Source organism: Mycobacterium sp. NGS64 (genome assembly GCF_059812245.1).
The window spans coordinates 113,219-334,046 of sequence record NZ_JCALCI010000001.1 but is presented as its reverse complement, the minus strand read 5'-3'; the positions used below and the strand labels follow the sequence as shown (position 1 = coordinate 334,046).

Below are 220,828 nucleotides of genomic sequence, written 5' to 3'. Positions count from 1 at the left end.
CGGTTGGCCGGCGGGGTCGAAATCGGGTACCCGGAGCTCTTAGCGGGAAACCACTTCGGCGTCTTGGAGCGAGCCGCCGGGGGTCAGCAGAGCTCGTGGTGATGACTTCGGTTGCCGCCCAACCGTTTAGCCCGATACATCGCGGCGTCCGAGGCGCTGATCAACTCCTGCAGCAGCGCTTGGGGGTCGTCAGCGGCGTCGTCCAGGCGGGCGCAGGCGGTGCCGATGCTCGCGGTGACCCCCGCGGTCGACGCCGCGATGGCTAGGCACATCCGGGCGGCCAACGACTCGGCGTTGCAGCCCGCGGACGTCCCGGCCAACAGAAATTCCTCTCCGCCGCTGCGCGCGACCACCGCCTGGTCGTCGGCGGCGGCCAGCAGCGCCTGGGCGACCTGGACCAGCGCGTGGTCTCCCGCGGCGTGGCCGGACTTGTCGTTGAGGGCCTTGAAACGGTCGAGGTCGATCAGCATCACCACGAGGTGGGAGTCGATGCCGCGGCGGGCCAACAACATCCCCAGCGCCTCGTGCGCGAACGCGCGCCGGTTGAGCAGGCCGGTCAGCGGATCGCGGTCGGCGCGCAGCAGATCGCCCGCCAGGGCGCGGACCAGGATCAGAATGGCCAGCGGCAGGGCGATGTTGACCTCGATCACCAGCCACAAATCCACCCCGGCGAGGCTGGGGTGTCCGGACCTGGCCAACGACAGCGCCTCCCAGGAGCCGACGCCGGCGGCCACCGCGAAGTTGTACAGCACGAATCCCGTGGCGTGAAAGAACGCCATGTAGGCGCCGAAGGTCGCGAAAGCGACGCACCCGATCAGCGCGGCCAGCGGGTTCGGGTGCGCCAGGCACGCCAAGGCGACGGCGGCGTTGCACGTCATGACGAACATGAGCGACTGCGTGCGCGTCGGCCAGCGGCTGATCCACAGCACCACCCCCGCCACCCCGCCGCCAACGGCGGCCCACATCATCGCCACCGGGACCGCTCCGTGCGGACCGTCCGGGCCGGCCAGCAGCGCGAGCAGGCACACCACCATCGACGCCGAAATGAATGCCAGCACGGCCCGGGTGGCACCGCTGATGCCCCGCGACGCAAGGTAACCGGAGAGCCAGTCGTACTGGTCGGCCCGCCACCACCGGCTAAACAGCGCGGTCATCGTCACCTCGCAACCGTCGCCACAGGTCGAGAGACTATCCGCATACCGCAGGTATGTGTCACACTTTCGCACCCCACCCCGTCTCAGGGGTATGACACAGAAAACCCGCATCGAGCCCCTGCCGCCCAACCGCGTCGGGCTGGTGACCCGAGCCATGTACCGGGTGGCCAAGCGGCGCTACGGCCAGGTCCCCGAGCCGTTCGCCGTGTCCGCGCATCACCGCAAGCTGATGATCGCCGGCGCCCTGCACGAAACCATGGTCGACCGGGCATGCAAGACGCTTCCGGTCAGCGTGCGTGAGCTCGCGGTGTATTGGACCGCGCACCAGATCGGCTGCTCGTGGTGCGTCGACTTCGGCTCCATGTTGCAGCGGCTGGACGGCCTCGACATGGAGCGCCTTAGGGAGATCGACAATTACTCCACCTCAACAGCTTTCAGCGACGACGAACGCGCGGCCATCGCCTACGCCGACGCCATGACGGCCGACCCGCACACCGTGACCGACGAGCAGGTCGCCGACCTGCGCGCCCGCTTCGGCGACGCCGGCGTGTTCGAGCTGACCTACCAGATCGGGCTGGAGAACATGCGGGCGCGGGTGAACTCGGCGCTGGGCATCACCGAGCAGGGCTTCAATTCCGGTGACGCCTGCCGGATCCCGTGGATTACCGACGCGGACGGGGCTCCAGCGCAGCGCTAAGGTGGCGTCATGCGCACGTGGGACCTCGGGCCCGGCCGGCTGATGGTGGCCGGCGCATTCTCCGATCTCGCGCCCCACCACCACCCCGCGGTCCAGGTCACGGTCGGCACCGAAGGTCCGTTGACAGTTGCCCGGGCGAGCGACCGGCGCGACGTCTGCCGGCTGGTGGTGGTCGGCAGCGGTGTTCGGCACGCGGTGCGTTCCGAGGCGAAATCCGGGGCGTTGACGCTGTACCTCGGCCTGCAGACGCCTCAGGGTGTCGCGCTGAACGCGGCGGCGCGCCACCGCGTCTGGGTCGTCGACGACGGACAATCGCTGGCCGAGGCGACGGCCGCGGCGCTGGACGGGGAGGGCCCGCACGCCGCGGCGGATTTCCTGGTCGGCCGGCTGTGCGGACGGCAAGACGGGCCGCGGTCCGTGCACCCGCAGCTGCGGCGGGCGATCGAGGTCGTGTCGAGCCGGGTGCCGAGCCCCGTGGATGTGGCATCGGTCGCGGATGCCGTTGCGCTGTCGCCGGATTACCTCGGGCGCCTGTGCCGGCAACAGACCGGGGCGTCGATGTCGGCGACGATCCGCTGGGCACGGCTGATGACCGCCATGGGCCACCTCATCGAGGGGCGCTCCGTCACCGACGCCGCCCACCTGGCCGGGTTCGCCGACGGCTCGCACGCCAACAAGGTGTGCTGGGAGATGACCGGTTCGGCCCCGCACGAGCTCGCGCGGGCGGTTCGCGAATCGGTTTGACGGATCCGTACAAGCGTTCCCGTCGCGGGTGATCCACGCTTGGGACATGCCCGCGATGTCAGCATTCGAACGCGCCTTCTGCTGCGGCGCCGTCGGTCGTTCCGGCAGCCCGGTGATCGCGCGTGAGCTGCACGGCCAGCAACTCGGCCGCGACGTGCTGGAGATCGGATCCGGCGCCGGATCCGTTGCCCGACAAGTTCTCTCGAAGAACCCCGAACTCACCTGGGTCGCAATGGACATCGACCCGCACATGACCCGAGCCGCCGCCGCACGGCTGCGGGAATTCCCCAACGCGTCTGCGCGGACGGCCGACGCCACCGCGATGCCCTTCCCCGACGAGTCCTTCGACTCCGTCGTGAGCTGCCTGATGCTGCATCACGTCATCGACTGGGAACGCGCGGTCGCCGAGGTGGCCCGGGTGCTGCGGCCGGGCGGGGCCTTCGTCGGCTACGACCTGGTGCGCACCCCACTGGCCAGCCTGTTTCACCGGTTGGACGGCTCCCCGCATCGGCTGATCGTGCCGCGCGACTTCCGGGTCGAATGCGAGCGCAACGGGCTCGCCGTCGCGTTGCGGTCGGGGCTGCTCGGCCACGTCATGCGGTTCTCGGCTAGCAAGGAGCAAACACCATGGCATCGTTAGGCATTCGCGCCCGGGCCGTCCGTGCCATCTTCGCGTTGCCCACGCCGGTCCGCCGGCTGCTGGCGGGACCGCCGGTGCGCATCGACGGGCAGGAGATGGCACTCGACGCGCAGCTGATGATTCGCCTCAAAAACCTTTCCGGCTCCGACGTTTTCACCGATCCCGTCGACGAGGCACGCGCACGGTATGACGAACTCCCCCGGCTCATGGGTTACGAATCACCCCTGCCCATCCGGACGCGGGAGATCGCCATCCCCGCCGAGCACGGCGACATCCAGGCCACCCTCTACACCCCCGCCGGCCTGCCCGAGCCGTCCGGGCTGCTGGTTTATTTCCACGGCGGCGGCTTCTCGGTCGGCTCCCGAATCAGCCACGACCCCGTCGCCCGCTATCTGGCGGGCCACGCCGGCGTGCGCGTGCTGTCGGTCGAATACCGGCGCGCACCCGAGCACCCGTTCCCCGCCGCGGTGGCGGACGCGATCGCCGCGTTCGAACACGCGCACCGCCACGCCGCCGACCTGGGTGCGGATTCCGGCCGCGTCGCGGTCGGGGGCGACAGCGCCGGCGGCAACCTGGCGGCCGTGACCGCGCAACAGGCGGTGCGACGCGGCGGCCCCATCCCGGCGTTCCAGCTGCTGATGTACCCGCCGACGGACCTCGACGGCCGCCGGCCCTCGCACGACCTGTTCGCCGGCGGCTCCACCTTCACCGACCGGAACCTGCGGTGGGCGCTGGCCAATTACATTCCCGCGCACACCGATCCGCGCGACCCGCGGCTGTCACCGCTACACGGCGACGCCACCGGCCTGCCTCCCGCGTACATCGCGGCCGCGGGTTTCGATCCGATCCGCGACGATGCGGTTGCCTACGCGGACAAGCTGCGGGCCGCCGGCGTCCCGGTGGCGCTGAGCCTGCAACCGGATCTGCCGCACGCGTACCTCAACTTCGTCGGCCTGGGCGGCCGGTTCGCCGAGGCCGCCGCCGAAGCCGCCGGGGCGCTGCGCCTGGGCCTCGCCGTGGGCTCAGGACAGACCGGCCAGGGGCGAGCCGGTGAACTTGTCGGGGTTAGCGATATCCCATAGCGCGCAGACCTTTCCGTCGCGCACCGTCATCGCCAGGATCCGCGGCCGCATCTCCCAGTGCCCGTCGTCGCCGGGGCTGCCCGCGGTGTAGGCGCCCAGCTCGCCGTTGACCAGCGCCAGCTGATTCGCGGTGAAGAACGCGTCGCCGTAGCGGCGGGCCAGGCCGAAGATGAACCGGGCCACCTTGTCCGATCCCTGAATGACGTGAACGGCGGTGGGCGCCTTGCCATTCGAATCGCCGGTGAACGTCACGCCCGGATGCAGCAGCGAGACGACGGCCTCTAGGTCGCCGGCGGCGATGGCCGCCATCAGCCGGCCGACCACCTCGTTGTGCGCGGGATCGGGCGACCCGGATATTGGGGCTGGTTCGGCGGCTTCCCTTTTCAAAGCCGTGCGCGCCCTGGACGCCAGCTGCCGCGCGGCGGCCTCGCTGGTGCCCAGCACCTCGGCCACCTCGGCGAAGGGCACGGCGAACCCGTCGTGCAGCACGAACGCGACCCGCTGATCGGGCGACAGGCGCTCCAGCACGACCATCGCGGCGAACCGGGCGTCCTCGCCGGCCACCACCGCGGATAGCGGGTCCGCCCCGTCAAAGCCGGTGACCACCGGCTCGGGCAGCCAATTGCCGGTGTACGTCTCGCGGCGGTGCGCGGCCGACCGCAACCGGTCCAGGCCGAGTCGGCTCACCACGGTGGTCAGCCAGGCCCGCAGGTCGTTGATATCGCTGTCGTGCTTGTCCCAGCGCAGCCATGCGTCCTGGACGATGTCCTCGGCGTCGGCCACCGTGCCGGTCAGCCGGTAGGCGACAGACATGAGATGCGGTCGCAGCGCCTCGAACTCGCCAACCTGCTGCGCCGCGGTCATATCGCGAGGCTACGCTCGCGAACAACATGACTGACAACCTGTGGCTGCACTTCGCGCGGCACGGCCCCGGCGTCGCGCCGCCGGTCATTACCCGCGGCGAGGGCGTCAGGATCTTCGACGACCGCGGCAGGGGCTACCTCGACGCGCTGTCCGGGCTGTTCACCGTGCAGGTCGGTCACGGGCGTGCCGAACTCGCCGAGGTCGTGGCCCGGCAGGCGAGCACGCTGGCGTACTTCCCGCTGTGGGGCTACGCCACCCCGCCCGCGGTGGAGCTCGCCGAGCGACTGGCCCACTACGCCCCGGGCGACCTGAACCGGATCTTCTTCACCACCGGCGGCACCGAGGCCGTCGAGACCGCCTGGAAGGTGGCCAAGCAGTACTTCAAGCTGACCGGCAAACCCGGTAAGCACAAGGTGATTTCGCGGGCGGTCGCCTACCACGGCACCACCCAGGGCGCGCTGGCGATCACCGGCCTGCCGAAGTACAAGGCGCCGTTCGAGCCGGTGACCCCGGGCGGCTTCCGGGTGCCGAACACGAACTTCTACCGCGCGCCCGAGCCGTTCGCCAACGACCCCAAGGCGTTCGGGCGCTGGGCCGCCGACCGGATCGCCGAGGCGATCGAGTTCGAGGGACCGCAGACCGTCGCCGCGGTGTTCCTGGAGCCGGTACAGAACGCGGGCGGCTCGATCCCGCCTCCCCCAGGCTATTTCGAGCGGGTGCGCGAGATCTGCGACTCCTACGACGTGCTCCTGGTCTCCGACGAGGTGATCTGCGCCTTCGGCCGGATCGGGTCGATGTTCGCCTGTACCGACTTCGGCTACGTGCCCGACATGATCACCTGCGCCAAGGGGCTGACGTCGGGCTACTCGCCGCTGGGCGCGATGATCGCCAGCGAGCGGTTGTTCGAGCCGTTCAACGACGCCAAAACCATGTTCCCGCACGGCTATACGTTCGGCGGCCACCCGGTGTCGGCCGCAGTGGCGCTGGCCAACCTCGACATCTTCGAGCGCGAGGGCCTCAACGAGCGCGTCAAACAGAACGCGCCCAGCTTCCGCGCCACCCTGGAGAAGCTCTACGACCTGCCCATCGTCGGCGACGTACGCGGCGAGGGGTACTTCTACAGCGTCGAACTGGTCAAGGACAAGGCGACCAAGCAGACCTTCACCGACGACGAACGCGAGGCGCTGCTGCCGCGGGTGTCCGCGGCGCTGTTCGAGGCCGGGATGTACTGCCGCACCGACGACCGCGGCGATTCGGTGATTTTGCTGGCGCCGCCGTTGATCAGCGGCCAACCCGAGTTCGACACCATCGAGGCCACCCTGCGCGGCGTGCTCAGCGAGGAGTCGGGCCGGCTGTAGCGAGGACCCGCTTGACCTCGTACGCGGCCAGCAGCACCTCGCGGGAATGCGCCGTGGTCGGATCGCTGCCCAGCCGGGTCTGCGCGTTGCACAGCCAGGTCAGCGCGGACTTCAGGTCGGCGCCCTCCGCGCTGTCGCGATGCGACTTCAGCTCTTCCAGGATTCGCTCGTGCCCGGAACTGCGAACCTGGGTGCCCTTCTCGACCTGCTTGAGCAGCTGCTCCAGCGACCGCGGACCGTCGCCGTCGCGCCGCCATTTCGACCAAAACCCGTTGCTTTGAATGGTGTCAGCGTACTGGGCCGGCGCCGCACCCCCGCACGCGGGCGGCTTTGTAACTTCCGCCCCATCAGTCACAGCGCGGCTCCCCGGAATTCGGTGCCGGATCGCCTAATCTGCTCACACAATGACCCTGTTACGTTCCGCGTCATGCCTGGCAGCGGTGCTTTTCCTGGTCGGCGGCTTGGCCGCCGCGCCGATCGTTGCGCCGCTCGCGTCCGCCGAACCGGCCCCCGGCCCCGACGCCGGGCCGCCGAATTGCCCGTACCAGGTGAACACCCCGCCCGCGGTGGACTCCTCGGAGGTTCCGACCGCCGGTGACCCGCCGATCCCGCTGGCGGTGCCCCCCAAGCCGGTCGGCGGCGAGGCGCTGGGCGGTTGCGGCGTCGTCGCGGCACCCGGGACGCCGCCGCTGCCGGGCGACGTGTCGGCCGACGCCTGGCTGGTGGCAGACCTGGACAGCGGCGCCGTCATCGCCGCCAAGGATCCGCACGGCCGGCACCGCCCCGCCAGCATCATCAAGGTGCTGGTCGCCATGGCGTCCATCAACGCGCTGCCGCTGAACAAGTCCGTCGCGGGCACCGCCGACGACGCAGCCGCCGAGGGCACCAAGGTCGGCGTGACCGAGGGCGGCGTGTTCACCGTCAACCAGTTGCTGCACGGCCTGTTGATGCACTCCGGCAACGACGCGGCGCACGCGCTGGCGGTGCAGCTGGGCGGGATGCAGCAGGCGCTGGAGAAGATCAACGTGCTGGCCGCCAAGCTCGGCGGCCGCGACACCCGGGTGGCGACCCCGTCCGGGCTGGACGGCCCCGGCATGAGCACGTCGGCCTACGACATCGGCCTGTTCTACCGCTACGCCTGGCAGAACCCCACCTTCGCCGACATCGTCGCGACCCGGACCTTCAATTTCCCCGGCCACGGCGACCATCCCGGCTACGAGCTGGAAAACGACAACCAGCTGCTCTACAAGTACCCGGGCGCGCTGGGCGGCAAGACCGGCTACACCGACGACGCCGGGCAGACGTTCGTGGGCGCGGCCAACCACGACGGGCGGCGGCTGGTGGCGGTGCTGCTGCACGGGACGCGGCAGCCGATCGCACCGTGGGAGCAGGCGGCGCACCTGCTGGATTACGGGTTTTCCACGCCGCAGGGCACCCAGGTCGGCACGCTGATCGAACCGGACCCGTCGCTGATGCCGGCCCGGCACGACACCGCCGCCGACCGACAGGGCGCCCAGGCCGCCCCGCTGATGCCGTCGGCGGACGCGCTGCCGGTGCGGGTGGGTGTCGCCGCGATCGGCACCGTCATCGTGTTTAGTTTGATCATGGTCGCACGCTCAATGAACCGCCGACCGCAGCACCGTTGAGATCACGGCGGGGGCTGCCGCTCGGACTCACCGCCGCCAGCGTCGGCGTCATCTACGGCTACGACCTGTCGATCATCGCCGGCGCGCAGCTGTTCGTCACCGACGACTTCGGGCTCACCACCCGGCAGCAGGAGCTGCTGACGACGATGGTGGTGATCGGCCAGATCGTCGGCGCGCTCGGCGCCGGCGTGCTCGCCAACGCGATCGGCCGCAAGAAATCGGTGGTGGCGATCCTCGTCGCCTATGCGGCGTTCGCGCTTCTGGGTGCGTTCTCGGTCTCGCTGCCGATGCTGTTGGCGGCGCGCTTCCTGCTGGGCCTGACGATCGGCGTGACGGTGGTGGTGGTGCCGGTGTACGTGGCGGAGTCGGCCCCGGCCGCGGTGCGGGGCTCGCTGTTGACGGCCTATCAGCTTGCGATCGTCAGCGGGCTCGTCGTCGGCTACCTGACGGGTTACCTGCTGGCCGGCGCGCACGCCTGGCGGTGGATGCTGGGACTGGCCGCCCTGCCCGCAATGCTGCTGCTGCCCTTGCTGATTCGGATGCCCGACACGGCCCGGTGGTATGTGCTCAAGGGCAGGGTCGACGACGCCCGCGCCGCGCTGCTGCGCGCGGAGCCGACCGCGAACACCGACGAAGAGCTGGCCGAGATAGCAACCGCCTTGAGCGAAGGCAGCGGCGGCTTTGCCGAGATGTTGCGACCGCCGTATCGGCGGGCGACGGTCTTCGTCGTCACGCTCGGCTTCCTGATCCAGATCACCGGCATCAACGCGATCATTTACTACAGCCCCCGGATATTCGAGGCGATGGGCTTCACGGGCAATTTCGCCCTGCTGGCCCTGCCGGCGCTGGTGCAGATCGCCGGGCTGGCGGCGGTGGGCACGTCGCTGCTGTTGGTCGACCGGGTGGGCCGGCGCCCAATTCTGTTGTGCGGCATAGCCATGATGATCGCCGCCGACCTCGTCCTGATGGCCGTGTTCGCCCAGGGCCGGCTGGGCGGCGCCGGCCTGGTCTTCGGGTTCGCCGGCATCCTGCTGTTCATCTTCGGCTACACCGCGGGTTTCGGCTCGCTGGGCTGGGTGTACGCCAGCGAGAGCTTCCCGACGCGGCTGCGCTCCATCGGTTCCAGCACCATGCTCACCTCCAACCTGGTGGCCAACGCGATCATCGCCGCCGTCTTCCTGACGCTGTTGCATTCACTGGGCGGCGCGGGGACTTTCGCGGTTTTCGTGGTACTGACGCTGATCGCCTTGGGCTTCGTCTACCGGTATGCCCCAGAAACCAAGGGGCGCCAGCTCGAGGACATCAGGCACTTCTGGGAAAACGGCGGCCGATGGGACTGATCTCGGCGGGGACGATGGTTCTCGACGGGCAGGTCTGCCGGCCGGGATGGCTCGAGACGTCCGGCGGGCGGATCCGGGCGTGCGGACCCGGCCGACCGCCCGGGCCGGCCGACCGCGACTTCCCGGATTGCGTTGTGGTGCCGGGCTTTGTCGACATGCACGTGCACGGCGGCGGCGGTGCCTCCTACACCGAGGCCTCCTGCACCGAGCCCCAAGCCGCGCCCGATGCCATCGATGCAGCCGCGGACTTTCACAAACGGCGCGGCACCACCACCACGCTCGCCAGCCTGGTCACCGCCGCACCGGCCGAGCTGATCGCCGGCGTCCGCGCGCTCGCCGCGGCCACCGAACGTGGCACCATCGCGGGCATCCACCTGGAGGGGCCGTGGCTGAGCCCGGCCCGGTGCGGGGCGCACGACCCGACCCGGATGCGCCACCCGGACCCCGCCGAGATCGACGCCGTGCTCGCCGCCGGTGGCGGTGCCGTCCGGATGGTCACGCTGGCGCCGGAACTGCCCGGCGCCGACGACGCGATCCGGCGGTTCCTGGACGCGAATGTGGTTGTGGCCGTGGGCCATACGGACGCGACCTATGAGCAGACACAACGGGCCATCGCCGCTGGCGCCACAGTAGGCACCCACCTGTTCAACGCGATGCCGCCGCTGCACCACCGCGAACCGGGGCCCGCGATCGCGCTGCTGCGCGACCCGAGGGTGACCGTCGAACTCATCGCCGACGGCGTCCACGTGCACCCCGAGGTGGCGCGCGCCGTCGTCGCGGCCGCGGGGCCCGACCGCGTCGCGCTGGTCACCGACGCGCTGGCCGCGGCCGGCTGCGCCGACGGGACGTTTCGGCTCGGCGCGGTGCCGGTCGACGTCGTGTCCGGCGTCGCGCGGGTGCACGGGACGTCGACGATCGCCGGCAGCACCGCCACCATGGATCGGCTCTTCCGCGACGCGGCCGCCTCGGACGCGGGAGACGCGGGGCTGGCCGCCGCGGTGGCGATGACGGCGACGACGCCGGCGCGCGCGCTGGGCCTCGAACGGGTGGGCGCCCTGCGGGCCGGTTACGACGCGAATCTGGTTGTGCTGGACGGCACCTGGGAGGTGAGCGCCGTCATGGTTCGCGGCGAATGGTTGACGGGTTAGCGGATCGCGTAGTCACTCAACGGAAAGCTTGACGCTTCCTCGACCGCGTTTTCCGTCGGCGTCGGCCGCAGCAGACTCGCTTCGCCGCTGCTGTTGAAGTAGTACGACCGCGAGGTGGCGCAGTTACCGGCGTAGAAAATCGTGTCGTCGAGAAGCTCGGTCATCTGGTCCAGGAAGCGCGCGTTTGCTTCCTCGGTCACCTCGAACTCGGTCGCACCCACCCGCTGCAACTCACCGAAAAGCCGGTCCATGTGCCGCATCTGGTACTCCACGTTGTTGAAGACCGAGAGGCCGCAGAACCCGTACGGACTGGCCAGGCTCAGGTAGTTCGGGAAGTACGGGACGGACATCCCCTGATAGGCCTGGAACCTGTTCTCGCGCCACCACTTTCCGAGGTTTCGGCCCTGCCGGCCGATCATCTCGATCGCCGGGAAGTTGGCGTCCCACAAATCGAAACCGGTGGCGAGCACCAACGTGTCGATGACGGTCTTGCGCCCGTCGGCGGTGACGATGCCGTCGGGCTCGATCCGCTCGATGCTGTTGGTCTCCAAGTGCACGTGCGGTTCGGTGAACGTGCGGTAGTAGCTGTTGGACCACGTGGGCCGCTTACAACCGAAGTCGTAGTCGGGCGTCAGCTTGCGGCGCAGCTCCTTGTCCCGTATCGAGACGAACCGGCTGATCTTGGCCAAGTCCGCGGCGACGATGGTCAGCCGTCGGAACGTGCGGAAATGCAGCACACCCGTCACGATCATGATTTCGAAGAAGAAGTCGGTCAGATGCCGAACGAGCCGCTGCACCTTCGGGGCCCGGGCGAACACCCGCTGCAGCCACGCGGGAATCGCGAAGTCGATCTTGGGAACCACATGGATCGCCGTCCGCTGATACACGGTCAGGTCGGCGACTTTGCCGGCCAGCACGGGGATCAACTGCACCGCGGTCGCCCCGGTTCCGATGATTGCCGCGCGGCGACCCTCAAGGTCGTAGTCGTCGTCCCAGGCGGTGGTGTGGATGACCTTGCCGGCGAAACTCTCGATGCCGGCAATGTCCGGGGTACGCGGCTGCGACAGGAACCCTGTCGCGGTGATCAGGAAACGCGCCGTCAGCGTCTCGCCGCCCGCCAACTCCACCCGCCACCTGTGCGCGTCCTCGTCCCAGCGCGCGCCTTCGACGACCGTGTTGAACCGCATGTAGCGACGCACGTCGTATTTGTCGGCGACGTGCTCGGCGTATCGCTTCAATTCGGGGCCGGGGGCGAACAGGCGGGACCAGTACGGGTTGGGTTCAAACCAGTACGAGTAGGTGGTGGAAGCGATGTCGACGGCCAGGCCCGGGTACCGGTTGACATGCCAGGTTCCACCGAGGTCGTCCTCGCGGTCGAGGATGACGATGTCCTGGTAGCCGAGCCGATTGAGCTGGATCGCCGCGCCGATGCCGCTGAAGCCCGCACCAACGATGACGAACTCGAATTCGCCCGTACTCATGGGACCAGGTAGCTCCTTGTGTGACGCAGGTCACCGCGCGCTGCGCAGCTGCTCGCGTACCGAGTGTAAAGCAGGAGTCATTTTCCCTGCGTGAGCAGCCGGCGGGCCAGCCGGGAGAACGCCAACGCCCCAGCGGCTCCCAGGCCCACCGCGGTCAGCGTCTGACGCGCGGACAGTCCCTCGTCCAGCTGCACCCGCGGGGCGATGATCGCGGGCGGCGGGGGGTCCACGTGCTTGGCCCGCGGGTCGTCGGACGCGGTGGCGGCCCACGCGGCGGCGAACAGCACCAGGTACGCGGTGACGTAGGAGAACACCATGAGGCCCAGCACCGGGCCGAAGGCGACCCCGGCGGGGCTGCGCAGCACCGCCCGCAGATACAGCGACGCCACCTGCTTGAACGCCTCGAAGCCGATCGCCGCCAACAGGCCGGCCCGCATCGAGGCGACCGGGTCGACCTTCTCGCGCGGCAGCCGGGCGATCATCCAGGCGAACAGCAGCCACGACACGAACAACGAGATCAGAATCGAGAAGAGCCGGAACAGCCAGTCGAACACCGAAAACTGCGGTATGCCAAGCCATCTCAGCACCGCGCCCATCGGCGCCTCGTGCCCGAGCGTACTGAGCGCCACGGTGGCCAGCGCCACGGTGAACGTCCCCACCATCGCCAGCAGGTCGGAGAGTTTGTTGCGCAGGAACCCCGGCGACTCGATGCGCTTGTCCCACCACATCTCGGTCACCGCGCCCCGCAGGTGCGATATCCAGCCCACGCCCGCCCAGGCGGCGGTGGCCAGCCCGATCAGGCCAACCGAGGTTCGCGCGTCGATCGCCGAATTCATCAGGTCGACCAGCTGTTGGGAAAGCGCGCCGGTCACCGCGGACCGGATGTGGTCGTCGATCGTGCTCAGCAGCTGCGGCCGGCGCGACAGCAGGAACCCGAACGCCGCGAAACCCACCATCAGCAAGGGGAATAACGCGAAGATCGTGTAGTAGGTGAGGCCGGCGGCGTAGAACCCACCGTTGCGCTCATCGAAACGCTGATAGGCGCGGATGACGTGGTCGAGCCATCGAAACCGGGCACGCAGCCGATCCAGGATGCCTGGCTTGGCCGGCTCGCTCATGCGTAACCCTATTCCCGTACCGGAAGGAACCCCAACCGATCGTAAACCCGCCGAACGGTTTTCCCGGCGACCTCCTCGGCGCGCTGCGCCCCGGCCGCCAGCACCGACTCCAATTCGGCACGGTCGGCCATCAATTCGTCGACGCGCGCCTTGATCGGGCTCACGAATTCGACCACGGCCTCGGCGGTGTCCTTCTTCAGGTCGCCGTAGCCGCGCCCGGCGTAGCCCTCGACGAGCTTGTCGATGCCGACCCCGGTGACCGCCGACTGGATGGTCAGCAGGTTCGACACGCCCGCCTTGGCCTCGGTGTCGTAGCGGATCTCGCGCTCACTGTCGGTCACCGCGGAGCGAATCTTCTTGGCCGACAACGCCGGATCGTCGAGCAGGTTGATCAGCCCGGCATCGGTGGCCGCCGATTTGCTCATCTTCGACGTCGGGTCGGCCAAGTCGTAGATCTTGGCGGTCACCTTGGGGATGAGCACGTCGGGGACGACGAAGGTGTCCGGGAAGCGGCTGTTGAACCGCTGCGCGACGTCGCGCGCCAGCTCGAGGTGCTGGCGCTGGTCCTCGCCCACCGGCACCAGGTCGCTGTCGTAGGCCAGCACGTCGGCCGCCTGCAGCACCGGGTAGGTGAACAACCCCACCGTGGTCGAGTCGCTGCCCTGGCGCGTGGACTTGTCCTTGAACTGCGTCATTCGCGACGCCTGGCCGAAGCCGGTGAAGCACCCCAGCACCCACGCCAGCTGGGTGTGCGCGGGCACGTGGCTCTGCACGAAGACCGTGCTGCGCCCGGGGTCGATGCCCAGCGCCAGGTACTGCGCGGCGGTGACCAGGGTCCGCCGCCGCAGCGCCTCGGGATCCTGCGGGATGGTGATGGCGTGCAGGTCGACCACGCAGAAGAACGCGTCATGGTCGTCTTGCAGCGCCACCCACTGGGTGATCGCGCCCAGCGCGTTACCGAGGTGAAGCGAGTCGGAGGTGGGCTGCACGCCGGAGAAAAGCCGGCTGGATCCGGTAGCGGTGCTCATGATTCCCCGATCTTTTCACGCGCGGACCGGCCGTTGTTTGCAGTACCGGCGGTACCGCCATTACTGTCGGTTGGATGGGGAGCAACGTGGGGAGCCGTCCGCCGATGCATCTAGGTTCGGGAGAACCGATCCTGCTGCTGCACCCGTTCCTGCTGTCGCAGGCGGTGTGGGAGGACGTGGCGCGGCAGCTGGCCGACACCGGCCACTACGAGGTGTTCGCCCCGACGATGGCCGGCCACAACGGCGGGCCGAAGGCCGGGACCTGGTTCCTGTCGTCCGACGTGCTCGCCGACTACGTCGAGCAGCAGATGGACGAACTGGGCTGGAAGACCGCCCACATCGTGGGCAATTCGCTGGGTGGCTGGGTCGCCTTCGAGCTGGAGCGCCGCGGCCGGGCGCGCAGCATCACCGGCATCGCCCCGGCCGGCGGTTGGACGCGCTGGACCCCGGCGAAGTTCGAGGTGATCGCAAAGTTCATCCTGGGCATCCCCCTGCTGGTGGCGGCATGGGCGTTCGGCCCCAAGGTGCTGCGCCTGCCGTTCAGCCGGCAAATGGCCACCTACGCGATCAGCGCCAAGCCCGACGGCGTCAGCGACGCTCAACTGCTCGGCTGCATCGACGACGTCGCGCACTGCCCGGCCTACTTCCAGCTGCTGGTCAAGGCGCTGTTGCTGCCCGGCCTGCGGGAGGTCGCGCAGAACGCCGTCCCGGCCCATCTGGTGATCTGCGAGAAGGACCGGATCCTGCCGTCCCCCCGATTCAGCCGGCATTTCACCGACCAGCTGCCCAAGGACAGTCACCAGGTCACCAAGCTCGACGGCGTGGGGCACATTCCGATGTTCGAGGCGCCCGAGCGCATCACCCGGGTGATCACCGAATTCATCGAGGAGCGCTGCCCGGTCGCGGGCCGCGAGGAGTCAGCCGGCTAGGGCCTTTTCCAGGTTCTCGGCGATGGAGTTCAGGAACTCCTCGCTGTTCTGGTACTCCTGCTCGGGGCCGATGAGGATGGCGAGATCCTTGGTCATCTTGCCGCCCTCGACGGTGGAGATGACGACGTCTTCGAGCTTCTGGGCGAACTCGATCACCTCGGGGGTGTCGTCGAGCTTGCCGCGGTGCTGCAGGCCCCGCGTCCAGGCGAAGATCGAGGCGATCGGGTTGGTCGAGGTCGGCTTGCCGGCCTGATACTGCCGGAAGTGGCGGGTGACGGTGCCGTGCGCGGCCTCGGCCTCGACGGTCTTGCCGTCGGCCGTCATCAGCACGGACGTCATCAGCCCCAGCGAGCCGTAGCCCTGCGCGACGGTGTCGGACTGCACGTCGCCGTCGTAGTTCTTGCACGCCCACACGTAGCCGCCCTCCCACTTGAGGCAGGCGGCCACCATGTCGTCGATGAGCCGGTGCTCGTAGGTCAGGCCCTCGGCTTCGAACTGCTCCTTGAATTCCTCGTCGTAGATGCGCTGGAACTCGTCTTTGAACATGCCGTCGTAGGCCTTGAGGATGGTGTTCTTGGTGGACAGGTACACCGGCCACTTGGCGTTCAGGCCGTAGGCGAACGAGGCGCGCGCGAAATCGCGGATGGAGTCCTTGAAGTTGTACATCCCCATCACGACGCCGCCGTCCTCGGGGATGGACACCACCTCGTGCACCATGGGCTCGCTGCCGTCGGCCGGCGTGAACGTCAGCGTGACGGTGCCGGGCCTGTCGACCTTGAAGTTCGTCGCGCGGTACTGGTCGCCAAAAGCGTGCCGGCCGATGACGATTGGCTTGGTCCAGCCCGGAACCAGGCGCGGCACATTGGAAATCACGATCGGCTCGCGGAAGATGGTGCCGCCCAAGATGTTCCGGATGGTCCCGTTGGGCGAGAGCCACATCTTTTTGAGGTTGAACTCGTGGACTCGCGCCTCGTCCGGCGTGATGGTCGCGCACTTGACGCCCACGCCGTGCTTCTTGATCGCATAGGCCGCGTCGATCGTCACCTGGTCGTCGGTGCGGTCGCGGTGCTCCATGCCCAGGTCGTAGTACTCGAGGTTGATGTCGAGATGGGGCAGGATCAGCATGTCCTTGATGAGCTTCCAGATGACACGGGTCATCTCGTCGCCGTCGAGCTCGACCACCGGGCCCTTGACCTTGATCTTGGATTCGTCAGACATATTGAGTTCGACTTTCTTCTTGCGGCTCTCAGCCCTGGGCGGCTTGCGACGCTGCCAGCGCTTCGTTGAACGTTTTGCTCGGCCGCATTACTGCAGTCGTCTTCTCCGTGTCCGGGCGATAGTAGCCGCCGATGTCGACCGGCTCGCCCTGCGCCTCTGCGAGTTCCGCCACGATCGCGTCCTCGTTTTTGCTCAACTCCTCGGCCAGCGCGGCGAAGTGCTCGCGCAACTCGTCATCTTCGGATTGCGCGGCGAGTTCCCCGGCCCAGTACAGCGCCAGATAGAACTGGCTGCCGCGGTTGTCGAGTTCGCCGGTCTTGCGTGACGGGCTCTTGTTGTTCTCCAGCAGCTTGCCGATCGCCGCGTCCAGCGTCTTGCCGAGCAGCTTGGCGCGCGGGTTGTCGGTCTTGATGCCGATGTCCTCGAAACACGCTCCCAGAGCGAGGAACTCGCCGAGGGAATCCCAGCGCAGATGATTTTCCTCGACCAGCTGGTGGACGTGCTTCGGCGCCGAACCGCCCGCCCCGGTTTCGTACATTCCGCCGCCGGACATCAGCGGCACGATGGACAGCATCTTGGCGCTGGTGCCGAGCTCCAGGATCGGGAACAGGTCGGTGAGGTAGTCGCGCAGGATGTTTCCGGTCGCGGCGATGGTGTCCTGCCCGCGCATCGCGCGCTCCAGCGTGTAGCGCATGGCCCACACCTGGGGCATGATCTGGATTTCCAGGCCCTCGGTGTCGTGCTCCTTGAGGTACGCCTTGACCTTCTTGCGCAGCTCGACCTCGTGCGGCCGCTCGGTGTCCAGCCAGAACACCACCGTCATGCCCGAGTTTCGCGCCCGGGTGACGGCCAGCTTCACCCAGTCGCGGATCGCTTCGTCGGTGACGATCGGCATCCGCCAGATGTCGCCTTCTTCCACGTTCTGGGTCAGCAGGACTTCCCCGGTGTCGAGGTCGACGATGTCGGCGACGCCGTCTTCGGGGATCTCGAATGTCTTGTCGTGCGAGCCGTATTCCTCGGCCTGCTGCGCCATCAGGCCGACGTTAGGCACGGTGCCCATGGTCGTCGGGTCGAACTGTCCGTGGGTTTTACAGAAGTTGATGATCTCCTGGTAGATGCGCGAGAAGGTCGACTCGGGGTTGACGGCCTTGGTGTCCTTCTGCCGCCCGTCGGCGCCCCACATCTTGCCGCCGGCGCGGATCATCGCCGGCATCGACGCATCGACGATCACGTCGCTGGGCGAATGAAAGTTGGTGATGCCCTTGGCCGAATCGACCATCGCCAGCTCGGGGCGGTGTTCGTGGCAGGCGTGCAGGTCGCGGATGATCTCCTCGTGCTGCGTCGCGGGCAGCGATTCGATCTTGTCGTACAGGTCGACCAGCCCGTTGTTGACGTTGACGCCAAGCTCGTCGAACAGCTCCTGGTGCTTGGCGAATGCGTCCTTGTAATAGACCTTCACGGCGTGGCCGAAGACGATCGGGTGGGAGACCTTCATCATGGTCGCCTTGACGTGCAGCGAGAACATCACGCCGGTCTCGTAGGCGTCCTGCATCTGTTCCTCGTAGAACTCGACCAGGGCCTTCTTGCTCATGAACATGGAATCGATGACGTCGCCGTCGCGCAGCTCGACCTTCGGCTTGAGGTCGAGGGTCTCCCCACTGTTGGTCCGAAGCACCATCTTCACGTTGCGCGCGCGGTCCAGCGTCATCGACTTCTCGCCGTGGTAGAAGTCGCCGTGTCGCATGGTGGCGACGTGGGTGCGCGAGGCCGGCGACCAGTCCCCCATGCTGTGCGGGTGCTTGCGCGCGTACTCCTTGACGGCCTTGGGCGCGCGCCGGTCCGAGTTGCCTTGCCGCAGAACCGGGTTCACCGCGCTGCCCAGGCATTTGCCGTAGCGGGCGCGAATTTCCTTGTCCTCGTCGGTCTTCGGGCTCTGCGGAAAGTCCGGGATCCGGTAGCCCTTGCCCTGCAGCTCCTTGATGGCGGCGACCAGCTGGGGCACGGAGGCGCTGACGTTCGGCAGCTTGATGATGTTGGTGTCGGGCCGCTGCGTCAGCTCGCCGAGTTCCGCCAGGTCGTCCGGCACCCGCTGATCTTCGGTGAGGTAGTCGCCGAACTCGGCGAGGATCCGAGCGGCCACGGAGATGTCACTCGTCTTGATCTCGATGCCCGCCGGCTCGGCGAAGGCCCGCACGATCGGCAGGAACGCGTAGGTCGCCAGCAGCGGCGCCTCGTCGGTCAGCGTGTAGATGACGGTCGGCTGTTCGGCGCACACGGTCCATCTCCCGGCATCATTGGATCGGTTCTCAGCGTTCTGGTTGCCACGTTATCAAGGGTGTTTGGACAGGTGTCGACCCGCAGGCGAGCCGGTCTGTTGGCATCTCTGTCGGCATCTCTGTTGGCACGGGCGAGCCGCTATGAGATAGGCTTCACATCGGTCATGAGCGCCAGCGCTAAGCCCCGGCTTGCTGGCCGGCAACCCTCCAACCGCGGTGGGGTGCCCCGGGTGAAAGACCAGGTCTAGTAGCCACAGGCTGCGCGGCAAGCGCGGGTCCGCCATACCGGACCCCTGACTAGAGGGGAAACGTGATGCGCATTCATCAAGCTCACTCGCGTCGTTTTGTCTGCCGTCGGTAGTTCGACCGCGCACTTCCCGATACCCGAATTCACTTCAGAGAAGAAAGCACACCGCACGTGAGCTCACAAAACAACGAAACCAGCCCCGAGGCAGATCCGACCGCGCACTGGTCGTTCGAGACCAAGCAGGTTCACGCCGGCCAGAGTCCCGACCCCGCGACCAACGCCCGCGCCCTGCCGATCTACCAGACCACGTCCTACGTCTTCAACGACACCACGCACGCCGCCGCGCTGTTCGGGCTTGAGGTCCCGGGCAACATCTACACCCGGATCGGCAACCCGACCACCGACGTCGTCGAGCAACGCATCGCCGCGCTCGAGGGCGGGGTGGCCGCGCTTTTCCTGTCCTCCGGCCAAGCGGCTGAGACATTCGCCATATTGAACCTCGCAAGTGCTGGAGATCACATCGTGTCCAGCCCGCGGCTCTACGGTGGCACCTACAACCTGTTCCACTATTCGCTGCCGAAGCTCGGCATCGAGGTCAGCTTCGTCGACGATCCCGACGACCTCGATTCGTGGCAGGCCGCGGTGCGCCCGAACACCAAGGCGTTCTTCGGTGAGACCATCTCCAACCCGCAGATCGACATCCTCGACACGCCCGGGGTTTCCGGGGTCGCCCACGCCAACGGCGTGCCGCTGATCGTCGACAACACCATCGCGACGCCCTACCTGATCCAGCCGTTCACCCAGGGCGCCGACATCGTGGTGCACTCGGCCACCAAGTACCTGGGCGGGCACGGCGCCGCCATCGCCGGCGTGATCGTCGACGGCGGCACCTTCGACTGGACGCAGGGCCGCTTCCCCGGATTCACCACGCCCGACCCCAGCTATCACGGCGTGGTGTTCGCCGAGCTCGGGCCGCCGGCGTACGCGCTCAAGGCCCGCGTGCAGCTGCTGCGCGACCTCGGGTCGGCCGCCGCGCCGTTCAACGCGTTCCTGGTGGCGCAGGGCCTGGAGACGCTGAGCCTGCGCGTCGAGCGGCACGTCGCCAACGCGCAGCGGGTCGCCGAGTTCTTGGAGGCCCACGACGGCGTCGTGTCCGTCAACTACGCGGGGCTGCCCAGCTCGCCCTGGTACGAGCGGGGAAAGAAGCTGGCGCCCAAGGGAACCGGGGCCGTGCTGGCGTTCGAGCTGGCCGGCGGCGTCGAGGCCGGCAAGGCGTTCGTGAACGCGCTGCAGCTGCACAGCCACGTCGCGAACATCGGCGACGTGCGCTCGCTGGTGATCCACCCGGCGTCGACCACCCACGCCCAGCTGAGCCCCGAGGAGCAGCTGTCCACCGGCGTCAGCCCCGGCCTGGTGCGGCTGGCCGTCGGCATTGAGGGCATCGACGACATCCTGGCCGACCTGGAGCTCGGCTTCGCCGCGGCCCGCAAGATCGGTGCCGTGGCGGCCGACCCGCAGGCCGTGGCGGCGTTCTGAGGGGTTTCGACATGACGATCTCCGACGTCCCGACGCAGACGCTGCCCGCCGAAGGCGAGATCGGCCTCGTCCACATCGGCTCGCTGACCACCGAAAGCGGTGCGGTGATCGACGACGTCTGCATCGCGGTGCAGCGCTGGGGCGAGCTGTCGCCGACGCGCGACAACGTGGTGGTGGTGCTGCACGCGCTCACCGGCGATTCGCACATCACCGGGCCAGCCGGGCCCGGGCATCCCACGCCCGGCTGGTGGGACGGCGTGGCCGGGCCGGGAGCGCCGATCGACACCGACCGCTGGTGCGCGGTGGCCACCAACGTGCTCGGCGGCTGCCGCGGCTCCACCGGCCCCAGCTCGCTGGCCCGGGACGGAAAGCCCTGGGGTTCAAGGTTTCCGCTGATCTCGGTGCGTGACCAGGTGGAGGCCGACGTCGCCGCGCTGGCCGCCCTGGGCATTGACCGGGTGGCTGCCGTCGTCGGCGGATCCATGGGCGGCGCAAGGGCTTTGGAGTGGATCGTCGGCCACCCCGACCGGGTGCGGGCGGGGCTGCTGCTGGCGGTCGGCGCGCGCGCCACCGCGGACCAGATCGGTACGCAGGCCACGCAGGTCGCGGCCATCAAGGCCGACCCGAACTGGCACGGCGGCGACTACTACGAGACGGGGCAATCGCCGGACGCCGGGCTGACCATCGCCCGCCGCTTCGCGCACCTGACCTACCGCGGCGAGGTCGAGCTTGACACCCGGTTCGCCAACGACAAGCAGGGCGGCGCGGACAGCCGCTACGCCGTGCAGAGCTACCTGGAGCACCAGGGCGACAAGCTGTTGGCCCGCTTCGACGCCGGCAGCTACGTCGTCCTGACCGAGGCGCTGAGCAGTCACGACGTCGGCCGCGGCCGCGGCGGCGTCGAGCGCGCCCTGCGCGGGTGCCCGGTGCCGGTGGTGGTCGGGGGCATCACCTCCGACCGGCTTTACCCGCTGCGGCTGCAGGAGGAGCTGGCCGAGCTGCTGCCCGGCTGCTCCGAGCTGCACGTCGTCGACTCCATCTGCGGGCACGACGGGTTCCTGGTCGAGTCCGAGGCCGTCGGCGAGTTGATCCGCAAGACGCTCGATTTGGCGGACTCGGCTGATCGGGGTCGGCGGTGATCCGCTCCAGCCAGGAACGCTCGCTGTCATTCGGCTCGGCGGCCGCCGCCTACGAGCGTGGCCGCCCCTCTTATCCGCCGGAGGCCATCGACTGGCTGATTCCCCGCGGCGCGCGCCGCGTGCTGGACCTGGGCGCGGGCACCGGCAAGCTGACCACCCGGCTGGTGGAACGCGGCCTGGACGTGGTGGCCGTCGACCCGATTCCGGACATGCTGGAGGTGCTGCGGTCGTCGCTGCCGGAGACCCGCGCCCTGCTGGGCACCGCGGAAGAGATTCCGTTGGAGGACAACAGCGTTGACGCCGTGGTCGTCGCCCAGGCGTGGCACTGGGTGGATCCGGAGCGGGCGATCCCGGAGGTGGCCCGGGTGCTGCGGCCGGGCGGGCGGCTCGGCCTGGTGTGGAACACCCGCGACGAGCGGATGGGCTGGGTGCGTGAGTTGGGCGAGATCATCGGTTCCGACGGGGACCGGGGCCGCTTCGACGTGTCGCTGTCGGCGTCGTTCACCGAGCCCGAGCGTCATCAGGTCGAGTGGACGAATTACCTTACGCCGCAAGCATTGATCGACCTGGTGGCGTCGCGCAGCTACTGCATCACCTCGCCGACCGAGGTCCGCACTCGCACGCTCGACCAGGTGCGCCAGTTGCTGGCCACCCATCCGGCGCTGGCGAATTCGAACGGTCTCGCGCTGCCATACGTGACCGTGTGCATCCGGGCGGCACTGGCCTAGGGCGGGGTCACGGGCAGGCCGTCGGCGTTCCGTCCTTCGTAGAGCATCGGCAGGTAGCTCGCGAGGAAGCCCTCGACGTCGCGGCCGTGGTTGGCCACCCACTCCCGGTTCTCCGGGTGGGTCAGGATGAGATAGCGCTCCTGCCGGATGCCGGCGACGACCCGTTCGGCGGCGTCTTCGGGCGTGATCGGGCGCAACAGGTGGGGCGGGACGTTGATCCAGCGCGGGTCGTCGATCCCGATCATGCGCGCGGTCTCGCCGATGTTGGTGGTCACCAATTCCGGGCAAACGACCGAAACCCCAATGCCTTTGGGTCGCAGGTACAGGTACAGGCCCTCGCTGATCCCGACCACGGCATGTTTGGCGCCGATGTAGGGGATGTTGTCGTAGCCGTGGGCGTACAGGCCGGCGATAGATGCCGTGTTGACGATCCAGCCGTGGCCCTGCTGGAGCAGGATGGGCACGAACGCGCGGATGCCCCGCACGACGCCGAACACGTTGATGTCGAACAGCCGCTGCCAGTCCTGCATCGGGACGCGTTCCGGCGGGCCGAGCAGCGCCACGCCGGCGTTGTTCATGACGACGTCCACCTTGCCGAATTCCTCGAGCACCGTGCGCGCCAGGGCGTCGACGTCGGCGTCGGAGGTGACGTCGCAGCGCACTGCCAGCGCCCTTCGCCCGACCTCGGTGACCGCCGCCGCGGTCTCGTCCAGTCGCTCTTGGTGAATGTCGCCGACCACGATGTCGGCCCCGGCCCGCGCCAGAGCGAGCGCCGTGGCCCGTCCGATGCCGGAGGCACCGCCGGTGATGACCGCGACCGCGCCGGAAAGTTCCATGGCTTTACGTCACCAGAAGAGGTTCGGCAGCGGGGGCAAGCCTTGCAGCACGCCTTGGGAGAAGTACGGCCCCGCGTTCGGTGTGAGGGACGAGTAGCCGTCGTTGACGATCGGTTCCAGGAACGAGTTGAGGTTGTCGACGATCGGTTGCGGAACGCCAATCTGCTGAAGCGGCAACAACATTGGCAGGGTCGGTGACGGGACCATGTAGGTGGTGATGGTGCCGCCCAGGGAAGTGGTCGTGCTGGACAGCTGCACCGCGTCCGACATCGAGGCCAGCGATGTGGTGTTGTGGTGGTAGATCCCGGCGGCCAGCGCGTTGACCCATGCCGGGATGTTCCAGGGCCGGTCGGGCGGGTTGCCGAAAAAGTCGTACTGGCCGAACACCACGCTGACGTCGTATTGGGTGTTCGGCAGGCCCTGCGACGTGTAGTCGACGAAGGGCACCGTCACCCCGTTCGGCAGGTAGATGTGGAACAGGCCGGTCTCGGGGCCGTTGAACAGGGCGAACTGCAGGGCACTGTGCGGAGGGGCGGCGGCCGGGTCGGCCGCCAGGGCGGCCAATTCGCGGTTGACGACGAGCGTTCCCTCCGACAGCGCGGCGATGCGCACCGGTGCACCGCTGCCGTTCGCGAAGGCATTGAAGATCTGGTCGTTGAGCGCCCGCTGCCCCATGGCGAGGGCCTCGTTGACGCCGGGAGCGGCCAGGCTCCCGCTGATGAGGCCGATGCTGGCCGGGTAGTTGACCACCTGAGAAGTGGTGCCGGGGAACCAATTCTCTCCGATGGCGTGGTTCAGCAGGTCGTACCCCTGCAGGACCGACACGGAAATGGGGCCCGGGATGCTGCCCGCATAGAGCAACTGCCCCAGATACGGCAGCTCGGTGATGAAGTTCGGGTAGTACAGCGGTCCCGCGCCGGGAACCGTGATCCGCGTACCCGCCGCCGCGCCCGGAATGAGCGGGGACCCCAACAGCGACTCGGCGGTTGCGATCTCGGTGCTCAGATACGTGCCGGCGTTGGCCTGCAGGGTGAGCACGAATTTTTCGTGCAGCTGTGTCGCTTGCGCGGTGATCGAGTGGAATGCCAGGGCGTGCGCGCCGAACAATCCGGCGATGCACGTCGACACCTCGTCGGCGCCGGCTGCCAGCAGCGACGTGGTGGAGTTCGCCGCGGTCGCGTTGGCGGCGTCGACCGCGGACCCGATCCCGGCCAGATCCTCGGCAGCAGCCGACAACCATTCGGGCGCGGCGAGGACATACGACACCTGGTGCCTCCTTGCCCCCGATCGGTGGCTGTGAGGCTACTCCCGGCCGGGACGCTAGGCGTCGCTTTCGTCTTCCTCGTCGTCGTCGTCTTCTCCGTCGTCGTCTTCTCCGTCTTCGGTGTGGAGGAGTTTTTCGGGGTGCCAGTAGGTGTTGGTGCGGGGTTGCTACCGATACCCTCAAACACCCTCTAGTGGTGGGGTGGGTCGCCAGGGGTGGCCCACTGTAACGCTAAGCGTTACGGTGGCTGGGTGCGAATACTTGCGTGTGAGGTCTGTTTCGCGCCGCTGGGCCCTGGCCGGACGATCACGGACCCTGCGATCGTTGCGCGGCTAGCCCGGCGACGTTACTGCTCCAACGCCTGCCGTCAGCGCGCCTACCGCAAGCGGCAGGCCATCGCGCGCCGGGCGCGTTGGACCGCCACTGAGCGCGCCGCCGAGCGCGAGGCGCTTCAACGTGGGCTGCGCGTACTCGATGAGCTGGATGCCGCCGATGCCGCCGCCCTAGACCTCACGCGACATCTCCGCGCGGCCCCCTTGTTGAGTGCCACGTGATCTGCTATCACACGACGCCCGCCGCCGAGATGATCCTGCGCGGCGGGTTTCGGGATGCCACCGGCACGTACGGGTTTGGGTTCGAGTTGACCGGGGTGTGGCTCGGCGACCGGCCCATGGATATCAACGAGGGGGCCAAGGGCGATCAGGTGCTGCGGGTCGAGTTCCCCGATCGCGTCGATCTCGGCGATTTCGAGATCATCGAGGAGGGCAAGCCCGAGGGCAGCTATCGGGAGTGGTGTGTGCCCGCCGCGCTGATCAACGCCCACGCCATCGTGACGCTGCTGACCGACGAGGAGCTGGATCGCATGGGCTCAGGCATTTGGCGCGGTTACCTCGACCCGCCTCCCCCTTGGGCGTCACAGCGGTAACCCATAGCGCGTCAATAGCTTTGGGTTCGCCGCGAAAACGCCCTGAGCGGGCTGCCGGCGGGCTGCCGGCGGGCGAACAAGATTCGGCAATGGCATTGCCGAATCGGGCGGGCCGTGTGACCCGTAAGCGGGGCAACGCTTCTGAGGGGCGTTGGGTGTGGCCGTGTTTGGTGTAGCGGCGCACCGAGTCTCCAAGCGCAGATCGGTGAGGAAGTTTAGCCGTGGCGTCGCCACGGGTGCCGTTGACCAGCGTTTTTGCTTCTTTTTGCGTCAGCCCGAACGGCTCGATGGGACGGCCAGCTCTGGCGCATCGCGTTTGAGCGCCTTGGCATCGGACACCGACTTGCCAGATACACCCAACAGCTTTCGCTGCCCGCGACACAGCCTCACGGTCATGTCGGTTAACCTCCCGCGAATTCGCGGGAGGTTTTTCTTCGCCCAGCCTCGGCCTGCCGCCGACGCGTTTCTTCGCGGCTTCGGCGTACATTGGCTCCAATTGGGTTGCCAGCATGGCCTTTTGGCCCCGCGCCTGGCGCGCGTTGTGGCCCGGCTCCCCGACGGCCACAAGGAGAACCAACCGCCGGGGAGACCGGGCGGGCCCCGGCTCGACCTCGCCCGCAATGCTCGCCCGCCAATCGCGGGCGAAGGAGCCGGGACACCAACCCCAAACCCGAATAGCCGCAATTGCGTCTATCTGCAATTGCCTCGGTGTCGGGGTCGTCTTGCCAGCCCTCTACATAATGTACGGGTTTCACTAGCTAGCCGGTATGGGTCAACCTGACGAAGCGGTCGACATCGCGTGGTGCGAACCCGATCTCGACCTCAGCTCTCACGGCCACCATGTTTCTCTGCCAGAGGTGGACGTCTTTGCCGCCGATGTTCAGCGTCGACTGTGTGCTGATTTCGACGTTGATGGCCTCGACGATTCCCCAGGCCGCGCTCTGCCAGTCGCCGCCGAATCCTACGGTGTGGCTTGCCTTTTCGGCGACATGGCTGGTTTTGTAGACGGGCCTGCCGAGGAGCTGGCCGACTGCGCCGCCCTCGCTCGCGCCCAGCGTGAAGAGCGGCCTGCCGTCGTTGCCCAGCACCCCGAGCAGCGCGACCTCACCGGACGCGCTCAATGCCCAGGCGGTGATGTCGGCGTCCTCGTCCTCGCTCGAATTCACCACGCTGTCAAGAGCTCCCAACAGCCCAGCGTATTCGTCGCCGGCCAGGTCAAGCTGGGGCGCGTCCTCGAGAGTGTCGAATCCGGTGCCGGGTGAGTCGAGGAAGCCGAGCGCGGTGCGGTCGAACTTCTTGGCTAGGGCCTTGGGCAACCGGACGCGGCACTCGTTATACAAGCCGGGCAGGTCACGGGTGAACTGCTTGCTGAACGGTTCGATGACGGCCAGCGTGTAGGGCTTGAGCACCCGCACATCGAAAGTACTTGTTTTGACGGGCTTTTCCTCGGTCTCGGATACCCATTCGGCTTCCGGCGTGGAAGTGACGACCGGGATAACGAGCCCGGTGCCGGGAAGCGTGACTCGCCGGCACAACCGCTGAATCACGGACTCGCGCTGCATGTCGCCGAGAATTTCGTTGCTGACTTCGGGGGGTAGGGTGCCGCCCAAACCTTGTGTGGCGCGGGAAATGTCGAGAGGCGTGGTAGCCATGACCATAACTCCAATAACACTTGTGATTGTGACTCTGGTTGTCCCTCAACAGGAATGTTGAATTTCCTGGAGTTGTGTTATCGGGCTTACCAATGGCCCTCGTTATGAACTTTTCCCGGCGCGCACGCTCGGGGTACTGCGGTTGTCGCCTTGCGGCTCAGTCGCTATTCGGCTGTCGGCGGCGCTGGGCACCTGCCTCTATCACGGTGGGGCCCGGCCCGGCCCGGCCAAGCGCAACCGCGCCGGGCCCCGCCCATCTTCCCCGCCCCGGCGTCCACTCCCACCGGGGCAGTCCGATTATGCGCGCCGCGGCGGCAACCTGGGTATAGCCTCTGCAGCCGTGCGATACAGCGCGATCCCCGAAGACCGCATCGCCATCGACCTGTGGACCCGCGCCCACCACCCGCTGCAGCTGTGCCTCGGCGACGTCGAACGCGAGCTGGCCGACCTCGCCGGCCACCCGCCCGGCTGCCGCTGCGGGCGACCGTGCGCCGACGCCCACCGGGTGCGCCCGTTCGGCTGCTGGCTGGTGGTCAATGGCTGGCAGCGCGGGGTCGCCGCCGCCCGCCGCGCCGGGCAACGGTAACCGTTGGGGTCCGATTCGCGCTGCTAGCGCAGCTGGAATCACCCGCGCGGTCTGACACCGGGGGATCTTCTTGATGCCATCAAGAAGATCGGGTGCTGCAAGTTGTTGATGAAAACGACAGCTTGGTGCTGGCGGTTGCGCCCGGCACCCGATTTCTGCCCGCCGTCTAGCCCGTGGGCGGGTTTTCAGGGCCCCGCTGGTGTGACTGTGGCGGGGTGTGCGTTTTCGTGCCGCTATCGCCCGCCCCTTCGTGCGGGCCGCGCCCTCGGGCGCGTCACCTTGCCGGCGACGATCCCGGTCGGTCGGCGGCTCGGCGGCAACCCCGCCAGCCACTCCTGGCACCGAGCCAAGGCCGGGCATTGGGCGCATTCGGTTTGCGCCGCCCGGATCGCATCCCAGCGGTTCCGCCCCGGCAGGACGTCGAACTCGCGCGGGCGGCCTCGGCACCGGGCACCGGGCAACGCCGGGATGGCGGTGGCCAACTCGTCGAGGAATTCCGCGAGATTCGTTGCCCACCTCCCGAATCGACGCGCGTTATGTGGCGGGCACAGCCTCCCGCAACGCCAAACCGACGCACGAGGCGTACTCCAACGGGTGGCGGCGGGTGACCCCATCGCCATCCTCGGGCCCAGCGACCCGACCGCACGGCGGCAACCGGCCACCGGGCCTCGCGTGCCGGCACGGCGGCGACCCACCCGCCGCACGGCACAACGGAAACCCCAGCTGCGCCAGCGCATCGGCGAAATGCCACGCCGAGACGTCGGCGGCGCTGAACGCACCCTGCTGCAGCGCCCGGTGGTACAGCTCGATCTGGGTTGGCGCGGGCTGCCGGTGCAGCCGCGGGTCTTCGCACCGGGTCTCGACGAAGTGGCGCACCGCCGCCACCTGCTCCGGTGACGCCGGGGACCAATCGCTCTGGAAGCACGGATGATCCGTGAGGTCCGTGATCCCGCTGCGATCATCGTCGAGCCCGTGATCCTTGAGCCACCGAGCGGCATCGAAGCGACCGACACCACCGGGCAACCCGCGCGGCGGATCTTGGGGGCGCAGCCTGCGGGACATCAGCCCGCCGACCATGATGCGGTACCGGGACGGCCCGGCCTGGAACGCTTGAGCGCCTCGCCGCCCGTGAAGTCGATTTGGCACACCAGGGCGTTGACGCTCGAAATCGTGTGCCGCACTTCGGCGCTCAGGTTGCGGATGGTGGTGTCCCCGGCATCGTTGGCGGCGGCGGCGTCCCGGCGAGCCTCCAACACCTCACGCCAATCCTCCAGCGCACAAGCCCGGTCGACCAGCCAGCGTTCCCGTTCGGTGAAGCTCAACTCCACGCCAGCATCTGTTGCGGCGTGACGGAGATCGGCGTGCAGCTTACGACGAAGCGCGTGGCCGGCGCTCATGGCTGCAATTGTGGCACCGATCAGCGGAAACGCCAGACCATGTCGTTTGGCGTTCCGGCGCGTGGTTTTCGGCATCGCGTGATTTTCGGCCAAGGATTAGTTTGATCGGCTCGCGCTATGCGGCCCGCGCCGGGGGGTTATGGGGGGGAGGGCATGGTCCCCACCCTGAGCTGCGCTTTTGCGCCATGCGGTGCCGCCGCGTGTAGGTACACAGCGGTTGCGCGGCAACGTCATTCGCGTTCTCCGAGACAGCCTTCGATCATCCACTCGGTCATGGTCACGGCCTCCGCTTGGGTCTGGTAATGCCGGCGTTCGGCGGCGGCGATGAAGGCTGCGCGGGTGGCGATGTTGCGCCAGCAGCGGGCGCATGGGCCTATCTCGTCCTCGATGAGGTCGAGGGCGCTGTCGAGTGCGCGGTTGTCGTGGTCGGCGAAGTTGCTCAACCAGGCCAAGACGATTCGTTCGGCGATGATTTCGTCTCTGTTGGCGTGAGGATCGAAGTCGTTGTCGCTCATGGGTTGTCCTTGTGCTCGATGTTGTCGAGGTGTGCGTCGAGGTCGGCGCGCACCTGCTCGTCGTCGGCCTTGGCGCGGAACTCATCGAGGTCGCCGGGCGGGTAGTTGAACGCGGGGGTGCCGTGTTCGTCGTAGCCGGCGCGGTCGCCCTCGCTGAACACGTGTGGCGCGTTGGTGCGGGAGCATTCGCGGCATACGAGAACCTCGTCGGGGTCGAGGAGGCGACCGCAGTGGATGCAGGTGCGGGGTGGCTCATCGGGGTCGGGGGTGGTGGTCATGGGGCTGGTTCCTCCTGGGATGGTGGTGGTTCATAGGCGGCGACGGCGCGCATCGCCGGGGGCCACCCAGCCATATCGTCCGGTGGCTGGTCGGTGTTCGGTAGGCAGCCGGGGCGCTGGCCCGCTTGTTGGAGCCTGGCCTGGGTGGCGTTGCGTTGTTGGGCTTCTCGGCGGGCCTCGTCGAACAGCTCCTGCCATTCATCGGCTATATCGCGTTCGGTGGCAACGGAAAGCAGCTCGCGGCCTGGGTGGTCGACGGGCTCCAGCTCGCCGAATTCGTAGTCGACGATGGCCATCACCACGCGCTCGTCTCGTTCGTGCCGCTCGATGGTCGTCTTGAACTTCGGGGTGGCGTCGTCGGTGGTGATGTCTTCGGTCCACTCGGTTGCGGTGGATTCCTGGGTGAGCAGCGCGACGACGGGGAGCGGGGTGTAGGTGCCGTCGTGTTCGCGGTAGATGGCGAACCAGCGTGGGGGTGCGGGGGTGACGGCGAGTGTTCGCCATTGCTCGCGGCTCCATCGGCGGCGTCGTGGGGGTTGTCCGGTGTTGGTGGTTGTGCTGGTCATCGGTTGGGGTTCCTTTCGGCGCTATCGGGTGTGGTTGTGGGGTTCTCGGTGGGCTGGCGGCAATCGCAGGTGGTGGTGTCGCCGAAAAGCTCGCGGCCACAGGCGCATCGGCGGGCGGCGGGAACCCCCGCCTTGGTGGCGGCGGCACGTGCGGCGCTGGGGTCGTGGTATTCCGGCCAGGTGGTTCCGGCTTCGCGTTCGGCGGCTTGGATGCGGGAATCGTGGTAGGGCGGCCATGCGGTGAGCGGCTTGCCGGTGCCGGTGACGACACAGGCCCGGCCCGCCTCTGCCTTGCAGGGGGGCCATGGGCAGGGCACGCTGCGGGGCCCCAACACCCGGCGCGGCGGCGCGGGTGGGGGTGGGTTGCCGACCTTCAAGATGGTCTGGTGTAGCTGGTGTGACCGGGCGGCGCGGATGGCCTCGGTAGGCTCTGGTGGTGGTGGGGGCAGCGGTTCGCGCATCCGGCGGTCTTGGCGGCAGTCGAGAGCGGCCCTGGTGATGTCGGCGGGCAACGGGCGAAAGCCGTCCCCGTGGGTGCGGTAGCACTCGGTGACGCCGGCGAGCAGATCGGCGCGGGACAGGTTGGTGAGTGCAATGTGCTCGGCCCAGGCCAGGATCATGGCCTCGGTGGGGTGCGGGAACCACGGGTCGTAGGCGGCGCATTTCTGCAGCACGTCGCGGGCCAGCTGGACGGCGACGTCGATGGGGTTGGTCGTCATCGGGGCAACTCCTTGCGGGCCGGTTCGGAGTTGTCGAGGTGGACCGGGAGGGTCTGCCAGCCGTCGACCTTGGCGTCGACGGTGGAACGGCGGCTGGTGTTGGGTGGTGGTGCCTGTTCGGCGGCGCGGCGTATCCAGTTGCGGTAGGTGGCGGGCCAGTCGCGCTTGCGGGCTTTGGCTCCGGTGGCGGCGTGCCAGTAGTCGGTGAACTTTTTCAGCTCAAGATCGAGATCGACGTGTGGTTGCTCGGCGCGCATTTGCGCGACGAGTTCTGGGGCCGGGTACCAGGGGTCGGGGAGGTACGTGCCTCGCGCGCACCCTCCCGGCTCTGTTCTCGGATCTGTTCTACGGCTCTGTTCTGACTCTGTTGGGCGGCCAGAGCTGTGGCCGGTTGGCTTACCCGATTTGGCCGGTTGGGTTGCACGATTTGGCCGGTTGGGTGTCGCCATTTGGCCGGTTGGCTCCGCGTCCAAGCGGCCACCGCTGGCCGGTTGGGTGTTGGTGCTGGCCGGTTGGGTGTGGGTGCTGACCGCTTGGGTGAGGTTTGCTGGGAGCCTCAGCTCGTACTCGGATGCCCGCGCTTCGGTGTCGCGGCCTCCACGGTGGGCCCGGCGCAGAAAGCCCTTCGCGGTGAGGTCGACGAGGTGCCGGCGTGCCGAGCGTTCGGAGATTCGGCAGTCGTGGGCGAGCCGCTTGGCCGAGGCGTAGGCGTGCCGCCCGTCTCGATCCGAGTAGCGCCACACCGCGATCAGCACGCGGAATTCGGCCAGGCTCAGATCGGCACCGTCGAGCGCGTTGATGTAGGCGAACTTGTCGAGCCGCCCGTCCGGGTTCACGACGGCCCCGCGATTGCACCACCTTCACCGTGTCGGCCCGAGGGCTTAGGCTGGACCTCGACCTGAACACGGTGAAGCGGGTCATGTTGGGGAGCGGCCTTGGCGATGGGGCCGCTTCCCTGGTTTTCGGGGGCTATCACGACGACGCCTTGCCTGCGCGTTGGCGGGCGCGACCCGGCTTGGGTGATTGGGCGTCGAGTTCGGCCAGCCGCTTCTGCGCGAGGTATTGCCTTGCTGGGCGCAATAACTCGGCAAGATCGCTACGTTGCTCGTTGGTCAGCGCGGGCGCTGCGGCAAGCGCCTTCTTGATGTGTTCGCGGAGCCGCTCGGCGTAGAGGGCTCGTTTGGCGTCGTCCAGGGCGGGGTCATCGGCAGGCCGTTTACCGGCCTTGATTTCCTTGGAGATGACGCCGATCTGGCTGCGTGCTTCGGTCCAGGAAGGCATGGGGCCGCTCCGTACAAGGAGTTATCGGCCCTGCTGCTGAGAGGGATGAATCCCCGGACGTTTACCGCGCTATGCCGCGCCCGGTCGCCCCTATGCGGGGTGTTCTGCACACACTATAACCAGCTCGGCCAAGGTAATGGTAGGGGCGGCGCGAGCGGCCAGGCTGGGGGCGGCAGCGTCCAGCTGGTCATCGGTGGGCAGCTGCTGGCCGCACAGCTTGCACACCACCGGGTCGTTATCGAACACGGTCCTGATCCGATCGGCGCGAACATCGCGCCCGGCTGCCGCTTTTCGGGTGAGCCGCGCGTATCGGCGGGCGCGTGGCTGTTCGCGGCTCCATCCGCCATCGGCGTGGAACGTGAGCGTGGCCAGCTTGGCGATCTTGCCGCGCGCGTGGCGAATGTCGTTGCATACCACGAGGGTTTGGGCGACGACGGTGTGCCGGTCGGGGGTGGTCATCGCCATTTCTCCTGCACCCGGTCAGGGTCGAATTGGTTGCCGGACTTGCCTTTTGGCAGGACCGTGATGGTCACCAGTCTGGCGACGATGGCGCGGAAGCGGTCCCTCGGTAGGTGTTTGACGGCATCGACCGCCTCGGGCTCGCCCAGCGGAAGGCCCTCGAAAAGTCGCACCAGTTCCTGATCCTCTTGTGCCGTCTCGAGTTTGGCGATTTTCGCCAGGTCGTAGTCGGTGCTGATTTTCACTTGCTGGGCGGTCAGCAGGCCCTCGGCGTGCTCCACCGCATACCGCTTGATGTTGCCGTACAGGGTGCCGATTTCGAGGCGGATGCGCTCGGCTTCGGCCTCGTCTTGGATTTCGCTTTGGAGGAGGTCGCGGGCGTCGTCCATGGCGAGGCGACCACCGATGAGGTCGTACACCAAGGGCTCGATGTGGTCGGCGCGGATGGACAGCGAGAGGCACTTTTTGCAGCGATAGGTGGGCTTGCCGTCCTTGGAGGACACTAGCCCGGCCAAATATCCGTCGCAGCCTTCCCGCCCGCACCACAGCAGCCGGGTGAGCAGGTAGCGGCGGGCGGTCTTGTGGGTCGTGCGGCCGGGCGCGTTGAGGATGGATTGCGCTGTGCGCCAAGTGGCCTCGTCGACCAACGCGGGCCAGCTGGCCTGGCCGACAATCTCCCCGTTGAGTTCGCGGAGGCCGGCGTTGCGTGGCTTGCGCATGAACTTGCTCACCACCGAGGGGGTCCACGGTCGACCGTTGACGCCGAGGGCCCCGGCGGTGTTCCAGGTGCGGGCGATGCCGCTGATGGAGCCGCCCGCCAGTATCGAGGCATAAGCCGCTCGCACGAGCGGCCCTGTGGTGGGGTCCGGTTGGGGCCGACCATCCGGCCCGGTGCGGTAGCCGAAGGCGCGGGACCAGTTGGGCTCGCCGCGATCGGCCTTCTGCCGGGAGGCGCTCTTTTGGCGGGCGACCTTGTGCTCGACCTCGTGGCGGGCCACCGCGCCCTTGAGCCGGGCCACCAGACGGCCTTGGGCGGTGGACAGGTCGACGTCGCCGGACACGGTGGCCAGCGCGACCTGGTGCTCGTCGGCCAAATCCATGAACGCCTCCAGCTCCACGGGGCGGCGATGGAGCCGGTCCAAGTCCCAGGCGATGACCGCGCCGATGCGCCCATCGCGGATGTCGGCGAGCATCCGCTCATAGGCGGGTCGCCGCTTGGCCGAGGAGGCGCTGACGTCGTTGTCGACGTATTCGGTTGGCTCCCAACCTTTATCGGCGCAGAGCTTGGAGCAGTCGTCGCGCTGGCGGGCCACGCCGAGCTGTTGGCCGGTGGGGTCGGAGGAAATTCTGAGGTAGAGGGCAGCACGCATGGCTATAGGGTACCTCAGGGAATCACTGTTGGCCGCGGTCGAGGTGGGGTGGGGGGATCCATTCGGTTTCGCCGCGGCTGTTTTTGCGGGTGGTCCAGCCGTCGGGGTGCAGCATGCGGTGTTGGCAGCCGCAGGCGAAGGTGAGGTCGTTGACGTCGGTGGTGTGGCATTGCGCGTAGTCGGTGACGTGGTGGACTTCGCTGTAGTAGCCGGCCACGGTGCATCCCGGCGCGCTGCAGCCGTGTTCCTTGCCGTACAACACGATTCGCTGCGCCGGGGAGGCCAGGCGTTTGGTGTGATACAGCGCCAGGGCTTTGCCGTTGCCGTGGTCGAAGATGGCCAGGTAGTGGTGGGCGTGGCGGGCCAGGCGGATGACGTCGCTGATGGGCAAGATGCTGCCCCCACCGGTCAACCCCCGGCCGGCGGCGGCTTCCAGTTCGGCCAGGGTGGTGGTGACGATGATCGAGGCGGGCAGCCCGTTGTGCTGGCCCAGCGTGCCCGAGCACAGCAGCGCGCGCAGCGCGGCGGTCAGCGCGTCGTGATTGCGCTGTGCGGCGCTGCGGGCGTCTGTGTCGATGGCGTCTTGAGACGGTGAGCCGTCGACGGTGGGGGCGTCGTCGAGCGGGTTGCACATGCCGGGCGCGGCCAGCTTGGCCAACACTGCTTCCACTGTCGTACGGGCTTCCGGGGTCAGGTGGCCGCGCAGTTCTGACATCCCATCGGGGCCTTGGGGACCCAACGTCAGCCCGCGCCGGCGGGCGCGGTCGTCGTCGCTGTAATTCCCGTCGGGGTTGAGGCAGTCGGCCAGCACGGCGGCCAACGCGGCTAATTGCTCGGGGCAATATTGGGTGCCCTCGCCGGCCAACTTGGCTTCCACCTGCTCGCGGGTGCCGTGGTCGACCCAGCCGGGCAACTGGCGGAAAAACCGCCGGATCACCCGCACCTGCCCGGCGCCCAGGGTGCCCTGCCGTTGGGCGGCGGCGGTGGCGGCCAGCACCGGTGCCAACCGCTCTCCGGTCAGGCCGTGGCGCGGCCCCAACTCGGCCGCCTCGCTGATGCGCCGAGCAGCCTCGCCGCGACTGATCAACGTCGCCTCGGCGATCGCATGCGACAGCTTGCCGCCCAACTCCTCCGCGGTCGCCTGCCGGGCAACGGCATTGATGATCGGATGTTCGAGGGACGGTATCCGCCGGCGCATCTTCTCAAAACGCTCGAGCAACGCGAGGTGCTCGCGGGTCGTCAACGCCTCGCAGTCAAACGCGGCCAAGGCATCGAAGTCGGCGTCCCAGCGATCCAGGGCGGCCGACAACGCCTCCCGGTCAACGACACCGTCCGAACTCATGCCGCCAAACTAGCCACCCCCACCGACAAAAACCGCCGCCCCGAGACGGCTGAAACCAAAGTGGCGCAAGTTATTTGAAAGCGTCTGCGTGGTGCAACAATCAGCGCACCCTGGGGCCAGTGAAACAAAAGTGGCCAGAGTTGTTGGCTCAGCGAGGCGCGGGCTGGAACAGCTCCACGAGGTTGCCGGCGGGGTCCTGAATCAGGACCTGCTGTCCGCCGGGGCCGCTGAGGATGTCGTTGCGGAAACTAACACCGGCCGCGCGCAGCCGCTCCGCCTCGGCCGAGATATCTTCGACGACAAGCTGTATGCGGTTCCAGCCGCCGGGTTCCGGCGTGGCCCCGTCGGGCATCGGACGCGCCGCGGAGCTCTTGGGACCGGCCAGCAAAAGTTGCAGCGGGCCGCGCACCACGGCGGCAAACGCCGGCGCGGCGTCCAGGTCGACGCTGAAACCCAGGTGGCTGGTGTAGAAGTCGAGCGCCGCCCGAACATCGTCGACCAGGTAGCGGACGCGAGCGAGTTCGCCCATCAGACGTTCAGCCCCGAGTACATCACCCGGTTGGGGTCGTACTTCTGCCGAACCGTGGCCAGCTGCGACACGTTCGGGCCGAAGTAGCGCGACGGCGAGCTGTTGGCCTCCAGGTAGTTGACGTAGCCGCCGACCGAAAACTGTTGCACCGCCTGGTGTGCGGAACTCAGCCACTGCTGCGCGGCGGACACCTGGTTGGCGGCGGGCTCGACGTACCACTGCAAGAGCACCGACTGCTGGCGCCACGGGAAGGCCGTGTTCCCCGCCGGCACATCGCCGACAGCGCCGTCCAGCGGGTCGATCAGCACCGCCGCCTTGCCGCCGGACGCCGGCCACTGCCCGATCGCCGTCGCAACGGCATGCGCCGCAGCGGAATTCATCGTCGCGAGCACGTCGGACCCGGCCACGAACCCCACGGGCGACCCCGTCGAGCTGCCCCCGGCCAGATACGTCACCAGGTCCATGTGGCTGAGCGTCTTGTTCACGACCGCGGTCGGCGCCACCCCGACCGCGGACTTGATGGCGTCGACCACACCCGAGCCGGCGCCCGCCGGGCAGGTCGCCAGCACGTGGCAGTTCGGCTGGCTGCCCACCGAGAGATCGACTATCCCCCAAGTGTTTCGGTCCGCGGCGCTCAGCCACGACTGCCAGCCGGCGAGCACCTGCACCGCCGACGCCGGTGGGAAGTCCAGCCGGACGACGTCGCTGTCGGCGGTCGCGAACGTGGCGAACGTCATCGACGTCGTGACCCCGAAATTGCCACCGCCGCCACCGCGCAACGCCCAGAACAGATCCGGGTGATCGTTGGCGGACGCGGTGACCACGTCGCCACTGGGCAACACCACCGTGGCCGACTGCAGGGCATCGCAGGTCAAACCCGCATGGCGGCAGTCGGCGCCCACCCCGCCGCCCAGCGCCAGTCCCCCGATGCCGACGCTCGGGTAGGTGGCGGTGGGGATCGCGCGCCCGGCGCCGGCCAGCCCCTGGTGCACCGCGTACAGCGTGGTCGCCGGCGTGACCGTGGCATTGCCGGCGCCGTCGACGTTCACCCCGCCCGGAAGCCCGCGCAGGTCGATGACCATCGCGCCGTTCGGACTCGACGCGCCGATGTACGAATGCCCGCCCGCGCGCGGGGCGATCTTGAGCCCGTTGGCCGTCGCGAACGCGACCGCCTTCTGCACGTCCGCCTGCGACGACACCTTGACCACCGCCGCCGGATTGGAGTTGTTGTAAAGCGAGTTGAAAACCTGCTTGCCCGTGGAGAATTGGGCGCCGCTCGCGGGCAGTAACACGTTGCCCCCGATGGAGGACGCCAGGCCGCCCCAACCGGCGGCGGGGTCGGCGGCGGCGCGCGCGCTGCCGAAAACCGCTCCGGTCGCCAGCATTCCGACGGCGCCGCGAATGAACGTCTGACGCGAGATGCCCCGGTGATTCGTCGTCATGGGCCGGATTCTGGTCGAAACGGCCACTGAAAATCCGGCCTCCGCCCGAGTGTCAGGTCACAGTGTGGCCTCGATCCGCCGCGGCACCCCGCGGCCCAATAAGCGACGTCGCGCGCGCGATCCCCTCACGAAACGCTTATTGTGCAAACCTTTATCGCACCGTGTTGTAAATGTGACAAAACTAGACCAAAGTTCCACAAGTGACTGGAGTGCCCTCAGAGCACCCGGCAAGACACGGGGAGGTTGGCATGAAGGCACTTACAGCGGAGACCCAGCGGTGGATCTGGGTGTTTCGTCACCAGCCGCTGACCATCCGCCTGCTGGCCGCGACCGCGGCCCTGCTCACCGTGGCCGCCGCCTTCGCGGCGCCGGCCGAGGCGGACCCGGCCGCCGACGACGCCTTCATCGACGCGCTGAACCACGCCGGCATCGACTTCGGCGAACCAGGCAACGCGATGTCGGTCGGCGAGTCGATCTGCCCGATGCTCGCCCAGCCGGGCGGGAACTTCGCCGCCGTCGCGGCCACCGTCAGCCACCGGGGCCTGTCACCTCAGATGGCAAAGCTGTTCACCACCATCGCCATTCAGTCGTACTGCCCGCAGGAGATGGCCAACATCGCCAGCGGCAACCCGGCCGCCGGCATTCCCGGGGGCCTGCCCGGGCTGGCCGGCGGCATCCCCGGTGGCATCCCCGGCATCCACCAGATCCCCGGGATGCCAGGCGGTTAGCCCCCGGCTAGCCCGATGGTGGCGACCCGCCGCGCCCGGCTACGCCGCGCTTGCGATCGCCACTACCGCGTTCCAAGCGGGTCGATCGTCGACGCGATGTAGACCATCGCCGCGGCCACCGTCGCGGTGGTCAAGAAGTCGATCCCCCGGCTGCGGACCACCAGAAGGCCGGCCCGCTCGTCGGACAACACCAACCGCAGCACCGCCGCCACGCCGACCCCGATGCCGATCAGCAGCGCACCGCGGCGCCAGAAGTTGGCCGCCGCCAAGACAAATGCTGCGGCGAAGATCAGCTCGACCAACAGGATCGGCCACTGGGCCCGTAGCATCGCGCGCACGCTTTACTGCCGTCCCTCGGCCAACTCGACGACGTTGGTCAACAGGAACGCGCGCGTAAGCGGCCCGACGCCACCGGGATTCGGCGACACATGACCGGCCACCTCCCACACGTCGGGATGCACGTCGCCGGCGAGCTTGCCATCCACGCGGCCGACACCCACGTCGACGACGGCGGCGCCGGGACGGACCATGTCGGCGGTCAGCATGTGCGGCACGCCCACGGCGGCCACGATGATGTCCGCCTGCCTGGTCAGCGCCGGCAGGTCGCGAGTCTTGGTGTGGCACAACGTCACCGTGGCGTTCTCCGAGCGCCGCGTCAGCAGCAGGCCCAGGGGACGCCCGACCGTCACGCCGCGGCCGATGACCACCACGTGCGCCCCGGCGATCTCGACGTCGTAGCGCCGCAGCAGGTGCACGATGCCGCGCGGGGTGCACGGCAGCGGCGCCGGCTCCATCAGCACCAGCCGGCCCAGGTTCGTCGGGTGCAGCCCGTCGGCGTCCTTGGCCGGATCGACGCGCTCCAGGGCCGCGTTCTCGTCCAGGTGCTTCGGCAACGGCAACTGCACGATGTAGCCGGTGCACTCCGGGTTGGCGTTCAGCTCGTCGATGGTTTCGTTGAGCTGGGCGGTGCTGATGTCCGCGGGCAGGTCGCGGCGGATCGACGTGATGCCGACCTTCGCGCAGTCCGCGTGCTTGCCGCGCACGTAGGCCTGCGAACCGGGGTCGTCGCCGACCAGGATGGTGCCCAGCCCGGGTGTGCGGCCCGATGCCGTCAGCGCGGCGACCCGCTGGGTGAGGTCGACGAAGATCTCGTCCCGGGTGGCCTTGCCGTCCAGCGTGATTGCGCCCACGCCTCACAGTTTGGCACGCCCAACGTTTAGGCTCCTCGCATGTCTACCCCTCCAGACGTGTTCAGCCCGGGCAAGCTGGGGCCCATCACGCTGCGCAATCGCACCATCAAATCCGCCACCTTCGAGGCGCGCACGCCCAACGCCCTGGTGAGCGACGACCTGATCGAATACCACCGGTTGCCGGCGGCCGGCGGCGTCGGGATGACGACCGTCGCCTATTGCGCGGTGTCCCCCGGCGGCCGCACCGAGGGCAACGGCATCTGGATGCGCCCGGAGGCGGTGCCCGGCTTCCGGCGGCTGACCGACGCGATCCACGCCGAGGGCGCCGCGGTGAGCGCGCAGATCGGCCACGCCGGTCCGGTCGCCAACGCGAAGTCCAACAAGGCGCCCGCGCTGGCGCCGGTGCGGTTCTTCAACCCGATCGGGATGCGCTTCGCCAAGAAGGCCACCCGCGACGACATCGAGGACGTCATCCAGGGCCACGTCAACGCGGTCCGGCTCGCGATCGAAGCCGGCTTCGATGCGGTCGAAATCCATTTGGGCCACAACTATCTGGCGAGCGCGTTCCTGTCCCCGCTGATCAACCGGCGCAACGACGAATTCGGCGGATCGCTGGAGAACCGGGCCAAGGTCGCCCGCGGCATAGTCATGGCCGTGCGGCGCGCGGTGGAGAAGGAGGGCACACCGATCGCGGTCACCGCCAAGCTCAACATGTCCGACGGGGTGCGCGGCGGCATCAGCACGAAGGAATCGCTGATCACCGCCAAGTGGCTGCAGGACGACGGCGGCCTGGACGCGATCGAGCTCACCGCGGGCAGTTCGCTGGTCAACCCGATGTACCTGTTCCACGGCGACGCGCCGGTCAAGGAATTCGCCGGCGCCTTCAAGCCGCCGCTGCGCTGGGGCATGCGGATGACGGGCAAGAAGTTCCTGCGCGAGTATCCCTACCGCGAGGCCTATTTACTGCGCGACGCCAAGCTGTTCCGCGCCGAGCTCACGATGCCGCTGATCCTGCTCGGCGGCATCACCAACCGGGAAACAATGGACCTCGCGATGGCGGAGGGATTCGATTTCGTCGCGATGGGCCGGGCCCTGCTGGCCGAGCCGGACCTGATCAACCGGATCGCCGCCGACGGCGCCGCGCACAGCGTGCATTCGGCGTGCACGCACTGCAATCGGTGCATGCCGACGATCTACACGCGCACCCGATGCGTGGTCACCGGCGCGCCGGACGCGGTCATTGCGCCCACAGGGTGAAAACAGGTGCACCCGCTACAGTTGTGGCAATGAGTGCACCAGCCCCGCCTGCGTTAACGGTTCGTCATGACGGGTCGGAGCGCACCTTCGCCGCCGGTCACGACGTCGTCGTCGGACGGGATCTCCGGGCCGACATGCGCATCACGCACCCGCTGATCTCGCGCGCGCATCTGTTGCTGCGGTTCGACCAGGGCAGGTGGCTGGCGATCGACAACGGTTCACTCAACGGCACTTTCGTCAACGGCCGAAGGGTGCCGGTGGTCGACATCCACGACGGCCAGAGCATCAACATCGGAAATCCCGACGGGCCGCAGCTGACCTTCGAGGTGGGCCGCCACCAAGGGCTGGCGGGTCGCCCGCCGCGCACCGAGTCGATGGGCATCCCGGTGGCCCAGCCGGGCGGCGCGTGGTCGGCTCAACCGGGCCCTCCCGTCGCCGCTCCGCCCGGCCCCCCGCCCGGACCCCCGGGTCGGCAACCGAACTGGGCCGCGCAGGCGGCGCGACGCCCACAGGTCGCCGCGCCCCCGCCGCCCGGCCAGCCCATGTACCCCGCCGCTGGCGGGCGCCCGCCGTATCCGACCAGCGCGCCGCCGCCCCCCAATTTCCAGCCGCACCCGCAGATGTCCGCGGTGGGGTCCGCGCCGGCGGCGCCGGAAACCCAGATGTCGGCCAACCTCACCAAGCCGCCCGAGGTGGCGAACCTGGCGACCAAGATGTTCCAGGCGTTGCTGCCGTCCCGCTCCGGGGCGATGCCGAAGTCGTCCGACGCGATCACGATCGGTCGTTCCACCGACAACGACATCGTGATCCAGGACGTCCTGGCGTCGCGCCATCATGCATTTTTGACCCAGACGCCGCTGGGCACCGAGATCCGCGACGCGCACAGCGTCAACGGCACCTTCGTCAACGGTGTCCGGGTCGGGTCCGCGATCCTGACCGAGGGCGACGTGGTCACGATCGGAAACGTCGACCTCGTCTTCACCGGCGACACCCTGGTCCGCCGCACCGAGGCGGCGACGCGCACCGGCGGGCTGGAGGTGAACGCCGTCACGTTCACCGTCGACCACGGAAAGCAACTGCTCGACCACATCTCGCTGACCGCGCGCCCCGGGACGCTGACCGCCATCATCGGGGGATCGGGCGCCGGGAAGACCACACTGTCGCGCCTGATCGCCGGGTACACCACCCCGAGCACCGGCACCGTGACATTCGAGGGCCACAACATCCACGCCGAATACGCGTCCATGCGCAGCCGGATCGGGATGGTCCCCCAGGACGACGTCGTGCACCGCCAGCTGACGGTCAACCAGGCGCTGGGCTACGCGGCCGAACTGCGGCTGCCCCCCGACACCAGCAAGGCCGACCGGGAGCAGGTCGTCGCGCAGGTCCTCGAGGAACTCGAGCTGACCAAGCACGCGGACACCCGCGTCGACAAGCTCTCCGGCGGCCAGCGCAAACGCGCCTCGGTGGCGCTGGAGCTGCTCACCGGGCCGTCGCTGCTGATCCTCGACGAGCCGACGTCGGGCCTGGATCCGGCGTTGGACCGGCAGGTGATGATGATGCTGCGCCAGCTCGCCGACGCCGGCCGCGTGGTGCTGGTGGTCACCCACTCGGTGGCCTACCTGGACGTCTGCGATCAGATACTTCTGCTGGCACCGGGCGGCAAGACCGCGTTCCTGGGGCCGACCAGCCAGATCGGCGCGGCGATGGGCACCACCAACTGGGCCGACATCTTTGCGAACGTGGGCGCCGACCCCGACGAGGCCAACCGCCGCTTCCTCGCCGAAAACCGGCCGCCGGAGTTGCAGGCCCCCTCCGATGCCAGCCCGGGCGACCTGGGCGAACCTGTGCACACCGACGTCTTGCGCCAGTTCTCGACGGTGGCGCGCCGCCAGGTGCGGCTGGTCATCTCCGACCGGGGCTACACGGTGTTCCTGGCGCTGCTGCCGTTCCTCATCGGCATCCTCACCCTGACCGTTCGCGGCAAGACCGGGTATGGCATGGGGGACCCCCTGAGCAACTCGCCCAACCAGCCCGACCAGATTCTGGTCATGCTGACCGTGGGCGCGGTGTTCATGGGGACCGCGCTGACCATTCGCGACCTGGTCGGCGAGCGTCCCATATTCCGGCGTGAGCAGGCGGTCGGCCTATCGACCGCGTCGTACCTGGCCGCCAAGATCGTGGTGTTCAGCGCGTTCGCCATCGGGCAGGCGGGCATCACGACCGCGATCTCGGTGATCGGCTGGGGCCAGCCGATCGCCAAAGCCGTGATGTTGGGCAACGTCAGCTTCGAGCTGTTCTTCGACGTCGCGCTGACGTGCGTGGCCTCGGCGCTGTTGGGCATGGCGCTGTCGGCGATCGCCAAGTCCCAGGACCAGATCATGCCGTTCCTGGTCATCGCGATCATGTCGCAGCTGGTGTTCTGCGGCGGCTTGATCTGGGTGACCAACCGCCCCGTGCTCGACCAGCTGTCGTGGGCCACGCCCGCAAGGTGGGGTTACGCGTCGGCGGCGTCGACGATCGACACCCACCGGCTCGTCGTCGGCCCGACCGACCCGAAGGACCAGCACTTCGATCACAAGGCGAGCGCGTGGCTGTTCGACATCGCGATGCTCGTGGTGTTGTGCGTCGTCTACAGCGCCATCGTGTGGTGGAAGCTCCGGCTGAAGGGGCACTCGTCGGCCCGCCGCAGTCTGTCGAGGAACCGGCGCAAGCGCTGATGGGCTGGCCCGGGCAGCCAGTGCTGACGGTGCGGTCCCAGCGATCCGAAGGTAATTTCGCGCCGGGTCGCGACGTGGTCGTCGGCAGTGACCTGCGCGCCGATCTGCGCGTGGCGCACCCCCTGATCGCCCGGGCGCACCTGCTGCTGCGCTTCGAGGGCAGCCGGTGGGTCGCGGTCGACAACAACTCGATGAACGGGTTCTTCGTCAACGGCCGGCGGGTGCCGAAGGTCGACATCCAGGACGGCCAGGCCATCAACATCGGCAAGCCCGACGGACCGCGGATCACGTTCGAGGTCGGGCACCACCAGGGCACCGTCGGGCTGCTGCCGCCGACGGAGACGCTCCCGACGATCCCACCACCCAGCGGCCCGCTGCCGGTGCGCCCGCGACCCCCCCAGCCGCCGCCTCGCCCGCCCGATGACGTCCAGCGCACCACCGCGATCCCGATCCTCCGGCCGCCCGCAGCCGCCGACGACGCAAACCCGCCCACCCAGATGGGCGTGAGCGGCGAGGTCGCCGAGTTCCCGACCACGCGGGTCAGGGCCCCCGTCGCGCGGATCGGCCGCTCGCTCGACAACGACATCGTCGTCCACGACGTGCTGGCGTCGCGCCATCACGCGTTCCTGACCGCGACGCCGGTCGGCACCGAGATCCGCGACGCGCACAGCATCAACGGCACCTTCGTCAACGGGATCAGGGTCGGATCCGCCGTGCTCGCCGAGGGCGACGTGGTCACCATCGGCAACGTCGACCTGATGTTCAGCGGCGGCATGCTGGTCCGCCGCCAGGAGGTGGCGGCGCGGTCGGGCGGCCTGGAGGTGCGCGAGGTCAACTTCGCGATCAACGGGAAGAACCTGCTGGAACGGGTTTCGATGACCGCCAGGCCCGGCACCCTGACCGCCATCATCGGCGGTTCGGGCGCCGGCAAGACCACGCTGTCGCGCCTGATCGCCGGGTACGCCACCCCGACCTCCGGCTCGGTCACGTTCGAGGGCCACGACATCCACACCGAGTACGCGTCGCTGCGCACCCGGATCGGGATGGTCCCGCAGGACGACGTCGTGCACCGGCAGCTGACGGTCAACCAGGCGCTGGGTTACGCGGCAGAACTGCGGCTGCCGCCCGACACCAGCAAGGCCGACCGCGAACAGGTGGTGGCGCAGGTGCTCGACGAACTGGGGCTGACCAGGCACGCCGACACCCGGGTGGACAAGCTCTCCGGCGGCCAGCGCAAGCGCGCATCGGTGGCACTGGAGCTGCTCACCGGGCCGTCGCTGCTGATCCTCGACGAGCCGACGTCGGGCCTCGACCCCGCCCTGGACCTGCAGGTGATGACGATGCTGCGCCAGCTCGCCGACGCCGGCCGCGTGGTGCTCGTGGTCACCCACTCGCTGACCTACCTCGACGTCTGCGATCAGGTGCTACTGATGGCGCCGGGCGGCAAGACGGCCTTCCTGGGCGCGCCCGGCCAGATCGGTCACGCCATGGGCACCACCAACTGGGCCCAGATCTTCGCGAAGGTGGGCGCCGACCCCGACGAGGCGAACCGGCGCTTCCTGGCGCAAAACAAGCCCCCGCCCCCGGTCGAGTCGGCGCCCGCCGACCTGGGCACCCAGGCCCGCACCAGCGTGCGGCACCAGTTCTCCACGATCGCGCGGCGCCAGGTCCGGTTGGTCGTGTCCGACCGCGCCTACTTCACGTTCCTGGCGCTGCTGCCGTTCGTCCTGGGCGCGCTGTCGCTGACCGTCCCGGGCAGCACCGGGTTCGGCATCGCCCAACCGACCAGCGGGACGCCCGACGAGTCCGCGCAGATCCTGACCCTGATGTCCATCGCCGCGGTCTTCATGGGCACGGCGCTGACGATTCGCGACCTGATCGGCGAGCGCGCGATCTTCCGGCGCGAGCAGGCGGTGGGCCTGTCGTCGGGCGCCTACCTGGGCGCCAAGCTCACGGTGTTCTGCGGGTTCGCGATCGTGCAGGCGGCGATCGCGACGGGCATCGTGCTGCTGGGCAAGGGCGCGCCCAGCCAGCCGCCGGTGCTGCTGGGTAACGCAAGCTTCGAGCTGTTCGTCACCGTGGCCGCGACGTGTGTGGCCTCGGCGGTGCTGGGGCTGGTGCTGTCGTCGCTGGCGCGATCCAACGAGCAGATCATGCCGCTGTTGGTGGTGTCCCTGATGCTCCAGCTGGTGCTCGCCGGCGGGATGGTGCCCGTGACGGGCCGGATCTTCCTCGACCAGCTGTCCTGGGGGATGCCATCGCGCTGGGGATACGCGGCGTCGGCGTCGACGGTCGACCTGCGGGCATTGGTGCCCGGTTCGCTGCTGGCGCAGGACGCCCATTGGGCGCACACCCGCGGCGCGTGGCTGTTCGACATGGGGATGCTGGTCGCGCTGTCGGCGGTCTATTGCGCGATCGTGCGCTGGCGCATCCGGCTCACGCGCTAATCCTTGGCGTCGAAGCGCAACCCGTGCGCCAGCGCGAACGCCATCGCCTGCGGAACGTCGACGCGCGCCCCCGCCAGCGAGGCGGTCCGCCACACCGACGGGTCGACGGTGGCGCCGCGCAGGTCGGCGTCATCGAGCCGGGCGCCCGTCGTCCGCGCGCCGGACAGGTCGGCGCCGCGCAGCACGGCCTTGCGCAGGTCGGTCTCCACCAGGCTGGCCTCCCGCAGCCGGCAGCCGCTCAAATCGACGCCGCGGAGGTCGTTGCCGCCGAGCACCGCGAGGGTGAAGTCGACCTCGTCCAACGTGATCGGGCGCATCCGGCAACCCACGAAGACCGAGCCCAGCATGCTGCACTGCGCAAAGGTGCTGTGCCACAGCAACGTTCGTTCGAATATGCAGTTGCGAAACGCCGACCCGCGGTGGTCCGACTCGGCCAGGTTGGCGCCGCCGAAGTCGCAGTCGGAAAACACCACCCGTTCGGTGCGCAGTCGGCTGAGGTCCTCGTCGCGAAAATCCGTGCCTTCAAAAGGGCCGGCATTCGCATCGGTCCAGTGCTGCAATTCAGCTCGCGGCCAGGGTTTCCAGCGCGTATTCGCTGACGGCGATCAGCGCGTCGGTCGCCGAGCGGCGGTCCCTGGCGTCGACGGTGATCACCGGGATGTGCCGGGGCAGCGTCAGCGCCTCGCGCACCGCCTCGACGGGATAGCGTGGCGCGCCGTCGAACTCGTTGACCGCGATCAAGAACGGCAGCTTGCGGTGTTCGAAGAAGTCGACCGCGGCGAAGCTGTCCTGCAGGCGGCGACAATCGACCAGGACGACCGCTCCGATCGCGCCGCGCACCAGGTCGTCCCACATGAACCAGAACCGGCGCTGACCCGGCGTGCCGAACAGGTAGAGCACCAGCTCCTCGTCCAGCGTGATGCGGCCGAAATCCATTGCAACCGTGGTGGTCTTCTTGTCCGGGGTGGCCTCGAGCATGTCGACGCCTTCCGATGCGTCGGTGAGCATCGCCTCGGTGCGCAGCGGCATGATCTCCGAGACCGCCCCGACGAACGTGGTCTTGCCGACCCCGAAACCGCCCGCGATCACGATCTTCGTCGAAGCGTGCGCGCTGGAACCGTGCGCGTCAGAGTGCTCGTAAGCCACGCAGGGTCCTTCCTATGAGTTCGTGGCGCTCGTCGCGGGTCGAACGCTCGCTCAACGTCCTATGCACCCGAAGGTAGCCGGACAGCACCAGATCACCGACCAGGACGCGCGCGACGCCGACCGGTAAATCCAGCCGGGCCGAGATCTCGGCGACCGACGGGCTGTTGACGCACAGTTCGATGATCTTGCCTCTCGCATCGTTCGGTGGCCACCGGTGAGCCAGGCCGGCGTCCAAGGTTTGTATCGGCGCTTCCAACGGAAGGTCAACGTCGGTGCCGGTCCGCCCGGACGTCAGGGTGTACGGACGGACCAGGTTCGCCTCACGTGGGGCCGGCCAGGGCTCGCGTCTGTCCATCGCGGGTCACTGGTACTGCTCTGCGGATCGGCGGGTGGACTGAACCACGCCGCCCACCCGTTCGACGAGTATGGCCATCTCGTAACCGATCTGGCCGATGTCGCAGGACGCCACGGCCAGCGTGGCCAGATGCGAGCCGTCGCCGACCCGCATCAGCAACAGGTAGCCGTTGGACATCTCGACCACCGACTGCAGCACCTGGCCGCCCTCGAACAGCTGCGCGGCTCCGGTCGCGAGGCTGGCCAGGCCGGAGGCGACCGCGGCCAGCTGGTCGGCCCGCTCGCGCGGCAGGTGTTCGCTGGCGGCGACCGGCAGCCCGTCGACCGACACCAGCAACGCGTGCGCGACGCCGGGGACCTCCCGGGCGAACTTCGTCACCAGCCAGTCCAGCGAGTTGTCCGCAGACGTCATTCCTGATCAGATCCTTCACTCGTCTCGCGGGCGTGCGACCGTCCGGAGCGCACGCCGCCGAAGTGGCTGCTGAACGAGGCCCGCACCGCCTCGGGGTCGCGCCCCGCGGCGGAGTGCCGCGCGAGGCCGTTGGATCCCACCAGGGACCCCTCGTCGCCGTCCGGCCGCTCCTCTTCGGTCGTGTCCGTCCCGTTCGCGGCGCCGGGCACCAGCCGGGCCCCGGGCTCGCGGACCGGCAGCCCGTGCTCGGTTTTGGCCTCGACGGGCTTCTCCTCGGCCGCGGCGGCCAACGACCAGCCTCGGTCCCAGACCGACTGCCAGTCCAGGTCGGGGCTGTTGACGAGGTCGTGCGGGTCGCCCAGCATCTCGGACAGCATCCGACGGTAGATGACGTCGTCGTCGGCCGGGGCGGCTGGAGCTTCCGGGGCTTCCGGGATGCTCGGGACCGAGGCGACCGGCGGCGGGGTTTCCCTTGGAGTCGCGGCGGCCTGGGCGCGCGCGGCGAAGAACGCCGACGTGTCCGACACCGCTGCGGGCCTAGCCGGCCTCTGTTCCGGCTCGGGCTCGGGCTTCGGCTCCGCCTGCAAGCCCTCCCACCACGGGGTGGCCGGCTCGCGGCGGTCTCGCCGCGGCAGCTCCGCGACCGGCTGGGGAACCTCGGGCACCTCTGAAACGTCCGCGATTCCGCTGGATCCGGGGTTGCGGCGCGGCAACAACGTGACCGGCGGTCCCGACGCATCGGCGCCGTTCTGGCTGGCGGGCTCAGGCCCGGCCGGCGCGCCCGCGGGGTCCGTCGTCGCCATCGCGTTGGCGAGCTGGGTGCTCGGCGACGACACCGACCCCGGCCGTCCCTGCGGCCCCGCCGAGCCGGCCAGCACCGAGGGCGGCAGGTAGACCTCGGCCGTGGTGCCGGCGCCCGCCTCGTTGCCGGCCGGGCCGCGCAGGCCTACCCGGATGCCGTGCCGGGCCGCGATCCGGCCCACCACGAAAAGCCCCATGTGCCGGGCGTTATCGGGCGTGACGTCGCTGCCGGACCGCAGCCGCATGTTGGCGATGCGCCGATCGGCGTCGTTCATGCCGAGCCCGGAGTCGGAGATCCGGAGCATGACTCCCCCGTCACCGCCGCGTCCGGCGGAGATCCGGACGGTCGTCGTCGGCGGCGAGTAGCGCAGGGCGTTGTCGATCAGCTCAGCGAACAGGTGGATGACGCCGCCCGCCGCGGCGCCGACCAGCGCGCAGTCGGGCAGGCCGGACAGCTCGACCCGGCGGTAGTCCTCGACCTCGGACACCGCGGCGTTGATCACCGTGGACAGCGGCACCGGGTCGCGCTGGTCGCGGGCCAGCTGTGCGCCCGCGAGCACCAGCAGGTTGGCGCTGTTGCGCCGCAACCGGGCCGCCAGGTGGTCCAGCCGGAACAGGTTGTCCAGGCGTTCGGGGTCCTCCTCGTTGCGCTCCAGCCGGTCGATCAGCATCAGCTGCTGGTCGACCAGGGAACGGTTGCGCCGCGACATCGTCTCGAACATGTCGTTGACCAGCAGGCGCAGGCGCGCCTCGTCACCGGCCAGCAGCAGGGCCTGGGTGTGCAGCTCGTCGACCGCGTGGGCGACCTGACCGATCTCCTCGGTGGTGTACACCGGCAGCGGCTGCGGAATCGGTTCGGCGCCGCCGGCCTTGACCCGGGCCACCTCCTCCTCGAGGTCGGTGTGGGCGACCTTGAGCGCGCCGTCGCGCAGGACGCGCAGCGGGCGCACCAGCGCGCGCGCCACCAGCAACACGACCAGCAGCGCGATCACGATGACGGCCAGCACCAGCGCGGTGTCGAGGATCGCGGCGTTGCGGCGATCGGTGGCCTCGGCGTGCACGGACTTGGTGACCGACGCGGTGGTGTCGCTGATGACCTGCTCGGCGATCCCGTCGGTCGTCTCGATCGAGCGCAGCAGGTCGGGGTTGTCGACCAGCACGCTGGCCGGATCCGACATGATCGCCATCCGGGTCACCATCTGCTGCTGCAGCGTCTTGGCCTCGGGCGACCCGGCGCCGAGCACCTCGCTCATCCCGAACAGCGTCGACGGCTCGGTGCCGGCCAGGGTGATCATCGAGGTCCGCAGCTGCGGCTCGGGAAGGTCGGCCCCGCGGGTCACCAGGATCTGCTGCATCGTCATCTGCCCGCGGGCGCCGACGGCCCGGCTCAGCGCCTGGGCCTCAGCGCGGATCCGCTCGTTGCCGACGTGCACCGACGCGTTGATCACGTCCTCGGCCGTCAGCAGGATCGGGGCGTAGGTGGTGACCCGGTCCCGCAAACCGATGCTGTTGTCGGCGACCTTGTCCAACAGCCCCGCGCCGCCGTTCAGCAGGGTGCTCACCCCGGACCGGACGTCGGGGGTGACGTCGGTGTCGGCCAGCCGCTGCTGCAGCTCGTACTTGCGCGCCTCGTAGTTCTTCTTGGCGCCCTCGACGTCGCGCCCGGTGGAGCTCGCCAGCAGCGCGACGTCCAACGCCGACATGTATTTGGTGATCGCCGGCAGCACGTCGGCGCGGGCGGCGGCCAGCCGGAGGCCGCTGGCGTTGGCCATGGCGTCCTTGATGCGCAGCCCCCCGAACGCGGTCGCCAACAGCAGCGGTACCAGCACAATCGCCAGGACCTTGTAGCGGACGGGCCAGTTGCTGGGCGACCAGCTGGGTGGGCGTTTGGCCTGCCGGCCGTCGGCGACCGGGGCTTCGGTGTATTGCGGCGCCTCCGCCTCGGCCGCGTGGGCCGGGCGGCTGAACATGGTCACTTGTCCGCGGCCGCGCGATGGGCCGCTGCGCTGATTTTCAGCGCTCGGTGAAACGAGAGGCTCATGAGACTTCCTGCTTAATTCCGCCTACCCCACGCAGTCGGCGCCAGCGATAAACACCTGGCAATCCGACGAGTATGACAGCCCGCGGCCGAGGTCTCCACAATTCCTACTGAGTACGCAGAGCCCTCCAAGGTTGGTTCGCGCACGGGGATGCAAGTCTGGCAAACGATTTGGCCTGTCATGATCGGCAGATGTTCCGGTTGATGTTTGTCACCCCGCGCATCGCTCCCAACACCGGCAACGCCATCCGGACCGCGGCCGCCACCGGCGCCGAATTGCACCTCGTCGAGCCGCTCGGCTTCGACCTGTCCGAGCCCAAGCTGCGGCGGGCCGGCCTGGACTATCACGACCTCGCGTCGGTCACCGTGCACGGGTCGCTGCGCGCCGCGTGGCAGGCGCTGGCGCCGGAGCGGGTGGTCGCCTTCACCGCGCACGCGACGACGTCGTTCGCCGACGTCGACTACCACGCCGGCGACGTGTTGATGTTCGGTCCGGAACCCGACGGGCTGGACGCGGCGACCCTCGCCGACCCGCACATCACCCGGCAGGTGCGCATCCCGATGCTGGCGGGCCGGCGCTCGCTGAACCTTTCCAACGCGGCCGCGATCGCCGTCTACGAGGCCTGGCGCCAGCACGGGTACGCCGGGGCCGTCTGACCCGATGAGTTCCGGCCCGCCGCCGGGTCAGCATCGATATGGCTACCTTCATCACGATCGGTTACGGGGACAAGGCGGGATACGACCGCGTCAGCGACGAATGCAGGGCGGCCGCGCACGCGCGCGACGACGCCCTGCGCGCGGCGGGGGCGCGCATCGGGATCGCCGGACCTCCCGTTCAGGTGCGCAACCCGGAGGGGTCCGGCGTCCAAACGGAGCCCGGGCCGTACCTGCGATCGGCGTTGCCGATCGCCGGGTTCATGGTGCTGGAGGCCGAGAACCTCGACGCGGCGATCGAGCGGGTGAGCCAGACGCCCTGTGCCGTCGCGCACGGCGTCGTCGAGGTGTGGCCGCTTTCGAGCTGACTTACCAGCTGTTCCAGTGCGTGAGCTGCTCGGCGGGCAGGCGCTTGGCCGGGCGGAAGTCGGTGCCTTTGGTGTAGGCGATGGGGAACAGCCCGCCCTGGCTGTACTTGTCGTACGGGATGCCGAGCACCTCGGCGGCCTGCTTTTCGCCATCGCGCAGCAGGTGCAGCGTCGTCCAGCAGGAGCCCAGGCCCCGCGAGCGCAGCGCCAGGCAGAAGCTCCACACCGCGGGAAACAGCGACGCCCAGAACGACACGCCGCCCAGCGGTGACTTGTCCTCGCGGCCCTCGATGCACGGGATCATCAGGACCGGCGCCTCGCCCATGTGCTCGGCGAGGTAGGTCGCCGAATCGCGGACCTTGCCCATCCGCTCGCCGCGGGTGTCGCCCTCGTCGTATTGGGCTCCCGGCGCGGCGAGGTAGCCGCGGGCGTTCGCCAGGTAGATCTCGCCGATCGCCTTTTTCTTGTCGGCGTCCTCGACGAACACCCATTGCCAGCCCTGCGAGTTGGAGCCGGTGGGCGCCTGCAGCGCCAGGTCGAGGCATTCCATCAGCACCTCGCGGCCGACCGGCTTGTCGAAGTCGAGGCGCTTGCGCACCGAGCGGGTGGTGGTGAGGACTTCGTCGACGGACAGGTTGAGGGTCATGTGTGGAGACTACATTCGGGTCCATGAGCGTCGAACTGACACAAGAGGTTTCCGACAGGCTGACAAGTGATCACTATGGCTGGCTGACGACGGTCGCGAAGTCCGGGCAACCGGTCCCGCGGCTGATCTGGTTCTACTTTGACGGCACCGACCTGACGGTCTATTCCACGCCGCAGGCGGCCAAGGTCGCCCACATCAAGGCGCACCCCGAGGTGAGCCTGAACCTCGATTCCGACGGCAACGGCGGCGGCATCATCGTCGTCGGCGGCACCGCTGCGGTGGACGCCACCGGCGTGGACTGCCGCGACGACGAGCCGTACTGGGCCAAGTACCGCGAGGCGGCGGCGAGATTCGGTCTGACTGAAGCGATGGCGACCTACAGCACCCGGTTGAAGATCGCGCCGACGAAGGTGTGGACGACGCCGACGGGCTGAACCCGCTGCGCCGAACGTGCAGCCACGGGGGAAATCTCGCCACCAGCCGGCTGACCCCGAGATCAGGGCGGGGGCGGCCCCCCGGGCGGAATCGCGCCGCCGCAGCCCCCGGGCGGCGGCGGCCCCGGCAGTGGCTCGTCGCCGCCGACGCAGTCGTAATAAAATTGCGGCCCGACTATCCACGTTTTCATCCACTGGTGCCAAAACGACCCGTCGGGGTACTTCTCGCCGTCGCACACGGCCAAATTGCCGTAGCCCCATCGGCCCCCCGGGCAGAAGCCCTTCGTCATGTCCGGCTGGTGCGGGTCGGGTGGATCGGCGCTGGCCACCGCGGGAGAAAGGACAAGCGCCGCAGCACAACCCAATATCGCGGCGCCGTGGCGAACGGGCTTGAGTTTCATTTCGACTCCCTTGACACAGTGAATCAATACAGCCGATTCCAAGCGATCTTTAGAACAGCTTACGACGCGGCGGAATTTGGCTATGGGACCTTTCCGCGCAAGACGCATAACAACCATTAGCCGCGCCGCCTGTGCACGGCTCAGCGGAAGTCGCGCGACTTCGAGCCGACCGCCAGAGTGATGCGGCCCAGCCGCTCGGCCACGACGGTGACGGCGCCGCTGGCGTTTTGCACCTGCCCGCGGATCAGCAGCGCGGGCGCGGTGTTGGCCAGCTTGCGGTGGCGCGCCCACACCCCCGGCGTGCAGAGCACGTTGACCATCCCGGTCTCGTCCTCCAGGTTGATAAACGTCACCCCCTGGGCCGTCCCGGGCCGCTGCCGGTGGGTCACCGCGCCGGCGATCAGCACGCGGTCGCCGTCGGGCACGGATCCCAGCGCGTCGGCGGGCACCACGCCCATCGCGTCCAGGTCCGCCCGCAGGAATTGCGTCGGGTAGCTGTCCGGGGAGATGCCGGTGGCCCACACGTCGGCGGCGGCCAGCTCCAGCTCGCTCATCCCCGGCAGCGCAGGGATGTGCGACGACGAGCCCACGCCGGGCAGCCGGTCCGGGCGTTGGGTGGCGGCGGCCCCGGCCGCCCAGAGCCCCTCGCGCCGGGACATGGAAAAGCAGCCCAGCGCCCCGGCCGTGGCCAGCGCCTCGGTCTGCGGCACGGACAGCTGCAGCCGGGTGGTCAGGTCCAGCAGGGAGGTGAACGGGCCGTTGGCCTTTCGCTCGTCGACCAGCCGCTCGGCGAGGTCGTCGCCGATATGGCGGACGGCACCCAGACCGAGCCGGACCTCCGTCCCTTCGTTCTCCAGCGTGGCGTGCGCGAGGCTGGCGTTGACGTCCGGGCCGTGCACCGTCACGCCGTGCCGGCGCGCGTCGGCCACCAGCGACTGCGGCGAGTAGAAGCCCATCGGCTGCGCGCGCAGCAGCGCCGCGCAGAACGCCGCCGGGTGGTGCAGCTTGAACCACGACGAGTAGAACACCAGCGACGCGAAGGACAGCGCATGGCTTTCGGGGAACCCGAAATTGGCGAAGGCTTCCAGCTTTTCGTACGTCCGGTCGATCACGTCGTCGGAGGCGCCGTGCAGTTCGCGCATGCCGTCGTAGAACCGGCCGCGCAGCCGTCGCATCCGCTCGGTCGAGCGCTTGGAGCCCATGGCGCGGCGCAGCTGGTCGGCCTCGGCGGCGGAAAAGCCGGCGCAGTCGACGGCGAGCTGCATCAGCTGTTCCTGAAAAAGCGGCACTCCCAACGTCTTTCGCAACGCGGGCTCCATGGACGGGTGGTCGTAGACGACCGGGTCGACGCCGTTGCGCCGGCGGATGTAGGGGTGCACCGACCCGCCCTGGATGGGACCGGGGCGGATCAGCGCGACCTCCACCACCAGGTCGTAGAACACCCGCGGCTTGAGCCTGGGCAGGGTAGCCATCTGGGCCCGCGACTCCACCTGGAACACGCCAACGGAATCGGCGCGGCACAGCATCTCGTACACCGCCGGCTCGGAGAGGTCGAGGCGGGCCAGGTCCACCTCGATCCCCTTGTGTTCGGCCACCAGGTCGATGGCGTAGTGCAGCGCCGAGAGCATGCCCAGCCCGAGCAGGTCGAACTTCACCAAACCGATTGCCGCGCAGTCGTCCTTGTCCCATTGCAGGACGCTGCGGTTCTCCATGCGCGCCCACTCCACCGGACACACGTCGGCGATGGGGCGGTCGCAGATCACCATGCCGCCGGAATGGATGCCCATGTGCCGCGGCAGGTTCCGGATCTGGTTGGCCAGATCGATCACCGCCGGCGGGATGTCTTCGATGTCGGGTGAGTCGGCGAGCCCGTTCCAGTGGCTGATCTGCTTGCTCCACGCGTCCTGCTGCCCCTGCGAAAAGCCCAGGGCACGGGCCATGTCGCGCACCGCGATCCGGCCCCGGTAGGTGATGACGTTGGCGACCTGGGCGGCGTAGTCCCGGCCGTACTTGTCGTAGACGTACTGGATGACCTTCTCGCGCTGGTCCGATTCGATGTCCATGTCGATGTCGGGCGGCCCGTCGCGCGCCGGCGACAGGAAGCGCTCGAACAGCAGCTCGTTGGCCACCGGATCCACCGCCGTGACCCCGAGGGCGTAGCAGACCGCGGAATTGGCCGCCGACCCCCTGCCCTGGCACAGGATGTTGTTCTGGCGGCAGAACCGGGCGATGTCGTGCACCACCAGGAAGTAACCCGGAAACGTCAGGTGCGCAATGACTTTCAGCTCGTGCTCGATCTGGGCGTAGGCGCGCGGCGCTGATTCCGGGAGCCCGTAGCGCTCCCGCGCGCCCGCCATGGTCAGGTGCCGCAGCCAGCTGTCCTCGGTGTGCCCGTCGGGCACGTCGAACGGCGGCAGCTGCGGCGCGATGAGCGCCAGCCCGAACGCGCACTGCTCGCCGAGCTCGGCGGCGGCCGTCACCGCTTCGGGGCGCCAGGCGAACAAGCGGGCCATCTCCTCGCCGGACCGCAGGTGCGAACCGCCCAGCGGGGCGAGCCACCCGGCGGCCGAATCCAGGGACTCTCGGGCCCGGATGGCGCCCATCGCCATGGCCAGCCGCCCGCGCGACGGATCCGCGAAATGCGCTGCGGTGGTGGCGACGACGCCGACGCCGAAGCGCGGCGCGATCCCGGCCAGCGCGGCGTTGCGTTCGTCGTCGAGCGGGTGACCGTGCCGGGTCAGCTCGACGCTGACCCGATGCGCTCCGAACCGGTCCACCAGGTCGGCCAGAGCCCGCTCCGCCGCGTCCGGACCGCCCTGGTAAAGCGCCTGGCGCACATGGCCTTTGCGGCAGCCGGTCAGGACGTGCCAGTGCCCGCCGGCGGCCTCGGTCAGTGCGTCGATGTCGTAGCGCGGCTTGCCCTTCTCCCCGCCGGCCAGGTGCGCCGCGGCCAGCTGCCGCGACAGCCGCCGGTAACCCTCCGGGCCGCGGGCCAACACCAACAGGTGCGGGCCGGGCGGGTCGGGTTGCTCGGTGCGGGCGCCCGGCCCCAGTGAGAGTTCGGCGCCGAAGACGGTGCGCAGCTCGAGTTCGGCGGCCGCTTCGGCGAACCGCACCGCCCCGTACAGGCCGTCGTGGTCGGTCAGCGCCAGGGCGCGCAGGCCCAGCCGGGCGGCCTCCTCCACCATCTCCTCGGGGGTGCTGGCGCCGTCGAGGAAGCTGAACGCCGAGTGCGCGTGCAGCTCGGCATACGGGACGGAGGAGCGGGCCGGCCGGGTGTCGTCGGGCGGCTGGTACGTCCCGCGCCTGCGCGACAACGGGGCGTCCTCGGGAGGATCCGCCGGCGCGCCGGCGTGGCGCGGCTTGCCGTCGAGCACCCGCTCCATTTCCGACCAGCTCAGCGGCCCATTAAACCAACCCACGTCGCCGAGTCTACTCGAATGTATGTTCGATTTAACCCTGGCTCGTGACAACGGTTGTTAAACGGATCTTCAACTCCTAAACAAGGTCTTAACGCTGCGGGGCCTACCGGGCATAACCTGCCGCGCAGATACTGGTACAAGATCAAAATTCGACGGCGGGGACGAAGCATGGCGCAGGTGAAGACACTGGACACGGCGTTCCCCGAGCAGCATGCCAGCCTGGCGATCGGGGCGGTCGCCATCGTCGACGGGCCCGCCCCCGATGACGAACTACTGAAAGAGCTGCTGGCGCAACGACTTCCGTCGATTCCGCGGTGCACGCAGGTGCTGCGAACCCAGGACTTCGAGTGGCTCGACTGCCCGGGACTCGATTTCGCCCATCACGTGCGCCGGGTGGCGGTTCGGCGACCGGGCGATGACGCCGAATTGTCGCGGGCCATCGCCCATGCCCTGGAGCGCCCCCTCGACCTGGACCGTCCGCTGTGGGAGTGCTGGGTCATCGAGGGGCTGCGCGGCAACCGGTGGGCGATTCTGATGAAGGTCCATCACTGGCTGGCCGACGGCCACTCGGCCGCCCACCTGCTCACCCGACTCTGCGACGACGCCGACCGGGACACGTTCGCCAATCACGCCGGCCCCAAAGGGGTTTCGCCGACACAGGGCGACAAGCGCGGCTGGATCGACGCGCTCGGGCGGGCTGCGGGGCTGGCGGACTCCCTCGTCGGGGCGGTGTGGCCGGCGGCGCGGCCTGCAGTCGGCGCGGTCACGACCATGCGTAAGTACGCCACGGTGCGGGTGCCGCGCGCCGACGTCGACCGCGTGTGCCGCAAATTCGGGGTGACCGTCAACGACGTTGCGCTCGCGGCTATCACCGAGGGTTTCCGTACGGTCCTACTGGGCCGCGGCGAACAACCGCGGGCCGACTCGCTGCGCACCCTGGTGCCGATGCCGATGCGATCGGCCATGCTGCCGTATCTGCCCGTCGAGCACGAGGACCCGGTCCAGCTGTTGCGGGCCGTGCACGACCTTTGGAAAGCCCCGAAGGCCAAGCACACCGACGAGCCCGGCCTCGTCGAGTCGGCGCTCAACATGTTGCCGACGATGTTGCGCAGCAACGTGATACAACTGCTGGCGCGGCTGCCGCAACGCGCGATCGTGACGCTGGCGACCAACGCGCCGGGTCCCCGCCACCAGCTGCGGCTGATGGGCCGGACGTTGGAGCGCTTCCTGCCGATTCCCCCGACCGCCGTGCGGCTGAGCACCGGGGTGGGCGTGCTCAGCTACGGCGACGAGGTGGTGTTCGGCATCACCGGCGAATACGACGCCGCGGCCGACGTCAAGCAGCTGGCGGCCGGCATTGAATTGGGCGTGGCGCGGCTGGTGGCGCTGAGCCAGGACTCGGTGTTGCTGTTCAGCAAGGACCGTCGGCGCAGGAGCAGGGCCCGGGCGTTTCCGAACCGGTCGCAGCGCGCGCACCCGTCGTCGCTGCGCTGACCCGGGCCCGGTGGCCTTGGTCACCGTGAGAGGGTGGATCGGTGCCCACCTTGGAGCCGGTCACCATCGACCCTCGCCGTCACGACGCGGTGCTGTTCGACGCCGGATTGGGGTCCACCGAGGCACTGGTCGGGCAATTGCGGGATGCCGGCGTCGACACCGGCGGCTTCTCGTCGAGCGACGATCTCGTGGGCGAGGGCGTGCGGCCGGGCCGGAGCGTCGTCGTCACCAACGACCCGGCGGTGGTCCGGGCCGCGCGCGAGCACGGGTTCGCGTTGGTCATCGGTGTCGTCCCGGCGGGTGACGCCGACGCGGTCGTCGACGACCTCGACCAGATCGCGGTGCGCACCGGGGACCGCCGGATGTCGGAGCTGCCGGACGCGCTGGAGGCGCTCGACGCCCTGGCCGCCCGCGGGCCGGCCGTGTTCTACGACTTCGACGGCACGCTATCGGAAATCGTCAACGACCCGGACGCCGCGAGGCCGGTCGCCGGCGCGGTCGAGGCGCTGGGGAAGCTGGCCGCGCACTGCCCAGTGGCGGTCCTGTCCGGACGCGACCTCGCCGACGTGACGCAGCGCCTGGGCGTGCCGGGCATCTGGTATGCCGGCAGCCACGGCTTCGAGCTGACCGCGCCCGACGGGACGCACCACCAGAACGAGGACGCGGCGGCGGCCGTGCCGGTGCTCGAACAGGCGGCCGCCGAGCTCCGCGACAAGCTCGGGTCCATTCCCGGTGTCGTGGTGGAGCACAAGCGTTTTGGCGTCGCCGTGCACTACCGCAACGCCGCCCGTGATCGCGTCGGTGCGGTCGCCGCGGCGGTGCGGACGGCGGGCCGGCGCGACGCGCTTCGGGTGACCACCGGCCGCGAGGTCATCGAGCTGCGCCCGGACATGGACTGGGACAAGGGAAAGACCCTCCGCTGGGTGCTCGAGCACCTGAGCGAGGCCGGCCCCCTGGTGCCGATGTATCTCGGCGACGACATCACCGACGAGGACGCGTTCGACGCCGTCCGCGCGGACGGTGTCCCGATCCTGGTGCGGCACAACGAGGACGGTGACCGAGCCACCGCCGCGCTCTACGCGCTGGACGCCCCCGCGCAGGCCGCCGAGTTCACCGACCGGCTGGCGGAGCGGTTAAAAAGCGCCCACGCATAACCATCACCTCCGGTCTGCTGACCGCCGGTCATTCCTGCGAATCGTCTGAGCCTCGGCGTATCTCCGAGCGTGAGGTACGCGAACCCGCTAGGCTTCCCGCCGACTCGGGAGGTCAGTTATGTCATTTGTATTCGCGACCCCGGACGTGGTGGCGTCGGCCGCAACGGACTTGGCCGGGATCAGGTCGGCGATCGGTTCGGCCAACGCCGCCGCCGCCGCGCCGATAGCGCAGGTGCAGGCCGCGGCCGCCGACGAGGTGTCGGCGGCCATCTCCGCGCTGTTCGGCGAATACGGCCAGGCATATCAATCATTCAGCGCGCGGGCGACCGCGTTCCACGACCAATTCGTGCAGCTGTTGAAAGGCGCCGGCCTGTCCTACGCCGCCGCCGAGGCCGCCAACGCCTCGCCCCTGCAAACCCTCGAACAGGACGTGCTCGGCGCCATCAACGCGCCCACCCAGACGCTGCTGGGACGCCCGCTGATCGGCAACGGCGCCGACGGGACCGCGGCGAGCCCGAACGGCCAGCCGGGTGGGTTCCTGTATGGCAACGGCGGCAATGGCTACACGCAAGCCGCCGGGTCCGGCCTGGGCGGCGGCAACGGCGGCTCCGCCGGGCTGATCGGCAACGGCGGTCTCGGCGGCAACGGCGGCAGCAGCACCACCGCCGGGGTGGCCGGCGGCAACGGCGGGGCCGGCGGTCGCGGCGGCTGGCTGGTCGGCAGCGGCGGTGCCGGCGGTAACGGTGCGGCCGGCGCGACCGGCACGTCCGGCGGTGTGCTCGGCGGCGCGGGCGGCAACGGCGGCAGCGGCGGAGCGGGCGGTGCGGCCGGGCTGTTCGGGGGCAACGGGGGCGCCGGCGGATCCGGCGCCGACGGCGGAACCGGCGGTGCCGCAACCGGATCCGGTGCCACCGGTGGCCAGGGCGGCAGCGCCGGCAGCGGCGGGACGGGCGGCCGCGCCGGGCTGTTGTGGGGCGACGGCGGGACCGGCGGGAGCGGCGGGCTCGGCGGCAACGGCGGGCAGGCCGGGACGAGCGCCACGCCCGCCCCCAACGCGGTGAGCGGCAGCGCGGGCAGCGGCGGAGCCGGCGGGGCGGGCGGGACCGCCGGCCTGTTGGGAGGCAGCGGCGGCGCCGGCGGCCACGGTGGCGCCGGCGGTAGCGGCGGGACCGCCTGGGGCGGCTTCAGCCCCGGACCCACGAGCAGCGGTAACGGCGGCGCCGGCGGCGCCGGCGGCGCGGGCCAGAGCGCCGGGCTGCTGTGGGGCACCGCCGGAGCCGGCGGGGACGGCGGCAACGGCGGAATCGCCGGGAGTCTCCGCGGGAACGGCGGCGCCGCGGGCGCGGCCGGTGCCGCGGGCAACGGCGGCGGTGGCGGCAACGCGGGGTTGTTCGGCACCGGCGCCGCGGGTGGGAACGGCGGACAACCCGCCGATAACGGGGGCGGCGGGGCCGGCGGCAACGGCGGTCGCGGCGGGTGGCTCTACGGCAACGGCGGCGGCGGCGGCAACGGCGGCAACGTCAACGTCCAGCAGGGCACCGGCGGCAACGGCGGCGGCGGCGGGGCCGGGGGTGCCGCCGGGCTGTGGGGCAACGGCGGCGCCGGCGGCACCGGCGGCGACGGCCCGCCGAACAGCATTCTGACCGGCGCCCCCGGCGATGGGGGCCACGGCGGGGCCGGCGGAGCCGCCGGCTGGCTGGTCGGCGACGGCGGCGCCGGCGGGCACGGCGGGGCCGGCGGGGTCAACGGTTCCAACGCCGGCTCCCCGGCCGGCACGGGCGGCGCCGGCGGCAATGGTGGCCGAGCCGGGTACCTCTCCGGCAACGGCGGAACGGGCGGGGCCGGCGGCGCCGGGGGCGACAACGTGGACAACGGGGCCGGTGGCGACGGCGGCCTTGGTGGTGCCGGCGGCAACGCCGGACTGGTCGGCGCCGGCGGTCACGGCGGCCAGGGCGGCGCCGCCGGGAACGAAGCCGGGGGCAACGGCCGGGGAGGCATGGGCGGTAACGGCGGCAGCGGCGGAACCGGCGGGTTGCTGTCCGGCAATGGCGGCGACGGTGGTTCCGGCGGGCTGGGCGGCAGCCAAACCGCCCACAGTGTCGGCAGCGGCTACTTCGGCGGGAACGGCGGGAGCGGCGGCAATGCCGGGCTCTTCGGCGCCGGCGGGAACGGCGGCGCCGGCGGGAACGGCGGGAACACCAACGGCCCGACCAGCGGCACGACCGGGACCAACGGCGGTGACGGCGGCGGTGGCGGGAACGGCGGCACCGGCGGCGCCCTCTACGGCAACGGCGGGGCCGGCGGCGTCGGCGGGTCCGGCGGGAACAACACCGGCACCGCCACCGGCGCGACACGCGACGGCGGCACCGGCGGGGCCGGCGGCTTCGGCGGCAACGCCCAGACCGTCGGCAACGGCGGCGCCGGCGGAAACGGCGGGGCCGCTGGCACCGGCCCCACGGCTCCCGGAACCCCGGGAACCGGCGGGGCGGGCGGCAAGCGCGGCTCGCTGTTCGGCACCGCCGGCAGCAACGGGACCTAGCCCGCGTACTCCACGGCGCCGTCGTCGAGCACCACGCGCGCGGGGTTGCCTTCGGCGCCGGACGCCTCGGTGCGGAACACGGCCTTGCCCGGCTCCGTCCGCCAGATCAGCGTGGTCAGCGTCTCGCCGGGAAACACCGGCGAGCTGAACCGCGCGTCGATCGAGGTGACGTTGGCGGCCACCCCCTTGCCCAGCTCGGCGACCAGCGCGCGGCCCGCCACCCCGTAGCTGCACAGCCCGTGCAGGATCGGCTTCGGGAACCCGGCCAGCTCGCGGGCGAACCACGGGTCGCTGTGCAGCGGGTTGCGGTCACCGGAGAGCCGGTAGATCAGCGCCTGATCCTCGCGGGTGGGCAGCGGGAGGCGCGCGTCGGGCTCGCGGTCGGGGATCTCCGGCGCGACCGGCCGCTGGCCGGGCACTCCCCCGAAACCGCCCGCGCCGCGCACGACGAAGGTGGTCGTCGTTTCGGCGATCAGCGTCCCCGAATCCGGGTCGGTGCCGCGGGCGCGCAACATCACGACCGCGTTCTTGCCCTCGCCCTTGTCCTGAATGTCGGTGACCTCGGAGACCACCGACAGCTTCCCCGCGGGCGGCAGCGGCGCGTGCAACCGGACGCCCTGCGATCCGTGTAAGAGCATGGCCCAGTTGAACGTTCCGATCTTGCCCGCCGCCCCGAAGGCCGGGCAGCAGATCACCGCGTAGGTGGGCAGCACCTGCTGGGTGATGTCATGGCTGTTCTCGGTGGTGAACGAAAGGTCGTCGGTGCCGCAACCGACGCCGAGCGCGTAAAGCAGCGTCTCCCGGTCCGTCCATTCGAACAGCATGGGGTCGCTCATCGCGCCGACCGCACTCGGGTCAATCGCCATAGGGGGCTCCTTTCGAGGATTTTCTGCACCTAACCATCGCAAACCCTTCCCCCCGGCACCGTCGGCAGGGCAGGCTATCGACATGCGCAAGGGGAGCATGTCCTGGAAATTCGTGGCCGCGCTCGCCGCGGTGATGATCGTCGGCGCCTGCGGCGGATCACCACAGGTGCGCAGCATCACGATCACGTTCATCCGGCATGCGCAGTCGGAGGCCAACGCCGGCGGGATCATCGACACCAGCGTGCCGGGTCCCGGCCTGAGCCCGGAGGGCAAGTCACAGGCCGAGCAGGTCGCGCATCAGCTCGGCCGCGAGCACTACGACGCCGTCTACGCCTCCACCATGACGAGGGCCCAGCAGACCGCGGCGCCGTTGGCGGCCGAACTCGGCAAGCAGGTGGAGGTGCTGCCGGGCATCCAGGAGATCAACGCCGGCTGGTTCGAGGGCAAGCCGATCTCGATGGACCCGACGACGTACCTGTTGGCCCCGGCGGACTGGCTGGCCGGCGACACCCAGAACAGCATTCCCGGCTCGATCTCCGGCAAGGAGTTCAACGACCGGTTCACCGCGGCGGTGCAGAAGATCTACGACAGCGGTCACAGCAAGCCGGTGGTGTTCGCGCACCTCTACTCCATCGAGTACTGGGTGCTGATGAACGTGAAGAACGCCAAGGACAGCCTGCGCACCAGCCACCCGCTGCCCAATACCGGCCGCGTGGTGATCAGCGGCAACCCGGCCACCGGCTGGACGCTCGAGGATTGGGACGGCATCCGCAACTTCGGCGGCTGACCGCTACCATGACCGAATGCGGTATGTCGTTACCGGCGGTACCGGGTTTATCGGGCGCCGCGTCGTCTCTCGTCTGCTAGCCACCGAGCCCGATGCCCAGGTGTGGGTGCTGGCCCGCCGCCGGTCGCTGGGGCGGTTCGAGCGCCTGGCCGTCGAGTGGGGCGAACGGGTCAAGCCGCTGGTCGGCGAGCTGCCGGAGCTGGGCCTGACCGACGAGACGCTGGCCGAGCTGGGCCGCATCGACCACGTCGTGCACTGCGCGGCGGTCGACGCCGAGGGCACCCGCGCGGTCATCGAGCTGGCGACGCGGCTGGACGCCACGCTGCACCACGTGTCGTCGATCGCCGTGGCGGGCGACTTTCGCGGCGAGTACACCGAGGACGACTTCGACGTCGGCCAGCAGCTGCCGACTCCCTATCAGCGGGCGACGTTCGAGGCCGAGTCGCTGGTGCGGTCGACACAAGGGCTGCGCTACCGCGTCTACCGCCCGGCGGTCGTGGTGGGCGATTCGGTCACCGGCGAGATGGACAAGGTCGACGGGCCGTACCACTTCTTCGGCGTCCTGGCCAAGCTGGCGACACTTCCCAGGTTCACCCCGATCGTGCTGCCCGACACGGGGCGCGCCAACATCGTCCCGGTCGACTACGTGGTCAACGCCCTGGTGGCGCTCATGCACGCCGAGGGGTGCGACGGCCGGACGTTCCACCTGACCGCGCCGAAAACCGTTGGGTTGCGCGGCATTTACCGCGGTGTCGCCAAGGAGGCCGGCCTGCCGCCGATGCGCGGGTCGCTGCCCGGCTCGGTGGCCGCGCCGGTGCTCAAGGTGCGCGGACGCGCCCGGGTGCTGCGCAACATGGCGGCCACCCAGCTCGGAATCCCCGCCGAGATCTTCGACGTCGTCGACTCCAAGCCCACGTTCGTCAGCGACGAGACCCGAAAAGCGTTGCGGGGCACCGGGATCGAAGTCCCGGAGTTCGCCAGCTACGCGCCCGCGCTGTGGCGATACTGGGCCGAGCACCTCGACCCCGACCGGGCGCGGCGCGACGACCCGAGGGGCCCCTTGCAGGGCCGGCACGTCATCATCACCGGCGCGTCCAGCGGGATCGGGCGGGCGTCGGCGATCGCCGTCGCGGAGAAGGGTGCGACGGTGTTCGCGCTGGCCCGCAACGCCGACGCGCTCGACGAACTGGTCGCCGAGATCCGCGCGGGCGGCGGCCAGGCGCACGCGTTCGCCTGCGACGTCACCGATTCCGCGTCGGTCGAGCACACCATCAAGGACATCCTGGGCCGCTTCGACCACGTCGACTACCTGGTCAACAACGCCGGCCGGTCGATCCGGCGCTCCGTGTTCAATTCCACCGACCGGCTGCACGACTACGAGCGGGTGATGGCGGTCAACTACTTCGGCGCGGTGCGCATGGTGCTGGCGCTGCTGCCGCACTGGCGTGAGCGCCGCTTCGGTCACGTGGTGAACGTGTCCAGCGCGGGCGTGCAGGCGCGCAACCCCAAATACAGTTCCTACCTTCCGACCAAGGCGGCGCTCGACGCGTTCGCCGACGTCGTCGGGTCGGAGACGCTGTCCGACCACATCACGTTCACCAACATCCACATGCCGCTGGTCCGCACGCCCATGATCGCGCCGTCGCACCGGCTCAACCCGGTACCCGCGATCAGCCCCGAGCGCGCGGCGGTGATGGTGGTGCGCGGCCTCGTCGACAAGCCGGCCCGCATCGACACTCCGCTGGGCACGCTGGCCGAGGCCGGCAACTACTTCGCGCCCAGAACATCGCGGCGCATCCTGCACCAGCTCTACCTCGGCTACCCGGATTCCGCCGCGGCCCGCGGGCTGCCCACCGAAGCCCCCACGCCGAGCCGCCGGCCGAAGCGCCCGGTGCGCGCCGTCACCGCCGGGATCCGCGCGCCGCGACCCGTCAAGCGGCTGGTGCGACTGGTGCCCGGAGTGCACTGGTGAACGCGGGGTTTTAGCCCGGCCGGTTTGCGGTATTCCGGCGCGATGATCCTTTGCGAAAAGCGGACGAACGCCGACCCGGTGGCCGCCGCGGGCCGACTGGTCGCCACGACCGGCGTCGCCGTGCTGCCCGCGTTCGACGTGACGCGCAGCCTCGAGGTCGGCCGCGAAGAGTGGACGCGGTTCGCCCGGCATTGGCGGCAGCTGGCGCCCGACCCCTACGCGGCGGAGCTGGGGGTGCGGCGGCTGCGCCGCTACGGCCAGTACTCGTTTCGTGACGGCGTGCTGCGGCCGATGCCCAAGCTCGCGTTCGTCCAACCGCAGGACTCCAACCCCCTCTACGTCGGCAGGGACCGCGAGTTCGAGCCGCTGACCGACGCGTTCGCCGCGGATCCCCTGCTGCACAAGGTGATCGGACTGCTGGCCCGGGTCGCCGCCGCCCTGGACGACGTGGCCGACTGGAACGTCAAGGTGCACCCGTTTCGCATCCGATGCTGCGCGGACGACGGGGACAGCAGGGGCAGTCCGACGCCCGAGGGCCTGCACCGCGACGGCGTCACCCTGGTCAGCTCGCTGCTGATCGGGCGGCGCAACGCCTTCGGCGGCGAGAGCACGGTGTGCGACCTGGACGGTCGGCAGCTGCTGGCGACGACGCTGGCCGAGCCGGGGACGCTGATGCTGGGCGACGACCGCCGCACCCTGCACGCGGTGTCGCCGATCCGGCCGATCGACGGCTCCGGGCCGGCGCAGCGCGACGTCCTGGTGATCACGTTCGCGTCCGCCTGGCCGTAAACTCACGGCGGTGAACCGCGTTTTCGTCGACGTCGACACCGGCATCGACGACGCGATGGCGTTGATCTACCTGCTGGCCAGCGCCGACGCCGACGTGGTGGGCATCGCCTCGACCGGCGGCAACATCCACGTCGAGCAGGTCTGCGAAAACAACCTGCGCTTGCTCGAATTGTGCCGGGCCCCGGCGATACCCGTGTCCAAGGGCGCCGACGACCCGCTGTGCGGCCACTGGCCGCATCACTCGAAGTTCCACGGCCCCAACGGTTTAGGCTATGCCGAACTCCCCCGCACCGACCGGCGGCTCACCGACCACGACGCCACCGCGGCCTGGGTGGCCGCGGCGCGCGCCCATCCCGGGGAGCTGGTCGGGCTGGTCACCGGCCCGCTGACCAACCTGGCGCTCGCGCTGCGCGCCGAACCCGCGCTGCCGGCGCTGCTGCGACGGCTGGTGATCATGGGCGGCTCGTTCGGCGGCGACATAAACCCGATGGCCGAGTGGAACATCCGGGTGGATCCCGAGGCGGCCGGCGAGGTCTTCGCCGGCTGGGCTGGGCAGCAACGACTTCCGATCGTCTGCGGCCTGGACCTCACCCGGCGCGTCGCGATGACACCGGAGATCCTGGCCGAGCTCGCGGCCGCCGCGGGGCCGTCGCCACTAGTTCCGGTGATCGAAGACGCGATGCGGTTCTACTTCGAATCCCACGAGGTCCGCGGGCACGGCTACGTCGCCTATATGCACGACCCGCTGGCCGCCGCGGCGGCGCTGGACCCGCAGCTGATAACGACCCGGGCGGCGACGGTGGACATCGAGCTGGCGGACGCGCCGACCCGGGGCGTGACGACCCCCGATTGGTCAGGGGATCGAAAAGCCAACGCGCTGATCGGTGTTGGCGTGGACGCTTCGGTGTTCTTCGAGCGGTTCATCGAGCGGGTCGGGCCGTTCGCGCGGCGGATCTGACCGAGCGGATGTCGATCAGGTTGTCGGGACGGCCCGAGTCCGGCAAGTCCGCGGGCACATCGTCGTCGCGGCGGGCCGGGCGGCGGTTGCCGGCGACATGCCGGTAGGACCAGACCAAGTCGTCGGCCTCGCTGCCGACTTTTGATACGGCCCTCGACGCGGCCTCCGACACGGCGCCGATCATCCGGCTCAGGTGGAGCACCGTCGCATGCGCGGCTTCGAGGACGGCGCCCGTGCTTCGCGCGAGGACGTCGTCGACCTGCCGGCCGATTTCAGCCGCCATCCTTACTCCTTCACTGAACACCCGAATAGCTTCGACCACCACGGTACCGAAGACTTGAACACGTTGAGTCACAGCACTACTCGTAGGCCCCCTCGAGATACCAGCGCCGCTGGCGGTAGCACAGCAGAAACGCCCGCTCGTCCTCCAGTAAGACCTGGGCGCGGGCGGCGCGGCCCTTCGCGTCTGGATCCCACCACCGCTCGTCGACCGGCCACGGCCCGGCCCACCAGCGCAGCCCCTGGTCCCGGCCGCGCACGGTCAGATGGGCGGGGTCGGCCGAGAACATCCCCCGGGCGGTGACGCGTACCGGATTGCCTTGGGCGTCAAGCAGATCCACCGGGTCGTCCAGCAGCACGGCCGGCGACGGCTCGGGCAGTTGACCGGGCCACGGCGGACCCGGGTCGGCGTGCGGTACCGGCTCATCGCCCAGCGGGGTCAGCGTGATGCGTTCGGCGGGCCCCCGCCCGCCGGACAGCACCGGCACCCGCACCGCCTCCGGGCCGAGCAGGCCCTGCACCCGCACCAGCGCCCGACGGGCCCGCAGCCTGTCCTCCTCGCCGAGCCCACCCCACAGCGGCAACTGCAGCGCCTCGGCGGACACCACCTCCACCGCCCGCAGCCGCAACAGCGTCACCGGCGCGGTCGGGCGCGGGGTGCGGTCGGATCGGCTGCTCAACCATCCGTCCAGCTGCCAGCGCACCCGGTCGGCGGTGGCGTCCTCGGTTAACGGCTCGGCGCACCGCCATACCCGTTGCAGCTCTTCGCTGTTGGCGGTGACGGCGTGGATGGCCAGCCGGGTGCAGCCCACACCCGCGGCCATCAGCGCCTGATGCAGCGCGCCGGCCAGGAAGCGGCCGGCGAAGGCCGCGGCGTCGACCCGGTCGATCGGCGGGTCGCAATCCAGCACCGCCTCGAGCTCCGGCGGCGGCTCGCGCCCGGACGGCCCACGCTCGGGTTCGCCGCGGGCGAACCGGTGCGCGGCCACCCCGTCGGCGCCGAACCGGGAGGCCACGTCGGTCCGGGACAGCGCGGCGAACTGCCCGATGATGCGAATTCCCATCCGCCACAACAGATCCGTCAGCTCTTCTCGCCCCGGACCGGACAGGCTCGGTTCGGTGGCGAGCTGCCGGATCGACAGCACCGACAGGAACCTCGCGTCGCCCCCCGCTTCGACGATCCGGCCCGCCCGCGCGGCGAAGACCGCGGTGGACAACTGGTCGGCGATGCCCACCTGGCACTCGGCGCCGGCCGCGGCGACCGCGTCGATCAGCCGCTCGGCCGCCTGCTCCTCGGACCCGAAGTAGCGGGCCGCCCCGCGCACCGGCAGCACCAGGAGCCCGGGCCGCAGCACCTCGGCGCGGGGCACCAGGTCGTCCACCGCGGCGATCACCGGTTCGAAAAATCGGGCGTCGCGGTCGGCGTCGGCCGGCGCGACGTGCAGTTGCGGACACCGCGCCGCCGCCTCCCGTCGCCGCAGCCCGCGCCGCACTCCCGCCGCGCGGGCGCCCGACGAGCAAGCGATCACCCGGTTGGCCAGCGTGACCGCGACCGGGGCCGTCGCGGGCAGGTCCACCGCAGCCGACGCCGCGACCGCCGGCCAGTCCATGCACCAGATCGCCAGAGCCCGGGAGGCCACGGGAGTCACCCCGCCCGCGCCCGGCCGATCACCCGTCTGCCCGCGCACACGCCGCTGACCTGCAGCCGCACCCGGCTGATCCGGCCGAATCCCGGGGCGGGGGCCCCTGAAGAAGCCGAAGTGATCTCATAGCCGCAGACCCGGGCCGCGAGCCGCGTCGGCGCCCCCTGCCAGTCGCCGTCGGTGACCAGCAGGGTGCACCCCTTGTTGCGGGCCCGCGCCACCACCGCCCGCGCCCGGGTGTGTGGCACCTGCCGCCCGCCCAGGCCGAGCACCACCAGGTCCATGCCGTCGATGAGCACCGCGGCCACCTCGACCGGATCGGTTCCGGGATCCGGTATCACCGCGAGCCGGCTCAGGTCCGCCCCCATCTCCGCCGCGGCCAGCAGCCCGATGTCCGGCTGGCCGACGATGGCGACGTTGCCCCCGGCCGCCGTCACCGAGGCCACCATGCTCAGCAGAAGCGACCGGGCCCCCGAGCACACCGCCACCGTCCCGCGCGGCAACGGCACCGGCAGCGACTCCGCCAGCCACCGCGGGAGCGCCACCACGGATTCCGAATCCGGCAGCGGGTCGGGGACTCGCCCGGACATTGCAGCCATCCGCCTTCGCAGCGATTCCAGCTGTTCAGCGCGGTGATCGGAGGCCAAAGCCGCGGTCATGACTGCCTCCTGTTCGAATGTATGTTCGATACATTCGCGAGTAAACACCCACCCTCCGACAAGCGTCAAGAAGCGTGAGAGGCTGCTTTATGCGGTCGTTGCTGGTGTGGCTGATGGTGCTTTTTTGCTGCATTTTTTCGGCTCCGAGCGCCGCCGCGCCCTGCCGACCGGCGGAGCTGTTCGCCGCCGACACCACCGATCCCCTGTTCGAGGCGCAGGCCACCGCGGCGATCGCGCTCAGCGGCGCGACGGTGACGGGATCGACCCCGCTCGACGGGGTGTACTGGTCGAGCGCGCTGCAACGGAGCACCCGGGAGCGCTCGCGGGAATTTCACCTGTGCGGCGCCGACGGCTCGTTGCACTCCGCCGCCGAGGCGCTGCGCCGCCAGTTCGACCAGGAAGCGGTGCTGACCTTCGACTACGAGCGCGCACCGGGAGAGGACGCGATCATCATCGCGGTGCCGGATGTCGACGTCGCCCGCTTCGGCGACGCGCTGGCGGGCGACCCGGTCGCCCGCGACCGCATCCGGGGCGGATCCGTCACCACGACCGACCACACCCTGATCGTGGTCGCCGGAAACGACGATCGAGACGTCGCCCGCCGACTCGTGGGTGAGGCCGGCGGGAACTGGGCAGCGGCCACGATCGCTTACGGCAGGCGCGAATTCGTGGAGTAACTACTCCGGCGCGATGAGGAATGCCGGGTGGCGGCGCTGTTCGGCCTCGAACGCGCCCGGGCCGTCGCTCGGGTTGGCGTTGAATGCGGCCCGGACGAACGGGATGAAACCAAATTTGCGTCGCAGTTGCATGGCGACCTCGGCGCGGCGGTTGTCGGTGACTTCGATGCAGTGGACGGTTTCCGCCCGGCGCCCGCGTCGGATGACAGCGGTGCCGGCGTCTCGCACGTTGGCGACCCACCCGGTTTCGCCGTACATCGACACCAGCCAGCGGCCGTCGTCGTGGTGGAAGACGACCACGGGGACGGAGCGCAGCGTTCCGCTGCGCCGGCCGCGGCTCTCGAGAAGGTACAGCGGGCCAAGGGGAATGCCGGCGCGCAACAGCGCGGCCGGGACTTTGGAGAAGCGCAGCATCGCCGCGGGAAGCTCGGGTCGAGGCTTGCTCACGTGAGCGCCTCACGGTCGGCCGGAAGCAGCTCGCGGTTCTCGCGCAGCCAGTCGGCGTAGCTGCGGGGCGGGCGCCCGAGCAGGTTCGCCAGGGTCGGGGTGTCGTACCAGTGGCCTTGGCGCACGGTGCGAAAGACTTCGTGCAGGATCTCGATCACTGCTGCGGGCACCCCGCCGTCGGCGAGGTCGCGGTCGAAGACGTCCTCGGTGCAATCGTCGAATCCGATCGGCCGGTTCAAGGTTGCGGAAAGGTGCTCGGCGATCTGGGGGTCGGTGATGGCCTGACCGGTGAGTTCGTAGATGCGGGAGGCATGGCCGTCGGTGGTCAGGATCAGGGCTGCGGCCGCGGCGATGTCGTGCGGATCGACGATGGTCAGCGGCTGACCGCCGACGGGTTCGCGCAGGGTCGCCTCGGTGTGGATGCCGTGCCAGGTGAACGGCACTTCGGTCATGAATCGGGTGGGGCGCAGGATGGTCCACTCGACGGCCAGGGAGCGGAGGCGCCATTCGTTGGCGCCGTGCGCGGTGAACAGCGGGTGGTGGAAGCGGCCGGCACCGAAGTTGGACAGGTAGACGATGTGGCGGGCGCCGGCTTGTTCGGCGGCGACGAACGCGTTGATCTCCAGTTGTTCCATGTCCGGTATCGGCGGGGTTGGGGCCAGTACGAACACCCGCTCGGCTCGGTCGAAGGCGGCGGTCAGCGACCGGGGGTCGGTCAGGTCGGCCACCACCGCCTCGACGGAGGGCGGGAGTGTGGCGGCTTTGGACGGATCCCGGATCAGAGCTCGGACCGGGTGCCCGGCGGCGGCGAGTTGGGTGACGAGGTGGCGGCCGACGCGGCCGGTGGCCCCGGTGACCAGGATGGGGTTATGGGTCATGGTTTGTCTCCGTGGGTGGGTGAGGCGAGCAGGTAGGGCAGGGGTGGGATCAGCCGGCGTCCGTTCAGAGGGTGGCGGCCAGGCCGCCGTCGACACGGATGTCTTCGCCGGTGATGAAGCTGGCCTCGGGCGAGACCAGGAAGGCGATGAGGCGCGCGGTCTCGTCCTCGAGACCGAAGCGGCCCAACGGAATACGCTGGGGCAACTGGGCTTTGAAGGCTGCCAATTCGTCGGGCGGTAGCCCGAGTTTGTCGAACGCGGCGTTGTCGATCGGGCCCGGGCTCACGGAATTCACCCGGATTCCACGCGGCGCGAGTTCAGCGGCCAGCGCACGCCCCATGGCCGCCAAGGCGCCCTTGGTGGCGGTGTACACCGACCAGTTCGGAGCGCCCAGATACGTCCCGACCGCACTGGTGATGACGATCGACCCGCCCGACGGCAGCAGGGGCAGCACCTTCTGCAGAGTGAAGAACGGGCCTTTCACGTTGACCGCGAAGTGCTCGTCGAAGATCTCTTGGTCGACGGCCTCGATCGGCAGCATCCGCCCGATGCCCGCGTTGAGCACGACAGCATCGACACCGCCCCACCGCCGCCGCAGTTCGTCGGCGATCAGATCGGCCGACGCGACATCTGCCGAGTCTGCCTGCAGCACAACGATATCGGCGGGCATGCCGTCACGAGCAGCTGCCAGCGTGGCCGGATTGTTGCCGGTCACCAGCACCGCGTAGCCCCGTTTGTGTAGCGCCACTGCGCTCGCGTATCCGATGCCGGTGGTGCCGCCGGTGACGAGCACGACAGGTTGTGCAGAACCGCCCATCCTCTTACCCCTCGCTATTTTTGTAGGCTCTCCTACAGAAATAGTGATGGGCAGGAAGCGACCGCGTCAAGGGTTTATGTAGTATGAACTACAGAAATGGAGGAGGACATGGCGAAGAGGGGACGACCGCCGGGATTTGACCGCGACGAGGCGCTGCACAGCGCGATGATGTTGTTCTGGGAACGCGGCTACGAGGGCACCACCCTGGAGGACCTGCAGGCTGCCATGGGCGATATCAGCGCGACCAGCCTGTACCACGCGTTCGGGTCCAAAGATGCCCTGTTTCGTCAAGCCGTCGATGCCTACCAGCAGACAGTCGGCGCGCCCGCGCTGCACGCGTTGCAGGAAACTCCGACCGCTCGCGAAGCCCTGCACGAGATGCTGCGACTCACCGCTGAATCCTTCAGCCGCTCAGGGCAACCCCGCGGATGCTTGCTGGTGCTGGGTGCGACGAATTGCACGCCGGCCAATAGCGGGGCGCAGGATTACCTGCAGGCCATCCGCCGGCAGACCCCGAAAGTCATCAAGGCACGGCTCGCCCGCGCGGTCGACGAGGGTGAATTAGCGGCATCGACCGACATCGATACCATCGCGTCGTTCTACGCCACCGTGATTCACGGCCTGGCCGTGCGCGCCGGCGACGGCGCCTCCCGCAAAGCGCTCATGGGTGCAGTCGCGGCCGCGATGGCCGCATGGCCGGGCCTCATTACGGACCCGCGGGCATAAACCGCCGAGCTACTCCCACTCGATGGTGCCGGGCGGCTTGCTGGTGATGTCCAGCACCACCCGGTTGACCTCGGCCACCTCGTTGGTGATCCGGGTGGAGATGCGCTCCAGCACCTCGTAGGGCACCCGGGTCCAGTCGGCGGTCATGGCGTCCTCGCTGGACACCGGCCGCAGCACGATCGGGTGGCCGTAGGTCCGGTTGTCGCCCTGCACCCCGACCGAGCGGACGTCGCCCAGCAGCACCACCGGGCACTGCCAGATCTGCTTGTCCAGGCCGGCGGCGGTGAGCTCCTCGCGCGCGATCTCATCGGCGCGCCGCAGGGTGTCCAGCCGCTGCGCGGTGACCTCGCCGACGATCCGGATGCCCAGGCCCGGCCCCGGAAATGGTTGGCGCGCAACGATTTCCTCCGGCAGGCCCAGCTCCCGCCCGACCGCGCGCACCTCGTCTTTGAACAGCAGCCGCAGCGGCTCGACGAGCTTGAACTTCAGGTCGTCCGGCAGGCCGCCGACGTTGTGGTGGCTCTTGATGTTCGCGGTGCCGCTGCCCCCGCCGGACTCCACCACGTCGGGATACAGCGTGCCCTGCACCAGGAACTCGACCTCAGACCGGCTCTCCGCCCCCTCTTCTTGCACGATGTCTCGCACCGCGCCCTCGAAAGCCCGGATGAACTGGCGGCCGATGATCTTGCGCTTGCCTTCGGGGTTGGTCACCCCCGACAGCGCCTGCAGGAAGGTGTCCGCGGCGTTGACGGTGACCAGGTTGGCGCCGGTGGCGGCGACGAAGTCGCGCTGCACCTGGTCGCGCTCGCCGGCGCGCAACAACCCGTGGTCGACGAACACACAGGTCAGTCGGTCGCCGATGGCGCGCTGCACCAGCGCGGCGGCCACCGCCGAGTCCACCCCGCCGGACAGCCCACAGATGGCGTGGCCGTCCCCGATCTGGGCGCGCACCTGCTCGACGAGTGCGTCGGCGATGTTGGCCGGCGTCCACTCCGCGCCGAGCCCGGCGAAGTCGTGCAGGAACCGGCTGAGCACCTGCTGCCCGTGCGGGGTGTGCATCACCTCGGGGTGGTACTGCACCCCGGCCAGGCGCCGGCCACGATTCTCGAAGGCGGCCACCGCGGCGCCCGCGCTGCTGGCCACCACGTCGAACCCGTCCGGCGCCGCCGTGACCGCGTCGCCGTGGCTCATCCAGACCGGCTGGACATCTGGCAGGCCCGAATGCAGCTCGCCGCCAACCACTTTCAACTCGGTGCGGCCGTACTCGCTGGTGCCGGTGTGCGCGACGGTCCCGCCCAGCGCCTGCGCCATGGCCTGAAAGCCGTAGCAGATGCCGAACACCGGCAGCCCGAGGTCGAACAACGCCGGATCGAGCTGCGGGGCCCCGTCGGCGTAGACGCTGGCCGGTCCCCCGGACAGCACGATCGCCGCCGGGTCCCGGTCCTTGATCTCCTCGACCGTGGCGGTGTGCGGGATGACCTCGGAAAACACCCGCGCCTCGCGGACCCGCCGCGCGATCAACTGCGCGTACTGCGCGCCGAAGTCGACGACCAGCACGGGCCGCGGCGAGGGGGTTTCCACGGCAGCCAGCTTAGTGCCAGCCGGCTTAATGGCATCCAGCCGAGTGGCATCACCGATCACCGGGTTCGAGCCAGCTCCTGGTGTGGCTCAGCAGCGTGCCGGCGTCGGTTTCGGCAGCCAACCGGAACTCGACCGACATGGCGGGCCGGTGCGGGGCGTATTGCACCCAGCACAACCGGCTGCGCGGCTGCATCGAGGTCACGCGGCACAGCGCGGTGTCGTCGCGGCCGTGACGGCGGCGGATCAGTCGAAACGACGTGCCGACCTGGAGTCGTTGCTCGTCGGCGGAGTGCTCCACCGCGTCCCAGGCGTCATACCACTCCGCGATGCCGGCGACGGTGGTGATCAGCTCCCACACCTCGTCGGGCGGCGCGGCGATGCGGATCGAGTCGGACAGCTTCTGGTTTCTGGCGCGGCGGAGGGTCATGGGTGCACGCTTTCGGTGGCGGTCGGGGTCGACAGGGCAACGGGCCGGCGGGCCCCGCGCGCGCGAGGGCGGGGACCCACCCGCCGGGGCCACCAGAACCACCGCCCCAGCAGGGCGGCAATCGACGGTGTCATCAGCGACCGCACGATCAGCGTGTCGAAAAGCAGGCCGATGCCGACGATCGTCCCGAACTGACCGATCATCTGCAGATCGCTGAACACGAAGGACGCCATGGTGAACGCGAAGACCAGGCCCGCGGAGGTCACCACCGCCCCGGTTCCGCCCATCGCGCGGATGATTCCGGTCTTGATGCCGGCGCCGATTTCCTCTTTGAACCGTGACACGAGCAACAGGTTGTAATCCGATCCCACGGCCAGCAGCACGATCAGCGCCATCGCTATGACCAACCAGTGCAACGGAATACCGAGGATGTCTTGCCACACCAGCACCGACAGCCCGAACGACGACCCCAGCGACAGCACCACGGTCCCGATGATGACCAGGGCCGCGACCACGCTGCCGGTGATGACCAGCATGATGATGAAGATCAGGCAGGCCGCGGCGATTCCCGCGATCAGCAGGTCGTACTGGGCCGCGTCGCTCATGTCCTTGTACGTCGCGGCGGTGCCACCCAGGTAGATCCTGGCATCTTCCAAGGGGGTCCCCTTGAGGGCGTGACGCGCAGCCTTCTTGATCGCGTCGACGCGCGAGACGCCTTCGGGGGTAGCGGGATCCCCGTCGTGGGTGATGATCAGACGCGCGGCCCTGCCGTCCGGCGAGAGGAACATCGCCAGGCCGCGTTTGAAGTCCGGGTTGTCGAAGACCTCCGGCGGCAGGTAGAACGAGTCGTCGTTCTTGGCCGTGTCGAACGCCTGCCCCATCGCGGAGGCGTTCTGCTGCGCGGCGTCCATCTGGTCCAGCAGGCCCGCGAACGTGCTGTACATCGTCATGGTCATGGTGCGCATGGTCGTCGTCGCATCGATGATCGGCGGCAGCCGCGAAATCAGCTGCGGCATCAGGCTATCCAGCCGGTCGGTGTCCTTGACCAGACCGCCCAGGTCGTCGGTGAGCGTGTCGACGCCGTCGAGCGCATCGAATGCCGATCGCAGCGCCCAGCAGATGGGAATGTCGAAACAGTGCTGCTCCCAGTGAAAGTAGCCCCGCAGCGGGCGGAAGAAGTCGTCGAAATCGGCGATGCGGTCGCGCACTTCGGTCGTGTCATCGACGATCCGCTTCGTCTGGCCGGCGACGTCGTGTGTGGTGGCGGCGAGCTCGCGCATCATGGCGAGCATACGTTGCATGGTGTCGATGACGCCCGTCATCTGGTCGGCGATGGCCCGCATGTCGGCCATGCGGTCATGCAGATACTTCATGTTCTCGGTCAGCGTGGTGCCCTGCATGCTGATCTGAAATGGGATGGAGGTATGCGTGATTGGGGCGCCCAACGGACGGGTGATGGATTGAACGCGGGCGACGCCGTCGGCCCCGAACACGCCCTTGGCCAGCCGGTCCAGCACGAGCATGTCGGCGGGATTGCGCATGTCGCGGTCGGCCTCCACCAACAGCAGGTCGGGGTTCAACCGGGCGGGCGAAAAGTGCCGCTCGGCCGCGGCGTATCCGATGTTGGACGGGGTGATCCGGGGTAGGTAATTGCGGTCGTTGTAACTCGTCGTGAACGACGGCAGGGCGAGCAGCCCGACGAGCGCGGTCGCCGATGCCGCCGCGAGTATCGGTGCGGGCCACCGGACGACGGCGGTCCCCACCCGCCGCCATCCGCGCGTCTTCATTTTCCGTTTGGGATCGAACAGCCCGAATCGGCTGCCCAGCGTGACGATGGCCGGGCCCAGCGTGAGGGCGCCCGCCACCATGGTGAACATCCCGATCGCGCACGGCGCGCCCAGGGTTTGGAAGTAGGGCAGCGTGGTGAAGCTGAGGCAGAACATCGCGCCGGCGATGGTCAGGCCCGAGCCGAGGACGACGTGGGCGCTGCCGCCAAACATGGTGTAGTAAGCGGTTTCCCGGTCTTGGCCGGCTTGGCGCGCCTCCTGATATCGGCCCACGATGAATATCGCGTAGTCGGTGCCCGCGGCGATCGCGAGGACCGGCAAGATCTGGACCGCGAAGGTGGAAAGCCCGATGATTCCGTGGCTTCCGAGGAATGCGATCACCCCTTGCACGGCGGGCAGCTCGATGAAGACCATCAGCAGGGTCAGCAGGACGGTGACGACGGAGCGGTACACGATCAGCAGCATCAGCACGATGACCCCGACCGTCACGCCCATCACCTTGCGGGCGCTCTTGTTACCGAACTCGAGCTGATCGGTGGTCACGGCCGCCGGGCCGGCGACGTACGCCCGGACCCCGTTGGGCGCCACCGCGCTTGACACGATTCCCCGGACGGCGTCGACGGACTCGTTGGCCAGTGTCTCGCCCTGGTGGCCCGCGAGGAAAACCTGAACGTAGGCGGCCTTGCCGTCGGCGCTCTGCGACCCGGCCGCGGTGAGCGGATCGCCCCAGAAGTCCTGGATGTGCTCGACATGCTTGCGGTCGCGCGCCAGCCTGCGCATCAGGTCGTCGTAAAAGCGGTGCGCCGCGTCGTCCAGCGGCGCCTGGCCTTCCAGCACGACCATGACCGCGCTGTCGGAGTCAAATTCTCCGAACACCTGGCCGATACGCTTCATCGCCTGTATCGCCGGGGCGTCGTCGGGGCTCATCGACACGGCGTGCGCTTCCCCGACCGCTTCCAGTTGCGGGACAAAGACATTGGTGACCGCGGCCAGCCCGAGCCAGAAAAGCAGGATGGGCACCGACAGCCGGCGGACCGTTCGCGCGATCACGCGGACTTCACCAGGCAAAAAGTTTGCGGGTGGATCCCCGATACTGTTCGCTGGGCCTTGACGTCGCCGTTCACCGTGATTCGGCAGCCGATGACGTCACCGTCGCCCTGGGCCACGACATTCACGCTGACCGCCGGGGCGGTCGTGGCCACGCTGTAAGTCCACGGCAGCCGCATACCGTCGACGCGTTGGGGTGCGGCCTCGACGTCGAGATAGTTGATGTCCGCCACGGTCCCCTCCGGCCCGAAGACCTCCAGGCTCACGTGCTTCGGGTTGAAGGGCTTGATGTCATCGTGGCGGGCGCCGACGACCGACGTGCCGGCGCGCGCGCCGAAGACGCCGTGCAGCCGGTAGACAGCGAATCCCGCGATGGCGACCAGGGCCACGACGACCAGCGGAATCCACGCGCGTTTGACGACCGCCATCCTCACCCCTGCTCATCTAGAGTTGGTTATCTAACTGACTCACGCTAACCACTGCGATAGCCACGATGCAAGATAAACGCCGATATTGCAGGGGCCTTATCGCCATAAACCCGGCGCCTACTCTCCCGCGCTTGCCGATCGGTGACCGCCGATGCTAAGTTAGGCAACTAACTCAATACAGGAGGTTCGCACGCATGAGCATCAGTGCAGATCGGTTCGGCCCATGGGCGGTCGTGACGGGCGCGTCATCGGGAATCGGGCGCGAATTCGCCCACCAGCTCGCCGATTCGGGCATCAACGTGGTCCTGGTCGCGCGGCGGCTGGCCGCGCTGCAGGAGCTGGGGGAAGGGCTGAGCCGGGGCTACGGCGTCGACTACCGGGTCGTCGGCGTGGACCTGTCCGACCCGGCCTCGCTGACCCCAATCGTCGAGGCCACCAACGACATCGACGTCGGGCTGCTGGTCTCCAATGCCGGCGCGGCCCTGCCCGGCGCCCTCGTGGGCTCCGACCTGCACGCCCAGCGGGCGATCCTGCGGCTGAACACCGCCGCACACCTGGGCTTGACGCACCACTTCGGTGAACGGCTGGTGCGGCGCGGCCGCGGCGGCATCCTGCTGGTCTCCGCGCTCGGAGCGGTGCACGGCGTGCCCTACATGGCGCACACCGCGGCGACCAAGGCCTACATCACCAGCCTCGGCGTCGGCCTGCACGGCGAACTGGCCAAGCAGGGGGTGCACGTGACGGTGCTGCACCCGGGGCCCACCCGCACGCCGGCGCTGGGCGACCTGGGCCTCGACCCCGACAAGATGCCGATATCGCCCATGGCGCCGGACGTTTGCGCCCGTGAGGCGCTGCGCGCCCTCGAGCGCAATCGCGCCAACTGCATACCGGGACGAGTCAACCGGGTGACCGCCGCGCTGGTGCCGGCGGCCATCACCCGCTCGGTGATGTCGCGGATGTTGTTGCGGCCCACCCTGGCCAAGGCCCAATAGGGTCCCCTGAATCTTATGGACAGGCCCATCTGCCTCATCACCGGAGCCACCGACGGCATCGGCAAGGTAACCGCGACCGAGCTCGCCCGCACCGGCTACTGCGTGGTGCTGGCGGCGCGCAACGAGGCGAAGGCGGCAAGCGTCGCAAGCGAAATCGTCGCGGTGACCGGCAACCGCGACGTCGCTTACCTCACCGCCGACCTCAGGTCGCTCGCGCAGCTGGACCGGTTGGCCGAGGCGTTTAGGGCCCGCTACCCGCGACTGGACGTGCTGATCAACAACGCCGGCGTCATCATGCCGCAACGCGTGCTGACCGCCGACGGATACGAGACGACGTTTCAGGTCAACTACCTGGCGCAGTTCTATCTCACCCAATTGCTGCTCAACGAATTGGAAAAAAGCCCGCAGGGCAGGGTGGTCAACCTCAGCTCGAGCGTCTACCGCGCCGGCAAGTTTGAACCCGACAACCTGCAGAGCGAACGCCGTTTCTCGACGATCCGCACGTATGCCGCGTCCAAGCTGTGCGTGCTGCTCTTCACCATCGAACTGGCGCATCGACTCCGTCCGACCCGCGTCACCGCCAACGCCGCGCACCCCGGAATCGTCAGAACGCCGATGATGCGCGGAGCCCAAGGGGTGTTCCGCGCGATCTCCTTTGCGGCGCTGCCGTTTTCCCGGTCGCCGCAGCAGGGTGCCGCCACCTCGCTGTTCCTCGCCACCTCGCCGGGCGCGGCGGCGGCCTCCGGCCAATACTTCGCCAACGCCGCGCCGAAGAACGTCAAGAGCGCCTACAACACCCCCGAGAACAGGGACCTGCTGTGGAACCTGAGCATGGCCGCGTGCCGTCTATAGTCCGTGAGTGATATGGCTGACTTAACCGACGCCGACGAGGCCCCCTTGGCGCCACCGCCCGGCAAGCGCGAGCGACTGATCGCAGCCGCCTGCGACCTGTTCTACCGGCAGGGCATCGCGGGCACCACGCTCGCGCACATCGCCGAGGCCGCCGAGGTCCCGCTGGGCAACATGTACTACTACTTCAAGACCAAAGACGACATCGTCGCGGCCGTCGTCGAGGCGCGCACCGAGGAAATCCGGGCCGCGACCGCGGCCCTGCAGCGCAAGTACGGGAGCCCCAAGGCGCGGCTCAAAGCGCTGGTCGGGATGCTGGCCGAATCGAGCGAGGCTATCGCCGACCACGGCTGCGCCTTGGGGACCCTGTGCACCGAGCTGGCGAACCAACCTGGCCGATCACCGGCACTGACCGCCCCCCTGATGCAAACCCTGCTGGACTGGGCCGAGCAGCAATTCCACGCCATGGGCCGCCGCGACGCGCGCGACCTGGCGCGCGAGCTCGTCATCGCCTACGAGGGCAGCGCGGTGCTGACCAACGCGCTGGCTCAACCCGAGCTGATGGCGCACCAGGCCCGGCGGATGGAAAAGTGGGTCAACGCCCTGTAGGTCGGTGTCACATCAGGTGCGTCGGTTGGCTGATGCCGAATTGGGTATTGGCGTAACGCTTCAGCGCGGACGGGCTGAAGTACACGTGCTGGCCGACGGTGTGCAGATCCCGGAAGCATCGTTGCAGCGGGTGGGTTGCGTGCACGGCCCCCGCGCCGGTCAGCCCGAACGTCGTGTCGACCGCTTGGTGCCCCGCGCGCATCGCCTGCTGGGCGGCGAGCTGGAAACGAGCGCGCTGCTTCAGCGACGGTGCGTCCCCGGCGAGGGCGGTGTCCCACAGGGCGCCGGCCTCGTCGAGGACGAACGCCCGCGCCGACCGCAAACCCGCCTCCGCACCGGCGAACTCGACCTGCGCGACGGGGTCCGCGGCGAGCGGCTCGAACGTGCCGGCACGGGTCTTCGTGGTCGCCAGGTCGGCGAATTCGTCGAGCGCGCGCCGCGCGATACCGAGCGGGACGCCGACGAGGGCCACCCCCACCATCGTGAAGAACGGCAGCCGCCACAGCGGCCCGTCGTGCCGGGCCGGCCCGAAGAACGGGGCGATGGTGTGTTCCTCGGCGACGCTCAGGCCACGGGCCACCACGTCGTTGCTGCCGGTCGCGCGCAGCCCCAAAACGTCCCAGTTGTCGACGATTTCGGCGGCGGCGCGCGGGAAGAACCCGAGGCGCCAGTCCGGTCCCTGTCCAGGAATCATCCGCGGCGCCTGACCGTCGTCGAACACGAACATCCCGGTCAGTAACCACTCGGCGTGGCGGCAACCGCTGGCGAACGGCCATCGGCCGTCGACGGCGAACCGGCCCGCGCCGTCGGGGACGGCCCGGCCGGTGGGGGAAAACACGGTGGCCGCCAAGAAGTCCGCGTTCGAACCGAACAGGTCCTCGGCGACGGCCGGCTCGAGCCAGGCGGTGAATGCGGGTGCGCCGGCGCCGATGGCCGCGATCCAGCCCGTCGAGCCGTCGGCGCGCGCCAGCTCCTCGATCATCTCGATGTAGTCGACGGGGGCCACTTCGAATCCGCCGAGCGCGCGCGGTTGCACCGCCCGGAAGACGCCGGCCGCGCGCAGTCGCGCCACCAGCTCGATCGGCAGCGTGCCGAGCGCCTCGGCGTCGTCGGCGGTCCGCGTGATCTCCGTTGCCAGGCTTCGCGCTACCGCCGCCGGATGGTCGCCAGCGGCCAAAGTGGCGGCGCGTGTCGCGGTTGTCATGTCGGCTCCCCTATGTCTGATACAGTAAGCAGTAATCGATACAGGAGCATGTACTGAATTATGGGATCTGTCAAGAGCCAGCCTCGGCGCCGCTACGACTCGAGCCGTCGACGCCAACAGGCCCAACAGAATCGGCACGCGGTGCTGACGTCCGCCCGCCGACGCTTCCTGGCGCAGGGCTACGCCGCGACGACCATCGCGGAGATCGCGCGGGACGCCGGCGTGTCGGTCGAGACGGTGTACAAGGCCTTCGCGACCAAGGCGGGGGTGCTCAAGGCGCTCTTCGACGTGTCCGTCGCGGGCGACGACGAACCGATCCCGATGGCCGAGCGCGACGTCATCCAGAAGGTGCGCGACGCCCCGGACGCCGCCCGCAAGCTCGAGCTCTACGCCAAGCACCTGGCCGCCACCATGCCGCGCAGCGCCCCGGTCCAGCTGCTGGCCCGCGACGGCGCCGCGTCGTCGGCCGACGCCGCGGAGGTCTGGAAGCAGATCCGGCACGAAACCCTCACGGCCATGACGATGTTCGCTGCCGGCCTCGCCGGCACCGGACAGCTGCGGGTCAGCGCCACGCATGCGCGCGACATCCTGTGGACGTACCACGCGCCCGAGCTCTACGAGCTTCTCGTCCTCGAACGCGGTTGGTCGGCCGCCCGCTACGGCAAGTTCATCGCCCAGGCCTGGATCGACGCCCTGCTCGGCTAACCCGACGCGGCTTGAATGACGGCGTCGACGACGCTGCGGATTCGGGCGGCGGCTTGATCGGGCTCGGGCTGACCGGCGTCGAGCCAGGCGATGACGGCGTCGATCGTCATGGTCGGCAGCACCCGCGCCGCCCAGTTGCGCCAACCGTCGTCGGCGATGCCCTCCAGGTGGCGGCGGGTGATGTCGGCCGAACGCTCGGCGAGGGTGTCGATGATGTCGCGGAAGTCGGCTTCGCGTGCGGCATGGCGGTAGAGCAGCCGGAAGGTGTCGGGATCCGCTGCGGCGGCGCGGATTAGCGCGGGGATGCTTGCGTCGTCGAAGTCGTCGGGGCCGGTGGCTTCGCGAAGGCGCGCGTGACCGCTTTCGATGACCTCCCGATACAGGTCGGCCTTCGAGGCGAAGTGCCGGTACAGGATCACCGGGGTGACACCGGCCTCCGCGGCGATGGCGTCGAGCCCCGTGTTTGCAAAGCCGCCGCGGGCGAAGGCGCGCGTGGCGGCCTCGAGGATCTGTTCCCGCCGCTGGGCGCGGGGCATCCGCCGGGTGGAGTCGGACCGGACCACCGTCATCTCAAGAGCTCCTCTTGTCTAGAGAAGAGTGTACAAGTAATCTTGTATAACTCGCCCTATACAAGGTGACGCCATGACATCGATTCATGCGGTGCGCACGCCGGTCGGCCACGAGGCCTGGCTGGTAACCGACTACGCGCAGGTGCGACGGCTGCTCGACGACGATCGCCTCGGCCGCTCCCATCGAGAACCCGAAACCGCCTCGCGCACCGGGGAATCCGCGCTGTTCGGTGGGCCGCTGGGCGACTTCGACACCGAGGCGGTCGACCATGCGCGCATGCGCGCACTGCTGCAGCCCCACTTCTCACCGCGGCACCTGCGGTCGCTGGAACCCAGGGTCGCGGCGCTCACCGCCGGTCTGCTGGACGACCTTGCGGCGCAGGGACCCCCAGCCGACCTGCACGCGCGCCTCGCGCTGCCGCTGCCCATCCTGGTGATCTGCGAGCTACTCGGGGTGCCCTACGCCGACCGAGAGCAGTTCCGGGCATGGGCGGAGGACGCCGGCAACGTGCGCGATCACGCCCGCTCCGAGCGTGGGCTGGCCGAGCTGTTCGATTACGGCCGCCGGATGGTCGAGCGTAAGCGCGCCCAACCCGGCGACGACGTGATGACGCGGCTGTGTGCCACCGACGGCGTCTCCGCCGAGGAGGCCGCCACGATGTCGATGTTCCTGCTGTTCGCCGGGCACGAGACCACGGTGGTCCAAATCGGGCTGGGCGCAATGCTGTTGCTGGCGAATCGCGATCAATGGCGGGTGCTCGTCGACGATCCCGCGCTGATCCCCCACGCCGTCGAGGAGCTGCTGCGGGCGACGTCAGGCGGCGGCGGTGTGGGCGGCGTTCCGCGCTACGCGCGCACCGACTTCGACATCGACGGCGTCGCCATCCGCGCCGGGGACCTGGTGCTGCTGGACATCAACGCCGCCAACCACGACCCCACGGCCTTCGCCGAACCGCAGCGCATCGACGTCGCCCGCAAGGAGACCGCCCACCTCACGTTCGGGCACGGCGCGCGCTACTGCATCGGGGCCCCCCTGGCCCGCATCGAGCTGAAAACGGTTTTTGCGCAACTAATTCCGCGATTCCCGTCGATGCGCCTGACGGTCGATGCCGCGACCCTGCCGATGCGCTCCGACGTGCTGGCCGGCGGGCTCGCCGAACTTCCGGTGTCCTGGTGAGGCCCTACAGCGCAAACGCCTGACGCACCGCCTCGACCGCCTCGGGGTCGCCCGTGAACTCGAGCCGACGCAGGGCCGCGCTGCGCTTGGCTTCACTCGACCCCAGGCGCGCGTTCACCAGGTCCGTCGCGCTGGCGGTGAGAACCACCGAGGGCTCCCCGTGAGCGCCCGCGAGGCGCCCCTGAGTTATCGCGAACTCGAAACGGCGACCGTCGATCTCGGCCCGACACGTCGCCTCGACGCCGGCGGCGGCGGCAGAGTTGAAGCCCAGCAGGAACCCCGCCAGGAACCCATTCAACGGCGTGGCGGGGCCGTCCCCGATCGGGTCCAGCCGGTCCAGCCCGAACCACGCGACGCTCTGCAGGATCGGCAACACCCGCTGCCAGCCCACGTCGCTGAGGGTGTACACGGTGCGCCCGATCGGGGCCGGGAGGTCGGCGCGGTCGACGAGCCCCGCCTCCTGCAGCTCCTTGAGGCGCTCGGCCAGGAGGTTGGTCGCGATGCCGGGCAACGCGTCGCGCAGATCGCCGTAGCGGCGGGCGCCGCCCACCAGCTCGCGCAGGATCAGCAGCGTCCACCGCTCGCCCACGACGTCGAGGCCGCGGGCGATCGGGCAGTTCTGGTTGTAATTCCGGCGCGACGCCACGAGTCCACTCTAATCCGGTCAGACATCTTTTTCAACTTATTACTTGATTTATTTGTCTATCCGCTTTAGCGTCTTGTGCATGAGTACCGAACCCGTCTTCCCGATCTTCAAGAACCGCCCGATCGCCGCGCTCGCCGTCATCTGCCTCGGCGTCTTCGTCATCAGCGTCGACGCCACCATCGTCAACGTCGCGCTGCCCACCCTGTCGCGCGAACTGGGCGCCGACACCGCCCAGCTGCAATGGATCGTCGACGCCTACACGCTGGTCATGGCCGGGCTGTTGCTCTCGGCCGGCAGCCTGTCCGACCGCTACGGCAGGCGAGGCTGGCTCAACTCCGGACTCGCGCTGTTCGCGCTCACCTCCGCCGTTGCCGCGCAGGTGAATTCGGCCGACGCGCTGATCGCGGCCCGCGCCGCGATGGGCATCGGCGCCGCGGTGATCTTCCCGACCACGCTGGGCCTGATCACCAACATCTTCATCGACCCGGTCCCACGCGCAAAGGCGATCGGGCTGTGGGCGGCCATGGTCGGCGTGGGGGTGGCCGTCGGGCCGATCAGCGGCGGCTGGCTGCTCGAACACTTCTGGTGGGGCTCGATCTTCATGGTCAACATCCCCATCGCGGCGCTGGCCATCGTCGGCGGCATCCTGTTCGTCCCCACCTCGCGCGACCCCGCGGCGCCGCGCGTCGACGTCCCCGGCCTGATCCTGTCCGCGGTGGGAATCACGACGCTGGTCTACACCGTGATCGAGGCGCCCACCTGGGGATGGACCAACGTTCGGACGACAGCCGGGTTCGCCCTCGCGACAGCCGTTCTCGCCGGTTTCGCGGCGTGGGAACGGCGCAGCACCCACCCGATGCTGGACGTCTCGGTGTTCGCCAACCGGCGGTTCTCCGGCGGCAGCCTGGCGATCACCGCCGGCTTCCTCACCCTGTTCGGGTTCATCTTCGTCATCACGCAGTACTTCCAATTCATCAAGGACTACACCGCGTTTCAGGCCGGCGTGCGGCTGCTCCCGGTCGCCGTCTCCATCGCAGTGGCCAGCATCCTGGGACCGCGACTCGTCGAACGAATCGGCACCACGGCCGTCGTCGCCGGCGGCCTGACCGTGTTCGCCGCCGGCCTGGCCTGGGCGTCCACGGCCGATGCCGCCACGCCCTACGACCAGATCGCCCTGCAGATGCTGCTGCTCGGCGGCGGCCTGGGCCTGACCGTTTCGCCGGCCACCGAGGCCATCATGGGATCGCTGTCGGTCGACAAGGCCGGCGTCGGCTCGGCCGTCAACGACACCACGCGCGAACTCGGCGGCACCCTCGGCGTCGCCATCGCGGGCAGCGTCTTCGCGTCGGTGTACTCCGGACGCCTCGGCACGGCCACGTTGACCGGACTGCCCGCCGACGCGATGCGGCGCTCGATGGCGGTGGCGCACACGGTGATCGGACGGCTGCCCATCCAACAGGCGGGCCCGGTCCGCGCCGTCGTCGATCGCGCCTTCCTCGACGGCATGCAGGTGAGCTCCCTGGTGTGCGCGGGCATCGCGCTGGGCTGCGCGATCGTCGTGGCCTGGCTCCTGCCGGCCCGCGCGCGCCATGAGACGCCGTCCCCCGAACTGGCCAGGGCCTAATAACTCCCAACCACAGAAAGGCACGAAACCAATGAGTACAACCGAAAGCAGCTATGTCCTCGGGCACGCCGACGAGGAGGTGCAGCGGCTGCTCCTGCAGGGACGGCTCTACGACGGCTACACCGAGCACGCGCTGCGGCTCGCCGGGCTGCGGCCGGGCATGCGGGTCCTCGATATCGGCAGCGGGCCCGGTGACGTGTCGTTCGTCGCCGCCCGGCTGGTCGGGCCGACGGGAAGCGTGCTCGGGGTGGACGCCGCCCCGGCGATGGTCGAGCTGGCCACCGCCCGCGCCGCCGAAAAGGGCTTGGCCACCGTGCGTTTCACGCAGGCCTCTATCGACGCGATCGCCCTGGACGAACCGGTCGACGCGGTGGTCGGCCGGCTGATCCTGATGCACCTGCCCGACCCGGCCGCCACGCTGCGGCACCTGACCTCCCTGGTGCGCCCCGGCGGCGTGGTCGCGTTCGCCGAAATCGACATCACCCGGGCGCGCAGCGTCCCCGAGCTGCCGCTGTTCAGTCAGGTGATCGCGGGCATCGTCCGCGCCTTCGAGGCCATGGGCCTCAGCCCAAGGTTCGGCACCACGCTGCACACGGTCTTCGCCGACGCCGGCCTGGGGGCGCCACAGTTGGCCATCGGCGCGCCGATCGGCACCGCCGCCGACGGCGACATCCTCGCCTACGGCGCGGAAGTCTGGCGGCTCGTCTCGCCCATCGCCGAACAAGGCGGCTTCGGGCTGGATGATCTCGGCGACATCGGCGAGTTCGTGCCACGTTTCCGCGAGGAGGCGCTGGCGGCCGACGCCCTGATCACCATGCCTTCCATCATCACCGCATGGGCAGAGGTGCGGAAATGAACGCCACAATCCAGGCCCAGTACTCGACAGGCTTGTCCCGCAACAACATCGAACGCGCGCTGCGCTCCGCCGGAATGGACCTCGACCACTTGGCGCCCGCCGACCTGGCGATGCTGGAGGACTTCCACACCATGGGCCGCATCGCCACCGCCCAACTGGTCGACCTGGCGGGGATCACCAATGACAGCGACGTCCTCGACGCCGGCAGCGGCGTCGGCGGCACCGCGCGCTACGTCGCCGACCGCTTCGGCGCTCGAGTCGCCGCGGTGGACCTCACCGACGAATACTGCGAAACCAACCGCTGGCTCAACGGGCTGGTCGGACTCGGCGACCTGATCTCGGTTCGTCAGGCCGACGTCACCGAACTCCCCTTCGCCGACGGCACGTTCGACGTCGCCATCAGCCAGCACGTCCAAATGAACGTGGCCGACAAGGCGCGCCTGTACTCCGAGGCGCATCGGGTGCTCAAGGACGGCGGGCGACTCGCCCTGTGGGACATCACGATTGGCGGCGGCGGCGAGCTCGCCTATCCCCTGCCCTGGGCCGACGAACCCGCGCGCAGCCACCTGGCGACCCCCGACGACCTGCGCGCCGCGGTGGAGTCCGCCGGCCTCACCGTCACGGCGTGGAACGACCTCACCGACCAGGCGGCCGCGCTCATGCAGGCCATCCTGGCCCAGCCGGACGGCCCGCTGGGCCTGCACGCCTTCGTCACCGACTTCCGCCGAAAGGCCGAAAACCTGACGCAGGCCCTGGCCGACGGGCGCCTGCGCGCCGTTCAGGGACTGTGCGAACGATGAACACCTTGGCGCCCAACGCAATTCCGGACCAACGCTACACGCTGGCGTGGAGCGGCGGCCGCGGCGAGGTCAGGTTCCTCCGGCGGCCGGACGGCTCCCGGTTGCGCTACTTCACGGCGGGAACCGGCCCACCGCTCGTCCTGCTGCACACCGTCCGCACGCAGCTGGACTACTTCCAGCGAGTGGTGCCGGCGCTGTGGGACGACTTCACCGTGTACGCGCTGGACCTGCCCGGCATGGGCTGGTCCGACGTCGTACCCGGCGCGCGATACGGGGAGGCCGAATTGCGCCGCGCCGTCGTTGAATTCGTCACGGCCCTGGACCTGCGCGACGTCACGCTGGCGGGCGAATCGATGGGTGCTGCGCTCGCGCTGCTGGCCTCGATCGAGCTGACCGACCGGGTGAGCAACGTGATCGTCTTCAACCCCTACGACTACCCCGGCGGCCTCGAACGCGGCAATTGGTTCGCCCGCGTGATCGGGACGGGCGTCCGCCTGCCCGGTTCCGGACCCGTCTTCGCCGCGCTCGAGAATCGCCTCATCCTGCGCGGCGTGCTGGCCGGCGGCTTTGCCGACTCCGGCGCGCTGCCGAAGGACTTCCTCGTCGAGCTGCGCCGCAGCGGCCGCCGTCCCGGCTACCCCCGGGTGAATCGGGCCATCATGCGCGTCCTCCCCGGGCTCATCAAAGCGAAAGACCGCTACCCCGAGGTGAAGGCCCCGGTCACGCTGGTCTACAGCGAGCACGACTGGTCGCGCCCCGCGGACCGGGACCAGGTCGCCCGCCTACTGGGTGTCCGGGCCGTCACGGTAAGCAGCGCGGGCCACTTCTCGGCCCTTGAACGCCCCACGGAGATGGTCCGCATCATTCGGCACAGCCAACCGGGGTCATGAGGCGGGCCTGGCTCCGGGTGGTCATCCGGCTGACCGCGGTCGGGTACCTGCTCTTCTTCGTGCCCGACCTGGTGTTCGCGATCACGCATCGGGCCAACGCGCTCTTCGAATGGGGCTCCGGGGGCGACGCGATCGCGGTCATGTTCGCCACCGTCTACATCGTCTGGGCGCTGTTCCTGTTCGCATCGGCGCGCGACCCGCTGGCGAACCGACTCTTCCTCGATTTCAATCTCACCGCGAACGCAGCGCATTTCGGCGCCATGCTGGTCATGGCCATCGCGATGCGCGACGAGCACCGGCATCTGGCCGGCGTGGTCGCGCTCGGATTGCTCACCACCGTCCCGTTGGCCGCGTGTTGGCTACCGGTCCGGCGGCGCAGCGCCCGCCCATAAGCTGTGCTGGTGGAACGGTGCCAGGAGTGCGGATTCGCATACGACCTGACCACCGCAACGCGGGCCGGTGACGAGATCCGGGCTGGCGTTGCCGAATTGGCCCGGCTGCTCAGCACCGCCGAGCCGGCCACCCTCGCGCGGCGCACCGCCCCAAAGCTGTGGTCACCGCTCGAATATGCCTGCCACCTCCGCGACGTACTGATCACGCAGCGCGAGCGGGTGCTGCTGGCCCGGCGCGCCGACGTGCCCGCCGCCGTGCCGATGGGCCGCGACGAACGCGTCGCCCACGACGGGTACGCCGAAAGCGACCCGGCCGAAGTCGCCGAGGAGCTGACGATCGCGGCGCGGCTGCTGGCGAACACCCTGCGCCGGCTCGACGACGCCGACTGGGAGCTCCGCATCGTCTACAACTGGCCGCGGCGCACCCAGCGGACGCTCCGCTGGGTGGCCGTCAACACGATGCACGAGGTGCGCCATCACCTACTGGACATCGACCGCCAACTTGCCTAGGCCGTACCGGTAGCGGGCCGGGTCAATCGACGGGGCGTGCTCGCGTTGCCACACGGCCGACTCGGCCGAATACCGGGGCCGGGCGGGCTGGGGATGTTGCTGGCGCTTGTCGAAACGGTCGAGCCGGTGCGGGGGCACCAGGCCGGTCAGCATCAGATTCCCGATCTCGCGCAACACTTTTCCCGGGGTGCGCCGGCTGTCCGCCGCCTCGATGTAGCGGCGCGCGATGGTGGGAAAGTCTTCGGGTTCGACCCCGGCGACGTCGCGCACGTGGGTGGTCGGGCCGCCCACCTCCCAGACTCCCAGCGCGGTCTCGGGCAGGTAGTGGCGCAACCCGGACTCGAAGTACGTGTCGACTCCGAGCCGCTTGGCGTTCACGTGCACCGCTCGCATGAACATCCACGGGGGCATTTCCAGGAGGCGGACCCGCCGCCCCATGGCGTCACCCACCATCTCCGCGACCTCTTTGCCGGACAACAGCTTTGGCCCGGTCGGGCGGTAGGACCGACCGTCGTGGCGATGCGGGTCGAGCAACGCGCCGACCGCTACCCGGGCGATGTCTTCATTGGACGGGGGCGCGTTGAGTCGTCCCCCCGTGCTCGGCGCCGGCAGCACCCCGAGTTGGACGGTAACCGGCAGCGCCATGAAATAGTTGTCCGCGAAGAACCCGGGATCGACCGCGACGTGGGCGGTGTCCGGCAACAGCCGAAACAGCTTGTCGGACAGCCAGTGCTGGCGCGTCATCAGCGACGGATGCTCGGGGCTGGCCAGCCACTGGCCCAGCGCGACCACCGCCTCGACGCCGGCGTCGTGCGCGGCCACGGCGAAGCTGACCGCGCTGTCGAGCGCGTGCGGGTGGTAGGGAGGGTTGAAGAACAACCGGTCCACGCCCTCGACTGCGGCCCGAACCTGTTGAATGTCAAGCATATCCGCCACGACGACCTCGGCGCCCAACGCCCGTAACCGGGCACTGCGGGCGTCGTCGCGACGCACCAAGGCCCGCGTCGGCACGCCCCTTTCCAGCAATTGGGCCGCCACGGCGCCGCCTATCCTTCCCGTCGCGCCGGTGACCAGCACACGTGTGTTGTTCATTGGAGTTCCTTTCCCGAACCGGAATGTGACCGATGGTTACATCCGCAGTATGCGACCTCCATGTGACCGTTGTCAACATCTGGGCCGGCGTGAGATCGTGATGGCATGAGTTCCGTCGGGCCCCCTGCCAAAAAGGGCTATCACCACGGCGCGTTGCACTCGGCCCTGGTCGAGGCGAGCATCACCCTCGCCCGCGAGGGCGGCCCCGATCGGGTGATCCTGCGCGAGGCGGCGCGGGCCGCCGGGGTGTCCCACTCGGCCGCGTACCGCCACTTCGCCGACCGCGAGGCGCTGCTGGCCGAGGTGTCGAGCTACGCGCGCGACGAGCTCGCCACGCAGATGCGCCGGCGCGTCAATCGCACCAACGACCCCCGCAAGAGGCTGCGTGCGGTCGGCACCGCCTATATCGACTTCGCGATCTCCGAGCCCGGACTGTTTCGCGCCGCGTTCACCTCGCACCCCGCGACGTCCCCCGGGGCAACCGACACCACCGCCGACCCATTCGGGGTCCTCGGCCAGGTGCTCGACGAGGCCCAGGCCGCCGGCCTGCTGGACGCGCGCCGCCGGCCGGGGGCCGAAATCGCCGCCTGGTCGGCGGTGCACGGGCTGGCCTGCCTGTTGCTCGACGGACCGCTACCCCAAAGCCCCGCGGCCGTCCGTTTCGCACGGACCCAGGTGTTCGACCTCATCGAGCGCGGCCTGCTGAACGACGCGTAAACCGGCGGGGCAAACGTCGCGATCCCTGGCGGCAGGCATCTCGGCATGGTGGAGTGGGTATCGCACCAAATAGTCGCCCGACTCGATACCCGAGAGTGAGGTCACCCGTGCTGGGTCTGCCGGAGAAGGTGCGCGCCTGCCTGTTCGACCTCGACGGGGTGCTCACGGATACCGCGAGCGTTCACACCAAGGCCTGGAAGGCCATGTTCGACGGCTACCTGGCCGAGCGGGCCAAGCGAACGGGGGAAGAATTCGTCCCCTTCGACGCGGCCGCCGACTACCGCAAGTACGTGGACGGCAAGAAGCGCGAGGACGGTGTCCGGTCGTTCCTGGAGAGTAGGGGAATCGAGCTGCCGGACGGCGATCCGGACGACCCGGGCGACGCCGAGACGATATACGGCCTGGGCAACCGCAAGAACGACATGTTCCAGAAGGTCCTGCGCGACGACGGCGTGGAAGTGTTCGAGGGATCGCGCCGCTACCTGGAGGCGGTCTCAGCCGCCGGCCTCGGCATCGCCGTGGTGTCCTCGAGCGCCAACACCCGCGACGTCCTCGAGATCACCGGCCTCGACCGGTTCGTCCAGAAGCGGGTGGACGGCGTCACGCTGCGCGACGAGCACATCGCCGGCAAGCCGGCCCCCGACTCCTACCTGCGCGGGGCGGAGCTGCTCGATGTCCCCGCGGACGCCGCGGCCGTCTTCGAGGACGCGCTGTCCGGCGTGCAGGCCGGCCGGGCCGGTAACTTCGGCTACGTGGTGGGTGTCGACCGGGTGGGCCAGGCCGAGGACCTGCGCCGCAACGGCGCCGACGTGGTGGTCACCGATCTCGCGGACCTTCTCCAGTCATGATCACTGAAGAGTGCTACCCCGTCGAACCGTGGCAGATCCGCGAGACCCGGCTCGACCTGAACCTGCTGGCGCAGTCCGAATCGCTGTTCGCCCTGTCCAACGGGCACATCGGGCTGCGCGGCAACCTCGACGAGGGCGAGCCGCACGGCCTGCCGGGCACCTACCTCAACTCCTTCTACGAGATCCGGCCCCTGCCGTACGCCGAGGCCGGCTTCGGCTACCCGGAGGCGGGCCAGACGCTCGTCGACGTCACGAACGGCAAGATCATCCGGCTGTTGGTCGAGGACGAGCCGTTCGACGTGCGCTACGGCGAGCTGCTCTCCCACGAGCGGGTGCTCGACCTGCGCGCCGGGACGCTGACCCGCCGCGCGGACTGGCGCTCGCCCAACGGCAAGCAGGTCCGGGTCGTGTCCACCCGGCTGGTCTCGCTGGCCCAGCGCGGGGTCGCGGCCATCGAGTACGTCGTCGAAGCGGTCGAGGAATTCGTGCGGGTCACCGTGCAGTCCGAGCTGGTCACCAACGAGGACCAGCCCGAGACCTCCGACGACCCGCGGGTGTCGGCGATCCTGGAGAACCCGCTCGAGGCCGTCGACCACGAAAACACCGAAACCGGAGCGCTTCTCATGCACCGGACCCGGGCCAGTGCGCTGATGATGGCCGCCGCGATGGACCACGAGATCGAGGTTCCCGGCCGCGTCGAGTTCAGCACCGACGCCCGTCCCGACTTGGCGCGCACCACGGTGATCTGCGGGCTGCGCCCGGGCCAGAAGCTGCGCATCGTCAAGTACCTGGCGTATGGCTGGTCGAGCATGCGCTCCCGCCCGGCGCTGCGCGACCAGGCCGCCGCCGCGATCCACAGCGCCCGCTACAGCGGCTGGCAGGGACTGCTGGACGCGCAGCGGTCCTACCTCGACGACTTCTGGCAGAACGCCGACGTCGAGGTGGAGGGCGACCCCGAATCCCAACAGGCCGTCCGGTTCGGGATGTTTCACCTGCTGCAGGCGAGCGCGCGCGCCGAGCGCCGCGCCATCGCCGCCAAGGGGCTCACCGGAACCGGCTACGACGGCCACGCCTTTTGGGACACAGAGGGTTACGTGCTGCCCGTGCTGAGCTACACCGCGCCGCACACGGTCGCCGACGCGCTGCGGTGGCGCGCGTCGACCCTCGACCTCGCCAAGGAGCGCGCGGCAGAGCTCGGCCTCGACGGCGCCAGCTTTCCCTGGCGAACCATCCGCGGGCAGGAGTGCTCGGCCTACTGGCCGGCCGGGACGGCGGCCTGGCACATCAACGCCGACATCGCCATGGCCTTCGAGCGGTACCGCATCGTCACCGGCGATGAGGAGCTGGAGCGGGAGTGCGGGCTGCGGGTGCTGGTCGAGACGGCCCGGCTGTGGATGTCGCTCGGGCACCACGACCGGCACGGCGTGTGGCACCTCGACGGCGTGACCGGCCCCGACGAGTACACGGCGGTCGTGCGCGACAACGTCTTCACCAACTTGATGGCGGCGCACAACCTGATCACGGCCGCCGACGCGTGCAACCGCCACCCCGAGGAGGCGGAGGCACTGGAGGTCACCACCGAGGAGGCGGCCGCCTGGCGCGACGCCGCCGGCGCCGTCAACATTCCGTATGACTCGGAGCTCGGCGTCCATCAGCAGTGCGAGGGCTTCACCACCTTCGCCGAATGGGACTTCGAGAAGAACACCACCTATCCCCTGCTGATGCACGAGGCGTACGTGCGGCTCTATCCCGCGCAGGTGATCAAGCAGGCCGACCTCGTGCTGGCGATGCAGTGGCAGAGCCACGCGTTCACGCCCGAACAGAAGGCGCGCAACGTCGACTACTACGAGCGGCGCATGGTGCGCGACTCGTCGCTGTCGGCCTGCTCGCAGGCCGTGATGTGCGCCGAGGTCGGCCATCTGGAGCTGGCCCACGACTACGCCTACGAGGCCGCGCTGATCGACCTGCGCGATCTGCACCACAACACCCGCGACGGGTTGCACATGGCCTCGCTGGCCGGGGCCTGGATGACCCTGGTCGTCGGGTTCGGCGGCCTGCGCGACGACGAGGGCGTCCTGTCGCTGGATCCCCTGCTGCCCGACGGCATTTCGCGGCTGCGGTTCCGGCTGCGCTGGCGTGACTTCCGGCTGACCGTCGACGTCAACCACTCCGATGTGACCTACACCGTGCACGACGGGCCCGACCACGACCTGGACATCCGACACGCCGGCGAGCAGCTCACCCTGCACACCGATGCGCCGACGACCGTGGCGGTGCACATCCGCAAGCCGCTCCTTCCGGCGCCGCAGCAGCCGCCGGGCCGCGAGCCGCTGCACCGGCGCGCGCTGGCCCGGAGTCAGTGAGGCTCGACGATGCGGGCCACCTCGGCCTGCACCGCCTCGCGGATTTCTTCGTCGGTCAGCTCGTCCAGACCGGTGGCCGAGCGCAGGAAGGGCGCGAACAGCCGCCAACCCATTTGCAGCGCAAAGCCATTGGCGACGGCCAGGCGGGCGCTGCGGTCGTCCTGGTGGGTCGGGCGGAACCGGTCGAACAACAGGGCGGCGCCCGGAAACCGCGACTGCAACTTGCCTGCGGGATAGCCGTCGAGCAACGTGCGGGCCATCACCCGCATGTGGCGGTCCAGCGCCCGCTCGGCCTCAGGGGAGGAGGGGTCGGCCTCCAGCACCGCGGTCGTCGTCGCGCCTAGGTGATCGAGCACGGCGCCCACCAACTGGTCCTTGGCGCCGAAGTAACGGAACACCAGGCCGTGGTTGACCTTCGATCGCGCGGCGATGTCGCGGATGGACGTGGCCGCCGGACCGCGCTCCGCGAACAGGTCGGTGGCCGCCTCCAGGATGGCCGCCACCACCTCTTCCCTACCGGTGGGACTCTCGCGGCGCTCAACCCTTGCGGAATTGTTAGTCACATGACTACACTACACGTTAGTCAAGTGACTACTACCGAGTTACGGCAAAAAGGACGATTGAAATGACACAGCCAGTGACCGTCACCAAGCTGGGCAGCCGGATCGGCGCCCGAGTCGACGGAGTGAAACTGGGCGGCGACCTCGACCAGGCGACCGTCGACGAAATCAGGGGGGCGCTGCTGGCCCACAAGGTGATCTTCTTCCGCGGGCAGGACCACCTCGACGATGAGCAACAGCTCGAGTTCGCGCGGCTGCTGGGCACCCCGATCGGCCACCCCGCGGCCGCCTTCCTCGCGGGCAAGGACGCGCCGACCATCACGCCCATCAACTCCGAGTACGGGAAGGCGACGCGCTGGCACACCGACGTCACGTTCGCCGCGAACTACCCCGCCGCCTCGATCCTGCGCGCGGTCACGCTGCCCAGCTATGGCGGGTCGACGCTGTGGGCCTCGACCGCGGCAGCCTACGACGAGCTGCCCGAGCCGCTCAAATCACTGGTCGACAACTTGTGGGCGCTGCACACCAACCGCTACGACTACGTGACCCCGGAATCGATCGAGACGATGACCGAGGCGCAGCGCGCGTTCCGGCAGGCGTTCGACAAACCCGATTTCCGGACCGAGCACCCGGTGGTGCGCGTGCACCCCGAGACCGGTGAGCGCACGCTGGTGCTGGGCGACTTCGTCCGCGGGTTCGTCGGGCTGGACAGCTACGAGTCGACGGTGCTGCACGAGCTGCTGCAACGGCGAATCACCGCGCCGGAGAACACCATTCGCTGGACGTGGAGCTACGGCGACGTCGCCATCTGGGACAACCGGGCCACGCAACACCGCGCCATCGACGACTACGACAACCAACATCGGCTGATGCACCGGGTCACGCTGATGGGCGATGTGCCCGTCAACGTGCACGGGGAACGCAGCCGCGTCGTCAGCGGGGCCCTGCTCGACGCCAACACCCCCGAGGCGATCGCAAGCTCGGCGTAGCCGAGCGCCGCGGGTCGCCGACCCGACCAGCCCCGAGGCGATCGCAAGCTGATTTGAGGGGTCAGCCTGCGGTGCTCACGGGGTTGCTCGGTAGCCAGCGCAACGCGCCCGGCGCATGCGCTGGCACCACCGGGTGGGCCGGCGGAATCGGGGACAGCCTGCGGTAGGTGTCGCCCTGCAGCGGGCGCTGGTCGTTCTCGCCCTTGTTCGGCCACAGCGACGCGGCCCGCTCGGCCTGCGCGGTGATGGACAGCGACGGGTTGACGCCCAGGTTCGCCGAGATCGCCGCGCCGTCCACCACGAACAGCGTCGGGTAGCCGTAGACCCGGTGATACGGGTCGATGACGCCGCTTTCGGGACCGTCGCCGATCACCGCGCCGCCGAGGAAGTGCGCCGTCAGCGGGATGTTGAACAGCTCGCCCCAGGTGCCGCCGGCGACGCCGTCGATCTTGGCGGCGATGCGGCGGGTGACCTCGTTGCCGACCGGAATCCACGACGGGTTGGGCTCGCCGTGCCCCTGTTTGCTGGAATACCAACGGATTCCGAGCTTGCCGCGCTTGGTGAACGTGGTGATCGAGTTGTCCAGGTGCTGCATCACCAGCGCGATCACCGTGCGTTCGCTCCACTGCCGGACGTTGATCATCCGCAGGATCCCGCGCGGGTCCTCGCGGCCCTGGTCCAGCAGCTGCTTCCAGCGCGGGGTATCGGTGCCGCCCGGTCCGTGCCCGTCGGTCATCAGCGTCTGCAGCAGCCCCATCGCGTTGGAGCCCTTGCCGTAGCGGACCGGCTCGACGTGGGTGTCCGACGTCGGATGGATCGACGACGTGATCGCCACCCCGTGCGTGAGGTCCAGATCGGGCTTCACCTCCAGCGTCGCGGCGCCGACGATCGACTCGGAGTTGGTGCGGGTCAGCACGCCCAGGCGCTCCGACAGGCGAGGCAGCTTCCCCCGGTCGCGCATTTTGAACAGCAGGTGCTGCGTCCCCCAGGTGCCCGCGGCCAGGATCAGGTGCGAGGCGGTGTAGGTGCGCCGGTCGCGGCGCAGCCAACTTCCGGTGCGTACCGTTCGGACCTCCCACAGGCCGTCGGGACGCTGCTCGAAGCCCTTCACCGTGGTCATCGGGATGACTTGCGCGCCATTGGCTTCCGCGAGGCCGAGGTAGTTCTTCACCAGGGTGTTCTTGGCGCCGTAGCGGCAGCCGGTCATGCAGCAGCCGCATTCCAGGCAGCCGGTTCGGTCCGGCCCGGCGCCGCCGAAGTACGGGTCCGGCACGGTCTTGCCGGGCGCCTTGGTGCCGTTCGGGCCGAAGAACACCCCCACTGGGGTGGGCACGAAGGTGTCGCCGCAGCCCATCTCGTCGGCGACCTCCTTCATCAGGCGGTCGGCGTCGGTGAACGTCGGGTTCTCCACCACGCCCAGCATCCGTTGCGCCTGCTCGTAATGCGGCATCAACTCGTCGCGCCAGTCGGTGATGTGCGCCCACTGCCGGTCTTTGAAGAAGGGCTCCGGCGGCACGTACAGGGTGTTGGCGTAGTTGAGCGAACCGCCGCCCACCCCGGCGCCGGCCAGGATCATCACGTTGCGCAGCGGGTGGATCCGCTGGATGCCGTAGCAACCCAGCCTGGGCGCCCACAAGAACTTGCGCAGGTCCCAGGAGGTCTCGGCGAACTCCTGGTCCGAGAACCGGCGGCCTGCCTCCAGCACGCCCACCCGGTAGCCCTTTTCCGTCAGCCGCAGCGCGCTGACGCTGCCCCCAAACCCCGACCCGATGATCAGGACGTCGTAATCCGGCTTCATTGCACCAGTATGGCCATACCGGCCGGTAGCAAACCAGGGGGCTTTCGCGGCCGTCAGCCGCCGACGGTCAGGCCGACCTTCTGAAACTCCTTGAGGTCGCAGTAACCGGCCTTGGCCATCGACCGGCGCAGGCCGCCGACCAGGTTCAGGCTGCCGAACGGGTCGTCCGACGGCCCGCCCAGCACCCGCTCCAGCGGCGGCCGCTCGCCGACGGCGATCTGCAGCAACGCCCCGCGCGGCAGCGACGGGTGCGCCGCGGCGGCGGGCCAGAACCAACCGCCCCCGAGCGCCTCGGCCGCCTCGGCCAGCGGCGTGCCCAGCACCACCGCGTCGGCGCCGCAGGCGATGGCCTTGGCCAGCTCGCCCGAGGTGTGGATGTCGCCGTCGGCCAGCACATGCACGTACCGGCCGCCGGTCTCGTCGAGGTATTCGCGGCGCGCGGCGGCGGCGTCGGCGATCGCGGTGGCCATCGGCACGCTGATGCCCAGCACCTCGTCGCTGGTGGTCACGCCCCGGGTGGAGCCATAGCCGACGATGACGCCGGCGGCGCCGGTGCGCATCAGGTGCAGCGCGGTGCGGTGGTCGAGCACACCGCCGGCGACCACTGGCACGTCAAGCTCGGAGATGAAGGTCTTCAGGTTCAGCGGCTCGCCATCGCTGGCCACTCTTTCGGCCGAGACGATCGTGCCCTGGATGACCAGCAGGTCGATCCCAGCCTGCAGCAGCACCGGTGTCAGCGCCTGGGCGTTCTGCGGGCTGACCCGCACCGCGGTGATCACCCCCGCCTCGCGGATGCGCGCCACGGCCGACCCCAGCAGGTCGGGGTCCAGCGGCGCCGCGTGCAGTTCCTGCAGCAGCCGGATCGCCGCCGATGGTTCGGGCTCCTTTTCGGCGGCCTCGAGCAGTTGCGCGATCTTGGCCTCGACGTCGGCGTGCCGGCCGATCAGCCCCTCGCCGTTGAGCACGCCCAGCCCGCCGAGCCGGCCCAGCTCGATCGCGAACTCCGGCGACACCAAAGCGTCGGTGGGATGGGCGATCACCGGGATCTCGAAGCGGTAGGCGTCCAACTGCCACGCCGTCGACACGTCCTTCGACGAGCGGGTGCGCCGCGACGGCACGATGCTGATCTCGCTCAGTTCATACGTGCGACGGGCGACGCGGCCCATGCCGATCTCGACCATTGCCAGTTCGCTGTTCACCGGGCGAAATAGTTGGGCGCTTCGACCGTCATGGCGACATCGTGCGGGTGGCTCTCGCGCAGCCCGGCCGCCGTGATCCGGACGAACTGCGCCTGCTGCAGCACCTCGATGGTGGGCGAGCCGGTGTAGCCCATCGCGGCGCGCAGGCCGCCGGTGAGCTGGTGGATCACCGACGACAGCGGTCCGCGGAACGGTACCCGGCCCTCGATGCCCTCGGGCACCAGCTTGTCCTCGGAGAGCGCGTCGTCGGCGAAGTAGCGGTCCTTGGAGTAGGACTTGCCGCCGCCCGATCCGCCGGAGCCCCGGCCCGCCATGGCACCCAGCGACCCCATGCCCCGGTAGCTCTTGAACTGCTTGCCGTTGACGAAGATCAGCTCGCCGGGCGCCTCGGCCGTGCCGGCCAGGAGCGAGCCGAGCATGGCCGTCGACGCGCCGGCGGCCAGCGCCTTGGCGATATCGCCGGAGTACTGCAGTCCCCCGTCGGCGATGACCGGCACACCGGCCGGGCGGCAGGCCGCGACGGCTTCCAGGATCGCGGTGATCTGCGGCGCGCCGACGCCGGCCACCACCCGCGTCGTGCAGATCGAACCGGGGCCCACCCCGACCTTGACCGCGTCGGCCCCGGCGTCGACGAGCGCGGCGGCCGCGGCTCGGGTGGCAACGTTGCCGCCGATGATCTCGACGCGCTCGCCGACCTCGGCCTTGAGTTTGCCGACCATGTCGAGCACCAGCCGGTTGTGCGCGTGCGCGGTGTCCACGATCAGCACGTCGACGCCGGCGTCGACCAGCATCATGGCGCGGACCCAGGCGTCACCGCCGACGCCGACGGCGGCGCCGACCAGCAGCCGCCCGTCGCTGTCCTTGGTGGCCAGCGGGTGCTGTTCGGTCTTGACGAAGTCCTTGACGGTGATCAGCCCGGTCAGCCGGCCGTGCCCGTCGACGACCGGCAGCTTCTCGATCTTGTTGCGGCGCAACAACCCCAGCGCCGCATCGGCGCTGACGCCCTCCTGGGCGGTGATCAGCGGGGCCTTGGTCATCACCTCGGCGACCTTCTTGGTCTGGTCCACCTCGAAGCGCATGTCGCGGTTGGTGATGATGCCGACCAGCGCGCCGTCGTCGTCGACGACGGGCAGCCCGGAGATCCGGAACCGGGCGCACAGCGCGTCGACCTGAGCCAGCGTGTTGTCGGGGCGGCAGGTGACCGGATCGGTGACCATGCCCGCCTCGGAGCGCTTCACCATCTCGACCTGGCCGGCCTGCTCGGCGACCGGCAGGTTGCGGTGCAGCACCCCCATGCCGCCCGCGCGGGCCATCGCGATCGCCATCCGCGACTCGGTGACGGTGTCCATCGCCGAGCTGACCAGCGGCACCTTCAGCCTGATCTTCCTGGTGAGCTGGCTGGAGGTGTCGGCGGTGGCCGGGACCACGTCGGAGGCCGCGGGCAGCAGCAACACGTCGTCGAACGTCAATCCGAGCATCGCGATCTTGTACGGGTTGTCGCCCCCGGTCGGCAGCGGGTCGTCGGCCAGCCCGGGGAGGTGGGGGTCGCGCAGGTACGGGCTGGCAACCAGGTCGGAGCTGTCTTCTAAATGGGACATGCCACGGGACATCGGTGGGGCCCTCCATACGCGCGCGGAGTGAGAAGCCCATCCTATCGGCTCGCACGGACACCGGACCCGCTTGCCCGGGCGCCACGCTGCGCGCGTCTACCTGCTGGCGCGATGACGGCCCGCCTGCGTAGTCTAGAGGCGTGCGTGACCACCTCCCACCGGGTTTGCCACCCGACCCGTTCGCCGACGACCCCTGCGATCCGTCGGCTGCGCTCGAAGCCGTCGAGCCGGGGCAACCCCTGGATCAGCAAGAGCGGATGGCGGTCGAGGCGGACCTGGCCGATCTGGCCGTGTACGAGGCCCTGCTGGCGCACAAGGGAATTCGCGGACTCGTGGTGTGCTGCGACGAATGTCAGCAGGACCACTACCACGACTGGGACATGTTGCGGGCCAACCTGTTGCAGCTGCTCATCGACGGCACCGTCCGCCCGCACGAGCCCGCCTACGACCCCGAACCCGACTCCTATGTCACGTGGGATTACTGCCGGGGATACGCCGACGCCTCGCTGAACGAAGCGACGTCAGACGCGGACGGGTTTCACCGCCGCTGAGCTAGGGCGTGTCGTCCGGCGCCGCTGAGGGCGGCGTGGACGAGTGCCCGTGATGCCGATGCCGCCCGGACGACGGGCTCGTTGTGGGGCTCGTCGTCGAACTTGCTGATGGGCTCGGTGGGGTCGTACTCGGCGCGGCCGGCGAGGTAGACGACGCGGCCGGCGCCTTGGGCTTCGGCGCGGCCGGCGGCAGCGTCGCGTTCGGGTTGCGCGATTCGACCCGGGTGTTGAGCAGGTTCACCTCGTCCAACAGGTCGTTGCGGCTGGCCCCGTCGTTCATGGATTGCACCGTGCTGCTGACCTCGGCCAGCTGATTCTGCGCTTGGGTCCACTGGCCCTGGTCGATCATTTGCTGAACCTTGGCCAGTTCGGCCTTGGCAGACAGCTCGATCTGGCTGTCCTTGACCCGCGGCTGGTCGAAGAACATCGCGTGCAGGCCGTACAGCGTGTCGCCGGGGCGGGCCTCGACCACCATGGCCCCGAACCCGCTCAGCACCAGCAGCGTCGCGGCCACCGATCCGATCGCGGCGAGGCCGCGGCGGGCGCGCCGCCGCTCGGCCAGCCCGGCGTGCAGCGCCCCGACGGCCTCTTCCGGCGAAACCAGCGCGCTGGCCGGCGGCCAGCGCAGGTCGTCTCGCCAGTCGGCCAGCAGGACGGCCAACGCGTCGTCGTGGGGATCGCCCAGATCGACCGGCCGGCGCTCGGCCAACGCGTCGAGAAGCAAGTCGGTGCTGGCGAATTCATCCAGGGATTCAGGCATAGTCACCCGCCGCGACGATTTCGGACTTGAGCCGGGACAGCGCCCGGTGCTGGGCCACGCGGACCGCTCCCGTCGTGCTGCCGACGGCGGCGGCGGTCTCCTCGGCGGACAGGCCGACGACCACCCGCAGGATCAGGATCTCGCGCTGCTTGGACGGCAGGATCTCGAGCAGCTCGTTCATTCGGCTGACCGAGTCGGCCTCGAGGGCCCGCTGCTCCGGGCCCGCGTCGGTCGACCAGCGCTCGGGGATGGTCTCGGTGGGGTAGGCGAGGTCACGACCGGCGGCCCGGTGCGCGTCGGCGACCTTGTGGGCCGCGATGCCATACAGGAAGGCCAGGAACGGGCGTCCCCGCTCGCGATAGCGCGGCAGCGCCGTGATGGTGGCCAAGCACACCTCCTGAGCCACGTCGTCGGCTGTCAGACCACCCCGTGCGACCGTGCCGACTCGCGCGCGGCAATATCGGACGACGATCGGGCGGATGGTCTCCAGCACCTCCCGTAGGGCGTTCCGGTCCCCCGCCACGGCCTCCGCAACCACAGCGTCGAGACGTTCCCCTTGAATTGTCATCGACGGCGGTTGCTCCAACGTTACGAACGGGACACATCGCGGGCTAACTAACGCAATGACAATAACGGCCCGAAGGCCGTTTCAAGCGGAACGCCACGCGCCCCCGGCGCGCCGCACCTGGCCTGCGCAGATATCGCGAATTTCACGCAGCTTTTGTGTTGAAAACGTGACACTTTCGATGTCGATCAGCAAGCAAGCCAGCGCCCATCGAAGCGGGATCAGGTTGGACCGGCCGGTGGCGTCCAGCGCCGCGTCGGCGACCGCGCGGGCGCGCTCGACGCGGCCGGCGCTGCACAGCGCGGCGGCCAGCACCACATCGCTCTTGACCCGGTGCCGCACCGACGAAACGACCATCGCCTCCGCCCGCCGCACGGCCTCCTCGGCGTGGCGCACGGCCGACGCACCGTCCCCGGAGGCCATCGCCAATTCGGCGGCCACCCATCCCCGGCGCACCGGGAGACGGTCCGGGACCGCCCCCAGGTCCACGCGGCCCAACAACGTTGCCGCGGCGGCGAACCGGCCGACGCCCAACGCGTCGGCCGCCAGCCCGATCAGCGCATCGGCGCGCGCCTCCGCGTCCGCCCCGGCCAACGCGAGCGCGCGGCCGTCCCAGCCCCGCGCCAGTTCATGCCAGCCGAGCTGGCGCAGGAACGAGCCATGCGTGCTGTGCGCCAGCGACGTCAACCGGCCACCGGCGCGTCGCAGCTCCGCCAGGTCGTGGTAGGCGCTGCCGTAGCGGCCCTGCCCGCCCGCCGCGACGGCCCGCCACCACAGTTGCTGCGGCGTGCCTGCCGCCGGCAGCGGCCAGGTTCCGGGTTGCTCCCCGAAGGCGGCGGCGGCCAGTGTGCTCTTAATCACCGAAGTGTGACCAGTTTCAATCACGGTGATAGTAGTAAACACTTCGTGCTGTTCTTGTTACCGAGCTGTTAATCGCCATGAGCTGCGTACTAATTGCTCCCCCCACTGTCCTGAGCGCTGAGCTGGGAAATCACGGTCCGGTCAAGCGCCTGGTAGCACGGTCTTTGGTCAACAAAAGCGTGGCACATGAACGGCGAGTTAATTCTCTTACAACGCTTACATATTTTGGCGACCTAAGTGGCTATTGACGGAAATTCGCCGCCCGCCCTAAGTTCTACTTCGACGGGTAGTCAGCGGTGACCCCACTCGAAAATCGGTTGCACAATCGCTTGTCCGACGCTTCGCGAACCTGAACTTCTGGGCGTGCCGTGCAGAGAGGGAACGATCCAATGCCACAGCCGGAGCAGCTACCTGGCCCCAACGCCGACATCTGGAACTGGCAACTGCAAGGCCTGTGCCGCGGCGTTGACTCGTCGATGTTCTTCCACCCCGACGGCGAGCGCGGTCGCGCCCGCATGCAGCGCGAGCAGCGCGCCAAGGAGATGTGCCGGCGGTGCCCGGTGATCCAGGAGTGCCGGTCCCACGCGCTGGAAGTTGGTGAGCCGTACGGAGTTTGGGGCGGCCTGTCGGAATCCGAGCGCGACATGCTGCTGAAGGGCGACATCGGCCGCAACCGCGGGATCCGCCGCTCGGCCTAGTGCACCCCGGCGCCCAGCAGGCCGCCGGAGGAGATCATCACCGCGAGCCACGAGGCTATCCCCGCGCATCCCAGCACGGCGCCGGCGATGGCCAATCCCCGAGGCTGGCTGTCGCGGTTGGCGCGGTCCAGCGCGACGCATCCCATCGCCGCGCCGACGAGCGAAAGAACGATGCCGAGGCCGCAGTGGGCGTGCAGGAGAAGGCCGGCGATGCCCATCATCACCGAGTAGCGCGCCTCCGACCTGGCCTGCGTGGACGGTAGTTCCGTAGTCGTCATTTCTTTCCTCCTGCCTCGCTCTTGGTCCCGAGCGTGCCGTGCGGGGCTTGGCGAATTCTGCACAGTTCCTTGGCCCGCCGAATTTGTCGGGTGAACAATTCGCGGCCGCAGTACGTGTCCTAGTCGTGGGCCGCGCGCCGCAGGCCGGCCGTGGTCCGATCGGCACGTCGTCGAGACCCGCTGCGCCGCGTCGGTTCACCCACTCCACAGGAGGAGTGCCGTGGCTGAACGGTCACAGAATTTTCTCGATCACATCCGAACCACTCTTGGCGATCAAGGGTGGCTGGACCGGCCGAGCTACCGCCTCGAGCACGCGCTGACCTTCTTGTTCGCGGCCATGGGCCGGCATCGGGATCGGGTCGGCAACGCGCTGCACGGCACCTGGCTCGGCCATCCGCTGCATCCGGCGCTGACGTCGGTGCCGACGGGGGCGGTGACGACGACGGTCGCGATGGATGCGGCCGGCCTGCTTCCCGGTCGCACATACCGCGACGCGTCGCGGTTCGCGCTGGGCGTCGGAATCGTCGGCAGCCTGGGCGCGGCCGCCACCGGCGTGACGGACTGGCAGCACACCCACGAACAATCGCGCCGGATCGGCCTGGTGCACGGCGTGCTGAACGCGGTAGCGACGGGGCTGTACGCGGCGTCGTGGTGGGACCGGCGCCGGGGCCGTCACCTGCGCGGAATGGCAAGCAGCGCTTTGGGTTACGGCCTCACCCTTGGCAGTGGCTACCTGGGTGGGGCACTGGTGTACGGGGAGGCGACCGGCGTCGATCGCTCCGGCGACCGCCTGGCCGCGGACCACTGGACGCCGGTGCTACCGGCGGCCGCCCTGGACGGCCAGCCGCAGCGGGTCGAGGTCAACGGCGTCGGCGTGGTGCTCTACCGCAACGACGGCCAGGTGTTGGCCGTCGGCGAGCGCTGCCCGCACCTGGGCGCCCCGATGGGCGACGGCTGGATCGACCGCGATCGCATCGTTTGCCCGTGGCACGGTTCGAGGTTCGCGTGCGAATCCGGGGAGGTGCTGCGCGGGCCCGCGACGGCGGCGCTGCCGAGCTACCCGGCGCGCATCCGTGACGGGCTCGTCGAAATCCGGGGGACGGCGAAATGAACGCCTACGACGTGCTTTTCGAGCACCACAAGGTCCTGCGCGGACTCTGCGAGAAGATCACCGCGATACCGCCGGACACCGACGAACGGCAACGCGCCCTCGACGAGTTGCTGGTCGAGCTCGACATCCACATGCGCATTGAGGACGACCTGTTCTATCCGGCGGTGTCGGCGGCAACCGAGCTCGTCGCGATCGCCCACGCCGAACACCGCCAGGTCTGGGACCAGCTCACGGTGCTGCTGCGCACGCCGCCGAGCGCGCCGGAATACACCGACGAGTGGCACTCGTTCGTCACCGTGCTGGATGCCCACGCCAGCGAGGAGGAGCGCGACTTATGCCCGGCCCCAATCGATTTGAGCGAGGATATGCTCGAGGCGCTGGGAAACCGGATGATCGAGCGCATCGCCGAGTTGCGTCAATCGAGCATCCACCGGCTCCGCGTTCGCGGGCGCAAGGCCCTGCTCAGCGCGCTGGGAGGATAACCGCTCAGAGGTTCGTCGGCGCGCCGAGCGCGCCCGGTGGGCGCGGGACGCGGCCAGTAAGCAGGTCGTGCATCCGGGTGGCGTCGTGTGCGGCGGCGGTGGCGGCCCGCAGGTGCCACTCTTCGCCGTCTTCGGTGTAGGCGACCATCTGCCGGGCGGCGAAGCTGTAAAGGGATTGGATCATGGGCAGATTCCTCTTGCCGGCCACGTCGGCTATCCACAGGTAGCTCGACGCCTGCCGGAGCGCCTCTGTCAACTGCGGTTCGGAGACCACCCAACCCACGCTCGCACAAGGCGCGGGTGCGGAGCACCGGCCAGGGCCCGGCTCATATACCTCTCATATCTTTGTGCGGGGTTTGATATTGGCTCATCGGGGTAGGCCCAGCCCATGAAACGGGAAATGGCCTTTGCGGTCGTGGCACTCACCGCGACCATCGCGCCATTGGGCGCTTGCGCAAACCAGGGCGGTAACCCGTCCACCACGTCGCCGTCCTCGAGCGCGTCGGCGGGCGCCGAGCGGATGACCACGCAGTTGAAGAGCGCCGACGGTACTCAGGTCGCCACCGCCACCATCGACTTCACGAGCGGCTACGCCACGGTGACGGTGGAGGCGGGCCCGAATCAGGTTCTGACTCAGGGCTTCCACGGGCTGCAAATCCACGCCGTGGGCAAGTGCGAGGGCGGGGACTTCAGCTCCGCCGGCAGCGTCTATCAGGCGCCGGGCCACAGCGGCTACCCGGCCAGCGGCGACCTGACCGCGCTGCAGGTGCGCTCCGACGGCTCGGCGAAACTCGTCACCACCACGAACTCCTTCACCGCCGCGGACCTGAGAAACAGCTCGGGCACCGCGCTGGTCATCCACCAGGCCGCCGACAACCTCAGCGGTGCCGCCACCGGGGATTCGGGTAAGCGTCTGGCGTGCGGCGTGATCACCGCGGCGGCCGCGACGACGACGTCGTCGACCACGGAGACCACCACCGTCACCACGGTCACGACCGCCGTGCCGCCGCCGTCCGCCAGCACGAGCACCAGCACGAGCACCGTCACGGTCACCAGCACCCCGACCACCACGCCGAGCTACACCTGGACGACCCCGCCCAGCCTTCCTCCGCGCTGACGCGGAGGCTAGCCGTGGACGAACGTGACCGTCTCGTCGAGCGGCGCGCGGCCCGTACGCGCGTAGCCGACCGCCGGATCCTCGTACCCGATCGACATGCCGCAGAACAGGATTAGCCGGTCCGGGGGCGACAGGATCTCCGCGACGGTCTTGCGATACACCGACCATGCCATCTGCGGGCAACTGTGCAGCCCTTCGGCGCGCAGCAGGAGCATGACGGTCTGCAGATACATCCCGACGTCTGCCCATTGGGGCCGGCCGAGGTCGCGGTCGATGTAGCAGAACAGGGCGGCGGGCGCACCGAAGCACTCCCAGTTCGCCGAAGCGGCCCTCTGACGGGCCTCCCAGTCCTCGCGCTCGATGCCGAGCGCGCTGTAGCGCTCGTGGCCGAAGGCGGATCGGCGTTCGCGGTAGGGGGACTTCAGGTCGTCGGGGTACATCTCGTACTCCCGCTCGTCCCAGGGGTCGCGAGCGGCCACGCGTTCGCCGGCGCGTTTCTTGAGCTCGGCCAGCGGCGCGCCGGTCACCACGTAGGAGTTCCACGACTGCAGGTTCGATCCGGACGGCGACCACGCCGCCGCGGACAGCACCCGCGCCAGCACCTCCCTCGACACCGGCTCGTCGGTGAATCCGCGCACGGCTCGTCGGGTGGTGACGGCCTCGTATACGTCCACGGTCGCTCCCTGGTCGGCTTCGATGCCAACCCTATGGGCCCTTGGGTTAGCTCGCGCCCGCCGCGATCACCTCGTCCACTTCGAGCGCCCGGTCGGCCATCTCGGCGTGTGCCTTGTCCAGTGCCTCGGCCTGATCCTCGTCGGCCTTCATCAGCGCCTCGATGTCGAAGCCGGCCAGGTCGAGGACGCCCATCTCCCTGAAGGCCTTCTGCACCTTGTCGCCCCACAACCCGATGTCCTTGACGATCGGCACGATCCGGCTGAACAGGTGCGAGCGGAACTGGATCATCAGCGGCGACGTGTCGACCCACTCGGCACACGCTTTGACGTCCAGGCCGAGGGTTTCGAAAACCTCCTCGCCGCGGAACCGGTCGCGCATCAGATAGCAGGCGTCGACGACGAACTCTTCACGCTCATCGCGCTCGGCCTCCGTTAGCGCAGAGTAGTAGTCCTTCAACGAGATTCGGCCAAAGGCCACGTGGCGGGCCTCGTCCTGCATGACGTAGGCCAGCACCTGCTTGGCAAGCGAGTCCGGCGCCGCCGTGTCACGCAGCACGCCGAACGCGGCGAGTGCGAGCCCTTCGATGAGGACCTGCATGCCGAGATACGGCATGTCCCAACGTGAGTCGCGCAGGGTGTCGTCCAGCAATTGGGTCAGGTTCTTGTTGATCGGGTAGACGAGACCGACCTTCTCCTGCAGGAACCGCGAGAACGTCTCCACGTGCCGGGCCTCGTCCATGGTCTGGGTGGCCGCGTAGAACTTGGCGTCCAAGTCAGGAACGACCTCGACGATCTTGGCCGCGCACACCAGCGCCCCCTGCTCGCCGTGCAGGAACTGCGAGAACTGCCAGGCCTGGGAGTGCCGGCGCATCTCGGCGCGACGCGATTCGTCGGCGGCTTCCCACACCGGGCTGCCGAACAGCGGATGGAACTCGTCGGGCAGCCCGACCGGGTTGTCGGGGTCGACGTCTTGCGCCCAGTCGATGCGCGACTGGGCGTCCCACTGCTTGTCCTTTCCCTTTTGGTACAGAGAGAGGAGCCGGGCTCGACCCTCGTCGTACTCCCAGGTGAAGCGCGCATCGCCGGCACTGGGGACCGTCCACGAGTAGGGCTCGGGTACGTCCGTGTACTTGTCCCTGGTGGTCATGAGTTCTCACCTCTCCGCCCGGTATGACCAGTGGTCATATGACGAGTATCACATTGCACCCCGGATGGCAGGCGCGTCAACCATGACGCGTCGGCTTAACGCGCTGAGCCGAGACCGAAAACCTCGGTGGGCGTCGACTTGCCCTTCAGGGCGTGCGCACCCCGGTGGGTAAGTCCCGACGGTCGAGAAACCAAGGCGTCGACCGTCTGCCGGGTAAGAAGCAAGGCGTCACCGGTGGTCTTGGTGAGTTGCTCGACGCGGGCGGCGACGTTGACGGTGTCGCCGATCAAGGTGAACTCCAGCTTTCCGCCGCCGCCGATGGTCCCGGCGATCACCTTGCCGGTGTTGATCCCAATGCCGATTCGCAGCGCACCGTCGAAACGCTCGGCGACGAGGCGATGGATAAGGACCGCCGCGCTCACGGCGGCGTCGGCATGATCCGCGAGATCATTGGGAGCACCGAAGACCGCAAGCGCGCCGTCACCGAGGAACTTGTTGACGTGCCCCCCGGCATCGACGACGGCCGGAACCACGATCTCGAAGAGGGCGTTGAGCCGGGCGACGGTGTCCTCGGCGCTGTTGGCCTCGGCGAACGAGGTGAAGTCGCGGATGTCGATGAACATCACGGTCACCTCACGGCGCTCGCCGGTGAAGACGTCGTCGCCCTGCTCGAGTAGGCGCGCGGCCAGGGCGGGGTCGACGTAGGTTCCGAACGCGGCCTGAAGTCGTTGCCGCTCAGTCAGTCCCGCCTGCATGCGGTTGAACGACGCCGCCAGCGCGCCGAGGTCGTCATCTTGCACCACCGGCAGGCGCCGGCTGAAATCGCCGGCCGCGACGCGCTCGGTTCCCGCGGCGAGATCGCGAATGGGTTGCAGCAGTGGCGAGTACGCGGCCCAGAGCGACGGCCCGATCATGAGCACCAGCACACCACCGATCAGCATCGGGAGGATGGGGCCGTGCCTGGCCACGTCCAACACGGCGCCCAGAATCGCGCCGGCGACGGCAAACGCGAATCCCACCGCGAGCATGGCCACATTGGTCCACGTGGCGAACGACGGGCGAGAGCGAGGCAGGGAATCGCCGATCCCGGTGTCCGAGGCGATCGCTGCCCGGGCGGGCCGCAGGATTGATTCGGTGTAGCTGTGCACCGTGATCAGCTGTCCGGAAGATCCGGCAACGGCGCCCAGAATCGCGTACTGGACGAGCCGCGATCCGCTCGCTCCGGCAACCATCCCGACCGCGACGAACAGCGCCGCGAGCGAAACAACGGTGACAGCCATCCCCCTCGCAATCACTTTGCGGCCGTAGCTGTAAGTGGCGCGCAGTGCGTCCGCTCGATCGACGCCGTCGCCAGCGGCCCATCGCTCAATGAGGCGGGCTTCTTTTCCGTCGGGCATCACCAGCAGATACACATACGCGAGCACGGCGACCACGGTCACCGCGGCCGCCTCGGCGTATCGATCGGACCTCTCGAAAGCGACAATGCCCAGCGACCAGGCGAGGTAAACCGGGAGGGCCAAGGGGAGCGTGAGCGCCCAGGCTGCCCAGGGGTACCTCGATTTGTACCGATCCCACGCCATCTGCCAGATGCGATCCATGCGAAATAGCGAAACATCACCGGCGCTCGACCGGGAGTGTTTCGCGACCGCCTGACTGAGTCCTCGTGAATTACAGCCACACACATGGCGCTAAGTTCAGGACGCGCGCGGCCGGACGCCCCTAATCTCCTGACATGCAGACGGTGCTGTTCACGCTTGGGTTGGTCCTGTTCCTGGTCGGACTGCTCACCGGATTCGCCGTCTCGGCGCTGAAGAACCCACGCATGGCGCTGTCGAGCCATCTCGAGGGAGTCCTCAACGGCATGTTCCTCGTGCTGATCGGCCTGCTCTGGCCGCACATCCACTTGCCCAACGCTTGGGCAGTTACAGCAGTCGTGCTCATCGTGTATGCCGCCTATGCGAACTGGCTGGCAACTCTGCTTGCAGCGGCATGGGGTGCCGGCCGCAGACTTGCGCCCATCGCGGCGGCCGACCACGAGGCCTCGGGGGCAAAGGAGCGGATCGTCAGCGTCCTGTTGCTGTCTCTCGCGGTGGCGATCATCGTCGGCGTGGGGATCGTCATCTTCGGGCTGTGAAAAACGAAAACACCCCCAGCCCTCAGGCCGGGGGTGCTTCGTAACTGATTGACCTAGTGGTGGTGATGGTGGCCATGCCCATGGCCATCGTCGTCCGCGTCGGCTGGCTTGTCGACGACGGCCGTCTCGGTGGTGAGCACCATCCGGGCGACCGACGCCGCGTTGACGACGGCCGACCGGGTCACCTTGACGGGGTCGATCACGCCGGCGCCGAGCAGGTCGCCGTATTCGAGCGTCTCGGCGTTCAGGCCCTGCCCGACGGGCAGCTCGCTGACCTTGTTGACGACGACGGAGCCGTCCAGCCCGGCGTTGGTGGCGATCCAGTACAGGGGCGCCCCCAGCGCCGCGGAGAACACGTCGACGCCGAGCGCCTCGTCGCCGCTGAGCGTTGCGCGCAGCTCCTGCAACGCCTTTCGGGCGTGGATGAGCGCCGTTCCGCCGCCCGCGACGATGCCCTCCTCGACGGCGGCCTTGGCCGCCGCGACGGCGTCCTCGACGCTTTCCTTGCGCTCCTTGAGCGCCGTCTCGGTGGCGGCACCGACCTTGATGACGGCCACGCCGCCGGCCAGCTTGGCCAGCCGCTCCTGCAGCTTCTCGCGATCCCAGTCGGAGTCGCTCTTCTCGATCTCGGCGCGCAGCTGCTTGACGCGGTTGGCGACCGCGTCCTTGGAGCCGCCACCCTCGACGATGATCGTGTCGTCCTTGCTGACGACCACGCGGCGGGCCGAGCCCAGCACCTCGGCGCCGACCTCGCGCAGCAGCAGGCCGGCGTCGGGGTTGATCACCTGCCCGCCGGTGACCACGGCGAGGTCCTCGAGGAACGCCTTGCGGCGGTCACCGAAGAACGGCGCCTTGACCGCTACGGCCTTCAGCGTCTTGCGGATCGAGTTGACGACCAGCGTCGCCAGGGCCTCGCCCTCGACGTCCTCGGCGACGATCAGCAGCGGCTTGCCCGATTCGGCGACCTTCTCCAGCATCGGCAGCAGGTCGGGCAGCGAGCTGATCTTCTCCTGGTGCAGCAGGATCAGCGGGTCGTCGAGCACGGCCTCCTGCGAGTCGAAGTCGGTGACGAAATACGCCGACAGGAAGCCCTTGTCGAAGCCGACGCCCTCGGTGAACTCCAGCTCGGTGTTCAGGGTCGAGGACTCCTCGACGCTGACGACGCCGTCGGCGCCGACCTTGGTCATCGCCTCGCCCACCAGCTCACCGACCTGCGGGTCGCGCGACGACACCGTCGCCACCTGGGCGATCCCCTCCTTGCCGGAGACCGGGGTGGCCTCGGCCAGCAGCGCCTCGGACACCGCGTCGCCGGCCTTGCCGATCCCGACGCCCAGCGCGATCGGGTTGGCGCCGGCGGCGACCATGCGCAGCCCGTCCTTGACCAGCGCCTGCGCCAGCACGGTCGCGGTGGTGGTGCCGTCGCCCGCGACGTCGTTGGTCTTGGTGGCCACCGCCTTCACCAGCTGGGCGCCCAGGTTCTCGAACGGGTCCTCGAGGTCGATCTCGCGCGCGACGGTGACGCCGTCGTTCGTGACCGCGGGTCCGCCGAAGGCCTTGGCCAGCACCACGTGCCGGCCGCGCGGCCCCAGCGTCACCCGGACGGCGTCGGCGAGCTTGTTCACGCCGGCCTCCATGGCGCGGCGCGCGGTTTCGTCGTACTCAATAACTTTGCTCATCAGGCTCCTTCACAACGCATGCCGCCCCGGAAATCACCCGCGGGTGTGCGGGGATCGCCGGGGCGGAACACGGTCCTTACTTGGATACGACAGCCAGCACGTCGCGCGCGGACAGGATCAGGTACTCCTCACCGTTGTACTTGATCTCGGTGCCGCCGTACTTGCTGTAGATGACGGTGTCACCCTCCGAGACGTCCAGCGGGATCCGCTTCTCGCCGTCCTCGTCCCACCGGCCCGGGCCGACTGCGACGACGGTGCCTTCCTGCGGCTTCTCCTTGGCGGTGTCAGGAATGACCAGACCGGACGCGGTCGTGGTCTCGGCCTCGTTGGCCTGCACGAGAATCTTGTCCTCGAGTGGCTTGATGTTCACCTTCGCCACGATTGGAGCCCTCCACTAGTTAGATCGGGCCGGAGCCTTCGCCCCGGACATGTGTTAGATCCGGGTCCGGGGCGTTCGCCCCGGCCGGATTATCAGTTGACCCAGCATCCATCCGTGCCCTCGCGCCGTCGTCGCGGGTGCCGACACAGGGGCTTGGCCGATTGCCACCTAGCACTCTATACATGCGAGTGCTAGCACTCAAGGGCGCCATGGTGCTTCTCGCTTCCCGGCGTGTCCGCGCTGAGCGAACGTCAGCCCACCTGGGCTTTTACCACCGGCAGGCCGGGGTCGCTGGGGACGTCCAGCGGCGACGGCGCCGCGCCCGCCGCCACCAGGTGCGCGGCGAAGGCGGCGATCATCGCCCCGTTGTCGGTGCACAGCCGGGGCCGGGGGATGCGCAGCGTGAGGCCGGCGGCCGCGCAGCGCTCGGTGGCCAGCTCGCGCAATCGCGAGTTCGCGGCCACTCCCCCGGCGATCAGCAGCGTCGAGACGCCGAGCTCGCTCGCGGCGCGCACCGCCTTTCCGGTGAGCACGTCGGCGACGGCTTCTTGGAACCCGGCGGCGACGTCAGCGGTGGCCGCGTCGGGGTGGCTTTCCACGTAGCGCGCGACGGCGGTCTTGAGCCCGGAGAAGCTGAACGCGTACGGGTCGTCGCGGGGACCGGTCATGCCGCGCGGGAACGGGATGGCGTCGGGATCGCCGGTGCGGGCCAGGTCGTCGAGCACCTTGCCGCCCGGGTAGCCCAGCCCCAGTAGCCGCGCCACCTTGTCGTAGGCCTCGCCGGTGGCGTCGTCGACCGTGCTGCCCAGTTCGGCGATCGGCTCGCCGAGGGAGCGCACGTGCAGCAGGTGCGTGTGCCCGCCCGACACCAGCAGAGCCACGCATTCGGGCAGCCGTCCGTGTTCGTAGACGTCGGCGGCCAGGTGCCCGCCCAGGTGGTTCACGGCGTAGAACGGCACGTCCCAGGCGGCCGAATACGCCTTGGCCGCAGCCACTCCCACCAAGAGGGCGCCGGCCAGCCCGGGCCCGATGGTGGCGGCGACGACGTCTGGCTTGTCGAGCCCCGCGGCCTTGAGCGCGCGGCGCATGGCCGGGCCGAGCGCCTCCAGGTGCGCGCGCGAGGCGATCTCGGGGACGACGCCGCCGAAGCGGACGTGTTCGTCGACGCTGGACGCCACCTCGTCGGCGAGCAGGGTCACGGTGCCGTCCTCGTCGAGGCGCGCGATCCCGACTCCCGTTTCGTCGCAGGAGGTTTCGATGGCCAGGATGATCATTGCCCCTCCCGCCGCATGGTGTACGCGTCGGCGCCGCTGACCCGGTAGTAGCGCTTGCGCAGGCCGATCTGCGCGAATCCCGCGCTGCGGTAGAGCCCGATGGCCGCCTCGTTGTCGGTGCGGACCTCCAGGTAGACGACGCCGCCGCCGGCGAAATCGAGCAGGTCGTCGAGCAGCCGGCGGCCGATGCCCCGGCCTTGGTAAGCCGGATCCACCCCGATGGTGTGCACCTCGTACTCGAACGGCGGGACGCGGCCCAACCTCGAGATGCCGGCGTAGCCGACCAGGATGTCGCCGACCCGGGCGGCCGCGTAGTGGTTGTGCTTGGCGGCGAGCTCGCGGTTGAACGCCACCGCGGGCCAGGGGTCGTCGCCGGGGAACAGCAAGGCCTCCAGCTCGGCGCAGCGCTCGGCGTCGGCGGGTGTCAACGCGCCGATGGTCACGGGCTCGCTGCACGCGGTCATCGGGGTGCCGCCAGGGGCTTGGCGTCGGGGCGGCGCAGGTACAGCGCGACGAGCGGCGCCGGGTCGGTCGTCCAATCCGGCACGACCGCGACCAGGCCGGCCGGCGTCGGGTGGGCCGGCCCGCAGACCGGCAGGCCGAACAGGGCGGCGTGCTCGGGCGAGCCGGCGACCGCAGCGGCGGTGCCGGGGTCGACGTCGGCTGGGGCATCGACTCGGGGTCGGCCGGTCCGAATTCCGTCGCGGTACCGGGCCCAGTAGACCTCGCGGCGGCGGGCGTCGGTGACCACCAGCACGTCGCCGGTGGTGCGCACCCCGATGGCGTCGAGGCTGCACACCCCGCGCACCGGGATGCCCAGCGCGTGCCCGTACGCGGCGGCGGTGGCCATCCCGGCCCGCAGGCCGGTGAACGGGCCGGGTCCGCAGCCCACCACGACGGCGTCGAGGTCGCCCATGGTCAGCCCGGCGTCGGCGAGGGCGGCCAGCGCGTTGGGGGTCAGCCGCTCGGCGTGCGCGCGGGCGTCGTGCGTGACCCGCTCGGCCAGGACCGTCAGGTCCTCGAGCCGTACGACGCCCGCCGTCACGGCCGGGGTGGCGGTGTCGAGCGCGAGCACGTTCACGAGCGCCCCCACTCCCACGTCGCGATCCGCACATCGGAGTGGCTGACCCGCTCCAGCCGGACGTCGAGGTGCCGCTCCGAAAGCCGTTCGGCCAGGCCCTCGCCCCACTCGACCACGACGACCGCGTCGTCGAGATCGGTGTCGAGGTCCAGCGAGTCCAGCTCGCCCAGCAGGTCGGCGCCCCCGTGATCCAGCAGCCGGTACATGTCGACGTGAATCATTGCGGGAGCGCCCGGCCGTCGCGGCGGGTGCACCCGCGCCAGCACGTACGACGGCGATGTCACCGGGCCGTCGACGTCCATCGCCGCGGCAATCCCCTTGGCCAGCACCGTCTTTCCCGCACCGAGCGGACCGGAGAGCACCACCACGTCGCCCGCCCGCAGCTGCCGGCCCAGCCGCGAGCCCAGCGCGACGGTGTCCTCGACGCGCTCGCAGGTGGCCGTGCCCCCGTCAACCCGCGGCGATCGCAAGCGCGGCGAAGCCGGGCGCGGCGAGTCGACGCGATCAGCCATTGCGCCGCAACCTTTCCCGCAGTCGCCGGTACCGCAGCGCCATCTCGCCCGGCACGGCCCGGTCGACGAGCCGGACCAGCCCGTCGTTGATGGCCTCGGGCTTGTCCAGCAGCGCCAGGTGGCTGGCCCCGGTGACGATGACCAGCTCGGAGCGCGGCAGGGAGGCCGCCATCTTCCGCGAGTATTCGTCCGGGGTGAGCAGGTCATGGTCGCCGCACGCGATCAGGGTCGGCACCTTGAGCAACGTCCACAGCCCCGCGGTCTCGTCTTGTTTTTCCAGGGCATCCAGAAAGCCGACCATGGTGTCGATCGGCGTGCCGTTCATCATCCGCTGGGAGAACGAGTCCAGGCTGCGGCTGACCTGCAGGTCGCTGTAAGACGCGGCCCGCAGGATCGGGCCGATCAGCGACCGCGACACGTTGCGGCCGCGGTGCATCAGCTTCGGCGCGGACCGCGCCGTGAACCGAAATGCGTCCAGCGCAGGGTTTTTCAGGATCTCGCCCAAAGGCGATCGCGTCACGCCCTCGGCCGCGGAAGAGATGATCGCGGCGCCGACGATCCGCTTGCCGTACTGGCCGGGGAACTGGCGCGCGTGCGACAACACCGTCATGCCACCCATCGAGTGGCCGACCAGCACCACCACCCCGTGGGGGGCCACGGCCCTCAGCACGGTGTCGAGGTCCTCGCCCAGTTGGGTGAGGTTGTAGGTTTCGGGCGCGCCGGCGCCGGATCTCCCGTGGCCGCGCTGGTCGTAGAACACCATCCGGACGGGCGGGGCCAATCGATTCGGCAGCCGGGTGCGCTGGAAATGGAAGGCGCCCATGCGCAGGCAGAATCCGTGGACGAAGACCATGGTCACCGGTGCGTCGGGCGGGCCGGCCTCGCGGACCGCCAGCGGGACCCCGTCGGGCGTGGTCACCACGTAGGCGCGGTCGTTGTCGATCGTCTCGAAATCCTCGTCGGCGTAAGGGTCTTCGAGCAGCGTCGCGCGCTGGGTCATCGAGCGGCGGGCGGAGGCCCCGACGATGGTGGCGACGGCGGTCACCCCGGCCCCTCCCGCAAGCCAGGCTCTGCCCCTGTGGCGCCTGCGGGTTTTGTCAGGGCTCAACGGTTTCGGCCTCGCGATAGGTCCTGGTGATCCGCCCCCGCGGGCTGGTGACCACCTCGTAGTGGATGGTGCCGAGCAGGTCTGCCCACTCTTGTGCGGTGGGCTCGCCCCGGGTTCCCGGCCCGAACAGGATCGCCTCGTCACCCTCGGCCACGTCGAGCGGCCCGGGACCGAGGTCGACGACGAACTGGTCCATGCAGATGCGTCCGGCCCCGGGGCGTCGCCTGCCGTTGATCAGCACCTCCAGGCGCCCACCCAGCGAGCGGAACACGCCGTCGGCGTACCCGATCGGCATCAGCGCCAGGTTGGTGTCGCGTTGCGCGGTCCAGGTGTGCCCGTAGGACACGCTGTCACCGGCGCGAATCGATTTGACCAGTGCGACAGCGCATTTCACCGTCATCGCCGGGACCAACCCCATGTCACCGAGCTGGGGCACCGGGCTCAGGCCGTACACCGCGATGCCGGGACGCACGAGGTCGAAGGCCAGGTCGGGGCGCGACATCGTGGCCGACGAATTGGCGAGGTGCGCAACCTCGAACCGCAGGCCCTCGGCGCGCGCCTGCGCGAGCATGTCGGAAAACCGTTGGGCCTGAACGTCGTTGATCGGGTTCTCGGGCTGGTCGGCGAACACCATGTGCGACATCAGCCCGCGCAGCCGGATGGCGTCCTCGGCGACGGCCTGGCGCAGCGCGGTCAGCATGGCCGGGTAGTTCGCCGGGGCGACGCCGTTGCGGTTCAGCCCGGTGTCGACCTTGACGGTCACCGTCGCCGTTCGTCCCGTGCGGCGCACCGCGTCGGTCACCTCGTCGAGCTGACGCACCGAGGACACGGCGATCTCCACGTCGGCCAGCAGCGCGGGGCCGAAGTCGATGCCGGGCGGGTGCAGCCACGCCAGCACCGGCGCGGTGATCCCGTCGGCGCGCAGCGCCAGCGCCTCGTCGACGGTGGCGACCCCCAGCTCGGCCGCCCCGGCCGCCAGCGCCGCGCGGGCGACCCGAGTCGCGCCGTGGCCGTAGCCGTCGGCCTTGACCACGGCCATCACCCGTGCGCCACCGGCGTGCTCACGCAGCACCCGCACGTTGTGCGCGATGGCGCCCAGGTCCACCACGGCCTCGGCGAGGACCCCGGGCGTCAGGGAGATCGGCGTAACGGCGGCGGGGCCTTTCATGGCCCCCATTGTCCCAGAACCCTTCGAGGGGAAGCGCGCCTCGCCCTCGGCCGTACCGGAGTCACCCGTTCCGGGCGGCCCGCGATGTGCCCGGTTGTCGCTCGGAGGCGGGCACAAGAGACATCCGTCCCACGCCGTGGCCGATGTGACGGATGTGACAAGCAGAGGGGCTCAGTGCGCGAAGTGCTGGGCGTCGTAGTGCCCGGCGGGCTTGACCTTGTCCAGCGACGCCAGCGCGTTGCGGGCGTCGTCGTGCAGCGCGCGGGCCAGGTCGGCGGAGAGCCCTTCGCGCACCACGATGCGCAGCACCGAGATGTGGGTGGCGTTGTCCGGCATGGTGTAGGCGGGCACCTGCCAGCCGTAGCCGCGCAGCTCGTGGGAGACGTCGAACTCGGTGTAGCCGCGGTCCCTGGCGAGCCGGAAGCTGACCACCGGGATCGCCGAGCCGTCGGAGATCAGCTCGCAGTGGTCCGTGTCGCGCAGCTGGTCGCCCAGCCAGCGCGCCGTCGACGACAGGCTCTGCATGACCTTGGTGTATCCCTCGCGGCCCAGCCGCAGGAAGTTGTAGTACTGGCCGACCACCTGGTTTCCGGGGCGCGAGAAGTTCAGCGTGAAGGTCGGCATGTCGCCGCCCAGGTAGTTGACCCGGAACACGAGTTCGTCGGGGAGGTGCTCGGCGCTGCGCCACACGACGAACCCGATGCCGGGATAGGTCAGCCCGTACTTGTGGCCGCTGACGTTGATCGACACCACCCTGGGCAGCCGGAAATCCCATTCCAGGCCCGGGTGCAGGAACGGCACCACGAAGCCCCCGCTGGCGGCGTCGACGTGAACCGGGACGTCCACGCCCCCGCCGGCCGCCAGCTTGTCCAGCGCCGCGCAGATCTGGGCGATGGGTTCCAGCTCGCCGGTGTAGGTGGTGCCCAGGATGGCCACCACGCCGATGGTGTCCTCGTCGACGGCGTCGACGACCTGATCGGGGGTGATGACGTAGCGCCCTTCCTCCATCGGCAGGTAGCGCGGCTCGACGTCGAAGTAGCGGCAGAACTTCTCCCACACCACCTGGACGTTGGAGCCCATCACCAGATTGGGCGTGCGCTTCTCCCAGCCTTTCCCCACCTTCTGGCGCCAGCGCCACTTCAGCGCCAGCCCGCCCAGCATCACCGCCTCGCTGGAGCCGATCGTCGACACCCCGATCGCGCTGGACGGGTCGTCGTCCTTGAGGCCCTCGGCGTGGAACAGGTCGGCCACCATGCACACGCAGCGCTGCTCGATGGCCGCGGTGGCCGGGTATTCGTCCTTGTCGATCATGTTCTTGTCGAACGTCTCGGCCATCAGCTTGCCGGCCTCGGGATCCATCCAGGTGGTGACGAACGTCGCCAGGTTCAGCCGGGAGCTGCCGTCGAGCATCAGCTCGTCGTGGATGAACCGGTAGGCGGCGTCGGGGTCCATCGACTCCTCGGGCAACCGCAGCGCGGGCACCGGCGCGGTGAACATTCGGGTGGTGTAGGCGGGGGCGATCGAGTGCGCCGGCACGGACGGATGGCTGCGGGACACGGCGGGTCCTTTCTGGTTGGTGCTACAGGTCGGCCAGTGCGGCCCGGATGTGCGGGACGATTCGCGACGCCGACGTCGGCGCCTCGCCCGGGCCCGGGTCGGCGGCCGAGAGCGCGGCCGCGCGCGCGTGCACGAACGCCGCGGCCGCGGCCGCCTCGGCCGCCGGCAAACCGGACGCCAGCAGCGCGCCGATCATCCCCGAGAGCACGTCCCCGGAACCGGCCGTCGCCGCCCAGGACTGCCCGGCCGGATTGAGATAGACCGGTCCGCCGGGGTCGGCGATGATCGTTACGTTGCCCTTGAGCAGCACGGTGGCGCCGAACGTGTCGGCCAGCTTGCGGCACGCGGCCACCCGGTCGTCGCCGGGCGGATTGCCCGCCAGCCGGGCGAATTCACCCGCGTGCGGGGTCAGCACCGTGGGCGCGGCGCGGCTCATGACGAGCTCGGGGTGGGCGGCGAGGATGGTCAGCGCGTCGGCGTCGACGATCACCGGAAGGTCGCTCTCCAGCGCGAACCACAGCGCCGCGGCCCCGGTTTCGTCGGTGCCCAAGCCGGGCCCGACCACCCAGGCCTGCACCCGCCCGGCCGCGGCCGGGGTGGGCGACGCGATCACCTCGGGCCACTGCGCCAGCACCTGCGTGTGCGCGCTGCCCGCGTAGCGGACCATGCCGGAGGTGGCGGCCACGGCGGCGCCGGTGCACAGGACGGCGGCGCCGGGGTAGGTCGACGAGCCGGCCATCACGCCCGTCACCCCCTGGGTGTACTTGTCGTCGTGCGGTCCGGGCACCGGCCAGCGCGCCGCGACGTCGGCGGCCTCGAAACCCAGCACATCGGTCTCGGGCAGGTCGAGGCCGATGTCGATCAGCTTGACCCGCCCGCAGTCGGCCAGCGCGTGCACGGGTTTGAGCCCGCCGAAGGTGACGGTCGCCGCGGCGTGCACCGCGGGCCCGGCGATCGCGCCGGTGGCCACGTCGATGCCGCTGGGGATGTCGACGGCGACCACCGGGATTCCCGCGGCGGCCGCGAACACCTCGGCCGCCGCCGGTCGCAGCGGGCCGGAGCCGGAGATGCCCACGACGCCGTCGATCACGAGATCGGTTGCGGGCGAAACCCTTTCGACCACGCGGCCGCCGGCCTTGCGGAACGCCGCGAGCCCCTTGCGGTGGGTACGCTCCGGGTTGAGCAGCACCGCGTCGGCGGCCGCGCCGCGGCGGCGCACGAAGGTCGCCGCCCACAGCGCGTCGCCGCCGTTGTCGCCCGAGCCGACCACCGCGCACACCCGCCGGCCGGCGACGCCGCCCGCGCGGGCGGTCAGCTCGGCGACGATCGCGGTGGCCAGCCCGAAGGCCGCGCGGCGCATCAGCGCGCCGTCGGGAAGGCTGGCCAGCAGCGGCGCTTCGGCGTCGCGGATGGCGTCTACGGAGTAGTAGTGCCGCATCAACGCAAGCATTCCATGCCCTAGGCGCGCCGGGCGAACGCCTCCGTCAGCCATGCGGTCATCGCCTCGGCCAGCGCCGCGTGGTTCTCGCGCTTGACGATCTCGTGGCCGTCGTCGGCGAACAACAGGTAGCGCACCTGCCGGCCCGCGCGCCGCAACGCGTCGACGATCTGTTCCGATTCGCTGACCGGGACGTTGGTGTCGTGCGCGCCGTGTACCACCAGCAGCGGCGCGGTCAGGGCGTCGACCCGGCGCAGCGGCGAAAGCCGCTCCAGCAGCTCGCGGTCGTTGACCGGGTGGCCGTATTCCGGGTAGGCGGCCTCGGCGATCCACGGCTCGGTGTTGCGGTAGAACGTGGTCAGATCGCTCATGCCGCAGATGGTGACGCCGGCCGCGAACAGGTCCGGATGAAACGTCAGGGCCGCCATCGTCAGGTAGCCCCCGTAGGACCAGCCCGCGCAGGCGATCCGCGCCGGGTCGGCCAGCCCGTTGTCCACCAGGAAGCGCACACAGTCGGCGACGTCGTCGATGGCCGCAAACCGCTTCCCCTTGTTGTCGGCGTGCACGAAGCTGCGGCCCAGCCCGCCGGAACCGCGCACGTTCGGCGTCAGCACGCTGATCCCGGCGTCCAGCAGCTCGGGGAAGATCTCGCTGTAGTCGGGCCGGGCCTGGCCCTCCGGGCCGCCGTGCAGGTAAACCAAAGCGCTTGAGCAGTTTTCGCTCGCCCGGTACAGCCAGGACGGCAGCTGCAGGCCGTCGCGGGCGGTGATCGTCTCGAGCGACGGCCGGGCGGCCAAGCCCGAGGCGGTCGGCCCGCGACTGGGTTCGGCGTCGATGAGTTGCCATGCCCGCGTGCGGGTGTCGACCAGCTCGACGGTTCGCGGCATCGCCGGGCCCTGCACCGTCATCGCCACCATCGAGCCGCCGGCGCTGATGGTCAGCTCGCCCGCGACGTCGCCCGGCAGCGGGATCGGTTCGGCCAGCGAGTAGTCGGTGTAGTGCAGGATCTGTAACTCGCTGCGGCCGTGCAGGTTCCACAGCATCGCGACGGTGGACATGTCGTCGCTGACGACGAACTCGTCCAGATCGCAGTCGGGCCGCTCGGCGACCACGAAGTAGCTGACTCCGTCCAGGGTGGCGATGACCTCCACCAGCCGGGCGTGCTCGCAGCCGTTGTCGCTGATGAGCAAGGCCCGGAAGTACCCGGCGCCGCCCGCGCCCGGGCGGTACAGCCTGGTCAGCTCGCCGGTCGGGCCGTAGCGCAGGCGGCGCGGATGGTGGTCGTCGAGGATGACGCCCTTGGCCGTCACCGAGCCGGGATCCGAAGGCAACAGCGCGATTTCGGTGTCCCCGTGCAGCATGACCATTTCCTGGTAGCCGCGTGGCCCTACCCGGATCAGCGCCGCCCCGGCCCACGCGTCGACGAGCCGGGCGCCGGAACGGCGGTCCAGCACAACGCAAGTGCCGTCGGCCGGATCGATCAGGCAGGACTGCCCGACCCCGTCCTCGCCGGTCAGGATCGCCGCCACCCGGGTGCCGTCCCACCCGATCAGCTCGGCGGTGCCGGCCTCCTCGCGATCGATGCGCCAGGCCATCCGGTCGTCGGGATCGGTGGTGACGACCCAGATCTGCCGGCGGGTGAAGCCCTCCGGGGCCACCTCGCAGGCCAGCCAGTGACCGTCCGCGGAATGGATCACCCGTGAAACCGGGCCCTCGACGGGAAGCTCGACGTTGCGCGACGAACTGGCCCGACGGCCGCGCAGGAAGCGCTGCACCGCATGGGGATAGCCGCCGTCGTCGACGAGGTGGGCGAACGCGGTGGCGTCGGGGGACAGCGACGCGCCGTAGAGCGCGCGTACCTGCCTCCCCATCGCCTACCCCTCGCGCGTTCCGATTCGCCGGAAAGCCGCCCTGATTTTCGCGGGATTCAGCGCCGGGCGCTTGCGCTCGCGCGCCATCGGATAGAAGCAGAGCCCGATCAGGATCGCGGCGAAATGACCGATCGCGGTGAAGTTCACCCCGTGGCGGGTCATCGTCAGCAACGGGAAACCGAAGATGACCAGCAGCACGCCGAGATAGCCCCAGCGCCAGGGTCGCGCGATGTGATAGGTCAGCACCGCCATCACGCCGACCAGAAAATAGCTGACCCCGATGTCGCGGGCGTGCACCAGCCGTTCCGGCGCCTCGTGCTCCTCGATCGCGAAGTACAGGATGCCCTCGCTGATATAGGTAGCCAGGATGTGGGAGGTCAATCCTATTGTGAGCCAACGCAACTGGCCCAGCCAGTGCTCGGCCGGCGCGAGGAACAGGGAGAACAGCAGCAGGTATGGTTCCAAATTCTTGCCGTCGATCCACAGCAGGCTGGAGAACAGCACGTCGAGCGGGTCGGTGCCGAGCGCGTGAATGTTGGTGGAGCGGTGCAACAGCACAGAGTGCAGTTGCCGGCCGGGCAACTCGTTCTGGATGATCGTCGTGATCGCCAGCACCACCAGCCAGGTGTAGGTCAGCGGCGCGGTGATGACGAAACGCCACACCGCGAGCCAGATGCGCCGCAGCCGTGTCCCGACCGATGCGTTCGCCACGTGGTCCACTTTGGCACGCCGGGCGTGGCGCGGTGAAACTTCGGCTAAGACGGCTCCGGGCGCAGGTGGCGCCACCAGCAGTAGATGTAGAGCAGCATCGCGTTCACCAACGCGACGATCACCCACAGCGTGACGGTCACGTCGATCCATGACCCGATGGGCGGCGAGTCGGGCAGGGCGTTGCGCAGCGGCATCACCGCAAAGAGCATCGCGGCATACCACGTCGTCATCGGCGGCTGAAACTTGCGCCGGTCGAGCGCCGTCTGCAGGGCGACGAACAGGCCTATCCCGGCGAGCGCGATCAGCATGGCGACGATGACGGCGGCGAAGGCCACCGTGCTCGGCGACCGGTGCAACTCGACCCGGTAGGGCGCGGGCAGATCCGCTTTGCCGCTGACGGGTATGTCGACACGCCAACCCGGAAGGCGGTCGACGAACGTCACCGACGCCCGTTGCGGCACTTGGGAGGCGCCGTGCAGAAGGTCAACCGTGATCGGCCCCGAGTGGTAGTGGTCGAACGGGTAATCCGACGGGTCCCCGGTGATGGTCAGCGGGACGGGAATCACGCCCGGCACCATGCCCTTCGACCAGGTGCGCCGGGTGGGCGACACCGCCGAGTGGACCGCGACGGTGAGGTCGTCCTTGAGGCCGCCCGTCAGCGGATCCAGCAGCTCGGGCCCGGGCGACACGGTGACGTTGCCGGTCAGGCCGCCCTTCACCGACTGAAGCTCTTGCAGATCGATTGTCACCGTAGTGCCGTCGGGCGTCGGCCGGCCGTCGGTGACCTGGCGGGGGCAGCCGCACCCGGACTTGGAGTAGAGCCCCACCGTGATGGCATAGGTCGCAACGAAGAGGACCACCAGGCCGATGATCAAGACCCTTCCGAAGCGTCTCCCACGCGGCGACGGACCATCAGCCGACAAGTGCCTCCCCTTCGCTCGGATGAATTGTCCGCGCGGAGAGACTATTCGACGGTGACGGACTTGGCCAAGTTTCGCGGCTTGTCGACATCGTAGCCGCGGGCCTGCGCGACCGACGCGGCGAACACCTGCAGCGGAATGGTCGACAACAGCGGCTGCAGAAGCGTTGACACCGAGGGGATCTCGATCAGGTGATCGGCGTAGGGGCGCACGGTGTCGTCGCCCTCCTCGGAGATGACGATGGTCACCGCCCCGCGGGTCTGGATCTCGCGGATGTTGGACAGCAGCTTGGAATGCAGCGTGGCCTGCCCCTTGGGCGAGGGCATCACGACGATCACCGGCAGGCCGTCCTCGATCAGCGCGATCGGGCCGTGCTTGAGCTCGCCGGCGGCGAACCCCTCGGCGTGCATGTAGGCCAGTTCCTTCAGCTTCAGCGCGCCCTCCAGCGCCACCGGGTAGCCGACGTGCCGGCCCAAGAACAGCACGGTCGACGATTGCGCGAACTGATGCGCCAGCGCGGCGACCGGCTCGATGGTCGCGAGCACCCGGGCCACCAGGTCGGGCATCGCCTCCAGCTCGCGGTACTCGCGCTCGACCTCGTCGGGGTACTTGGTGCCGCGGGCCTGCGCCAGCGCCAGGCCGACCAGGTAGTTGGCGGCGATCTGCGCCAGGAAGGTCTTCGTCGAGGCCACGCCGATCTCCGGGCCGGCGCGGGTGTAGAGCACCGCGTCGCACTCGCGCGGGATCTGTGACCCGTTGGTGTTGCAGATCGCCAGCACCTTGGCCTTCTGGTCCTTGGCGTGCCGGACCGCCTCCAAGGTGTCGGCGGTTTCCCCGGACTGCGAGATGGCGACGACCAGGGTGCTGCGGTCCAGCACCGGGTCGCGGTAGCGGAATTCGCTGGCCAGCTCGACCTCGACCGGCAGCCGGGTCCAGTGCTCGATCGCGTACTTGGCCAGCAGCCCCGAGTGGTACGCGGTGCCGCAGGCGACCACGAAGACCTTGTCGATCTCGCGCAGCTCCTGATCGGAGAGCCGCTGCTCGTCGAGGACGATCCGGCCGTCGACGAAGTGCCCGAGCAGCGTGTCGGCGACCGCGGTGGGCTGCTCGGCGATCTCCTTGAGCATGAAGTAGGGGTAGCCGCCCTTTTCGGCCGCGGCCAGGTCCCAGTCGATATGAAAGACACGGGCACTCGCAGCGTCGTCGTTGCCGTGGAAGTCGGTGATGCGGTAGCCGTCCGCGGTGATCACGACCGCCTGGTCCTGTCCGAGTTCGACGGCGTTGCGGGTGTGTTCGATGAAGGCCGCCACGTCGGAGCCGACGAACATCTCGCCGTCGCCGATCCCAAGCACCAGCGGGGTGGAGCGGCGGGCGGCGACGATGGTGCCCGGCTCGTCGGCGTTGGCGAACACCAGGGTGAAGTGGCCCTCGAGCCGGCGCAGCACCGCCAGCACCGAGGCCGGGAAATCACCAGCGGTCGCTCCGTGTCGGTAGGCCTGCGCCACCAGGTGCACCGCGACCTCGGTGTCGGTGTCGCTGGCGAACTCGACCCCGGCCGCCTCCAGCTCGTGGCGCAGGGCCGGGAAGTTCTCGATGATGCCGTTGTGGACGACGGCGATCTTGCCCGCGGCGTCGCGGTGCGGGTGCGCGTTGCGGTCGGTGGGCCGGCCGTGGGTGGCCCAGCGGGTGTGGCCCAGGCCGGTGGTACCGGCCAGCGATTCCGGCGCCGTCGTGGCCGTTTCCTCGATGGCCGCCGCCAGGTTGGCCAGCCGGCCGGCACGTCGCCGCACGGTGAGTTTGCCGTGGCCGTCGACCAGGGCGACTCCCGACGAGTCGTAGCCGCGGTACTCCATCCGGCGCAGCGCGTCCATGACGACCTCGCAGGCCGGGCGCTGCCCGACGTAGCCGACGATCCCGCACATTCTGACTAGGGTACGGCAGGCATCCCCGCAAGCCGCTTTTACGCGGCTGACCTGGGGCTAACCCGGGCACTCCGCCGTCAGGGCGGCGCCGCGGACCGGAATCCCACGCCAGGCCCCGACCCCCCGACGTCACCGGGGGTTCATTTGAATTCATGCCTTATTCATAAACCCGAAGCTCATTTCACCTGATGTATTACCGACGTTTTCGGGCGCGTCATTGCCGCAGCGAACTGTGCATTTAAGCTTCGCGACATCGGCTAGTACTGGCAACCACCGGGGAGTAGTGCGAACAGCGAAATCTATGGCATCGGGCCAGCGGAAAGGGACGGCACTGACACTCGCCAGATCACGAATGACGACTGTACAGCTAACCCGTAGGCGCGTCATTTTCCGCAATCCGTGAACGCAAAAGCAAATTGAATATCGGGCGAGTGCCGCATTCAGATAAAGACAACTCTTGAATCTTTCGCCCGCGTAACAGCTTCCAGGAGGGAATCATGACCGCTGTTCTGTACGACGACGTGGCGACCAGCCCGCCCGCGACCCGAGCGGCCGTCAAGCCGTCGCCGAAGCGGCCCCGCCGGTCGCCGATCGGCGCCGGGGGCGACCCCTTGGCGGACGCCGCCGCGCATTTGCTGAGCATCCCGCTGCGCCAGCTCTACGCGGTGCTGTGGCGGGTCGGCTTGATCGAGGTTATCGCCTAAGACGCCATGCGCTAACGTCGACGCGTGGCCCGCACCCGCAAGCTCGTCGCAGCCCTCAGCCGCCGTGGCCCGCACCGTGTTTTGCGCGGCGACCTGGCCTTCGCCGGTTTGCCAGGGGTGGTCTACACGCCCGAAGCCGGCCTCAACCTACCCGGCATCGCGTTCGGCCATGATTGGCTCGCCGGCGCGGCCCGCTATTCGGGCCTGCTGGAGCACCTCGCCTCCTGGGGCATCGTCGCCGGCGCCCCCGACACCCAGCGCGGGCTGGCGCCCTCCGTGCTGAATTTCGCCTTCGATCTCGCGACCGCCCTCGACATCGTGACGGGCGTGCGCCTGGGGCCCGGCAACATCAGCGTGCATCCCGCCAAGCTCGGCGTGGTGGGCCACGGCTTCGGCGGCTCGGCCGCCGTGTTCGCCGCGGCCGGGATGCCCGACAAGCCCGCAGCCGTCGCGGCGCTCTTCCCGGCGGTCACCAGTCCCCCGGCCGAGCAGCCCGCCGCGGCGCTGAAGGTCCCCGGCCTGATCCTGACCGCGCCGGGCGACCCGAAGTCGTTGAACTCCAACGCCCTGGCGCTGGACACCGCGTGGGACGCGGCCACGCTGCGCGTCGTCGCCAAGGCCGAGCCCGGGGGGCTGGTCGAGGGTCGGCGACTGACGAAGGTGGTTGGGCTGCCGGGCCCGCACCGACGCACCCAGCGCTCGGTCCGGGCGCTGCTGACCGGATACCTGCTCTACGCGTTGGGCGGTGACAAGAAGTATCGCGACTTCGCCGATGCGGACGTGAAGCTGCCGCGGACGGTATCGGTGGATCCCGAGGCCGAGCCGGTCGCCCTCGAAGAGAAGGTCGTCGCGCTGCTGAAGTAGCGAGCGGTCACTTCACTTTCGGAGCCACAGTTCGACGCCGACCCCCTCCGTCCGAATCTCCTTCTCCCGGAAGGGAATATCCGCGAGCAGCTGCTCGAACTGCGCTCGCGAGTAGGCTCGCTTCAGCAGCATGAACCGAAACGTCGCGATGGTCACCCAGCGGTCGACCATCCCGAGTCCCATGGCGCGGAAATAGTTTCTGATTTCCGACATCGGCACGTCCTTGTGCAAGTCGACCACCAGCGCCGTGCCGCCGGGCCGCAGCACGCGATGCATCTCCTCGAGCGCCTCGTGCGGTTGGGTGAAATTCTTGAACGCCGCAGTGCACGCCACGAGATCGAAGCTGTTGTCCGCGAAGGGCATCGCGGAGGCGTCGCCCCGGCGGAAGTCGGCCTCGACACCCGCCGCGGCGGCGTTGTCGCGTGCCAGCTCCACCATCGTCCGGCTGATGTCGAGGCCGGTCACCCGACGCGTTCCATCCTTTGCCAATTCGATCGCGAGATAGCCCGGTCCCGGCGCCACCTCCAGCACCTCGCCGCCCTGCGGCACCACCTCGCGCAGGCGCGCTGCCAGCGCGCGGAAGCGCTCGATGTCCTTGCGGGTGCTCTTGGCATACCAGCGGGCGATCACGCCCTCCATGCCGATCCCCCGATACGCTTTCGTCGTCGGTGCCGTCATGTCCAGAGTCTCCTCGATGGGAAAGTATCTTACTCGATAAGATACTTATTTTTTAAAACGAGTTGAGGTCGATGTCAAACCCTAAGAACGCCCAGTTGCGCGAGACGCTGGTCCGTACCATCCGGCAGTTCATCGCGGGGAGCATTCTCTACAACCAGCAAGTCGCCGACCGGGTGGGCCTGCGCCTCACCGACATGCAATGCATCAATGTGCTCGACCTGATGGGGCCGTCGACACCGGGCGAATTGGCCCGCTGCACCGGGCTGACCACCGGCGGCGTCACGGTGATGCTCGACCGACTGGAGAATGCCGGCTATGTGAAGCGGGAGCCAAACCCCCGCGACCGCCGCAGCGTGCTGGTGCGCTTGAATCCCGCGAAACTGAAGAAGGTGAACGCCTTCTACGAGGAGATCAACGAGCGCATGGCCGGCCTGCTCGATGACACGCCAGAATCCGAACTCCGCTCGGTCATCGACCTGTTCTCGAAAATGAACGCTTGGCGGACACAACAACCCCCGTCCTGAAGTCGTCGCGCCGCTGACGTGATTGCGGCCCGGCGAGCGGGTAGTCGCTGACCATGCAGTCCGTGGATGAGCTTTACGACCGCTGGATCACCGAACTCTGGGCCGGCCGGCCGATCGCGGCCGAGATCGTCACCGAGGACTTCGTGGGTCATTGGCCCGACCGCGACGTCCACGGACCCGACGAACTTCAGCGGACGGTTGCGCAGACGCGAAGCATGGTGGCGGACTTGAACTTTGCGGTACAACTCGGCCCGCTCTGCGACGGCGACCTGGTCGCGGCCCGCTGGATCGGCCAGGGCCGCGCTGCGGACGGCCCGGTCTCGTTCACGGGCAACGACATCCTCCGCCTCAGCGCCGACCGTCAACGTTTCGCGGAGTACTGGACAGGGACCTCGGCGGGCTGAGATGCCGGCGACGGCGCGCCGCGCCGCCCGTGGTAAGAGTCGTTGATGCGAATCGGGATCGCTCTGGATTACTCGGGCGGCTTTCACGAGGCCGTCGACCGCGTCGTCGAACTCGAAAGGGCCGGCATCGAGGTGGCGGTGGTGGCCGAGGCGTATGCCTTCGACGCCGTCAGCCAGCTCGGGTATCTGGCCGCCAAGACCGACACCGTCGAGCTGGCGTCGGGGGTGTTGCCCATCTACATCCGCACGCCGTCGCTGCTGGCGATGACCGCCGCGGGCCTGGACTTCGTGTCCGACGGGCGGTTTCGCCTCGGCATCGGCACCTCGGGACCGCAGGTGATGGAGGGGTTCCACGGCGTCGAGTTCGACGCGCCGCTGGGCCGCACCCGCGAGATCGTGGAGATCTGCCGCCAGGTGTGGCGCCGCGAGCGGGTGCAATACGCCGGCAAGCACTACCAGATCCCGTTGCCCGCGGACCGCGGAACCGGACTAGGCAAGGCCCTTCAGCTCATCAATCATCCTGTGCGCGAACGAATTCCAATTTCGATCGCGGCGCTGGGCCCGAAGAACGTCGAGCTCACCGCCGAGATCGCCGAGGGCTGGCAGCCCGTCTTCTACCTCCCGGACAAGGCCCATCTGGTGTGGGGCGAGGCGCTGGCCGCCGGCGCAGCCAAGCGCGACCCGGCGCTGGGGCCGCTCGACGTGATGGTGCACGCGTCGCTGGCCATCGGCGACGACGTCGAAGACCGGCTGGCCTGGAGCAAGCCGCAGCTCGCCCTTTACCTCGGCGGGATGGGCGCCAAGGGCCGCAACTTCTACCACAACCTGGCCACGCGCTACGGCTTCGGCGAGGTCGCGGACCGGATCCAGGAGCTGTACCTGTCGGGGCGCAAGCGCGAGGCCACCGCGTTGGTGCCCGACGAGTTGGTGCGCGGGATGTCGCTCGTCGGCCCCCGCGGATACGTCGCCGAACGCCTGGCCGCCTTCGCCGAGTCCGGTGTGACGACGCTGCTGGTCAATCCGCTGGGGGCCGACCCCGACGAATCGATGGGATTCGTCGGGGACGTACTGCGGATGCGCCCCGCCTGAGCCGTCACGGTCCGGCCTGCGGAAGCTGGTCCGCGGCAATCTCGCACGGCGTCGACGCCTCGACCGCCGGCGGCGCCGGCGCTGGCTCCAGCGGCGCCGCGACTGGTGCCGGCGCGTCGACTGGTGCCGGCGCATCGACCGGTGCCGGCGCGTCGACCGGTGCCGGCGCGTCGCCGGCCGGTGCCGCGGGCTCATCGACCGGCTGCGCGTCCTGGACCGGCTGCGTCTCCTCCGAATCACGTTCCTCGGCAACGTCTTTCGGGTCGCGGAACGGATCCCCTCCGTCGTCGAACACGTCGTCGATGGCCGCCTCGTCGTCTGGCGGGCCCAGCAGCGAACCCATGGCGTCGACGATCCGATTGGCCAGCGCGCCGAGCCCGCCGAGCCCGCCTAGCCCGCCCGGGCCGCCGCCCGCCTCACCCGCGGGCAAAGCCGACGCCGCCCCCATGTCGGGCAACGCCGGTGGGGCGGTCGACAACGCCGGCGCCGCAACCGGATCCGCGGGCGGGGCGGGAAGCGGGGTTGGCGCGACCGCCCCGCCCGACGAGCCCGCCGCGGCCGGCGGGGGCACGGCCGGCGGCGTCGGCGGGTGGGACTGCTGAGCGGGCCCGAGGTCGCCGGGCACCTCGAAGCACGCCGCGGGCGCGGCGGCCATCCGGTCGATCACCATGGCGTAGGACGTGTCCACCCCCTCGGCCGTCGAACGCATCGTGGTCAGCCAGTCGTCGCGGATCTCGTTGTCCACGTACCGGGTTATCTCCTGACGGACCACCTCCTCGGCGCCGGCCCGGTCCCCCGCCCCGGTCGTGACCGCGGCGGCCGCGGCCAACCACGCCGGCCGCTGCGCCCGCGTGCCCTCGTCGATGGCGATGGCCGTCGCGACCTTGGAATCGACCAGGTACCAAAGGTTGTCGCGCAGCGACTCGCACCGCTGGGCCGCCGCGCGGACCTCGGTGGCCACCGCGCTCGCGGCATCACAATGGCGCTCCAGGAACCGAATCGCGGAGTCCCCGCCCGACCCCAGCCACGCCCCGGCCAGCTCGGCAAGCTGCGCCCGTTGCAGCCCGAGCGCCTCCATGACCGCCGCGGCCGCGGCCCGCAATTCCGCGCAGTCGCTGTCGAGCGCGCGGAGGTCCAGGCCGTCTTCGCCGTCGTACCACTCGCGGATCTGGGCGGGATGCGCTGTCAGGCCGGGATGTTGATACCCGAGCGCGTGGCAGGCCCGCACGTAAGCCTCGGTGTGCTCGACGGCGGAGCGGCCCTCGGCAAGGCGCCCCGCGACGTCCAACCGGTCGGCCACGATCAGGCGATCCGCGCCGCGGCGTACAACTCGGCGTCGGCGTAGTTCTCGGCACCGGCCCGCAAGGCCGCGGCCGTCTCTGCCGCCGCGCGCGACCACCGCGCCACCTCGGCCGTCAGTCGCTCCAGCTGCACCCGCAGGGCGTCGCCGCGCGCGGTGTGCGCCCGGCCGGCGACCGCACCGCCGAAAGTCAACCGCGCCAAGTGATCTGCCACCGCGCGGTCGAGGAGATCGGTGGCCGCGTCCATCCTGTCGGCGACGTTGAGCACTGCCGAGCTATCGAATCTCATGCCTAATCCGACGCCTGATGGCGCGCCGGGGTTCCCCGCTGAGGGATCAGCGCGCGCCGCTCACCGCTTCGGCTACCCGGCTGGCGATCCGCTGCGCCACATCCTCTTCGGGTGCCTCCACCATGACCCGGATCATCGGCTCGGTTCCCGAGGGGCGCAACAGGATTCGGCCGGTGTCACCCAGTTCGGCCTCGGCCTGCTCCAGCGCGGTCTGCACCGAGGGCGCCGCGGCGGCGGTGGCCTTGTCGGTCACCTTGACGTTGATCAGCACCTGCGGGAGCGCCCGCATCGCCGAGGCCAGGTCGGCCAGCGAGGCGCCGGTCTGCACCATGCGGTTCATCAATCGCAGTCCCGTAACGATGCCGTCGCCGGTGGAGCCCACCGCGGGCATCACGATGTGCCCGGACTGCTCGCCGCCCAGGCTGTAGTCGCCGGACCGCAGCTCTTCCAGCACATAGCGGTCGCCGACGCCGGTCGTGCGCACGGCGATGCCCGCCGACCGCATAGCGAGGTGCAGCCCGAGGTTGCTCATCACGGTGGTCACCAGCGTCTCGGAGGCCAGCTCGCCCGCGTCCCGCATCGCCAGCGCGAGCACGACCATGATGTGGTCGCCGTCGACCAGTTCGCCGGTGGCGTCGACGGCCAGGCACCGGTCGGCATCCCCGTCGTGGGCCAGGCCCAGGTCGGCGCGGTGCTCGACAACCGCCGCCTTCACCGCGTCCAGGTGCGTCGAACCGCAGCCGTCGTTGATGTTGAGCCCGTTGGGGTCGGCGTTGATGGCGATCACCCGCGCCCCGGCCGCGCGGTAGGCGCGCGGCGCCACCGACGACGCCGCGCCGTGGGCGCAGTCGACCACCACGGTCAGGCCGTCCAGGCGCAGCGTGCTCGCCTTGGACAGGTGGCGCAAGTAGCGGTCGGCCGCATCCTCGGCGTCGACGACCCGGCCGATCCCGGCGCCGACGGGGCGCAGCCCCGGTCCCGCCGCAACCAGCTCCTCGATCTGGTCTTCGGTGGCGTCGTCCAGCTTGTGACCGCCGGGACCGAAGATCTTGATGCCGTTGTCGGGCATCGGGTTGTGCGACGCGGAGATCATCACCCCGAAGTCGGCGTCGTAGGCGCCGGTCAGGTAGGCCACCGCGGGGGTGGGAAGCACCCCGACCCGCAGCGCGTCGACGCCCTCGCTGGTCAGCCCGGCGATCACCGCGGCCTCCAGCATCTCGCCGCTGGCCCGCGGATCGCGCCCGATGACGGCCACCCGCCGGCCCGGTCCGGCCGAACTCGCCAGGCGCCGGGCCGCCGCGGCGCCCAGGGCCAACGCCAGCTCGGCGGTCAACTCGCGATTGGCGACCCCGCGAACACCGTCGGTGCCGAATAGTCGACCCATGCGGTAAAACCTCTCACAGTTGACGCTCAGACACCTAACGTGCCCGTTCTTTTCTGACCGAAACCAGGCACGAACGCGCGCAGACACGCCGCACGATGCGGTTTTGCGGCCAGAAAGTGATGCTGATCAGCGCTTGCTGTACTGCGGCGCCTTGCGCGCCTTCTTCAGCCCGTACTTCTTGCGCTCGGTGGCACGCGGGTCACGGGTGAGGAAGCCGGCCTTCTTCAGGGCGGGCCGGTCCTCGGGCGAGGCCAGGATCAGCGCCCGGGCGATGCCCAGGCGCAGCGCGCCGGCCTGACCAGACGGGCCGCCGCCGTGCAGCAGGGCGAAGACGTCGAAGCTTTCCACCCGGTCGACGGTGACCAGCGGGGCCTTGATGAGCTGCTGGTGCACCTTGTTGGGGAAGTAGTCCTCCAGGCTGCGGCCGTTGAGGTCGAACTTGCCGGTGCCGGGCACGATGCGCACCCGCACCACGGCCTCCTTGCGGCGGCCGACGGTCTGGATGGGCCGCTCGAAGACGAACGCCTCGGCGGGGCGGGCGGCGGGAGCCTCGGCCGCAGGGGTCTCCGGGGTCTCCGGGGTTTCGAGTGCCTCGGTTGTCTCGGTCACTGGGCCACCTGCTTGATCTCGTACGGAACCGGCTGCTGAGCGGTGTGGGGATGATCCGGACCTGCATAGACGCGGAGCTTGCGCTGCATCTGTCGGCTGAGCTTGTTCTTGGGGAGCATGCCGACGATCGCCTTCTCCACGACGCGGGTCGGGTGCTTTTCCAGCAGCTCGCCGGTGGTGCGGCTGTGCAGCCCGCCGGGATAGCCCGAGTGGCGGTAGGCCAGCTTCTGCTGCAGCTTGTCGCCGGAAAGGGCGACCTTTTCGGCGTTGATGACGATGACGAAGTCACCGCCGTCGACGTTGGGGGCGAACGTCGGCTTGTGCTTGCCGCGCAGCAGGTTGGCTGCCGCGACGGCAAGGCGGCCAAGCACCACGTCCGTGGCGTCGATGACGTACCACGACCGCGTGGTGTCACCCGCCTTTGGCGCGTAGGTGGGCACAGCGCTTACCTTCTCTTCTCAGGCCTCTTGTACGAGGGTGTGGATCCCGGGTCGAGCCGGGTGCCAGTCAGGCGTTAGCGGTGGGGTTAATTCTCGGCGACCGACATTGACCCGAGGCCCCGGCGTACCGCACGCCAACCGAGCAGCTTACCGATCGTCATCCCCGCAGGTCAAAATCGCCGACACGGGTATCAAACATGCCCTTGTGACGGCTGCAACCTATCCTGAGAGCACCCAGCAATCGGTGGGCCCGGATTGGCGGAGGTCGGATGACGGCCGGAGCGGTGTGTCGGACGTGTGGTACCGAGCCCTTCAAGGACGCGCGGTTTTGCCACAGCTGCGGCTCGCCAGTCCAAGATGGCGACGCCCATCCCGAGTACAAGCAGGTCACGGTCCTGTTCGCTGACGTGGTCGGCTCGATGGAAATCGCCTCGGCGGTCGGGGCGGAACGGCTGCTGCAAATCATGGCGGACCTCGCTGATCGCTGTGCCGCGGTTGTCGAGCGGTACGGCGGGACGGTCGACAAGTTCACCGGCGACGGCATCATGGCCGTGTTCGGCGCGCCGGTCGCGTTGGAGGACCACGCCATCCGGGCTTGCCTTGCGGCGCTGGGCATCCAGGAAGAAACCGCCCGGCTGGCCGCCGAGGTCGACAAGCGCGACGGCATCGAACTGCGGTTGCGCGTCGGTCTCAACTCCGGTCAGGTGATCGCGGGTGAAATCGGTTCCGGGCCGTTCGGTTACACCGCCATCGGCGAGCAGGTCGGCCTCGCCCAGCGGATGGAATCGGTGGCCCCGCCGGGTGCGGTGATGCTCAGCGCGTCGACCGCGCGACTTGTCGAGGGCGCCGCGGCTATCGGTGAATCCGAACTGGTTCAGATCAAGGGTGTCGACGCGCCGGTCCCCGCCCATCGACTGTTGGGCGCGGGCGATGACCATCGTGCCGCCCGGCGTGCCGAGTCGAATCTGGTCGGTCGGCAGTGGGAGATGTCGGCCATCGAGGGGTTGCTCGAGCGAGCCATCGACGTGCACGGCGCCGTGGTCAGTGTCGTGGGGTTGCCGGGCATCGGCAAGAGCCGCCTGGCGCGCGAGGTCACCGCGATGGCGGCGGCCCGGGGTGTCGACGTGTTCACCGCCTTCTGCGAATCGCACGCCAGCGACGTGCCCTTCTATTTGGTGGCGCGGATGCTGCGTGCCAGCTTCCGGGTGGCCGATCTCGACCCGCCGGAAGCGCGCGCGGAGCTGCGGTCCCGGGTGCCCGACGCCGAGCCGGATGACCTGTTGCTCCTCGATGATTTGTTGCGCATCGCCGATCCCGACGTCGCGCTGCCGACGATCGACCCGGATGCCCGACGGCGGCGGTTGACCGCGTTGGTCAATGCCGCGTTGCTGGCCCGCCAATCCCCGGCCGTGTATGTCATCGAGGACGTGCACTGGATCGACCAGGTCAGCGGCTCGATGCTGGCCGACTTCGTCGCGGTGGCCCCGCAGACACCCTCGCTGGTGGTGCTCACCTACCGTCCGGAGTATCGGGGTCCGTTGAGCAAGGTGACCGGCGCGCAGACCATCGCCCTTGCGCCGCTGAGTGATTCGGAAGCCGCGGCACTGGCCGGCGACCTGCTCGGGCCGGACCCGTCGGTCAGCGACTTGGCCGGCGTGATCGCCGAGCGCGCCGCCGGTAATCCGTTTTTCGTCGAGGAGATGGTGCGCGACCTCGCCGAGCGCGGTGTGCTGCGCGGCAACCGCGGCGCTTACCTGACGGCGGCGGCGGTCACCGAGGTCCGGGTGCCGGTCACGCTGCAGGCGACCATCGCCGCGCGCATCGACCGCCTGGACTGGGCGGCCAAGCGCACCCTGAGCGCCGCAGCCGTGATCGGCTCGCGGTTCAGCCCGGACCTGTTGGAAACGCTGGACATTGACCCCAGTCTGGATGACCTGCTGGCAGCCGAGCTCATCGACCAGATCAGGTTCACCGGGGAACCCAGGTATGTGTTCCGCCACCCGCTGATCCGCACCGTGGCCTACGAATCACAGCTGCGATCGGATCGCGCCGAGCTGCACCGGCGGGTCGCGGCCGCGATCGAATCACGCGACCAGGCGGCGGCCGACCAGAACGCGGCGCTGATCGCCGAGCACCTGGAGGCCGCCGGTGATCCGCACGCCGCATTCAGCTGGCACATGCGCGCAGCGACGTGGGCCACCAACCGCGACGTCAACGCCGCTCGACTGAGTTGGGAGCGCGCCCAAACGATCGCCGACCGGCTGCCTGCGGAGGACCCCCATCGGGCAACCATGCGCATCGCCCCGCGCACCATGTTGTGCGGGATCGCCTGGCGGATCCACGCGCGCGGAGTCGCCGACCGATTCGACGAATTGCGGGAGTTGTGCGCGGCCGTCGGGGACAAGGTGTCACTGGCCATCGGGATGGCGGGGCTGGTGATGGAGCACGCGCAGCAGGCCCGGGCGCCCGAGGCCGCGGAGCTGGCGTCCGAAGCCTGGACCCTCGCCGAGGCGCTCGGCGACGCGACCTTGACGGTGGGGCTGTCCGTCTCGCTGATTTTCGCCAAGATGGAGAACAATCAGTGGTCCGACGTGCTGCGGTGGTCACAGACGGCCATCGACCTGGCCGACGGTGACCCATCGAAAGGTAGCTTCATGGTCGGGTCCCCCCTGGCGGTCGCCCTGACGACACGGGCAATCGCCCGGTACAGCTTGGGTCTACCCGGATGGCAGGACGACCAGCAGCAGGGCCTCGCCATGGCCCGCAAGGCCGACCCCATGTCGTACGCCTTGGTCGTCGCCTACATCTACAACCCGGGCATCCCGCTCGGCGTCCTGGCGGCCGACGATCGGGCGGTGCGCGAGAGCGAAGATGCGCTGCGGATCGTCGAACGATCAGGTGACGACGTCGCGCTGGCCTTCACCCAGATGGCGCCGGGCGTCGCACTGGTGCACCGCCCAACGGCCGCCGACCGTGAGCGCGGCCAGAAGCTGCTGGCGGAACTCAGCGATATGTTCCGGCACCGGAGAGCCAACCTGGGCGAATTGCGGTTCGTCGACGCGTATTTGGCGCGGGAGCGGACTCGCGGTGGAGATCGCGATGACGCCGTATTGCTCGTGCGCGCCGCCGTCAACGATCTTTTCCGCGACGGGCAGCAGATGTGCGGAGCCTGGGGCTTTCCGGCGACGGGTGTTCTGGTGGAGACGCTGCTGGACCGCGGGACCGACGCCGACGTCGCCGAGGCCGAGGCCGCGATCGATCGGTTGGCGGCGGCGCCGACCGACGGCTCGGCCATGCGCGACATCTGGCTGTTGCGACTGAAAGCTCTTGTGGCGCATGCCCGCGGAGACGCTACCGCGTACGCGGACTTGAAGAATCGCTACGGCGAGATGGCGAGATCGCTTCAGTTTGCCGGGCACATCGCCTGGGCGGAGGCCATGCCCTGATCAGGGCATGACCATCTTCGCCGCCGGCCCCATCCGCGGCAGCACCCGCAGCGAGCCCACCAGACCGGCGTGCCAGGCGTGCTCCGTGATGCCGAGACCGGTGAACGGTCGGCCGTCGACGACCGTTTCGAATCGCGTCGCGGACTCCTGGATCACCAAACCCCTTTTCCACAAACAGGATTGGGCGATGACGCGGCCGCGAATCTCGAGCCGCAAACCGCTGACGTCGGTGACCACCATTCGCGAGGCGCAGGGAACCTGATGGCCGGACCACTGGTGGTCCACGGTCAACTGCGCCACCGCGTGGCAGGCGCCGTCGTGGAAGATGTAGCCGGTCGGGTAGGCCCGGCCATCCTCGAACAGGTGGGTGCAGTTCATGGTGAAATCGGGGCTTAGCAGCACGGTGTTCCAGTCCCAGCGCTCGATGCTGCTCCACAAGCGGACGCCCCAGGACTTGTCTCGCTGGCCGAGGCCGTCGATGGGGTAGGTCGCGCCGTTCATCCTCACCCGGCCGGTGACCCATCCGGACTGCTCCATGTGGGTGTCGGCGATGCCCGACGGCAGGTAGGCCCCGGGAGGCGCCTCGGCGTGGTAATCGAACGGCGCGTGCAGCGCGGTCCAGGTCAGGTCGACCTCGTGGCGGCCCCGCAGCAAAAGCCGCCACTTCGACATCGGTTCGATCATTTGGAACTCCAAAGCCCCCACTTTCAGGTGGTCGGGCTCCGGGGTACCGGAGTAGCGGGCGTGCAGCTTCGCGTAGCCGCCCTCGACGCGGCCATTGCGCATCGTGTACAGGATCGCGTCGGCGGTGTGATTGCTGGGCCGATATCCGATCCGCGCCAATCCCACCGCGTCCGATTCGGCGTCGAACCAACTGAAAAAGAAGCTTTCCTGCCAATCCGGGTGCGGCCCGGCCTCGTGCATGAATTCATCGTTGACGTCGACCATCGTGTCCATCCTCGCGAATCGGGGCCAAATAACACGGGTGCAAATGGGTGGCGACAAGAATCTAGAAAGAGTACGTGAAAACTGTGCACCCCACCGCGTTACGGTCGCGGCGCTGATCGATAACTTCTTGGTGCGGCGCAGCGCCTTTGGCCCGGGATCGCATCGCTTTTCTAACAATTCTCATGGCAAATTGGGCCTTCGCCTACAGCGCCGAATCTGCAATGCTGTGCGAATGGCGGGCACAAATGGAAGCTCCAGATGGACAAACGGGCACCTCGATGACATGCGGCAGGTGGCTGATAAGCCGGTCGACAAAGTGGTCAAGGCCGTCTTTGACCGGGACGTCAACGAGGTCAATCGGATCATGCGCACACTCGTGCGGAACGACCAGCCGGCGCCAACGGATTTGCCAAAGGAGCTCCGGAGCTACCTGAAAACTTCGCTATCCCTGCCCAAGTGGGCCGACCCGGACAAGATCAAGCGGGGGCAGCAGGTGTTCGAGGAGAACGGCCTGCTCATCACGCTCTGCCTGTTTTGCGCGTCGCTGCCGTCGGCTTACGCGGACAGTTACGCCGTGAAGGTGCTGTATCTGACCGGCCAGCTCGACACGGATGCACGGCGGCGAGTGATGGAGACCGGCCAGTTCCTGATCGACGCATGCACCACCGGCGGCCTCGATCCAAAGGGCAAGGGCCTGCGCGCGATCCAGCACGTCCGCCTGATGCATGCCGCGGTGCGTCACCTGATCAAGGATCGCGCCGGTAAGCACCCCGGCCTGTGGAACTACCCCCGTTGGGGCGAACCGATCAACCAGGAGGACATGGCCGCGACCATCCTGTCTTTCTGGTATGTCGTCGGCGACCCGATGGGCCGCCTCGGCGTGAACCTGTCCGACGACGATAGGGACGCGTACCTCCACCTCTGGAGCGTCATCGGCCACCTGATGGGCGTGCTCGACGAGATGCGTCCGCGCAACGCCACCGAGGCCAATGCGCTGCTGGAAGCCATCAAGCGACGGCGCTTCGCGGCGTCACTCGAGGGGCAGCACATGACCCGCGCGCTCCTCGCGCTGCTCGACCAACTCACGCCCACCAAGGAGTTCGATAAGACGATCCCGCCACTGATCCGCCACCTGATCGGCGACAAAACCGCCGACCTGCTGCTCGTACCGCCATTGCATCACCGCCGTGAACTCGAGCAGCTCGCGCGGGTCGCCGACTGGTTCTCCACCAACGTCCTGAGCCTGATCGGCCGCGCCTTGCCGCGCTACCACTTCGTCAAGGAGCTGGCTCCGGTGTTCGGGCGCGAACTGTTGGAGAGTGCGTTCGAGTTCGAGCGGGGTGGCGTGCGCGCGTCGTTCGACATGCCCAATCACCTTGCCCAGAAATGGGAGATTTCGAAGCCCCGCCGCCCGTAAGACTGTGTGGTCCCGGCGGCTCTCCCCCGCCGGGACCACACAGGGGCTAGCCGGCTCAACGTGTCCAGACGCCAGCCGCGCGGCGGTCGGCGTCGGCCACCTGCTGCGCGCCGTCGCGCACCGCGTTCCCCAGGTCGACCAGCATCTCGTTGAGCGCGCTGGCCGCCTGGTGCCACTTCAGCTGCTCGCCCTGATACGCGGCCGCGGCTTCGCGGGTCCACAGTTCCCGCAGCGGGGCGATCTGTGATTTCAGCTCGTCGAGCGCCGCGTTGAATCGGGCCGCCGTGGTGTGGATCTCTTGGCGCACAGCGCATTCGATTTCGCCGAAGTTGTAGGAAAGCAGCGGGTCCACGGCCTCGCCCCCGTTCACAGGTTTCCGCCGGCGGCGGCGACGTGGCGCGCATGGTTCTCGCCGGCCTCCCGCAACGCGACCTCGTTGTGGCGAATGGTCTCGGCGATCGTCTGCAGAACGCGGTAGAGCCGAGTCGATTCGGCGTTCCAGCGATCCAGCACATCTTTGAATCGCACCGCCGCCAGCCCGCCCCACACCGACGACGGAACGCTGCCCATGCGGTTGATGAAGGCCTGAAGCATCGCCCGGATCTCCTCGTTGCGCGCGTCCGTCGTCGCCGCGACGGAGTGCATGAGATCAAAGTCCGTGCTCAGTCTGTTCGCCATATCAAGTTGGACTGTGACAACTTCCGTTTGGTTCCGTCTCATCCGACCGCGTGGGCGGTTCGCACCGCCTGCTCGCACGCGTCGCGGACAGCCGCCTCGTCACCGGGACGGCTCTGGCACCCCACGCTGATCCGCACCGGCCCGTCCAGCAGTACCGTCCACCGCACGTGGTGGGTCACGCGCACTTCGCGGTAGGTCACCGCGGGCCGGCCACCGCTCATCCCGGCGGGATTGAAGTCGACGAACACCCCGGCCGGTTCCGCGTCGATGGCGCGTCGCAACCGCTCCGCCGCGCCGCCAAGCGTCTCGCCCGCCACCGGTGACTGCGTGACATGCAGCGCCACTTCCGGATCCGACGGCGAGGTCACCTGCACCCGCGCGGACCCGGGCCCGGTGACCACCCGCTGCGCCGACCAGTGTGCGGGCACCGTCAGCGCCACGCGGCCCTCCACCAGGAACGTCGTCGGCACCGTCTGCGCCGCGACCGGCGGCGAGGCGCCACGACGGGCCGCCGGGGGTGCCGCGCCGACCGCCAGTGGAAACGCCGTCAACGCGACGGCGGCCCCGGCCAGCGCACCTATCACCCGCGCACGGGTACGGGGACGGTCGGCCGGCGCGGTGACGCGCGGCCCGGTCGGGTCGGCCACGAGCGGAAAAACCGATTGCGCCAACAAGGGAAGCTGGGCATCACCGATCTCGACGGCCGCCAGGCCGTCATCAAGCAGCGCCCGCGCGATCGACCCCCCGAGCTCCGGCGCCCCGACGACCGTGCCGGGCGCGTCGATCACAACGCCCGCCGACGTCCGCCGCGCCATCCTGGCAATGACGACGGCGGCCTCCTCGCCGACGGAATGCTCGTCGGCCCCACGGGGTATCGCGACAGTCTCGGGTCCGGTGATCACGACCAGCCGCTCGGCGATTTCCACCACCACGGGCTCGGGGTCGGAGGCCTGCGCCAGCAGCCACGACCGCCGACGCACCAGCACCTCGTCGGTCAGGGCCTTGGCCGCCGCGGTCACCACGGCGACACGCGCCGAGGGCCACCAGGACGGACGTATGAGGACCAGGCCGTCGCACTTCTCACATTTGAGCGACCACAACGCCGCCCGCCAGAGCGAATCCACCGCGACCGGGCGACCGCCGACCAGCGCCACCCGGTCGTCGATGGCGCCCAGTGCCTCCCTGGCGACCTCGGACATCTCTTCGTCACTGGCTCCGGCTGTGCCACAACATAATCGGCGGATCGTGCCGGGTCCGGCCTCGATGAGCGCGCGGTGGTGGCTCACGGCGGCGGACTCCAGGCCACCTGGACAAGCTGTTCGTCCCCCGGACGAGTGATCAGGACGCCGCGACCGGGCGGCAACCGCACCGGGCGGCCGGAGCCCCACAGTGCGCCGTCGTCCGGGCGCCGACTCATCATCAGCGTCATGCACCCGAGGTCGCGCAGGCCCGCCAGCAGCGGCTCGAACAGCGCGCGTTCCGCGCCGGCACTGCGCCGGGCCACGACGAGGTGCAGCCCGATATCCCTTGCGTACGGCAGGTATTCGACGACCGGCTCGAGTGGGTTGCCGCCCGGTTTTGCGATCAGGTCGTAATCGTCGAGCACCAGGTAGACGTCCGGCCCGGACCACCAGGACCGAGCACGCAGCTGGGCCTGGCTCACGTCCGACGCGGGCATCCGCCTCGCCAGGACATCGAGCAGACCCGGCAGCAAGCCGCTCAGCGCGGACGACGACACGGCATAGCCGGCGAGGTGTTCCGACTCGACGACGCCCAACAGCGAGCGCCGAAAGTCGACGATCAGCAGCCGGGCTTCGGTGGCGGAATTGGTCCGGATGATCTCGCGGCACAGGGTCCGTAGCGTGGCGGTCTTGCCGCACTCGTTATCCCCAAGGACCAGCAGATGCGGGTTCAGCTCGAAATCGATTGGGACCGGCTGTAATCGACGCTCCTCCAGACCCAGCACGACCCGCGCGCCCGCCCGACACACCACGGCCTCGTGGTCGACGTGCGTCGGCAGCAGCGGTATCGGCGGTGCCACAGACTCGCCATGACAGACCCGATCGGTGGGCAGCGCGATGAGCATGTGCAGCCCATCGCGGGAAAGGCCGCGACCCGGCCTGTCGTGCGGCACGTCCCGGGCCCGCTTGCGGTCGATCTCGGAATCGGCCGGATCGCCAAGCCGCAACTCGATGCGGCTGCCGATCTGGTCCTTGAGCGCCGGCCTGATCTCGGCCCACCGCGACGCAGACAACACCACGTGCACGCCAAACGAAAGCCCTTGAGCCGCCAGGGCGGTGATCGTCGCCTCGGAATCGCCGAACTCGTGACACAGGCTTGCCCAGCCGTCGATGACGAGGAACACGTCACCCAACGAACCGTTGCCCGGCCCGGCTCGATCGGCCTCCCGGGCCCGCACGGTGGACTCCATCTCGGCGATCATGCGCCGCACCAGGTCCGGCTCGGTCCGGCCGGCGAGGGCACCCACGTGCGGCAAGGCGCGCAGCGCCCCGAGCGCTCCACCGCCGAAATCCAGGCAGTAGAACCGCACCCGCGCCGGGTCGTAAGCGGCCGCCAGGGCCGTGACAACGGTGCGCAGCGCGGTCGACTTGCCCGATCGGGGCGCGCCGACGACCGCCACATTGCCCGCGGCTCCGGACAATTCGACCACCAGCGGCGTGCGGCATTGCTCGAACGGGCGGTCTACGATGCCGATCGGGACGCTCAGCTCGCCCGGCGCCGACACCATATCGCCGAGCAATGTGTCCAGCGCGGGTGCCGCGTCCAGCGGCGGCAGCCAGACTTGGTGCGCGGGCGGTCCATGTCCGGCAAGCCGGTCGAGGACCTCCTCCAGGACGGTCCGGGCCGGCGAGGTGCCCCCGGCGTCGCGGAGCGGGCCGGTCGCCCGGGTGCTGAAGACGCGCACCACCGATTCGCCCACCGGCATGTCCACGGGCCGCGGTCCCGAAACGAACGCGGACTGAAAGCGGATCGGCTCGTCGCTGCCCACGCGGAGGTAGCCCGCGCCGGGGGTGTTGGGTAATTGGTATGCGTCAAGCGTTCCCAGAGCCGCGCGCGATTCGGCCGCGGACAGGGTCTTCAGGCAGATCCGGTAGGACAAGTGGGCTTCCAGTCCGCGCAGCCGCCCCTCCTCGAGCCGCTGACTGGCCAGCAGCAGGTGCATGCCGAGCGACCGCCCCAGCCGCCCGATCGCGACAAACGTGTCGGCGAACTCGGGATGCCGGCTCAGCATTTCGGAGAACTCGTCGACGATGACGACCAGCGTCGACAGGGGGACCAATTGCCGCCCGGCCCGGCGCGCGCGTTCGTAGGCCGTGACGCTGGCGCAACGGGCCCCTCGCAGCAGCCGCTGCCGGCGTTCCATCTCGCCGGCGAGTGCGTCGCGCATGCGCGCCACCAGCGGCGCCTCGTCGGCCAGGTTGGTGACGACCGCGGCCACGTGGGGCGCCCGCGCCAAGTCGAGAAACGTTGCACCACCCTTGAAGTCGACGAGCAGCAGATTGAGCACCTCGGCGGAGTTCTGCGCGACCATCCCCACCGCGATGGTGCGCAGTAACTCCGACTTGCCCGACCCGGTGGCGCCCACGCAGAGCCCGTGCGGGCCCATGCCGCTTTCCGCGGCCTCCTTGATATCCAGTTGCAGCGGTGCGCCGTCGATGGTGGTCCCGATCCGCACGCACAACCGGTCCCGACGATCCTGGTTGCTCCACAGCGTGATCGGGTCGGTGCCGGCCGGCCCGGGCCGGTACCTGGCCAGCCGGCGCGCACAGGTCAGCGAGTCCACCAATTCCAACCGGTCGTGACACGGCAACCGTTGAGGCGCGTCCGGCCGCCCGATCGTCACCGGCACGCCGTCGGCGCAGGCGCCGACCTCGAGGACGGTGGCGCCAGTCGGCGCCCCCTCCGCAACCCGCTCGCCGGAGTCGGAGACCACGATCACGTGTGACCCCGCCATGCCGGCGAGAGCTTGCCGGGCGGCCGCCATGCTTGGATACACCAAGCGCGCCGACCCCACCGCATCGACGGCGCTCGGATGTTGGTTGTGCGGCAACCACTTCAGCCAATCCCAGTCGGCCCGGTTGCGGTCGCCGACCACCGCCGCGACCAGCAACTGGTCAGGACCGTGCAGCACGGTTAGCTGGCAGATCATCGCGCGCAGCAGCCCGCGCACGGCGGCTGGGTCGCCGTGGATCGTCACCATCGTGTCGGCACGAAGGTCGACCGTGACGGGCGCGCCCCTTACGAGCGAATGCCCGCTCAGGAAGCGGCGCAAGGCCGCCGCCGTGACCGGGTCGGACGGCTCGTGGGTAGCGGGCTCAAGCGCCATCAACCGTGCCGCGAGCGGCTGGGTGCCGATCCCGACACGGACGAGGCAGAAGTCGGGGTCGGACGCGCGCCGCTCCCACATCCGCGGTCCGCCGATCAACGTCCACAGTGTGTCCGGGTCCGGGTGGATCCAAAGGAGTGAATCCCGCTGCGCTGCCGCTGTTTCGGTCACGGTGGTGCGCAGCCCACTCAGGTACGCCAGGTAGTTGACCCGGTCGGTGTCGAGGCTACGGCCGTGCCGCTCGCCGCGCCCGGCAGTCGCGGTGACTGCCAGGGAAAGCAGCGTCATCACCGGGAACGCCACAAACATCGGGTGGCGCGCGGCCGTCGATCCCGTGAGCAAGGCCACCGCCATGACTCCCAGGGTCACGAGGGACAGCGCGACCGGCAGCAACCTCGGTGATCCCCTCGGGGGCAGGCCGGGCGGTGCGTCAACGGCGATGTCCGCAGCCGCGACCGCCGGTGCCGGCCGGCGAACCGCGGGCACGAAACACTGTGTCATCTCGGCCCTCCTACCGATTGGCGACGGTAGGCAGCGCCGAAAACCGCGGCAAGTCACCTGTGGACAGCCGGATATCGGCGGATCGAATTCTGGCTACGGTGCCGGTAATCCGACGGAAGGGGTCACCGTTGCCTGAGACCAACCCGGGGTTGCGGCGTGTGTCAATACATGCCGGCACGGCCGTCACCGACTTGTCCCTGCCCGGCGGCGTGCCCGTCGCCGTGCTGATTCCCTCGATCGTCGACATCCTGGACGGCCGCGGCGGCCACGGGGCCCAAGCCTCCGGCCACCGGGAGGCGCGCCGCTACCAGCTGTCGTGTCCGGGTGCGGCGCCGTTGGCCACCTCGGCGACGTTGGCGCAGAATGGTATCCGAGACGGCGCGGTCCTGGTTTTGACCGAATCCTCGACCCCGGCGCCCCCGCCCCCTTTCGACGACGTGGCGCCGGCCGTGTCGGCAACCCTCGACGCCGCGGGCCGCACCTGGCCGCCCTGCCGGCGCAGACAGGCGGCGCGGATCGCGAGTGCCGTCGCGGCGGCCCTTGTGACCGGCATCGGTGCGCTCGCGCTCATTCGAAACGCGTCCAGCGCCAACGTCACCGGCGCCACCGTGGGCGTGGTGGCGTCGGCCGGCCTGCTGGCGCTGCTTTTCGCGGCGGTCGCACACCGCGCGTACGGCGACGCGATCGCCGGACTCGCGCTGGGCGTGATCGCCGCCGTATTCGCCGCGGTCGCCGGGTTTCTGGCGGTGCCCGGCGGTCCCGGGCTGCCGAACGTCGTGCTGGCCGGCACGGCGACGGCGGCGACGGCGGTGCTGGCGGCACGTGTATCGGGTTGCGGTGCCGTCCCATTGGCCTCAGTATCGTGCGTCGCCACGACCGTCGCCCTGGCCGCCCTGGCGGGTGTGATCACCGCCGCGCCGCTGCGCGCGATTGGCGCGGTCTCCGCGCTGACATCTCTCGGGCTGCTGGGCGTGGCGCCGCGGGCGTCGATCACGCTGGCCGGCCTGTCACCGCAGCGGCCGCCCGGATCCGACGTCGAGGCCAAGGCGATCCGGGCCGACAACTGGTTGGCCGGCCTGCTCGCCGCCTTGCTGACCGTAGCCGCCGTGGGCGCCATCGTCACCGTCCTGGCCGGCGCGCCGCGGCTGAGCTGCATCGCTTTCGGTGCGTTGACCGGTGCATTGCTGATGCTGCGCGCACGCTCTGAGGACGGGAGGAGGACGCTCGTCTTCCTCATCAGCGGGATTGCCATCGCGGCAACGGCTTTCGGCGTCGTGGCCACGAGCATGCTCAGGAGTGGGTCATGGACGGCCGCGATGACGGCCACGTTGGCCGCCGCGGCGATCTACTTGGGCTTCGTCGCTCCCACGATATCGCTCTCACCGCTGGCGCGCCGCGGCGTCGAGGCGCTGGAGTGTGTGGCGCTGGTCGGGTTGGTGCCCACGACCGCGTGGGTGTGCGGCCTGTACAACGCCGTCCGCGAGTTGAACCTCCGGTGAGCGGCTCACGCCTCGCGCGCCTCCTGGCGGTCTCCGCGCTTGCGTGCATCTATCAGTTCGGAACGGGGACGGCACAAGCGGTTTCGCCGCCCGAGGTCGACGATAAGTGGCTGCCCAAGCCCGCCCGTCCTGCACCGCCCTCGCCGACCGTACAGCGCGAGGTCTGCGCGACGGTGCCGGTCGACGCCGCACCACCTCGCGACCCGATGCCGGATCTCGTCGACCTGCCCAGGGTCTGGCAGCTCACCCGCGGCGCGGGACAGCGGGTCGCGGTCATCGACACCGGTGTCTCGCGGCATCCGCGGCTGCCCGATGTGGTGCCCGGCGGCGATTACGTGTTCACCGGTGACGGCACCCAGGATTGCGACGCACACGGCACGCTGGTCGCTGGCATCCTCGGCAGGGTGGCACCGGAGGCCACGCTGATCGGCATCCGCCAGTCCAGCGCGAAGTTCGCTGCCACCGGCGACCGTTCCCGTGCCGGGGTGGGCGACGTCGACACCATGGCGCAAGCCATCCGGACCGCCGCCGATCTCGGCGCATCGGTGATCAACGTCTCGTCCATCGCGTGCGTCCCGGTCACCGCGCCGTTCGACGACCGAGCGGTGGGCGCCGCCCTCGCGTACGCGGTTGACGTGAAGAACGCGGTCGTCGTGGCCGCGGCGGGCAACACCGGCGCCGTGGGCCCGTGTCCGAGTCAGCGACCCGACGCGACCTGGCAGACCGCCACGGTCATCGCCAGCCCGGCCTGGTACGACGACTACGTGCTCACGGTGGGTTCGGTCGGCGCCGACGGGACACCGTCGCCGTTCACGCTGCCGGGCCCCTGGGTGGACGTCGCGGCGACCGGCCAGGACGTTGCCGCGCTCGGTTCGCAACCGGTTTCGGGCACGAGTTACGCCGCGCCCGTGGTCAGCGGGCTGACCGCGCTGATCCGGGCCCGGTTCCCCGCAATGACCGCGCGACAGGTGACGGAGCGAATCACGTCGACCGCGCATCACCCGCCCGGCGGATGGGATCCGCTCGTCGGCAGCGGCACCATCGACGCGCCGGCGGCCGTCAGCACCGACGCCGGTCCGCCAACGACCACCACCAGGCCGAAACCCGCTCCGGTGCCCGTGACTACCCCGCCACCGCCGAGGCCCCCGGATGCACACGCCCGGGATGCGGCGCTGCGCGGAGCGGCAATCTGCCTTGTCGCGCTGGCGGGTGCCCTGGCGGCCGCTCGGTTACGGGGTTCCCGCAACCGTGTCCCGTGCGACTGACGCGTTCTGCCTGCTCAGTTCCGGCCCGGACGGCAGCGCCGCCAGCAGCGGCCACGGCGCCGCGATCAGTGCCGGGAGACCGAGATCGTGCGCCGCGTCGTCGTCGCGGACCGCGAACCGCACCCCGGTGTCGGTCACGAGATATCTTGTGCCGCTCCGGTTGTCGGCCCGTACATAGGCGCTCCGGCCGGGCGGCAGATAGGCCGCGTCCAGCGCGGGACCGCGACCGTCGGCTTGGGACAAGGTCACTGGAGCCTGACCGGCGGGCACCGGCTCGCCGCCGCCCACCAGGAAACCGGTGTCGTAGCCGCCGGACGGCCGGCGTGTCGACGCGACGCATACCGTGGCGCCGCCGGCTAACGCCGGCGCCAGGTCCGGGAAGCCGGCCACCGGCAGCGTGTTGACGATTCCCGCGGCGCGGATCGCATCCGCTGCCACCGGGATCGGGTTGGCGCTGCCCCGCGAATCGCTGAAACGCAGGAGATCGGCGGCCACCCGGCCGATGCGCTGGACCCCGCCGGGCACCACGACGTAGTACTCGTCGCCGTCACCGCGCGCGATGCGCAACACGCTGCCGACCGGAATGCCGGGCATCCCGGCAACCGCGCCTCCCGCCGCGCGAACGCGTGGTGCGCTGATCGGCGGCGCCTCGGGCACCGCGTTCAGCAGCGCCTGCGACACGAGCCGCGGGGTGCGGCCCTCCAGCCTGAGCGCGCGCACAACCGCGGTGTCGGCGAGGTCGACCACGGCCCGCTGCCCGTTGTAGAGCAGGTAGGCCGGCAAGCCGGCGGGCGGCGCCAGCAGCAGCGCTTGGCCGGGTGCCACGGGATGGACCGACGAGCCGGTGGGGCCGACGACGACGGTCGCCGCGCCGGTCTCCTCGGCATCGCAGATCGTCCAAACCGATTCGTCCGCCGACAGCGGCTCACCAATGAGTGGCGGTGCACCCGGAATGCCAAGCAGCGCGCCGCGTTTGGTGCGCGCCAGGTCCGTTTCGCGCACCGGCTGCGGGTCGGCGGGCGTCGCCGCGATCAACCGGGCCGACGCCAGGTTCAGCACCGGGTGCCAGGTGTCGCCCACCCGCACGTACAGTGCCCCGGATCGCTGGCCCATCGCGATCTGCGCCCGCTCGAGATCCGCGTGCGGGCGCAGCAATCCCGGCAACGCGCAGCCCACCAGCGCGACGGCCACCACCACACAGCCGACCGCCAGTGACGCCGTCCGCGCGCCCGACGGCCCGGTCGCGCTGTGCATATCCCGGCCCAGCAATGCGCACTCGAGGCGGCGCAGCAGAAATCGGTAGGCGCTGATTTGCAGCCAGGTCGTCGGCTGGCGCGGTTGTGAACGGTCCAAAATACCCCCGGCAAATTTGTGGATTTCGTCTCCCGGTTCCAGTTAAGCCGCAGGTAGACGGCGGGTGTCGCGGTTATCCACAGGTCGGCGAATTTCGGTCTTTGCTGCTTGCGGGTAATATCTCGGCGTGTCTTCCCGCCGTTTAATTCGCTGGGTAGGCCCGGGGGTTTCTGCAGTGTTCACCACCGCCGGCCTGCTCATGTCCCCACCCGCTATGCCCGTCGCGGCCGCCGATGACTGCCCGAACGTCGAGGTCATCTTCGCCCGCGGCACCAACGAGCCGCCCGGCATGGGCCGCGTCGGCGACGCGTTCGTCGACGCGCTGAAGCAGGACACCCCCGGCCTGACGTATGACACCTACGGGGTGAACTACGCCGCGAGCAAGCTGCAGCTGCACGGCGGCGACGGCGCCAACGACACGATCAACCGCGTCAAGGCGGCGGTGGCCAAGTGCCCGAACGTCAAGATCGTGCTGGGCGGCTACTCGCAGGGCGCGTCGGTGATGGACATCGTCGCCGGTGTCCCGATCGGCGGCATCAACTGGGGCAACTCGCTGCCGCCGGAGTACGCCAAGAACGTCGCGGCCGTCGCCACCTTCGGCGACGTCGCCGACCGCGCCGGCGGGACGCTGCCGAGCCAGAGCGCGCTGCTCGGGTCCAAGGCGATCGACCTGTGCAACCCCGAGGACCCGATCTGCCACGCGGGCCCCGGCAACGAGTGGAGCGGGCACACGGAGGGCTACGTCCCGCTGTACACCACGCAGGCCGCGTCTTTCGTCGCGTCCAAGCTCATGGCGGGGTCCTACCCGCAGGTCCCCGGCTACGGCCCGCAGACCCCGGGTTACGGGCCGCAGACCCCGGGCTCCGGTCCGTCGGTCCCCGGTAACGTCCCGGCACCGGACGCGCCGATTGCGCCCAACGGCCCAGTTACGCCGAATCCTCAAGCGCCCCTTGTCTAAATCGTTACCGGCGCGTGACGAATAGGCCCTTAACATCGATGTGTGAGGCTGATCCGCATGGGTGTGGCCGCCGCATTCCTTGCGGCGGCCGCGTTTTTCGTGCTGCCGAAGCTGCTGCCCCTCGCGTCGGCGTCGTGCCCCGACGTCGAGGTGGTGTTCGCCCGGGGCACCGACGAGCCGCCGGGTGTCGGCAAGGTGGGACAGGCCTTCGTCTCGTCGCTGCGCCAGGACACCCGCAAAAGCGTTGGCTCGTACGGGGTTAACTACCCGGCCAACAAGGACTTCCTGGCCGCCACGGACGGCGCGAACGACGCCAGCAACCACATCCAGCAGATGGCCAATAACTGCCCCAACACCAAGATCGTCCTGGGCGGGTACTCCCAGGGCGCGGCCGTCGTCGACATCGTCACCGCCGCACCGCTTCCCGGCTTCGGTTTCCGCCAGCCGCTGCCGGCCGCCGCCGCCAACCACGTCGCCGCCGTCGCGCTGTTCGGGAACCCGTCGGCCCGGGCGGGCGGGCTGATGAGTGCCCTGACACCGGATTTCGACGGCAAGACCATCGACCTGTGCAACACCGGCGACCCAATCTGCTCCAACGGCAACAAGTGGAGCGCGCACCTGGGCTACGTGCCCACGTTGACCAACCAGGCCGCGAGTTTCGTCGCGACGCGCGTCTGACCCCGATGGCGGCGACCAGCTTCGCCCGGCTGGTGCCCTTGCGGCGACCCGCTGCACCCGGCTACGCCGCGCTTGCGATCGCCGCGGCCGCGCTCGCGATCACCGCTAGCCGGGCGTGCGCAAATCCCGCGTGATCAGGATCCGCGCGGCAAGTTCGCCGTCGGGCGGGTAATCGACGCCGGTCATCGTCAACCCGTGCGCCGGTGCGGCGGCGAAGTCGCTGGACCGGTCGGTGGCGGACAGCAAGTCGCGGCACCATGAGGTGGGGCGGCGGTGCTCCCCGACGGCCAGCAGCGCCCCGACCAGCGAGCGCACCATCGACCAGCAGAACGCGTCGGCACTGACGTGCGCGGTGATCAGGTCGCCGTCGCGCGACCAGTCCAGCCGCTGCAAGTCACGGATGGTGGTCGCCCCTTCCCGTTGCCGGCAGAACGCGGCAAAGTCGTGCAACCCCAACAGGTCTCGCGACGCCGCGGCCATGGCGTCGACGTCCAGGTCGCGCGGCCACGCGGTGACGTAGCGGGCCAGTTGCGGCTGCACGCCGTAGGGCGCCGTCGACAGCCGGTACTCGTAGTGGCGGCGCAGCGCGGAGAACCGGGCGTCGAAACCGTCCGGGGCGCGGGCGATTTCGAGCACCCGCACGTCGGTGGGCAGGAACCGGCCGAGCCGGCGCAGCAGCGGCAGGAACTCCGGTTCACCGGCGCGCGCGGAGCGTGGGTAGGCGTTCGGCAGCGCGTCGACGGGCACGTCGACGTGGGCGACCTGCCCGGTGGCATGGACTCCGGTGTCGGTGCGCCCGGCCGCACGCAGCCGCACTGGAGCGCGGAAGACCGTCGTCAGCGCCTCATCGAGGACGCCGGCGACGGTCCGCTGTCCGGCCTGGGCTGCCCAGCCGGCGAATTCCGTTCCGTCGTAGGCGATGTCAAGCCGGAGACGGACGTCGTCGCTAACTCTCGTCAGCCTCGTCGGCCTCTTCGGCCTTCTCGGCCTCGGCCCTGGCGGCCACGGCCTCGTCGTGCTTTTCCTCGGCGGCCGCCTCGGCTTCCGTGGACTCCGAAACCTCCGGCGTCTCCTCGGCCTCGGGCTCGACGGCGTCGTCGGCCGTCGGACCCTCCGCCGCCTCGGGCTCGACCGCGGCCTGCGGCGCCGCCGCCGCCGCCACCGGTGCCGCCTTCTTCGACGCCTTCACCCGGCGCGCGCGGTCGGCCTCCGACGTCACCGTCTTCTCCCGGACCAGCTCGATCACGGCCATCGGGGCGTTGTCGCCCTTGCGCGCCTCCACCTTGATGATGCGGGTGTAGCCGCCGTTGCGGTCGGCGTAGAACGGCCCGATCTCCGCGAACAGGGCGTGCACCACGTCCTTGTCGCGGATCTTCTTGAGAACCTCGCGACGGTTGTGCAGCGTGCCCTTCTTGGCGTGCGTGATCAGCTTCTCCGCATAGGGTCGCAGCGCCCGAGCCTTGGGCTCGGTCGTCTTGATCCGGCCGTGCTCGAACAGCGACGTGGCCAGGTTGGCCAGCAGGGCCTTCTGATGCGAGGACGACCCGCCGAGGCGAGGGCCCTTGGTGGGCTTAGGCATTGCGACTATCTCCTATTCGGGGCCGGCCCCCGTATCAGGTAGGGCCGGGACGACTTCCTACATGTGTCCGGTTCCTCAGCGGCCGCTGCACAGCCGCATCGTCACCGGACGGCCTTATTAGAGCTGTTCGGTTTCCGCGTAGTCCTGGTCGTCATAGGCGGCCTCGGTGGACCAGGTGCCGGTGGCGACGTCGTAACCGGCAACCTCCGACGGGTCGAAGGTGGCCGGGCTGTCCTTGAGCGACAGGCCCAGCTGGTGCAGCTTGACCTTCACCTCGTCGATGGACTTCTGACCGAAGTTGCGGATGTCGAGCAGGTCGGACTCGGTGCGGCTGACCAGCTCGCCAACGGTGTGCACACCCTCGCGCTTGAGGCAGTTGTAGGACCGCACGGTCAGGTCCAGGTCGTCGATCGGCAGCGCGAACGACGCGATGTGGTCGGCCTCGGCCGGCGACGGCCCGATCTCGATGCCCTCGGCCTCGACGTTGAGTTCGCGTGCCAGACCGAACAATTCGACCAGCGTCTTACCGGCCGACGCCAGCGCGTCGCGCGGGGTGATCGAGCTCTTGGTCTCCACGTCCAGGATCAGCTTGTCGAAGTCGGTGCGCTGCTCGACACGGGTGGCGTCCACCTTGTAGGTGACCTTGAGCACCGGCGAGTAGATGGAATCGACCGGGATGCGGCCGATTTCGGCACCCGAGGCGCGGTTCTGCACCGCCGGCACGTAGCCGCGGCCGCGCTCGACGACGAGCTCGACCTCGAGCTTGCCCTTGTCGTTCAGGGTCGCGATGTGCATGGCGGGGTTGTGCACGGTCACGCCGGCGGGCGGCACGATGTCACCCGCGGTGACCTCGCCCGGGCCCTGCTTGCGCAGGTACATGGTGACCGGCTCGTCCTCCTCCGAGGACACGACCAGGCCCTTGAGGTTCAGGATGATGTCGGTGACGTCTTCCTTGACGCCGGGCACGGTGGTGAACTCGTGCAGCACGCCGTCGATGCGAATGCTGGTGACGGCCGCGCCGGGGATCGACGACAGCAGCGTGCGCCGCAGCGAATTGCCCAGGGTGTAACCGAATCCCGGCTCCAGCGGTTCGATGACGAACTGGGACCGGGTGTCGGTGACGACTTCCTCGGACAGGGTGGGTCGCTGTGAGATCAGCATGGTGTTTCTTCTTCTCCTTCTCGGCACCCGCTATTTGATGCCGTTAGGTCCCTGCACCGGGTTCGGTGCAGGACATCTTTACTTCGAGTAGTACTCGACGATCAGCTGCTCGGTCAGCGGCACGTCGATCTGCGCGCGCTCGGGCAGCTGGTGGACGAGGATGCGCTGGCGCTCCCCCACCACCTGCAGCCAGCCCGGGATCGGGCGGTCGCCCGCGGTCTCCCGCGCGATCTGGAACGGCACCGTGTTCAGCGACTTGTCCCGCACCTCGATGATGTCGTACTGCGACACCCGGTAGCTGGGCACGTCGACGCGCACGCCGTTGACCGAGAAGTGGCCGTGGGTGACGAGCTGGCGGGCCATCCGTCGGGTGCGCGCCAGCCCGGCGCGGTAGACGACGTTGTCCAGCCGGCTCTCGAGGATGCGCAGCAGTTCCTCACCGGTCTTGCCGGGCTGCCGCACGGCCTCTTCGTAGTAGCGGCGGAACTGCTTCTCCATCACGCCGTAGGTGAAGCGGGCCTTCTGCTTCTCCTGCAGCTGCAGCAGGTACTCGCTCTCCTTGATCCGCGCGCGGCCGTGCTGGCCGGGCGGGTAGGGACGCTTCTCGAAGGCCTGGTCGCCGCCGACGAGGTCGGTGCGCAGCCGGCGCGATTTGCGGGTGATGGGTCCGGTGTAACGAGCCATTGCTTAAACCCTCCGTCGCTTCGGTGGCCGGACGCCGTTGTGCGGCTGCGGGGTGACGTCGGAGATCGCGCCGACCTCCAGGCCGGCGGCCTGCAGCGACCGGATCGCGGTCTCCCGGCCCGAGCCCGGCCCCTTCACGAACACGTCGACCTTGCGCACGCCGTGCTCCTGGGCCTTGCGGGCCGCGTTCTCGGCGGCCAGCTGCGCGGCGAACGGGGTCGATTTCCGCGAGCCCTTGAAGCCCACGTGACCCGACGACGCCCAGGCGATGACGTTGCCCTGCGGGTCGGTGATCGTCACGATCGTGTTGTTGAACGTGCTCTTGATGTGCGCGGCGCCGTGCGGGACGTTCTTCTTTTCCCGGCGACGGGTCTTCTGCCCCTTCTTGGCGGAGCTTCCCTGCGCTTTTTTAGCTGGTGGCATCGGGTTCTACCTGGCCTTCTTCTTGCCTGCGATGGTGCGCTTGGGGCCCTTGCGGGTGCGCGCGTTGGTCTTGGTGCGCTGGCCGCGCACCGGCAGGCCGCGGCGGTGCCGCAAACCCTGGTAGCAGCCGATCTCGATCTTGCGGCGGATGTCGGCCTGCACCTCGCGGCGCAGGTCGCCCTCCACCTTGAGGTTGGCCTCGATGTAGTCACGCAGGTGGGTCACCTGGTCATCGGTGAGGTCCCGGGTGCGCAGGTCCTTGTCGATGCCGGTGGCGGCCAGGATTTCGTTGGCGCGGGTACGGCCGACGCCGAAGATGTACGTCAGCGCGATCTCCATCCGCTTGTCGCGCGGGAGATCGACGCCTACTAGTCGAGCCATAGGTGGCGTTTCCTCTTATCTCGTGCGGAGGTCTGATCCCAGCCCGTTCCCGATGTCATCGGGGTCCGGCCTCCGTCCGGACGTGGGTGAGCTGGCCCATCTCTAAAGATGCGAGCCGCTCAGTGGTGCTGGAAGGTCATCATTTAGTTGTTCAGGCCGCCTTGGGGACTAGCCCTGGCGCTGCTTGTGGCGCGGATCCGAGCAGATCACCATGACCCGCCCATGCCGACGGATCACCCTGCACTTGTCGCAAATCGGCTTCACGCTGGGGTTGACCTTCACGGCTTTTCGATCCTGTTCTCGTCGTTCGTTGGTTACTTGTACCGGTACACGATGCGGCCCCGGGACAGGTCGTAGGGAGACAACTCCACCACCACCCGGTCCTCGGGCAGGATGCGGATGTAGTGCTGCCGCATCTTGCCGCTGATGTGGGCGAGCACCTTGTGGCCGTTCTCCAGCTCAATGCGGAACATCGCATTGGGCAGGGGCTCGACCACGCGGCCCTCGACCTCGATGGCGCCGTCCTTCTTGGCCATACTTGTCAGAAATCCTCGTCATTCGTTTCGTTCGCTGTAGCGCCCGGTTCGGCGCGAGATATACACCGACTTCGAACGTGAGCCGGTGACAGGAAATTCCTAGGGACTGGGCACACAAAAAGTCGGCGCGGAAATCGCACCGTTGGTCAATGGTACCTGGTAATGGGCCCCACCCAAAATCGCTGTCGGAGAAATCGGCCGCGCCTTCACGACCTGCCGGACCAGGCCTGACGAGGGCATACTTAACGGCGATGAGCAGCCCCGCAGGCGTTACCGCAGAGCCCCGCAAACCCGTCCTCCTGACCGTCGACGACGACCCCTCCGTCTCCCGCGCCGTCGCGCGCGACCTGCGTCGCCACTACGGCGATCGGCACCGGATCGTGCGCACCGAATCGGGCCCCGACGCCCTGGAGACGCTCAAGGAGCTCAAGCTGCGGGGCGAGACCGTCGCGGTGCTGATCGCCGACTACCGGATGCCGCAGATGAGCGGCATCGAATTCCTCGAGCAGGCGATGGACCTCTACCCGGCGGCGCGGCGGGTGCTGCTCACCGCCTACGCCGACACGCACGCCGCCATCGACGCTATCAACGTCGTGGACCTCGACCACTACCTGCTCAAACCTTGGGACCCGCCGCAGGAGAAGTTCTACCCCGTCATCGACGGGCTGCTGGACGCCTGGCGCGCGGCGCCGGAACACCCCATCCCGCACACCAAGGTGATCGGGCACCGCTGGTCGGAGCGGTCCTGGCAGGTGCGCGACTTCCTGGCCCGCAACGGGCTGCACTACTCGTGGTTCATGGCCGACGATCCCGACGGCGAGCGGCTGCTGAAGGCCGCCGGCGCGGATTGCCGGCGACTTCCGGTCGTCGTCACCGAGCGCGGCGACACCCTGGTCGAACCGACCGACGCCGAGCTGGCCGACACCCTGGGCCTCACCACGACGCCGTCGCAGGAGTTCTACGACTTGATCGTCATCGGCGGCGGGCCGGCGGGCCTGGCCGCCGCCGTCTACGGCGCGTCCGAGGGGCTGCGCACGGTCCTGATCGAACGCACCGCGACGGGCGGGCAGGCCGGCCAGAGCTCACGCATCGAGAACTACCTCGGCTTCCCCGACGGGGTGTCGGGGGGCCAGCTGGCCGAGCGCGCGCGCCGGCAGGCCGAGAAGTTCGGCGCGGAACTCATCACCGCCCGCACCGCGACGGCGCTGGAGGTTAACGGCCCGAAGCGCACCGTGCGGTTCGCCGACGGCGGGTCCATCGACGCGCACGCGGTCATCCTGGCCACCGGTGTCGCCTATCGCCAGCTGCCCGCCGAGGGCTGCAATGAGCTCACCGGCCGCGGCGTCTACTACGGGGCGGCCGTTTCCATCGCGTCCGAGTGCGCGGGCGAGGAGGTCTACGTCGTCGGCGGGGCCAACTCCGCCGGGCAGGCCGCGATGTACCTCTCCCGCGAGGCCAAGTCGGTGACGATCGTGGTGCGCGGCCCGTCGCTCGAGGCCTCGATGTCGTATTACCTGATCCAGCAGATCGAGCAGCGGCCCAACATCAGGGTGCGCACGTGCACCGAGGTGCGCCGCGCCGTCGGGGAGGACCACCTGCAGCGGCTGATCCTGGTCGACAACCAGACCGGGGACACCGAGGACGTCACCTGCGCGCGGATGTTCATCTTCATCGGGGCGGCGCCGCGCACCGAGTGGCTGGACGGGGTGGTCGCCCGCGACGACCACGGCTTCGTCCTCACCGGACCGGACCTGCGCAACGTGTGCGGCTGGACGCTGGACCGGCCGCCGCACCACCTGGAGACCAGCGTGCCGGGCGTCTTCGCCACCGGCGACGTGCGGGCCGAGTCGGCCAAGCGCGTCGCGGCCGCGGTCGGAGAGGGATCGATGGCCGTCATGCTGGTGCACCGCTACCTGGCCGAGAGCTAGGAGGGGCCATGACCGCCAAGACGCCGTGCGAGCCCGACGAGCTGCGCAGCCTGTTCCTGTTCGAGGCGCTCACCGACGAGCAGCTCGCGGTGTTGTGCGCTAACGGACACATCGAGAACTACGAACCAGGCCCGATCTGCGTCGAGGGCGAGCCGGCGACCTGCTTCTACGTCCTCATCGAGGGCGAGTTGACGATGTCCAAGCTCTCCGGCGGCCAGGACATCGAAACCAACCGCACCTCGCAGCGCGGCGTCTACTGCGGCGCCTGGCGGGCGTTCACCGGGGGGAAGCAGAAGAGCTACGACGCCTCGGTGCACGTGACCAAGCCGTCGCGGTTCTTCGTGATGGACGCCCCGGTGTTCGCCCAGTTCATGAAGGACCAGTTCCCGATGGCCGTCCACCTGCTCGACGGCATCGCCGTCGGCACCGACCGGACCCGGCGGATCATCGACAACCGGGAGAAGCTGCTCGCGCTGGGCCGGCTTTCGGCCGGGCTGACCCATCAGCTGAACAACCCCGCGGCGGCCATCGCCCGGGCGGCGGCCGACCTGCGCGGCCGGGTCGCCGGCATGCGGGGCAAGCTGGCCATGCTCGCCGACGGCACCGTCAGCCCCGAGGCCCTCAGCGCCCTGGTCCACCTCCAGCAAGGAGTGGCAGAGCAAGTCGCCAAGTCGGCTACGGAAAACCTGAGCGCGATGGAAACCGCCGACCGCGAGGACGCCGTCGGCGACTGGCTGGAAGAGCACGGTGTCGAGGGCGGCTGGGACATCGCGCCGACCTTCGTCGAAGGCGGCGTCGACACCGACTGGCTGGAGCGGATTTCCACGGTCAGCGAGGAACTCGCGTCGACATCGTTGGAGGAGGCGATCCGGTGGATCAACTACACCATCGAGAGCGAGCTGCTGATGAACCAGATTCTGGAAGCGAGCAAACGGATTTCGGCGTTGGTCGCCGACGCCAAGCAGTATTCGCAACTTGACCGCGCCCCGTTCCAGGTGGCCAACATCCACGAACTGCTGCGCAGCACGCTGGTGATGTTCGCCGACCGGTTGACCAAGGACGCTGGCCGGGAGGCCACTAAAAATCCGGTGATCACCCTGGTGAAGGATTTCGACCAGTCGCTTCCCGAAATCCCTTGCTACCCAGGCGATCTCAACCAGGTGTGGACCAACATCATCGACAACGCGCTCGGCGCGATGCGCGAGCAGGGCGGCACGCTGACCGTCCGCACCTGCCGGGAGGGCGAGAACATGGTCCGCGTCGAGATCTGCGACACCGGCCCCGGGGTGCCCGAGGACGTGCGCGAGCACATCTTCGAACCGTTCTTCACCACCAAACCGTTCGGGGAAGGCACCGGCCTGGGTCTGGACCTGGCGTTCAACATCGTCGTCAAGAACCATCGGGGGGACCTGCGAGTGGAATCGGTGCCGGGCGATACCCGCTTCATCGTGCTGCTGCCGCTGGAGGCGCCGCCGGCCACGGATCCGGATCTCCCGGAATAGCGGCGTCACCCGTCCGGTTGGGAACGACCATGACCAAACCCAACCTCGGCCGGTTCGGATCGTTCGGACGCGGCGTGACGCCCCAGCAAGCCAAAGAAATCGAGTCCCTGGGTTACGGGGCGGTCTGGGTGGGCGGTTCCCCGCCGGCCGAGCTGGCCTGGGTCGAACCCATTCTCGAGGCGACGACCACCCTGCAGGTGGCCACCGGCATCGTCAACATCTGGACGGCGGCCGCGGGCCCGGTGGCCGAGTCGTTCCACCGCATCGAGAAGGCCTACCCCGGCCGCTTCCTGCTGGGCATCGGCGTCGGGCACCGGGAGGCCATCAGCGAGTACCAGAAGCCCTACGACGCCCTGGTCACCTACCTCGAGCAACTCGACGAGCACGGCGTGCCGGCCGACCGGCGGGTGGTGGCGGCCCTGGGGCCCCGGGTGCTGAGGCTGGCGGCCGAACGCACCGCCGGCGCGCACCCCTACCTGACCACCCCCGAGCACACCGCGCAGGCCCGCGAACAGATCGGCCCGTCGGCGTTCCTGGCGCCCGAACACAAGGTGGTGCTGACCACCGACCCGGAGCAGGCCCGCGCCGTCGGCCGCAAAGCGCTCGACATGTACTTCAACCTGGCCAACTACCGCAACAGCTGGAAGCGGCTGGGCTTCTCCGAGGAGGAAGTCACCCGCCCGGGCAGCGACCGGCTGGTCGACTCGGTGGTGGCCTACGGCACACCGGAGCAGATCGCCGCGCGGCTCAAAGAGCACCTGGACGCGGGCGCCGACCACGTGCCCGTGCAGGTCCTCACCAAGGATGAAAACCTGGTCTCGGCGCTGGCCGAATTGGCGGGGCCGCTCGGACTGAGCTGACCGACGCGAGGGGGATCTGGATGAGCGAGGCAGTTGCACTGAAACCCGACCTGGGGCGGTTTGGCGTCTGGCTGGCCACCCGCTCGATCTCGCCCGACCTGGCCGCCGAGATCGAGGCACTCGGGTACGGCGCCGTCTGGGTCGGCGGCTCGCCCGACGCGGAACTCGCCTGGGTCGAGCCGGCCCTGGGCCGGACGAGCTCGCTGCAGCTGGCGACCGGCATCGTCAACATCTGGTCGGCGCCGGCACCCGAGGTCGCCGACTCCTTCGCCCGCATCGAGGGCGCCCACCCGGGCCGGTTCCTGCTCGGCATCGGGGTGGGCCACCGCGAGCACACCGAGGAGTACGTCAAGCCCTACGACGCCCTGGTCAGCTACCTCGACGCCCTCGACGCCGCGATGGTGCCCACCAGCCGGCGGGTGCTCGCGGCGCTGGGGCCGCGGGTGCTGCGGCTGGCGGCCGAACGCGCCGCCGGCGCGCACCCGTACCTGACCACGCCCGAGCACACCGCCAAGGCGCGCGAACAGCTGGGCGGGTCGGTGTTCCTGGCGCCGGAGCACAAAGTGGTGCTGTCCACCGACCCCGGGCAAGCGCGCGCGATCGGCCGAAAGACCGCCGAGCGCTACCTGGCGCTGAGCAACTACGTGAACAACTGGCAGCGCCTGGGGTTCACCCAGGACGACGTCCGCAGCCCCGGCAGCGACAAGCTGATCGACGCGGTGGTGGCCCACGGCACCCCCGACGACATCGCGCGTCGCCTGGGTGAACATTGCGAAGCCGGCGCCGACCACGTGGCGGTCCAAGTGCTGGGGACGGCGAACGACGAGGCGCTGCTGTCGGCGCTGAGCGAGCTGGCCAGGCCATTAGGACTAACTGCCCCAAACTGATCATCCGGCTCGGTTAGGGTGTGTGACCATGCGATTGCTGGTCACCGGTGGAGCCGGCTTCATCGGCGCGAATTTCGTGCACAGCACGGTGCGGGAGCACCCCGAGGATTCCGTGACGGTGCTCGACGCCTTCACCTATGCCGGGCGGCGCGAGTCGCTGGCCGACGTCGAGGATGCCATCACGGTGGTGAAGGGCGACATCGCCGATGCCGCGCTGGTCGCCGCGCTGGTCGCCGAGTCCGACGCCGTCGTGCACTTCGCCGCCGAGACCCACGTCGACAACTCCCTGGACGACCCGTGGACGACCCTGCAGACCAACGTGGTCGGGACTTTCGCGATCCTGCAGGCGGTGCGGCGCCACGATGTCCGGCTGCACCACGTCTCCACCGACGAGGTCTACGGCGATCTGGAGCTCGACGAGCCCAGCCGGTTCACCGAGTCGACGCCCTACAACCCGTCGAGCCCGTACTCGGCGACCAAGGCCGCCAGCGACCTGCTGGTGCGGGCCTGGGTGCGGTCCTACGGCGTGCGCGCGACGATCTCCAACTGCTCGAACAACTACGGGCCGTATCAGCACGTCGAAAAGTTCATCCCCCGCCAGATCACCAACGTGCTCACCGGGCGCCGCCCCAAGCTGTACGGCGCGGGCGCCAACGTTCGGGACTGGATCCACGTCGAAGACCACAACAGCGCGGTCCGGCGAATCCTGGAAAAGGGTGAGAACGGCCGGACCTACCTCATCGCCGCCGAGGGCGAGCGCGACAACCTGACGGTGATGCGCGCGATCCTGCAGGCGCTGGGACGCGATCCCGACGACTTCGACCACGTCACCGACCGCGTCGGCCACGACCTGCGGTATGCCATCGACCCGACGACGCTGTACAACGAATTGGGTTGGACGCCAAAGCATGCCAACTTTGAGGAGGGTCTGCACGCCACCATCGAGTGGTATCGCGCGAACGAGGCGTGGTGGCGGCCCCTCAAGGAGGCCACCGAGGGCCGCTACGAAGAACGAGGTCAGTGACATGCCGGCGCGTGAGCTAAAGATCCCCGGAGCGTGGGAGATCACCCCGACCATCCACGGCGATTCGCGGGGCCTGTTCTTCGAATGGCTCACCGACCGCGCGTTCACAGAGTTCGCCGGCCACCGGCTCGACGTCCGGCAGGCCAACTGCTCGGTGTCGTCGGCCGGCGTGCTGCGTGGCGTGCACTTCGCGCAGGTGCCACCGAGCCAGGCGAAATACGTGACCTGCGCTTCCGGTTCGGTCTTCGACGTCGTCGTCGACACCCGCGTCGGGTCACCGACGTTCGGGCAATGGGACTCGGTCCTGCTCGACGACCGGGACCGCCGGACGATCTACATCTCCGAGGGCCTCGGGCACGGGTTCCTTGCGCTGCAAGACAATTCGACGATCATGTACCTGTGCTCGTCGGAGTACGACCCACAGCGCGAGCACACCATCTCCGCCATGGATCCGACCCTGGCGATCGACTGGCCGGCGATCGACGGCGTCGCGCTCACGCTGTCCGACCGCGACGCGGTGGCGCCCAGCTTCGAGGAGGTGCGCGCCGCCGGTCTCCTGCCCACCTGGGAGGAGACGCAAAGCTTCGTCGCCGGTCTGCGCGAGCAACTCGACAACGCGTGAGCTTCACCGGGAAGGTCGCATTCGTCACGGGTGGCGCGTCCGGCATCGGCGCCGCGCTTGTAACCAAGTTGGCCGACGGGGGCGCCGAAGTCTGGATCGCCGATCGCCAACTCGACGCGGCGCAGGCGCTGGCGCAGCGCTTGGGCGACGGTGGCGCAACGGCAAACGCGATCGAGCTTGACGTGCGCGACTACCCGGCGTTCGAGCGCGCCGTCGCCGAAGCGGTGCGTCAATCCGGGCGGATCGACTACCTGTTCAACAATGCCGGAATCGGGGTGGGCGGCGAGGTCGATTCATACGCCCTCGAAGACTGGGACGACGTCTTCGACGTGAACCTGCGCGGTGTGGCGCACGGCATCCAGGCGGTGTACCCGATCATGATCCGGCAGCGCTCGGGCCACATCGTGAACACGGCCTCGATGGCCGGCTTGCTTCCCTCCCCCGGCGCGGTGAGCTACACCGCCGCCAAGCACGCCGTCGTCGCGATCTCGCGGGCGCTGCGGGTGGAGGCCGAACACCATGGCGTCAAGGTGTCGGTGCTGTGCCCCGGCGCCATCCGCACGCCGATCCTCACCGGCGGCACCTACGGGCGGATGACCAAGACCGGCGCCAGCGACGAGGCGCTGCTCAAGTTTTGGGAGCCGATGCGACCCATGGCGCCCGAGAAGTTCGCCGAGCGCGTGCTTCGGGCCGTGTCGCGCAATCACGCGATCGTCATCGTGCCGGCGTGGTGGAAGGCATTTTGGTACCTGGACCGCCTCTCGCCGGCCATCTCGGCGCAGGCCGCGCGACTCACTGTCAAACGGTTACGCGAAATGGGACCCGCCGCCTAGTGATTCGGCGCTGAAAACCGGCGCTTCCGCTACCCGAAGTCGTTATCATTCGCTTTGTCGCAGTAGTCGGGCCGCGACGCTTTGTGTGTCATTGTTGGAGGGGTCCGATGTCGTTTGTGTTAGCTGTTCCGGACGTAATGGCTGATGCGACAACAACTTTGGCGGGCCTCGGGTCGACGATCGGCGCGGCCCAGGCGGCGGCGGCGGCGCCCACGACGGGCGTGCTCGCGGCGGCCGGCGACGAGGTGTCGACGGCCATCGCGGCGATGTTTTCTTCCTACGGCTCGGCGTATCAGGCGCTGAGCGCCCAAGCCACCGCGTTTCACACACAGCTGGTGCAGGTCCTCAACGCGGGGGCGAACGCCTACGCGGCCACCGAGGCGGCCAACGCCTCGCCGCTGGAGACGCTCCAACAAGACGTACTGGAGCTGATCAACGCGCCCACCAACACGCTGTTCGGGCGTCCACTGATCGGCAACGGCGCCAACGGCGTAACGAACGCCCAGGGGGTGGGCACTCCCGGCGGTCCGGGCGGGATCTTGGCCGGCAATGGCGGCAACGGCGGCAACAGCACCGCCGTCGGCGCGCCCGGCGGCGCCGGTGGGCCCGCGGGCCTGCTCCTCGGAAACGGCGGCAACGGCGGTACCGGCGGCCCGGCCGCGCTCGGCGGCGCCGGCGGCCCTGGCAGCTTGTTGGGCGCGCCCGGCGCCACCGGCGCGCCCGGCCTGGCGACGGTTCCCATCACGGTGCAAAACAACGACATCATCGCGAACATCTCGGTGGGCGGGGGACCGACGGCGTCCGTGATCGTCGACACCGGGTCGAAGGGTCTCATTCTCCCGCCCCAAGACGTGAACATGGCGACCCTCGGCGCGCCCACCGGCTTCGGCACCGTCGTATACGGCGAGCCCGGCAATACCCTGACGGTGAACTACAACACCTATACGACGACGGTGAATTTCGGGAACGGAATCGTGACCCAACCAACCACCGTCGCCGTGGCCACCTCGGCGACCCAAACCATCGCCTATTTCTTCACAAACCCAGTTCCCACTTCGCAAGTACCAGCCATCTTGGGCGTCGGGGTCAATTCTGGCGGACCAGTCGGCACCAGCCCCGTGACGGCGTTGCCCGGCAGCTTCGGTCAGGGCCTGCTGATCGATGAACCCAAGGGCGTGATGCAGTTCGGTGCAAACCCGTTACCCGCCATCGCCTCCCTCACCGGAGCCCCCTCGACCACACTGGACATACGCATCAATAACGGTGCCCTCCAACAGACTTCCGGCGCGTTCATCGATTCGGGCGGCCTATCCGGGTACGTGCCGGATAATCTCAACCCCCCGAATTCCGGCGGATACCTGCCGGCGGGAACCACCATTTCCGTCTACACCCCCGATGGGACGAAGTTGCTGTACACGACGACGGTCGGGGCGCAACAGACGCCCGTCGTATCAAGCCTCCTGGGCGGCAACTTCAACACCGGGATCGCGCCATTCCTGCAAGAGCCGATCTACCTCTCCTACAGCCCGGGCGGCACCGGCACCATGACCTTCGACACCTGACTTCGGGGACGGCCACGAGCGTGCGGGCCTCCCCAAACATCGGCCGAATTAGATTTGAAAGTAGCCACTTTCGCGACGAGTGCTGCTAACGTCCGCTTGTCGCAACTCGGGGCTTCGAAGGGTTTGGCATGTTCGTGAGACCGGAATTGATTGAGGCGTCGGCCGCCGATCTGGCCGGCCTCGGTTCGAGGATCAGCGAGGCCAATGCGGCGGCGGCAGCCCCGACCACCAGCGTGGCGGCCGCCGCCCAAGATGAAGTGTCCATGGCGATCGCGGCGCTGTTCGGCACCCAGGCGCAGCAATTCCAGGCGCTCAGCGCCAAAGCTGCGGCGCTTCACCGCCAGTTCGTACAGGCCTTGACCGGCGGCGCGGCATCCTATGCACAGGCTGAGGCCGCCAACGCGCTTTCGTTGCCCGCGGCGGCCGCGGCCTTAGTGGCGGCGGCAACCCCGGCGGATGTCGGAGGAGTCGCCTGGCAGGCCTTCGAAAAGGGAGTTGAAGCAATCGCCAGAATTGTAGGCCAACAGGTAGACGGCGCAGTCCGGACGAAGGCCTTAGCGGCGCTTGCGGCGCGGACCAAGCAGATAGCAACCACCGGTGTCAAGCTCCTTGCCAAGGACGGAGCGGCGATCTACACCGACGGACAAAAGATCGTCGTTACCGGGACCCAGTTCCCGGGCCTGTACGAGCCGGAGTATTTTCTTCAATCCATCGTTGACCCAAATATGACGAAATACTGGAACTTTGGCCTTGACCCGCAAGCTGTGAGAAACGTTTTGGGACCGGAGTTACACGTCTTTGCGCGGGGCGAGGGACTCGCCCAAAGTTATTTCAAGAAGGTCGGCAACGAGATCTACCAGATCGACACCAACGCCCAAGGCAGCATCATCCGCGAGTTCAAGACCACCGAAGCAATATTCAACCGCTGGGTGGCCATGACAACAGGGGCGCGCGGGCCTTGGCAGCTGCTTCGTTGAATGCACTGAGCACGGGGGTTTCCGGACAGGACAGGCGCACTCACTCAAGCCGCGGCGGTGGTCGCTTCCGCTGCTAACACGCCGCCGCCGACGTTGCGCCTTGACCGCAGCGACCCGGCCACGGTGCCCGCCCACAGCAACACGCACAGCGCCTCGGCGACGACGGTGAGTGCCGCGTGCGGCGACGGGTCCCAGCCGTGCTCGGTAAAGCCAAAGAGCCCAACGGTTCTCGACAGCGCGAAGGCGACCAGTGAGCCGCCGGCCAACGCGGCGGCCGACCATTCCACCCACCACGGACCGCCGGCGGCGACCAGGATGGCCAGCGAGAACGACACGCTGGCTTGGATCAAAAAGCTGGTGCCGATCATCGGAATGTGCTGGTAGCCATGGACGTACAGGTAGGCGTGGCTGAACGCGCTGACGGCCAGGGAGGCGGCCAGCGCAAGCCGGAGGAAGATTTTCATTGCAGCTTGGTCTCTTTCAGTGCGAGGGCGGCCTGGCCCTTGGTGTAATTGACCTCGCGGATGCCCAGGGCGTCGTGCAGCTTGCCCGCCGGCAGCGTGATCGGCTTGGGCGCCGGCCCGTCACCGGGATGGGGCAGCGGGTAGGCGGTCGTCGTCCCGCTGTAGAACGTCACCTTGCCCTCCGTCTTGGAAAACAGTTGGTGCACATGGCCGTTGAGGCATGTCACCGACGAGAACCGGCTCAGGTAGCTCAGGGCCTGGGTGGCGTCGTCGGTGCCCCAGCCCCAGTCCGGGTACATCGCGAACAACGGGATGTGGCTGAACACGATGACGGGCGTATCGCTGGACAACCCCGCGACGTCCTTCTCGACGAACTCCAACTGGTCGACGCCCAAGTGCCCGAGCTTCTTGAGGTTCAAGGTGTTCACCAACGCGATCACGTGGACGCCCGCGATGTCGAAGCTGTACCACCCGTCGCCCCGGGTCCCGGCGCCGAAGACGCTGCGGTACTTCTGCCCTGCGTCGTCGACCGAATCGTGCTCGCCCGGCACCGTAAACACGTGCGGGGTCTGCACTTTGGTGAGCATCTGCTTCACCTGGTCGAACTGCTCGGGGGTCGACAGGTGGGTGAGGTCGCCGGTGTGGATGACGAAGTCCGGTGCATAGCCAAGGCCGTTGATCTGATCGATCGCGTGGCCGAAGGTGCCGGCGACGTCCGGGTTGGCCGGGCCGGAAAAGCCGATGTGGCTGTCGCTCACCTGGGCGAAGCGCAGCGTGGGCCGGGCGCCGGTGTGCGATGCCGACGCCGTCCCGGCGACGTGCGAGATGACCTCGCCCCCGACGACGGCGAAGCCGACCGCCGCGCCGAACCACGCCGAGTGCCGGATCAGCTGCCGGCGGGTCATCGTGTTCGGGTCGTTCGTACTCATCCCGTCACCACCACGGTGCCGTGCATCATCGGGTGAATCGAGCAGACGTAGTCGAACTTGCCCGCGGTGGGGAAGGTGTGCGAAAAGGTGGCGCCGGTGCCCATTCCGGGCGACTTGAACGACCCGTCGGCGGCGGCGACCGTGTGCGGTTCCTCGTCCTTGTTGGTCCAGGTGACGGTGCTGCCCGCCTTGACGGTCAGCGTGGCCGGTGCGAAGGCGAAGTTGTCGATGGTGACCGCATCGCCCGCGGCCGCGGCCGGCGACCCCGTCGCGGACGCGGCGCCCGGCTGCGGACCCGGCGCCGAGGGCATCCCGCTCATGCCCGGCATCCCGGGCGTGCCGCTGGCATTCGATCCGAAGGTCACCGACGGCGGCTGCGCGGCGGGCGGCGACGATGAGCAGCCGGCCAGCAACAGGCCGACGGCCGACGCCGCGACCACATGTTTTCGAAGCTTGGCGATGTTCATGCCAAGAGATATGGCGGCGGGTTACACGTCGCGGCGCGGCGGGGCGAACACCTCGATCGCGCCGTCGACCTCGCGAACCTGCAGCGCTGGCAAGGGCTTTGGAGCGATCGGCAGCTGGTGGGTGCGCACCTGCCCGGTGGGCGAGAACGACGTGGTGTGGCAGGGGCATTGCAGCGCGTCAGCCTGGGCGTCGAACCACAGCCGGCAGCCCTGATGGGTGCAGACGCCGGAGATGGCCTGGGGTTTGCCGTCGACGCGGTGGACGAACCCCGTGACCGAGCCGAGGTCGAACGGATGCATGACGCCGTCGGCCACGTCCGCGCTCGACGCGACGCGCTGCCAGGTCCCGTCGTTGGGCGTCAGCTCACCCGCGACCGCGGGACCCTGCGCGGGGCCGCCGATCAGGGCGCGATCGATGGAAACCGCGGCGGCCGCGGCGGCCGCGGCGGCCGACGTGCCCACGATGACCTGTCGGCGCGTCGCGCTCTGCCTGGGCGCCGCCGGCGCCGGCGCGCCGTCCATCTGCTCCGCCAGGCGCCGGTGCAGATCGGCGAGGAACTCCTGGCGCGGCTCGGCGTCCGCGGTCCCCGCCGCCCGCAGGTCGATCGCCGTGCGGATCTGCGCGGCCTCGAAGTCGTCGGGCGCAAACGGCTTCGGCCGGCGACCCCGCAACAGGTCATCGACATAGCGCCGCAGCCCTCGCGCGTTCATCGTTGCCCTCCATCGTTGACCTGTGCCGCCAGCCGCAGGGCGCGGTGCTGCAGCACCTTGGCGTTGGCGACGCTGATCCCAAGCTCGGCCGCGGACTCCTTGATCGAATTTCCTTGCAGGAAGCGAATTTCGAGAATCTGGCGATACCGGTCCGGCAGACCGTCGAGAACCCGCGCGACGCGCTGGGGCGCGGTGCTAATCGCTTCCTCGCTCTCGGGTGGTTGTTCGATGTCGTCGATCGAGGTTATCTCCCGGCCCATAGTCTCCCGCCAGTGTGCGGCCAGCACCGTCCTGGCCGTGGCCCGCAGGTAGGCGCGCACCTCGCCGACGGTCGCGGTCAGGCGCAGTGGCCGCAGCGCGGCCAGAAAGACCTCGGCGGTCAGGTCCTCGGCGTCGGCGCGGTTACCCACCCGCGCGAACAGCGTGCGGTACACCCAGGACGCGTTGTCGGAGTACACCGCTTCCCAGTCGGGATAGCTTTCATAACCACTGTCGGGCACCGCGCGCAGCGGTCGCGAGACTAGCGGTTTCTGGGGGTCGTTTTGCGCCGCCACGGTCCTCCTTCACCGATTCAATATCGGACCGGGTTACACGCGGGCACGTCGGCTTCCGCGGCCATCAGCTCGTCCAGCTTCGTGGCGGCGGCCGCCAGGGCCGACTTGGCCATGCCCAAGACCCTCTCCCGCACCCGCGGCTTCGCCGATGCGGGCGCCAGTGAGTCGCCCACCAGACGCCCGAAGACGTCCAGGCGCGCCGCGGCCAGCCAGGCGGTCAAATCCGGGTCCTCCAGCCAGCGCAGCTGATTGCGGTAGTAGGCCCGCGTGATGCGCAGCCAGTCGAGGTCGGTGTCGGGATGCGGCAGCGGGTCACACAGTTCGTTCTTCACCGCGTCGTCGGGGTAGGCGGCCTCGACATGGGCGACGAGCGCGGCGCTGAACACCTGCTGGCACCCGCGCACGCTCTGCAGCGTGATGCCGGCGCCGTCGAAAATCGGTGTGGCGGGCCGTGTCTCGGCGCCGTCGGCGGTGCAGTCGACGTACAACGCCGAGGGGTCCATCGGCACCGCGCCACCCTCCAGGACCGCCTCGCCGGCGTCGGCGCGCAGCAGGTGGCCCATGCGCACCACGTCGGTGATGCGCCGCAGCTGCTCCAACTCGGCCTGGGTGACGGTCGCGCAGCGGTACATGGTCGGCCGGATCGCCGGGTCGATCCGCAGCAGCGCGCCGGCTTCCTCGAGGCGGACGAACAGGTCGTCGACCGACGCCGCGTCCCGGATCGCCCGCAGCTGCGCGGTGACGGCGGTCTTGATCGTCTCGGCGAACAGCGATCCCGGCTGCAGCGTCGCGCGATCCAGCAACCACGAGTCGCGCGGCACGATCCACGTCAGCCGATCCGGCGCGATGCCCTGGCCCAGCAGCCACAGGCACGCGTCGATGCCGGTCTTGCCGGCCCCCACGATGACGTAACGGCGGCGGGCGGCCAGCCGGGGCAGCTCGTTGGGCGCGACGCAGTCGACGCCCGGCGCGACCCGGTAGGGCGGCGGGCGCATCGAGGGCACCATGACGCGCATGTAGGTGGCGTCGACGACGCGGCGCGTCACGTCGACGGCGTACTCGGTCCCGGCCAGCGTCCTGAACCGGCCATCACCGGAGTATTCGCTCATCGGGAAGTAGGCCACGCGCCCGGTGGGCAGGAACCGCTGGCGCATGACGTGGTCGTAGTAGGCGCAGACCTCACCCGCGGTCGCCAACTCATAAAGCCCTTGGTTCCAGCCGACTTGGTCGATCGCGTCGCTGCCCAGGGGTAGCGAGTTGACGCCGTAGAACGCCGACGGCTGATGCAGCCGCACGAACGGGTAGGCCATGGTCCAGTGCCCGCCGGGCTGATGGTGGCGGTCCACCAGCACCACGCGTGCCTCGGTTTCGGTGACCAGCGTGTCGATGAACGCCATCCCCATGGCGCCCCCGCCGACTACCAGGTAGTCGGCCTCGATGGTGCGCATACGGGCTAAAGGCTAACCGGCCCGGGGTCGCTTCAGCGGATTTCGGCCGCCGCGATGCGCAGCTCGTCCAGGGCCGCGCGGGCCAATTCGCCCAGGCTCCGGTCACCATCTGACGTAATCCATTCGGCGAACGCCTCTTTGAACGCGAGCCCACCCAGCTCGGCGGCCAGGGCGGCCGTGCGATCCGGCACGCCCCGCGCTCGCAGCGCGTTCGCCACGGCCGCGGCGAGGCCGACCTGTTTGAGCGCATCGCGCTCCTGCAGTTCGGCGCTGGAGGCGATGACGGCCTTCACCCGGGGAGCGAGCTCGCGGTTGAGCGGGGTCATCGCCCCGGAAGCACGCTCCAGCCCGGCGGCGACCGCGGCAAGCGGCGTGGCGTCCGCGGGCGCCGAGGCGATGCCCTCGGTCAGCAGTTGCGACAACACCTCCTGACCGGCCGCCAGCACCTCCCGCTTGTCGGGGAAATACCGGAAGAAGGTGCTCTTGGTCAGGCCGGCCCGATCGGCGATCTCGGCGACGGTGGTTCGGTCGTAGCCCTGCTCGGAGAAAAGATGCAGCGCGGCCTCGACCAGGCGCGCACGCGCATCGGGTTCCCATCGGGGCATGCCGTCATCGTAGCGATGAGACCTTTATCCCATCACCGTGGTAGCGTGATGAGACATCGGTCCCATCACTTGAGGAGTGTGTCATGCGAGTTTTCGTCACGGGTGCCACCGGCGGGGTCGGCTCGGCCGTCGTTCCCGAGCTCATCGGCGCGGGCCACGAGGTTCTGGCGCTGGCCCGCTCCGACACGTCGGCCCGGTCGGCCACCGCCATGGGGGCCGACGTGCTGCGCGGCGCGCTCGACGACCCCGAGAGCCTGCGCGTCGGCGCCAAGGAGTCCGACGGCGTCGTCCACCTCGCCTTCCTGCACTTCGACGACTTCGAGAGGGCGGTCGCCCAGGAGGCGGCCGCGGTCGAGACGTTCGGCGCCGCACTCGCCGGGAGCGGCAAGCCGTTCGTCATGGCCTCGGGCACGCCGCCCGTCGCCGGCCGCGTCGCCACCGAGCGCGACTCGGTGCCGATCGACGGACTCGCTGGCGGGCGCGGCCGGAACGCCCAGGCCGCCCTGGAGCTGGCCGGCAGCGACGTCCGGTCGGCGGTGGTCCGTCTCCCCCGCTCCGTCCACCGGGCGGGCGGCCCCTGCGGGTTCGCCTCCCTGCTCGTCGCGGCCGCCCGAGGGACCGGCGTGTCCGGGTACGTCGGCGACGGCGCCAACCGGTGGCCGGCCGTGCACGTCCTCGACGCCGCCCTGCTCTTCCGCCTCGTCCTCGAGCAGGCCGACCCTGGCACGGTCGCGCACGCCGTCGGCGACGAGGGGGACCCGATGCGCGCGCTGGCCGAGGCCATCGGGCGCCAGCTCGGCCTCCCCGCCGCGTCGGTCCCCGTCGAGCATTTCGGACCCCTTGGCGCCATCTTCGCCCTGGACCAACCGGCCTCGAGCGCGTTGACCCAGGAGAGATTCGGCTGGCGGCCCACGCATCCGAGCCTGCTGGAGGACCTCGAGGCCGGAAACTACCCCGTGTGAGACGCGCCTTGCCAACCCCGGAGCCGAGTTACTAGGATATGCAAGTATTCGCGCGTAACGACAACTCGAGGGCACCATGACCACACAGATCCCGCACTTCATCGATGGGAAACGCACCGCCGGCCAGTCCAGCCGCACCGCCGACGTCTTGAACCCCAGCACCGGCGAGGTGCAGGCGAAGGTTCCGATGGCCGGCAAGGCCGACGTCGACGCCGCGGTGGCCTCGGCCGTCGAGGCCCAAAAGGATTGGGCGGCATGGAATCCGCAGCGACGGGCGCGGGTGATGATGCGCTTCATCGAACTGGTCAACTCCAACAGCGACGAGCTCGCCGAGCTGCTGTCCCTCGAGCACGGCAAGACGGTCGCCGATTCCAAGGGCGACATCCAGCGCGGCATCGAGGTCATCGAGTTCTGCATCGGGATCCCGCACCTGCTCAAGGGCGAGTACAGCGAGGGCGCCGGCCCGGGCATCGACGTCTACTCGTTGCGCCAGCCCTTGGGCGTGGTCGCGGGCATCACGCCGTTCAACTTCCCGGCGATGATCCCGCTGTGGAAGGCCGGGCCGGCGCTGGCGTGCGGGAACGCGTTCGTGCTCAAGCCCAGTGAGCGTGACCCGTCGGTCCCGGTGCGCCTGGCCGAGCTGTTCTTGGAGGCGGGCCTGCCGCCGGGCGTGTTCCAGGTGGTGCACGGCGACAAGGAGGCCGTCGACGCGATCCTGCACCACCCCGACATCAAGGCCGTGGGTTTCGTCGGCAGCTCCGACATCGCGCACTACATCTACTCGACGGCCGCGGCCAACGACAAGCGGTCGCAGTGCTTCGGCGGCGCCAAGAACCACATGATCGTGATGCCCGACGCCGACCTCGACCAGGCCGTCGACGCGCTGATCGGCGCCGGGTACGGCAGTGCCGGCGAACGCTGCATGGCGATCAGCGTCGCCGTGCCGGTCGGCGAGCAGACCGCGGATCGGTTGCGCGCCAGGCTGATCGAGCGGATCAACAACCTGCGCGTGGGCCACAGCCTGGACCCCAAGGCCGACTACGGCCCGCTGGTCACCGAGGCCGCGCTGGCGCGGGTGCGCGACTACATCGGCCAGGGCGTGGCCGCCGGCGCCGAGCTGGTGATCGACGGGCGCGAGCGGGCCAGCGACGACCTGACGTTCGGAGACGCCAACCTCGAGGGCGGGTTCTTCATCGGCCCAACCCTTTTCGACCACGTCACCCCCGACATGTCGATCTACACCGACGAGATCTTCGGGCCGGTGCTGTGCATCGTAAGGGCGCACAACTACGAAGAAGCAGTGGCGCTTCCTTCTCAGCACGAGTACGGCAACGGGGTGGCGGTCTTCACCCGCGACGGTGACACCGCGCGCGACTTCGTGTCCCGGGTGCAGGTGGGCATGGTCGGGGTCAACGTGCCGATCCCGGTCCCGGTGGCCTACCACACCTTCGGCGGCTGGAAGCGCTCCGGCTTCGGCGACCTCAATCAGCACGGGCCGGCGTCGATCCAGTTCTACACCAAGGTCAAGACCGTCACGTCCCGGTGGCCGTCCGGCATCAAGGATGGCGCCGAATTCGTCATCCCGACAATGAATTAGACCCGCGACATGTTCACCCTGAACGACGACGAGCGGGTCATCACCGAGACGGCAGCCGCGTTCGCCGCCAAACGCCTCGCGCCGCACGCCCTGGAATGGGACGCCACCGAGCACTTCCCGACCGACGTGCTGCGTGAGGCCGCCGAACTGGGCATGGCGGCCATCTATTGCCGCGAGGACGTCGGGGGCAGCGGGCTGCGCCGGCTCGACGGGGTCCGCATCTTCGAGCAACTCGCGATCGCCGATCCCGTCACGGCCGCGTTCCTGTCCATCCACAACATGTGCGCGTGGATGATCGACAGCTTCGGCACCGCCGAACAACGCAAGGAGTGGATCCCGCGGTTGGCGCCGATGGACGCCATCGCCAGCTACTGCCTCACCGAGCCGGGCGCCGGCTCCGACGCGAGCGCGCTGAGCACCCGCGCGGTCAGACAGGGTGGCGACTACGTGCTCGACGGCGTCAAGCAGTTCATCTCGGGCGCCGGGGCCTCGGACGTGTACGTGGTGATGGCCAGGACCGGGGGCGAGGGCCCGCGCGGCATCTCCGCCTTCATCATCGAAAAAGACGCTCCCGGCCTGACTTTCGGCGCGCTCGAGGAGAAGATGGGCTGGCACGCCCAGCCCACCGCGCAGGTGATCCTCGACGGGGTGCGGGTGCCCGCCGACGCGATGCTGGGCGGCGCGGAGGGCGAGGGCGCCGGGTTCGGCATCGCGATGAACGGCCTCAACGGCGGTCGGCTCAACATCGCGGCGTGCTCGCTGGGCGGCGCGCAGGCCGCCTTCGACAAGGCGGGCGCCTACGTGCGGGAGCGCCACGCGTTCGGCAACTCCCTGCTCGACGAGCCGACCGTCCGGTTCACCCTGGCCGACATGGCCACCGGGCTGGAGACCTCGCGAATGATGTTGTGGCGGGCCGCAAGCGGGTTGGACGACGACGACCCGGACAAGGTCGAGCTGTGCGCGATGGCCAAGCGCTACGTCACCGACACCTGCTTCGAGGTGGCCGACAAGGCCCTGCAACTGCACGGCGGCTACGGCTACCTGCGCGAGTACGGTCTGGAGAAGATCGTCCGCGACCTGCGGGTGCACCGAATCCTGGAAGGCACCAACGAGATCATGCGGGTGGTCATCGGCCGCGCCGAGGCCGCCCGATTCAGGGCAAGCGCGTAGAAAGGCTCACAGATGACCCGGATTGCGTTCCTGGGATTGGGCCACATGGGCGGCCCGATGTCGGCGAACCTGGTCACCGCCGGTCACACCGTGCGCGGATTCGATCCTGTGCCGGCGGCGGTGGAGGCCGCGGTGGCCACGGGCGTCGAGGCGTTCGACAGCGCCGCCGACGCGGTGGCCGACGCGGACGTGGTGATCACCATGCTGCCCAACGGCGACATCGTGAAGCGCTGCTACGCCGACATCCTGCCCGCCGCGCGGGCGGGCGCGCTGTTCATCGACAGCTCCACGATTTCCGTCAGCGACGCCCGCGAGGTGCACGCGCTGGCCGAGGGGCACGGGATCGCGCAGCTGGACGCGCCGGTCTCCGGCGGGGTGAAGGGCGCCGTCGCCGGGACGCTGGCGTTCATGGTGGGCGGTGACGACTCCGCGGTGCAGCGGGCACGCCCGGTGCTGGAACCCATGGCGGGCAAGGTCATTCACTGCGGCGCCGCCGGCGCGGGCCAGGCCGCCAAGGTGTGCAACAACATGGTGCTGGCGGTGCAGCAGATCGCCGTCGGCGAGGCGTTCGTGTTGGCCGAGAAGCTCGGGCTGTCCGCCCAATCGCTGTTCGACGTCATCACCGGCGCGACGGGCAACTGCTGGGCGGTGCACACCAACTGCCCGGTGCCGGGCCCGGTCCCGACCTCGCCGGCCAACAACGACTTCAAGCCCGGTTTCGCGACCGCGCTGATGAACAAGGACCTGGGCCTGGCGATGGACGCCGTCACGTCCACCGGTTCGGCCGCGCCGCTGGGCACGCACGCCGCCGAGATCTACGCCAAATTCGCTGCCTCCCACGCGGACAAGGACTTCAGCGCCGTCATCGAGATGCTGCGCTCGAGTTAATTCAAGGCTGATCCGGAAAGCCCTGCGTCACTGCACGTATCGCCCGAGGAACGCGGCCAGCTGATCGGCCGGCCCGCGGCCGTGCGGGCACGGCCGCTCCACGGCGAACGGCTTGTCCGGCCCGCGGAATTGCGGGCCCACGAAAGCGCGCACCGCTTCGAGTTCCTCGGCTGCCAGCTCGGGATCGAGATCGGTGGACTGGCCGGTGGCGGCCGCCAGATCCCAGGCGTGGGTCAGCACGTCGCTGGTGCGCATCCCGATAAACATCTGTCCTGGGACCTCCCCGAACGGCAGCTTGAACGTGATGGTCATCCCGTCCGGGGCCGCGAAGACCTCCTGCGCGGCAGCGGCGGACGCCCGGTGCGCCGCCACGATGTCGTCGGGACGTGCCGGCGGCTTCTCGGCGCGGCCCGCCAATATCGCGACGCGCTCGTTGCCGCCGATGACGTGCTCGATCAGGTCACGAATCGTCCACTCCGAGCAGGGCGTTCGGCCGCGGTACCGATCGGGGCTGACGTGGGCGAGGACGCCGGCGAACGCGTCCTGTGCGCGCTGGTGAGCAACTAGTGCGTCCACGGTCCTGCCTTTCTCTCGTTGTTCAGAAGTCGCCCGCATTGCGGCGCAACGTTTCGATGGATGACACGAGCGCCGCAGCCTCGGCGGCATCCATTCCGATGTCGGCGAACACCTGCTCGTTGAGCGTGACGGTGGCGTCCTCGACGGTGGAGCGGCCAAGATCGGTGATGGCCACCAGCGTCGTGCGCCCGTCGGTGGGGTGCGGCACCCGCTGCACCAGCCCGTCGGCCTCCAGCCGGCGGATGGCGTGGGTCACGCTGGTCACGTGCACCTGCAGGCGATCGGACGCCTTGGTGATCGGCAGCGCCCCGGTCCGGCTGAACGCCAGCAGCCGCAACAACTCGTAGCGGGAGAAACTCAGGTCATAGGGGCGCAGCGCGGTCTCGACGCGGGCCAGCAGGATCTGGTGCGCGCGCATCACCGAGGTGACGGCGACCATGCCCTCCGACACGTCGCCCCACCCGGCGCGCTCCCAGTTGGCCCGCGCCGCGGCGATCGGATCGCGTTTCGGGCTCGATGCGGCCACGCCCTTTCTTACCGCATCTGGGACCGAATCGGGACCTTTCCTATTGCCGACAGCACCGCCAGGGTCGACGCGCGGTTACCCACGGTGATCCGCGCGCCGCCGTCCGGGTAGTGGCGGACACGCAGCCCGCTGTCCGCGAACACCTCATGCCACTGCCTACCCCTCGAGGGCAGGTACATGAAGTTCGCGTGGGCGTCCGTGGTGTAGATGTCCAACGCGCTCAGCCGCATCCGCAGATAGCGGCGTTCGGCGTTGATCGACTGGATCCGTTGCCGCAGTTGGTCTTCGGCGTCGTACGACGCCGCGACCGCAAGCAGACTGGTGAGCGCGATGCCGAACGGCAACTGCTGGGACCACAGGGTGGCGGCCAGCTCGGGCGACGCGAGGCCGTAGCCGATGCGCAGCCCGGCCAGCCCGTAGGCCTTGGAGAACGTCCGGACCACCAGGACGTTGGGAAAACGCGCGAGCAGCGCCGCGACGTCGATGCGGTGCTCGGGCGCGGCGAACTCGATGTAGGCCTCGTCGAGCAGCACGACGGTGTCGCGCGGCACCCGGCACAAAAACCGCGCCACCTCGTCCGCGCTCTCCATCGTGCCGGTCGGGTTGTGCGGTCGGCATAGCACCACGACCCGGGCATCCACGGCGGCGTCGGCCAGCCCGTCGAGGTCGTTGTGGCCGTCCGCGTCGAGGGGTACGAGCAGCGGGTGCAGCCGGGCCATCCGGGCGATGATCGGATAACCGTCGAAGGTCGGCGACGCCATCGCGACCTTGTCCCCCGGGGCGGTCAGCGCGTGCAGGGCCTGCAACGCCACGCCCGTCGCGCCGGCGCCGAGCACCACCTGCTCGGCGGGCAGGCCGGCGTGGCCGGCGATCAGCCCGCGCAGCCGTTCGGGCAGGAATTCCGGATACCGGTTGACCGCGTAGATCGAGCGGATCAACGCCGAGCGCACCGCCGGCAACGGCGGGAACGGATTCTCGTTGAGCGACAACGCAAGCGGGTCGATCGCGGTGGGAAACGCCTCGTCGATGTCGTCGGCGAACGGGCTGCGGACGGGTTGCATCAGCGCCGTCCGCCCCAGCGCACCGCCGCCGCACCGGCGAAGTCACCGGCGTGCGCGAAGGCAGCCATCAGCACCACGTCGCCCGCCTCGAGCTGACCGTCGGATATCGCATGGTCGAGGTTGACCGGGATGCCGGCGCCGAACAGGTTGCCGCACTGATCGAAGGTGTCGCGGTGGCGTTCGGGCGGCAGCTCCAGGGCCTCGCGCCAGTTACGCAGGAACACCCGGTTGGGCTGGTTGGTGACCAGCAGGTCGATGTCCTTGGAAGACACGCCGATTCGGTCGCAGACCGCCAGCGCCACCTCGGGCACCTGCCGGTTGCCGCGGGCCAGCACCTTGGTGATCTTGCTTTCGGTGAAGCCGATCGAGCCCTCGCCCAGTCCCGCCTGCCACCACTTGCGGGGCGGGTTGAAGGACAGCGTCATCTCGCCGGCGTATTCGCCGTAGGTGCGGCACTCGACGTCGAGGATCGGGGACTGATCACCCACGGTGACCAGGGCCGCCGCCGCCCCGTCGCCCGGCACCGCCGACTGCGCCTTGCGGCGGATCGTCGGCTGGTCGAAGAACTGCCCGGCGGCGTTTTGCGCGATCGCGATCAGCGCGGTGTGCCCCTCGCCCGTCGACAGCAGCTTGCGGGCCACGTTGAGCGCCAAGACGAATGCCGCGCAGCCGCCGTTGTTCAGGTCGAGCACCCACGACGGCCGCATGCCCAGCCGGTGCGCGATGCCGCCCCCCTGCCCGTAGAACGCCATGTCCGGCACCTGGGTGTGGGTGATCAGCACGTCGGCGCCCTCGACGACGTCGTGGCCGTGCCGCTCGATCAGGCCCTGCACCGCCTGTTCGATCATGTCGATCGAGCTTTCCTCCGGCGCGACGTGATGGCGAAACTTCGGGGCGCGGAACATGAGATTGTCGCGCAGGTCGTCGGATTCGGCGAATTGCGCGTAGTACTCGGCGCCGATCGGCTCACCGGGCAGATAGGTCGAGAGGTCGATCAGGCTCACGCTCGGATTGGCCATGGTTCACCTCATCCACTTCGGGGTCACCGGCAGCCCGTTGCGGTGCCGGTACTCGGCGATGGCTTTGAGGTTCTTCAGCTCCAGCAGATGGCCGGCGCCGAACATGTCCCAGAAATCGCCCACCCACACCGGGCGCTGCGGCGGCGCGGTCTCCGGGTACGGGTTTTCGTCGTAGAACGGGTGATGGCAATTCGTCCACAGCACAACGGAACCCGGCTTGTCCAGAACCGTCTGCGCGTCGACGACCCGCATCAGGTAGATCATCCACAGGTGCTTGCCCTGGTCCCATGCGCAGTGGTAGTCGACGGTGCGGGCCTGTTCGTTGGTGACGGTCCGCGTGTAGATCTTGGTCTCCGAGCCGAGCCGGTCGTAGGCCAGCCACAGGCCGGGTTCGTCGGTGGGGGTGAAACCGCGCAGGCTGTAGGTCCACTCCTCGAGGCTGCGGGTGTCGGACATGTACTCGAACAACTCGTCCGGCGGGCAGTCGACGTAATCGTTGACGGTGCAGTACTCCCCGAAGACCTGGTCGTGCGGGTAGACCGAGCGCATCATGTCCATGATGATCGGGGTGGCCTTTTCCCGGGGGCTGGTTTCGATGCGGGTCACACCGTCGAGGGGCGTGGGGATGTCATCGAGCGCTGGCAGCGACATCGGTCCGGTTCTCCTTTGCGATTGACGTCAAGAACGGTGCGAACGGCGGCATCTCGTCGGCGGCGCATTCAACGCTGACCACGGCGGGCCCGTCGGTGGCCAGCACCGCGCGCATCCAGGCAGCCAGGTGATCGAGGTCGTCGACGTCGACGGCCGTCAGCCCCGGGAACATCGCCGCCAGCCCGGCGCCCAGCCGGCTGGACCGAAATCGGTTGTAGCTGTACAGGTCGTCGTAGAAGAGCTGCTCGCGGGTCACGCACATGGCGTGGGCGTTGTTGTTGAAGACCACGAACGTCACCGGCAGCCGGTACTGCAACGCGGTGTGCACCTCCATGCCGTGCATGAAGAATGCCCCGTCCCCGGCCACCACCACGGTGCGCCCGGGGGGCCGCCCGCTGTTCGCGCGGCCGAGCGCCATGCCGATGCCGGCGCCAAAGCTGTAGCCCATGCCGCCCATGCCCAGCGCGACCGCGAACCTGCCGTCCCGGCGGGCCGGCAGATAGTGGATCGCCGCCGCGCCGGTGTTGCCGGCATCCACGACGATGTCCGCGCCGTCGGGCAGGCAGCGATCCAGCACCGTCATCGCATCCCGGTAGCGCACCCCGGGCCCGTCGCACGGGGGCGGGGACAATTCGGTGTGCCGCACCGCGTCGGGCACCCGCACCCTCGCCGGCCGTCCCGGCCCGGACAGCGCCTGGGTCAGCATGCGCAGCGAGCCGCGCAGGTCGTCGGTGTGGACGTGCGTGCACGGAACGTACGGCGGCGCCGAGCCGATCGAGACGGTCCGCACCGCCGCGAGGGCGTCGTCGAGCCCGGTGCGCGCGGTGACCGACAGGCGCGTGCCGACCACCAGGCACACGGCGCTGCCGGCCACCGCTTCAACCACACCGGGGTGGCCCATGACTCCGGTCACCCCCAGCGCGGACGACGATCCGAGACCCGGTGTGCCGGCGACGTCCTTGGCATCGGGCACGGTCGCCACCCGCGCCCGCAGCACCGCGCGCAGGGCCTCCAGCTCGGCGCGGGCGTTGTCGCGGGCGACCTGCTCGCCGACGATGATGGTGACCGGGCCGTTCGCGTCGCGCAGCAGCCCGGCGATCGGATGCGGGTTGCCGATGGGGCGCAGTTCCTCGGTGGGCCACCCGTTCTGCCCGCAAATCACGCTGCCCTGCTGAATGTCCTTGGGCAGCAACAGCACCGCTGGCCCGCCGGTGCGTGCCGCGGCGATCGCCCTGGACAGCGCCGCCGGGGCGTCGGCCGGGCGCAGCACCCGCTCGCACGACACTGACACCGCGGAAAACAACGCCAGCGCGTTCAGCGAGCCGTTCTCGCCGCTGGTGTCCTGAAAGCTGCCGCGGCCGTCCAGAGCGGTCGGGGCTTGACCGACCAGGGCCAGCACCGGGACCCGGCTGGTCAGCGACTCCCCAAGGGCAGCAACAAGATTCAGCGCCCCGCCGCCCGACGTCGCGGCGACCACGCCCAGCCCGGAGCCCAGCCCGGCCCCGCTACGGCTGTACCCGTCGGCCATGGCGGCGGCGGAGAATTCGTGCTTGGCCAGCACGGCGGTGATGTCGCTGCGGAAGTGCGCGGCGTCGTAGAGATCCTCGATGTTGGCGCCGTCGACACCGAAGATGTGGTCGACGCCGACCGAGGCGAGCCGCTCGACGATGTGGTCGACCACTCGCTGCTTCCTGGGCATGCCTGTAACACGACGCGCGGCGAACTTGAGTTCACCGCGCGTCGGTTTTTACAGACGGGTTACAGCGAGCGCTGCAGCAGAACCTGCCCGCTGTCAGCGGAAACCACTTGCACGGCAGCGATCTGGTCGACCGGCGTCGAGATGCTGCCCGCGGGCGTGGCGGTGTGACCGGGTTCGGCCACCCACGTCGCCAACCGGGTTTGGCTGCCGTCGCGACCCACGACGACCATCGCCAGCGTGTCGTGGTGTGCGTTCAGCGGGGCCAGGCAGACACACTTCAGGTTGATCGACGTCCCCCAATGTTGGCTGGACAGCTGCACCGTGGAGGCCAACAGGGTGGTGCTGATCTGCGCCATCGGCTGCGAGGAGCCGGCCACCTGCTGCGCGGGCGCCGAGTTCCCCTGCACCCCGACCAGCACGCCGATTCCCAGCACCGCGGCCGCGGCCGACGATGCCACCCACGTCGCCACCCGGGCGCGGCGCCGGCGCCAGCGCACGGTTGCGAGCAACGAGGGCAACAACTCAGGCGAGATCTCCGGCGCCGCCGTGACGGTGCGGCCGGACTCGTTCATCGCGGCCACCTGTTCGGCGTCGAGCTGGGACAGCAGGGCCGGCACGCCGCTCAGATCGGCGACGGCCTCCCGGCATGCCGGGCAGCCGGCCATGTGGGCCTCGAACTCGCGGCGGTCGGAAGCCGACAGCGACCCCAACACGTATGCGGCATCCCACATCGCGTAGCGGTGATCGTCTTCCACGGTCAACACCTCTTTGTCAAACGGGTTGTCACCCGGCGGGCCGATGCCCCGTAGCGGCGTCCTCATCTCGTCCATCTCCTGTCACCCATCAAGCATTCGGAGCCGACGACCGTCTGGATGGTCATCGCGTGACTCCAAGTTCCTGCAGAGTGAGCCGCAACGCCCGCACGGCATAGTGTAGTCGCGACTTCACGGTTCCTTCAGCGATCTCGAGATCGGTAGCAATCTGCGCGGTTGTCCAACCGCGGTAGTAGGACCGCTCGATCACCGCCCGGTGCTCGGCGGACAACTGCGTCATGGCCTCGGCTATCAGCAGCCGGTCCAGCGCCGCGTTCACCTCGTCCGGCGTCGACTGCTCGGGCGCCCCCGATTCGTCCAGCGAACCGACGACGTTGCGGTACCTGGCGCTGCGTCGGTCGTCGATGATCATGTTGCGCGCCACGGTGAACAACCACGCCCGCGCCGACCTCTCGGTGTCGCCAATGACCTCCGGATGTTGCCAGGCCCGCAGCAGCGTCTCCTGGACGACGTCCTCGGCCTGGCTGGCGTCCCCCGTCAACCGGAGCGCATAGCGCCACAGGACCGCGGCGTGTTCGTCGTAGAGCGCCTTCATCAGAGCGGCCTCGGCAGCAGCCCCGGACGCCCCCCGAGTGCCGGCCACACGAGCCACTCGATCACCTCCTGCCAACTGAAACGAGGCGAGCAGGCGTTTAGTTCAGCCGAGCGTCAGGATGCGCGGCCCGGAATCGGTCACCGCGACGGTGTGCTCCCAATGCGCCGCGCGCGACCCGTCGGCGGTCGTGACGGTCCATTCGTCGTCGAGCACCCTTGTTTTGCTGGTTCCCAGCGTCAGCATGGGTTCGATCGCGAGCACCGAGCCCGGGGCCAGCAGGGGACCCCGCCCGGGCGAGCCCTCGTTGGGCAGGAAGGGGTCCATGTGCATTTGCCGGCCGATGCCGTGGCCGCCGTAGCCCTCCACGATCCCGAACGCGAGCCCGTAGCGGGCCGCGGCGGCGCGGGTGCCCATCTCGATTGCGTGCGCCACGTCGGTCAGCCGGTTGCCGACGACCATCGCCGCGATGCCGGCCTGCAGCGATTCCCTGGTGGCGTCGCACAGCGCTTCGTCGGCCTCGTCCAGCGTCCCGACCCCGAAGGTGATGGCGGCGTCGCCGTGCCAGCCGTCCAGCACCGCGCCGCAGTCGATGGACACCAGGTCGCCGGGCGCCAGTACTTCGGCGGCGGACGGGATGCCGTGCACCACGCGGTCGTTGACGGAGGCGCAGATCGACGCCGGGTAGCCGTGATAGCCCAGGAACGACGGGACCGCCCCGGCCTCGCGGATCACCGACTCGGCGATCTCGTCGAGGCTGAGCGTGGACGCCCCCTCGACCGCGGCCGCGTGGACCGCCTGCAGCGCGGCGGCGACCACCGCGCCGGCCGCCGCCATCGCGTCGAGCTCACCGGGGCTGCGCTGCGGCACGACCCTGCGACTCCGCAGCCGCGCCAGCGCGCTCATGATTACTTGCCCAGCGCCCGCAGCGCGCGGGCGAACACCTCGTCCACCGTGCCGACCGCGTCGACCGTCTTCAATTCGCTGCTGTAGTACTCCAGCAGCGGCGCCGTCTCGTCGCGGTAGACCTTCATGCGGTTGAGGATGACGTCGTCGGTGTCGTCGGCCCGGCCGCGCCCCTTGAGCCGCTGCAGCAGCTCGTCCTGCGAGACGCGGAACTCGACCACCGCGTCGATGTCGCAGCCGCGGCGTTCGAGCATTTCGTGCAGCGCCTTGGCCTGCTCGAGGGAGCGCGGGTAGCCGTCCAGGATGAAGCCGTTGGTGCAGTCCGAATCGTCGAGCCGGTCGTCGACGAGCTGGTTGGTCAGCTCGGAGGGCACCAGGTCGCCGGCGTCCAGGTAGCGCTTGGCCTCCAGGCCGAGCTTGGTCCCGTTTTCGATGTTTTTGCGGAAGAGCTCCCCGGTCGAGATTTGCGGGATGCCAAGCTTTTCGGCGAGCTTTTGGGCCTGCGTACCCTTGCCCGCCCCGGGCGGTCCCAGCAAAACCACTCTCACTTGAGGAACCCTTCGTAGTTGCGCTGCATGAGTTGGCTCTCGATTTGTTTGACCGTATCCAAACCGACACCAATCATGATCAAAACCGCAGTGCCGCCAAACGGCAAATTCTGGACCGCTCCGCCATTGCCGATCTGCAGGAACAGGTTGGGCAGTACGGAAATGGCGCCCAGGTAAATCGAGCCCGGCAGCGTGATCCTGCTCAGCACGTAACGCAGATAATCCGCCGTCGGCTTGCCCGGCCGGATGCCCGGAATGAAGCCGCCGAACTTCTTCATCTCGTCGGCACGCTCGTCGGGGTTGAACGTGATCGACACGTAGAAGTACGTGAAGAAGATGATGAGGCCGAAGTAGATGCTGATGTAGACCGGATCGCTCGGGTCCGACAGGTAGCTGCCGACGAACTTGTCCCACCAGCTGTTGCCCACGCCGCCGCTGCCGCTGCGGATCAGCTGGGTGATCAGGTGCGGAATGTAGATCAGCGACGACGCGAAGATGACCGGAATAACGCCGGCCTGGTTGACCTTCAGCGGCAAATACGTCGACGTTCCGCCGTACATGCGCCGGCCCACCATGCGCTTGGCGTATTGCACCGGGATGCGGCGCTGGCCCTGCTCGACGAAGACCACGCCGACGATGATGAGCAGCGCGGCGCCGCAGACGGCGGCGAAGATGACCCCGCCGCGGCTGTCCAGGATGGACTTGCCCTCGGCCGGGATGCGCGCCGCGATGCCGACGAAGATCAGCAGCGACATGCCGTTGCCGATGCCGCGCTCGGTGACCAGCTCGCCCATCCACATCACCAGGGCCGCGCCGGCCGTCATCACCAGCACGATGACGACGAGCGTGAAGATTTTCTGGTCGGCGATGATGTCCAGCGAGCAGCCCTGCAGCAGGCCGCCGTTGGCGGCCAGCGCGACGATGCTGGTGGCCTGCAGGATGGCCAGCGCGATCGCCAGGTACCGGGTGTACTGGGTCATCTTGGCCTGGCCGGACTGGCCCTCTTTACGCAATTCCTCGAAACGTGGGATGACCACGGTCAGCAGCTGCACGATGATGCTCGCCGTGATGTAGGGCATTACGCCCACGGCGAACACGGTGAGCTTGAGCAGCGCGCCACCGGAGAACAGGTTGATCAGCGAATAGATCTGCCCGGCCTCGCCGCCGCTGGCCTCCTTGATGCACTGCTGCACGTTCGGGTAGTTCACCCCCGGAGAGGGCAATGCGGCGCCGACCCGATAGAGAAGGACGATGCCAAGCGTGAAGAGGATCTTCCGTCTCAGGTCGACTGTCCGCAGCGATGAGATGAAAGCCGAAAGCACTCTTCCTCCTGCGTCCTGCGTCTCGCGCCTAACACCCGCAGGCCAGGACGTACGGCGCCGCGCGTCAAACCGTGTACGAGACTAACAGCTGATCGGGACGGGACCTGCCAACACCCTTCGAGGCGTAGAGTTCGAATCGCTTGGCTCGTTGCATTTGCTAAATAAGTGGGAGCACCATGACGCGAACCGATCAGGACAGCTGGGACCTGGCCTCCAGCGTCGGCGCGACGGCAACGATGGTCGCCGCCGCCCGCGCGCTGGCCACCACCGAGACCGACGCGATCATCGACGACCCGTTCGCGGCGCCGCTGGTGCGCGCGGTCGGCCTGGACTTCTTCGTCCGCCTGATCGACGGCGAGGTGGCCCCGGGCGCCGACGACGGCACGGAACGGGACCTGCAACTCGAGACCGACTCGATCGCGGTGCGCACCCGCTTCTTCGACGATTTCTTCCTCAACGCCGCCCGCGACGGCATCCGCCAATCGGTGATCCTGGCCGCGGGCCTGGACGTGCGTGCCTACCGGCTGGCCTGGCCACCCGGCAGCGTGGTCTACGAGGTCGACCAGCCCAAGGTCGTCGAGTTCAAGACCGCCGCCATGGACAACCTGGGCGCGGCCCCGACCGCGGACCGGCGCACGGTCGCCGTCGATCTGCGCGACGACTGGCCGGAAGCGTTGCGCCGCAGCGGATTTGATGCGTCACAACCGACGTCGTGGAGCGCCGAAGGCTTGCTGATGTACCTTCCGCCCGACGCCCAGGACCGGCTCTTCGACAACATCACCGAGCTCAGCGCGCCCGGCAGCAAGCTGGCCACCGAGTACCACGGCGACTCCGGCCGCACGATGTCCCAACGCGCGCAGCAATTCAACCAGCGGTGGGCCAACCTGGGCTGCGACATCGACCTGTCCGGGCTGTTCTTCGACGGCGAGCGCAGCAACGTCGTCGACTACCTGGCCGGCAAGGGCTGGCAGGTGAGCACCCGGCCACGGCGGGAGTTCTTCGCCGACTACGGCCGCGTCTTCCCCGACGACGAGGAGTCGCAGCTGCGCAACATCATCGCCGTCACCGCCACGCTGGCCTGAGCGCGGCCTAGTTGGGCCTGGCCGGCGGCGTCCGGACCACCAGCGGCACGGCGGGGAAGCACCACGCCATCTCGGTGCGCGACTTGCGCAGCGCGGCGGTGCCGTAACCCTTCTTGCGGTGCTCCGGGTGGATCCAGATCCGGACGTTCACCTCGCCGCCGACCAGCTCGCCGAACACCATGCCCACTTTCTCGCCGGAGTCGACCGCCACGAACCACGCGGCCTCCTCGTCGCCGACGCGCCCCAGCGCCGCGCGGATCTCGTCGTCGAGATTGCCGGCCGGCCCGCCGGACCCGTCGCCGGCGGCGCCGACGTCCTCGGTGCGGGCGGCGAAGATGTCGCGGTCGGCGTCGGCGGAGAACGGCCGAAGCTCGAGGGTCTCCCCCGAGCTGGCGGGACGCTCGCCGAGCGTGAAGCTCAGCTGCTTGTTGAGGTCCTCCAGCTCGGCCAGGATCTTGCGGCGCGAGTCGATGGTCAGTTGAGCGAACGACATGCCCATCACCGCCTCGGCGGCCAGGTGGGACGTGTCGAGCAGGCGGACGATCGCCTCCACCGCCGCCGCCTTGTCCTCGGACTCCACCACGACGTCGGCGATTTCGTGCCGGCGTTCGAGGGCTTTCAACAGGGCGTCGGCGATCTCGCGACGGGCGGCTTTGCGGTCCTGGTCAGTCATTGCCACAGCCTAGACAGTTCCAGGAATCGTTGGTAGCGCTCGGCGGTCGGCTCCGCCCAGGCGGGGTCGGGCTCGACGACGCGCTCGGTGCGGGCCCACCGGCCCGCGTCGGTGATCGACGTCTCCAGGCCGACCGCCATCCGGCCCAGGAAGGCGGCCCCCAGCGCCGCGCCCTCGGCCACCGCGGACACCTCCACCGGCCGGCCGGTGGCGTCGGCGATGGCCTGCATCCACGACCCGACCCGGGTGCCGCCGCCGCAGGCGACGATGCGCGCCACCGGCGCGCCGCCCAGCTCGATGAGCTGACGCACGACGAAGCCCGCCGCCTCGTAGGCGGCCCGGCGCACGGCGGCCGGGTCGTGGGTGAGGTCGAGGGCGTCGAGCACGGCCCGGCGATCCGGGTCGTGAAACGGCGTGCGCTCCCCGCGGATGTAGGGCGACCACACCGGCACACGCCGCGGATCGGCCGTCGCCGGGTCACCCGGTCCGACCAGGCGGTCCACCCAGCCGAGGAACAGGCCGCCGGCGTTGCTGGCGCCGCCGATCTGGCTCTTGCCCGGGGTGGTATGCGGGATGGTCCACAGCCCGGGCACCTGCCGCGCCTCGGCGATCGTGTTCCACACGATCAGCGTGGTGCCACACAGCACCAGCACGTCGCCGTCGCGGTCGGCGCCCGCCACGATCTGTTCGCACAGGGCGTCGATGGCGCCGATCGCCAGCACGGCGCCCGTCCCGGGGAGCTGTCCCGCGGCCGTGCCGATCGTCTCCACCCGCGGCATCTGCTCGACGCTCGCGCCGCAGTCGGCGCAGGCCGCCGGGTCCCAACCCGTCCCGTCGAACAGCGGGTAGGCGGTGGCGGCGGTGGCGACGTCCAGCACCGCCTCGCCCGCCAGCGCGTGGTTGGCCACCGCGGGCGCGGGCCAGTACCCGGCCGCGCCGGGCGCCTGCGCCGACGTCCAGCGCAGGAACTCGGCGGCCTCGCCCAGCGCCGGAAGCGGCTTGTCGTCCGAGCCGGGCACCCGGCCCCTGCCGTCGCCGTACAACAGCCCGGGGGTCAGCGGCGCGCCCGCGGCGTCGACGGCGGTCAGCGAGGGCACCATCGCCGACACGGCCACCGCGCGGACCTCGGGTCCGGGGGCAAGGCGCTCCAGCGCCGCCACCGGCCCCCGGCGCCACGCCTCGTCGGCGTCGTGCTCGAGCCGGTCGGGCGCCGGCACCCGCAACGCGTGCGGAATGCGCACCCGCGCCGTCACCCGGCCGTCCGCGTCGGCGGCCACCGCCTTGACGGCGGTGCTGCCGACGTCGATGCCGATTGTGACGCCATCACGTGACACGGGCGTCACCGTACGCCAGCATTGGCGTCTGTGACATCGAGACCGCGCGCCCTGGTGACCGCGCCGCTGCGGGGGCCGGGATTCGACAAGCTCCGGCAACTGGCCGACGTGGTGTACGACCCCTGGATCGAGCAGACCCCGCTGCGGATCTACAGCCCCGAGCAACTGGCCGAGCGGATCGCGGCCGAGTCCGCCGATGTCGTTGTGGTGGAAGGTGACTCGGTGCGCGGCCCGGTATTCGAGCAGGGCCTGATTGCAATCGCGTCCACCCGGGGCGACCCGAACAACGTCGACATCGACGGGGCCACCGCGGCCGGCATCCCGGTGCTGAACACCCCGGCCCGCAACGCCGACGCGGTCGCCGAGATGGCGGTGGCGCTGCTGCTGGCCGTGACTCGGCACCTGCTGACCGCCGACGCGGATGTCCGCGGCGGCAACATCTTTCGCGACGGCAGCATTCCGTATCAGCGGTTCCGCGGCTGGGAGATCGCCGAGCGCACCGCCGGGCTGGTGGGCCTCGGCGCCGTCGGCCGGGCCACCCAGTGGCGGCTGGCCGGGCTGGGCATGCGGGTGATCGCGCACGACCCGTACAACGACGAGGCCCGCCACGGCCTGGACGAACTGCTCGCCGAGGCCGACGTGGTGTCCCTGCACGCGCCCGTCACCGACGACACCGCCGGCATGATCGGCGCGCAGCAGTTCGCGGCCATGCGCGACGGCGTCGTCTTCCTCAACACCGCCCGGGCGCAGCTGCACGACACCGACGCGCTCGTCGACGCGCTGCGCGGCGGCAAGGTGGCCGCCGCGGGCCTGGACCACTTCGTTGGCGAATGGCTGCCGGCCGATCACCCGTTGACCTCCCTGCCCAATGTCGTGCTGACGCCCCACATCGGGGGCGCCACGTGGAACACTGAGGCCCGGCAGGCGCAGATGGTAGCCGACGACCTGGAAGCGCTGCTGAGCGGCGAGACGCCCACCCATATCGTCAACCCGGAGGTGCTGGGCCCATGAAATCCGTCACCAACCCCGAGGACGCCGTGCTGGACGCGGCCAAGGACATGCTGCGCCGCGGCCTGGTCGAGGGCACCGCCGGCAACATCTCGGCGCGCCGCTCCGACGGCAACATCGTCATCACGCCGTCGTCGGTCGACTACCGCGACATGCAGCTGGACGACCTGGTGCTGATCGACCCGGACGGCGAGGTGCTGCGCGCCGCCGACGGCCGCTTCCCGTCGTCGGAGGCGAAGCTGCACCTGGCGTGCTACCAGGCGTTCGACGACATCGGCAGCGTCATCCACAGCCATCCGGTGTGGGCGACCATGTTCGCCATTGCCCACCAACCCATTCCGGCCTGCATCGACGAGTTCGCCGTCTACTGCGGCGGGGACGTCCGCTGCGCCGACTACGCCGCGTCCGGCACGCCCGAGGTCGGCACCAACGCGGTCAAGGCGCTCGAGGGCCGGGGCGCCGCGCTGATCGCCAACCACGGCCTGGTGGCCGTGGGGCCGCGGCCCGACAAGGCCCTGCACATCACCGCCCTGGTCGAGCGGACCGCCCAAATCGTCTGGGGGGCAAGGGCTCTCGGCGGTCCGGTGCCGATCCCCGACGAGGTGAACCGCAACTTCGCCGGCGTGTACGGCTACCTGCGCGCCAACGCCTAGATGCGCCGGGTCCGGTTCGGCCACGCGAGCGTCACCCGCGTGCTGGAGCTTCCGCTCCACCTGGGGACCCGTTTCTTCCCCGGGACCCCGGCGTCCGGTTGGCGGGACAACGCCGACCTGCTGGTGCCGGACTTCTTCGACCCCGAGACCGACGAGTGGCACGCCGCGGTGCAGAGCTGGGTCATCGAGGTCGACGGGCTGACCGTCGTCGTGGACACCGGGGTCGGCAACGATCGCGAGCGCCCGCACATGCCGTTCCTGGACCACCTGAACACCGGGTTCCTGGCGGCGCTGGCCGCGGCGGGTGTCGACCGCAACGCCGTCGACGTCGTGGTCAACACCCACGTCCACTCCGATCACGTCGGGTGGAACACCATGCTCGAGGACGGCGGCTGGGTGCCGACGTTCCCCAACGCCCGATACCTGGTGCCGGCCGCCGACTACCACCACTTCTCCCCCGAGGGGCCCGCCGGCGGGCAGCCCGGTGACCGGCTCGTGTTCGCGGACAGCGTCGCGCCCATCGACGCGGCGGGCCAGCTCGTGCAGTGGTCGGACGACTACCAGATCAGCCCATCGCTGCGCCTTCGACCGGCCCCCGGGCACACGCCGGGCTCGTCGGTGCTGTGGCTCGACGCGGGCCGGCCGGCGGTCTTCGTCGGCGATCTCACCCACAGCCCGCTGCAACTGCGTCGGCCGGCCGATGCCTGCGCCTTCGACGTCGACGCGCCGGCCGCCGCAGTGACCCGCCGCCGGATCTTCACCGAGGCCGTCGGCGCCAAGGCCGCCGTGATCCCCGCGCACTACGCGGGTCACGGCGGCGCCACCATCCGCGCCGTCGCCGACCGATTCGACGTCGAGGACTGGCTCGACATCGATACGGTGTGAGCCATGGCGTACCGCGTAGTCCAATGGTCGACCGGCAACATCGGCACTCGCGCCCTCGGCGTCCTGCTGGATCGCGACGACTTCGAGGTGGTGGGCGTCCACGCCTTCGGCCCGGACAAGGTGGGCCGCGACGCGGGCGAGCTGGCGGGCCAGGCCCCGGTCGGTGTCGCCGCGACCGACGACGTCGACGCGTTGATGGCGCTAAAACCGGATTGCGTGAACTACATGCCCCGCGCCATCGACTACGACCTGGTGGAAAGGATGCTGCGCGCCGGCATCAACGTCGTCACCACGGGGGATTTCGTGACCGGCACCCATCACCCGACCGAGCTCCCCGCGCTGCAGCAGGCGGCGCGACAGGGCGGTGCGACCTTCCTGGGAACGGGGTTCGAGCCGGGCTTCATCAACGTCGTCGCCGGATTCCTCACCGGCGCCTGCCGAACGGTCCGCAGCGTCAAGCTCGTCGAAACGCTGGACTGCACCACCTATCCCGTCCAGGACGTGTGGAAGGTGCTCGGATTCGGGAAAGCGCCCCGGGAGCCGGTGACGCACCTCGACCCCGGGACGCAGCGATATGGCCTGGGCTACTTCGAGACGCTGGACATGATCGCCACCATGCTGGGCACCGAGCTCGACTCCAAGGACGCGTTCGTCGAGCCCGCGGTGCTGACCCGGGATCTGAATCTGGGCTGGGTGGACTACGCCGCCGGCACCGCCGGGGGCCAGCGCCGCACCTATCGCGGCTTTCGCGGCGGCCGTCCGGTGGTCGAGCTGGCCATCTGCTGGACCATGAGCGACGACGCGCTCGACCCGAAATGGACCGACCCCAAGGGTTTTTCCGTGGTGATCGAGGGCCAACCACGCGTCGACGCGACGATCCGATTCGGCGAGCCCGGCCAGGACGCGATGACCGTGTTGATGGACAGCACCGCCGTTGCGGCGGTCAACGCCATACCGTTCCTGTGCGAGGCGCCTCCGGGCGTCATCACCCCGATCGACCTGCCGATCATGGGATCACCTGGGGCACTAGCGGTTTGAACCGCGCCACGCGCGGGGCGAGGTGCCGTGCGTGCGGCGGAAGAGCCTGCTGAAATAGCCCGGGTCGCCGATCCCGACGCGGCCGGCGACCTCCGCGATCGGCAGGTCCGTTTCGGTGAGCAACGTGCGGGCCTCGGCCATCCGGCGCTCGACGATCCACTCCTGCACGGTGCGCCCGGTGCGGCGCCGCACCACGGTGGTCAGGTGTCCCGGCGTGATGCCGAGTTCGCCCGCCACGTCGCGCAGCGACAACGGCTCGGCATGGCGGCGGTCGATCACCTCGAACACCTCGGCCAGCAGCGGCTCGCCGCTGCGCCGCAGGTCGCCGACCACGTCGACCGCCAGCCGGGAGAGGTCGATCAGCAGCAGCGTGAGATGTGCCAGCGACGCCTGCTGGTAACCCTCTTGGCGCACGGCCAGTTCGGTTTCGATCGACGCGATGGCACCCTCCCACGCCGGCCGCCGGTCCGCGGGCACATCCAGCCGCAGCAGTCCCCCGGATCGGCCGTGCAGGAACGGGAACAGCAGCGGATGCGCCCGCCACGTCGGCCATGGCGATCGCCCGTCCTCGCCCAGCGCCGCGGGATCGAAGAAGACCCCGACGCCGACATCGATACGACCCACTACCTGGGCGGGGTCAATCACCTCACCCGCCGCCAGTACATACACGCAGCCCGGACCAGGGCTGTACCAGAGCGCCGGAAAGTCGTGGATGTGTCGGCCGTGCTCCGGCAGGTCTTCGCGACTGGCCCGCAGCACCGACACCGGAGGGGTGTCCGGATCGGTCCGATATGCGTAAATCGGCACGCCCCTGCGATGCCGGACCATGCGAGCTGGCTGGGTCATGATGCGAAAAATAATCCTAGTTTCATCGAAGATCGACCAATTCCTAAGCAGGATAGCGGTTAATCATGAATTCTATGACAAAGCATCATCCACATGACTATCTGCCCGCCGCCGGGCACGACGCGCTGCTCCCGTGCTACGACCTGTTCGCCCGCCTGCTGGGCATGCCGAAGGTTTACGACACGCTGATCGCGCAGGCCGAACTCGCCGACGGCCAGCGGGTGCTGGAAATCGGCTGCGGCACGGGCAATCTCACCACCCGCGTCAAACGTGCCCACCCCGCCGTTGACGTCACGGGATCCGACCCCGATCCCCGGGCGCTGGACCGGGCGCGGCGCAAGGCGAATGGGCTCAAAGACATCCGCTTCGACCAGGCCTACGCCGAGCGGCTGCCCTACCCCGACGGCGAATTCGACCGGGTGCTGTCGTCGATGATGCTGCACCACATCAACGAAGACGCGAAACCCGCCGCCGCGCAGGAGATCTTCCGGGTGTTGCGTCCGGGCGGCCGGCTGCACCTGGTCGACATTGGCGGCGACGCGAGCGCCGACCACGGCCCGCTGGCGCGGCTCGTCAGGCGCAACCCCCACGCGGCCGGCAACCTCGGCGACGCCATCCCCCGACTGCTGACCGCGGCGGGCTTCGACTGCGCCGAGGTGGCATCGACGCCGCACCGCGTCCTCGGGCGGTTGAACTACTACCGCGCCACGCGCCCCTGATCAACCCGAAGGCCGCGGAACAGCCTCATGCGGTGGACATTGATCCGATAGAACAGGCCCGGCATCCTGCGGTACAAATGCCAAATGACCTGAACCGCAGCGGGAAACACAATCAGCGGCCGGTTGCGGTCCACGCCGCGCAGTATTGCGCGGGCCGCGGCCTGGGCGCTCATCTGTGGCATCAGGTAGTGAGTGCGCCGACTCAACGTCGCCACCTGATCGTGCGGCATGTTGACCACGACCATGTTGTCGTACATTTTCGTCTTCATGTCGCCCGGGCAGGCCGCGCTGACCCGCACGCCGAGGTCCGCTCCCTCGGCGCGCAGCGAAAGCGAAAGTCCCACGATCCCATGCTTGCTGGTGCAGTAGGGAACATTGCCCGGCTGTGGAACCAGCCCACTGAGCGATGAAATGTTCACGATGTGGCCGTGGCCCTGGCGCGCCATGACCTGATACGCGTGCATCGTCCCGTACACCACGCCGAGCAAGTCGACGTCGAGCACGTGGCGCCACTGCTGCATCGAGAGGTCGCGCGAATCCCCGCCGATCGCGATGCCGGCGTTGTTGATCATGTAGTCGACACGGCCGTATTCGGCCACGGCGCCGTCGACCAGCTTGGCCACCTCGGCTTCGTCGGCAACGTCCACCCGCACGGCGGCTGCCGCCACGCCGCGTTGCTCGAGACGGTCCGCCACCCGACGGGCGGCGTCGCCGTCGACATCGGCGACCACGACCGTGGCGCCGCGGCGCCCGAGCTCCTCACTGAGCGCCTCGCCCAAACCCATCCCGCCGCCGGTGACAATCGCCACGGCGCCCTCGAACCGCTGCATGACCCTGTCCTCTCCGGCGCGCCAATACCAGGAAAATTACATCTGATATAAGCTTACATCCAATGTAATAATTGGAAAGGATCGATTACGGCCGACGAGACAAGCCTGCGGGAACGCAAGCGGCAGCAGACCAGGCGGGAACTGATCACCGCGGCCATGCGCCTGTTCGAGGAGAAGGGCTACGAACAGACGACGGTGGCCGAGATCGCCTCAGCCGCGGGCGTTTCCACCAAGACCTTCTTCAACTACTTCACGAGCAAGGACGAGGTCCTCTTCCCCCACCTGTCGCGGCGGATCGACGCCGCGGTTGCCCTGATCGAGCGGCGCGGGCCGGATGCCCCGATGGCCGAGGTCCTCGTGGCCGCGATGCAACACATGTTGGCCGACGCCCTCACCGAGGAGGTCGAGGGTGGCCTGGCCGGAGTCCGGCTGCCGATGATCATGTCGGTGCCCGCGGTCCAAGCGGCCACGCTGCATCGCTACTTCCTCGCCGAGACCCAACTCGCCCGGGCCCTGCAGGGCGCCTATGCCGACACGCTCGACCCGGCGGCGGCCGCCGCCGTCATCGGCTCGGTAATGGGAGCGGCGATCGCCGCGGCGCTGGTGTGCCTACAGGAGGGCGACGACGGCCAACAGCTGCGCATCGCGGTCGAACGCGCCATCGACATCGCGATCCACGGGGTGAGCGACATCCCGCCTAGCGCTGGTCGAACGCGACCTTGACGGCTCCGCTGTCGCCCTGGTTGGCGATCGCCAGGAACGCCTCGCGCCACTGCTCGAGGCCGAAGGTGTGGGTCAGCATGGGGCGCAGGTCCACCCGGCCGGCGGCGGCCAGATCGAGGTAGTGCGCGATGGCGTGGCGGCGCTCGCCCTCGACCTCCTCGACGCCGAAGGCGTTCGAACCCACCCAGCTAATCTCCTTGAAATACAAGGGACTCCACTCCCACCGCCCGGGCGCGTGCACGCCGGCCTTCACCAACGTGCCGCGGGCCCGCAGCACCCGCACCCCGACCTCGAACGTCTCCGGCTTGCCGACGGTGTCGTAGACGACGTCGAGCGCCCCAGGGTAGGCCATCGGCAGGCCGAGCAGCGGCTGGCGCAGCCGGCCGCCGCCCCACGCGACCAGTTCCTCGATGACGGCCAGGCGCGGTTCGTGGTCCACCACCAGCGCCGCGCCGAACCGGCGGGCCAGGTCCTTCTGGGCCTCGAACCGCGCCACCACCGCGACGGCCACCTCGGGGTAGAGCGCCCGCAGGATCGCGACCGCGCATAACCCCAGCGAGCCGGCCCCGTACACCAGCGCCCGGCCCGAGGGCGGCGGCGGGTGGCGGGTGATCGCGTGCAGGGACACCGAAAACGGGTCGGCGAACACCGCCAGCTCGTCGGGCACGGAATCGGGAACCGCAAAGAGCATGCTGTCGTGGGCGGGCATCAGTTCCGCGTAGCCACCCGTCACGTCGGCCGAGACCCCGGTGTGGATGCCGGGCTTGATGTCGCCGTCGGTGAAGCTCCAGCACAGGCTGTAGTCACCGCTTTCGCAAGCGGGACAGGGGGGTTGGATGCCGCGCGGGCCGCAGGACAGCCACGGGTTGAGCACCACGCGCTGGCCGACCTCCAGCCCCCGGGCCTTGGGCCCCAACGCCAGGACGTCGGCGACCACCTCGTGGCCCATGACTTGCGGAAAAGAACAGAAGGCGGACATGGCGTTGTCGGCGTCGGCCTCGCCGAAGTCCATCAGGATCTGCTTGGAGTCCGACCCGCAGATGCCGGTCAGCCGCGGCCGCGTGAGCACCCAATCCTCGTGCAGCAGTTGTGGATCCGCGACTTCCCGCAGTGCGACCGGGCTGTGGGTCAGTGCGTCGTCGGGTCCCGGCGACCGCTCCGGCGGCACGCCGTACACCAGCGCCCTCATCGCGGTGCCATCCCGGCGACACCGGCGATGAACGCGTCGAGGTCGGCGTTCTTGGCGTCCACGACCGCTTTCATGTCCGGAACGTAATGCTCGAACGTGGCGCCGGCCAGCGCCTCGATGATGCCCTCGGCCACCTCGTCGGCGGGCACCTTCGGCCCCTGGTAGAGCGGTTCCTCGCTGCCCGGGTGATCCCAGATCTCGGTGTCGACGGGCCCCGGCTCGATCAGCTTCACCACAACCCCGCTGCCGTGCAGGTCGACGGCCATCGCCTCGCTCCAGCCGCACAGCGCGAATTTGCTTGCGCAATAGGCTGTTTCGTGGATGATGCCGAGCCGGCCGCCGACGCTGGACACGTTGACGATCAGGCCGGACCCGCGCTCCAGCATCCGCGGCAGCAGGGCCAGCGTGAGGCGCATCGGGGCGAAGAAGTTGATCCGCATGACGTCCTCGACCTCGTCGGGATCCAGGGCAGTGACCGGGCGCCGTTTCGGGATCGCGGCGTTGTTGATCAGCACGTCGACGCCGCCGAGCTCGTCCCACGCCCGCAGCGCCAGCTCCCGCAGCGCGGAGCTGTCCGCCAGGTCGGCCACCCACATCGCCGATTCCGGCGACGTCCGCCGGCAGTCCCCCAGCACCTCGGCCAGGCGATCCCGGCGACGGGCGATCAGCCCGACCACCGCCCCTCGCCCCGCCAATCGCCGGGCCAGGGCCGCGCCCAGTCCGGACGAGGCACCCGTGATCAGCACCCGCCTACCCGCCGCCTCGAAGGGCTCTGCGTTCGCCATCCGTCAAGGTTGCCGCGAATCGCGGGAAGCGTACAGTGGTGGAAGCTTGTTATATCGGCTAAATATTAGATTAACTACGTCCGAAGAGGGGCAGACCATGAGTTCCACCACCAGGTATGAGGGCGACACCTGGGACCTGGCCTCCAGCGTCGGGGTGACCGCGACGATGGTCGCGGCCGCCCGCGCCGTGGCGAGCCGTGCCGATCGTCCGCTCATCGACGACCCGTTCGCCGAGCCGCTGGTCCGGGCCGTCGGCGTCGACCTGCTCACCCGGCTGGCGACCGGCGAGGTGGATCCGAGCGACCTGAACGACGTGCACGACGGCGCCAACGGGTCGACCGGGGCGATGTCGCGGATGGCCGACAACATGGCGGTGCGCACCAAGTTCTTCGACGAGTTCTTCCTGAGCGCGACGCAGGCCGGCGTCAAGCAGGTCGTGATCCTGGCCTCGGGGCTGGACTCCCGTGCGTACCGGTTGGACTGGCCGGCCGGGACAGTGGTCTACGAGGTCGACCAGCCGCAGGTCATCGAGTTCAAGTCCCGCACGCTGGCCGAGCTCGGCGCCGCCCCGACCGCTTACCGGCGGGTGGTGGCCGTCGACCTGCGCGACGACTGGCCCGCCGCGCTGCGCGCCGCCGGATTCGACCCGACTCGGCCGACCGCGTGGAGCGCCGAGGGCCTGCTCGGCTACCTGCCCCCGGAGGCGCAGGACCGCCTGTTGGACACGATCACCGAACTCAGCGCTCCAGGCAGCCGGCTGGCGACGGAAAGCGCGCCCAGCCCCGAGCCCGGGGACGAGGAGAAGCTGAAGGAGCGCATGCAGCGGATCTCCGAACGCTGGCGTGCGCACGGCTTCGAGCTGGACATGGCGGGGTTGGTTTACTTCGGGGAGCGCAACGAGGCAGCCACGTACTTGAAAGAGCGCGGTTGGGCGCTGGAAGGCATCAGCATCCGAGACCTGTTCGCGGCCAACGACCTTCCGCCCCTGGAGGGAGACGACACCCGGATGGGCGACGTGCTCTACGTGAGCGGCACCCATGAGTGAGGGCCGCACCGACGGTGACAGCTGGGGACCGGCGTCCAGCGTGGGCGCGACGGCCACCATGGTCGCGGCCCCCCGCGCGGTGGCGTCACAGGGACCCGATGCGCTGCTCGACGACCCGTTCGCCGATCCCCTGGTCCGCGCCGTCGGGCTGGACCCGTTCATCCGCATCATCGACGGCGAGATCGATTTCGAGGACGACGCGCTGTTCAACCGGAAGACCCGGCGCGAACAGATCACGGTGCGGACCAGGTTCTTCGACGACTTCTTCACCGGCGCCACCGCCGACGGCGTGCGGCAGGCGGTGATCCTGGCCTCCGGCCTGGACACCAGGGCCTACCGATTGCCGTGGCCGGCCGGCACGGTGGTCTACGAGATCGACCAGCCCCAGGTCATCGCGTTCAAGACCGGCACGCTGGCCAATCTCGGCGCCGCCCCCACCGCCGAGCACCGCACGATCGCCGTCGACCTGCGCGACGACTGGCCAGCCGCGTTGGCCCAAGGCGGATTTGACGTCACCCGACCGACCGCGTGGAGCGCGGAGGGTCTGCTGCCCTACCTGCCGCCCGACGCCCAGGACCGGCTGTTCGACCACATCACGGCGCTGTCCGCGCCGGGCAGCCGGCTGGCCACCGAACACGTCCCGGACCCGAACGCGTTCACCGACGAGCGGTTGCAGCGCATCTCCGAGCGCTGGCAGCGATTCGGTTTCAACCTCAACGCGGCCGACCTGTTCTACCGCGGTGAGCGCAATGTCGTCGTCGACTACCTCGAGACGCGCGGCTGGCAGGTGACGGCCTACCCCGCCCGGGAGTTGCACGCCAGCAACGGGTTTGAATTCCCCGAGGACGCGATGGCTGCCGCCTTCGGCGACCTGAGTTACGTGGCCGCGACCTTCAAGTAGGGTTTCGCCCATGCCACGCGCTCATGACGACAACTGGGATCTGGCCTCCAGCGTGGGCGTCACCGCGACGATGGTCGCGGCCGGCCGCGCCATGGCGACGAGGGATCCCCGCGGCCTGATCAACGACCCGTTCGCCGAGCCATTGGTGCGCGCGGTCGGGGTGGATCTGTTCACCAAGATGCTGGACGGCGAGCTCGACCTCGACGCGTTCGAGAACGCGTCGCCGGCGCGCATGCAGGCGATGGCCGACGGAATGGCGGTGCGCACTAAGTATTTCGACGATTACTTCGTCGACGCCGCGGGCTCCGGGGTGCGCCAGGCGGTCATCCTGGCATCCGGCCTCGACTCGCGCGCCTACCGGTTGCCGTGGCCGGACGGCACGGTGGTCTACGAGATCGACCAGCCGCAGGTGATCGAGTTCAAGACGACGACGCTGGCCGGCATCGGCGCCGAACCCACCGCCACCCGGCGCACCATCGCCGTCGATCTGCGGCAAGACTGGCCGGCCGCGCTGCGGGAGGCCGGGCTGGACACGACCGCGCCGACCGCCTGGTTGGCCGAGGGCCTGCTGATCTACCTGCCGCCGGAGGCCCAGGACCGGCTGTTCGACAACATCACCGCGCTCAGCGCGCCCGGCAGCACCGTCGCCACCGAATTCGTCCCCGGCATCATCGATTTCGACCCCAGCCGGGTGCAGGACATGGCCGGCGTATTCCGCGAGCACGGCGTCGACGTCGACATGGCGTCACTGGTCTACACCGGGGAACGCAACCACGTCGTCGACTACCTGCGGTCCAAGGGGTGGGACGCCGAGGGCGTCGAGCGAACGGAACTGTTCCGGCGCAACGACATCGAGGTGCCGCCCCCGGAGCAGGACGATCCGCTCGGCGAGATCATCTTCATCAGCGGCAGGCTCGCGGGCTAGAGACGCGGGTTTCCCAGCCACAGCGCGCTGACGCCGCTCAGCGTCTGCTCGACGTTGCTGAGGATTCCGGCGATCGAGCGGCCCAGCAGCGCGCCCAGTGCATCCGGCAGCGAAGCGGCGGCCGGTTGCGACGAGGCCCGAGGCCGCACCAGGTCCAGCAGCGACGACCCGGGATAGCTGACGACGCGCACCTCGGCGTCCTCGTCCAGGCCGGCCAGGACCTTGGCCCGGCGCACCGCGGCCCGGAAGCCGCCGAGCTCGTCCACCAGGCCGCGTTCGAGGGCGTCGGCTCCGGTCCAAACCCGGCCCCGCGCAACGGCTTCCACGGCTTCGGCGCTCAACTTGCGCCCCTCGGCGACCCGTTCGACGAAGTCCTGGTACAGGAGGTCGGCCTCGGCCTCGCGATGCCGGCGCTGTTCCGGCGTGAACGGCGCGTCGGCCGACCAGGCGTCGGCATTCGCGTTGGTGCGCACCGTATCCGACGCGACCCCCAGGCGATCCTTCAGACCGCGCACCACCAGCTTGCCGGTGATCACGCCGATTGAGCCGGTGATCGTGCCGGGGTTGGCCAGGATCGCGTCGGCGCCCATCGCGACGTAGTAGCCCCCGGACGCCGCCACGGCACCCATCGACGCCACCACCGGCTTGCCGGCCTCGCGCGCCCTTGCCACCTCACGCCAGATGGTCTCCGACGCGATGACCGCGCCCCCCGGGCTGTCCACCCGCAACACGATCGCCGACACCGCGTCATCGGCGGCGGCCTCCCGCAGCGCCGCCGCAATGGTGTCGGCACCGGCGGTCGACGTGCCCAGCGGCAGGAACTGCGGGCCACCGCGTCCGGTGACGATCGTGCCGTCGACGGTGACCACGGCCAGCGTCGGCTTGGGCCGGCGGCCCGGGACCGACGGCACGGGCGGGCTGAGTCGCGGCCGGGCCGCGCCGGCATAGCGCGCCAGGTAGAGCCGTGGCGGGGTGTTTTCGTCCGAACCATCCTGCACGCCAACCAGTTCCGCGATCCGGGCGTAGGCCTCGTCGCGGAACCCGATCCGGTCGACGAGGCCGGAGGCCACCGCGTCGTCGCGCAGCAGCGGGCCCCTGTCGGCCAGTTCGTCGAGCGCCTCCGGTTCGACCTTGCGCGACTCGGCGATCGCTCCCCACACCTGCTCTTGCAGGCTCTCGAGCATCCGCGTGACGGCCTCGCGGTGGGCCTCGGTGAAGCCGCCCTCGGTCAAAAGGTTTGCCGCCGACTTGTATTCGCCCGTCGCGATGATCTGGGCTTCGATCCCCGCCTTCTCGAGCGCGTCGCGCAGGAACATGGCGTTGCTCGCGAAACCGATCAACCCGACGCTGCCCGAGGGCTGCATCCAGACCTCACCGAACGCCGAGGCCAGGTAGTAAGACAGCGTGCCCGGGTAGGTCTCGGCCCAGGCCAGCGACGGCTTGACGGCGGCGAACGCCGCGATCGCCTCCCGCAGTTCCTGGACCGCGGCCGGCGGCGCCGCCGCGAGCTGCACGCGCGCGATCAGCCCGGCGACCCGCGGGTCCTCGGCGGCGCGGTGGATCGCCGCGACGGTGTCGCGCAGCGACATCGGGCGGTTGCCCCCGGTGATGATCGCCACCGGATCAAAGCCGGTGCTCTCCGGCGGCGCCGAGCGCAGGTCGAACTCGAGGACGCAGCCGTTAGGGACGCCGTGGTGGCGCGCCGTGTCGACGCGGCCGGCGAGGGCGCGGACGTCATCGAGGCTTGGGACCGAGGGCAGGAAACCGAACATGTTCGCAGCCTACCGATCGGGCGCCGTACGGTGGTCGGGTGAGGTTTTCCATCGCGATCCCCCAATTCGACTACGACGGTTTCGACGCCCCTGGTCTGCGCGCCTACCTTGCCCGCGCCGAGGAGCTCGGGTTCGAGGCCGGCTGGGTGCTCGAGCAGATCATCGGCGAGGCGCCGCTGCTGGCGCCCCTGGAGCTGCTGGCGTATTGCGCCGCCTGCACCGAGCGGCTGCGCCTCGGGGTCGCCGTCTTGGTGACGTCGCTGCACGACCCCCTGCAGCTGGCCTCGTCCGCCACCGCCGTCGACCGGCTCAGCCACGGGCGGCTGGACATCGGGGTGGGGACCGGCGGCGGCTTTCGCCGATTCGATGCCTTCGGCGTCGAAAAGGCAACCTACATCTCGTATTTCACCGAGGGCCTGGAGCTGATGAAGGCGGCCTGGTCCGACGAGCCACGGGTGACGTTTCACGGGCGGTTCCGCGACGTCGACGACCTGCCCATTCAACCGAAGCCGGTGCAGCGGCCGCATCCGCCGATCTGGTTCGGCGGGCTGGCCCCCAAGGCGCTGGCCAGGGCGGTGCGCCACGGTGATTCGTTTCTGGGCGCGGGCTCGTCGACCACCGAGGCGTTCGCCGGGGCCGTCGCCGTGGTGCGCCGCGAACTCACCGAACAACGAAAGGACCCGGCGCAGTTCACCATTGGCAAGCGGGTCTACCTGACGGTCGACGACGACGCGGCGCGGGCCCGGGAGCGCGTGCTCGCGGGGCTGCGCCGCATCTATGGCGAAATGCCCGGCGTCGATGCGGTTCCCGTGTCGGGCACGCCCGATGACGTGGTGCGCGGGCTGCGCGAGGTGATCGACGCAGGGGCCGAGTACCTGCTACTCAACCCCGTCGGCGCCGACGTAGGAGAGAACCGCGAACAGATGGAACGCCTTGCCGCGGAGGTCATTCCGCAGCTGAGCTGACTACAGCTCGGTGACCGAGCCGCCCGCCGCGGTGATCTTCTCGCGCGCGCTGCCGCTGAACTTGTGCGCGGACAGGTCGACCTTGACGGTCAGCTTGCCGTCGCCGAGGACCTTGACCAACGAGTTCTTGCGAACCGCACCCTTGGCCACCAGCTCGTCCACGCCGACGGAACCGCCCTGCGGGAACAGCCGGTTGATGTCGCCGACGTTGACGATCTCGTACTCGGTGCGGAAGCGATTCCGGAATCCCTTGAGCTTGGGCAGCCGCATGTGAATCGGCATCTGGCCACCCTCGAAGGTCGCCGGCACGTTCTTGCGGGCCTTGGTGCCCTTGGTGCCGCGCCCGGCCGACTTGCCCTTGGAGCCCTCGCCGCGACCGACACGGGTGCGCGCTTTCTTCGACCCGGGCGCGGGTTTCAGGTCGTGCAATTTGATGGTCACTTGGCCTCCTCCACCTCGACGAGGTGGCGCACCACCGCGATCAGGCCGCGGGTCTGTGCGTTGTCCTCACGGACCACCGAATGGCGGATCCGCCGCAGGCCCAGGGTCCGCAGGCTCTCGCGCTGCTTCCAGCGAGCACCGATGGTGCTGCGCACCTGGGTGATCTTGAGCTGACTCATGGTTGCGCTCCCGAAATCTGAGCCTCACGCGCCGCCGCCGCACTGGCCAGTGCGTCGCTTTCCCGGCGCGCCTTCAACATGCCGGCCGGGGCGACGTCCTCGATCGGCAGTCCGCGGCGAGCGGCCACCTCCTCGGGACGCTGCAGGAGCTTGAGCGCGGCAACGGTCGCGTGCACCACGTTGATCGCGTTGTCGCTGCCCAACGACTTGGCCAGGATGTCGTGCACCCCAGCGCATTCCAGGACGGCGCGGGCTGCGCCGCCGGCGATGACACCGGTACCCGGGCTGGCCGGACGCAGCAGCACGACGCCCGCCGCGGCCTCACCCTGCACGGGGTGGGTGATGGTGCCGCCGATCAGCGGGACCCGGAAGAAGCCCTTGCGCGCCTCCTCCACGCCCTTGGCGATGGCGGCGGGCACCTCCTTGGCCTTGCCGTAGCCGACGCCGACCATGCCGTTGCCGTCGCCCACGATGACCAGAGCGGTGAAGCTGAATCGCCGTCCACCCTTGACCACCTTGGAGACGCGGTTGATGGCGACGACCCGCTCCAGGTAGTTGCTCTTATCGCCGTCGCGGTCACGACCGCCGCGGCCACCACCGTCGCGCCGGCCGCGGCTGTCGCGGCCGTCACCGCGCGAGTCGCGGCTGTCGCGGCTGTCCGGGCCCTGCCCACCGGCCGACTGTTCCGCCATTATGCGGTCCTTCCAGTTGTCATCAGGCTGATGTTGTTCATCAGAATCGCAATCCGTTCTCGCGCGCGGCATCCGCCAGCGCCGCGATCCGTCCGCCGTAGGTGTACCCGCCGCGGTCGAAGACCACGGTGTCGATGCCGGCGGCCTTCGCGCGCTCGGCGATCAACTGACCGACCCGCACGCTGCGCGCCTTCTTGTCGCCGTCCAGGCCACGCACGTCGGCCTCGATCGACGACGCCGCGGCCAGCGTCGTGCCGTTCTCGTCGTTGACCAGTTGCACGTGGATGTGCCGCGCGGAGCGGTGCACCACCAGCCGCGGGCGCTGCGGCGTGCCCGCCAGCTTCTTGCGCAGCCGCGCGTGCCTGCGCAGCCGGGAGACCCGCCGCGTCGCGGATACGTTCTGCCCCACCGGCTTTCCGACCGGGGCGGCCGTCTTCGTTTGCGCCATGACTACTTACCTGTCTTTCCGACCTTGCGGCGGATCTGCTCGCCCTCGTAGCGCACGCCCTTGCCCTTGTACGGGTCGGGACGGCGCAGGCGGCGGATGTTCGCCGAGATCTGACCGACCTTCTGCTTGTCGATCCCGGTGACCGTGAACTTCGTCGGTGACTGGACCGCGAACGTGATGCCCTCGGGCGCCTCGATCACGACGGGGTGGCTGTAGCCCAGCGCGAACTCGAGGTTGGAGCCCTTGAGCTGCACGCGGTAGCCGACACCGAAGATCTCCATCTTGACGGTGTAGCCCTCCGTCACGCCGGTGACCAGGTTGGACACCAGGGTCCGCGACAGCCCGTGCAACGAACGGTTGCGCCGCTCGTCGTTGGGGCGGGTGACCACGATCGCGCCGTCGTCGTTGCGCGCCACCGTGATCGGTTCGGCGACGGTCAGGTTCAGGCTGCCCTTGGGACCCTTCACCGACACGTTCTGGCCGTCGATCGTTACGTCGACTCCGGAGGGGACCGGAACCGGCTGCTTACCAATACGTGACATGTTTAACCCCTCACCACACGTACGCGAGGACTTCGCCGCCCACGCCCTGTCTGGCTGCCTGACGGTCGGTGAGCAGACCCGACGAGGTCGAGATGATCGCCACGCCCAGTCCGCCGAGCACGCGCGGCAGGTTGGTGGATTTCGCGTACACCCGCAACCCCGGCTTGGAAACACGGCGCAGGCCGGCGATGCTGCGCTCCCGGCTCGGCCCGTACTTGAGCTGGACGACCAGCGACTTGCCCACCCGAGCGTCTTCGGTGTGGAAGTCGTTGATGTAGCCCTCGTTCTTGAGGATCTGGGCGATGTTGGCCTTGATCTTGGAGTGCGGCAACGTCACCTCGTCGTGGTACGCCGAATTGGCGTTGCGCAGACGGGTCAGGAAGTCGGCGATCGGATCGGTCATCGTCATAGTTGCGTCCTATGTCCCGTCACCAGCTGCTCTTCTGCACGCCGGGCAGCTCGCCCGCGTGCGCCATCTCGCGCAGGCAGATTCTGCACAGCCCGAACTTGCGGAACACCGCGCGCGGGCGTCCGCACTTGCTGCAGCGGGTGTAGCCGCGCACCGCGAACTTCGGCTTGCGCGCGGCCTTGTTAACCAGTGCCTTCTTAGCCATCTAGTCAGTTCTCCTTGAACGGAAATCCGAGGGCCCGCAACAGGGCTCGTCCTTCGTCGTCAGTCGTCGCCGAGGTGACGACGTTGATGTCCATGCCGCGGACCCGGTCGATCTTGTCCACGTCGATTTCGTGGAACACCGACTGCTCGGCCAGTCCGAACGTGTAGTTGCCGACGCCGTCGAACTGCTTGGGCGAAAGCCCGCGGAAGTCACGGATACGCGGCAGCGCGATCGAGGTGAGCCGGTCAAGGAACTCCCACATGCGGTCCCCGCGCAGCGTCACGCGCACACCGATCGGCATGCCCTCGCGCAACTTGAACTGCGCGATGGACTTTCGCGCCTTGCGGATCTCCGGCTTCTGGCCGGTGATCAGCGCCAGGTCGTTGACCGCACCGTTGATCAGTTTGGCGTCGCGAGCCGCCTCGCCGACGCCCATGTTCACGACCACCTTGGTGATGGTCGGGATCTGCATGACGTTGCCGTAGCCGAACTGCTTGTGCAACGCATCGCGAATCTCGTTGCGGTAGCGCTCTTTGAGGCGCGGCTGAACCTTCTCTGCTGTGGTCATTAGATGTCCTTGCCGTTGCGCTTGGAGACGCGGACGCGCTTGCCGGTTTCCTCGTCCAGCCGGTAGCCGATGCGGGTGGGCTTGCCGTCCGAGTCGACCACCATCACGTTGGACACGTGGATCGGGGCTTCCTGCGTGACGATGCCGCCCGAGCGGGCGCCACGCTGGTTGGTCGAAACCGCGGTGTGCTTCTTGATCCGGTTGACGCCCTCCACCAGCACGCGGTTGCGTTCCGGGTACGCCTGCAGCACCTTGCCCTTGGCACCCTTGTCCTTGCCCGCGATGACGAGGACGGTGTCGCCCTTGTGGACCTTCATCTACAACACCTCCGGGGCCAGCGAGATGATCTTCATGAATCGCTTCTCGCGCAGTTCGCGCCCGACGGGCCCGAAGATGCGCGTCCCGCGCGGGTCGTTGTCGGGCTTGATGATCACCGCGGCGTTCTCGTCGAACTTGATGTAGCTGCCGTCGGGACGCCGGCGCTCCTTGACCGTGCGCACCACGACGGCCTTGACGACGTCCCCGCGCTTGACGTTGCCGCCGGGGATGGCGTCCTTGACCGTGGCGACGATGACGTCACCGATGCCGGCGTAGCGTCGCGACGAACCGCCGAGCACCCGGATGCACAAGATCTCCTTGGCGCCGGTGTTGTCGGCAACCTTCAGCCGCGATTCCTGCTGAATCACTCGATCTCCTGACCTGGTTTCATATGTGCACGGCAGGAGAAAACGTCTCAATGAGCAGTGCTCACCAAAAACCTGACGTGCGCGGTCTTTGTCACCTAAGGGCACGCGGGGCCGATAGTGCTTTCGCTTACCGGCCGAGGTCTGCCCAAGGCAACCCCTAGAGTCTAGGGGACGACCAGCTCAGAGCCAAATTCGCCTAGAAGGGCGGCGGTTCGTCGTCGCCGGTGGGTGGGGGCAGGGCGAAGTAGTCGCGGGTTTCCGATTTTCGGGCCAGGCGGGCGTCGCGGTTGTGGCGGCGTTCGGTGGCCACCCGGTAGGCGCGGTCTTGGGTGCGGGTGCGGCGGCGTTTGGGCATCATCGCGGCGCGTTGGTCGCAGTACTCGATGGGCGGGTCGGCCTCGGGAGTGGGCATGCCGCCGACGGCGTAACACAGGCTGGGGAACAGCAGCGCGCTGCCCGGGGTGGTGACATAGGTGTGCCCGGCCGGGGAGGTCAAGATCAGCGTCCCGTCGGCCAGTTGCTTTTCCGTCCAGCCCCAAAACGTCTTGATCAAATGATGAGTGCGGCAATAACACTTCAGGTTCGACGCATGCGTGGCCCCGCCCTGGGCGTACGGGATGGTGTGGTCGATATCGCAGCCGATCGCCGGGGCATCACAGCCCGGCCAACGGCACGTCAAATCCCGACACCGCACGAAATCGGCCAACGCCTTCGACGGCACATACCCGTCCTCCGGGGGCGCATCACCGGGGTGGATCAACGGCGTGAACTTGGCCGACTTGGCCAGCTCGGCGAGCAGGTCGGGGGTGATCAGCCCCTCCGCGCCCACCTCCGAGGCCGGCGCGCTGCCGTGCCCGTCCAGGGTGGCCTGCTCGGCGATCACATGAATCACCACCGGGCCCGCGGCCGGGCGTTTCCCCGCCGCGCAATCCGCCCGTCCGCAGCGGCAGGCCAGCCGATCCGCCCCGGCGGCCAGCGCGCCCAACGCGTCGGCGCGGCGCTGCTCGCGGGTGCGGGGATCGTGCGGGCACACGGTGGCCGCCAACGCGTTCAGCCGCTTGTCCAACGCATGCGCGTCCGGGCTCAGCAGCACCCCGCCGATCTCGGCGGTGCCGTCCTGATCCGGCCCGACCCAGATCTCCCGATCGCGCTGGGCCTTGGCGCGCCGGCGCACCGCATCTACATCTGCTTTGGCCACGATCCGATCCACCTGGGCGGCCAACCGACCCCGGCTCATCGACGGCCAGCGCGCCACATTGGCCGCCAGCTGCGCATCCACCCGCGCCAACACCTCGGGATCCTCGATCAGATCGGTGCGATACACGATCGTCTGAAACAGCCGAAAATCGATATCGCCGGCCCGAAACACCTCACCCACCTTCGGGAGCCGTTCGCGCATCGCCCGGGCGTAGCGCAGCCGACTAGCGGCCAGGCCCTGGCTGATCCGCAGCGCCGCCCCCACTTCGGCGGCGACGGCCTCCATGGTGTCGATCGCCCAATCCTCGGTCTCCGAACAGCGCGAGAGCCGATAGCCGAACAACCGCCCGATCGCCGCCAACTGCGCCGCCGCCGCCCGGTTCTCGATCCGCGCAAACACGCCGATCTCGTCGAGCAGCGCCGCGGACTGCGCCGTCGACGACGGATAGCACCGCTCGATCATCTCGTCGAACCGGGCAATCACCTCGGCCCGCGCAGCTTCGTCGAACATGTGTTCGAGTATAGCCGCGCCCGGCGACAAGAGTCGGTGGTCATCCCCCAGGACATCGCTGACAGTTTTGGTGGTCTTGGTGGTGACACCTCCGCCGGCCGCGGTGCTCGAATCCCGGACCCGGCTGAGGTCAAAGAATCAGGCCAGGCAGTACGGCCCTATGAGACGAGCCTCAGCTCGAATGTCGATACCAGGCGACGATATAGAGGACCAGCGCCGTCGCCAGCGCGATCAGGACCCAGATCACCACGGCCTGGTCGATCCACGAACCCGCGGGCGGGGTCCCGGGCAGGATGTTGCGCAGCGGCACGACGGCGAACAGCATCGCGGCGTACCAGGTGGAGAACGGCGGCAGGAATTGTCGCCGGCCGGTCAGCATCTGAATGGCCACGAACAGCGCCAGCGTCGGCAGCGTGATGAGGACCAGGCAGATCCCGAGGTCGAACACCAACGGGCCTTTGGCCCGGTGCAGCGTGATGACGACGTTGTCCGGGCGGTCCGGGTCGCTCGGGTTGCGCGCGACGCGGGTGGCCGCGATGTCCCAGCCGTCCAGCTTTCCGGTCACCTCGACCCGGCCGGGTTTTAATACGCGGTTTTCGCCCGACCCGACGAGGACGTCGGACTGGATGGTGTCGGTCCTATACGAGTCGAACGGCCAGTCGCTGGGGTCACCGTGCGCCTCGATGGTGGTGGCCACCTGCGCCGGCAACTTCCCCACCGGGTACTGCAGGTCTCCGAGGTCGTTCTGCGGAAAGATGCGCACGGACGTGTCGGTGTTCAAGACGTTGAGGCGCTTGTTGATCATCGAATCGTCGGGCATCACCAAGACCTTCACGTCGAGGCGATTGGCCACGGTGTGCAGCTGCTCGAAACGCATCAAGACCACCGTGCCGTCGGCGGTGTTCAGTTCCGGGTCGGGAAGCGGGCCCGGCGCGGTGGCCAGCCAGTGATAGCCGAGCAGCGACAGGACGTAAACGACGGCGACGCCCACGATGATCGAGATGTCGAGGACAAGGTGCCGCCGTCGGGGCTTACGCTCCGGCGCGGCCGGTGCGGGCGGCGCCGTGGGGGCAGTGCCGTGGCCGTTCGAGGGCAGCGCTACGACGACGTCCCGTTGAACCGACACGGACGCAGACTAGCAACGGCGCTATTTGCTGGCACCCTGAAGCGAGCCTCGCTACGAGTTCTTAACAGAGGGCGCTACCAGCGTTAACATGCCGGCGTTAACCGGCGCGCCCCGACGTCAGTCGCCTTGCCGCACCCAGGCGAAGATGTACAGGCTCATCGCCGTCACCAGAGCGATCAGCACCCACTGGACGATGGCCTGGTCGATCCAGGAACCGGGCGGTGGCGCACCGGGAAGGATGTTGCGCAACGGGACGATGGCGAACAGGTTCGCGGCGTACCAGGTTGCGAAGGGTGGCAAGAACTTACGCCGGCCCAGCGCCATCGGGATGGCGACCAACAGCGCCAGGGTGGGCAGGCTGATGAGAACCAGGCAGATGCCGAGGTCGAAAATCAGCGGCCCCTTGGCCCGCTTCAATGTGATGACCACGTTCCCGTTGTCCGAACCGCGTTGGGTTGGCAGCGCGGCCGGGTCGTGCAGGCGGGTGACCGTGGCGTCCCACCCGTCCAGCTCCCCGGTCACTTCCACCCGGGCGGGCACCTTTTTGACGTTGTCGCCCGTCCCGACGAACGCATCGGCCGAGATCGGCTCGGTGCTGTAGGAGTCGAAGGGCCAGTTACCCGGATCGCCGTGCGCCTGGACGGCCGTCGTGAGCTGCCCCGGGGCCTTCCCCTTCGGGTAATGCAGGTCCCCCAACTCGCTCGTCGGATACAGGCGCACGCCGACGTCGGTACCCAGGACGTCGAGTCGATTGTCGTAGGCCGAAATCCCTGGATAGACAAGCACATTCACGGTCAGGCGGTTCGCCACCGTCTTGAGCTCCTCGAGGCGCAGCTGCACGATGGTGGCATCGCCGCCACCCTGGCTGAGGTCCAATGGCGGAAGCGGGGCCTCGGCTTCCTGCAATTGGTGCACGCCGAACAGCGACAGGGCATAAGTGGAGACGACAACCACAAGGATCGCGATGCCGATCGCGATGCGCGGTCGCGACCGTGGTTTGCGCGCCGGCGGCGGGGGCGTCGGCGGTGTGTCCGGGGGTGGGGGCGGGGCCTGTGTCGCCGGGGCCTCGGTGGTCGCTGCAACCCCGTCGATGACATCTGGCTCGTCTACGGCCGACACGTGGCGATGCTAGCGAATTCGCGGCGACCGCGCGCGATGACGGAAGGTCCGTCACTCGCCGTCCACCCGACGGTAACCCCTTGGTCGCATTTGCTGGCTGAGGTGCGGCGCAGAGCCGGTCCCGGTTTGCTGCGCGGTCGGCGCCGGGCGGCCTATACCGACGCGTGGTCCGCGACGCAGCGAAACCCGATGTGCGTCGTCGCGGTGTCCTGCGACTGCGGCGACCGTGCGGCCGGCCGGTAGCGGTGGCAGTATTCCGGCGCGCACAGGTGCGACCCGCCCTTCAACGTCTGGCTGACGCTCGGGTCCGCGGGCCCCGACGGCGCGCAACAGGCCTTCGGTGGCTCATCGAGCCGGTGGTGCGCGGAAAACTCGGTGGCGGTCCACTCCCACACGTTGCCGATCAGGTCGAGCAGCCCAAATCCGTTGGGCGGGAAGGTCCCCACCGGGGAGGTGCCCACCCAGCCGAGCGCGCCGTCGTTGCGGTACGGAAACTTTCCCTGCCACGTGTTGGCCATCAGCCGACCATCGGGGTTCGCTTCCTCCCCCCAGGAGTAGGTCCCCGCATTTCCGCCGCGGGCCGCATACTCCCACTCGGCCTCGGTGGGCAGCCGCCGGCCGGCCCAACGCGCGTAGGCCGCGGCGTCGGGATACGCCACCTGCACCACCGGATGATCCGCCCGGCCCGTGAGATCGCTGTCCGGTCCGAACGGATTTCGCCAGTTGGCCCCGGGCACCCAGGCCCACCACTGGCGCCAGTCACGCAGGTCGACCGGCCCCGGCGTCGGGCGGAAGACCATGGCGCCGGGCACCAGGTCTTTCGGATCCGCCCCCGGGTAGAGCGCCGGGTCGATCGGTTGCTCGGCCACCGTGACATAGCCTGTGGCGGCGACGAATTCGGCGAACTGCGCGTTGGTCACCGGATGCCGTTCCACCGCGAACGGCCCCACCGTCACCGTGTGGATCGGCGCCTCTTCCGGATAGAAGCTCGTCGAGCCCATGCGGAACGATCGGCCGGGCAGGTCGACCAGCTCGGTGAGCACCCCTTCAGGGTAGGACGACCGTGCGCCGCGGCCTCAGTCCGATTGTCGGTACCAGGTGAGCATGTACAGGGCCATCGCGGCGACGAGCGCCATCAGCACCCAGATCACCAGGACCTGGTCGATCCACGCGCCCGGTGGCGGCGACCCGGGCAGGAAATTGCGGATCGGGATCACGGCGAACAGCATGGCGGCGAACCACGTCACGAACGGCGGCACGAATTTCCGCCTGCCCAAGGCGATTTGGATGGCGACGGCGAACGCCAGGGTGGGCAGGGCGAACAGCACCAGGCAGATGCCCAAGTCGAAGATCAGCGGCCCCTTGGCGCGGTGCAACGTGATGATCACGTTGTCCGGGCGATCCGCCTCCTGGCTTGCCTCACCCACCCGCTGGACGCTGACGTCCCAGCCGTCCAGCGCCCCGGCGACCTCGACCCGGGCGGGTATGTACTGGCGGGCATCGCCTTGCCCGACGAGCACCTCCGCCGACAGGGTGTCGGTGCTGTAGGAGTCGAACGGCCAGTTGTTGGGATCGCCGTGCGCCTCGATCGTGGTGGCGACCTGCGCCGGCGACTTCCCCGCCGGATATTGCAGGTCGCCCAGGTCATTCGGCGGGTCCATCCGCACGGCGGTGTCTGTCTTGAGCACATCGAGGCGCTTGTCGAACATGTTGTCCTCGGGAATCACGAGCACCTTGACCGTGAGGCGATTCGCGACGGTTTCCAGCTTTTCCAGACGCACCAGCACGACCGTGTCGTTGGTCGCGTTCAAGTCCGGCGGCTTGATCGGCGCCGCCGATTTGGCCAGCAAATGGACCCCGAACAGCGACAGGCCGTAGACGATGAGGAACGCGACCAGGATGCCGATCACCAACAGGGTGCGGCTTCGCTTGCGGGCGGGGGGCGCCTCGGGGGGCGCCGCGGCGGGTTGCTCCGGTGGCGTTGGAGGCGGCGGAGCCGGTGGGGCTTGATGGGTCATCGGTCAGCACCTCCGTTGGGTGGCAGCAACTCGGCGGGCCATGCGCGGATTAGATCGTAGCGAACCGGTCGCGTCCGCGCGAGGAGTCAAAATTTACTTCATCAATCAGGTAATTTCCGTCAACCCGCGCAACGGTTGCTCGCTACTCAGCGAAACCCGGCGGTCGGCCCAATTGCCGACCCGTTCATCCATTGTTGGTTTGCCTGTTAATTCGGTGGCTGTAGAAGTCGAGGTGTATCCGGACACAACAGCTCGCCGTCGACGCCGGGCGCCACCATCGCCTGGAGGCAATCACCGTGAGGCACACGCGACCGGCCGCCGCCATCAGCTTGCTGGCGGCGGTTGCCATGGTGGGCTCGGCATGCAGCAACTCCCACGCGACCCTGGCGTATGCCGCGGGCGCCAAGGTCGACTGCGGCGGCAAACAGACCCTGATCGCCAGCGGGTCGACCGCCCAGGCGAATGCGATGACGAAGTTCGTCGAGGCGTACCACCGGGCCTGCCCGGGGCAGAACCTCAACTACACCGCCAACGGGTCGGGCAGCGGGATCAGCGAATTCCTTTCCGGCAAGACCGATTTCGGCGGATCGGACACTCCCCTCGCCGAGGATCAGTACGCCGCCGCCAAACAGCGGTGCGGCGGCGCCGACGCCTGGAACCTGCCCGTGGTGTTCGGCCCGATGGCCATCACCTACAACCTCGGCGCCGTCGACTCCCTGGTCCTCGACGCGCCCACACTGGCGAAGATCTTCAACGGCACCATCACCCGCTGGGACGACCCGGCGCTTACCGCGTTCAACACCTCCATGCCGTCCGAGGACATCAAAGTCATCTACCGCAGCGACGCGTCCGGCACCACCGACAACTTCCAGAACTACCTGCAGTCCGCGTCCGGCGGGGCGTGGAAACAGGGCACCGGCAAGACGTTCAAGGGCGGGGTCGGCATCGGCGCCGCCGGCAACAAGGGCACCTCGGAGCTCGTGAAAACCACGGAGGGTGCGATCAGCTACAACGAGTTGTCATTCGCGCTCCAGCAAGGCCTTTTCGCCGCCGAGATCAAGACCCCCGCGAGCCGCCGCTCGCTGCGCCCGGTGCGCATCGGCACCGACACGGTCGGCAAGACGATCCTGGGCGCCAAGATCACGGGCGCCGGCAACAACCTCGTGCTCGACATTTCGTCGTTCTACAACCCGGCCCAGCCGGACGTCTACCCGATAGTCCTGGCCACATACGAGATCGTCTGCTCGAAGTACCCCAACGCCGACGACGCCAAGGCGGTCAAGGCGTTCCTGCAGGCGGCGATCGGGCCCGGCCAGGTCGAGCTGGCCAGGAACGGCTACATCCCGCTGCCGCCCGACTTCCAGTCCCGAGTCTCGAGCGCCGTCGACGCGATCAGCTGGGCCGGAGCGGCGGTTGCGGAGTAGGCGTTCAGCCCTTCTTCGGTGACCTTCGGTCCCGTTGCTGCCACCAACCGGACAGGAACAGGGCCATCGCGGTGACCAGTCCGATCAGCACCCAGAGCACGACGGCCTGGTCGATCCAGGAACCGTAGGGTGGGCTGCCCGGCAGGATGCTGCGCAGCGGGACGATGGCAAAGAGCATCGCGCCGTACCACGTCACCATCGGCGGCAAGAACGACGTCCGGCCCAGCGACACGGGAATGGCCACCCATAGTGCCAACACCGGCAAGGCGATGAGGACGAGGCAGATTCCAAGGTCGAAGATCAGCGGACCCTTGGCCCGCTTCAAGGTGATGGTCACGTCGTCCTGGACGTCCGGGTTGGAGTCCGCCGGGTCATGGACGCGGGTGACGCTGGCGTCCCAACCATCGAGCTTTCCGGATACCTCGACGCGCGCGGGCGCCTTCTCGCGGTTCTGACCGGAACCGGTGAACACGTCGGCCGCGATGACCTCCGTCTTGTAAGTGTCGAAGGGCCAGTTACCGGGATCACCGTGCGCCTCAATGGTGGTGCTGACCTGTGCCGGCGCTTTTCCGACCGGGTATTGCAGGTCGCCGAGGTCGTTCTCCGGATACAGGCGCACGGCCGCGTCGGTTGTGAGCACCCCGAAGTTCTTGTCGTAGAGCGAATCCTTCGGGTAGACAAGGACATTCACCGTCAAGCGGTTGGCGACGGTATCGAGTTTCTCGAGGCGCACCTGCACGACGCTGTCCTCGGCCTCGACCTTGCTCAGGTCCGCCGCGGGCAGCGGCGGCGTCGATTTCGCCAGCAAATGCACCGCGATCAGGGACAGGACGTAGATGACGATGAGGGCGACGACGATCCCGAACGCGATCGCAAAGCGCGGTCCACGCGACTGGGGTGGCGCCGGCGGCGGGGGTGCTTCGGCGGTCATTGGGGCATCACGGGGCCAGATGCTACCGCCCGCCGGCCCTGAAACCGCTCTTTTTCAGGGGATGAGGACCGCTAATTGTTGCATCACCGTGGATTTCGCCGCGTCGAAACCGGACGCGCCCGCGGGGCCCGCCTCCAGCTCAGTCGCGCGAAAACGCAAGCGCGAGTTCCCTTTCCACGTCCTCGTACGGCCTGCCCGAGAAGTCGAAGGTGACCTCGGCGATGGTGCCGCCGGTGAACGTGAACGGCGCCTTGTAGCGGCTCGACACCCGCGAGCCGCCGTTGCGCCCGACGGTGATCCCGGCCCCCGCCAGCCCGAACGTCCCCGGATGGGTCGCCACGTCCGCCAGGGTGCCGACCACCTCGGCGTCGACGAACAGGGTCAGGTCTCCGAGCGGCGTGTGGCTGTTCTCCACCGTTCCGGTCCGCGCGTAGCGAACCCCCAGCAGGTGCCGGCCCAGCGGCACCGGGCCGGACGACGACACCAGCTGCTGACGCTCGCCGAGGAAGTTGTAGACGTAGTGCAGCCGCCCGTCCTGCACGAACAGCACGTGCCCGCCGTGCGCGCCGCCCTGCTTGAACAGCACGCCTTCGGCACCGGTGGTATCCACCGTCACGTCGGCCAGCACGGCGAACGAGCGCCCGCGGATCTCGGCGGCAGCGCCGATGCCGACGTCGGCGCAGTCGGGATAGTAGGTGTAGCTGGACCGTTCGCCGACCAGGTAGGGCCGCGAGCGCATCATCGTCTCGATGATGTTCAGGTCCGACAGCGGCAGGCCGTTGTACTTGGCGGCCTCGGAATACCACAGTGCCTTAAGCTCTTCCAGCTTCTCGGGTTGCTCGCCGGCCAGATCATGGCACTGGCTGCGGTCGGCCTCGATGTGGAACAGCTCCCAGCGGTCGGCGTCGAAATGCGACCAACCCGCGGGTGTGGCGGCATGGACGGTGTTGGCGAACCAGCCCTCGTGCCAGATCCCGCGGGTGCCCAGCATGGTGTAGAACTGGGTCCGTTTGCCGGTGTCGGCACCCGGATCCGCAAGGGCCACTTTGAAACTCACGCCGTCCAGGGGTTTCTGCGTGATGCCCTTGACCTGCTCGGGCGGCGTCATGCCCAGCAGGTCGTAGACGGTCGGGGTGATGTCGCAGACATTCACGTAGTTGTCGCGGACCTCGCCGTGCGCGGCAATTCCGTTGGGCCACGAGACGATTGCCGTGTCGGCGATGCCGCCCTCGTGGGAGGCGTAGCGCTTGTACAGCTTGTACGGCGTGTTGAAGGCCATCGCCCACCCGATCGGGTAATGGTTGTAGGTCTCCGGGCCGCCCAGGTGGTCAAAGAGCTTCATGCTCTCCTCGACGGTGTCGATGTAGCCGTTGAAGAACTTGCCCTCGTTCACCGAGCCGTTGGGGCCGCCCTCGCCGCTGGCGCCGTTGTCAGAGATCACCACGATGATGGTGTCGTCCAGCTGGCCGGACTCCTCGAGGTAGTCGAGGATGCGGCCGATCTGGGCGTCGGTGTAGCTGAGGAAGCCGGCGAACACCTCGGCCATGCGGCAGAACAGCTTCTTTTCTTCCTCGCCCAGCGAATCCCAGGGCCGCACGGTGTCCTGCAACGGCCACGGCTCGCCGTTGGGCCCCTTCACGTCGGCGTAGGGGTTCACCGGCGACAGTTCGGTGCCCTGCGGAACGATGCCCATCGACTTCTGGTTTTCCAGCACGATCTCGCGGTAGCGCTCGTAGCCCATGTCGAACCGGCCCGCGTAGCGGTCCGCCCACTCCTTGAAGACGTGGTGCGGGGCGTGGCCCGCGCCGGGGCACACATAGCTGAACCACGGCTTGTCCGGGGCGATCACCTTCGCGTCGCGGATGAACTCGATGGTCTTGTCCGCGATGTCCTTCGACAGGTGATAGCCGTCTTCCGGTGTGGCCGGCGGGTTGACCGGGTGGTTGTCGTACACCAGGTCCGGATACCACTGGTCGGTCTCGCCGCCCATGAACCCGTAGAACCGCTCGAATCCGCGTGAGGTGGGCCAATGCCGTTTCGTCGACGCCAGGTTCGACTCTTCCAGGGGCGTGAGGTGCCACTTCCCGACGCAGTAGGTGTTGTAGCCGCGCTCGGCGAGCACCTCGGAGATCAGCGCGGTGTCGGCGGGGATCCGTCCGTTGCAGTTGGGGAACCCGTCGGTGAACTCCTCGATGGTCGCCATGCCGACGGTGGTCGCGTTGCGCCCGGTCAGCAGGGACGCTCGCGTCGGCGAGCACAGCGCGGTGGTGTGGAACTGCGACAACCGCACGCCGCGCTCGGCGATCCGCGTCATCGCGGGCATCTCGACCAAGCCGCCGAAGCAGTCCCAGGTGGCGATCCCGGTGTCATCCCAGACGAGGTAGAGGATGTTCGGCGAGTTCTCCGGCGCCGTCGGTGCCGCGTACGGCCCCCAGTCCGGCTCCGAGTCGCGGATATCCAGTTCGATCTTGCCCTGAAACTCGGTCGACCCCGTCATTGCTGCCAGCCTCACTCTTGTTGGTGGACCCCGTTACGCGCGTGGCGTGGAGACTACACCGGGCAGGTGAGAGCAAGGTGTGAATCTCAAGACGCGTTCGCCGGGACGCCACCCGTTCGCCAGCAGACGCAAAAGCCCCCGACACGCCGAGCGCGCGGGGGCTTTTGTGTCTGCTCGCTACTTGGCCTTCTCGAGGATCTCGACGAGCCGCCAGCGCTTGGTGGCCGACATCGGGCGCGTCTCCATCAGCGAGACGCGGTCGCCGATGCCGGCGGTGCTGTTCTCGTCGTGCGCCTTGACCTTCTTGGTGGTCCGAATGATCTTGCCGTACAACGGGTGACGCATGCGGTCTTCCAGCTCGACCACGATGGTCTTCTGCATCTTGTCGCTGACCACGTAGCCGATGCGCACCTTGCGCCGGCCGCGCGTTTTCGGGTTGGCCGGAGTGTGCTTGGGGCCCTTGTCCTTCGCCGCGGCGTCGGTGGGAGCGGCCTTCTTGGGGGCGGCCTTGGCGGGCGCCTTCTTAGCTTCTGCCATCACGAATCCTTATTTCTCCTCAGTGCCGTCGGGTCCGCTGGCCAGGCCCAGTTCCCGTTCGCGCAGCACGGTGTAGACGCGCGCGATTTCCTGACGCACCGTGCGGAGCCGGCGGTTGTTGTTGAGCTGTCCGGTCGCCATCTGGAAGCGCAGGTTGAACAGCTCCTCCTTGGATTCGCGCAGGCGATCGGTGAGCTCTTCATCGGTGAGCTCGCGCAGTTCGCCCGGCGAAATGCCCAGTGCCATCAGAACTGATCCTCTCGGGTCACGATGCGTGCCTTGATCGGCAGCTTGTGGATTGCGCGGGTGAGCGCGGCGCGGGCCGTCTGCTCGTTGGGGTAGCTGAGCTCGAACAGCACCCGGCCCGGCTTGACGTTGACGACCCACCACTCCGGGGAGCCCTTACCCGAACCCATCCGGGTCTCGGCGGGCTTCTTGGTCAGCGGGCGGTCGGGGAAGACGTTGATCCACACCTTGCCGCCACGCTTGATGTGCCGGTTGATCGCGATACGAGCCGACTCGATCTGGCGGTTGGTCACGTACGCGTGCTCGAGCGCCTGGATGCCGTAGTCACCGAAGTTCACCTGCGTGCCGCCGCTGGCGATGCCGCGCTGGCGCGG

Annotated in this window: 227 protein-coding genes, 1 pseudogene and 1 riboswitch (1 of these 229 only partly in view); of the genes and pseudogenes, 88 read left to right on the top strand and 140 right to left on the bottom strand. The window is 69.2% G+C overall.

What is annotated here, in order from left to right; genetic code table 11:
- Positions 1–83: 83 nt before the first annotated feature.
- Positions 84–1,154 carry a GGDEF domain-containing protein gene (locus AC5Y4S_RS01675; RefSeq protein WP_500029355.1) on the bottom strand — a complete coding sequence of 357 codons (1,071 nt, stop codon included), beginning with the start codon at positions 1,152–1,154 and terminating at the stop codon, positions 84–86.
- A 91-nt stretch (positions 1,155–1,245) separates the two neighbouring features.
- Here AC5Y4S_RS01675 and AC5Y4S_RS01670 point away from each other — a divergent pair, with 91 nt between their 5' ends.
- From AC5Y4S_RS01670 to AC5Y4S_RS01655, 4 genes are read left to right on the top strand one after another with little or no spacing between them, the layout of a single operon-like run.
- Complete coding sequence (locus AC5Y4S_RS01670) at positions 1,246–1,851, top strand: carboxymuconolactone decarboxylase family protein (protein ID WP_500029354.1); 606 nt, start codon at positions 1,246–1,248, stop codon at positions 1,849–1,851.
- 9 nt (positions 1,852–1,860) lie between these two features.
- Complete coding sequence (locus AC5Y4S_RS01665; RefSeq protein WP_500029353.1) at positions 1,861–2,595, top strand: helix-turn-helix transcriptional regulator; 735 nt, start codon at positions 1,861–1,863, stop codon at positions 2,593–2,595.
- A gap of 46 nt (positions 2,596–2,641) precedes the next feature.
- A complete protein-coding gene (locus AC5Y4S_RS01660; RefSeq protein ID WP_500029352.1) occupies positions 2,642–3,235 on the top strand; it encodes a class I SAM-dependent methyltransferase in 594 nt (197 codons plus the stop codon).
- Positions 3,223–4,317 carry an alpha/beta hydrolase gene (locus AC5Y4S_RS01655; RefSeq protein WP_500029351.1) on the top strand — a complete coding sequence of 365 codons (1,095 nt, stop codon included), beginning with the start codon at positions 3,223–3,225 and terminating at the stop codon, positions 4,315–4,317. The genes AC5Y4S_RS01660 and AC5Y4S_RS01655 overlap by 13 nt, the downstream gene beginning before the upstream one ends.
- On the opposite strand, the gene AC5Y4S_RS01650 is transcribed toward AC5Y4S_RS01655, so the two are convergent.
- Positions 4,258–5,181, bottom strand: a complete 924-nt coding sequence (locus AC5Y4S_RS01650; protein ID WP_500029350.1) for a sigma-70 family RNA polymerase sigma factor — start codon at positions 5,179–5,181, stop codon at positions 4,258–4,260. The two genes, AC5Y4S_RS01655 and AC5Y4S_RS01650, sit on opposite strands and share 60 nt — an antisense overlap.
- A gap of 26 nt (positions 5,182–5,207) precedes the next feature.
- Between AC5Y4S_RS01650 and AC5Y4S_RS01645 the strand changes: the two genes are divergently transcribed.
- Positions 5,208–6,539, top strand: a complete 1,332-nt coding sequence (locus tag AC5Y4S_RS01645; RefSeq protein WP_500029349.1) for an aspartate aminotransferase family protein — start codon at positions 5,208–5,210, stop codon at positions 6,537–6,539.
- Here AC5Y4S_RS01645 and AC5Y4S_RS01640 read toward each other — a convergent pair.
- A complete protein-coding gene (locus tag AC5Y4S_RS01640; protein WP_068106779.1) occupies positions 6,514–6,765 on the bottom strand; it encodes a hypothetical protein in 252 nt (83 codons plus the stop codon). The two genes, AC5Y4S_RS01645 and AC5Y4S_RS01640, sit on opposite strands and share 26 nt — an antisense overlap.
- Before the next feature lie 178 nt (positions 6,766–6,943).
- Between AC5Y4S_RS01640 and dacB1 the strand changes: the two genes are divergently transcribed.
- From dacB1 to nagA, 3 genes are read left to right on the top strand one after another with little or no spacing between them, the layout of a single operon-like run.
- Positions 6,944–8,185: a D-alanyl-D-alanine carboxypeptidase DacB1 gene (dacB1, locus tag AC5Y4S_RS01635; RefSeq protein WP_500029348.1), complete on the top strand. Its 1,242-nt coding sequence runs from the start codon at positions 6,944–6,946 to the stop codon at positions 8,183–8,185.
- Entirely contained in the window at positions 8,182–9,525 is a 1,344-nt protein-coding gene (locus AC5Y4S_RS01630) for a sugar porter family MFS transporter (protein ID WP_500029347.1), read from the top strand. Before dacB1 ends, AC5Y4S_RS01630 begins: the two co-directional genes overlap by 4 nt.
- Positions 9,516–10,673, top strand: a complete 1,158-nt coding sequence (nagA, locus tag AC5Y4S_RS01625) for an N-acetylglucosamine-6-phosphate deacetylase (protein WP_500029346.1) — start codon at positions 9,516–9,518, stop codon at positions 10,671–10,673. Before AC5Y4S_RS01630 ends, nagA begins: the two co-directional genes overlap by 10 nt.
- Here the strand turns inward: nagA and AC5Y4S_RS01620 are convergent.
- The 3 genes from AC5Y4S_RS01620 to trpS form a co-directional block, all read right to left on the bottom strand.
- The gene (locus tag AC5Y4S_RS01620) at positions 10,670–12,154 is read right to left on the bottom strand and encodes a flavin-containing monooxygenase (protein ID WP_500029345.1); all 1,485 of its coding nucleotides are present in this window, start codon (positions 12,152–12,154) and stop codon (positions 10,670–10,672) included. The two genes, nagA and AC5Y4S_RS01620, sit on opposite strands and share 4 nt — an antisense overlap.
- Before the next feature lie 77 nt (positions 12,155–12,231).
- Positions 12,232–13,272 (bottom strand): inner membrane protein YhjD, encoded by a 1,041-nt coding sequence (gene yhjD, locus AC5Y4S_RS01615; protein ID WP_500029344.1) that lies wholly within the window; start codon positions 13,270–13,272, stop codon positions 12,232–12,234.
- An 8-nt stretch (positions 13,273–13,280) separates the two neighbouring features.
- Complete coding sequence (gene trpS, locus AC5Y4S_RS01610; protein ID WP_068136288.1) at positions 13,281–14,300, bottom strand: tryptophan--tRNA ligase; 1,020 nt, start codon at positions 14,298–14,300, stop codon at positions 13,281–13,283.
- 131 nt (positions 14,301–14,431) lie between these two features.
- Between trpS and ephH the strand changes: the two genes are divergently transcribed.
- Positions 14,432–15,229 carry an epoxide hydrolase EphH gene (ephH, locus tag AC5Y4S_RS01605; RefSeq protein ID WP_500032041.1) on the top strand — a complete coding sequence of 266 codons (798 nt, stop codon included), beginning with the start codon at positions 14,432–14,434 and terminating at the stop codon, positions 15,227–15,229.
- Here ephH and AC5Y4S_RS01600 read toward each other — a convergent pair.
- Complete coding sequence (locus tag AC5Y4S_RS01600; protein WP_500029343.1) at positions 15,218–16,447, bottom strand: NADP-dependent isocitrate dehydrogenase; 1,230 nt, start codon at positions 16,445–16,447, stop codon at positions 15,218–15,220. The genes ephH and AC5Y4S_RS01600 overlap by 12 nt on opposite strands.
- A gap of 28 nt (positions 16,448–16,475) precedes the next feature.
- Positions 16,476–18,722, bottom strand: coding sequence for an NADP-dependent isocitrate dehydrogenase (locus AC5Y4S_RS01595; protein ID WP_500029342.1), 2,247 nt, complete (start codon positions 18,720–18,722; stop codon positions 16,476–16,478).
- A gap of 161 nt (positions 18,723–18,883) precedes the next feature.
- Positions 18,884–19,001, top strand: a riboswitch (SAM riboswitch).
- Between the two features lie 140 nt (positions 19,002–19,141).
- On the opposite strand from AC5Y4S_RS01595, the gene AC5Y4S_RS01590 reads away from it, so the two are divergent.
- Genes AC5Y4S_RS01590 through AC5Y4S_RS01580 form a run of 3 tightly spaced genes read left to right on the top strand, consistent with a single transcriptional unit; the run spans position 19,142 to position 22,373 of the window.
- Positions 19,142–20,506, top strand: coding sequence for a bifunctional o-acetylhomoserine/o-acetylserine sulfhydrylase (locus AC5Y4S_RS01590; RefSeq protein ID WP_500029341.1), 1,365 nt, complete (start codon positions 19,142–19,144; stop codon positions 20,504–20,506).
- Positions 20,507–20,517: 11 nt separating this feature from the next.
- Positions 20,518–21,645, top strand: a complete 1,128-nt coding sequence (gene metX / locus AC5Y4S_RS01585; protein ID WP_500029340.1) for a homoserine O-acetyltransferase MetX — start codon at positions 20,518–20,520, stop codon at positions 21,643–21,645.
- The gene (locus AC5Y4S_RS01580; RefSeq protein WP_500029339.1) at positions 21,642–22,373 is read left to right on the top strand and encodes a class I SAM-dependent methyltransferase; all 732 of its coding nucleotides are present in this window, start codon (positions 21,642–21,644) and stop codon (positions 22,371–22,373) included. The genes metX and AC5Y4S_RS01580 overlap by 4 nt, the downstream gene beginning before the upstream one ends.
- On the opposite strand, the gene AC5Y4S_RS01575 is transcribed toward AC5Y4S_RS01580, so the two are convergent.
- Both AC5Y4S_RS01575 and AC5Y4S_RS01570 read right to left on the bottom strand, forming a co-directional pair.
- Entirely contained in the window at positions 22,370–23,209 is an 840-nt protein-coding gene (locus tag AC5Y4S_RS01575) for an SDR family NAD(P)-dependent oxidoreductase (RefSeq protein ID WP_500029338.1), read from the bottom strand. The two genes, AC5Y4S_RS01580 and AC5Y4S_RS01575, sit on opposite strands and share 4 nt — an antisense overlap.
- A 9-nt stretch (positions 23,210–23,218) precedes the next feature.
- Positions 23,219–24,475 carry a PE-PPE domain-containing protein gene (locus AC5Y4S_RS01570; RefSeq protein ID WP_500029337.1) on the bottom strand — a complete coding sequence of 419 codons (1,257 nt, stop codon included), beginning with the start codon at positions 24,473–24,475 and terminating at the stop codon, positions 23,219–23,221.
- 548 nt (positions 24,476–25,023) lie between these two features.
- On the opposite strand from AC5Y4S_RS01570, the gene AC5Y4S_RS01565 reads away from it, so the two are divergent.
- Entirely contained in the window at positions 25,024–25,398 is a 375-nt protein-coding gene (locus AC5Y4S_RS01565) for a hypothetical protein (protein ID WP_500029336.1), read from the top strand.
- A 758-nt stretch (positions 25,399–26,156) separates the two neighbouring features.
- On the opposite strand, the gene AC5Y4S_RS01560 is transcribed toward AC5Y4S_RS01565, so the two are convergent.
- A complete protein-coding gene (locus tag AC5Y4S_RS01560) occupies positions 26,157–27,056 on the bottom strand; it encodes a phage major capsid protein (RefSeq protein WP_500029335.1) in 900 nt (299 codons plus the stop codon).
- 334 nt (positions 27,057–27,390) lie between these two features.
- Here AC5Y4S_RS01560 and AC5Y4S_RS01555 point away from each other — a divergent pair, with 334 nt between their 5' ends.
- Positions 27,391–27,636: a hypothetical protein gene (locus AC5Y4S_RS01555; protein WP_500029334.1), complete on the top strand. Its 246-nt coding sequence runs from the start codon at positions 27,391–27,393 to the stop codon at positions 27,634–27,636.
- 534 nt (positions 27,637–28,170) lie between these two features.
- Here AC5Y4S_RS01555 and AC5Y4S_RS01550 read toward each other — a convergent pair.
- The 13 genes from AC5Y4S_RS01550 to AC5Y4S_RS01490 form a co-directional block, all read right to left on the bottom strand.
- Positions 28,171–28,698: a hypothetical protein gene (locus AC5Y4S_RS01550; RefSeq protein WP_500029333.1), complete on the bottom strand. Its 528-nt coding sequence runs from the start codon at positions 28,696–28,698 to the stop codon at positions 28,171–28,173.
- A complete protein-coding gene (locus tag AC5Y4S_RS01545; RefSeq protein WP_500029332.1) occupies positions 28,698–29,108 on the bottom strand; it encodes a hypothetical protein in 411 nt (136 codons plus the stop codon). Before AC5Y4S_RS01545 ends, AC5Y4S_RS01550 begins: the two co-directional genes overlap by 1 nt.
- A gap of 155 nt (positions 29,109–29,263) precedes the next feature.
- The gene (locus tag AC5Y4S_RS01540; RefSeq protein WP_500029331.1) at positions 29,264–29,548 is read right to left on the bottom strand and encodes a hypothetical protein; all 285 of its coding nucleotides are present in this window, start codon (positions 29,546–29,548) and stop codon (positions 29,264–29,266) included.
- Positions 29,545–29,826, bottom strand: coding sequence for a hypothetical protein (locus AC5Y4S_RS01535; RefSeq protein ID WP_500029330.1), 282 nt, complete (start codon positions 29,824–29,826; stop codon positions 29,545–29,547). The genes AC5Y4S_RS01540 and AC5Y4S_RS01535 overlap by 4 nt, the downstream gene beginning before the upstream one ends.
- Positions 29,823–30,392 (bottom strand): hypothetical protein, encoded by a 570-nt coding sequence (locus tag AC5Y4S_RS01530; protein ID WP_500029329.1) that lies wholly within the window; start codon positions 30,390–30,392, stop codon positions 29,823–29,825. The genes AC5Y4S_RS01535 and AC5Y4S_RS01530 overlap by 4 nt, the downstream gene beginning before the upstream one ends.
- Positions 30,389–31,111: a zinc finger domain-containing protein gene (locus AC5Y4S_RS01525; RefSeq protein WP_500029328.1), complete on the bottom strand. Its 723-nt coding sequence runs from the start codon at positions 31,109–31,111 to the stop codon at positions 30,389–30,391. The genes AC5Y4S_RS01530 and AC5Y4S_RS01525 overlap by 4 nt, the downstream gene beginning before the upstream one ends.
- Positions 31,108–31,947, bottom strand: coding sequence for a helix-turn-helix domain-containing protein (locus tag AC5Y4S_RS01520; protein ID WP_500029327.1), 840 nt, complete (start codon positions 31,945–31,947; stop codon positions 31,108–31,110). The genes AC5Y4S_RS01525 and AC5Y4S_RS01520 overlap by 4 nt, the downstream gene beginning before the upstream one ends.
- A gap of 136 nt (positions 31,948–32,083) precedes the next feature.
- Positions 32,084–32,392 carry a hypothetical protein gene (locus AC5Y4S_RS01515; protein WP_500029326.1) on the bottom strand — a complete coding sequence of 103 codons (309 nt, stop codon included), beginning with the start codon at positions 32,390–32,392 and terminating at the stop codon, positions 32,084–32,086.
- A 90-nt stretch (positions 32,393–32,482) separates the two neighbouring features.
- Positions 32,483–32,851, bottom strand: a complete 369-nt coding sequence (locus tag AC5Y4S_RS01510) for a hypothetical protein (protein ID WP_500029325.1) — start codon at positions 32,849–32,851, stop codon at positions 32,483–32,485.
- Positions 32,848–34,221 (bottom strand): recombinase family protein, encoded by a 1,374-nt coding sequence (locus AC5Y4S_RS01505; RefSeq protein WP_500029324.1) that lies wholly within the window; start codon positions 34,219–34,221, stop codon positions 32,848–32,850. Before AC5Y4S_RS01505 ends, AC5Y4S_RS01510 begins: the two co-directional genes overlap by 4 nt.
- A gap of 22 nt (positions 34,222–34,243) precedes the next feature.
- Positions 34,244–35,563: an HNH endonuclease signature motif containing protein gene (locus AC5Y4S_RS01500; RefSeq protein WP_500029323.1), complete on the bottom strand. Its 1,320-nt coding sequence runs from the start codon at positions 35,561–35,563 to the stop codon at positions 34,244–34,246.
- A 148-nt stretch (positions 35,564–35,711) separates the two neighbouring features.
- Positions 35,712–36,092, bottom strand: coding sequence for a VOC family protein (locus AC5Y4S_RS01495; protein ID WP_500029322.1), 381 nt, complete (start codon positions 36,090–36,092; stop codon positions 35,712–35,714).
- Positions 36,092–37,534, bottom strand: coding sequence for an FAD-dependent oxidoreductase (locus AC5Y4S_RS01490; RefSeq protein WP_500029321.1), 1,443 nt, complete (start codon positions 37,532–37,534; stop codon positions 36,092–36,094). The genes AC5Y4S_RS01495 and AC5Y4S_RS01490 overlap by 1 nt, the downstream gene beginning before the upstream one ends.
- 248 nt (positions 37,535–37,782) lie before the next feature.
- On the opposite strand from AC5Y4S_RS01490, the gene AC5Y4S_RS01485 reads away from it, so the two are divergent.
- A complete protein-coding gene (locus AC5Y4S_RS01485; RefSeq protein ID WP_500029320.1) occupies positions 37,783–38,262 on the top strand; it encodes a DUF732 domain-containing protein in 480 nt (159 codons plus the stop codon).
- 62 nt (positions 38,263–38,324) lie between these two features.
- Here the strand turns inward: AC5Y4S_RS01485 and AC5Y4S_RS01480 are convergent, their stop codons facing one another.
- Both AC5Y4S_RS01480 and AC5Y4S_RS01475 read right to left on the bottom strand, forming a co-directional pair.
- The gene (locus tag AC5Y4S_RS01480; protein WP_068129850.1) at positions 38,325–38,591 is read right to left on the bottom strand and encodes a DUF3017 domain-containing protein; all 267 of its coding nucleotides are present in this window, start codon (positions 38,589–38,591) and stop codon (positions 38,325–38,327) included.
- Positions 38,592–38,603: 12 nt separating this feature from the next.
- Positions 38,604–39,452, bottom strand: a complete 849-nt coding sequence (locus tag AC5Y4S_RS01475) for a bifunctional methylenetetrahydrofolate dehydrogenase/methenyltetrahydrofolate cyclohydrolase (protein WP_500029319.1) — start codon at positions 39,450–39,452, stop codon at positions 38,604–38,606.
- Between the two features lie 39 nt (positions 39,453–39,491).
- Here AC5Y4S_RS01475 and AC5Y4S_RS01470 point away from each other — a divergent pair, with 39 nt between their 5' ends.
- From AC5Y4S_RS01470 to AC5Y4S_RS01460, 3 genes are read left to right on the top strand one after another with little or no spacing between them, the layout of a single operon-like run.
- Positions 39,492–40,709 (top strand): NADH:flavin oxidoreductase, encoded by a 1,218-nt coding sequence (locus AC5Y4S_RS01470; protein ID WP_500029318.1) that lies wholly within the window; start codon positions 39,492–39,494, stop codon positions 40,707–40,709.
- 29 nt (positions 40,710–40,738) lie between these two features.
- Positions 40,739–43,429 carry an FHA domain-containing protein gene (locus AC5Y4S_RS01465; RefSeq protein ID WP_500029317.1) on the top strand — a complete coding sequence of 897 codons (2,691 nt, stop codon included), beginning with the start codon at positions 40,739–40,741 and terminating at the stop codon, positions 43,427–43,429.
- Entirely contained in the window at positions 43,429–45,876 is a 2,448-nt protein-coding gene (locus AC5Y4S_RS01460) for an ATP-binding cassette domain-containing protein (RefSeq protein ID WP_500032038.1), read from the top strand. Before AC5Y4S_RS01465 ends, AC5Y4S_RS01460 begins: the two co-directional genes overlap by 1 nt.
- Here AC5Y4S_RS01460 and AC5Y4S_RS01455 read toward each other — a convergent pair.
- Genes AC5Y4S_RS01455 through AC5Y4S_RS01435 form a run of 5 tightly spaced genes read right to left on the bottom strand, consistent with a single transcriptional unit; the run spans position 45,873 to position 50,559 of the window.
- Positions 45,873–46,436 (bottom strand): pentapeptide repeat-containing protein, encoded by a 564-nt coding sequence (locus AC5Y4S_RS01455; protein ID WP_500029316.1) that lies wholly within the window; start codon positions 46,434–46,436, stop codon positions 45,873–45,875. The genes AC5Y4S_RS01460 and AC5Y4S_RS01455 overlap by 4 nt on opposite strands.
- 1 nt (position 46,437) lies before the next feature.
- On the bottom strand, positions 46,438–47,022 hold the full coding sequence (locus tag AC5Y4S_RS01450; protein WP_500029315.1) for a GTP-binding protein: 585 nt from the start codon (positions 47,020–47,022) through the stop codon (positions 46,438–46,440).
- A complete protein-coding gene (locus tag AC5Y4S_RS01445) occupies positions 47,003–47,377 on the bottom strand; it encodes a DUF742 domain-containing protein (protein ID WP_500029314.1) in 375 nt (124 codons plus the stop codon). Before AC5Y4S_RS01445 ends, AC5Y4S_RS01450 begins: the two co-directional genes overlap by 20 nt.
- Positions 47,378–47,383: 6 nt before the next feature.
- A complete protein-coding gene (locus AC5Y4S_RS01440; RefSeq protein ID WP_068140070.1) occupies positions 47,384–47,788 on the bottom strand; it encodes a serine protease inhibitor in 405 nt (134 codons plus the stop codon).
- On the bottom strand, positions 47,785–50,559 hold the full coding sequence (locus tag AC5Y4S_RS01435; protein ID WP_500029313.1) for a sensor histidine kinase: 2,775 nt from the start codon (positions 50,557–50,559) through the stop codon (positions 47,785–47,787). The genes AC5Y4S_RS01440 and AC5Y4S_RS01435 overlap by 4 nt, the downstream gene beginning before the upstream one ends.
- A 260-nt stretch (positions 50,560–50,819) precedes the next feature.
- On the opposite strand from AC5Y4S_RS01435, the gene AC5Y4S_RS01430 reads away from it, so the two are divergent.
- Together AC5Y4S_RS01430 and AC5Y4S_RS01425 are read left to right on the top strand one after the other, a co-directional pair.
- Positions 50,820–51,284 carry a tRNA (cytidine(34)-2'-O)-methyltransferase gene (locus AC5Y4S_RS01430; RefSeq protein WP_500029312.1) on the top strand — a complete coding sequence of 155 codons (465 nt, stop codon included), beginning with the start codon at positions 50,820–50,822 and terminating at the stop codon, positions 51,282–51,284.
- Between the two features lie 38 nt (positions 51,285–51,322).
- Positions 51,323–51,649 (top strand): YciI family protein, encoded by a 327-nt coding sequence (locus tag AC5Y4S_RS01425; RefSeq protein WP_500029311.1) that lies wholly within the window; start codon positions 51,323–51,325, stop codon positions 51,647–51,649.
- Between the two features lies 1 nt (position 51,650).
- Here AC5Y4S_RS01425 and AC5Y4S_RS01420 read toward each other — a convergent pair whose 3' ends face one another.
- A complete protein-coding gene (locus AC5Y4S_RS01420; RefSeq protein WP_500029310.1) occupies positions 51,651–52,295 on the bottom strand; it encodes a nitroreductase family protein in 645 nt (214 codons plus the stop codon).
- A 23-nt stretch (positions 52,296–52,318) separates the two neighbouring features.
- Here AC5Y4S_RS01420 and AC5Y4S_RS01415 point away from each other — a divergent pair, with 23 nt between their 5' ends.
- On the top strand, positions 52,319–52,729 hold the full coding sequence (locus AC5Y4S_RS01415) for a TIGR03667 family PPOX class F420-dependent oxidoreductase (protein WP_500029309.1): 411 nt from the start codon (positions 52,319–52,321) through the stop codon (positions 52,727–52,729).
- 62 nt (positions 52,730–52,791) lie between these two features.
- On the opposite strand, the gene AC5Y4S_RS01410 is transcribed toward AC5Y4S_RS01415, so the two are convergent.
- Together AC5Y4S_RS01410 and AC5Y4S_RS01405 are read right to left on the bottom strand one after the other, a co-directional pair.
- The gene (locus AC5Y4S_RS01410; RefSeq protein WP_500029308.1) at positions 52,792–53,130 is read right to left on the bottom strand and encodes a hypothetical protein; all 339 of its coding nucleotides are present in this window, start codon (positions 53,128–53,130) and stop codon (positions 52,792–52,794) included.
- A gap of 140 nt (positions 53,131–53,270) precedes the next feature.
- Positions 53,271–56,552 (bottom strand): error-prone DNA polymerase, encoded by a 3,282-nt coding sequence (locus AC5Y4S_RS01405; RefSeq protein ID WP_500029307.1) that lies wholly within the window; start codon positions 56,550–56,552, stop codon positions 53,271–53,273.
- A gap of 168 nt (positions 56,553–56,720) precedes the next feature.
- Between AC5Y4S_RS01405 and AC5Y4S_RS01400 the strand changes: the two genes are divergently transcribed.
- The 3 genes from AC5Y4S_RS01400 to AC5Y4S_RS01390 all read left to right on the top strand — a co-directional run bounded on the left by AC5Y4S_RS01400 (position 56,721) and on the right by AC5Y4S_RS01390 (position 61,739).
- Complete coding sequence (locus AC5Y4S_RS01400; protein ID WP_500029306.1) at positions 56,721–58,046, top strand: wax ester/triacylglycerol synthase domain-containing protein; 1,326 nt, start codon at positions 56,721–56,723, stop codon at positions 58,044–58,046.
- A 41-nt stretch (positions 58,047–58,087) separates the two neighbouring features.
- A complete protein-coding gene (gene otsB, locus AC5Y4S_RS01395) occupies positions 58,088–59,200 on the top strand; it encodes a trehalose-phosphatase (RefSeq protein ID WP_500029305.1) in 1,113 nt (370 codons plus the stop codon).
- Between the two features lie 118 nt (positions 59,201–59,318).
- Entirely contained in the window at positions 59,319–61,739 is a 2,421-nt protein-coding gene (locus AC5Y4S_RS01390) for a PE family protein (RefSeq protein WP_500029304.1), read from the top strand.
- On the opposite strand, the gene AC5Y4S_RS01385 is transcribed toward AC5Y4S_RS01390, so the two are convergent.
- Positions 61,736–62,605, bottom strand: coding sequence for a MaoC family dehydratase (locus AC5Y4S_RS01385; RefSeq protein ID WP_085184883.1), 870 nt, complete (start codon positions 62,603–62,605; stop codon positions 61,736–61,738). The two genes, AC5Y4S_RS01390 and AC5Y4S_RS01385, sit on opposite strands and share 4 nt — an antisense overlap.
- Before the next feature lie 82 nt (positions 62,606–62,687).
- On the opposite strand from AC5Y4S_RS01385, the gene AC5Y4S_RS01380 reads away from it, so the two are divergent.
- Genes AC5Y4S_RS01380 through AC5Y4S_RS01365 form a run of 4 tightly spaced genes read left to right on the top strand, consistent with a single transcriptional unit; the run spans position 62,688 to position 67,111 of the window.
- On the top strand, positions 62,688–63,392 hold the full coding sequence (locus AC5Y4S_RS01380; protein ID WP_500029303.1) for a histidine phosphatase family protein: 705 nt from the start codon (positions 62,688–62,690) through the stop codon (positions 63,390–63,392).
- Positions 63,393–63,408: 16 nt separating this feature from the next.
- Positions 63,409–65,364, top strand: coding sequence for an SDR family oxidoreductase (locus AC5Y4S_RS01375; protein WP_500029302.1), 1,956 nt, complete (start codon positions 63,409–63,411; stop codon positions 65,362–65,364).
- 42 nt (positions 65,365–65,406) lie between these two features.
- Positions 65,407–66,153, top strand: coding sequence for a 2OG-Fe dioxygenase family protein (locus tag AC5Y4S_RS01370; protein ID WP_500029301.1), 747 nt, complete (start codon positions 65,407–65,409; stop codon positions 66,151–66,153).
- 10 nt (positions 66,154–66,163) lie between these two features.
- Positions 66,164–67,111: a nucleoside hydrolase gene (locus AC5Y4S_RS01365; RefSeq protein ID WP_500029300.1), complete on the top strand. Its 948-nt coding sequence runs from the start codon at positions 66,164–66,166 to the stop codon at positions 67,109–67,111.
- On the opposite strand, the gene AC5Y4S_RS01360 is transcribed toward AC5Y4S_RS01365, so the two are convergent.
- The 3 genes from AC5Y4S_RS01360 to imuA' form a co-directional block, all read right to left on the bottom strand.
- Positions 67,074–67,394, bottom strand: a complete 321-nt coding sequence (locus AC5Y4S_RS01360; RefSeq protein ID WP_500029299.1) for a hypothetical protein — start codon at positions 67,392–67,394, stop codon at positions 67,074–67,076. The two genes, AC5Y4S_RS01365 and AC5Y4S_RS01360, sit on opposite strands and share 38 nt — an antisense overlap.
- Before the next feature lie 76 nt (positions 67,395–67,470).
- Positions 67,471–69,000 carry a DNA polymerase Y family protein gene (locus AC5Y4S_RS01355; protein WP_500032036.1) on the bottom strand — a complete coding sequence of 510 codons (1,530 nt, stop codon included), beginning with the start codon at positions 68,998–69,000 and terminating at the stop codon, positions 67,471–67,473.
- 35 nt (positions 69,001–69,035) lie between these two features.
- Complete coding sequence (gene imuA' / locus AC5Y4S_RS01350) at positions 69,036–69,692, bottom strand: DnaE2-dependent mutagenesis accessory factor ImuA' (protein WP_500029298.1); 657 nt, start codon at positions 69,690–69,692, stop codon at positions 69,036–69,038.
- Positions 69,693–69,781: 89 nt separating this feature from the next.
- On the opposite strand from imuA', the gene AC5Y4S_RS01345 reads away from it, so the two are divergent.
- On the top strand, positions 69,782–70,369 hold the full coding sequence (locus tag AC5Y4S_RS01345) for a hypothetical protein (RefSeq protein WP_500029297.1): 588 nt from the start codon (positions 69,782–69,784) through the stop codon (positions 70,367–70,369).
- Here AC5Y4S_RS01345 and AC5Y4S_RS01340 read toward each other — a convergent pair whose 3' ends face one another.
- The 3 genes from AC5Y4S_RS01340 to AC5Y4S_RS01330 all read right to left on the bottom strand — a co-directional run bounded on the left by AC5Y4S_RS01340 (position 70,370) and on the right by AC5Y4S_RS01330 (position 72,511).
- A complete protein-coding gene (locus tag AC5Y4S_RS01340) occupies positions 70,370–70,816 on the bottom strand; it encodes a nitroreductase family deazaflavin-dependent oxidoreductase (RefSeq protein WP_500029296.1) in 447 nt (148 codons plus the stop codon).
- A complete protein-coding gene (locus AC5Y4S_RS01335) occupies positions 70,813–71,694 on the bottom strand; it encodes an NAD(P)H-binding protein (protein ID WP_500029295.1) in 882 nt (293 codons plus the stop codon). Before AC5Y4S_RS01335 ends, AC5Y4S_RS01340 begins: the two co-directional genes overlap by 4 nt.
- A gap of 64 nt (positions 71,695–71,758) precedes the next feature.
- The gene (locus tag AC5Y4S_RS01330; RefSeq protein WP_500029294.1) at positions 71,759–72,511 is read right to left on the bottom strand and encodes an SDR family oxidoreductase; all 753 of its coding nucleotides are present in this window, start codon (positions 72,509–72,511) and stop codon (positions 71,759–71,761) included.
- A 96-nt stretch (positions 72,512–72,607) separates the two neighbouring features.
- Between AC5Y4S_RS01330 and AC5Y4S_RS01325 the strand changes: the two genes are divergently transcribed.
- Positions 72,608–73,237, top strand: a complete 630-nt coding sequence (locus tag AC5Y4S_RS01325) for a TetR/AcrR family transcriptional regulator (RefSeq protein ID WP_500029293.1) — start codon at positions 72,608–72,610, stop codon at positions 73,235–73,237.
- Between the two features lie 9 nt (positions 73,238–73,246).
- Here AC5Y4S_RS01325 and guaA read toward each other — a convergent pair whose 3' ends face one another.
- Genes guaA through AC5Y4S_RS01305 form a run of 4 tightly spaced genes read right to left on the bottom strand, consistent with a single transcriptional unit; the run spans position 73,247 to position 78,507 of the window.
- Positions 73,247–74,827, bottom strand: a complete 1,581-nt coding sequence (guaA, locus tag AC5Y4S_RS01320) for a glutamine-hydrolyzing GMP synthase (RefSeq protein ID WP_500032034.1) — start codon at positions 74,825–74,827, stop codon at positions 73,247–73,249.
- A 40-nt stretch (positions 74,828–74,867) separates the two neighbouring features.
- Entirely contained in the window at positions 74,868–75,245 is a 378-nt protein-coding gene (locus AC5Y4S_RS01315) for an SRPBCC family protein (protein WP_500029292.1), read from the bottom strand.
- Positions 75,242–78,082 (bottom strand): MMPL/RND family transporter, encoded by a 2,841-nt coding sequence (locus AC5Y4S_RS01310; protein ID WP_500029291.1) that lies wholly within the window; start codon positions 78,080–78,082, stop codon positions 75,242–75,244. Before AC5Y4S_RS01310 ends, AC5Y4S_RS01315 begins: the two co-directional genes overlap by 4 nt.
- Entirely contained in the window at positions 78,079–78,507 is a 429-nt protein-coding gene (locus AC5Y4S_RS01305) for an MmpS family transport accessory protein (RefSeq protein ID WP_500029290.1), read from the bottom strand. The genes AC5Y4S_RS01310 and AC5Y4S_RS01305 overlap by 4 nt, the downstream gene beginning before the upstream one ends.
- Before the next feature lie 194 nt (positions 78,508–78,701).
- Between AC5Y4S_RS01305 and AC5Y4S_RS01300 the strand changes: the two genes are divergently transcribed.
- Genes AC5Y4S_RS01300 through AC5Y4S_RS01290 form a run of 3 tightly spaced genes read left to right on the top strand, consistent with a single transcriptional unit; the run spans position 78,702 to position 80,957 of the window.
- On the top strand, positions 78,702–79,499 hold the full coding sequence (locus AC5Y4S_RS01300) for an SDR family NAD(P)-dependent oxidoreductase (RefSeq protein ID WP_500029289.1): 798 nt from the start codon (positions 78,702–78,704) through the stop codon (positions 79,497–79,499).
- Positions 79,500–79,514: 15 nt separating this feature from the next.
- Positions 79,515–80,351, top strand: coding sequence for an SDR family oxidoreductase (locus AC5Y4S_RS01295; RefSeq protein WP_500029288.1), 837 nt, complete (start codon positions 79,515–79,517; stop codon positions 80,349–80,351).
- A 12-nt stretch (positions 80,352–80,363) separates the two neighbouring features.
- Positions 80,364–80,957, top strand: coding sequence for a TetR/AcrR family transcriptional regulator (locus AC5Y4S_RS01290; RefSeq protein WP_500029287.1), 594 nt, complete (start codon positions 80,364–80,366; stop codon positions 80,955–80,957).
- A gap of 7 nt (positions 80,958–80,964) precedes the next feature.
- On the opposite strand, the gene AC5Y4S_RS01285 is transcribed toward AC5Y4S_RS01290, so the two are convergent.
- Entirely contained in the window at positions 80,965–82,161 is a 1,197-nt protein-coding gene (locus tag AC5Y4S_RS01285) for an acyl-CoA dehydrogenase family protein (protein ID WP_500029286.1), read from the bottom strand.
- Between the two features lie 60 nt (positions 82,162–82,221).
- On the opposite strand from AC5Y4S_RS01285, the gene AC5Y4S_RS01280 reads away from it, so the two are divergent.
- On the top strand, positions 82,222–82,866 hold the full coding sequence (locus AC5Y4S_RS01280; protein ID WP_500029285.1) for a TetR/AcrR family transcriptional regulator: 645 nt from the start codon (positions 82,222–82,224) through the stop codon (positions 82,864–82,866).
- Here AC5Y4S_RS01280 and AC5Y4S_RS01275 read toward each other — a convergent pair.
- Positions 82,863–83,435, bottom strand: coding sequence for a TetR/AcrR family transcriptional regulator (locus tag AC5Y4S_RS01275; RefSeq protein WP_500029284.1), 573 nt, complete (start codon positions 83,433–83,435; stop codon positions 82,863–82,865). The two genes, AC5Y4S_RS01280 and AC5Y4S_RS01275, sit on opposite strands and share 4 nt — an antisense overlap.
- 73 nt (positions 83,436–83,508) lie before the next feature.
- Here AC5Y4S_RS01275 and AC5Y4S_RS01270 point away from each other — a divergent pair, with 73 nt between their 5' ends.
- Complete coding sequence (locus tag AC5Y4S_RS01270; RefSeq protein ID WP_500029283.1) at positions 83,509–84,612, top strand: cytochrome P450; 1,104 nt, start codon at positions 83,509–83,511, stop codon at positions 84,610–84,612.
- 4 nt (positions 84,613–84,616) lie between these two features.
- Here AC5Y4S_RS01270 and AC5Y4S_RS01265 read toward each other — a convergent pair whose 3' ends face one another.
- Positions 84,617–85,258: a winged helix-turn-helix transcriptional regulator gene (locus tag AC5Y4S_RS01265; protein ID WP_500029282.1), complete on the bottom strand. Its 642-nt coding sequence runs from the start codon at positions 85,256–85,258 to the stop codon at positions 84,617–84,619.
- 79 nt (positions 85,259–85,337) lie between these two features.
- Here AC5Y4S_RS01265 and AC5Y4S_RS01260 point away from each other — a divergent pair, with 79 nt between their 5' ends.
- The 6 genes from AC5Y4S_RS01260 to AC5Y4S_RS01235 are packed head-to-tail and all read left to right on the top strand — an operon-like array spanning position 85,338 to position 90,330.
- Complete coding sequence (locus tag AC5Y4S_RS01260) at positions 85,338–86,882, top strand: MFS transporter (RefSeq protein WP_500029281.1); 1,545 nt, start codon at positions 85,338–85,340, stop codon at positions 86,880–86,882.
- Positions 86,883–86,913: 31 nt separating this feature from the next.
- On the top strand, positions 86,914–87,738 hold the full coding sequence (locus AC5Y4S_RS01255) for a class I SAM-dependent methyltransferase (RefSeq protein ID WP_500029280.1): 825 nt from the start codon (positions 86,914–86,916) through the stop codon (positions 87,736–87,738).
- Complete coding sequence (locus AC5Y4S_RS01250) at positions 87,735–88,538, top strand: class I SAM-dependent methyltransferase (RefSeq protein ID WP_500029279.1); 804 nt, start codon at positions 87,735–87,737, stop codon at positions 88,536–88,538. The genes AC5Y4S_RS01255 and AC5Y4S_RS01250 overlap by 4 nt, the downstream gene beginning before the upstream one ends.
- Positions 88,535–89,428 carry an alpha/beta fold hydrolase gene (locus AC5Y4S_RS01245; RefSeq protein ID WP_500029278.1) on the top strand — a complete coding sequence of 298 codons (894 nt, stop codon included), beginning with the start codon at positions 88,535–88,537 and terminating at the stop codon, positions 89,426–89,428. Before AC5Y4S_RS01250 ends, AC5Y4S_RS01245 begins: the two co-directional genes overlap by 4 nt.
- Positions 89,425–89,820 (top strand): hypothetical protein, encoded by a 396-nt coding sequence (locus AC5Y4S_RS01240; protein WP_500029277.1) that lies wholly within the window; start codon positions 89,425–89,427, stop codon positions 89,818–89,820. Before AC5Y4S_RS01245 ends, AC5Y4S_RS01240 begins: the two co-directional genes overlap by 4 nt.
- A 6-nt stretch (positions 89,821–89,826) precedes the next feature.
- On the top strand, positions 89,827–90,330 hold the full coding sequence (locus tag AC5Y4S_RS01235; protein WP_500032031.1) for a DinB family protein: 504 nt from the start codon (positions 89,827–89,829) through the stop codon (positions 90,328–90,330).
- Here the strand turns inward: AC5Y4S_RS01235 and AC5Y4S_RS01230 are convergent.
- Complete coding sequence (locus AC5Y4S_RS01230) at positions 90,301–91,422, bottom strand: NmrA family NAD(P)-binding protein (RefSeq protein ID WP_500029276.1); 1,122 nt, start codon at positions 91,420–91,422, stop codon at positions 90,301–90,303. The genes AC5Y4S_RS01235 and AC5Y4S_RS01230 overlap by 30 nt on opposite strands.
- Positions 91,423–91,527: 105 nt before the next feature.
- Here AC5Y4S_RS01230 and AC5Y4S_RS01225 point away from each other — a divergent pair, with 105 nt between their 5' ends.
- Genes AC5Y4S_RS01225 through AC5Y4S_RS01215 form a run of 3 tightly spaced genes read left to right on the top strand, consistent with a single transcriptional unit; the run spans position 91,528 to position 95,350 of the window.
- Entirely contained in the window at positions 91,528–92,139 is a 612-nt protein-coding gene (locus AC5Y4S_RS01225; RefSeq protein ID WP_500029275.1) for a TetR/AcrR family transcriptional regulator, read from the top strand.
- Positions 92,140–92,198: 59 nt separating this feature from the next.
- Positions 92,199–92,987, top strand: coding sequence for a beta-phosphoglucomutase family hydrolase (locus AC5Y4S_RS01220; RefSeq protein ID WP_500032027.1), 789 nt, complete (start codon positions 92,199–92,201; stop codon positions 92,985–92,987).
- Positions 92,984–95,350: a glycoside hydrolase family 65 protein gene (locus AC5Y4S_RS01215; protein ID WP_500029274.1), complete on the top strand. Its 2,367-nt coding sequence runs from the start codon at positions 92,984–92,986 to the stop codon at positions 95,348–95,350. Before AC5Y4S_RS01220 ends, AC5Y4S_RS01215 begins: the two co-directional genes overlap by 4 nt.
- Here the strand turns inward: AC5Y4S_RS01215 and AC5Y4S_RS01210 are convergent.
- Complete coding sequence (locus AC5Y4S_RS01210; protein WP_500029273.1) at positions 95,344–95,913, bottom strand: TetR/AcrR family transcriptional regulator; 570 nt, start codon at positions 95,911–95,913, stop codon at positions 95,344–95,346. The two genes, AC5Y4S_RS01215 and AC5Y4S_RS01210, sit on opposite strands and share 7 nt — an antisense overlap.
- Positions 95,914–95,975: 62 nt before the next feature.
- Between AC5Y4S_RS01210 and AC5Y4S_RS01205 the strand changes: the two genes are divergently transcribed.
- Positions 95,976–96,899 carry a TauD/TfdA dioxygenase family protein gene (locus AC5Y4S_RS01205; protein ID WP_500029272.1) on the top strand — a complete coding sequence of 308 codons (924 nt, stop codon included), beginning with the start codon at positions 95,976–95,978 and terminating at the stop codon, positions 96,897–96,899.
- Between the two features lie 61 nt (positions 96,900–96,960).
- Here AC5Y4S_RS01205 and AC5Y4S_RS01200 read toward each other — a convergent pair whose 3' ends face one another.
- Genes AC5Y4S_RS01200 through guaB form a run of 3 tightly spaced genes read right to left on the bottom strand, consistent with a single transcriptional unit; the run spans position 96,961 to position 101,506 of the window.
- Positions 96,961–98,697, bottom strand: coding sequence for a GMC oxidoreductase (locus AC5Y4S_RS01200; RefSeq protein ID WP_500029271.1), 1,737 nt, complete (start codon positions 98,695–98,697; stop codon positions 96,961–96,963).
- Between the two features lie 53 nt (positions 98,698–98,750).
- Positions 98,751–99,878 carry a GuaB3 family IMP dehydrogenase-related protein gene (locus tag AC5Y4S_RS01195; RefSeq protein ID WP_068180981.1) on the bottom strand — a complete coding sequence of 376 codons (1,128 nt, stop codon included), beginning with the start codon at positions 99,876–99,878 and terminating at the stop codon, positions 98,751–98,753.
- 14 nt (positions 99,879–99,892) lie between these two features.
- Positions 99,893–101,506: an IMP dehydrogenase gene (gene guaB / locus AC5Y4S_RS01190; protein ID WP_085184918.1), complete on the bottom strand. Its 1,614-nt coding sequence runs from the start codon at positions 101,504–101,506 to the stop codon at positions 99,893–99,895.
- A gap of 140 nt (positions 101,507–101,646) precedes the next feature.
- Here guaB and AC5Y4S_RS01185 point away from each other — a divergent pair, with 140 nt between their 5' ends.
- The gene (locus AC5Y4S_RS01185) at positions 101,647–102,057 is read left to right on the top strand and encodes a DUF5319 domain-containing protein (protein WP_066933952.1); all 411 of its coding nucleotides are present in this window, start codon (positions 101,647–101,649) and stop codon (positions 102,055–102,057) included.
- A 1-nt stretch (position 102,058) separates the two neighbouring features.
- On the opposite strand, the gene AC5Y4S_RS01180 is transcribed toward AC5Y4S_RS01185, so the two are convergent.
- From AC5Y4S_RS01180 to AC5Y4S_RS01170, 3 genes are all read right to left on the bottom strand, one after another.
- The gene (locus AC5Y4S_RS01180; protein ID WP_500029270.1) at positions 102,059–102,817 is read right to left on the bottom strand and encodes an anti-sigma-D factor RsdA; all 759 of its coding nucleotides are present in this window, start codon (positions 102,815–102,817) and stop codon (positions 102,059–102,061) included.
- On the bottom strand, positions 102,810–103,385 hold the full coding sequence (locus AC5Y4S_RS01175) for a sigma-70 family RNA polymerase sigma factor (RefSeq protein ID WP_500029269.1): 576 nt from the start codon (positions 103,383–103,385) through the stop codon (positions 102,810–102,812). Before AC5Y4S_RS01175 ends, AC5Y4S_RS01180 begins: the two co-directional genes overlap by 8 nt.
- 81 nt (positions 103,386–103,466) lie before the next feature.
- Positions 103,467–104,267 (bottom strand): hypothetical protein, encoded by an 801-nt coding sequence (locus AC5Y4S_RS01170; protein ID WP_500029268.1) that lies wholly within the window; start codon positions 104,265–104,267, stop codon positions 103,467–103,469.
- Between the two features lie 365 nt (positions 104,268–104,632).
- Between AC5Y4S_RS01170 and AC5Y4S_RS01165 the strand changes: the two genes are divergently transcribed.
- On the top strand, positions 104,633–104,941 hold the full coding sequence (locus AC5Y4S_RS01165) for a WhiB family transcriptional regulator (RefSeq protein WP_067009583.1): 309 nt from the start codon (positions 104,633–104,635) through the stop codon (positions 104,939–104,941).
- Here the strand turns inward: AC5Y4S_RS01165 and AC5Y4S_RS01160 are convergent.
- Complete coding sequence (locus tag AC5Y4S_RS01160; protein WP_500029267.1) at positions 104,938–105,219, bottom strand: hypothetical protein; 282 nt, start codon at positions 105,217–105,219, stop codon at positions 104,938–104,940. The genes AC5Y4S_RS01165 and AC5Y4S_RS01160 overlap by 4 nt on opposite strands.
- 325 nt (positions 105,220–105,544) lie before the next feature.
- On the opposite strand from AC5Y4S_RS01160, the gene AC5Y4S_RS01155 reads away from it, so the two are divergent.
- Together AC5Y4S_RS01155 and AC5Y4S_RS01150 are read left to right on the top strand one after the other, a co-directional pair.
- A complete protein-coding gene (locus AC5Y4S_RS01155; protein ID WP_500032021.1) occupies positions 105,545–106,330 on the top strand; it encodes a Rieske (2Fe-2S) protein in 786 nt (261 codons plus the stop codon).
- A complete protein-coding gene (locus AC5Y4S_RS01150; RefSeq protein ID WP_500029266.1) occupies positions 106,327–106,812 on the top strand; it encodes a hemerythrin domain-containing protein in 486 nt (161 codons plus the stop codon). The genes AC5Y4S_RS01155 and AC5Y4S_RS01150 overlap by 4 nt, the downstream gene beginning before the upstream one ends.
- Before the next feature lie 4 nt (positions 106,813–106,816).
- Here AC5Y4S_RS01150 and AC5Y4S_RS01145 read toward each other — a convergent pair whose 3' ends face one another.
- Positions 106,817–107,086, bottom strand: a complete 270-nt coding sequence (locus AC5Y4S_RS01145) for a hypothetical protein (protein WP_500029265.1) — start codon at positions 107,084–107,086, stop codon at positions 106,817–106,819.
- A 114-nt stretch (positions 107,087–107,200) separates the two neighbouring features.
- On the opposite strand from AC5Y4S_RS01145, the gene AC5Y4S_RS01140 reads away from it, so the two are divergent.
- Positions 107,201–107,929: a superoxide dismutase family protein gene (locus AC5Y4S_RS01140; RefSeq protein ID WP_500029264.1), complete on the top strand. Its 729-nt coding sequence runs from the start codon at positions 107,201–107,203 to the stop codon at positions 107,927–107,929.
- Between the two features lie 8 nt (positions 107,930–107,937).
- Here the strand turns inward: AC5Y4S_RS01140 and AC5Y4S_RS01135 are convergent, their stop codons facing one another.
- From AC5Y4S_RS01135 to AC5Y4S_RS01125, 3 genes are all read right to left on the bottom strand, one after another.
- Positions 107,938–108,603: a nitroreductase gene (locus AC5Y4S_RS01135; RefSeq protein WP_500029263.1), complete on the bottom strand. Its 666-nt coding sequence runs from the start codon at positions 108,601–108,603 to the stop codon at positions 107,938–107,940.
- A gap of 46 nt (positions 108,604–108,649) precedes the next feature.
- Positions 108,650–109,750 carry a ferritin-like domain-containing protein gene (locus AC5Y4S_RS01130; protein WP_500029262.1) on the bottom strand — a complete coding sequence of 367 codons (1,101 nt, stop codon included), beginning with the start codon at positions 109,748–109,750 and terminating at the stop codon, positions 108,650–108,652.
- A gap of 95 nt (positions 109,751–109,845) precedes the next feature.
- Positions 109,846–111,348 (bottom strand): adenylate/guanylate cyclase domain-containing protein, encoded by a 1,503-nt coding sequence (locus AC5Y4S_RS01125; RefSeq protein ID WP_500029261.1) that lies wholly within the window; start codon positions 111,346–111,348, stop codon positions 109,846–109,848.
- A gap of 134 nt (positions 111,349–111,482) precedes the next feature.
- On the opposite strand from AC5Y4S_RS01125, the gene AC5Y4S_RS01120 reads away from it, so the two are divergent.
- The gene (locus tag AC5Y4S_RS01120; protein WP_500029260.1) at positions 111,483–111,884 is read left to right on the top strand and encodes a styrene oxide isomerase; all 402 of its coding nucleotides are present in this window, start codon (positions 111,483–111,485) and stop codon (positions 111,882–111,884) included.
- Positions 111,885–111,937: 53 nt separating this feature from the next.
- Here the strand turns inward: AC5Y4S_RS01120 and groL are convergent, their stop codons facing one another.
- From groL to glmS, 14 genes are all read right to left on the bottom strand, one after another.
- Complete coding sequence (gene groL, locus AC5Y4S_RS01115; protein WP_500029259.1) at positions 111,938–113,560, bottom strand: chaperonin GroEL; 1,623 nt, start codon at positions 113,558–113,560, stop codon at positions 111,938–111,940.
- A gap of 76 nt (positions 113,561–113,636) precedes the next feature.
- A complete protein-coding gene (groES, locus tag AC5Y4S_RS01110) occupies positions 113,637–113,939 on the bottom strand; it encodes a co-chaperone GroES (protein ID WP_007167930.1) in 303 nt (100 codons plus the stop codon).
- Between the two features lie 251 nt (positions 113,940–114,190).
- The gene (gene tsaD, locus AC5Y4S_RS01105) at positions 114,191–115,213 is read right to left on the bottom strand and encodes a tRNA (adenosine(37)-N6)-threonylcarbamoyltransferase complex transferase subunit TsaD (protein WP_500029258.1); all 1,023 of its coding nucleotides are present in this window, start codon (positions 115,211–115,213) and stop codon (positions 114,191–114,193) included.
- The gene (gene rimI / locus AC5Y4S_RS01100; protein WP_500029257.1) at positions 115,210–115,677 is read right to left on the bottom strand and encodes a ribosomal protein S18-alanine N-acetyltransferase; all 468 of its coding nucleotides are present in this window, start codon (positions 115,675–115,677) and stop codon (positions 115,210–115,212) included. Before rimI ends, tsaD begins: the two co-directional genes overlap by 4 nt.
- The gene (tsaB, locus tag AC5Y4S_RS01095) at positions 115,674–116,294 is read right to left on the bottom strand and encodes a tRNA (adenosine(37)-N6)-threonylcarbamoyltransferase complex dimerization subunit type 1 TsaB (protein WP_500029256.1); all 621 of its coding nucleotides are present in this window, start codon (positions 116,292–116,294) and stop codon (positions 115,674–115,676) included. The genes rimI and tsaB overlap by 4 nt, the downstream gene beginning before the upstream one ends.
- Positions 116,291–116,806 (bottom strand): tRNA (adenosine(37)-N6)-threonylcarbamoyltransferase complex ATPase subunit type 1 TsaE, encoded by a 516-nt coding sequence (tsaE, locus tag AC5Y4S_RS01090; protein ID WP_500029255.1) that lies wholly within the window; start codon positions 116,804–116,806, stop codon positions 116,291–116,293. Before tsaE ends, tsaB begins: the two co-directional genes overlap by 4 nt.
- Positions 116,799–117,851, bottom strand: coding sequence for an alpha/beta fold hydrolase (locus AC5Y4S_RS01085; RefSeq protein WP_500029254.1), 1,053 nt, complete (start codon positions 117,849–117,851; stop codon positions 116,799–116,801). Before AC5Y4S_RS01085 ends, tsaE begins: the two co-directional genes overlap by 8 nt.
- 52 nt (positions 117,852–117,903) lie before the next feature.
- The gene (gene alr / locus AC5Y4S_RS01080) at positions 117,904–119,082 is read right to left on the bottom strand and encodes an alanine racemase (protein ID WP_500029253.1); all 1,179 of its coding nucleotides are present in this window, start codon (positions 119,080–119,082) and stop codon (positions 117,904–117,906) included.
- 171 nt (positions 119,083–119,253) lie between these two features.
- Positions 119,254–120,639 carry a glutamate decarboxylase gene (gene gad, locus AC5Y4S_RS01075; protein ID WP_500029252.1) on the bottom strand — a complete coding sequence of 462 codons (1,386 nt, stop codon included), beginning with the start codon at positions 120,637–120,639 and terminating at the stop codon, positions 119,254–119,256.
- A 22-nt stretch (positions 120,640–120,661) separates the two neighbouring features.
- A complete protein-coding gene (locus tag AC5Y4S_RS01070) occupies positions 120,662–122,077 on the bottom strand; it encodes an NAD(P)H-hydrate dehydratase (RefSeq protein WP_500029251.1) in 1,416 nt (471 codons plus the stop codon).
- A gap of 20 nt (positions 122,078–122,097) precedes the next feature.
- Complete coding sequence (locus AC5Y4S_RS01065) at positions 122,098–123,948, bottom strand: alpha/beta hydrolase family protein (RefSeq protein ID WP_500029250.1); 1,851 nt, start codon at positions 123,946–123,948, stop codon at positions 122,098–122,100.
- A 3-nt stretch (positions 123,949–123,951) separates the two neighbouring features.
- Positions 123,952–124,659: a rhomboid-like protein gene (locus AC5Y4S_RS01060; RefSeq protein ID WP_500029249.1), complete on the bottom strand. Its 708-nt coding sequence runs from the start codon at positions 124,657–124,659 to the stop codon at positions 123,952–123,954.
- A 44-nt stretch (positions 124,660–124,703) separates the two neighbouring features.
- A complete protein-coding gene (locus tag AC5Y4S_RS01055) occupies positions 124,704–125,582 on the bottom strand; it encodes a DUF4436 domain-containing protein (protein ID WP_500029248.1) in 879 nt (292 codons plus the stop codon).
- Positions 125,583–125,623: 41 nt separating this feature from the next.
- Positions 125,624–127,501: a glutamine--fructose-6-phosphate transaminase (isomerizing) gene (glmS, locus tag AC5Y4S_RS01050; RefSeq protein WP_500029247.1), complete on the bottom strand. Its 1,878-nt coding sequence runs from the start codon at positions 127,499–127,501 to the stop codon at positions 125,624–125,626.
- A gap of 497 nt (positions 127,502–127,998) precedes the next feature.
- Between glmS and AC5Y4S_RS01045 the strand changes: the two genes are divergently transcribed.
- Both AC5Y4S_RS01045 and AC5Y4S_RS01040 read left to right on the top strand, forming a co-directional pair.
- On the top strand, positions 127,999–128,205 hold the full coding sequence (locus tag AC5Y4S_RS01045; RefSeq protein ID WP_500029246.1) for an Rv1535 family protein: 207 nt from the start codon (positions 127,999–128,001) through the stop codon (positions 128,203–128,205).
- Between the two features lie 24 nt (positions 128,206–128,229).
- A complete protein-coding gene (locus AC5Y4S_RS01040) occupies positions 128,230–129,069 on the top strand; it encodes a dienelactone hydrolase family protein (protein WP_500029245.1) in 840 nt (279 codons plus the stop codon).
- Between the two features lie 12 nt (positions 129,070–129,081).
- On the opposite strand, the gene AC5Y4S_RS01035 is transcribed toward AC5Y4S_RS01040, so the two are convergent.
- Positions 129,082–129,747 (bottom strand): class I SAM-dependent methyltransferase, encoded by a 666-nt coding sequence (locus tag AC5Y4S_RS01035; RefSeq protein ID WP_500029244.1) that lies wholly within the window; start codon positions 129,745–129,747, stop codon positions 129,082–129,084.
- 95 nt (positions 129,748–129,842) lie between these two features.
- Here AC5Y4S_RS01035 and AC5Y4S_RS01030 point away from each other — a divergent pair, with 95 nt between their 5' ends.
- From AC5Y4S_RS01030 to AC5Y4S_RS01020, 3 genes are read left to right on the top strand one after another with little or no spacing between them, the layout of a single operon-like run.
- Positions 129,843–130,271 (top strand): MarR family winged helix-turn-helix transcriptional regulator, encoded by a 429-nt coding sequence (locus AC5Y4S_RS01030; RefSeq protein ID WP_500029243.1) that lies wholly within the window; start codon positions 129,843–129,845, stop codon positions 130,269–130,271.
- Positions 130,272–130,324: 53 nt separating this feature from the next.
- Positions 130,325–130,675 (top strand): nuclear transport factor 2 family protein, encoded by a 351-nt coding sequence (locus AC5Y4S_RS01025; RefSeq protein WP_500029242.1) that lies wholly within the window; start codon positions 130,325–130,327, stop codon positions 130,673–130,675.
- 45 nt (positions 130,676–130,720) lie between these two features.
- On the top strand, positions 130,721–131,764 hold the full coding sequence (locus AC5Y4S_RS01020) for an LLM class F420-dependent oxidoreductase (RefSeq protein ID WP_500029241.1): 1,044 nt from the start codon (positions 130,721–130,723) through the stop codon (positions 131,762–131,764).
- A 4-nt stretch (positions 131,765–131,768) separates the two neighbouring features.
- Here AC5Y4S_RS01020 and AC5Y4S_RS01015 read toward each other — a convergent pair whose 3' ends face one another.
- The 5 genes from AC5Y4S_RS01015 to rplM form a co-directional block, all read right to left on the bottom strand.
- Complete coding sequence (locus AC5Y4S_RS01015; RefSeq protein ID WP_500029240.1) at positions 131,769–133,064, bottom strand: hypothetical protein; 1,296 nt, start codon at positions 133,062–133,064, stop codon at positions 131,769–131,771.
- Positions 133,065–133,066: 2 nt separating this feature from the next.
- On the bottom strand, positions 133,067–133,354 hold the full coding sequence (locus tag AC5Y4S_RS01010) for a hypothetical protein (protein WP_500029239.1): 288 nt from the start codon (positions 133,352–133,354) through the stop codon (positions 133,067–133,069).
- Between the two features lie 46 nt (positions 133,355–133,400).
- On the bottom strand, positions 133,401–134,738 hold the full coding sequence (gene glmM, locus AC5Y4S_RS01005) for a phosphoglucosamine mutase (protein ID WP_500029238.1): 1,338 nt from the start codon (positions 134,736–134,738) through the stop codon (positions 133,401–133,403).
- A gap of 126 nt (positions 134,739–134,864) precedes the next feature.
- Entirely contained in the window at positions 134,865–135,347 is a 483-nt protein-coding gene (gene rpsI / locus AC5Y4S_RS01000) for a 30S ribosomal protein S9 (RefSeq protein ID WP_500029237.1), read from the bottom strand.
- Complete coding sequence (gene rplM, locus AC5Y4S_RS00995; RefSeq protein WP_500029236.1) at positions 135,344–135,787, bottom strand: 50S ribosomal protein L13; 444 nt, start codon at positions 135,785–135,787, stop codon at positions 135,344–135,346. Before rplM ends, rpsI begins: the two co-directional genes overlap by 4 nt.
- Before the next feature lie 269 nt (positions 135,788–136,056).
- On the opposite strand from rplM, the gene AC5Y4S_RS00990 reads away from it, so the two are divergent.
- Positions 136,057–139,233, top strand: coding sequence for an ATP-binding protein (locus AC5Y4S_RS00990; RefSeq protein WP_500029235.1), 3,177 nt, complete (start codon positions 136,057–136,059; stop codon positions 139,231–139,233).
- Here the strand turns inward: AC5Y4S_RS00990 and AC5Y4S_RS00985 are convergent, their stop codons facing one another.
- Positions 139,234–140,181, bottom strand: coding sequence for a DUF7064 domain-containing protein (locus AC5Y4S_RS00985; RefSeq protein ID WP_500029234.1), 948 nt, complete (start codon positions 140,179–140,181; stop codon positions 139,234–139,236).
- Between the two features lie 292 nt (positions 140,182–140,473).
- On the opposite strand from AC5Y4S_RS00985, the gene AC5Y4S_RS00980 reads away from it, so the two are divergent.
- On the top strand, positions 140,474–141,598 hold the full coding sequence (locus AC5Y4S_RS00980) for an oxygenase MpaB family protein (RefSeq protein WP_500029233.1): 1,125 nt from the start codon (positions 140,474–140,476) through the stop codon (positions 141,596–141,598).
- Positions 141,599–141,653: 55 nt separating this feature from the next.
- Here AC5Y4S_RS00980 and AC5Y4S_RS00975 read toward each other — a convergent pair whose 3' ends face one another.
- From AC5Y4S_RS00975 to eccCb, 4 genes are read right to left on the bottom strand one after another with little or no spacing between them, the layout of a single operon-like run.
- Positions 141,654–141,950 carry a WXG100 family type VII secretion target gene (locus AC5Y4S_RS00975; RefSeq protein WP_500032017.1) on the bottom strand — a complete coding sequence of 99 codons (297 nt, stop codon included), beginning with the start codon at positions 141,948–141,950 and terminating at the stop codon, positions 141,654–141,656.
- A gap of 14 nt (positions 141,951–141,964) precedes the next feature.
- Positions 141,965–142,276: a WXG100 family type VII secretion target gene (locus AC5Y4S_RS00970; RefSeq protein ID WP_500029232.1), complete on the bottom strand. Its 312-nt coding sequence runs from the start codon at positions 142,274–142,276 to the stop codon at positions 141,965–141,967.
- Positions 142,277–142,314: 38 nt separating this feature from the next.
- Positions 142,315–143,562, bottom strand: coding sequence for a type VII secretion-associated protein (locus AC5Y4S_RS00965; RefSeq protein ID WP_500029231.1), 1,248 nt, complete (start codon positions 143,560–143,562; stop codon positions 142,315–142,317).
- Complete coding sequence (eccCb, locus tag AC5Y4S_RS00960; protein ID WP_500029230.1) at positions 143,559–147,125, bottom strand: type VII secretion protein EccCb; 3,567 nt, start codon at positions 147,123–147,125, stop codon at positions 143,559–143,561. The genes AC5Y4S_RS00965 and eccCb overlap by 4 nt, the downstream gene beginning before the upstream one ends.
- A 128-nt stretch (positions 147,126–147,253) precedes the next feature.
- On the opposite strand from eccCb, the gene eccD reads away from it, so the two are divergent.
- Together eccD and mycP are read left to right on the top strand one after the other, a co-directional pair.
- Positions 147,254–148,624 carry a type VII secretion integral membrane protein EccD gene (gene eccD / locus AC5Y4S_RS00955; protein WP_500029229.1) on the top strand — a complete coding sequence of 457 codons (1,371 nt, stop codon included), beginning with the start codon at positions 147,254–147,256 and terminating at the stop codon, positions 148,622–148,624.
- On the top strand, positions 148,621–149,889 hold the full coding sequence (gene mycP / locus AC5Y4S_RS00950; RefSeq protein WP_500029228.1) for a type VII secretion-associated serine protease mycosin: 1,269 nt from the start codon (positions 148,621–148,623) through the stop codon (positions 149,887–149,889). Before eccD ends, mycP begins: the two co-directional genes overlap by 4 nt.
- Here mycP and eccB read toward each other — a convergent pair.
- Complete coding sequence (gene eccB / locus AC5Y4S_RS00945; protein WP_500029227.1) at positions 149,854–151,242, bottom strand: type VII secretion protein EccB; 1,389 nt, start codon at positions 151,240–151,242, stop codon at positions 149,854–149,856. The genes mycP and eccB overlap by 36 nt on opposite strands.
- A 127-nt stretch (positions 151,243–151,369) precedes the next feature.
- Here eccB and AC5Y4S_RS00940 point away from each other — a divergent pair, with 127 nt between their 5' ends.
- Both AC5Y4S_RS00940 and AC5Y4S_RS00935 read left to right on the top strand, forming a co-directional pair.
- A complete protein-coding gene (locus AC5Y4S_RS00940) occupies positions 151,370–152,200 on the top strand; it encodes a cutinase family protein (RefSeq protein WP_500029226.1) in 831 nt (276 codons plus the stop codon).
- Positions 152,201–152,257: 57 nt separating this feature from the next.
- Complete coding sequence (locus tag AC5Y4S_RS00935) at positions 152,258–152,878, top strand: cutinase family protein (protein WP_500032015.1); 621 nt, start codon at positions 152,258–152,260, stop codon at positions 152,876–152,878.
- A 105-nt stretch (positions 152,879–152,983) separates the two neighbouring features.
- Here the strand turns inward: AC5Y4S_RS00935 and truA are convergent, their stop codons facing one another.
- The 8 genes from truA to infA form a co-directional block, all read right to left on the bottom strand.
- Positions 152,984–153,838 carry a tRNA pseudouridine(38-40) synthase TruA gene (gene truA / locus AC5Y4S_RS00930; protein WP_500032013.1) on the bottom strand — a complete coding sequence of 285 codons (855 nt, stop codon included), beginning with the start codon at positions 153,836–153,838 and terminating at the stop codon, positions 152,984–152,986.
- Positions 153,825–154,457 carry a 50S ribosomal protein L17 gene (gene rplQ, locus AC5Y4S_RS00925; protein WP_500029225.1) on the bottom strand — a complete coding sequence of 211 codons (633 nt, stop codon included), beginning with the start codon at positions 154,455–154,457 and terminating at the stop codon, positions 153,825–153,827. The genes truA and rplQ overlap by 14 nt, the downstream gene beginning before the upstream one ends.
- A gap of 117 nt (positions 154,458–154,574) precedes the next feature.
- Positions 154,575–155,618, bottom strand: a complete 1,044-nt coding sequence (locus tag AC5Y4S_RS00920; protein WP_067006072.1) for a DNA-directed RNA polymerase subunit alpha — start codon at positions 155,616–155,618, stop codon at positions 154,575–154,577.
- A 78-nt stretch (positions 155,619–155,696) separates the two neighbouring features.
- Positions 155,697–156,302, bottom strand: coding sequence for a 30S ribosomal protein S4 (rpsD, locus tag AC5Y4S_RS00915; protein ID WP_500029224.1), 606 nt, complete (start codon positions 156,300–156,302; stop codon positions 155,697–155,699).
- Positions 156,303–156,305: 3 nt separating this feature from the next.
- Positions 156,306–156,725, bottom strand: coding sequence for a 30S ribosomal protein S11 (gene rpsK / locus AC5Y4S_RS00910; protein WP_068179458.1), 420 nt, complete (start codon positions 156,723–156,725; stop codon positions 156,306–156,308).
- A 6-nt stretch (positions 156,726–156,731) separates the two neighbouring features.
- Positions 156,732–157,106 carry a 30S ribosomal protein S13 gene (rpsM, locus tag AC5Y4S_RS00905; RefSeq protein WP_066907568.1) on the bottom strand — a complete coding sequence of 125 codons (375 nt, stop codon included), beginning with the start codon at positions 157,104–157,106 and terminating at the stop codon, positions 156,732–156,734.
- A gap of 168 nt (positions 157,107–157,274) precedes the next feature.
- On the bottom strand, positions 157,275–157,388 hold the full coding sequence (gene rpmJ, locus AC5Y4S_RS00900) for a 50S ribosomal protein L36 (RefSeq protein WP_003879483.1): 114 nt from the start codon (positions 157,386–157,388) through the stop codon (positions 157,275–157,277).
- A gap of 32 nt (positions 157,389–157,420) precedes the next feature.
- Entirely contained in the window at positions 157,421–157,642 is a 222-nt protein-coding gene (gene infA, locus AC5Y4S_RS00895) for a translation initiation factor IF-1 (protein ID WP_003418601.1), read from the bottom strand.
- Between the two features lie 251 nt (positions 157,643–157,893).
- Between infA and AC5Y4S_RS00890 the strand changes: the two genes are divergently transcribed.
- From AC5Y4S_RS00890 to AC5Y4S_RS00845, 10 genes and pseudogenes are all read left to right on the top strand, one after another.
- Complete coding sequence (locus tag AC5Y4S_RS00890) at positions 157,894–159,570, top strand: NAD(P)/FAD-dependent oxidoreductase (RefSeq protein WP_500029223.1); 1,677 nt, start codon at positions 157,894–157,896, stop codon at positions 159,568–159,570.
- A gap of 8 nt (positions 159,571–159,578) precedes the next feature.
- Positions 159,579–159,938, top strand: a pseudogene (locus AC5Y4S_RS00885) (cyclic nucleotide-binding domain-containing protein); the annotation flags it as partial.
- Positions 159,939–160,475: 537 nt separating this feature from the next.
- Positions 160,476–161,072: a sensor histidine kinase gene (locus AC5Y4S_RS00880; RefSeq protein ID WP_500032008.1), complete on the top strand. Its 597-nt coding sequence runs from the start codon at positions 160,476–160,478 to the stop codon at positions 161,070–161,072.
- 29 nt (positions 161,073–161,101) lie between these two features.
- Positions 161,102–161,932 (top strand): LLM class F420-dependent oxidoreductase, encoded by an 831-nt coding sequence (locus tag AC5Y4S_RS00875; protein WP_500029222.1) that lies wholly within the window; start codon positions 161,102–161,104, stop codon positions 161,930–161,932.
- 20 nt (positions 161,933–161,952) lie between these two features.
- On the top strand, positions 161,953–162,819 hold the full coding sequence (locus AC5Y4S_RS00870) for an LLM class F420-dependent oxidoreductase (protein ID WP_500029221.1): 867 nt from the start codon (positions 161,953–161,955) through the stop codon (positions 162,817–162,819).
- A 28-nt stretch (positions 162,820–162,847) separates the two neighbouring features.
- Positions 162,848–163,843 carry a dTDP-glucose 4,6-dehydratase gene (gene rfbB / locus AC5Y4S_RS00865; protein ID WP_500029220.1) on the top strand — a complete coding sequence of 332 codons (996 nt, stop codon included), beginning with the start codon at positions 162,848–162,850 and terminating at the stop codon, positions 163,841–163,843.
- 1 nt (position 163,844) lies between these two features.
- Positions 163,845–164,465 (top strand): dTDP-4-dehydrorhamnose 3,5-epimerase, encoded by a 621-nt coding sequence (rfbC, locus tag AC5Y4S_RS00860; protein WP_500029219.1) that lies wholly within the window; start codon positions 163,845–163,847, stop codon positions 164,463–164,465.
- Positions 164,462–165,298 (top strand): SDR family oxidoreductase, encoded by an 837-nt coding sequence (locus AC5Y4S_RS00855; RefSeq protein WP_500029218.1) that lies wholly within the window; start codon positions 164,462–164,464, stop codon positions 165,296–165,298. Before rfbC ends, AC5Y4S_RS00855 begins: the two co-directional genes overlap by 4 nt.
- A 107-nt stretch (positions 165,299–165,405) precedes the next feature.
- A complete protein-coding gene (locus AC5Y4S_RS00850) occupies positions 165,406–166,860 on the top strand; it encodes a PecA family PE domain-processing aspartic protease (RefSeq protein ID WP_500029217.1) in 1,455 nt (484 codons plus the stop codon).
- 128 nt (positions 166,861–166,988) lie between these two features.
- Positions 166,989–167,837, top strand: a complete 849-nt coding sequence (locus tag AC5Y4S_RS00845) for a PE family protein (protein ID WP_500029216.1) — start codon at positions 166,989–166,991, stop codon at positions 167,835–167,837.
- 44 nt (positions 167,838–167,881) lie between these two features.
- Here the strand turns inward: AC5Y4S_RS00845 and AC5Y4S_RS00840 are convergent, their stop codons facing one another.
- Genes AC5Y4S_RS00840 through AC5Y4S_RS00810 form a run of 7 tightly spaced genes read right to left on the bottom strand, consistent with a single transcriptional unit; the run spans position 167,882 to position 173,015 of the window.
- The gene (locus AC5Y4S_RS00840) at positions 167,882–168,301 is read right to left on the bottom strand and encodes a hypothetical protein (protein WP_500029215.1); all 420 of its coding nucleotides are present in this window, start codon (positions 168,299–168,301) and stop codon (positions 167,882–167,884) included.
- Positions 168,298–169,230, bottom strand: coding sequence for a metallophosphoesterase family protein (locus AC5Y4S_RS00835; RefSeq protein WP_500029214.1), 933 nt, complete (start codon positions 169,228–169,230; stop codon positions 168,298–168,300). The genes AC5Y4S_RS00840 and AC5Y4S_RS00835 overlap by 4 nt, the downstream gene beginning before the upstream one ends.
- Entirely contained in the window at positions 169,227–169,697 is a 471-nt protein-coding gene (locus AC5Y4S_RS00830) for a cupredoxin domain-containing protein (protein WP_500029213.1), read from the bottom strand. Before AC5Y4S_RS00830 ends, AC5Y4S_RS00835 begins: the two co-directional genes overlap by 4 nt.
- 21 nt (positions 169,698–169,718) lie before the next feature.
- Positions 169,719–170,408 (bottom strand): Rieske (2Fe-2S) protein, encoded by a 690-nt coding sequence (locus AC5Y4S_RS00825; RefSeq protein WP_500029212.1) that lies wholly within the window; start codon positions 170,406–170,408, stop codon positions 169,719–169,721.
- Positions 170,405–170,962, bottom strand: a complete 558-nt coding sequence (locus tag AC5Y4S_RS00820; RefSeq protein ID WP_068101076.1) for an RNA polymerase sigma factor — start codon at positions 170,960–170,962, stop codon at positions 170,405–170,407. Before AC5Y4S_RS00820 ends, AC5Y4S_RS00825 begins: the two co-directional genes overlap by 4 nt.
- A gap of 17 nt (positions 170,963–170,979) precedes the next feature.
- Positions 170,980–172,410, bottom strand: coding sequence for an NAD(P)-binding protein (locus AC5Y4S_RS00815; protein ID WP_500029211.1), 1,431 nt, complete (start codon positions 172,408–172,410; stop codon positions 170,980–170,982).
- 32 nt (positions 172,411–172,442) lie between these two features.
- Positions 172,443–173,015 carry a TetR/AcrR family transcriptional regulator gene (locus AC5Y4S_RS00810; protein WP_500029210.1) on the bottom strand — a complete coding sequence of 191 codons (573 nt, stop codon included), beginning with the start codon at positions 173,013–173,015 and terminating at the stop codon, positions 172,443–172,445.
- Between the two features lie 83 nt (positions 173,016–173,098).
- On the opposite strand from AC5Y4S_RS00810, the gene AC5Y4S_RS00805 reads away from it, so the two are divergent.
- The 4 genes from AC5Y4S_RS00805 to mmsB all read left to right on the top strand — a co-directional run bounded on the left by AC5Y4S_RS00805 (position 173,099) and on the right by mmsB (position 177,632).
- Positions 173,099–173,977 carry an SDR family oxidoreductase gene (locus tag AC5Y4S_RS00805; protein WP_500029209.1) on the top strand — a complete coding sequence of 293 codons (879 nt, stop codon included), beginning with the start codon at positions 173,099–173,101 and terminating at the stop codon, positions 173,975–173,977.
- Positions 173,978–174,053: 76 nt separating this feature from the next.
- Positions 174,054–175,574 (top strand): CoA-acylating methylmalonate-semialdehyde dehydrogenase, encoded by a 1,521-nt coding sequence (locus AC5Y4S_RS00800; RefSeq protein WP_500029208.1) that lies wholly within the window; start codon positions 174,054–174,056, stop codon positions 175,572–175,574.
- A 9-nt stretch (positions 175,575–175,583) separates the two neighbouring features.
- A complete protein-coding gene (locus AC5Y4S_RS00795) occupies positions 175,584–176,744 on the top strand; it encodes an acyl-CoA dehydrogenase family protein (protein ID WP_500029207.1) in 1,161 nt (386 codons plus the stop codon).
- A gap of 12 nt (positions 176,745–176,756) precedes the next feature.
- Complete coding sequence (mmsB, locus tag AC5Y4S_RS00790; RefSeq protein ID WP_500029206.1) at positions 176,757–177,632, top strand: 3-hydroxyisobutyrate dehydrogenase; 876 nt, start codon at positions 176,757–176,759, stop codon at positions 177,630–177,632.
- A gap of 27 nt (positions 177,633–177,659) precedes the next feature.
- Here mmsB and AC5Y4S_RS00785 read toward each other — a convergent pair whose 3' ends face one another.
- Genes AC5Y4S_RS00785 through secY form a run of 11 tightly spaced genes read right to left on the bottom strand, consistent with a single transcriptional unit; the run spans position 177,660 to position 187,305 of the window.
- Positions 177,660–178,208: a TIGR03086 family metal-binding protein gene (locus AC5Y4S_RS00785; protein ID WP_500029205.1), complete on the bottom strand. Its 549-nt coding sequence runs from the start codon at positions 178,206–178,208 to the stop codon at positions 177,660–177,662.
- 22 nt (positions 178,209–178,230) lie between these two features.
- Positions 178,231–178,734: a MarR family winged helix-turn-helix transcriptional regulator gene (locus AC5Y4S_RS00780; RefSeq protein WP_068129911.1), complete on the bottom strand. Its 504-nt coding sequence runs from the start codon at positions 178,732–178,734 to the stop codon at positions 178,231–178,233.
- Between the two features lie 8 nt (positions 178,735–178,742).
- Positions 178,743–179,795, bottom strand: coding sequence for a pyridoxal phosphate-dependent aminotransferase (locus AC5Y4S_RS00775; RefSeq protein WP_500029204.1), 1,053 nt, complete (start codon positions 179,793–179,795; stop codon positions 178,743–178,745).
- Positions 179,795–180,814 (bottom strand): 3-oxoacyl-ACP synthase III family protein, encoded by a 1,020-nt coding sequence (locus AC5Y4S_RS00770; RefSeq protein ID WP_500029203.1) that lies wholly within the window; start codon positions 180,812–180,814, stop codon positions 179,795–179,797. Before AC5Y4S_RS00770 ends, AC5Y4S_RS00775 begins: the two co-directional genes overlap by 1 nt.
- A 3-nt stretch (positions 180,815–180,817) precedes the next feature.
- Positions 180,818–181,465 carry a DUF8713 domain-containing protein gene (locus tag AC5Y4S_RS00765; RefSeq protein ID WP_500029202.1) on the bottom strand — a complete coding sequence of 216 codons (648 nt, stop codon included), beginning with the start codon at positions 181,463–181,465 and terminating at the stop codon, positions 180,818–180,820.
- Complete coding sequence (locus AC5Y4S_RS00760) at positions 181,443–183,164, bottom strand: thiamine pyrophosphate-binding protein (protein WP_500029201.1); 1,722 nt, start codon at positions 183,162–183,164, stop codon at positions 181,443–181,445. Before AC5Y4S_RS00760 ends, AC5Y4S_RS00765 begins: the two co-directional genes overlap by 23 nt.
- 59 nt (positions 183,165–183,223) lie before the next feature.
- Positions 183,224–183,985 carry an anti-sigma factor family protein gene (locus AC5Y4S_RS00755; RefSeq protein WP_500032005.1) on the bottom strand — a complete coding sequence of 254 codons (762 nt, stop codon included), beginning with the start codon at positions 183,983–183,985 and terminating at the stop codon, positions 183,224–183,226.
- Between the two features lie 55 nt (positions 183,986–184,040).
- Complete coding sequence (locus tag AC5Y4S_RS00750; protein ID WP_081665372.1) at positions 184,041–184,589, bottom strand: sigma-70 family RNA polymerase sigma factor; 549 nt, start codon at positions 184,587–184,589, stop codon at positions 184,041–184,043.
- Between the two features lie 45 nt (positions 184,590–184,634).
- Positions 184,635–185,435, bottom strand: a complete 801-nt coding sequence (gene map / locus AC5Y4S_RS00745; RefSeq protein WP_500029200.1) for a type I methionyl aminopeptidase — start codon at positions 185,433–185,435, stop codon at positions 184,635–184,637.
- Between the two features lie 2 nt (positions 185,436–185,437).
- Positions 185,438–185,983 (bottom strand): adenylate kinase, encoded by a 546-nt coding sequence (locus AC5Y4S_RS00740; protein WP_500029199.1) that lies wholly within the window; start codon positions 185,981–185,983, stop codon positions 185,438–185,440.
- Entirely contained in the window at positions 185,980–187,305 is a 1,326-nt protein-coding gene (gene secY, locus AC5Y4S_RS00735; RefSeq protein ID WP_068104521.1) for a preprotein translocase subunit SecY, read from the bottom strand. The genes AC5Y4S_RS00740 and secY overlap by 4 nt, the downstream gene beginning before the upstream one ends.
- 176 nt (positions 187,306–187,481) lie before the next feature.
- Between secY and AC5Y4S_RS00730 the strand changes: the two genes are divergently transcribed.
- Complete coding sequence (locus tag AC5Y4S_RS00730; RefSeq protein WP_500029198.1) at positions 187,482–188,387, top strand: class I SAM-dependent methyltransferase; 906 nt, start codon at positions 187,482–187,484, stop codon at positions 188,385–188,387.
- A gap of 7 nt (positions 188,388–188,394) precedes the next feature.
- Here AC5Y4S_RS00730 and AC5Y4S_RS00725 read toward each other — a convergent pair whose 3' ends face one another.
- Positions 188,395–189,060, bottom strand: a complete 666-nt coding sequence (locus AC5Y4S_RS00725; RefSeq protein WP_500029197.1) for a GNAT family N-acetyltransferase — start codon at positions 189,058–189,060, stop codon at positions 188,395–188,397.
- Positions 189,057–190,394, bottom strand: a complete 1,338-nt coding sequence (locus AC5Y4S_RS00720; RefSeq protein ID WP_500029196.1) for a xylulokinase — start codon at positions 190,392–190,394, stop codon at positions 189,057–189,059. The genes AC5Y4S_RS00725 and AC5Y4S_RS00720 overlap by 4 nt, the downstream gene beginning before the upstream one ends.
- Positions 190,395–190,424: 30 nt before the next feature.
- Here AC5Y4S_RS00720 and AC5Y4S_RS00715 point away from each other — a divergent pair, with 30 nt between their 5' ends.
- Genes AC5Y4S_RS00715 through AC5Y4S_RS00700 form a run of 4 tightly spaced genes read left to right on the top strand, consistent with a single transcriptional unit; the run spans position 190,425 to position 193,978 of the window.
- Positions 190,425–191,405, top strand: a complete 981-nt coding sequence (locus AC5Y4S_RS00715; protein ID WP_500029195.1) for an NAD(P)-dependent oxidoreductase — start codon at positions 190,425–190,427, stop codon at positions 191,403–191,405.
- The gene (locus AC5Y4S_RS00710; RefSeq protein WP_500029194.1) at positions 191,402–192,055 is read left to right on the top strand and encodes an L-fuculose-phosphate aldolase; all 654 of its coding nucleotides are present in this window, start codon (positions 191,402–191,404) and stop codon (positions 192,053–192,055) included. Before AC5Y4S_RS00715 ends, AC5Y4S_RS00710 begins: the two co-directional genes overlap by 4 nt.
- Positions 192,056–192,940: an MBL fold metallo-hydrolase gene (locus AC5Y4S_RS00705; RefSeq protein ID WP_500029193.1), complete on the top strand. Its 885-nt coding sequence runs from the start codon at positions 192,056–192,058 to the stop codon at positions 192,938–192,940.
- Between the two features lie 3 nt (positions 192,941–192,943).
- A complete protein-coding gene (locus tag AC5Y4S_RS00700; protein ID WP_500029192.1) occupies positions 192,944–193,978 on the top strand; it encodes an NAD(P)H-dependent amine dehydrogenase family protein in 1,035 nt (344 codons plus the stop codon).
- Here the strand turns inward: AC5Y4S_RS00700 and AC5Y4S_RS00695 are convergent.
- Positions 193,967–194,824 (bottom strand): helix-turn-helix transcriptional regulator, encoded by an 858-nt coding sequence (locus AC5Y4S_RS00695; RefSeq protein WP_500029191.1) that lies wholly within the window; start codon positions 194,822–194,824, stop codon positions 193,967–193,969. The genes AC5Y4S_RS00700 and AC5Y4S_RS00695 overlap by 12 nt on opposite strands.
- Positions 194,825–194,898: 74 nt before the next feature.
- Here AC5Y4S_RS00695 and AC5Y4S_RS00690 point away from each other — a divergent pair, with 74 nt between their 5' ends.
- A complete protein-coding gene (locus tag AC5Y4S_RS00690) occupies positions 194,899–195,543 on the top strand; it encodes a class I SAM-dependent methyltransferase (RefSeq protein WP_500029190.1) in 645 nt (214 codons plus the stop codon).
- Here AC5Y4S_RS00690 and AC5Y4S_RS00685 read toward each other — a convergent pair.
- Positions 195,522–196,373 (bottom strand): SDR family NAD(P)-dependent oxidoreductase, encoded by an 852-nt coding sequence (locus AC5Y4S_RS00685; RefSeq protein ID WP_500029189.1) that lies wholly within the window; start codon positions 196,371–196,373, stop codon positions 195,522–195,524. The two genes, AC5Y4S_RS00690 and AC5Y4S_RS00685, sit on opposite strands and share 22 nt — an antisense overlap.
- 57 nt (positions 196,374–196,430) lie before the next feature.
- Here AC5Y4S_RS00685 and AC5Y4S_RS00680 point away from each other — a divergent pair, with 57 nt between their 5' ends.
- Positions 196,431–197,096, top strand: coding sequence for a TetR/AcrR family transcriptional regulator (locus AC5Y4S_RS00680; RefSeq protein WP_500032001.1), 666 nt, complete (start codon positions 196,431–196,433; stop codon positions 197,094–197,096).
- On the opposite strand, the gene AC5Y4S_RS00675 is transcribed toward AC5Y4S_RS00680, so the two are convergent.
- Both AC5Y4S_RS00675 and AC5Y4S_RS00670 read right to left on the bottom strand, forming a co-directional pair.
- Positions 197,071–198,285: a zinc-dependent alcohol dehydrogenase gene (locus AC5Y4S_RS00675; protein WP_500029188.1), complete on the bottom strand. Its 1,215-nt coding sequence runs from the start codon at positions 198,283–198,285 to the stop codon at positions 197,071–197,073. The two genes, AC5Y4S_RS00680 and AC5Y4S_RS00675, sit on opposite strands and share 26 nt — an antisense overlap.
- Positions 198,282–199,070, bottom strand: a complete 789-nt coding sequence (locus AC5Y4S_RS00670) for an SDR family NAD(P)-dependent oxidoreductase (protein ID WP_500029187.1) — start codon at positions 199,068–199,070, stop codon at positions 198,282–198,284. The genes AC5Y4S_RS00675 and AC5Y4S_RS00670 overlap by 4 nt, the downstream gene beginning before the upstream one ends.
- Before the next feature lie 97 nt (positions 199,071–199,167).
- Between AC5Y4S_RS00670 and AC5Y4S_RS00665 the strand changes: the two genes are divergently transcribed.
- Genes AC5Y4S_RS00665 through AC5Y4S_RS00655 form a run of 3 tightly spaced genes read left to right on the top strand, consistent with a single transcriptional unit; the run spans position 199,168 to position 201,941 of the window.
- Positions 199,168–200,115 carry a class I SAM-dependent methyltransferase gene (locus AC5Y4S_RS00665; protein ID WP_500029186.1) on the top strand — a complete coding sequence of 316 codons (948 nt, stop codon included), beginning with the start codon at positions 199,168–199,170 and terminating at the stop codon, positions 200,113–200,115.
- On the top strand, positions 200,108–201,016 hold the full coding sequence (locus tag AC5Y4S_RS00660; RefSeq protein ID WP_500029185.1) for a class I SAM-dependent methyltransferase: 909 nt from the start codon (positions 200,108–200,110) through the stop codon (positions 201,014–201,016). Before AC5Y4S_RS00665 ends, AC5Y4S_RS00660 begins: the two co-directional genes overlap by 8 nt.
- Positions 201,017–201,026: 10 nt before the next feature.
- A complete protein-coding gene (locus AC5Y4S_RS00655; RefSeq protein ID WP_500029184.1) occupies positions 201,027–201,941 on the top strand; it encodes a class I SAM-dependent methyltransferase in 915 nt (304 codons plus the stop codon).
- Here the strand turns inward: AC5Y4S_RS00655 and sppA are convergent.
- Positions 201,938–203,713: a signal peptide peptidase SppA gene (gene sppA, locus AC5Y4S_RS00650; RefSeq protein ID WP_500029183.1), complete on the bottom strand. Its 1,776-nt coding sequence runs from the start codon at positions 203,711–203,713 to the stop codon at positions 201,938–201,940. The genes AC5Y4S_RS00655 and sppA overlap by 4 nt on opposite strands.
- A 38-nt stretch (positions 203,714–203,751) precedes the next feature.
- Here sppA and AC5Y4S_RS00645 point away from each other — a divergent pair, with 38 nt between their 5' ends.
- Complete coding sequence (locus tag AC5Y4S_RS00645) at positions 203,752–204,678, top strand: LLM class flavin-dependent oxidoreductase (RefSeq protein WP_500029182.1); 927 nt, start codon at positions 203,752–203,754, stop codon at positions 204,676–204,678.
- Here AC5Y4S_RS00645 and rplO read toward each other — a convergent pair whose 3' ends face one another.
- The 15 genes from rplO to AC5Y4S_RS00570 all read right to left on the bottom strand — a co-directional run bounded on the left by rplO (position 204,679) and on the right by AC5Y4S_RS00570 (position 214,819).
- Positions 204,679–205,119 (bottom strand): 50S ribosomal protein L15, encoded by a 441-nt coding sequence (rplO, locus tag AC5Y4S_RS00640; protein WP_068104476.1) that lies wholly within the window; start codon positions 205,117–205,119, stop codon positions 204,679–204,681.
- Positions 205,116–205,298 (bottom strand): 50S ribosomal protein L30, encoded by a 183-nt coding sequence (gene rpmD, locus AC5Y4S_RS00635; RefSeq protein WP_068104474.1) that lies wholly within the window; start codon positions 205,296–205,298, stop codon positions 205,116–205,118. The genes rplO and rpmD overlap by 4 nt, the downstream gene beginning before the upstream one ends.
- Complete coding sequence (rpsE, locus tag AC5Y4S_RS00630) at positions 205,295–205,990, bottom strand: 30S ribosomal protein S5 (RefSeq protein WP_500029181.1); 696 nt, start codon at positions 205,988–205,990, stop codon at positions 205,295–205,297. Before rpsE ends, rpmD begins: the two co-directional genes overlap by 4 nt.
- 40 nt (positions 205,991–206,030) lie before the next feature.
- Positions 206,031–206,399 carry a 50S ribosomal protein L18 gene (gene rplR, locus AC5Y4S_RS00625; RefSeq protein ID WP_500032000.1) on the bottom strand — a complete coding sequence of 123 codons (369 nt, stop codon included), beginning with the start codon at positions 206,397–206,399 and terminating at the stop codon, positions 206,031–206,033.
- 41 nt (positions 206,400–206,440) lie between these two features.
- The gene (gene rplF / locus AC5Y4S_RS00620) at positions 206,441–206,980 is read right to left on the bottom strand and encodes a 50S ribosomal protein L6 (protein ID WP_068104467.1); all 540 of its coding nucleotides are present in this window, start codon (positions 206,978–206,980) and stop codon (positions 206,441–206,443) included.
- Between the two features lie 10 nt (positions 206,981–206,990).
- Positions 206,991–207,389: a 30S ribosomal protein S8 gene (gene rpsH, locus AC5Y4S_RS00615; protein ID WP_067158795.1), complete on the bottom strand. Its 399-nt coding sequence runs from the start codon at positions 207,387–207,389 to the stop codon at positions 206,991–206,993.
- A 19-nt stretch (positions 207,390–207,408) separates the two neighbouring features.
- On the bottom strand, positions 207,409–207,594 hold the full coding sequence (locus AC5Y4S_RS00610) for a type Z 30S ribosomal protein S14 (RefSeq protein ID WP_011739072.1): 186 nt from the start codon (positions 207,592–207,594) through the stop codon (positions 207,409–207,411).
- 4 nt (positions 207,595–207,598) lie between these two features.
- Positions 207,599–208,162, bottom strand: coding sequence for a 50S ribosomal protein L5 (gene rplE / locus AC5Y4S_RS00605; protein WP_067006259.1), 564 nt, complete (start codon positions 208,160–208,162; stop codon positions 207,599–207,601).
- Positions 208,162–208,479: a 50S ribosomal protein L24 gene (gene rplX, locus AC5Y4S_RS00600; protein WP_068104465.1), complete on the bottom strand. Its 318-nt coding sequence runs from the start codon at positions 208,477–208,479 to the stop codon at positions 208,162–208,164. The genes rplE and rplX overlap by 1 nt, the downstream gene beginning before the upstream one ends.
- Positions 208,480–208,848, bottom strand: coding sequence for a 50S ribosomal protein L14 (gene rplN, locus AC5Y4S_RS00595; RefSeq protein ID WP_003403649.1), 369 nt, complete (start codon positions 208,846–208,848; stop codon positions 208,480–208,482).
- A gap of 196 nt (positions 208,849–209,044) precedes the next feature.
- Entirely contained in the window at positions 209,045–210,556 is a 1,512-nt protein-coding gene (locus AC5Y4S_RS00590; protein ID WP_500029180.1) for an HNH endonuclease signature motif containing protein, read from the bottom strand.
- Between the two features lie 172 nt (positions 210,557–210,728).
- A complete protein-coding gene (locus AC5Y4S_RS00585; RefSeq protein WP_500031997.1) occupies positions 210,729–211,652 on the bottom strand; it encodes a DUF4436 domain-containing protein in 924 nt (307 codons plus the stop codon).
- Positions 211,653–211,799: 147 nt separating this feature from the next.
- Positions 211,800–212,660, bottom strand: a complete 861-nt coding sequence (locus AC5Y4S_RS00580) for a DUF4436 domain-containing protein (RefSeq protein ID WP_500031995.1) — start codon at positions 212,658–212,660, stop codon at positions 211,800–211,802.
- Positions 212,661–212,953: 293 nt separating this feature from the next.
- Positions 212,954–213,844, bottom strand: a complete 891-nt coding sequence (locus tag AC5Y4S_RS00575; protein WP_500029179.1) for a formylglycine-generating enzyme family protein — start codon at positions 213,842–213,844, stop codon at positions 212,954–212,956.
- 33 nt (positions 213,845–213,877) lie between these two features.
- Positions 213,878–214,819 carry a DUF4436 domain-containing protein gene (locus AC5Y4S_RS00570; protein ID WP_500029178.1) on the bottom strand — a complete coding sequence of 314 codons (942 nt, stop codon included), beginning with the start codon at positions 214,817–214,819 and terminating at the stop codon, positions 213,878–213,880.
- A gap of 296 nt (positions 214,820–215,115) precedes the next feature.
- Here AC5Y4S_RS00570 and pstS point away from each other — a divergent pair, with 296 nt between their 5' ends.
- Positions 215,116–216,243 carry a phosphate ABC transporter substrate-binding protein PstS gene (pstS, locus tag AC5Y4S_RS00565; protein WP_500029177.1) on the top strand — a complete coding sequence of 376 codons (1,128 nt, stop codon included), beginning with the start codon at positions 215,116–215,118 and terminating at the stop codon, positions 216,241–216,243.
- 4 nt (positions 216,244–216,247) lie between these two features.
- Here pstS and AC5Y4S_RS00560 read toward each other — a convergent pair whose 3' ends face one another.
- The 5 genes from AC5Y4S_RS00560 to rplP all read right to left on the bottom strand — a co-directional run.
- Entirely contained in the window at positions 216,248–217,174 is a 927-nt protein-coding gene (locus AC5Y4S_RS00560) for a DUF4436 domain-containing protein (protein ID WP_500029176.1), read from the bottom strand.
- A gap of 139 nt (positions 217,175–217,313) precedes the next feature.
- Positions 217,314–219,671: an arylsulfatase gene (locus tag AC5Y4S_RS00555; protein WP_500029175.1), complete on the bottom strand. Its 2,358-nt coding sequence runs from the start codon at positions 219,669–219,671 to the stop codon at positions 217,314–217,316.
- 177 nt (positions 219,672–219,848) lie between these two features.
- Entirely contained in the window at positions 219,849–220,211 is a 363-nt protein-coding gene (rpsQ, locus tag AC5Y4S_RS00550; RefSeq protein WP_500029174.1) for a 30S ribosomal protein S17, read from the bottom strand.
- A gap of 6 nt (positions 220,212–220,217) precedes the next feature.
- Positions 220,218–220,454 carry a 50S ribosomal protein L29 gene (gene rpmC / locus AC5Y4S_RS00545; protein WP_085190742.1) on the bottom strand — a complete coding sequence of 79 codons (237 nt, stop codon included), beginning with the start codon at positions 220,452–220,454 and terminating at the stop codon, positions 220,218–220,220.
- On the bottom strand, positions 220,454–220,828 hold the 3' portion of the coding sequence (gene rplP, locus AC5Y4S_RS00540; RefSeq protein ID WP_067012938.1) for a 50S ribosomal protein L16. 42 nt of this gene lie beyond the right edge of the window; the window shows 375 of its 417 coding nt (coding positions 43–417); its start codon lies off the right edge, out of view; it ends in the stop codon at positions 220,454–220,456. The genes rpmC and rplP overlap by 1 nt, the downstream gene beginning before the upstream one ends.

Coding starts and splice junctions, on each gene's coding strand:
- AC5Y4S_RS01675 (WP_500029355.1), bottom strand. CDS start 1,154: ATGACCGCGCTGTTTAGCCGGTGGTGGCGGGCCGACCAGTACGACTGG.
- AC5Y4S_RS01670 (WP_500029354.1), top strand. CDS start 1,246: ATGACACAGAAAACCCGCATCGAGCCCCTGCCGCCCAACCGCGTCGGG.
- AC5Y4S_RS01665 (WP_500029353.1), top strand. CDS start 1,861: ATGCGCACGTGGGACCTCGGGCCCGGCCGGCTGATGGTGGCCGGCGCA.
- AC5Y4S_RS01660 (WP_500029352.1), top strand. CDS start 2,642: ATGCCCGCGATGTCAGCATTCGAACGCGCCTTCTGCTGCGGCGCCGTC.
- AC5Y4S_RS01655 (WP_500029351.1), top strand. CDS start 3,223: ATGGCATCGTTAGGCATTCGCGCCCGGGCCGTCCGTGCCATCTTCGCG.
- AC5Y4S_RS01650 (WP_500029350.1), bottom strand. CDS start 5,181: ATGACCGCGGCGCAGCAGGTTGGCGAGTTCGAGGCGCTGCGACCGCAT.
- AC5Y4S_RS01645 (WP_500029349.1), top strand. CDS start 5,208: ATGACTGACAACCTGTGGCTGCACTTCGCGCGGCACGGCCCCGGCGTC.
- dacB1 (WP_500029348.1), top strand. CDS start 6,944: ATGACCCTGTTACGTTCCGCGTCATGCCTGGCAGCGGTGCTTTTCCTG.
- nagA (WP_500029346.1), top strand. CDS start 9,516: ATGGGACTGATCTCGGCGGGGACGATGGTTCTCGACGGGCAGGTCTGC.
- AC5Y4S_RS01620 (WP_500029345.1), bottom strand. CDS start 12,154: ATGAGTACGGGCGAATTCGAGTTCGTCATCGTTGGTGCGGGCTTCAGC.
- yhjD (WP_500029344.1), bottom strand. CDS start 13,272: ATGAGCGAGCCGGCCAAGCCAGGCATCCTGGATCGGCTGCGTGCCCGG.
- trpS (WP_068136288.1), bottom strand. CDS start 14,300: ATGAGCACCGCTACCGGATCCAGCCGGCTTTTCTCCGGCGTGCAGCCC.
- AC5Y4S_RS01600 (WP_500029343.1), bottom strand. CDS start 16,447: ATGTCTGACGAATCCAAGATCAAGGTCAAGGGCCCGGTGGTCGAGCTC.
- metX (WP_500029340.1), top strand. CDS start 20,518: ATGACGATCTCCGACGTCCCGACGCAGACGCTGCCCGCCGAAGGCGAG.
- AC5Y4S_RS01575 (WP_500029338.1), bottom strand. CDS start 23,209: ATGGAACTTTCCGGCGCGGTCGCGGTCATCACCGGCGGTGCCTCCGGC.
- AC5Y4S_RS01560 (WP_500029335.1), bottom strand. CDS start 27,056: ATGGTCATGGCTACCACGCCTCTCGACATTTCCCGCGCCACACAAGGT.
- AC5Y4S_RS01550 (WP_500029333.1), bottom strand. CDS start 28,698: ATGTCCCGCAGGCTGCGCCCCCAAGATCCGCCGCGCGGGTTGCCCGGT.
- AC5Y4S_RS01545 (WP_500029332.1), bottom strand. CDS start 29,108: ATGCCGAAAACCACGCGCCGGAACGCCAAACGACATGGTCTGGCGTTT.
- AC5Y4S_RS01540 (WP_500029331.1), bottom strand. CDS start 29,548: ATGAGCGACAACGACTTCGATCCTCACGCCAACAGAGACGAAATCATC.
- AC5Y4S_RS01535 (WP_500029330.1), bottom strand. CDS start 29,826: ATGACCACCACCCCCGACCCCGATGAGCCACCCCGCACCTGCATCCAC.
- AC5Y4S_RS01530 (WP_500029329.1), bottom strand. CDS start 30,392: ATGACCAGCACAACCACCAACACCGGACAACCCCCACGACGCCGCCGA.
- AC5Y4S_RS01525 (WP_500029328.1), bottom strand. CDS start 31,111: ATGACGACCAACCCCATCGACGTCGCCGTCCAGCTGGCCCGCGACGTG.
- AC5Y4S_RS01515 (WP_500029326.1), bottom strand. CDS start 32,392: ATGCCTTCCTGGACCGAAGCACGCAGCCAGATCGGCGTCATCTCCAAG.
- AC5Y4S_RS01510 (WP_500029325.1), bottom strand. CDS start 32,851: ATGACCACCCCCGACCGGCACACCGTCGTCGCCCAAACCCTCGTGGTA.
- AC5Y4S_RS01505 (WP_500029324.1), bottom strand. CDS start 34,221: ATGCGTGCTGCCCTCTACCTCAGAATTTCCTCCGACCCCACCGGCCAA.
- AC5Y4S_RS01500 (WP_500029323.1), bottom strand. CDS start 35,563: ATGAGTTCGGACGGTGTCGTTGACCGGGAGGCGTTGTCGGCCGCCCTG.
- AC5Y4S_RS01495 (WP_500029322.1), bottom strand. CDS start 36,092: ATGGGCGAACTCGCTCGCGTCCGCTACCTGGTCGACGATGTTCGGGCG.
- AC5Y4S_RS01490 (WP_500029321.1), bottom strand. CDS start 37,534: ATGACGACGAATCACCGGGGCATCTCGCGTCAGACGTTCATTCGCGGC.
- AC5Y4S_RS01485 (WP_500029320.1), top strand. CDS start 37,783: ATGAAGGCACTTACAGCGGAGACCCAGCGGTGGATCTGGGTGTTTCGT.
- AC5Y4S_RS01480 (WP_068129850.1), bottom strand. CDS start 38,591: ATGCTACGGGCCCAGTGGCCGATCCTGTTGGTCGAGCTGATCTTCGCC.
- AC5Y4S_RS01470 (WP_500029318.1), top strand. CDS start 39,492: ATGTCTACCCCTCCAGACGTGTTCAGCCCGGGCAAGCTGGGGCCCATC.
- AC5Y4S_RS01465 (WP_500029317.1), top strand. CDS start 40,739: ATGAGTGCACCAGCCCCGCCTGCGTTAACGGTTCGTCATGACGGGTCG.
- AC5Y4S_RS01460 (WP_500032038.1), top strand. CDS start 43,429: ATGGGCTGGCCCGGGCAGCCAGTGCTGACGGTGCGGTCCCAGCGATCC.
- AC5Y4S_RS01445 (WP_500029314.1), bottom strand. CDS start 47,377: ATGGACAGACGCGAGCCCTGGCCGGCCCCACGTGAGGCGAACCTGGTC.
- AC5Y4S_RS01440 (WP_068140070.1), bottom strand. CDS start 47,788: ATGACGTCTGCGGACAACTCGCTGGACTGGCTGGTGACGAAGTTCGCC.
- AC5Y4S_RS01435 (WP_500029313.1), bottom strand. CDS start 50,559: ATGTTCAGCCGCCCGGCCCACGCGGCCGAGGCGGAGGCGCCGCAATAC.
- AC5Y4S_RS01430 (WP_500029312.1), top strand. CDS start 50,820: ATGTTCCGGTTGATGTTTGTCACCCCGCGCATCGCTCCCAACACCGGC.
- AC5Y4S_RS01425 (WP_500029311.1), top strand. CDS start 51,323: ATGGCTACCTTCATCACGATCGGTTACGGGGACAAGGCGGGATACGAC.
- AC5Y4S_RS01420 (WP_500029310.1), bottom strand. CDS start 52,295: ATGACCCTCAACCTGTCCGTCGACGAAGTCCTCACCACCACCCGCTCG.
- AC5Y4S_RS01415 (WP_500029309.1), top strand. CDS start 52,319: ATGAGCGTCGAACTGACACAAGAGGTTTCCGACAGGCTGACAAGTGAT.
- AC5Y4S_RS01410 (WP_500029308.1), bottom strand. CDS start 53,130: ATGAAACTCAAGCCCGTTCGCCACGGCGCCGCGATATTGGGTTGTGCT.
- AC5Y4S_RS01400 (WP_500029306.1), top strand. CDS start 56,721: ATGGCGCAGGTGAAGACACTGGACACGGCGTTCCCCGAGCAGCATGCC.
- AC5Y4S_RS01390 (WP_500029304.1), top strand. CDS start 59,319: ATGTCATTTGTATTCGCGACCCCGGACGTGGTGGCGTCGGCCGCAACG.
- AC5Y4S_RS01385 (WP_085184883.1), bottom strand. CDS start 62,605: ATGGCGATTGACCCGAGTGCGGTCGGCGCGATGAGCGACCCCATGCTG.
- AC5Y4S_RS01380 (WP_500029303.1), top strand. CDS start 62,688: ATGCGCAAGGGGAGCATGTCCTGGAAATTCGTGGCCGCGCTCGCCGCG.
- AC5Y4S_RS01375 (WP_500029302.1), top strand. CDS start 63,409: ATGCGGTATGTCGTTACCGGCGGTACCGGGTTTATCGGGCGCCGCGTC.
- AC5Y4S_RS01370 (WP_500029301.1), top strand. CDS start 65,407: ATGATCCTTTGCGAAAAGCGGACGAACGCCGACCCGGTGGCCGCCGCG.
- AC5Y4S_RS01360 (WP_500029299.1), bottom strand. CDS start 67,394: ATGGCGGCTGAAATCGGCCGGCAGGTCGACGACGTCCTCGCGCGAAGC.
- AC5Y4S_RS01355 (WP_500032036.1), bottom strand. CDS start 69,000: ATGGACTGGCCGGCGGTCGCGGCGTCGGCTGCGGTGGACCTGCCCGCG.
- imuA' (WP_500029298.1), bottom strand. CDS start 69,692: ATGACCGCGGCTTTGGCCTCCGATCACCGCGCTGAACAGCTGGAATCG.
- AC5Y4S_RS01345 (WP_500029297.1), top strand. CDS start 69,782: ATGCGGTCGTTGCTGGTGTGGCTGATGGTGCTTTTTTGCTGCATTTTT.
- AC5Y4S_RS01335 (WP_500029295.1), bottom strand. CDS start 71,694: ATGACCCATAACCCCATCCTGGTCACCGGGGCCACCGGCCGCGTCGGC.
- AC5Y4S_RS01330 (WP_500029294.1), bottom strand. CDS start 72,511: ATGGGCGGTTCTGCACAACCTGTCGTGCTCGTCACCGGCGGCACCACC.
- AC5Y4S_RS01325 (WP_500029293.1), top strand. CDS start 72,608: ATGGAGGAGGACATGGCGAAGAGGGGACGACCGCCGGGATTTGACCGC.
- AC5Y4S_RS01315 (WP_500029292.1), bottom strand. CDS start 75,245: ATGACCCTCCGCCGCGCCAGAAACCAGAAGCTGTCCGACTCGATCCGC.
- AC5Y4S_RS01305 (WP_500029290.1), bottom strand. CDS start 78,507: ATGGCGGTCGTCAAACGCGCGTGGATTCCGCTGGTCGTCGTGGCCCTG.
- AC5Y4S_RS01300 (WP_500029289.1), top strand. CDS start 78,702: ATGAGCATCAGTGCAGATCGGTTCGGCCCATGGGCGGTCGTGACGGGC.
- AC5Y4S_RS01295 (WP_500029288.1), top strand. CDS start 79,515: ATGGACAGGCCCATCTGCCTCATCACCGGAGCCACCGACGGCATCGGC.
- AC5Y4S_RS01290 (WP_500029287.1), top strand. CDS start 80,364: ATGGCTGACTTAACCGACGCCGACGAGGCCCCCTTGGCGCCACCGCCC.
- AC5Y4S_RS01285 (WP_500029286.1), bottom strand. CDS start 82,161: ATGACAACCGCGACACGCGCCGCCACTTTGGCCGCTGGCGACCATCCG.
- AC5Y4S_RS01280 (WP_500029285.1), top strand. CDS start 82,222: ATGGGATCTGTCAAGAGCCAGCCTCGGCGCCGCTACGACTCGAGCCGT.
- AC5Y4S_RS01275 (WP_500029284.1), bottom strand. CDS start 83,435: ATGACGGTGGTCCGGTCCGACTCCACCCGGCGGATGCCCCGCGCCCAG.
- AC5Y4S_RS01270 (WP_500029283.1), top strand. CDS start 83,509: ATGACATCGATTCATGCGGTGCGCACGCCGGTCGGCCACGAGGCCTGG.
- AC5Y4S_RS01260 (WP_500029281.1), top strand. CDS start 85,338: ATGAGTACCGAACCCGTCTTCCCGATCTTCAAGAACCGCCCGATCGCC.
- AC5Y4S_RS01255 (WP_500029280.1), top strand. CDS start 86,914: ATGAGTACAACCGAAAGCAGCTATGTCCTCGGGCACGCCGACGAGGAG.
- AC5Y4S_RS01250 (WP_500029279.1), top strand. CDS start 87,735: ATGAACGCCACAATCCAGGCCCAGTACTCGACAGGCTTGTCCCGCAAC.
- AC5Y4S_RS01245 (WP_500029278.1), top strand. CDS start 88,535: ATGAACACCTTGGCGCCCAACGCAATTCCGGACCAACGCTACACGCTG.
- AC5Y4S_RS01240 (WP_500029277.1), top strand. CDS start 89,425: ATGAGGCGGGCCTGGCTCCGGGTGGTCATCCGGCTGACCGCGGTCGGG.
- AC5Y4S_RS01230 (WP_500029276.1), bottom strand. CDS start 91,422: ATGAACAACACACGTGTGCTGGTCACCGGCGCGACGGGAAGGATAGGC.
- AC5Y4S_RS01225 (WP_500029275.1), top strand. CDS start 91,528: ATGAGTTCCGTCGGGCCCCCTGCCAAAAAGGGCTATCACCACGGCGCG.
- AC5Y4S_RS01215 (WP_500029274.1), top strand. CDS start 92,984: ATGATCACTGAAGAGTGCTACCCCGTCGAACCGTGGCAGATCCGCGAG.
- AC5Y4S_RS01205 (WP_500029272.1), top strand. CDS start 95,976: ATGACACAGCCAGTGACCGTCACCAAGCTGGGCAGCCGGATCGGCGCC.
- AC5Y4S_RS01200 (WP_500029271.1), bottom strand. CDS start 98,697: ATGAAGCCGGATTACGACGTCCTGATCATCGGGTCGGGGTTTGGGGGC.
- AC5Y4S_RS01195 (WP_068180981.1), bottom strand. CDS start 99,878: ATGGTCGAGATCGGCATGGGCCGCGTCGCCCGTCGCACGTATGAACTG.
- guaB (WP_085184918.1), bottom strand. CDS start 101,506: ATGTCCCGTGGCATGTCCCATTTAGAAGACAGCTCCGACCTGGTTGCC.
- AC5Y4S_RS01180 (WP_500029270.1), bottom strand. CDS start 102,817: ATGCCTGAATCCCTGGATGAATTCGCCAGCACCGACTTGCTTCTCGAC.
- AC5Y4S_RS01175 (WP_500029269.1), bottom strand. CDS start 103,385: ATGACAATTCAAGGGGAACGTCTCGACGCTGTGGTTGCGGAGGCCGTG.
- AC5Y4S_RS01165 (WP_067009583.1), top strand. CDS start 104,633: ATGCCACAGCCGGAGCAGCTACCTGGCCCCAACGCCGACATCTGGAAC.
- AC5Y4S_RS01160 (WP_500029267.1), bottom strand. CDS start 105,219: ATGACGACTACGGAACTACCGTCCACGCAGGCCAGGTCGGAGGCGCGC.
- AC5Y4S_RS01150 (WP_500029266.1), top strand. CDS start 106,327: ATGAACGCCTACGACGTGCTTTTCGAGCACCACAAGGTCCTGCGCGGA.
- AC5Y4S_RS01140 (WP_500029264.1), top strand. CDS start 107,201: ATGAAACGGGAAATGGCCTTTGCGGTCGTGGCACTCACCGCGACCATC.
- AC5Y4S_RS01130 (WP_500029262.1), bottom strand. CDS start 109,750: ATGACCACCAGGGACAAGTACACGGACGTACCCGAGCCCTACTCGTGG.
- AC5Y4S_RS01125 (WP_500029261.1), bottom strand. CDS start 111,348: ATGGATCGCATCTGGCAGATGGCGTGGGATCGGTACAAATCGAGGTAC.
- AC5Y4S_RS01120 (WP_500029260.1), top strand. CDS start 111,483: ATGCAGACGGTGCTGTTCACGCTTGGGTTGGTCCTGTTCCTGGTCGGA.
- groL (WP_500029259.1), bottom strand. CDS start 113,560: ATGAGCAAAGTTATTGAGTACGACGAAACCGCGCGCCGCGCCATGGAG.
- tsaD (WP_500029258.1), bottom strand. CDS start 115,213: ATGATCATCCTGGCCATCGAAACCTCCTGCGACGAAACGGGAGTCGGG.
- rimI (WP_500029257.1), bottom strand. CDS start 115,677: ATGACCGCGTGCAGCGAGCCCGTGACCATCGGCGCGTTGACACCCGCC.
- tsaE (WP_500029255.1), bottom strand. CDS start 116,806: ATGGCTGATCGCGTCGACTCGCCGCGCCCGGCTTCGCCGCGCTTGCGA.
- alr (WP_500029253.1), bottom strand. CDS start 119,082: ATGAAAGGCCCCGCCGCCGTTACGCCGATCTCCCTGACGCCCGGGGTC.
- AC5Y4S_RS01070 (WP_500029251.1), bottom strand. CDS start 122,077: ATGCGGCACTACTACTCCGTAGACGCCATCCGCGACGCCGAAGCGCCG.
- AC5Y4S_RS01065 (WP_500029250.1), bottom strand. CDS start 123,948: ATGGGGAGGCAGGTACGCGCGCTCTACGGCGCGTCGCTGTCCCCCGAC.
- glmS (WP_500029247.1), bottom strand. CDS start 127,501: ATGTGCGGGATCGTCGGCTACGTCGGGCAGCGCCCGGCCTGCGAGGTC.
- AC5Y4S_RS01045 (WP_500029246.1), top strand. CDS start 127,999: ATGACCGCTGTTCTGTACGACGACGTGGCGACCAGCCCGCCCGCGACC.
- AC5Y4S_RS01035 (WP_500029244.1), bottom strand. CDS start 129,747: ATGACGGCACCGACGACGAAAGCGTATCGGGGGATCGGCATGGAGGGC.
- AC5Y4S_RS01025 (WP_500029242.1), top strand. CDS start 130,325: ATGCAGTCCGTGGATGAGCTTTACGACCGCTGGATCACCGAACTCTGG.
- AC5Y4S_RS01020 (WP_500029241.1), top strand. CDS start 130,721: ATGCGAATCGGGATCGCTCTGGATTACTCGGGCGGCTTTCACGAGGCC.
- AC5Y4S_RS01010 (WP_500029239.1), bottom strand. CDS start 133,354: ATGAGATTCGATAGCTCGGCAGTGCTCAACGTCGCCGACAGGATGGAC.
- glmM (WP_500029238.1), bottom strand. CDS start 134,738: ATGGGTCGACTATTCGGCACCGACGGTGTTCGCGGGGTCGCCAATCGC.
- AC5Y4S_RS00990 (WP_500029235.1), top strand. CDS start 136,057: ATGACGGCCGGAGCGGTGTGTCGGACGTGTGGTACCGAGCCCTTCAAG.
- AC5Y4S_RS00985 (WP_500029234.1), bottom strand. CDS start 140,181: ATGGTCGACGTCAACGATGAATTCATGCACGAGGCCGGGCCGCACCCG.
- AC5Y4S_RS00970 (WP_500029232.1), bottom strand. CDS start 142,276: ATGGCGAACAGACTGAGCACGGACTTTGATCTCATGCACTCCGTCGCG.
- eccCb (WP_500029230.1), bottom strand. CDS start 147,125: ATGACACAGTGTTTCGTGCCCGCGGTTCGCCGGCCGGCACCGGCGGTC.
- AC5Y4S_RS00935 (WP_500032015.1), top strand. CDS start 152,258: ATGGGTGTGGCCGCCGCATTCCTTGCGGCGGCCGCGTTTTTCGTGCTG.
- rplQ (WP_500029225.1), bottom strand. CDS start 154,457: ATGCCTAAGCCCACCAAGGGCCCTCGCCTCGGCGGGTCGTCCTCGCAT.
- AC5Y4S_RS00920 (WP_067006072.1), bottom strand. CDS start 155,618: ATGCTGATCTCACAGCGACCCACCCTGTCCGAGGAAGTCGTCACCGAC.
- rpsD (WP_500029224.1), bottom strand. CDS start 156,302: ATGGCTCGTTACACCGGACCCATCACCCGCAAATCGCGCCGGCTGCGC.
- rpsK (WP_068179458.1), bottom strand. CDS start 156,725: ATGCCACCAGCTAAAAAAGCGCAGGGAAGCTCCGCCAAGAAGGGGCAG.
- rpsM (WP_066907568.1), bottom strand. CDS start 157,106: ATGGCTCGACTAGTAGGCGTCGATCTCCCGCGCGACAAGCGGATGGAG.
- infA (WP_003418601.1), bottom strand. CDS start 157,642: ATGGCCAAGAAGGACGGCGCCATCGAGGTCGAGGGCCGCGTGGTCGAG.
- AC5Y4S_RS00890 (WP_500029223.1), top strand. CDS start 157,894: ATGAGCAGCCCCGCAGGCGTTACCGCAGAGCCCCGCAAACCCGTCCTC.
- AC5Y4S_RS00880 (WP_500032008.1), top strand. CDS start 160,476: ATGAACCAGATTCTGGAAGCGAGCAAACGGATTTCGGCGTTGGTCGCC.
- AC5Y4S_RS00875 (WP_500029222.1), top strand. CDS start 161,102: ATGACCAAACCCAACCTCGGCCGGTTCGGATCGTTCGGACGCGGCGTG.
- AC5Y4S_RS00870 (WP_500029221.1), top strand. CDS start 161,953: ATGAGCGAGGCAGTTGCACTGAAACCCGACCTGGGGCGGTTTGGCGTC.
- rfbB (WP_500029220.1), top strand. CDS start 162,848: ATGCGATTGCTGGTCACCGGTGGAGCCGGCTTCATCGGCGCGAATTTC.
- rfbC (WP_500029219.1), top strand. CDS start 163,845: ATGCCGGCGCGTGAGCTAAAGATCCCCGGAGCGTGGGAGATCACCCCG.
- AC5Y4S_RS00850 (WP_500029217.1), top strand. CDS start 165,406: ATGTCGTTTGTGTTAGCTGTTCCGGACGTAATGGCTGATGCGACAACA.
- AC5Y4S_RS00845 (WP_500029216.1), top strand. CDS start 166,989: ATGTTCGTGAGACCGGAATTGATTGAGGCGTCGGCCGCCGATCTGGCC.
- AC5Y4S_RS00840 (WP_500029215.1), bottom strand. CDS start 168,301: ATGAAAATCTTCCTCCGGCTTGCGCTGGCCGCCTCCCTGGCCGTCAGC.
- AC5Y4S_RS00835 (WP_500029214.1), bottom strand. CDS start 169,230: ATGAGTACGAACGACCCGAACACGATGACCCGCCGGCAGCTGATCCGG.
- AC5Y4S_RS00830 (WP_500029213.1), bottom strand. CDS start 169,697: ATGAACATCGCCAAGCTTCGAAAACATGTGGTCGCGGCGTCGGCCGTC.
- AC5Y4S_RS00825 (WP_500029212.1), bottom strand. CDS start 170,408: ATGAACGCGCGAGGGCTGCGGCGCTATGTCGATGACCTGTTGCGGGGT.
- AC5Y4S_RS00815 (WP_500029211.1), bottom strand. CDS start 172,410: ATGCGCACCATCGAGGCCGACTACCTGGTAGTCGGCGGGGGCGCCATG.
- AC5Y4S_RS00810 (WP_500029210.1), bottom strand. CDS start 173,015: ATGCCCCGATGGGAACCCGATGCGCGTGCGCGCCTGGTCGAGGCCGCG.
- AC5Y4S_RS00805 (WP_500029209.1), top strand. CDS start 173,099: ATGCGAGTTTTCGTCACGGGTGCCACCGGCGGGGTCGGCTCGGCCGTC.
- AC5Y4S_RS00800 (WP_500029208.1), top strand. CDS start 174,054: ATGACCACACAGATCCCGCACTTCATCGATGGGAAACGCACCGCCGGC.
- AC5Y4S_RS00795 (WP_500029207.1), top strand. CDS start 175,584: ATGTTCACCCTGAACGACGACGAGCGGGTCATCACCGAGACGGCAGCC.
- mmsB (WP_500029206.1), top strand. CDS start 176,757: ATGACCCGGATTGCGTTCCTGGGATTGGGCCACATGGGCGGCCCGATG.
- AC5Y4S_RS00775 (WP_500029204.1), bottom strand. CDS start 179,795: ATGCAACCCGTCCGCAGCCCGTTCGCCGACGACATCGACGAGGCGTTT.
- AC5Y4S_RS00770 (WP_500029203.1), bottom strand. CDS start 180,814: ATGGCCAATCCGAGCGTGAGCCTGATCGACCTCTCGACCTATCTGCCC.
- AC5Y4S_RS00765 (WP_500029202.1), bottom strand. CDS start 181,465: ATGTCGCTGCCAGCGCTCGATGACATCCCCACGCCCCTCGACGGTGTG.
- AC5Y4S_RS00760 (WP_500029201.1), bottom strand. CDS start 183,164: ATGCCCAGGAAGCAGCGAGTGGTCGACCACATCGTCGAGCGGCTCGCC.
- AC5Y4S_RS00755 (WP_500032005.1), bottom strand. CDS start 183,985: ATGAGGACGCCGCTACGGGGCATCGGCCCGCCGGGTGACAACCCGTTT.
- map (WP_500029200.1), bottom strand. CDS start 185,435: ATGAGCGCGCTGGCGCGGCTGCGGAGTCGCAGGGTCGTGCCGCAGCGC.
- AC5Y4S_RS00730 (WP_500029198.1), top strand. CDS start 187,482: ATGACGCGAACCGATCAGGACAGCTGGGACCTGGCCTCCAGCGTCGGC.
- AC5Y4S_RS00725 (WP_500029197.1), bottom strand. CDS start 189,060: ATGACTGACCAGGACCGCAAAGCCGCCCGTCGCGAGATCGCCGACGCC.
- AC5Y4S_RS00710 (WP_500029194.1), top strand. CDS start 191,402: ATGAAATCCGTCACCAACCCCGAGGACGCCGTGCTGGACGCGGCCAAG.
- AC5Y4S_RS00705 (WP_500029193.1), top strand. CDS start 192,056: ATGCGCCGGGTCCGGTTCGGCCACGCGAGCGTCACCCGCGTGCTGGAG.
- AC5Y4S_RS00700 (WP_500029192.1), top strand. CDS start 192,944: ATGGCGTACCGCGTAGTCCAATGGTCGACCGGCAACATCGGCACTCGC.
- AC5Y4S_RS00695 (WP_500029191.1), bottom strand. CDS start 194,824: ATGACCCAGCCAGCTCGCATGGTCCGGCATCGCAGGGGCGTGCCGATT.
- AC5Y4S_RS00690 (WP_500029190.1), top strand. CDS start 194,899: ATGACAAAGCATCATCCACATGACTATCTGCCCGCCGCCGGGCACGAC.
- AC5Y4S_RS00685 (WP_500029189.1), bottom strand. CDS start 196,373: ATGCAGCGGTTCGAGGGCGCCGTGGCGATTGTCACCGGCGGCGGGATG.
- AC5Y4S_RS00675 (WP_500029188.1), bottom strand. CDS start 198,285: ATGAGGGCGCTGGTGTACGGCGTGCCGCCGGAGCGGTCGCCGGGACCC.
- AC5Y4S_RS00670 (WP_500029187.1), bottom strand. CDS start 199,070: ATGGCGAACGCAGAGCCCTTCGAGGCGGCGGGTAGGCGGGTGCTGATC.
- AC5Y4S_RS00665 (WP_500029186.1), top strand. CDS start 199,168: ATGAGTTCCACCACCAGGTATGAGGGCGACACCTGGGACCTGGCCTCC.
- AC5Y4S_RS00660 (WP_500029185.1), top strand. CDS start 200,108: ATGAGTGAGGGCCGCACCGACGGTGACAGCTGGGGACCGGCGTCCAGC.
- AC5Y4S_RS00655 (WP_500029184.1), top strand. CDS start 201,027: ATGCCACGCGCTCATGACGACAACTGGGATCTGGCCTCCAGCGTGGGC.
- sppA (WP_500029183.1), bottom strand. CDS start 203,713: ATGTTCGGTTTCCTGCCCTCGGTCCCAAGCCTCGATGACGTCCGCGCC.
- rpmD (WP_068104474.1), bottom strand. CDS start 205,298: ATGAGTCAGCTCAAGATCACCCAGGTGCGCAGCACCATCGGTGCTCGC.
- rpsE (WP_500029181.1), bottom strand. CDS start 205,990: ATGGCGGAACAGTCGGCCGGTGGGCAGGGCCCGGACAGCCGCGACAGC.
- rplF (WP_068104467.1), bottom strand. CDS start 206,980: ATGTCACGTATTGGTAAGCAGCCGGTTCCGGTCCCCTCCGGAGTCGAC.
- rpsH (WP_067158795.1), bottom strand. CDS start 207,389: ATGACGATGACCGATCCGATCGCCGACTTCCTGACCCGTCTGCGCAAC.
- AC5Y4S_RS00610 (WP_011739072.1), bottom strand. CDS start 207,594: ATGGCTAAGAAGGCACTGGTTAACAAGGCCGCGCGCAAGCCGAAGTTC.
- rplE (WP_067006259.1), bottom strand. CDS start 208,162: ATGACCACAGCAGAGAAGGTTCAGCCGCGCCTCAAAGAGCGCTACCGC.
- rplX (WP_068104465.1), bottom strand. CDS start 208,479: ATGAAGGTCCACAAGGGCGACACCGTCCTCGTCATCGCGGGCAAGGAC.
- AC5Y4S_RS00590 (WP_500029180.1), bottom strand. CDS start 210,556: ATGTTCGACGAAGCTGCGCGGGCCGAGGTGATTGCCCGGTTCGACGAG.
- AC5Y4S_RS00570 (WP_500029178.1), bottom strand. CDS start 214,819: ATGACCCATCAAGCCCCACCGGCTCCGCCGCCTCCAACGCCACCGGAG.
- AC5Y4S_RS00560 (WP_500029176.1), bottom strand. CDS start 217,174: ATGACCGCCGAAGCACCCCCGCCGCCGGCGCCACCCCAGTCGCGTGGA.
- AC5Y4S_RS00555 (WP_500029175.1), bottom strand. CDS start 219,671: ATGACGGGGTCGACCGAGTTTCAGGGCAAGATCGAACTGGATATCCGC.
- rpmC (WP_085190742.1), bottom strand. CDS start 220,454: ATGGCACTGGGCATTTCGCCGGGCGAACTGCGCGAGCTCACCGATGAA.